Source organism: Flavobacterium sp. ov086 (assembly GCF_900187965.1).
Taxonomy (GTDB): Bacteria; Bacteroidota; Bacteroidia; order Flavobacteriales; family Flavobacteriaceae; genus Flavobacterium.
The window spans coordinates 66,405-230,209 of the sequence record NZ_FZNL01000007.1 but is presented as its reverse complement, the minus strand read 5'-3'; the positions used below and the strand labels follow the sequence as shown (position 1 = coordinate 230,209).

Annotated in this window: 112 protein-coding genes and 1 riboswitch; of the genes, 51 read left to right on the top strand and 61 right to left on the bottom strand. The window is 35.0% G+C overall.

The genetic code is table 11. The annotated features are described in order from the left end of the window. Nucleotides 1–177: 177 nt before the first annotated feature. Nucleotides 178–921 (bottom strand): hypothetical protein, encoded by a 744-nt coding sequence (locus CHB81_RS10375; RefSeq protein ID WP_089351821.1) that lies wholly within the window; start codon nucleotides 919–921, stop codon nucleotides 178–180. Nucleotides 922–1,130: 209 nt separating this feature from the next. Between CHB81_RS10375 and CHB81_RS10370 the strand changes: the two genes are divergently transcribed. Next, nucleotides 1,131–1,490, top strand: coding sequence for a hypothetical protein (locus CHB81_RS10370; protein ID WP_089351820.1), 360 nt, complete (start codon nucleotides 1,131–1,133; stop codon nucleotides 1,488–1,490). Nucleotides 1,491–1,587: 97 nt separating this feature from the next. Here CHB81_RS10370 and CHB81_RS10365 read toward each other — a convergent pair whose 3' ends face one another. From CHB81_RS10365 to CHB81_RS10315, 11 genes are all read right to left on the bottom strand, one after another. Continuing rightward, the gene (locus CHB81_RS10365; RefSeq protein WP_089351837.1) at nucleotides 1,588–1,836 is read right to left on the bottom strand and encodes a hypothetical protein; all 249 of its coding nucleotides are present in this window, start codon (nucleotides 1,834–1,836) and stop codon (nucleotides 1,588–1,590) included. A 251-nt stretch (nucleotides 1,837–2,087) separates the two neighbouring features. Beyond that, nucleotides 2,088–2,294, bottom strand: coding sequence for a hypothetical protein (locus CHB81_RS10360; RefSeq protein WP_132022467.1), 207 nt, complete (start codon nucleotides 2,292–2,294; stop codon nucleotides 2,088–2,090). 104 nt (nucleotides 2,295–2,398) lie between these two features. After that, nucleotides 2,399–3,751 carry a S41 family peptidase gene (locus CHB81_RS10355; protein WP_089351818.1) on the bottom strand — a complete coding sequence of 451 codons (1,353 nt, stop codon included), beginning with the start codon at nucleotides 3,749–3,751 and terminating at the stop codon, nucleotides 2,399–2,401. Between the two features lie 46 nt (nucleotides 3,752–3,797). Beyond that, nucleotides 3,798–4,571 (bottom strand): hypothetical protein, encoded by a 774-nt coding sequence (locus CHB81_RS10350; protein WP_089351817.1) that lies wholly within the window; start codon nucleotides 4,569–4,571, stop codon nucleotides 3,798–3,800. 86 nt (nucleotides 4,572–4,657) lie between these two features. Next, nucleotides 4,658–5,359, bottom strand: coding sequence for a hypothetical protein (locus CHB81_RS10345; RefSeq protein ID WP_089351816.1), 702 nt, complete (start codon nucleotides 5,357–5,359; stop codon nucleotides 4,658–4,660). Between the two features lie 262 nt (nucleotides 5,360–5,621). After that, nucleotides 5,622–6,938: a hypothetical protein gene (locus tag CHB81_RS10340; RefSeq protein WP_089351815.1), complete on the bottom strand. Its 1,317-nt coding sequence runs from the start codon at nucleotides 6,936–6,938 to the stop codon at nucleotides 5,622–5,624. A gap of 585 nt (nucleotides 6,939–7,523) precedes the next feature. Then, complete coding sequence (locus CHB81_RS10335) at nucleotides 7,524–8,837, bottom strand: hypothetical protein (RefSeq protein ID WP_089351814.1); 1,314 nt, start codon at nucleotides 8,835–8,837, stop codon at nucleotides 7,524–7,526. 120 nt (nucleotides 8,838–8,957) lie between these two features. Then, the gene (locus CHB81_RS10330; protein ID WP_089351813.1) at nucleotides 8,958–12,197 is read right to left on the bottom strand and encodes a TonB-dependent receptor; all 3,240 of its coding nucleotides are present in this window, start codon (nucleotides 12,195–12,197) and stop codon (nucleotides 8,958–8,960) included. A 158-nt stretch (nucleotides 12,198–12,355) separates the two neighbouring features. Continuing rightward, nucleotides 12,356–13,204, bottom strand: a complete 849-nt coding sequence (locus tag CHB81_RS10325; RefSeq protein WP_089351812.1) for a FecR family protein — start codon at nucleotides 13,202–13,204, stop codon at nucleotides 12,356–12,358. A gap of 219 nt (nucleotides 13,205–13,423) precedes the next feature. Beyond that, nucleotides 13,424–14,002 (bottom strand): RNA polymerase sigma factor, encoded by a 579-nt coding sequence (locus CHB81_RS10320; RefSeq protein WP_089351811.1) that lies wholly within the window; start codon nucleotides 14,000–14,002, stop codon nucleotides 13,424–13,426. Between the two features lie 228 nt (nucleotides 14,003–14,230). After that, nucleotides 14,231–15,289 (bottom strand): serine hydrolase, encoded by a 1,059-nt coding sequence (locus tag CHB81_RS10315; protein ID WP_089351810.1) that lies wholly within the window; start codon nucleotides 15,287–15,289, stop codon nucleotides 14,231–14,233. A gap of 621 nt (nucleotides 15,290–15,910) precedes the next feature. Here CHB81_RS10315 and CHB81_RS10310 point away from each other — a divergent pair. Next, on the top strand, nucleotides 15,911–16,510 hold the full coding sequence (locus CHB81_RS10310) for a nucleosidase (protein ID WP_089351809.1): 600 nt from the start codon (nucleotides 15,911–15,913) through the stop codon (nucleotides 16,508–16,510). Nucleotides 16,511–16,556: 46 nt separating this feature from the next. On the opposite strand, the gene CHB81_RS10305 is transcribed toward CHB81_RS10310, so the two are convergent. Continuing rightward, nucleotides 16,557–17,324, bottom strand: a complete 768-nt coding sequence (locus CHB81_RS10305) for a methyltransferase domain-containing protein (RefSeq protein ID WP_089351836.1) — start codon at nucleotides 17,322–17,324, stop codon at nucleotides 16,557–16,559. Nucleotides 17,325–17,461: 137 nt separating this feature from the next. Then, nucleotides 17,462–18,460 carry an NADP-dependent oxidoreductase gene (locus tag CHB81_RS10300; RefSeq protein ID WP_089351808.1) on the bottom strand — a complete coding sequence of 333 codons (999 nt, stop codon included), beginning with the start codon at nucleotides 18,458–18,460 and terminating at the stop codon, nucleotides 17,462–17,464. A gap of 92 nt (nucleotides 18,461–18,552) precedes the next feature. Between CHB81_RS10300 and CHB81_RS10295 the strand changes: the two genes are divergently transcribed. Continuing rightward, complete coding sequence (locus tag CHB81_RS10295; RefSeq protein ID WP_089351807.1) at nucleotides 18,553–18,930, top strand: helix-turn-helix domain-containing protein; 378 nt, start codon at nucleotides 18,553–18,555, stop codon at nucleotides 18,928–18,930. Nucleotides 18,931–19,170: 240 nt separating this feature from the next. On the opposite strand, the gene CHB81_RS10290 is transcribed toward CHB81_RS10295, so the two are convergent. The 8 genes from CHB81_RS10290 to CHB81_RS10255 all read right to left on the bottom strand — a co-directional run bounded on the left by CHB81_RS10290 (nucleotide 19,171) and on the right by CHB81_RS10255 (nucleotide 26,806). After that, a complete protein-coding gene (locus tag CHB81_RS10290) occupies nucleotides 19,171–20,643 on the bottom strand; it encodes an aminotransferase class V-fold PLP-dependent enzyme (protein ID WP_089351806.1) in 1,473 nt (490 codons plus the stop codon). 185 nt (nucleotides 20,644–20,828) lie between these two features. Continuing rightward, complete coding sequence (locus CHB81_RS10285) at nucleotides 20,829–21,818, bottom strand: TlpA disulfide reductase family protein (protein ID WP_089351835.1); 990 nt, start codon at nucleotides 21,816–21,818, stop codon at nucleotides 20,829–20,831. A 298-nt stretch (nucleotides 21,819–22,116) separates the two neighbouring features. Beyond that, a riboswitch (SAM riboswitch) is annotated at nucleotides 22,117–22,216 on the bottom strand. Between the two features lie 444 nt (nucleotides 22,217–22,660). Next, a complete protein-coding gene (locus tag CHB81_RS10280) occupies nucleotides 22,661–23,743 on the bottom strand; it encodes a nitronate monooxygenase family protein (RefSeq protein WP_089351805.1) in 1,083 nt (360 codons plus the stop codon). 19 nt (nucleotides 23,744–23,762) lie between these two features. Further along, nucleotides 23,763–24,143 (bottom strand): nuclear transport factor 2 family protein, encoded by a 381-nt coding sequence (locus CHB81_RS10275; RefSeq protein ID WP_254921053.1) that lies wholly within the window; start codon nucleotides 24,141–24,143, stop codon nucleotides 23,763–23,765. Nucleotides 24,144–24,219: 76 nt separating this feature from the next. After that, on the bottom strand, nucleotides 24,220–24,954 hold the full coding sequence (locus CHB81_RS10270) for an SDR family NAD(P)-dependent oxidoreductase (RefSeq protein ID WP_089351803.1): 735 nt from the start codon (nucleotides 24,952–24,954) through the stop codon (nucleotides 24,220–24,222). A gap of 4 nt (nucleotides 24,955–24,958) precedes the next feature. Then, the gene (locus tag CHB81_RS10265) at nucleotides 24,959–25,177 is read right to left on the bottom strand and encodes a 4-oxalocrotonate tautomerase family protein (RefSeq protein WP_089351802.1); all 219 of its coding nucleotides are present in this window, start codon (nucleotides 25,175–25,177) and stop codon (nucleotides 24,959–24,961) included. 25 nt (nucleotides 25,178–25,202) lie between these two features. Continuing rightward, nucleotides 25,203–25,736 (bottom strand): YceI family protein, encoded by a 534-nt coding sequence (locus tag CHB81_RS10260; RefSeq protein ID WP_089351801.1) that lies wholly within the window; start codon nucleotides 25,734–25,736, stop codon nucleotides 25,203–25,205. Between the two features lie 494 nt (nucleotides 25,737–26,230). Next, nucleotides 26,231–26,806, bottom strand: a complete 576-nt coding sequence (locus tag CHB81_RS10255) for a Crp/Fnr family transcriptional regulator (RefSeq protein ID WP_089351800.1) — start codon at nucleotides 26,804–26,806, stop codon at nucleotides 26,231–26,233. 205 nt (nucleotides 26,807–27,011) lie between these two features. On the opposite strand from CHB81_RS10255, the gene CHB81_RS10250 reads away from it, so the two are divergent. Together CHB81_RS10250 and CHB81_RS10245 are read left to right on the top strand one after the other, a co-directional pair. Beyond that, complete coding sequence (locus tag CHB81_RS10250) at nucleotides 27,012–27,410, top strand: DoxX family protein (protein WP_089351799.1); 399 nt, start codon at nucleotides 27,012–27,014, stop codon at nucleotides 27,408–27,410. A 569-nt stretch (nucleotides 27,411–27,979) separates the two neighbouring features. After that, nucleotides 27,980–28,780 (top strand): thioredoxin family protein, encoded by an 801-nt coding sequence (locus tag CHB81_RS10245; RefSeq protein ID WP_089351798.1) that lies wholly within the window; start codon nucleotides 27,980–27,982, stop codon nucleotides 28,778–28,780. 39 nt (nucleotides 28,781–28,819) lie between these two features. Here the strand turns inward: CHB81_RS10245 and CHB81_RS10240 are convergent, their stop codons facing one another. From CHB81_RS10240 to CHB81_RS10190, 12 genes are all read right to left on the bottom strand, one after another. Next, a complete protein-coding gene (locus tag CHB81_RS10240) occupies nucleotides 28,820–29,587 on the bottom strand; it encodes a LytTR family DNA-binding domain-containing protein (protein ID WP_089351797.1) in 768 nt (255 codons plus the stop codon). Beyond that, the gene (locus CHB81_RS10235; protein ID WP_089351796.1) at nucleotides 29,568–30,584 is read right to left on the bottom strand and encodes a sensor histidine kinase; all 1,017 of its coding nucleotides are present in this window, start codon (nucleotides 30,582–30,584) and stop codon (nucleotides 29,568–29,570) included. The genes CHB81_RS10240 and CHB81_RS10235 overlap by 20 nt, the downstream gene beginning before the upstream one ends. A gap of 216 nt (nucleotides 30,585–30,800) precedes the next feature. Next, entirely contained in the window at nucleotides 30,801–31,568 is a 768-nt protein-coding gene (locus CHB81_RS10230; RefSeq protein ID WP_089351795.1) for a thioredoxin family protein, read from the bottom strand. A gap of 122 nt (nucleotides 31,569–31,690) precedes the next feature. Further along, on the bottom strand, nucleotides 31,691–32,734 hold the full coding sequence (locus tag CHB81_RS10225) for an alpha/beta fold hydrolase (protein WP_089351794.1): 1,044 nt from the start codon (nucleotides 32,732–32,734) through the stop codon (nucleotides 31,691–31,693). Nucleotides 32,735–32,905: 171 nt separating this feature from the next. After that, nucleotides 32,906–33,121, bottom strand: a complete 216-nt coding sequence (locus CHB81_RS10220) for a DUF2798 domain-containing protein (protein WP_089351793.1) — start codon at nucleotides 33,119–33,121, stop codon at nucleotides 32,906–32,908. Nucleotides 33,122–33,239: 118 nt separating this feature from the next. Beyond that, on the bottom strand, nucleotides 33,240–33,659 hold the full coding sequence (locus CHB81_RS10215; RefSeq protein WP_089351792.1) for an organic hydroperoxide resistance protein: 420 nt from the start codon (nucleotides 33,657–33,659) through the stop codon (nucleotides 33,240–33,242). A gap of 78 nt (nucleotides 33,660–33,737) precedes the next feature. Beyond that, nucleotides 33,738–35,021: an epoxide hydrolase family protein gene (locus CHB81_RS10210; protein ID WP_089351834.1), complete on the bottom strand. Its 1,284-nt coding sequence runs from the start codon at nucleotides 35,019–35,021 to the stop codon at nucleotides 33,738–33,740. Nucleotides 35,022–35,063: 42 nt separating this feature from the next. Beyond that, nucleotides 35,064–36,023 (bottom strand): nitrilase-related carbon-nitrogen hydrolase, encoded by a 960-nt coding sequence (locus CHB81_RS10205; RefSeq protein ID WP_089351791.1) that lies wholly within the window; start codon nucleotides 36,021–36,023, stop codon nucleotides 35,064–35,066. Nucleotides 36,024–36,187: 164 nt separating this feature from the next. Further along, nucleotides 36,188–36,595 carry a cupin domain-containing protein gene (locus CHB81_RS10200; protein WP_089351833.1) on the bottom strand — a complete coding sequence of 136 codons (408 nt, stop codon included), beginning with the start codon at nucleotides 36,593–36,595 and terminating at the stop codon, nucleotides 36,188–36,190. 90 nt (nucleotides 36,596–36,685) lie between these two features. Beyond that, nucleotides 36,686–37,750 (bottom strand): epoxide hydrolase family protein, encoded by a 1,065-nt coding sequence (locus CHB81_RS10195; RefSeq protein ID WP_254921051.1) that lies wholly within the window; start codon nucleotides 37,748–37,750, stop codon nucleotides 36,686–36,688. A gap of 9 nt (nucleotides 37,751–37,759) precedes the next feature. Then, entirely contained in the window at nucleotides 37,760–37,987 is a 228-nt protein-coding gene (locus tag CHB81_RS27135; RefSeq protein ID WP_254921050.1) for a hypothetical protein, read from the bottom strand. A gap of 244 nt (nucleotides 37,988–38,231) precedes the next feature. Next, nucleotides 38,232–38,975 carry an SDR family oxidoreductase gene (locus CHB81_RS10190; protein WP_089351790.1) on the bottom strand — a complete coding sequence of 248 codons (744 nt, stop codon included), beginning with the start codon at nucleotides 38,973–38,975 and terminating at the stop codon, nucleotides 38,232–38,234. Between the two features lie 237 nt (nucleotides 38,976–39,212). Between CHB81_RS10190 and CHB81_RS10185 the strand changes: the two genes are divergently transcribed. The 17 genes from CHB81_RS10185 to nagB all read left to right on the top strand — a co-directional run bounded on the left by CHB81_RS10185 (nucleotide 39,213) and on the right by nagB (nucleotide 72,250). Next, a complete protein-coding gene (locus tag CHB81_RS10185; RefSeq protein ID WP_089351789.1) occupies nucleotides 39,213–39,563 on the top strand; it encodes a helix-turn-helix domain-containing protein in 351 nt (116 codons plus the stop codon). A gap of 176 nt (nucleotides 39,564–39,739) precedes the next feature. Beyond that, a complete protein-coding gene (locus tag CHB81_RS10180) occupies nucleotides 39,740–40,942 on the top strand; it encodes a glycoside hydrolase family 88 protein (RefSeq protein ID WP_089351788.1) in 1,203 nt (400 codons plus the stop codon). 314 nt (nucleotides 40,943–41,256) lie between these two features. After that, the gene (locus CHB81_RS10175; protein ID WP_089351787.1) at nucleotides 41,257–45,174 is read left to right on the top strand and encodes a chondroitinase family polysaccharide lyase; all 3,918 of its coding nucleotides are present in this window, start codon (nucleotides 41,257–41,259) and stop codon (nucleotides 45,172–45,174) included. A 119-nt stretch (nucleotides 45,175–45,293) separates the two neighbouring features. Beyond that, nucleotides 45,294–47,276, top strand: a complete 1,983-nt coding sequence (gene hepC / locus CHB81_RS10170; protein ID WP_089351832.1) for a heparin-sulfate lyase HepC — start codon at nucleotides 45,294–45,296, stop codon at nucleotides 47,274–47,276. Between the two features lie 1,332 nt (nucleotides 47,277–48,608). Beyond that, nucleotides 48,609–51,761, top strand: coding sequence for a TonB-dependent receptor (locus CHB81_RS10165; protein WP_176427515.1), 3,153 nt, complete (start codon nucleotides 48,609–48,611; stop codon nucleotides 51,759–51,761). A gap of 16 nt (nucleotides 51,762–51,777) precedes the next feature. Beyond that, entirely contained in the window at nucleotides 51,778–53,664 is a 1,887-nt protein-coding gene (locus CHB81_RS10160) for a RagB/SusD family nutrient uptake outer membrane protein (protein ID WP_089351785.1), read from the top strand. A gap of 210 nt (nucleotides 53,665–53,874) precedes the next feature. Further along, entirely contained in the window at nucleotides 53,875–54,801 is a 927-nt protein-coding gene (locus CHB81_RS10155) for an ROK family protein (RefSeq protein WP_254921048.1), read from the top strand. A 569-nt stretch (nucleotides 54,802–55,370) separates the two neighbouring features. Further along, complete coding sequence (locus CHB81_RS10150; RefSeq protein ID WP_089351783.1) at nucleotides 55,371–56,750, top strand: sulfatase; 1,380 nt, start codon at nucleotides 55,371–55,373, stop codon at nucleotides 56,748–56,750. Between the two features lie 22 nt (nucleotides 56,751–56,772). Continuing rightward, a complete protein-coding gene (locus tag CHB81_RS10145; RefSeq protein ID WP_089351782.1) occupies nucleotides 56,773–59,457 on the top strand; it encodes a DUF4962 domain-containing protein in 2,685 nt (894 codons plus the stop codon). A 211-nt stretch (nucleotides 59,458–59,668) separates the two neighbouring features. Continuing rightward, on the top strand, nucleotides 59,669–63,709 hold the full coding sequence (locus CHB81_RS10140) for a hybrid sensor histidine kinase/response regulator transcription factor (RefSeq protein WP_089351781.1): 4,041 nt from the start codon (nucleotides 59,669–59,671) through the stop codon (nucleotides 63,707–63,709). A 47-nt stretch (nucleotides 63,710–63,756) separates the two neighbouring features. Next, a complete protein-coding gene (kduI, locus tag CHB81_RS10135) occupies nucleotides 63,757–64,599 on the top strand; it encodes a 5-dehydro-4-deoxy-D-glucuronate isomerase (RefSeq protein ID WP_089351780.1) in 843 nt (280 codons plus the stop codon). A gap of 6 nt (nucleotides 64,600–64,605) precedes the next feature. Further along, nucleotides 64,606–65,736, top strand: coding sequence for a DUF4861 family protein (locus CHB81_RS10130; protein ID WP_176427514.1), 1,131 nt, complete (start codon nucleotides 64,606–64,608; stop codon nucleotides 65,734–65,736). A 315-nt stretch (nucleotides 65,737–66,051) separates the two neighbouring features. Continuing rightward, nucleotides 66,052–66,846: a gluconate 5-dehydrogenase gene (locus CHB81_RS10125; protein ID WP_089351779.1), complete on the top strand. Its 795-nt coding sequence runs from the start codon at nucleotides 66,052–66,054 to the stop codon at nucleotides 66,844–66,846. A 6-nt stretch (nucleotides 66,847–66,852) separates the two neighbouring features. Further along, on the top strand, nucleotides 66,853–67,863 hold the full coding sequence (locus CHB81_RS10120) for a sugar kinase (RefSeq protein ID WP_089351778.1): 1,011 nt from the start codon (nucleotides 66,853–66,855) through the stop codon (nucleotides 67,861–67,863). Next, entirely contained in the window at nucleotides 67,856–68,521 is a 666-nt protein-coding gene (locus tag CHB81_RS10115; protein WP_089351777.1) for a bifunctional 4-hydroxy-2-oxoglutarate aldolase/2-dehydro-3-deoxy-phosphogluconate aldolase, read from the top strand. Before CHB81_RS10120 ends, CHB81_RS10115 begins: the two co-directional genes overlap by 8 nt. Nucleotide 68,522: 1 nt before the next feature. Further along, a complete protein-coding gene (locus CHB81_RS10110; protein ID WP_089351776.1) occupies nucleotides 68,523–69,803 on the top strand; it encodes an MFS transporter in 1,281 nt (426 codons plus the stop codon). Nucleotides 69,804–70,321: 518 nt separating this feature from the next. Next, nucleotides 70,322–72,250 carry a glucosamine-6-phosphate deaminase gene (nagB, locus tag CHB81_RS10105; RefSeq protein ID WP_089351775.1) on the top strand — a complete coding sequence of 643 codons (1,929 nt, stop codon included), beginning with the start codon at nucleotides 70,322–70,324 and terminating at the stop codon, nucleotides 72,248–72,250. A 424-nt stretch (nucleotides 72,251–72,674) separates the two neighbouring features. Here the strand turns inward: nagB and CHB81_RS10100 are convergent, their stop codons facing one another. After that, nucleotides 72,675–73,694: a hypothetical protein gene (locus CHB81_RS10100; protein WP_089351774.1), complete on the bottom strand. Its 1,020-nt coding sequence runs from the start codon at nucleotides 73,692–73,694 to the stop codon at nucleotides 72,675–72,677. 199 nt (nucleotides 73,695–73,893) lie between these two features. Here CHB81_RS10100 and CHB81_RS10095 point away from each other — a divergent pair, with 199 nt between their 5' ends. The 8 genes from CHB81_RS10095 to CHB81_RS10060 all read left to right on the top strand — a co-directional run bounded on the left by CHB81_RS10095 (nucleotide 73,894) and on the right by CHB81_RS10060 (nucleotide 81,385). After that, entirely contained in the window at nucleotides 73,894–74,409 is a 516-nt protein-coding gene (locus tag CHB81_RS10095; protein WP_089351773.1) for an RNA polymerase sigma factor, read from the top strand. A 49-nt stretch (nucleotides 74,410–74,458) separates the two neighbouring features. Next, on the top strand, nucleotides 74,459–75,358 hold the full coding sequence (locus CHB81_RS10090) for a FecR family protein (RefSeq protein WP_089351830.1): 900 nt from the start codon (nucleotides 74,459–74,461) through the stop codon (nucleotides 75,356–75,358). An 84-nt stretch (nucleotides 75,359–75,442) separates the two neighbouring features. Continuing rightward, the gene (locus CHB81_RS10085; protein ID WP_254921045.1) at nucleotides 75,443–77,893 is read left to right on the top strand and encodes a carboxypeptidase-like regulatory domain-containing protein; all 2,451 of its coding nucleotides are present in this window, start codon (nucleotides 75,443–75,445) and stop codon (nucleotides 77,891–77,893) included. 320 nt (nucleotides 77,894–78,213) lie between these two features. After that, entirely contained in the window at nucleotides 78,214–79,119 is a 906-nt protein-coding gene (locus CHB81_RS10080; protein ID WP_089351771.1) for a hypothetical protein, read from the top strand. Between the two features lie 102 nt (nucleotides 79,120–79,221). Further along, entirely contained in the window at nucleotides 79,222–79,617 is a 396-nt protein-coding gene (locus CHB81_RS10075; RefSeq protein WP_089351770.1) for a hypothetical protein, read from the top strand. Between the two features lie 2 nt (nucleotides 79,618–79,619). After that, complete coding sequence (locus tag CHB81_RS10070) at nucleotides 79,620–80,465, top strand: DUF5777 family beta-barrel protein (protein ID WP_089351829.1); 846 nt, start codon at nucleotides 79,620–79,622, stop codon at nucleotides 80,463–80,465. An 11-nt stretch (nucleotides 80,466–80,476) separates the two neighbouring features. After that, nucleotides 80,477–80,827, top strand: coding sequence for a hypothetical protein (locus CHB81_RS10065; protein WP_089351769.1), 351 nt, complete (start codon nucleotides 80,477–80,479; stop codon nucleotides 80,825–80,827). 12 nt (nucleotides 80,828–80,839) lie between these two features. Further along, nucleotides 80,840–81,385 (top strand): YceI family protein, encoded by a 546-nt coding sequence (locus CHB81_RS10060; protein WP_089351768.1) that lies wholly within the window; start codon nucleotides 80,840–80,842, stop codon nucleotides 81,383–81,385. A 238-nt stretch (nucleotides 81,386–81,623) separates the two neighbouring features. Here the strand turns inward: CHB81_RS10060 and CHB81_RS10055 are convergent, their stop codons facing one another. The 5 genes from CHB81_RS10055 to CHB81_RS10035 form a co-directional block, all read right to left on the bottom strand. Then, entirely contained in the window at nucleotides 81,624–83,447 is a 1,824-nt protein-coding gene (locus CHB81_RS10055) for an alkaline phosphatase (RefSeq protein ID WP_089351767.1), read from the bottom strand. Nucleotides 83,448–84,061: 614 nt separating this feature from the next. Beyond that, complete coding sequence (locus CHB81_RS10050) at nucleotides 84,062–85,597, bottom strand: RagB/SusD family nutrient uptake outer membrane protein (protein ID WP_089351766.1); 1,536 nt, start codon at nucleotides 85,595–85,597, stop codon at nucleotides 84,062–84,064. Between the two features lie 20 nt (nucleotides 85,598–85,617). Continuing rightward, nucleotides 85,618–89,007: a SusC/RagA family TonB-linked outer membrane protein gene (locus CHB81_RS10045; RefSeq protein WP_089351765.1), complete on the bottom strand. Its 3,390-nt coding sequence runs from the start codon at nucleotides 89,005–89,007 to the stop codon at nucleotides 85,618–85,620. Between the two features lie 186 nt (nucleotides 89,008–89,193). Beyond that, on the bottom strand, nucleotides 89,194–90,114 hold the full coding sequence (locus CHB81_RS10040) for a FecR family protein (RefSeq protein WP_089351764.1): 921 nt from the start codon (nucleotides 90,112–90,114) through the stop codon (nucleotides 89,194–89,196). A gap of 116 nt (nucleotides 90,115–90,230) precedes the next feature. Further along, nucleotides 90,231–90,788, bottom strand: a complete 558-nt coding sequence (locus CHB81_RS10035; protein ID WP_089351763.1) for an RNA polymerase sigma-70 factor — start codon at nucleotides 90,786–90,788, stop codon at nucleotides 90,231–90,233. Between the two features lie 365 nt (nucleotides 90,789–91,153). On the opposite strand from CHB81_RS10035, the gene CHB81_RS10030 reads away from it, so the two are divergent. Then, nucleotides 91,154–91,789, top strand: a complete 636-nt coding sequence (locus tag CHB81_RS10030; protein ID WP_089351762.1) for a GNAT family N-acetyltransferase — start codon at nucleotides 91,154–91,156, stop codon at nucleotides 91,787–91,789. A 432-nt stretch (nucleotides 91,790–92,221) separates the two neighbouring features. On the opposite strand, the gene CHB81_RS10025 is transcribed toward CHB81_RS10030, so the two are convergent. Then, the gene (locus CHB81_RS10025) at nucleotides 92,222–92,932 is read right to left on the bottom strand and encodes a hypothetical protein (RefSeq protein ID WP_141130387.1); all 711 of its coding nucleotides are present in this window, start codon (nucleotides 92,930–92,932) and stop codon (nucleotides 92,222–92,224) included. 264 nt (nucleotides 92,933–93,196) lie between these two features. Between CHB81_RS10025 and CHB81_RS10020 the strand changes: the two genes are divergently transcribed. Beyond that, nucleotides 93,197–94,165, top strand: a complete 969-nt coding sequence (locus tag CHB81_RS10020) for a hypothetical protein (protein ID WP_089351760.1) — start codon at nucleotides 93,197–93,199, stop codon at nucleotides 94,163–94,165. 150 nt (nucleotides 94,166–94,315) lie between these two features. On the opposite strand, the gene CHB81_RS10015 is transcribed toward CHB81_RS10020, so the two are convergent. Together CHB81_RS10015 and CHB81_RS10010 are read right to left on the bottom strand one after the other, a co-directional pair. Then, nucleotides 94,316–96,244, bottom strand: coding sequence for a glycoside hydrolase family 97 protein (locus CHB81_RS10015; RefSeq protein ID WP_089351759.1), 1,929 nt, complete (start codon nucleotides 96,242–96,244; stop codon nucleotides 94,316–94,318). Nucleotides 96,245–96,502: 258 nt separating this feature from the next. Then, nucleotides 96,503–97,543 carry an aldose epimerase family protein gene (locus CHB81_RS10010; protein ID WP_089351758.1) on the bottom strand — a complete coding sequence of 347 codons (1,041 nt, stop codon included), beginning with the start codon at nucleotides 97,541–97,543 and terminating at the stop codon, nucleotides 96,503–96,505. Nucleotides 97,544–97,679: 136 nt separating this feature from the next. Here CHB81_RS10010 and CHB81_RS10005 point away from each other — a divergent pair, with 136 nt between their 5' ends. The 5 genes from CHB81_RS10005 to gldM all read left to right on the top strand — a co-directional run bounded on the left by CHB81_RS10005 (nucleotide 97,680) and on the right by gldM (nucleotide 106,128). Then, a complete protein-coding gene (locus CHB81_RS10005; protein ID WP_089351757.1) occupies nucleotides 97,680–98,588 on the top strand; it encodes an AraC family transcriptional regulator in 909 nt (302 codons plus the stop codon). A gap of 128 nt (nucleotides 98,589–98,716) precedes the next feature. Beyond that, nucleotides 98,717–100,126, top strand: a complete 1,410-nt coding sequence (locus CHB81_RS10000; protein ID WP_089351756.1) for a sugar porter family MFS transporter — start codon at nucleotides 98,717–98,719, stop codon at nucleotides 100,124–100,126. A gap of 18 nt (nucleotides 100,127–100,144) precedes the next feature. Further along, nucleotides 100,145–103,456, top strand: a complete 3,312-nt coding sequence (locus CHB81_RS09995; protein ID WP_089351755.1) for a DUF5107 domain-containing protein — start codon at nucleotides 100,145–100,147, stop codon at nucleotides 103,454–103,456. Between the two features lie 435 nt (nucleotides 103,457–103,891). Then, nucleotides 103,892–104,539, top strand: coding sequence for a gliding motility protein GldL (gene gldL / locus CHB81_RS09990; RefSeq protein ID WP_089351754.1), 648 nt, complete (start codon nucleotides 103,892–103,894; stop codon nucleotides 104,537–104,539). A 47-nt stretch (nucleotides 104,540–104,586) separates the two neighbouring features. After that, nucleotides 104,587–106,128 carry a gliding motility protein GldM gene (gene gldM, locus CHB81_RS09985; RefSeq protein ID WP_089351753.1) on the top strand — a complete coding sequence of 514 codons (1,542 nt, stop codon included), beginning with the start codon at nucleotides 104,587–104,589 and terminating at the stop codon, nucleotides 106,126–106,128. A gap of 451 nt (nucleotides 106,129–106,579) precedes the next feature. Here gldM and CHB81_RS09980 read toward each other — a convergent pair whose 3' ends face one another. The 9 genes from CHB81_RS09980 to CHB81_RS09940 all read right to left on the bottom strand — a co-directional run bounded on the left by CHB81_RS09980 (nucleotide 106,580) and on the right by CHB81_RS09940 (nucleotide 124,831). Next, complete coding sequence (locus CHB81_RS09980; protein WP_089351752.1) at nucleotides 106,580–108,919, bottom strand: glycoside hydrolase N-terminal domain-containing protein; 2,340 nt, start codon at nucleotides 108,917–108,919, stop codon at nucleotides 106,580–106,582. A gap of 347 nt (nucleotides 108,920–109,266) precedes the next feature. Beyond that, a complete protein-coding gene (locus tag CHB81_RS09975; RefSeq protein ID WP_089351828.1) occupies nucleotides 109,267–110,799 on the bottom strand; it encodes a RagB/SusD family nutrient uptake outer membrane protein in 1,533 nt (510 codons plus the stop codon). A gap of 25 nt (nucleotides 110,800–110,824) precedes the next feature. Next, entirely contained in the window at nucleotides 110,825–113,851 is a 3,027-nt protein-coding gene (locus CHB81_RS09970; RefSeq protein WP_089351751.1) for a TonB-dependent receptor, read from the bottom strand. Nucleotides 113,852–114,817: 966 nt separating this feature from the next. Then, on the bottom strand, nucleotides 114,818–116,410 hold the full coding sequence (locus tag CHB81_RS09965; RefSeq protein WP_089351750.1) for a solute:sodium symporter family transporter: 1,593 nt from the start codon (nucleotides 116,408–116,410) through the stop codon (nucleotides 114,818–114,820). Nucleotides 116,411–116,413: 3 nt separating this feature from the next. After that, on the bottom strand, nucleotides 116,414–117,430 hold the full coding sequence (locus CHB81_RS09960; RefSeq protein ID WP_089351749.1) for a GntR family transcriptional regulator: 1,017 nt from the start codon (nucleotides 117,428–117,430) through the stop codon (nucleotides 116,414–116,416). Between the two features lie 66 nt (nucleotides 117,431–117,496). Beyond that, complete coding sequence (locus CHB81_RS09955) at nucleotides 117,497–119,701, bottom strand: alpha-galactosidase (protein WP_089351748.1); 2,205 nt, start codon at nucleotides 119,699–119,701, stop codon at nucleotides 117,497–117,499. A 19-nt stretch (nucleotides 119,702–119,720) separates the two neighbouring features. Continuing rightward, the gene (locus tag CHB81_RS09950) at nucleotides 119,721–121,691 is read right to left on the bottom strand and encodes a sialate O-acetylesterase (RefSeq protein ID WP_089351747.1); all 1,971 of its coding nucleotides are present in this window, start codon (nucleotides 121,689–121,691) and stop codon (nucleotides 119,721–119,723) included. A gap of 11 nt (nucleotides 121,692–121,702) precedes the next feature. Further along, nucleotides 121,703–123,655, bottom strand: coding sequence for an alpha-galactosidase (locus CHB81_RS09945; RefSeq protein ID WP_254921043.1), 1,953 nt, complete (start codon nucleotides 123,653–123,655; stop codon nucleotides 121,703–121,705). Nucleotides 123,656–124,249: 594 nt separating this feature from the next. After that, complete coding sequence (locus CHB81_RS09940) at nucleotides 124,250–124,831, bottom strand: Crp/Fnr family transcriptional regulator (RefSeq protein ID WP_089351745.1); 582 nt, start codon at nucleotides 124,829–124,831, stop codon at nucleotides 124,250–124,252. Between the two features lie 511 nt (nucleotides 124,832–125,342). Between CHB81_RS09940 and CHB81_RS09935 the strand changes: the two genes are divergently transcribed. Next, nucleotides 125,343–125,783, top strand: a complete 441-nt coding sequence (locus tag CHB81_RS09935; RefSeq protein ID WP_089351744.1) for a heme-binding protein — start codon at nucleotides 125,343–125,345, stop codon at nucleotides 125,781–125,783. A 115-nt stretch (nucleotides 125,784–125,898) separates the two neighbouring features. Then, nucleotides 125,899–126,582 (top strand): hypothetical protein, encoded by a 684-nt coding sequence (locus CHB81_RS09930; protein ID WP_176427513.1) that lies wholly within the window; start codon nucleotides 125,899–125,901, stop codon nucleotides 126,580–126,582. 98 nt (nucleotides 126,583–126,680) lie between these two features. Here CHB81_RS09930 and CHB81_RS09925 read toward each other — a convergent pair whose 3' ends face one another. Next, complete coding sequence (locus tag CHB81_RS09925; protein WP_089351742.1) at nucleotides 126,681–129,098, bottom strand: TonB-dependent receptor; 2,418 nt, start codon at nucleotides 129,096–129,098, stop codon at nucleotides 126,681–126,683. A 487-nt stretch (nucleotides 129,099–129,585) separates the two neighbouring features. On the opposite strand from CHB81_RS09925, the gene CHB81_RS09920 reads away from it, so the two are divergent. From CHB81_RS09920 to CHB81_RS09910, 3 genes are read left to right on the top strand one after another with little or no spacing between them, the layout of a single operon-like run. Then, a complete protein-coding gene (locus CHB81_RS09920; RefSeq protein ID WP_089351741.1) occupies nucleotides 129,586–129,984 on the top strand; it encodes a hypothetical protein in 399 nt (132 codons plus the stop codon). 30 nt (nucleotides 129,985–130,014) lie between these two features. After that, nucleotides 130,015–132,246 carry a hypothetical protein gene (locus CHB81_RS09915; RefSeq protein WP_089351740.1) on the top strand — a complete coding sequence of 744 codons (2,232 nt, stop codon included), beginning with the start codon at nucleotides 130,015–130,017 and terminating at the stop codon, nucleotides 132,244–132,246. Continuing rightward, entirely contained in the window at nucleotides 132,243–132,896 is a 654-nt protein-coding gene (locus CHB81_RS09910) for a trypsin-like peptidase domain-containing protein (RefSeq protein WP_089351739.1), read from the top strand. The genes CHB81_RS09915 and CHB81_RS09910 overlap by 4 nt, the downstream gene beginning before the upstream one ends. Before the next feature lie 24 nt (nucleotides 132,897–132,920). Here CHB81_RS09910 and CHB81_RS09905 read toward each other — a convergent pair whose 3' ends face one another. From CHB81_RS09905 to CHB81_RS09870, 8 genes are all read right to left on the bottom strand, one after another. Next, nucleotides 132,921–135,872 (bottom strand): FAD-binding and (Fe-S)-binding domain-containing protein, encoded by a 2,952-nt coding sequence (locus CHB81_RS09905; RefSeq protein WP_089351738.1) that lies wholly within the window; start codon nucleotides 135,870–135,872, stop codon nucleotides 132,921–132,923. A 276-nt stretch (nucleotides 135,873–136,148) separates the two neighbouring features. Then, entirely contained in the window at nucleotides 136,149–138,446 is a 2,298-nt protein-coding gene (locus CHB81_RS09900) for an aminotransferase class III-fold pyridoxal phosphate-dependent enzyme (RefSeq protein ID WP_089351737.1), read from the bottom strand. 205 nt (nucleotides 138,447–138,651) lie between these two features. Then, nucleotides 138,652–140,787, bottom strand: coding sequence for a beta-galactosidase (locus CHB81_RS09895; RefSeq protein ID WP_089351736.1), 2,136 nt, complete (start codon nucleotides 140,785–140,787; stop codon nucleotides 138,652–138,654). A 46-nt stretch (nucleotides 140,788–140,833) separates the two neighbouring features. Beyond that, entirely contained in the window at nucleotides 140,834–142,840 is a 2,007-nt protein-coding gene (locus CHB81_RS09890; protein ID WP_089351735.1) for a trehalase family glycosidase, read from the bottom strand. Nucleotides 142,841–143,033: 193 nt separating this feature from the next. Continuing rightward, on the bottom strand, nucleotides 143,034–144,533 hold the full coding sequence (locus tag CHB81_RS09885) for a RagB/SusD family nutrient uptake outer membrane protein (RefSeq protein WP_089351734.1): 1,500 nt from the start codon (nucleotides 144,531–144,533) through the stop codon (nucleotides 143,034–143,036). Between the two features lie 23 nt (nucleotides 144,534–144,556). Continuing rightward, complete coding sequence (locus tag CHB81_RS09880) at nucleotides 144,557–147,679, bottom strand: TonB-dependent receptor (RefSeq protein WP_254921041.1); 3,123 nt, start codon at nucleotides 147,677–147,679, stop codon at nucleotides 144,557–144,559. A 163-nt stretch (nucleotides 147,680–147,842) separates the two neighbouring features. Further along, nucleotides 147,843–149,396, bottom strand: a complete 1,554-nt coding sequence (locus tag CHB81_RS09875) for an aldehyde dehydrogenase family protein (RefSeq protein WP_089351733.1) — start codon at nucleotides 149,394–149,396, stop codon at nucleotides 147,843–147,845. 197 nt (nucleotides 149,397–149,593) lie between these two features. Further along, nucleotides 149,594–150,409 carry a DUF1338 domain-containing protein gene (locus CHB81_RS09870; protein WP_089351732.1) on the bottom strand — a complete coding sequence of 272 codons (816 nt, stop codon included), beginning with the start codon at nucleotides 150,407–150,409 and terminating at the stop codon, nucleotides 149,594–149,596. Between the two features lie 188 nt (nucleotides 150,410–150,597). Between CHB81_RS09870 and CHB81_RS09865 the strand changes: the two genes are divergently transcribed. The 9 genes from CHB81_RS09865 to CHB81_RS26840 all read left to right on the top strand — a co-directional run. Next, nucleotides 150,598–151,068 (top strand): Lrp/AsnC family transcriptional regulator, encoded by a 471-nt coding sequence (locus tag CHB81_RS09865; RefSeq protein WP_089351731.1) that lies wholly within the window; start codon nucleotides 150,598–150,600, stop codon nucleotides 151,066–151,068. 589 nt (nucleotides 151,069–151,657) lie between these two features. Continuing rightward, complete coding sequence (locus CHB81_RS09855; RefSeq protein ID WP_089351729.1) at nucleotides 151,658–152,092, top strand: META domain-containing protein; 435 nt, start codon at nucleotides 151,658–151,660, stop codon at nucleotides 152,090–152,092. Nucleotides 152,093–152,497: 405 nt separating this feature from the next. After that, the gene (locus CHB81_RS09850; protein WP_089351728.1) at nucleotides 152,498–153,358 is read left to right on the top strand and encodes a LuxR C-terminal-related transcriptional regulator; all 861 of its coding nucleotides are present in this window, start codon (nucleotides 152,498–152,500) and stop codon (nucleotides 153,356–153,358) included. Between the two features lie 970 nt (nucleotides 153,359–154,328). Next, entirely contained in the window at nucleotides 154,329–154,868 is a 540-nt protein-coding gene (locus tag CHB81_RS09840; RefSeq protein ID WP_089351726.1) for a phage tail protein, read from the top strand. A gap of 40 nt (nucleotides 154,869–154,908) precedes the next feature. After that, nucleotides 154,909–155,445, top strand: coding sequence for a phage tail protein (locus tag CHB81_RS09835; protein ID WP_089351725.1), 537 nt, complete (start codon nucleotides 154,909–154,911; stop codon nucleotides 155,443–155,445). Between the two features lie 18 nt (nucleotides 155,446–155,463). Continuing rightward, nucleotides 155,464–156,003, top strand: coding sequence for a phage tail protein (locus CHB81_RS09830; protein ID WP_089351724.1), 540 nt, complete (start codon nucleotides 155,464–155,466; stop codon nucleotides 156,001–156,003). Between the two features lie 71 nt (nucleotides 156,004–156,074). Next, nucleotides 156,075–157,205, top strand: coding sequence for a hypothetical protein (locus tag CHB81_RS09825; RefSeq protein WP_141130386.1), 1,131 nt, complete (start codon nucleotides 156,075–156,077; stop codon nucleotides 157,203–157,205). Further along, entirely contained in the window at nucleotides 157,202–158,140 is a 939-nt protein-coding gene (locus CHB81_RS09820; protein WP_089351722.1) for a formyltransferase family protein, read from the top strand. Before CHB81_RS09825 ends, CHB81_RS09820 begins: the two co-directional genes overlap by 4 nt. 14 nt (nucleotides 158,141–158,154) lie before the next feature. Next, nucleotides 158,155–163,805, top strand: a 5,651-nt coding sequence (locus CHB81_RS26840; RefSeq protein ID WP_217899725.1) for a hypothetical protein, incomplete at its 3' end; no start/stop codon positions are given.

Below are 163,805 nucleotides of genomic sequence, written 5' to 3'. Positions count from 1 at the left end.
TCTACACATTCTAACTTAAATGCATAGTCATACTTTACTTTTCTTTCCATAAAAAATGCCCCAAATAGTGTCTAACTTTTTGGGGCATGTTCATTTTTCAATTTACCGAACAATTTAATTCTTTATAATTTTCTTTGTTACAGCTCCTGTATCATTTGAAATGCTAAATAAATATAATTACAGTTCAGCTGCTTCTACAACAAAGTGCTGTCCTCGGGATGAAAATTCCTGTTTCCATAATTTTCTGTCCGTTTTGCCAATATAATAAGTCATGGTATTTGTTGTGGTATTTGTTGTGCTTCCTCCTAGCTCATCATCTACGATAACTGCCCACACATCCAAATTACCTTTTTTAGTCTTATATATATCCGATTTTACGCTTTTAACCCTTGCTGTAAATATTCCAGTTTTTTCAGGGTTATAATCAAAAATAGCAATCTCTTTTGTATAACCTTCTTTAAGCGGTAGCAATCTTAATAAATATGGATAAAAACTGCTGTCAAAACAAAGATTACTTAGCGTTTCATTGATTATATCTTTTTCTTTTCCTTTAGCAATATGGTAACCAGATACTGTTTTAGCATCAAAATTTAAAACAATATCGCGTTGCATGTTATAAGATGAATGATGTAATGGAACAAGAGTTGGCTTTGCAACAATGGTAGAATCCGTCCATTTTGCTTTTGCATTCTTGATTTCAACATCAGTTACGATGGCGAGTTTGTTTTTAGCCGCATCGATCGTAGTGATAATTTTTGCCATTTCGACTTTTGTAGTGTCTTTTACAGAATACCACTTCATGGCATACTTTTCGCTTTTAATCCATTTTGTTTCGATGCTCTTATCTCCCGGCTGGAGTTTTGTTTGCGCAATAAAACTGTATGTAACAAAGACAAGAGTAAGGGTAAATATTTTTTTCATAAACTCATATTTTTACCTTATCTGACGCAATAATATCGCTTTTGTTACAAGAATTCTAATCCAAAATCACTTCAGGATAAGATAATATATTGTCTGAAAAAAATATAAATTTGTTTCGGTAACTGGCTGAATAGGTTCTTAAAATAATACCTTAAATAATCAAACAATTCAACCAGACACAGAGGCTAATTTCTAAACAAGAAAAATAAATGACTATACAAGATCTAATTGGTGATTATTCAATTTCAGGAAGTAATCAAGATGATAGCCACGAAATGACTTACAAGGGCATCTTGACGTTATCACTGGATAAAAATAACCGAATTATTGCTCATTGGATTATTAACAACACACAAGAACAAAAGGGTCATGGGTTCTTTAAAGACAATATTCTGGTAATCAATTTTAGTTACAAAGGAGACGACAATAAAACTTTTAAAGGTGTTGCTGTTTACCGTTGTATAACCAGAGATGTACTAGATGGATTTTGGTCTGAAAAACATGGAAATCCTCTTTATCTGGGAACTGAGCATTGTTTAAGATTAGAAAGTACAGAGCAATTAAATTAGATTTTCAAATTAACTGCTCTTGTCTCTTTAATAGTTCCATAAAGTCGATCATTTATTCATTAGAAACACCGGATTTTGCTTCTAAAAGTAAAAAAAATCATTTGTAGAGTGATATTGTATCGGCTAGATTTTCTCTATTAATAAAGGCTGTAATGTATTCCTGGACTTCATTGGTAGCTTCAACAGGTGTTTCAAAGGAATTGATATGAAATTCATCATCCTGATCCAGAATATGTATGATTTCTGTATAGCCTCTGGAAATTAAACTCCCTTTTAATTTAATTATATTAAACTGCTGCTGACCATCTAATTCCTTACGTACTTTTAGTTTTATAGCTTTATCCATAGTAAAATATTTTAAATTAATAACTCGATAATTACATTCAAATATAAAAATTAAATATTTCAAACCACTGTTAAAAAACAAGGCGCAAAGCATTATTTATCAACAGATTAATAACTGTTAAATAAAGTTTTATTAAACTAAAATTTGCGCGAAAACATTACAAATAAAACAAAAAATCAAAAAAAGATATTAACTGTAAGAGAAATCAAGGAATTAAAATAAGGCATATATTTTTGTCTTGATATCTGTTTTTATACAAAAACAGGTATCAACTTTCTAAGGCTTTTATTGATTATACTTCGTGTCGATTTCTTTTTGAGTTCGTAATCTTTACTGCATTTTTTTAGCTCAACAAATAATCCTTGAAATTTATCGTAGAGTTCATCAAGTTCCTGCATTGCTTTTCTGGTATTAGCATCTTCGCTTTCCTCTATTTTATTCTTGGAAATCACTGACATATGTTCAAATTTGCGAAATGCGTCCAGCAAAATCCGATGCTCTGAAGAATTTATTCCTTGCATAATAAAATATTCTAATATATAAATGTAAAAAAAAATTGAATTTAATGCATAACCAATAGCGGATCTGCATCGATATAAATTTTAGATAATGGTAATGATCTCAATGTTTCGGTTTTCATTTTTCCTGTATTTCCTGACTGCATATTAATTGCGGTACTTAATAAAATCTCAGAACGATTGCCTAAAGCAAAAATTTCCAAATCCTGAAGTTCATCAACATTAAGAGATGGATTTATCCCTCCTGAATAATTTCCCTCGTGTTTTGCATTGAATAATTTATAAATAGAAGGATATAAAATCCAGCCTTTTGTATTTGGAATCCTGTCGTCTTCAATAGGAAAACCAGCTACATCTTTGCCAACCGTTTTTTCGCCTATTGTAATTACATCCATAAAAGGACGAAGATTATTGATAATTATTTCTGAAGCCGATGCCGTACGTTTTCCGCATAAAATATATACTCGTTTAATATCCGGATGTGTATTTTTAAGAACTTCAAAACTCACATTGCGTTCATTGCTTTCCAGAGCTTGCTGAAAAGATTGTTTTACGATTCCTCCATTTTTATTGCCTTCAAATTGTATAAAAAGATCACTCGATTTTATATTTGGCGCCAGAATGATACTTAATGCTGTTGCAGATGATACATCTCCTCCTCCATTATATCTCAAATCCAAAACTAATTCTGTTACATTCTGATTTTTTAATTCTTGAAAAGTCTGCAGAAACAATTGCGCCTGACCAACATCAAAATGCGGAATTTCGACATAACCTGTTTTTGTATTATTATTCGAAATTACCTGAGAAGAAATAGGTTGAGAAAAAGAAAACCCTTGTAATAATGAAACTTTTTCGGGATTAGAAAAACCCGTTTCTTTTGAATAGGCAACTATTTCCAAATCTAAATGTGTTGCTGTTGCTATGCTTTTATAAATCTTATCATAATTATTCAGATTCAATTCTTCGTCATTAATTTTGGTTATTAATTGTCCTCTTAATAATCCGTTGTTTTTGGCTGGAGAATCGTATAAAGCGTATAAAATCACGCCGTAAATTTTGTTCTGATGTTCTGTAAATGAAATATCGAATCCAAAATTCCTTCTTAAACTCTGCGGAACTGTTTCGGGTAAATTCGGATTCACAGCATACGAATACAGATCTGATTTATTTAATAATCTATTGAAATATTCCTTTGGATTTATGGCTAAATCTCCCTTATCAGGCATTGTTTCATTCCATTTATAATACTTTTTCATTTGATTGTAGATCCAATCATTTGTGTATTTATTGGAACCTTCTTCATAGACTTCGGGTTTGTCATCGACTTCACAGGAAATTAAAAATATGCCGAAAAAAAGAAAAAAAAGGATTCTGATAAGAGAAGAATATTTCATTTTAAACTTTTAAAATTATGGGACCTAAACTCTTAAAATAATACTATTAGAATTCAAAAAAGTCCAGTAAATTCAAACTTCCGTCTACGGATGAAAATTGACCACTATCATTTTTCTTTTCGTCCAATACAATCAATCTTGATTTATCTTTAGTCATTAACATTACAACAAAAACCTGTTTTCCTGGTATATAAGATTCTGTTGTGCCGTGTTTTACCAATTCCATTTTTATAATTGGAGGCAATGAAGCTGGAAATTCAACGAAAGTACTGTATTGATTTTGTCCAATATTTTGTGCTACAGCAACAGTTCCTCCGTCTAATTTTCGTATAATTCCGTCCAAATTTCCTTTATATGCAGTGTTTGAATATCTATTGAATGTGGGAAAAATAAATTTGAATCCTGCATTTCCTGCCTTTGTTAATACTCCGGGTTTTGTTGCTAAGACGTTGTCAACCCATAAATCTTTTTTGTGATAAAACGAAATTGTATCAATGCTTTTATTGCTTGTTATGTGGTAGGAATGCAAAATTTCTTTGCTTCTTTTATTTGTAATCACAACATCTTTGGGTGCATTTTCATAGATCACAAAATCATAATCTTTGACAATATTTTTGACGAATGCATTCTTATTTCCAATTTTTATTATTTTGCCATTAACAGCAATCTGAATAGAATCTGCCCGTGCATTATAACCTCTAATAACCAACTTTCCTGCTTTTTGTTCCGGATAATAAGGAACCAATTCGTCATTTGTACAAGACTCTAAAAAGAGAAGTGCTATTAAAAAAAAAAGTGCGTTTACAATCTTGTTTTTCATTTTATATATGTAATTAGTAACTGTTTTTTTTGCTGTTCGATAAAAACAATTACTGATTTATTTTTAGTTTTTGATAAATTTTATTTTTAGTTTGACTTAGGTGCTTTTTTCAAAACATCATTTCCTAAAAGTCCTTCAGCAGTGATCAATATTTTGTCAATTTCATAGCCTACAAAGCTTGTGTTTTCGTTTAAAAATGAAATATAAACATTATGACTGCCTTTAAATTCTGAAATATCTACTGTGTAATCTTTAAACTCTGCATCGAGCATTGTTTCTCGTTTTAAATGTATTGTTGACAAAAGTTTAAAAGTTGCCGGATCTGATGATGTTGAACCATATACTAATAAATCATGCGAGCCATCATAAATAGATGTTTGTGCGTTAATAACTAATTCTATTTTTCCTGAATAATATGACAAATCAATTGGTGCTGTTGTAGCCCAGTTTTCTTCAATATTTCCAAGTGGTGCTCCGGTACTTAGATCAACATTATAAGTCCCTAATATACTTATGGTTCCATTTACAATTGCTCCGGATTCATCAACCTGAATATTTTTTCGGGCACTCCAGTTGCTCTTATTTCCATCTTTATCCAGTAAAACCCAATCAGAAACGTCTCCATCTTCAAAATCCTCTTCCCATATTGTGAATTTACCACTTACAGGTTCTTCAGGAGACTCAGGTTCCGGTTCTACCACCACAGGAGGAGAAGAAGCAATGGGATCATCATTTTGGCAAGAAATTGCAATCAGAGCTATAATTGCCAATAAAAAAAAGTTTTTCATAATAAATTAATTAAGCGTATTTGGTAAATACTTTTTTATAAACTATTCTGCTTTATTGCCAGAGGTTTATGTGTTATCAATCGAGTAAAATACAATCTGAAACGTCTTCATCCTCAAAATCATCTTCCCGTATTTAAATTGGGCAGATGAAGCAGTTGTAATCATTAGTAAAATAAATAGTATCGTTTTTTTATTTTTTGTTTTTAAAAAGCATGGGCAAAAATGCTGCCCATGCTGAATTAAATATTTATTAACCTGACAATTAGAAATTTGTAAACTTAGTCCAAGTGTTAGTCCAGTTAGCTTCTGTTTTGAAAGCTCCTGTAGCACCTGTAAAGTCTAATGTACCATTGTTGAAGAATGGTTGAGTAAGTGCCCAAGCTGTAGCTGGATTTACTGTTGAAGTTGTGTTTCCAAGACCTAAACTTGTTGTGGTAGGCAATACTGGATTAACAAATCCGTGAATAGATAATCCTGACCAAGTAGAGTTACTTGACAATGAAGGAGCTTCCCAGTAGATTCCTTTATTGTATCCTGTAACAGTAACGTTAGTAAGACTGATTTGTCCTAATCTACGAACGTGGATTGCATTTTCGTATAAATTAGCTGTTGTAGCAGAGCTAACTCCAATGATAGACAATTGATTAATTACCGGACGAGTGATTAATGTAGTTGTAGTACCTCCAGCGTTGTTATCTAATTCGATACCATTTGAATCCGGGCTTAATGTAGATCCACTACCTGAAGTACTGTGAGTAGAATTACTATCAGCAATTGCGATAGCTTTTGTAACTGTTCCTGTGTAACCAAGATCAAAATCAAAGTTATCATCATCTGGAGCAAAAGAAACTAAATGGTTTACATTTACTGTTCCTCCAAAAAATTCGAATGAATCATCTCTTCCGTAAGAAACCTGAACGTGATCAACCACTGTAGCAGAACCAGCACCACCAAAAGTTAATCCGTTGATTTCAACTCCTGTTGCAGCATCAAGAATACGTCCTGCAAATTCGATACGTACATAGTTTATAGCTCCACCATTGTGAACTGAATTTGATCCTCCATAGTAGAAATCAGAAACATTAGGCTGATCTCCCAATCCTTCGATAACGTTTGTAGTTAATCCATTGTTTACCGGAGCGTCTCCTAAAACAACAACTCCACCAAAATCTCCAGGAGTTGCTTTTGTAGATGCGTTACCATCTAATAAATTGTAACTTGTAAAGATAACCGGAGATGCAGCAGTTCCTTGTGCGTCGATTTTACCTGTTTTAGTAATTACAAGAACTCCTGTAGCAACACCTGCAGCAAGAGGTTTTGCTTTAATATAAGTACCTGCCTGAATTGTTAATGTAGCACCAGATTTTACTCTTACTACTCCGTTGATTTCCCAAACTTTGTCGCTAGTCCAAGTTGTGTTTACAGTAATATCTCCACTTACAGTTTGTACTGTTGCCGGGTATCCTGAGTAATCAGCACCAGCAGCTTTCATAGAAAAAGAAGAATCAGCAGAAGAATCATCATTTTGGCAAGAAGTAACAGCCAGAGCTATCATTGCACATAGAAAAAATTTTTTCATAATAATTGGAATTATTGCTATATTTGCTGCTATTAAACTAGGCCTTTGGAGAGAGCAGCAAAATATCTTTCCTTAGGTCTTTCTCTTTTTTGGTAAATTCTTTTTCTTCAATAAACGATTCCGCTTTACCGCCGGAGGTTTACGCCTACTTCCATCTTTCATTATAGGATTAATCTAATGAAAGGATCAGTGTCAAATTCTCATTTAAATTTTAGAATAAATAAAAAGCTAGATGTTTATGGATATGATAAACCTAATGCCCTTTTATGGTGATTTGGCTTTGTATGAAGATTCCGAATATCTGCAACCTTTACTATTTTATTTATTTAAAATTTATCAAAGAACTTTTTTATAAAAACTCTCCCTCAAAAAAGAGCCTTTAAATAAAACATATTAAGCATCGTGTTGTAAAATCTCCCCTACACAATCACAGTACTTACTAAGTATTAGATTTCAAAAAAGCAAAATATCATGCCTGATTTTATTGTTAACGGTTTCTTAATATTACATAACAGATAAGCAACCGCATGTTTTAAAAAGTTTATTAAAACATATTTTTTCTTCCTTTTTATTAACTTATAAAAATCAGAAATTATTAAACTTGGTCCATGTATTTGTCCAGTTAGCCTCTGTTTTAAATGCTCCCGTAGTTCCGCTAAGATCTAATGCTCCATCGTTAAAAAAAGGCTGTGTTAGTCCCCATTTTGGAGCAGGATTTACGATTGAAATAACACTGCCAATACCTAAAATCGTTGCTGTTGGCGTTATTGCGTTATCAAATCCGTGAATTGATAATGCAGACCAAGTAGAATTTGATGGCAATGATGGAGATTCCCAATTAATACCTTTATTATATCCTGTTACCGTGACATTAGCAAGACTGATTTGTCCTAATCTGCGTACTTGGATAGCATTTTCGTATAGATCAGCAACGGTAGTTGAGCTAACACCTATAATAGACATTTGAGAAATAACCGGACGAGTGATTAATATAGTTGTAGTACCTCCAGCATTGTTATCTAATTCGATACCATTTGAATCTGGGTTTCCACCAACATAACTGTGACTTGAATTACCGTTAGCAATTGCGATAGCTTTCGTAATTGTTCCAGTATAACCAAGATCAAAATCAAAATTATCATCGTCTGGAGCAAAAGAAACTAAGTGACTTACATTTACTTTACCTCCTAAAAACTCAAATGAATCATCTTTACCATAAGATACCTGGATATGATCGATAAATGTTCCGCTACCCACTCCGGCTAATGTTAAACCGTTTGCCTCAATTGTATATGTAGTTTCATATCCTAAGGTACATCCCGGAAATTCTATACGCACAAAATTCAAAATACCTGCATTGTGAGCATTATTTGTACCACCATAATATAATTCGGCATAATTTGACAGACGATTGAAATCTAATCCTTCTACAAGATTTGTATACTGACTATTGTTTACCTGAGCGTCTCCTAAAAGTACTATACCTCCAAAATCTCCAGGCCTTGCAGCTGTATTTGCATTGCCGTCCAATAAATTATAACTAGTAAAAATAATAGGTGCATTTGCAGTTCCTTGTGCATCAATTTTTCCTGTTTTAGTAATCACAAGAACTCCTGTAGGATAACCTTCAGGAAGAGGCTTTGCTTTAATAAACGTTCCAGCCTGAATAGTTAAGGTGGCACCAGATTTTACACGTACAATTCCATTAATTTCCCAGACCCTGTCATTTGTCCAAGTTGTATTGGTTGTAATATCTCCGCTAACCGTTTGTACTGTAGCTGGATATCCGGAGTAATCAGCGCCAGCTGCTTTCATAGAAAAAGAAGCATCGGCAGTATCATCACTTTGGCAAGAACTCATAAATAGAGTTGCGATCGCAAATAGAAAAAAGTTTTTCATAAAGAATTAATTAATATTAAAATTATCCGTTAGAGCAAAACTTAGAAGTAAGTAAAATGCTTTTCAAAGGTTTTTGTTTTTATAAAATGTTTGATCGTTTAATGATTTAATTTTGCAACTTTAAAACCTATAATTAAGAGATATACTTATTGTCCTGCCACTTTTAGCTTTAAATACAACCTGATCAATATCTTCATCGTACTTCTTTGTTGCCCCAGCACCCAGAATAAATTGTTCTCTTGGATTTGCCCCATAAGTATAATCCGTAATTGTACTATAACTATTAGTGTTATTATAAGTATTTATGCCTGTATCAAACATGTTCTTCATGCTGCATTTTAATTCCAGATTTCTTTCTTTAAAAAATTTGTAACTTACCTGAGCATCCGTTATCGCATATGGCATGCGAATTTCTTCGGCCCTGTATTCAAATCCCACCAATATATATTGATCTCCAATTGCGTTCTGTCTAAGACTAAAACCAAAACGGTCACCTACATAATCTAAACCAAGATTATAAGTATAAGGTGATTGCCCATACAAAGGTCTGTTGGCTTCATAAAGTCCTCCCGTTCCATCTATATTAACATAAGAAGTTACTTTTGTATCATTGAAAGAAGCATTGCCATAAACAAACAAATCTTTCAAAATTTCGCCTCCTCCTAAGAAAGAAAGATTTTTATAAAACTCAAATTCAACTCCCCATAGTTTGGCATTGTTGGAGTTCAAAACGTAGATATCTCTTCCATCTGAAGTATTGCGGAAACCAACTGATTCTATTGGATTATCAATGTCTTTATGATAAATACCAAAAGACAAAATCTCACCGCCGGATGGAAACCATTCTACTTTTAAATCATAATTATTAGCGACACTTGAAACCAATCCATCTGAGTAATTGTAGACTTTAGCCGAACGAATTGGATCATAATAAGGAATACCCAAACGCTCTGCAAATTGTGGACGCAAAACAGATTTATTATACCCCAATCTAACATTCATTTTATTAGTTGGACTAATTATTAAGCTTGCCGATGGCAGAAATTGCCAAACTTTATCATTACCCTGGTCTTTTGCTAAACCATCAGGATATTCAGATTGGCTTTGTATTTCGGTATAAATGTAGCTTTCGGCTCTTACTCCCCAAACCAACCTTACATATCGACCAATTTTATCATCGAGCATTAAAAATGGGGAATGTATTTTTACGTCGCCTTCATACTTATTACCGTATATGCCAAAATCTTGCCATCCAAAACCTCCCCAATAATAATTTGATCCGTCTAAGAATTTAGAAAGTGGTTCATAAATAATAGCCTGCTGAGCTGTCTGACCAACCGTTATTAACTTAGCAGATGCTTGTTGATTTGTTGCTCTTTTGTAAGTCCCAAAATAACCTCCTTTAAGATCATTTGTAAAAGAATCTCCAAAATTAAAAGTGTATTTAAAGTTAATGGCCCAGTTATAATCGGCCTCGTCATTAGTAAAATTGCTTCGGCTAAACGGAAAATTGTTCTTACCATTATTATTCACAGTGTAATATGTCAGTATATCATCGCCTAATTTTTCCTTGCTAATAGTTACAAATGTTGCGTCCTTGGTATCTTTTGCTACATTTCCATAGGCACCATACCAATTAACTTCAAGGTTATCGAACTTGTGATTTCCTTCAATTTTATTCTGAATAAAAGTGGTGTAAACAGGATAATTAGACTCTGTAGTATTTGCAAGTTTGCTGCCGTCTAAAATTCCATCTACAGCATCATCATTTTCCCAGCCTGTAATGTGGGTTAATTGATTGTTATAAATATGCATAACAGTATTACGCACTGTGATTTTATGATTACCCAACTGAATACCCGCATTAAACATACCGCCCAAAGTCGAATTGTAAGTATAATTGGCTCCTGAATTTTTAAAGCCATATTTTGTAAAAGTGGAGTACAATGCTTTATCGCTCTCCGGCGTAAAATCAGTGTTGCTTCTAAAATTTCTTTCTGTATGCTCAATTTCTAGTGTTTCCTGTGTATTCTTAAAAATTGCTGAACCAACAAATCCCCATTTGTTATTGTCTTTTAACTGATAAGTTCTTCCTATACCAAATTGCAATGTTGTTCCGGGAGCGCCATAAGTTTTATAAGTAGAAAAATTATCCTCAGTAAATAGTCTGCTATAATCCAAAAACGGACCTGATTGTGCCTCAGTCGTTGGAGGATCTATTGTGGGACGGTTAGATGGATAATCACGTCGTCCGTCATCAAATCCCCAATAATCATAATCGCCTTCCTGTTTTGTCAATCGCTCTTTGAAGGCACTTTTGCTGTTATAAGAATTACTAATAGAAAAATTGGTAAAGTTTTCTTTAGGGATATCCATCGTCTTAACCTCTACATATCCTCCGGCAAAATTGGCGTACATATCCGGCGTTGCAGATTTGCTCACAACAATACTCTCAACAATAGCAGTTGGAATAATATCGAAAGAGAAATTTTGCTGATACGCATCTGTACTTGGCAATGCGATTCCGTCCATAACCGCCTGATTCCACCTTTCGCCCATAGAACGTACCACAACATATTTATCGCCAATTGTCGTTACACCCGTAATACGCTTCAATGAACTTGCGACATCTCTGTCCGGAGTTCTCGCAATTTGCTCTGCCGAAATACCATCAGAAAACTGAGCCGCTTTTTTCTGTTGCAATAACATACCTCCTACTGAAGCCGTTGCTTTTTTATAATCCTGAATGATAACAACTTCATTAAGTGATTCGGCATCTTCTTTTAAAGAAACTACAAGCGGAGTTTCGCCATTTTCAAGAACTTTAACGCCCGTGATTTTTTGCGTTTGAAACGAAATTGCGCTAATTTCAATCGTATATTCTCCTGGTTCTAATTCCAAAACATAATTACCATCAATATCAGATTGTGCGCCAATACTCAGTTCAGCAACTTTTATATTTACACCAGGCAACGAAAGTCCTTTAACATCTACTATTTTACCTGTAATTTTTCCCTTCTTTTTTTTTTTGTCGCCGTCTTTACTATTTACGGCTATATTATTTTCATTTCTTCTGAAATTTAAGTTAGTCATGTTTTGCAAATCACTCAAAATTTCATCTATCGAAACATTATCTTTTTTTAGTGTAACCAATGGCAAATCCAGATCTAAATCTTTTTGATAAACAAATTGATAAGGTGTGCGGGATTTTAGATTATCAATAATTTTTTGTGGTGAAGAATTTTTAAAATCAACCGATACAGTTCCGGTTTGTGCATAAATTGAATTTGTTCCGAAGAAAACCCCGAAAAATAAAATCCATAAGGCAACGACAAATCGCCTCGAAAATTCATTGTTCATAATTGATGATTGTTAGTTTATTAGAATTCTTTTTTAATATGATATTGTGGGCAAATATTTTCAGTTTAAAGCGAGTGATTCCTAACAACTTCTCTTAAATCATTTTTTTTTAGATTTAATTCAGTCGCAAATTATTGTTTCAAAATGTTTACAAACTATTATCTGCTAATGAGAAAAGTACTGTTTCCAGTGGTTTGAATCTTGATTTCCAAAGCAAAAGCAATAGTCTGAAGCATTTCATATAAACCTTGTCTCGTATCAAGAGTTCCTTGTATTTTAAGGTTCTTTAAATCTTCGTCTAAATACGTTACCGAAAAATGATTGTTTACTTTTAGCTTTTCCAGAACTTGGGCTAATGTTAATCCATCAACATAGATTAAGACCTTTTTCCATTCCGGTTCAAGAACAAGAGATTTTTGTTTATTAAGCATCAAAGTTTCCGCTTCATAAATTGCCTTATCACCTCTTACTAATAATACCGTGTTTTGTGTACTTTCGACTTTTACTTTTCCGGTTCTAACGTTTACCTCAGGTTGTTTATCGGCGTAAGCTTTAATATTAAAGGAAGTTCCAAGAACAGTCGTTTTTATAGCTCCCGAACTAATCACAAACGGATGTGACGGATCGCGTTTTACTTCAAAAAAAGCTTCCCCTTTTAAAGTAACCGTTCTTTCTTTTCCAGTAAAACTTTTAGGATATTCGATTTCAGAATTTTCGTTTAACCAAACTCTCGTTCCATCAGGTAAATTTAAAAGTCGCACATCTTTACTAAATGTTATCGTTGAAGTAATTTCATGTTTAACAAAACCAGACTGATTAAAAGCCTGATAAGCGCTAAAAGAAAGGATAATTACAGCACTTGCAGCAGCGGTCCAGTTATAAAAACCTCTATACTTATCAACTGTAGTCTTACGTATCGTATTCCACATACGAGTTGTGCTTTCATTTGGCAAAATACCTCTGTTGGGTATTGCGTCCCACTCTTCTCTTAATTTTCTGGATTTCATTAAAATCAACTTTAGTGTTTGGAAAATCATACATTAATCTCCACGATTCAACTACATTAGATTTCCAATGATTTAAATATCACGGGTAGTCATCTCTATTAATGTTTTCTTAATATAGAAGAACATTCACTTAACTTTGACTTCAAGACAAAAAATGAATTATCAGCACTAAAACAGGAGAAATTAGCCTAATTAAAAGACTAAAAAAACAAGTTAGTTTTAAGAGATAAATTCGGCCTGACTCACAAAAAAAAGCGCAAACCAATAGAGTTCGTGATTTTTTATCGAATTTTTTTTAAGGTATTGCAGCGTTTTCGAGATTTGATTTGCCACCGCACTTGGAGACATATCCATTTCGGCAGCAATCTCTTTGTAACTGCGGTCTTCAAACTTATGAAGATTGAATATCTTTCTTCTTTTCTCAGGCACTTTATCAAGAAGAGATTGGATTTTTTCGAGCTTCAGGTTTATTGAATCATCTGATTCTGAAGGAGAATCAAGTTCCTTAATCATTTGCTCATTTTCTACCGAAAAAATTCGGTTTTGCTTTTTATACCATTTTGAAATTTCCTGCTTTGAGCTTTTAAATAAAATGGCTTCCAACTCAACATTGGGATCTAATTTTGCCCTGTATTTCCAAAGATGAATAAATACATTTTGCGTTACATCTTCTGAATCTGCAAGCTGTGCAGTATATTTTTTTACAAAACAAAATACTTTAAAATGATATAAATCGTAGATTTCTTTAAAACAGGAATCATCTCCCTCTCGTAACCTTAATACCAAATTAGAACTCATAATGCAATTTTAAATTGTTAAAGAAGAGCCTTACAAAAGTAAGACAAACCGCAATCGATATTTTTGTGATTCATTCATTTAATAATTTATTAATATTGCTCCTTTTGTTTGACCTTGTTTTTACTTTGTAAGCTTTTCTTCACCCATAAATCATGATTTAAAAACATAAAAAAAGCGCCAATTTTTAAATTAGCGCCTTTTCCTTTCTATAAAAAACTTTCAACCTTATTATTTCAAAACTGTTTCAGTAATAATATTGAATAAATTTTGTCTCATTTTTGAATCCCTTTTATCAAGGAGAATTATAACACCCCAATTTTTAGCTCTATTGTAACATATAATAGAAGATTGTCCCATTGAATCTCCGGATTTCATATACAGTGTATCTTTATTGTCATTGTCGATATTTATACCCAATCCTAATTCTCTGTTATCTACTTTATAGAACGTTTTCTCAGTAATAAGAGCAGCTTTACCAACGGTAGTTTCTTTGTTTAAAACCGCTTTCAAATACTTCATCATATCAGCAGCATTAGATTTTACCAATCCTGCAGGTGCTGTAATATTCCATTTGAAAAATTCCTGAATCCCGCCATCAGGATTGTGACCAACTGTTCTGTTTTTTACATCAAAATCTTTAGTTAGTGTATTCGTCATATGCACAGGATTTATTATTTTTTCTCTGATAATTTCATCATAACTTTTGCCATAAACTTTTTCTAATATTTGTCCTAATAATGTAAATCCAATAGTAGAATAACGGTATTTGCCATAATCTTTAAGTTCTGTACAAGTATTGACTAATGTTGCCAATGTTTCTTTAGTAATGCTGCTTACCGGCTGTTGCGGATTTAGTTCTATTAACTTTCCAAAATCGATATCAAGTAAACCAGATTGATGTGATGCTAAATCCGAAATTCTTATTTTATTTTTAAGATTTTCATTCAAAACATATTCTTTAGGAAGATAATTATCTATATAATCATCCACTTTTAATTTGTTCTCAAGAACCGCTTGCGCAATTAAATTTGTGGTTAAAATCTTGGTGATAGAAGCAATTTCGAAAATAGATTTTTTATCAATTTCCGTTTTACTTTCTGCATTCAACTTTCCGTAAGCAGTATAATATTCTTTATTGTTTTGGATGAATCCGACGCTGATACCAACATCAGGATTTTTTTGATAATTATCCTTGATTATAGAATCAATCTTTTTGGTAATGTCCTGTCCAAAAGAAAGTGTACTTATTAATAATAATGCTGTTACTAATTTTACTGAAGTTTTCATGGTATCGTTATTTTAGGTTAGGGTTTTATTTCGGTACAAAGATGTGGGAGAAATAAAAGATACACGACCGAATAAAAACACTCGAACTAATTTGTTCCAAAAAATGAGTACGAATAATTAAAACAAAAAGTACGAGTAATTACAAAACATTATATTACAGTATTTTGAAATAACAATTTTCCAATTAATTGAGAATATAAAACGAAGTGAACAAAATTAAATTTGCCAATAGAAAATACTTGTATTAATTAAATTTCTCGGTTTTAGTGATTCGCTCGGTTTTGAAATTATTTTTTATGACTATCCATGACGAATACCTAACCAAAATAATATAAAAAAGTTTGCCACGAATTTCTCGAATTACCCAGAATTATTTTGATTGTAGAAATTAAAATCTGCGTAAATCTGTGCAATTTTGCTACTATTTTTTTTTAGCATTTTCAAAATAAAAATTCGAGAAAATTCGAGAAATTCGTGGCAAAAAAAATTGACACTCTTTGCTGATTGTCATATTGTTTTTTCTGTTAAAAACTAAAATAGAAAACATCAAAAATTAAAAGTTCAGCACATCTGTTTTATTTATTTTAATTCAGCATATTTGCATATTGAAAATAAATTTTAATGATAAAAATCAACCAAGAGTTATCGTTTCCATTAGAGAATGTACTATTCTCATTTGCCTTAGCGATAGAAGCTGCCGAAGTTTTTAATGGACACAATGCGCTTATTACCGGAATTGGAAAAGTAAACGCTGCGTACGAACTTGCTAAGAATATTCAGGCTCAAAGACCTTCTCTTATTGTAAATCTTGGATCAGCAGGAAGTAACCACTTTCAAAAAGGAGATGTAATTTGCTGTACTAAATTTGTTCAAAGAGATATGGACGTTCGCGGATTAGGATATGCACTATATGAAACGCCGCTTTCAGATTTGCCGGTAGTTTTGGAATATGGTCTAACGATACCGGAACTAAAAATGGGCATTTGCGGAACTGGTGATAATTTTGAAATGGGACACAGCGAAAAAATATATAACGTCGTAGACATGGAAGCCTACGCGCTTGCTATGATTGCTATGAAAGAAAACATCCCCTTTCTGTGTCTCAAATATATCTCAGACGGCGCAGATGATAATGCCGCAGATGACTGGTTGGTTCAGGTTCACAAAGCAGCAGAAGCTTTTGGAAAAATTTTGAATTTAAATAATAACGCTTCTATTTAGTAACAACTACTAAATTTAACCTATACGAAGGTATTTATCAGTATTTCTAACCTTTCTTTCCGTAAAGCAAAATCCTTTTAAAAGCATAAATTGCCGGAAGTTTAGGGAAATGTAATGCTATCCTCTTTTTAAAAGTATTGATGAACATTTCTTTTTCACCTTCGTGAAGAAGTTCAATGTACGGAATCAAAGCTGAACCCGAAATAAAATCATAAAGCGCCTCATGATTATTGGCAATAATTGGATAAACTTTCTCCATGATTTGAATATCTTCCAGTCCGCCATCAAACATAATTTGTGCATACTGATCCATGCTTAATACGGGAGAATCTCTTCGCCAGCCTTTAAAACAAGTTTTAAAAGGCTCTTCATCAGCTAATTGGTATAAGATTTTATTTAGTGAATTTTCTTTCTGAACAGGCATCTGCACAGCAAATTGTCCTTTTGAATGAATAGAATTAATCAGTTTAGGAAATAATACTTCATGATGATCTGACCACTGCAAAGCCGCATTACTAAAGACTAAATCCCATTTTTTATCTGATCCCGCAATATCTTCAACGTTTGCAAGCTCAAAATGAAGATTTTCAGTTTCTAATGACTTTGACTTTGCCAGCATTTCTACCGAAGAATCAATACCAATGAAATTAGTTTTGCTAAACTTTTTGGACAATATGGCCGTTTGTTCACCTGTACCGCAGCCTAAGTCAATTGCACTTGAAGATTCCGCCTCCTTTATAAAATCCATCAGATTATAAAAAGGCTTATTTCGCAAATCTTTAAACTTATTATATATTTCGGGATCCCAAGGCATATGCATCTAATTTATAGTTATAATTACTTCTTAAAATATGTAAATACTGTTGCCATAAAACCAATCGCAACCTAGCTAATTTACGATATAATTTTAAATTATAAAACCAATCTTTAGATGCTTCAATATTCATTAAATTAATTTGTATCGATTTGCATAACTAATTTCTTTCCTTGCGTTTTATTCTCACGTAGTATTTTATGAGCGGCAATAACCGTAGCTGCTTCAAGATTTCCAACTATTGCAACTGTTGGCGGTGTAATCAACTTATCTTGCAAAAGAATCCTTAATTGATCTAATCCTTGTTTGTAGTAATCGTATTTTTTTTCAATACCATAAGCATAATTTGAAATATTAAGTATTGTTGCACCTTTATTAAAAAGCAATTCACGGGAGAGACTGGTAGAAAATGCTGTAACATCTACATAAATTCCGTTTGTTACCAAAAGTGGTGCGGTTATTTCTGCTATTTCATTTCCAACCAAATCTACTATAATATCAAATTTATTGCCCTTGTTTAATGCAATTGCAGCCTCGTCAATTTTTTTATTTTTATAATTAATGATTTGATTTTCTTTTACACCAAGATCCAATAATGAAGCAATACTTTGATCATTTCCGGCAGTAACTATAAAATTCTCATAACCGTTTGCAATAAGCAACTTAACCAGGATATTCCCTACTCCTCCTGCTGCGCCGGTAATTAAAATAGAATCTGTAAAAGAAGCTTTCATGCGATTCAAACACTGCAATGCCGTTAAACCAACTGACGGTATCGCCGCGGCTTCTTCAAAAGAAATAGTATCCGGTTTATGCATCACGATTGCTTCCGGAACGCAAATATAATCGGCATAAGTACCATTCGACCCCATACTTCCTGAGCCACAAAAAACGGCATCATTAACTTTAAAATCCTTCACCTCTTTTCCTAATGCGGTTACAATTCCGGATAATTCACGCCCCAGAATATTGGAATGCATACGTTTCTTTTCTGATCTATTCTCTGTCATTTGATAATCAATCGGATTAAAGCCTGAGGCTAGAATTTTTATCTGAATTTGATTGTCTCCTGGCTGAGGAATATTTATTTCTTCCAATAGAAACTCGTTATTTTGTTGTAGTACGATTGCTTTCATATTTATTGTTTTATTATACAAAAGTATAGCTGCAAAACTTTATTTTTGTTATGGGTTAACACTTGGTAACCGGTTACCTCAGAGAAACTAGTATGGCAAAAATTAATGACAACGGAATACTTCGCGAAGCCAATTGCTCAGAAGAACTTATGGCAATGCGCGATAGCCTGGACGTATTGGGAGGAAAATGGAAACTCATGATTCTGCGTTTCTTGACCAATCGAACGCACCAAACGATTCATTTTAAGAAAATGCAACGTGAAATTGGAGGAATTTCGGCTAAAATGCTTAGCAAAGAATTAAAAGAATTAGAAACAAATTTATTGGTAAGCCGAAAAGAACAAGATACTAAACCTGCAACTGTTGCGTACGCCATTACAGAATATGGAAAATCTGTACTTCCCGTAACCGAAACATTAGTAAACTGGGGAATTGCACATAGAGAGAAAATTATTGAATCACTTAAATAATTCATTCCATTAGGAATGTTTGGTCGGTAGAACCAAATTTGAATTGCGATTGATACGTTGCGTAGGAACGTTTGATGAATGGGGCATACCCTATTCTTGATCCAGATGTCCTTACAGGACATACCTCCAAACTATACCATTTTTTTTCTACCGACGATATATTCCTACGGAATATTATCTATTAGAAACCCGACAGGTTTTTGAAACCTGTCGGGTTTGATACTTAACAGTTTTAAATTTTCAATCTAACTTAAACCATTCATTTACTTCTTCGGTTATAGTTTCTTTAATTTCAGGGTTTTCAAATTCATTTGTAACCAAATTATATTCATAATCTTTCTGCCATTTTTTAGCATGCAAAGCAACCTGTTCAATTGCATCACAGATAAATGAAACTTCATCATTTGTCATAATTGGATGCAGTGATAAACGAACCCAACCCGGTTTATTGGTTTGGTTTCGCTCTAAAAGTTCGTTTGTAATTATTGCCGATTTCTTCTCATTTATATTAAAAAGATAATGCGCATAAGTACTCGCACAAGACCACCCGCCACGAACCTGAATTCCGAAACGGTCATTTAAAAGTCTTACGATCAGATTATAATGAATATCGTCGATTACGAAAGAAACACAACCTATTCGTTCTGTTGTAAGATCTCCTAAAACAGACAATCCTTTTATTCTCTGAAGTCTTGAAAAACAAAGATCAAGCAGTTCTTTTTCTCTATTTTTGATGTTTGAAACTCCCATTTTCTCTTTTAATTCCAAAGCTAATGCAGTTCTTATTACTTGTAGAAAGCCTGGCGTCCCACCATCTTCTCTAACTTCTATGACTTCGCTATAACAATATTTACCCAACGGATTGGTCCATTTTACATTTCCTCCGCCTGGATTATCCGGAAAATCAGATTTGTATAATTTTTCATTAAAAACTAAAACACCACAAGTTCCCGGCCCTCCTAAGAATTTATGAGGCGAAAAGAAAATAGCGTCCAACTGCTGTTCCGGATCTTTTGGATGCATATCTATTTTGACATACGGCGCCGAAGCAGCAAAATCAACAAAACAAAGTCCTCCGTTTTCATGCATAATTTTGGCTAATTCATGATAAGACGTAATAATACCCGTAACATTCGAACAAGCCGTAAATGAACCTATTTTTATGCTTCTGTCTTTATATTTTTTTAATTCTTCCGAAAGAGTATTGGGATCGACTAGATTGTTTTCATCAGGAGGCAAAATCACAACTTCGGCATTGGTTTCATACCACGAAACCTGATTAGAATGGTGCTCCATGTGTGTAATAAAAACTACAGGTTTATCTTGATCGTCATGCGTTCGCAGTCCCATTATTCTTTGTAGTTTTGATAAAGCCGCCGTCATTCCGGTTCCGGTTGTAACCAGAATATCAGATTCGCTGGCGTTGACAGATTTTTTTATGATATCTCTGGCGTATTGATAGGCATAAGTTGAGGTTTTGCCTGTTTGACTTGAAAGTGAATGCGTATTGGCAATCATCGGACCAATTTTATTAAGCATAGTATCCTCGATCGGAGCGTATAATCTTCCGCTGGCAACCCAATCTGCATATAGCAGATTTTGTTTTCCATAAACCGATTTAAAAGTATGATCTATACCTACTGTATTTTCTCTGAATTTAGAGAAATAACACTCTAATTCAATTGGTTTCGTTTCTGTCTCAATAGCATTCATTTCCTTATCATTTTAATTAACTATTCTTTTTATTAATTGAATTTTTAAACACATAGAAACATAGATCTTCTTTATCAAAAGAGGTATTTCACTTATTTTAACAAACATAGCTATGTGTGAAAATCTAGATTTTTTTAAACATCTTTTATTTAGAATATAATCTATGTTTCTATGCGTTTAAAAAATTAATTTGCTTGTCCTAAAAGTGTTTTAAGCGTAGTTTGCAATTCTTCTCCGTGTAGATTTTTTGCTACGATAATTCCTTTTGAATCGACTAAATAATTCCCTGGAATAGCTCTTACACCATATAATTTAGCAACAGCGCTGTTCCAGAAAAGCAAATCAGAAACGTGAAGCCAAGTCAAATTATCATCCTGAATTCCTTTTATCCAGTTTTCTTTCTTTTTATCTAAAGAAACACCAATAACATTGAAACCTTTGTCGTGATATTCTTTGTAAGCTGCCACAATGTTTGGATTTTCTCTACGGCAAGGTCCACACCATGAGGCCCAAAAATCAACTAAAGTGTATCCTTTTAAATTTTCTGAAAGACGAACTGGTTTCCCTTGTGGATCATTTGCTGTAAAATCAGGGGCTTTTTTACCAACCGATAATCCGTCTAAAACAGTAACCAGTTCTTTTAATTCTTTCACGTAAGTGGTCGTTTGCAAACTTTTATCAAGTAAAGCAATGTTTTGAGTGATTTGCTCCGGCGTTAATCTGTACGACCAGTTTCTGTACAATACATAAGCCGAAACAATAGATTTTGGATTTTCTGTAATGAACTTACTAATTTCTACATCATTCGATTTTTTGTAGGCTTCGAATAAATTCTGAGATTCAGAACCTTCAACTACAGAGTTTGTATAATATTTCTTTGGGCTTAGTTTTACTGTAATTGGCGTTTTTTCAAGGAAAATATACAAGGGAGAATCTTCTGTGTTTACGCTTAATCCGTATAATTCCGGTGTTTTCACTTTCGTTTTAAAGCTAAAATTTCCATCTTTCACTTTTACCGAATCAATTGTGGTAAACATTTTATTGTGGAATTTCTGCAGATAAACGTATTGCGCAACCGTATCTGTAACAGTTCCTTTTAATTGTAAAGCCGTTTCTTGCGCCTGAGTTTGTGCAACTCCAAAAAACAGCGTAAAGCCTAATAGTACATTTTTCATTTTATTTTGATTTTTAAGTGGCGCTTTCTCAAAGCATCTTAGTAAGTTTTTTTTCATTGTAGTTTTAGTTTTAGATGAGACAAAAGAATTTCAGGTCAGAATAAGTAAGACCTTTAGAAATTGTTGTAAAAAAGGAAAAGAGAGAATTTAGTATTTTCACATTCGTAAAAAGCCAAAGCAGTTTTCTTCGAAAATTGAATTTAAAATTTCATAATCAGCTTGTAAAAAATGTAGTTTGCTTTTCATTTTAAAATAAATAATATTTAACAAAATGATCTTATTCAGATTAAGCAAATCTTTCTTATCTGTCCGCCTGTGCGGAAGGATTTAGCACCTTATTCGGTAACAGGTTGCTAAGACATCATTGGGCCTATTCCCTCCGTCTTTCTGGATAAGTATCATACAGAAGTTTTCTGCGATACAAATATATATACTAATTCTATAAAACTAATATAGTTTAAGATTGTTTTTTTGAATATTATTTTAAAAGCTCGTCTTTTGCAATATAAAACACTGTAAAATAGATATTTGAAGATCGAAAAAACTTTTATGATTTTCCTGTTTTATAACAGAAATTCAGACACTTCATTGCTGAAAAATATCAAATCTTAGTTTTATGCTGTAGAAAAAGCACAAAAAAACTCATTCCATTTTTTGAAATGAGTTTGGGATTATAGCGAATAAATCTCGCAAAGACGCAAAATCGCAAAGATTTTGTCATTTCTGACAAGATTGCGTTTGGATTGTGAATGATGGATTAATCCCGAAGCCTCGGGACATCTCTAGAATATATTTTGTTCCTTCGGAACTACCAAAAAAAATTAATGTTATTATAAATAACATTATGTCTTCAAACCATCAAAATAAGCTGTAGTTTCTTCAATTAAGGAATGCATTAATTCAGTTGCTTTTGTGTGTTTTAGAATTGGCGCTATTTGTCCGCCCCAAAATAAGATCATGTCCCATTTTTCCTGATCTAACGCTGCTTTTCGTAACGGAGACATGAAAGTAGTCTGTAACGGAAATGGCAATATAGATGCTTCTTTTCCTAAAATTTCCTTTGCAATTCTACTGGTTAATCCACGTCCGAGTCTGCCAGTGTGAGCTCGTGATAAAGTTGTGTATTTTGATGCATCCGAAAATAACATTTGCTTGTGAATTGGCAATGCGTTCGATTCATCACAGGCTAAAAATGCGGTTCCAATTTGAGCTGCGCTTGCGCCTAAAGCTAGAGCCGCCGCAACACCATTTCCGTTTGCGATTCCTCCGGCTGCAATAACTGGAACCTTTACTTTCTCCCGAATTAACTGTAACAACACAAAAGTTCCCGTTAAAGATGATTCTGCCGAATCTAAAAAAGAGGGCCGATGTCCGCCTGCTTCAAAACCCGAAGCGATAATCATATCTACACCGGTATTTTCCAAAAAGATAGCTTCGTCTAATGTTGTAGCTGCACCAACGGTGACAATTCCGGATTTTCGGCATTCTTCTAAAACATCAGCAGAAGGAACGCCAAACATAAAACTGAATACTTTTGGGCGAATCTTTAAAATGACTTCAAGCTGATTCTCGAATCTGGATTGAAATTTGGCTGGTTTATCAGGTAACGGAATTCCAACTTCGTCAAAATACGGTTTAAATATTTCTTTTGCTTTATGAAATTTTACAGCAGGAATATCATCCGGATAATCAGAGTCCGAAACCCAAAGATTTAGATTGTACGGTTTATTGGTCGCCGCTTTTATTTGTTTGTCTGCTTCAAAAATTTCCTGCGGGCTCATTGTATAAGCTCCGTATCCACCAAGTCCGCCAGCATTTGAGACTGCAGCTGTCAATTCTACAGATGATAAATTTCCTCCAAATGGTCCCTGAAGAATGGGATATTGAATTCCTAACAACTTCGAAGCTTCTGTATTGTACCACATGACTTTATCGTTTTAGAGTTTATTCGCTTAAATCTGTCAGCATTTTATTGACGATAATCCATTGACCATCAATCTTATGGAAAGATAAAAAATCCCGATAATTAAAGTCGTACATTTTAACATTAATCTCTGCAACCGCAATTGAATTTACGACTTTTATACTCAGAATTTGGCCTTTAAAAGGTTTTCCTGAATCTTTTGGGCTTTGTCTGTTTTTGACACCATCCAAATAAAGATCTACCGTTTTGAAGTAGGGCTGTCCTTTTACATCTCCAAAAACTAATGTTCCCGGATGAAAAATACTCCCCAATAACATTTCGTCGCCTTCGTAAATTCCTTTAAAATAATAGTTTTCTACTGCATCTGTAATCGCTGCTATATCTTCTTTCTGATTTTCCATTTTAATTCTGTTTTGTGCTTTAAGTCCTGCTGTTATACAGGACATCAAAGCTATTAATACTATAAAAGTTTTCACCTTAGTTTAAATTATGTCCGGCAGCTTTACCCCCATCAACATTGATAATTGATCCGGTAATAAAATTGCTTTTTGCTACAGTATAAACCATTTCGGCAACATCATCGATTTCTCCAACTCTGTTTAGTAAATGTAAACCTGCATTCTGATCTGCTTTGTCACCGTGCATTGGCGTACGAATAACTCCGGGAGCAACAGTATTTACACGAATATTTTGTTTTCCAAATTCGGCTGCTAGTTGAATAGTCAAGGCATGAATAGCACCTTTACTTGATACCGGAGCCGAAGCTGGCCATCCGCCCAAACCGTGATTTACAAGTGGAGTTCCGATGTTGATTACTACTCCGCCTTTTTGTTCCAACATTTGAGGAATCACTGCTTGTGTAGTAAAAAATGTTCCTTTTAGATTCGTTTTCAAAAATTTATCCAAATACGCTTCGTCAACTTCCAAAAACGGTTTGCTGTCAAAGATTCCGGCATTGTTTACAAGTACATCTGCCGATCCAAATTTTTCGATTGCCAGAGCAACCAATTGTTTTCCTGTTGCTACATCGCTGACATCTCCAGCAAACATTGCAAGATTATCGCCTGCTCCAAATTCATTAAAAGTGTTTTCTAATGCACTTGGCGTTAATGAATTGATGACAACATTGTCACCTCTGTCCAAAAAATATTTTGCAATTCCTTTTCCTATACCAGATGCTGCACCTGTTACGATTATTGTTTGTTTTTTCATGATTTTATTTTTTATCGGCTGTTATGCCTTTTTCTCTTAATACTGATACTTGTTCTCCTGCGTAACCCCAATCGTCTAATTCAATTTCCTGAATTACAACGTGAGTTAAGTACGGATCTTTGTTTAAAACGTCTGTAATCAAATTGGTTATTCCGTTTATTAATTCCTGTTTTTGCTCGCGAGTTACTCCTTCACGAGTCAATTCTATTTTTACGTATGGCATGATTTTAATTTTTAGCTTGTTCTAATTATATTGCTTGAGCAGAAATATTGAAATCCAATTCAAAATCATTGTAAATCAATGTGTCTCCCAAGTCTTTGAAGAAATTACCTGAACGGAATCTGATGTCGTATTTGGTACGATCAATTACCAGTTTACCCGAAAGTGTAATTGCATTTTCAATATTCTCTACGTTTGCTTCAAAACCAACAACATGCGAAATGTCTTTTATAGTAAGATTACCTTCAAGATAATAAGTGTCGCTTGATACTTCTTTTACAGAAAGAATATCAAAAGTTGCGGTTGGGAATTTTTCGATAGAGAAAAAATCATCTGAGGCAAGGTGTCCTGCAAATTGTTCGTTTGTTGCAGGATCTGTAATGTCCAGAATTTTTATTGTAGAAGTATTAATAACGATATTACCTCCTTTTACCTTTCCACCATTCAAGATGAAATTACCTTCTTTGATACCAATTGTACCATTATGTGCACCAGTAACTTTTTTACCAGTCCATTCTACGTTGCTATTTGAGCTTACGATTTTAAAATTTGTTGTTTCCATTTTTATTGTATTTAAAAGTACAATGCAAAGGAACGGCGGATATAGAAATTGGTTACGTGACCTAGATCACATTCTTTTTTTTGAGGTTCAAAGGGACAAAGTTGCAAAGTTACAAAGGTTTATTTCTCGTGGGGTTGTAATTTTTTAACGCAGATTTAAAGAAGATTTAAGCAGATGTGCGCAGATATTTATTTTCAACGAATCATAAATATAAAATCTACCGAAATCTGCAAAATCTGCGTGAAATAAAAATCATTTTGATCTTTAATTCATCATTCGCAATGCAAACACAATCTTGTCATTTCGACGGAGGAGAAATCCTCGCAAGAAACTAACGCAACGAGAATCCAATCTTTGTCGAGCTACTTGCGAGGATTTACTTCGTCTGTTCGCTATGGCTCGGGTCTCGTGCCTCGAAATGACAAACTAAACGCAAACACGAAGAAAAATCTGCTTAATCTGCTTAAATCTGTAGAATCTGCGTGAAACAAAAATCATTTATGAGCCTGTAATCGGCTTAGGGTTTCTCTTGAAACACCTAAATAAGCAGCAATCAAATGCTTTGGAACAAGATTGTACAATTGTGGATATAAAGCCAAAAGCTCTTCGTAGCGTTTTTTGACATTGTTGTTCATAAAAGATAAAAGCCTTTTTTGAGATGCTATATATCCTTTATTGGTACGCCAGCGAAAAAAATGCTCCGCTTGATGGAACTCTTTGCATAACTTCTCCCGATCATTGTTCGAAAGACAAAGCACTTCGGCATCGGTAATACAATCGATATTTATTGTTGCGATTGTTTGATTGTATAAAGCATTATAATCAGAAGTCCACCACGTTGGCATCGCAAACTGAAGTATATACATCTTTATATCGTCATTTATATAAAAGGCTTTTAAACAGCCCGAAACCACAAAATATTCACAATCGACATGATCTCCGGCACTCACAATAGTTTGTCCTTTCTTGAAAGAAATGGGCGAAAAATGGGAAAAAAAGTAATCGAATTCCTTTTCTGTTAATACAGCAGTTTTAGCGATATGTTCTTGTAATAGTTCTTTGGCGCTCATTCTTATAATATGAATTTAACTTGTTCAGAAAGTATTCTTCAAAGTTACAAAATCGTATCAGATCAAAAACCTGCTTTTATAGAAAAGCTCAAACTTTAGAATGTCTGATTCAAATCTAAAATTGTCCATTTCGGCAAAAAAGCAATATGATTTTGATCGCGTCTAATGCAATTTTGTCCTGTTTAACAACTTAAAATTTAAAATCATGAACACAAAAACAACAAAAATTATTTATTGGACAGGAATTATTCTAACCTCTTTATGGTTTGGTGCCAGCGGTTTTTTTGAACTTACAACAAATCCTGTGGTTTGGAAAATTACACAGCAATTGGGTTATCCCGAGCATTTTATTTATTTGCTTGGCGTAATGAAAGTGTCAGGAGTTATTACATTATTAATTCCAAACAAATTACTGAGATTGAAAGAATGGGTATTTGCAGGTATTTTCTTTGATATCATTTTTGCCTTCTTCTCAAAACTGGCTGTATTAGGTTTTCCTGCTACAATCGATGCTATAATTGCTTTTGCAATGGTAAGTGTCACTTATGCCATGTTTAGAAAATTGTACGCTGCAAATTATACCAAAAATATAGTGGTTGACTAATTTTGCTTTAATTAATTCAAGTTGCTAGTTTAACCATTCAATAACTAAGTTGACTCTAAAAAAGTCTAATCCCTACAGGCAATGTCATTAAGTTAAGCTTTTAAAAAATAAAATTATTGCAAATTAAATCCGTTTTTATCCGCGTTTTTACGAAGTAAATCTGTTTTATCCGCGTCAAAATTAGACGCTGATTTTACTTATTCGCTAAAGCGAAAACGCTGATAAAAATGGATTCTTCTAATTACTTTCTTGATTAAACTGTTAAGTAATTTTATAGATTCCCCCTTAACTTAATCACATTGCCTGTAGGAAAAACACCTTATTAACCAGCAAGTTGAATTACTTAGAAATTACAAAAAATGCCTGAGAACTTAATCTCGGGCATTTTTGATTTGTAAACGAAATTATAGAGAGCAACATTCTATCCAAGCCAATTTTATTTATACCGAAAATTGGACTATTCAACTGCTATTCTGGTCAGTTGGCACTTTTTTACTTACTAACGCCCAATTGCAATTCTACCTTTGAATAAAATAACAGCTAATCAATAATTTTTAAAATAAAACATTATGAAAAATACTTTTTTAATACTCGCAGCGATCGCACTTTCCGGTCTCTTTTTCCTCAACTGTTTCATGTTTCCGGATAGTCAGGAGGAATTAATGGGAAAATCCAAATCTGAAAAAACGAATCTGGAAATCTCTAACAATAATGGTTTCGCCGTTGTAGAACTTTTTACTTCAGAAGGCTGTTCGAGCTGTCCGCCTGCCGATGAATTAATAGCGAAACTCCACCGCGAAACTGGTAACAAAAACATTTATCTCCTGGCATATCATGTAGATTATTGGGATCGTTTAGGGTGGGTCGATCAATTTAGTTCGAAAGAATTTACAAATCGACAACAAAAATATCAGGATTGGCTTCACTTGTTTATAATGTACACGCCTCAATTTATCATTAACGGAACTACAGAATTTGCAGGTTATAACGAATCAGCACTAAACGGAAAAGTTTCAGATGCTTTAGAAATCAAAACAGCGGCAGATTTAGCCTTAACAGCAAAACCTGATAAAGATTCTTTAGAAATTCATTTTAAGACCAATCTACTAGAGAAAAACACCAGTTTGTTTGTGGCTACAATTCAAAAACAAGCCACTTCGAAAGTAATTCGAGGTGAAAACAAAGACAATACATTGCATCATATACAGATTGTAAGACAGCTTAATTCTTTTGAATTAACGAATAAAGAAGGAAAAATTGCTTTACTGAAACCTAAAAATTTCAATCCGAAAGACTTTGAGTTAATTGGTTTTATTCAAAACACCGTTACCGGAAAAATACTTATAACAAAAAAAGCTGATTTATTGTAAATCAGCTTTTTATTTGTCTAAATTATAATAGACAATAATTTATCTATTCTCTAACCAACTCAAAAATGCCGTTGCTTTCTCTTTTCCAACCAGTAATTTTTCTTCTGTTGGAATTATCAATTTGATGATTAATTTGCGCGAAAAATAATGTTCTGCTTCTCTGATAGCCGAGAAATTAACCAAGTATTGTCTGTTGATTCTAAAGAATTGTGTTGGAGACAATAGCTTATGAACCTCATCAAGAGATTGTGTAATTTGATATTCTGTTTTATCAAAAGACATAATCGTTGGCGTTTCATTTTTGATATAGAAAAAGGCAATATTCTCCGTTAAAACCGTTTGATATTTATTATTTTTAAATACCAAAAAACTGCTTTTTCCCGCATTCTCACCCGTTCTGGTCAATAAGTATTCAAAATCAGGCATCATTTTTTTATTCCTTTGAAAGAAATTCTTCAGTTCGCCTACTTTCTTAATTGCCGATGCAATACTTTCTCTCGAAAAAGGTTTCAATACATAATCGACTCCGTTTGATTTGAAAGCCTCAATAGCATAATCATCAAAAGCGGTACAAAAGATTACCGGCGATAAAACCTCAACGTTTTTGAAAATCTCAAAACACAAACCATCTGCCAGCTGAATATCCATGAAAATAAGATCTGGCTGATCATTTTCTAAAAGGTAACTCACGGCGCCATCTATGCTTTGTATATACGACAAAATTTGAGCATCGGGTCTGATACTCAAAATAAGCTGGCCAAGAGCTTTGGCTGTTTTTACTTCATCTTCAATTATTATGATAGTCATAGATCATTGGTATTTTTACTTTAAAAGTAGTTTCGGTTTTGTCAATTTCAATTTCTTTATGGATTAGATGTGCAAAACGCTGATTGATATTATCAAGACCAACGCCTGTAGATAACACGCCTCTTTTGAGCTGTATCTGATTTTCGATAACCAGAAAATCATTTTCAGAATATAGATTAATCTGCAAAGGTTTATCCAAAGAAACAATATTATGTTTGATGCAATTTTCAATTAATAATTGCAAAGTAAAAGGCGGGATAGCAGAGTCGTATTGTTTTTGATCGACTTCGTTTATGAGAACAAATCCGTCTTCAAAACGGGCTTTCAATAAATAAACATACGAATCTAAAATTTGAAGTTCTTCTCTGAGCGGAATTAAATCCAGTTTACGGCTTTCGAGGGTAAAACGGTAAAAGTCCGATAACTTCAAAATAAAGTCAGAACTCTGTGGATCCTGAATATCCACCATCGATTTTAGTGTATTCAAGCTATTGAATAAGAAATGCGGATTAACCTGCTGTTTTAGAAGCTCATATTGTGCGCCAAGATTTACAGCGTGGGTACGTTCTAACTCCATCCCCATTTGCTGCGTTTGATAGTTTTGAAAAAGCAAATGAAGAAACATATAAACAATCAAATTGATCAGAATCCCTCGCAATTCAAACATAATTGGAGCATCCATTTTAGAGATTTGAAAAAGTTCCTGATGTCCAATTACGAGTATTACCATAATCACGATCCCTAATAATACACTCAATAAAAGCTTCCAGTTAAATAGACTTTTATTTGTACGCTGTGCCGAAAATTTTGGCAGACTGTAAATATTATAATACCAAATAAAAACGGAGAACATTAGCGTAATCGACGAATTAATGACAATATCTCCAGGTGTCGAATCGGTATCGAATAATTTGGGTATCGAAGCAAGAATCGCCAATGCTATAGAACTTCCCCAAATTACCTTGCGGGAAACGTGAAAGCTTTTTACTTTTTCCATGTTTTTTATCTGATTTTTAAGTCTTGCTTTGTCAAAGATAGGATATTTTAAAAGGCAATTTATTTCGTTCTGATTTTTACATCACAAAATAAATCACCTTTTATTACTATAAACTATAGCTTTAAATAAAGTATTAAAAAGGATTGTTTTTCAAATAGTAACCAATAGTCTATTCTTTAAAGTAATCATTCTCATAACTCTGTTTTCTATTAATTTTTATAATGAAGAAGCCTTAAAATCTGCTCTGTTGACTCCTAAAATACTTCCGGTTTTACTGTCTTGAATAAATCCAATTACTTCAAAATCATTTGTATTAAAATCCTTTGGAAGATGCATCGAAACTGTTCCTTTTTTATCTTTTAAATCTATTGTATGAAGATGATGAACAATTTGATAATGCGATAAAACACGGTGTGCATTCTCCCCTCTTTTAACATTGCTTTTGGCCGTTTTTTGAACCACCGCAATTAATAACTCGCTGTTCTTTGAAATTCCTTCTACGGTATAATTCACTCCCATATTGTTATTGTTTTGAGTAGCTTCTAGTGATAAATTGGTAAGAGCAGGTTTAGAAAGCGCATTCTTAATTGCATTTCTCACAACCGTTTCCTGAGAGGCGATATAATCTGCTTTTCCGTTTACGATTACTTGTGGTGTGTAAATAGGTTCTTTACCCAGAAATTTTGCATACTCGTATTGTCTTTTGGTATAATCAGGATTACTGAAAATATCTTTCCAGCCTTGTTTGTCCCAATAATCTACGTGATAAGCCAAAACATAAACATTACTGTCTTTATATTCATTTTGGATTCTTCCCATCAATTCATCTGCGGGAGGACAACTCGAACAGCCTTCGGAAGTGTATAATTCTAATAAGGCAAAACCTTTAGTTTCTTTCTTCTCAGAATTATTTTGACTAAAAGCCATCGCTCCTTCCAGAAGAAATAAAGCAATCCAAACTGGTAATAATTTTATTTTTTTCATAATAATTGTTAGTTGTTAATTGTAAAATGTTATTGTATTCACTCTTTACTCTTTACTCTTTACTCTTTACTCTTTACTCTTTACTCTTTACTCTTTACTCTTTATTCTTGACTCTAAAATCTTCATTCTTTCCCAAATCCATCAACATCAATAATCGCCTGAGCAAATGCTTTTGGATCTTCTTGCGGTACATTATGTCCGATGCCTTTTAGAATTCTATGTTCGTATTTTCCTGTAAATTTATCTGCGTACACTTTTCCATCTGCGTAAGCGCCATCAAAATCGCTTCCTATTGTAATCGTCGGTACTTTAATTGTTGGTCTTGTTGCCAGACGTTTTTCTAAACTATCATATTTAGATTCTCCTGCTTCAAGCGATTGACGCCATCTGTAGTTATGAATTACAATTGCTACGTGATCAGGGTTGTCAAAAGATTGAGCGGTTTGATCATACGTGGCTTTGTCGAATTTCCATAACGGAGAAGCCAATTGCCAAATTTGTTTATTAAATTCATAAGTGTTTTGTGTATATCCTAATCTTCCTCTTTCGGTAGCGAAATAATATTGATACCACCATCCAAGTTCTGCTTTTGGAGGCAATGGTTTTAAATTGGCTTCTAAATTCACAACCAAATAACCACTTACCGAAACTAATCCTTGTAAACGTTCCGGCCAAAGTGCCGCCATTACAACCGCTGTTCTTGCGCCCCAGTCAAAACCGCCAATTATGGCTTTATCAATTTTAAGTGCATTCATCAAAGCAATAATATCACTTGCTAATGCAGCTTGTTGTCCGTTTCTAAAAGTATCTTTTGAAAGAAATGTTGTTGTTCCGGATCCTCTTAAATAAGGTGTGATTACTCTGTACCCTTTTGAAACTAGAATGGGAACGACTTCATTATAACTGTGAATGTCGTAAGGCCAGCCGTGAAGCAAAATTACAGGAGTTCCGTTTGAAGGTCCCGCTTCTGTATATCCTACGTTTAATAATCCGGCGTTGATTTGTTTTAAGGTTCCAAGTGAACTGCTTACTTCAATTTTTTTTGTGTTTTGTTTATCTGATTGAGCCGAGATTTGTGTAGCTGTAAATACTAAAACGGCAATTAAAACTACTTTTGAAGCTAGTGTTTTGATAATGTTTCTTTTAATTTCTGATATTGTTTTCATCGTTTTTAATTTTATAATAAATTGATTACTAGTTAATTTCTTCGTCAAAAGTAGCTCGACATCAATCTTTATACAATTAGATAATAGTTCAAACGGACAAAGTAAATGGTGAAATGGACAGGCTTAAAGTTGAAATTTTATCTTAGAATTTATTTATTATTCTGATGCTGTTTATTTCTCTCTAAACAGATAAGAAACCAATGTATTTACTTTAGGCGCAATCATAAGAATCACCGGAACTACTATGACATAAGCTATTGCCCATGATTTTAACCATTTGAATAGAAAGTTTTCGATAAAGCCAATGTTTATACTTATAAGCGAAAAAGAGATAATACCTGTTGTAATGAAGCCCATGATAAAAGCTCCAATAATTTTTTGTTTCATGATTTTTAATTTGAATAATTTACCCTTGAAAGTGTTACGTTCCGAGACAAACCTCCTATAAAGAAAAAAGGGTCCTGATCCTTAAATTAAAGATCAGAACCCTTTTACTACCTTTTAATTAGATAAGATTATACTCTGTTTTAACGTTGCCTTTTATAGCTTTAGAATAAGGACATGTCTCTGATGCGCCTTGTATAATAGCTCTGGCAACTTCTGGATCAATACCTGGCAAGCTAATATTTAAACGTGCTTGTAATGAATATCCGTCGTCTCCTGAAACTAAGTCGATTTCTGTACTAACATAAAGATCAGCAGGAACTTTTACATTTAAATTTGCTGCAGCTTTTCCAATCGCTCCAATAAAACAAGCTGACCAGCCTGCTGCAAACAATTGTTCCGGATTAGTTCCCGGACCTGTAGATCCCGGGCTTGAAAGTTTAATATCTAATTTACCATCTGAACTACGAGATTCTCCTGTTCTTCCGCCTGTTGTGTGCGTTACAGCTGTGTAAAGCACTTTTGAATTATTTGTTTCCATTTTGTTATTGAATTAAAAAATTTATTATTTGTTTTTACTTGATTTTAAATTTTTATTTGTTTTGAATTTTTAAAGCTATTATCGAAGAGATTTAAATGCCAAACGAAGTTCTCCTGTAAACAATTCCGGTTGTTCCCATGCTGCAAAGTGTCCACCTCTGTCTACTTCATGGAAATAGATTAGGTTTTTGAACGCTTTTCTTGCCCATGTTTCTGGTGAAGTAAAAACGTCATAAGGAAATACAGTAATTGCTACAGGTATTTTGATCTGATCTGTTTTCATTGAAGCTGAACCAACGATTTCGATGTTTCTGTTTTCCCAGTAAATTCGTGCTGCAGAAGTTGCGCTATTGGTAAGCCAGTACAATGAAATATCATCCAATACCTGATCTTTTGTTGGCGATTGCTTAGGATCTGTACCATACGACCAGTTAGCAAAACCCGGGTGTAAAAGTAACCATGCTGCAAGACCTGCCGGAGAATCATTTAAAGCATAACCAACTGCTTGTGGTTTTGAGGTCATTGTCATTTTATAGATAAAATCACCTTCCTTAATTGATTTGCTAAGATGTGTAAAAGCGGCACGTTCTTTTTCTGAAAATCCTTCTGGTGCTATACCGCTTGCAAGAGCTTTACCTCCTTCTGTTGGTAATGTTGCCGGTAAATTACTATGAATACCAAGTAATCCTACCGGTGCCTGCAAAGCCATAGAATTGACAATACCTGCACCCCAGTCACCACCTTGAGCAACATAATGTTTGTATCCCAAACGATCCATTAACACTACCCATGCTTTTGCTATGCGATCAATATTCCATCCCGCTTCTGTTGGTTTACCTGAAAAACCAAAGCCTGGCAAAGAAGGTATTATTACATCAAAAGCATCTTCGGCTTTTCCGCCATAAGCGACAGGATTAGTAAGTGGTCCTATCACATTCATAAATTCAAATACTGATCCTGGCCATCCATGACTTAGGATAAGAGGCATTGCATCTGCTTCTTTAGAACGAACGTGAATGAAATGAATATCAACACCATCAATTTTAGTCACAAACTGCGGATAAGCATTTAGTTTAGCTTCGGCTTTTCTCCAGTCATAACTAGTTCCCCAATAATTTACTAAGTCTTTCATTTTAGAAAGATTTGCTCCCTGAGACTGATCGGCAACGGTTTCTTTACCTGGCCATTTTGTATCCTGAATGCGTTCTTTAAGATCTTTTAAATCTGCATTCGAAATATTGATACGATAAGAACGAATTGTTTCGTCTGTTTTTATTTTTTCTTGTGCTGTAACTTCACTAAACACAACTGCGAATAATATTGCCCACAACGTATAAGCAATGATTTTTACTTTATTTTTCATTTTGTATTTTCTTTTTTTTGATTCTTGTTTGTTCTGCAAAAATTAGTCTTGCAAAACAGTTTGTTCGTGAACATGAGGTTTTGGAGTTCTGTCAATAAGTAAGCTTAGTAATTCAGGACGGCTGTAATGACCGCTTGCATCCATAAGCCTTTTACGGGCATCTATTTGTCCAAAGTCAATATCGGCTATTACTTCGCCTTCTCCAGATTTAAGGGCTTCACCAATAATTTGTCCGTCAGGACCAATAATAGCTGTAAAACAACCTCCGCTAATAGGGCCAATTGGTCCGTTGGTATCTTTGGCAATCTGAGCTTGTTGATCTGCATCTAACCATCCGGTCGCTACAACAACAAAACAAGCAGATTCAAGAGCGTGTTGGCGAACGTTAACTTCTGTTTGCTCGCTAAACAATGGTCCAAAGATTGAACCCGGATACATTGCGGAATGTATTTGTTCTCCATCTGCAATTAATGCATATCTAAAAAGCGGATTGTAATGTTCCCAACAAGCAAGCTGACCTATACGACCAACTGCACTATCGACTGCACGCAATCCTGAACCATCGCCTTGTCCCCAAACCATTTTTTCGTGATAAGTTGGTGTTAATTTGCGACGGCGTTGAATTAGTGTTCCATCTGCATCAAAAAGAAGTTGTGTGTTGTAAATTGTTCCTCCATCTCGTTCGTTTACGCCAATCGAAACAACCATATTTGCTTCTTTTGCTGCATTTCCTATTGCATCGGTTGCTGCAGACGGAATCGTAACAGATTCTTCAAGTAAACGTTGGTGTTCTTTTGCCATCATAAACGGAGCTTGCAGAAAAGAGAAATAAGGATAATAAGGCACAATTGTTTCTGGAAATGTGGCAAATTGAACGCCTTTTTTTCCTAATTCTAATATCTTGTTGACTACTTTTTCAACAGTACCTTCGCGGCTGTATAAAACGGGGCTGATTTGTACGGCAGCCACTTTTAAAACTCGGTTTGATTCTATATTTTTCATCGTATTTAATTTTAAACTAATTCTTTATCAGTTAATTTCTTCATCAAAGGTATCTCAGTTACAATCCCTGTACAATCAGAAAATAGCTCAAATGGACAACTTGAATCCTGAAATGGACAGGCTTTCGGGCGAAGTTTTCGCTTAATATTCATTTGTAAAGGGTTTTATTTTTTCAGTACTAAAATTGGTTTCCCTTTTTCAACTACATAGGTAGCCAACTCAGAAGCTTTTGCATTGGTAGTATTCTTTGCTGAGTGAACTGTTCCTGCAGGAATAAACAAAACTTCTCCCGCTTTTAGCGTTACAGTTCCTTGTCCTTCTACTTCATATTCTAATGTGCCATCCAATACATAAATGATTTCTTCACCATGATGGTAATGTTTTCCAAAAGCGGTATGCGGTCCAAAATCAATTTTTACCTGAACGGCTTCTCTTCTGGGAATGCTTAAATCATGTTTTTGTAAATCAGTACGCTTTATGTCAGATTGTTGTGCCGAAGCGCTGTTTGGAGCAAAAGCCATAAGAAGTAAAACAGCAATTGCTGATAACCCTAAATTTTTATTTGTTTTCATAATGTTTCTTTTTATTGGATGCATTCTGTTCTCTTGTTTGTTTTTTTGTAATAGAAAACAGAATGAATCCTTGTTCTTTTTATATTTTTATTATTTTCTTAATGATTTAAAAGCTGCACGAAGTTCTTCTGTAAAAAGCTGTGGTTCTTCCCAAGAGGCAAAGTGACCGCCTTTGTTTACTTCGTTGAAATAAATCAGGTTTTTATAGGCTTTTTCAGTCCATGTTTTTGGTGCCTGATAAATCTCTCCGGGAAATACTGTTACCGCAACCGGAATTTTGATTTCATTTGTTTTTTGCTCCACAACATTAAAGTTGTTATTGTTGTTCTCCCAATATAAGTTTGCCGAAGAATTGGCTGTATTAGTAAACCAGTACAACGATATATCGTCAAGGATTTCGTCTCTGGTAAGTGATTTTTCAGCATTTCCGCCACTGTAAGTCCAATCATTGAATTTGTCAAGGAAAAATGAGGCCAAACCAACTGGTGAATCTGTAAGTCCGTATCCGATAGTTTGAGGACGGGTTACCATCATTCCGGCATATCCTCCACCTCGAGTGTATAATTTATTAAGCGAATTAAAAGCTGCTTTTTCTTTAACTGATAATCCTGCAGGTGCCGGATCTCCGTCTTGTAATGCTTTGGCAATATCTGCGGGTACAGTTGCAGGCATATTCACATGAATTCCTAACAATCCCTCAGGAGCCTGACGCGCCATTGCATCTGCAATTACAGAACCCCAGTCACCGCCTTGCGAAACATAATGTTTGTATCCCAACCGTTTCATCAATACATCCCAGGCGTTTCCAATTTTTTCTACTCCCCAACCCGTTCCTGTAGGTTTTTCTGAGAAACCATACCCGGGCATTGAAGGAATTACAACATCAAAAGCATCTTCGGCTTTTCCGCCATAAGCAGTTGGGTCTGTTAGCGGGCCAATAACTTTTAAAAGTTCAAAGAAAGATCCCGGCCAACCGTGCGTAATAATTATAGGTAATGCATTTTTATGTTTGGATTTTACATGTATGAACTGAATATCTAATCCGTCAATGTTCGTAATAAATTGAGGCAAAGCATTTAACTTAGCTTCTGTTTTATGCCAGTCATAATCTGTTCCCCAATATTTTACAAGACCTTGAATTTGTGCTAATTTCACTCCTTGTGATTAATCTTTCACCGTTTCTTTTTGTGGCCATCTTGTAGTATTTACACGCTCACGAAGTTCTGTGATTGCTTTTTCTGAAATACTAATGTGATAAGGACGAATCGCTTCTGAATTTATTTTGCTTTTCTCCAAATTCTTTTGTGCAAAACCCGTTGTGGTAAGCAACATAAAAGCACCTACAGCAAAAATATTTGCAATGCTTCTTTTGTTTGTTTGAATTGTTTCCATTGTTTTTGATTTTAAATTATTTGTTTATCAGTTAATTTCTTCATCAAAAGTATTCCGATAACAAGCCTTTTAAAATCAAGAAATATCTCAAACAGGCGAAGTTGATGCCCAAACGGACATTCTCAAACTTGAAAAATTTAGCGCACCAGATTAATGATAACTTTTCCAAAATCAAAGTGAGATGTCAATTGTGAATATTCACATTTAACATCTCACTTAAAAACATCTCACTTAAATCTTCGGCTTAAGCCAAAACCATTCCGCCATCCATAATAATATCTGCGCCTGTAATAAATACAGAAGCTTCACTGCTTATGTACGAAATCATTTTTGCAACATCGGCTGCAGTTCCCATTTGTTTTAGTGGAATTCTGTCAACAACAACATCCATTATCGATTTTACAGTTTCTTCGTCTAAACCTACTTTTTTCATTACTTCGGTTTCTGTTGGACCCGGACTTACTGAATTTACTCTGATTTTTCTTGGAGCCAATTCAAGCGCCGCAATTTTCATTATAGCATTAAGAGCCGTCTTGCTCGAAGAATAAATTGATGAACCTTGTCCGCTCATACTTGCAGTATTAGAAGAAAGAAATACTACTGAAGCACCGTCTTTCAAAATTGGAATAAATTTGCTTAAAGTAAAATAGGCTCCTTTAAGATTTATATTCATAATATCATCATATAAAGCTTCTGTTGCTTGCTCAATAGTTCCTAATCCTGCAATTCCTGCATTGATAAAAAGAATATCAATTGGTCCAAAATCTTCTTTTACTTTTAAAGCTAAACGATCAATATCCAAAACACTTGATTGATTTGCAACAATAGCCGTAACACCCATATCTGAGGCTGCTTTTTCAATTGCTTCTTTTCTTCTTCCGGTAATAATAACTGTAGCTCCTTGTTCTTTTAATTGTTTTGCAGTGGCATAACCAATACCGCTATTTCCGCCTGTTATTACCGCAACTTTATTTTTTAAATTGTCCATTTTCTATGTTTTAAATTAACGGTACAAAGTTAAAACGCAGAACATATTACTTTTTCAGCGGTATCATTGAGTATACTGGCTTAAAAAAGTTAAACCATGTAAGTTGTTGAAGTTCATTTGAGTTGAGATGCTTAGTAAACGAATAACTTATATTTTCTTATATGACTTATACGGTGCACAACTTACATTGGAAAAAATTATAAAATGTTTTTATACCTTAGTATAAAATATTTACCAATGGCAAGAAATCAACAAGAAGAAGTTCGCGCACTTCAGGATACTATATATGTTTTAGGCGGTAAATGGAAATTGCCTATTATCAATTCCATCTGTAATGGAAATACCCGATTTAAAGAAATTCAGCAAAGTATTCCGGGAATTACTTCACGAATGCTTTCGAAAGAATTAAAAGATATGGAACTCAACAATCTTGTCAAAAGAACAGAAGACAGAGATGCAATAATACCGATACTTTATGAATCTACAGATTACTGTAAATCATTTGGTCCTATTATCACCGAAATGATTAACTGGGGAATATCTCATCGGGAACATATTAAGAACAAAGAAAACAATGCTACAGTATAACTGTCAATTTTCAGCATTATAAGAATTCAAATGACCATATTAACCCCTTAAAATATAGTCATTACACAAATTCAAAACATTTATAATAAAAACTGAAAGCCCATTTTCTAACTCCCGTTTAAATTCGCTTTATAAAATATTCAACCAAACCGAATATTCATATAAACGATTAAACGATGAAAAAAACCTTCAACTTATTTCTAGTCCTTTCCACCATTACTTTTAGTGCTTTTGCTAAACCTGTTCAGGATGATCCATCTTTGCTTTGGTTTAAAAAAACAACTGAAGTAGTTCAATTTCAATTAAACAAAGCTGCTCAAACTTATAAACCCGGAAAAAATCCGCGTTCGGTAAATCCTGATGGAACTGTAAGACTTGCCGGTTTGACAGACTGGACTACGGGTTTCTTTCCCGGAAGTCTTTGGTATGGCTATGAACTTACGGGAGATAAAACATTGGCCGAAGAAGCCAAAAAATTCACCCTTGCACTAGATTCTATTCGAAATATAAAAAATACACATGATGTTGGTTTCATGTTGTATTGTTCTTATGGAAATGCGTACAGAATTACAGGAGACAAAATTTATCTTCCGGTATTGGCAGATGGTGCTGCAAATCTTTATGCACGTTTTAGCCCAACTGTTGGAACAATACGTTCCTGGAATTTCCCTTGGTTGCATTATCCGGTTATTATCGATAACATGATGAATCTGGAGTATTTATACTGGAGTGCACTTCAATTTAATAAACCTGAATATACTAATGCTGCCAGTACGCATGCTTTGACTACAATGAAAAATCATTATAGAAAAGATTATAGTTCGTATCACTTGGTAGATTATGATCCTAAAACGGGCAAAGTATTGCGCAAAGGAACACATCAGGGCGTTACCGACGATTCGGCTTGGGCACGCGGACAAGCTTGGGGATTATACGGTTATACGATGTGTTATGCCAATACCAAAAATCCAAAGTTTTTGCAACAAGCAGAACATATCGCTTCTTTTATCATGAATCATCCCCGAATGCCAAAAGACAAAGTACCGGTTTGGGATTTTGATGTTCATAATGCTTTAGATACCGCAGAACTGGCTCCAAGAGATGCTTCGGCAGCAGCCGTTATAGCTTCGGCTTTATTGGATTTAAGTACTCAGGTAAAAGACGGAAAAAAATATGCTGATTATGCCGAAGATATTTTAAAATCTCTTTCGTCAGATACTTATTTAGCAAAACCGGGTGAGAATAATTATTTCATTTTGAAACACAGCGTTGGTGCTTTTTTATACAATTCAGAGATTGATACGCCACTTGATTATGCCGATTATTATTATCTGGAAGCTTTGAAAAGATACGCTACAATCAAAAAAATTGAAATCTAACCAATTCCTTTTTTTGATTTTCAGCCAGCGGAAGAAACACAATAAATGAAGCTTATCAGGTTAGGGATTACAAAAAGTATTGTACTTGTTCGAATGATAAATAGTTTGCCAAAAAACATTTGAAGTACTGTGTACACTAAAGAATTCCTGGCCTTATAGCTTGATTTAAAAAACCAATAGTATTCTAATTTAAAATATTATAAATGACTTTATCGCAATAAATACTTTAAGAATACTATTTGAAATAATTGCTAAGAATACAGAATAACCACACCAAAATAATTCTACTAACTAGTCTATTAACAATTAATCTTATGTGTAAAAAATTACTTTTATCCGCATGGCTAATCGCCTTAGTATTCAATTTTTCGTATGCGCAATTGAGCGACATCAATAACATTAAAACAAAGTATCGAAATTGGCTCACGGGAGAAAATCTTGATTATTCGAATTCACAAGTTAATGAGCGATACAGTCGGTATCTCACCAACGGAATAGCAGCAAAAAACCTGTCGGCTTATGATTTCAACAATCCCGGCGCTCTTTGGAATTTTACGGTAACTGCTGACCAAACTGCCTATCAGGTAATTGTTGAACAAAAGCTTATCAGATTGGTTTTCCTGTATCAATTAAAAGGTTCCGCCACCAATCCCAATCCGGATTATCACAGTCCGACTTTAAGAGATACCATACTTTCGCTTTTTAATTATATGAAAGCAAAAGGCATTAGCAGTACTACAGATTTTGCCTATCTCGCAATTCCCGCCACAGAAGAAGTTATCACAAGCGGTCACGGAATTTGTTTGCGATCGTCTGCTTATGCTACTTCAGTACTTTTAATGAAAGACGAATTGATTGCTGCCGGAGAATTTGATCATCACATGGGAGCATTAAAGACATTAACCACTTTTATATCACCGGATTATCCTGATTTTCATTTTACCAATCCCGGTTTTAATACTGATATTATCCGTTCTTCAATTCAGCAAAGACTTTGTTACATATTGGCTCAGGAAGATTCTGATACTACAAAAATTGCCAATATGGATTTCCTAAAAAGATATATTGACAATGCCTTAAAAATCAGCAATGGATGGAATGATTGCATTAAACCTGATTTTATAACCTATCATCATAGAGGAGCATATTCAAATTCTTACGGTGTAGATGCTTTACATCAATCTTCGATCATGAATATGATGCTAAAAAATACGGCTTATGAATTAAATACAGAAGCCCAAAACAATTTAAAGAAAGCCATTTTAAACTACAGTAAATTCAGCAAAGGCTTTGAAATGCCGCTTAGTCTTGCCGGAAGATTTCCAACCAATACAGATTCTTATAATGATCTACGACCAGCTTTGGCTTTTTTATATGTGACGGATCCTGTTGCTAATGCAGATGCGGGAAGAGAGTTTCTGAGACTTTGGAATATTTCTGCTACAGCAAACCTCAATTTACTGAGACAAAATGTAATTTCGATTACCATGGTCTATACTCCCGGTGGCGTAATGGACATTTTGCAGACTTTAAATTCAGGACTTACTGCACAACCCGAAATAGCCGAAGGACAATTTAATTTTCCATACGCAGGTTTAAGTGTTCATAAATACAACGGATTTCAGGCAAGTGCAAAAGGAACAAGCAAAAATATCTGGCATTTCGAAAATTCGGCTACAGAGAATGTTTTCGGACGATATACTTCTGCAGGAGCCATAGAATTACTTACATCAGGAAATTCAAACGGTTTTACAGAAAATGGCTGGGACTGGTCACATGTTCCAGGAACTACGGTTGCTTATCTTCCGCTAAATATTCTTAGTACAGGCAAAATGCGTGAAATGAACGGGAAACCTTTTCTAACGCATGCTTCATTGGATAATAATGGTGTTTTTGGGATTGATTATAAAGATTATAATTCTGCTACCGGAATGACAGCTTTAAAATCTAATTTCTTTTTTAAAGACATGATTCTTTGTCTTGGTTCTAATATCAGGGACACAAACGGAACTTATCCTATTCAGACTACTTTATTTCAAACCAATCTTACAGATATCAATACTCCAACTTATGTAAATGGTAATACTGCAACGGGAACCAGCTATAATTTTTCACAGACTGGCGGAGGTTTTTGGGCAACAGACGCCACAGGAAATGGTTATGTAGTTCCTGCAAATTCTTCCAATACAGATGCAATTACCATTAATAGAGTTGTTCAAAATTCCAGAAATAACAGCAACACAGTCAATACTACAGGAAATTTTACAACAGCATATATCAATCACGGAATTGCACCGGCTCAGGCAAAATTTCAATACGCAATTGTAATGCAAGGCGGACAAACGACTACGCAACAATTGGCAAATAACTTTTCGTCTTATTTCAAGATTTACCATCAAAACAGTCAGGCGCATATTGTCGAATATGTTCCCGAATCTATATTTGGATATGTAATCTTCAATCCTGCAACGGTTTTTACTTATGATGTTGTGGTAAGCGTAGACAAACAGGCTACAATAATGACTCAAAAAGTAGATGGCGGAAACAAACTAAAAGTAAGTCTTACCAATCCAAACTTAGGATTATTGACTGCAAATGAAACTTATACCTGGAATCAGATTAGCGGTCAAAACTCGATTTTGAACAGAGCTCCACAAACTGAAACCGTAACACTTACAATTGTTGGGAAATGGGTTCTAGCATCTCCTGCAAATAATGTATCGACCACTTTTGATGGAAATAATACCAAAATAGCTTTTAAAACCATTAACGGATTAACCATACAAACCGAACTGGTAAAACCGTCTTCGACTATTAAACCAAAAGATAATGCTTCTGTAAATACCACTTCAGGTGTTTGCAGTTATACTGTTGTTGGCAATGAATTTGATGCTGCATTAACCAGCAATTGCGGAGACTCGACTTTAAATTACGCTTTAAGCGGAGCAACAATCGCAACAGGAAGTACAACATTACAAAATGTAGTTTTCAATAAAGGAGTTACAACTGTAACGTGGAATGCAAGTGATGCCTGCAATACTTTGACATTGACTTTTACAGTTACGGTTAAAGACGAGGAAAAACCAGTTTTCACTACGCCAATTGATATAACATTAAGCAATGATTCAGGTCAATGTGGAAAAACGTTAACGCTAACAAATCCAATTGTAACTGACAACTGTGGTATTGCAAGTATCACAAATGATGCTCCTGCAATATTTCCCGTAGGTTCTACGATCGTAAACTGGAAGGCAGAAGATGAAAATAGTAATATCAGCAATGCTACACAAACCGTTACCGTTACAGATTCTGAAACTCCAACGGTAAGTTCTACTGCTTCGGTTTCTCTTTGTTATGATGCAAACGCAAATTATACTATTCCTTTGGCAACAGCCAATGATAATTGTACGATAAAATCTATTATCTACGAAATAACCGGCGCAACTACAAGAACTGGAAACGGATTGGATGCAAGTGGAAATTTCAATACGGGAACATCAACAATAACTTGGACTATTACTGATATTGCAGAAAACAACAAAAAAGCAATAACAACAGTAACCATAAACAATCCTGTTTCGGGAAGCATTGCTGATGTCTATGCTGTAAATCCAGGAGGAAAAGCTAATACTATTTATTTGGGTTATGGCGCTTCTTCACTAACATTGACCGCAACACCTGCAAATGGTATAGTGCCTTACACTTATTTATGGAGCAACGGAGCTACAACGCAAAGCACTACTGTAAATCCGTCAGCAACGGGAACACACATTTATACCGTGACAATTACAGATGCTCTAGGTTGTAATAGCACAATAGCAAAACAAATAACAGTAACTGATGTTCGTTGCGCTTCGAACAAAATAACAATATGTCATAACAATAATAGTCTCTGCATTTCTACAAATGCTATTTCAAGTCATTTGGCTCACGGTTGTTACTTGGGTTCTTGCGAGAATACAGAAAGCAGGAATATTTTAGATTTAAATATTTTCACAGTTGTTGTTTCTCCAAACCCAACAAAAACAGTATTTCAATTAAACATAACCGGAGGCGATACTACACAAGCTATTCAAATTACTGTATTTGATATTTTAGGAAGACGAATTTGTGCTACAAAATCAGATTACGGACAAACAATTTCGTTCGGAAACAACTTACGTCCCGGGATTTATCTGGCTGAAATATCTCAAGGCTACATTAAGAGAATCGTAAAACTTATAAAACAATAATTAAACTTTGATGCCTTTAATACCACAATAAAAACTTAAGAAGCTATTTTTGATCCTAAAAGTCAATTTTAATAGCTTCTTATTTTATTTTAAAACTTTATCTATTAATGAAAAACCAAATGAAAAATTTAAAAAAAACGACAGCGCTGTTTTTTATGCTACTGACAGTCTGTTTTTCTGAAGCTCAGGAAGCTTCGGTAAAAAAAGAAAGCTTCGACATTATTAATCTTGAATATCCGGGCTTAGAAAAAGTCAACTCTCTTTTTAAAACCGCACAATATGAGGCTGCAGCCAAAGAATTACTGAATTATTATCGCAACCGAAAAAGCATCAAAAATCCTGAATTTAATGTAGGTGACGAAGCGAGATTTAAAGGAAAAGATATTGGGAAATCCAATCTTGAAAAAGCAGATAATGCTTTACTTCATAAATTTCAACCTCAAAAGGGATATGGCTTTTTTGATTACGGACAAGACATCAATTGGGATTATTGGCCGGTAAAAGACAATGAAGTCCGCTGGCAATTGCACCGCGTAACCTGGTGGCAACCAATGGGAATGGCGTATCGCAGCACGGGTGATGAAAAATATGCCAAAGAATGGATTTCTCAATTTCGCGATTGGAATAAGAAAAATTACTTAGGACGTTCTAAAGAAAATGATGGAATAGCCTGGAGACCTCTCGAAGTATCCGATCGTATTCAAAGCCTTGTTGGAACATTCAATTTATTTGTAGTTTCTCCCAACTTCACTCCAGCTTTTTTAATGGAATTTTTGGAAAGTTATAATAAACAAGCCGATTATATCCCTAAAAACTATACTAAAGACGGTAATCATTTACTGTTTGAAGCGCAGCGCGTTTTAGGTGCAGGTGCTTCTTTTCCTGAACTTAAACAAGCAGAACAATGGCGTAAAAGTGGTATCGAAGTTTTGAATCGCGAAATAAAACTGCAGGTTCTTGCAGATGGCGTTCAATGGGAACTCTCTCCTATTTACCACGTTGCCAGTATTGATATCTTTATGAAAGCTTATAACTCAGCAAAAATGGCGGGTATGGAAAAAGAATTTCCTGATAGTTATAGCAAAACGATTGAAAAAATGATTTCGGCTATAGCCAATATATCTTTCCCGGACTATAGCACTCCAATGTTTGGCGATGCATGGATATTTGATAAAAGCGGCAGAATGAAACAATATTTAAGCTGGTCGAAAACCTTTCCTGACAACAACTCAATTAAATATTTTGCTACTGAAGGTAAAGAAGGTTCATTGCCAAATTATACCTCACACGAGTTGCCAAATGGCGGTTTCTATACTTTTAGAAATGGTTGGAACGAGAAATCAACAGTAATGATTATGAAAGCCGGACCTCCTGCCGAATTTCACGCGCAACCGGACAACGGAACTTTTGAGCTTTGGATAAAAGGACGCAATTTTACACCAGATACCGGTTGTTATATTTATAGTGGTGATGCCGAAGTTACTAAGATGAGAAATTGGTTTCGTCAAACCAGAATTCATAGCACTTTGACATTAGACAATCAGAATATGGTTATTACCAAAGCTGAACAAAACAAGTGGAAAACCAGCAAAAACCTTGATTTATTAACCTATACAAATCCAAGTTATACAGATTTAAACCATCAACGCAGTGTGTTTTTTATAGATCAAAAGTACTTTCTAATCATTGATAAAGCCATTGGAAAAGCTACCGGAAACCTTGGTATTCATTTTCAATTGAAAGAAGACAGCAAACCTGTTTATGATAAAAGCAATGATAAAGTTTACACGACTTACGAAGATGGTAATAACCTTTTGATACAATCTTTAAATACTGATAAAGTAACCCTAAAGGAAGAAGAAGGAAAAGTATCGTATGTTTATGCCAAAGAAATTTCCCGCCCTGCCTTTGTTTTCGAAAAGTCTAAAAGTGACGATACAACCCAGCAATTCATAACAATATTATATCCGTTTAACGGAAATAAAACCCCAAAAATAAACATTAAGCCAAATAAAGACAATGATTATGAGAAAGGAAATATTAGCTTAAACATTACCATTGATGGCAAAAAAAGCGAAATAAAAACAAATTTAAAAGATTAAAGAAGTTTTTAGATTTTAGACATTTAAGCTAAGATATTTTTAGATTCTGTTCCATTGGAACACCTCATTGGCAGAAAAAAAATGCATCGTGAGAAACATCGTCCCATTGGGACGTTTGAGAAATTGTATATGTAATCTTTATCTGTTTTTACCAATATTATTTAAAAATTCAAACGTTCCTATGGAACGTAGAAAAAACGCCTAATTTATTGGGTTACCAATGAAATGTTCCGATGGAACAAAAACAAAGTGATGAAATATTTTCCGTAACAAATTGGTCCTTTAGATTTTTCCTTAACTTAATTATATAGCAAACCCGACAGGTTTTAGAAACCTGTCGGGTTTCTTTTTGTTAAAGACATTCACAATCCTAACCCAATCCTGTCTTTGCGAGGAACGAAGCAATCTCATTTACTTAATCAATTAATAACTATGCTTCGTGTGATTGCTTCGTTCCTCGCAAAGACCAAGCTCTGTCGAGTTACTTACGGAGATTTACTTCGTCTGTTCACTATCGCTCGGGTCTCTTGTCTTGAAATGACAAAGCCGTGTATATTTTTCTCTTGAAAATTGCTCCATTCCCATAACTTCTTCCACTTAAACTTCCGTTAAACTTCAAATCTTCTACAAATCTCTTTTCACAACGAATCTTAAAACTAATTCCTTAAAATACTTTTATCAGTTTTATCTGAAAAATCAAAAAAAACAACTCTTCATTTAGTATAAATTTGCTAAAATTTACATCGTTTTCGTTAACAATGAACTCACTTTAATTTAACAATTATGCTGCGCAAACTATTTCAAAAATGTTCAGTAAAAACGGTGCTTTCTGCATAGAATCGAAACTATAAAAAGAACTCAAAACCTTGTTTGCACCAGTAATTTCAAGGGTTTTAAAAGTACAATTAATCAAAATCAATACTAATTTGGACATTTTCAAAACTGTCATATATAGTCGATTTCTATATTTGTTTTTATTAAATCAAAAAAAACATGACCAATCCAAAGAAAATGAACCAACCGCAACAGAATCTTCTTTTATTTTTTAAACGGAAAATTCCCCAGCCCCTTTTGTAAGTTAATTTATTGTTATAATTTTCTCCGCAAACAACAATTGAGCGATTGATATAATGAAACTGATAAGTAACATTAAAATCATTTTTACTACCAATGTAGTTTTGAAATTTTACTCATAATCTTGCGCAAATGATATAATATTCATCATTTGATATTGCACCAAGAAAGCGGACAATTTATATAACAAGACGAAAACTAAACTTAAATAATATCAATAGGAATTAAGCTCACACTTATTCCAATTTAAAAAAAATTATGAAAAGGACTCTATTTTTATTTTTATTGCTCACCGCTTGTACAGTTATGTACGGCCAGGACGCTATCACCGTAAAAGGTATAGTAACAGATGCGCAAAGCATGCCAATGCCGGGAGCGACAGTTTCTGAAAAAGGAACAAAAAACAGCACCGTTACTTCTATTGATGGTGAATATCAAATTAAGGTAAAACCGAATGCAACTTTGGTTTTTACTTATATTGGTACCAAACCAAAAGAAGAACAAGTTAAAAACAGAACGCTTATCAATACCAAATTGGTCGATGACACCAATAATCTTGATGAGGTAGTTGTGGTAGGTTACGGAACAAAAGCCAGAAAAAATATTACCGGAGCAGTTTCCTCTGTTAAAGGAGAAGAAATTGCAAAAGTTCCGGTGCAAAACGTAGCTCAGGCATTACAAGGACGTATTGCAGGTATGCAGGTTACAATGCCTGACGGAACTCCGGGTGCGCAGCCATCGTTAAGAATTCGTGGAGGAACTTCTATCACGCAAAGTAACGAGCCTTTGTACGTTGTTGACGGTGTTGCCCAAACTGGCGGATTGAACTTTCTGGATCCTACAGATATTGAAACTATTGATGTTTTAAAAGATGCATCATCAACTTCTATTTATGGTGCGCAAGGTGCAAACGGTGTCGTTTTAGTAACTACCAAAAGAGCAAAAGGTGGAAAACTACAATTGAGTTACGATACTTACGGAGGAATAAAAACAATTGCAAAAGAACTTCCGATGATGAATCCGTATCAATATACGCAATTAATGTATGAAGGAGCAATTACAGATGCTGTAAGACAACAGAAATTTGAAGATAATTACGGCACTTACGATCAGCTGGAAGGTCTTTACAAAAACAGAAAAGGTATCAATTGGCAAGACGAAGTTTTTGGAAATGCCGTAGTAAGTCAATACCACAAAATAGGCATTAACGGAGGCGAGAATGACACCAGATTCAACGCGTTTTATTCTGTAAATAACGATCAGGGAATTATGTTAGGAAGCGAATCTGTCAAAAATATTGCAAAACTTTCTGTAACTCATAATTTGACTAATAAACTTTCGGTTAATGCAATTGTCAATTTTTCGAATCAAAAAGTAACCGGATTATCTCCGGCAGATGGTGGAAATGCGAGATTAAGCATGTTGCAAAACGTATTGCAATACCGACCAACGATTGGAAGTACAGGATCTGATGAAGATTTGAAGTATTTAACGGTTGATCCATTAGACAATCAGGCTTCACCAGCGCTTCAGAGTCCGCTTGTTACGATCGAAAATCAAAAAAGAGAAGCGGTTACAAGATCGATAAACATGAGTATGCAGCTTAAATACAACATTACTCCAGATTTAGTGTACTCGGGATTAATTAGTTATACTGATAACAGCGAGAAAAACAAATATTTTAATGGTGCCGATGGTATACAGGCAATTAGATCCGGAGGTGCAAATGGTGGCGTTACACAAAATATTTCGACTCGTTTAAACTACAACAACGTCTTAACGTACAGCAAAACTTTAAACAATCACAAGTTTGATGTAACTGCAGGACAAGAATATATTTATAATTATGCCGAAGGAATTACTGCTTCTGCATCTGCTTTTCCTGATGTTAATTTAGGATGGGACAAACTGCAATTAGGAACCATTGCCGGAATCCCTACAACATTTGCCGAAGATGATAAACTATTATCTTTCTTTGGAAAAGCAAACTACTCATTCAAAAACAGATATTTAGTTTCGGCAAGTATCAGAGCCGATGGTTCTTCTAAATTTGGTACCGAAAACCGATGGGGATATTTTCCGTCAGTATCTTTGGCGTGGAGAGTTATCGAGGAAGATTTCATGAGGCAATTACCAGTATTCTCTGATTTGAAGTTCCGTTTTAGTTATGGAGAAGCAGGAAATAACAGAATCGCAAATTATGCTGCATTAGGTATTTTCAATTCAGGATCTTATCCGCTAAACAATCAGGTAAACATTACGGCATTTCAAAACAATCTGCCTAATCCATACCTGAAATGGGAAGCTACAAAATCAACCAACCTTGGTTTAGATTTAGGATTCTTCAAACAAAGAATTTCACTTACAACAGAACTTTATGAAAACCGTTCTCAGGATTTACTTTATAACACCCGTATTCCTTCAAGTTCCGGATTCAAGAAACAATTTCAGAATATTGGAGCTACTTCAAACCGCGGAATAGAGTTTACATTAAATACTACAAACATTAAAACCGATAATTTCAATTGGAATACAAGTTTTAATATAGCATTTAATAAAACAAAAGTACTTTCCTTAAGCGAAGGCGAAAATTCACTAATAACAAATAGTTACACCGATAAGAGTGATTATATTTTACAAGTAGGCAAACCAGTTGGTGTAATGTACGGATATGTTCGTGATGGATTGTATCAGGTAAGTGATTTTGATTATAACCCAGCGACAAGCGCTTATACTTTAAAAACAGGTGTTGTTAAGGATAATGTTGCTGTACAGCCGGGATTCATTAAGTTTAAAGATATTAGTGGTCCAAACGGAACTCCTGATGGTGTAATCAATGATCTTGACAGAACTGCAATTGGTAATGCTAGTCCTAAATTTACAGGAGGTTTAAACAATACTTTTAGCTATAAAGGAATTGATCTGAGTATATTTCTTGATTTTACAGTGGGCAATGATATTTACAACGCAAACGTATTAAACAATTCAAGGTTAAACTTTGAAAACTTAAACACATTTGCAATCTATGCAGATCGATGGACAACTATAAATGCAGCGGGACAACGCATTACAGACCCTACTGAATTAGCTGCCGCAAATGTTGGTAAAACAAATCCGTCTTATGCAGGTAATGCTACCGGACGTTTGTACAGTGATATTATCGAAGATGGTTCGTTTTTAAGAATCAACAATATAAGCCTTGGTTATACATTACCAAAAGAATGGCTAAAGAAATCGAAAATCTCAAACCTGAGAATCTATTTTACCGCCTATAATTTATATGTATTTACCAAATATTCAGGATATGATCCAGAAGTAAGTGTACTTAATAATGCCATAACCAGAGGAGTAGATTTTAGTGCTTATCCCAGAAGTAAATCCTTTTTGACAGGATTAAATATTTCGCTATAATTTAAAGTTTAGAAAAATGAAAAATAATATATTTTCTCGCAGAGCCATTGTTGCAGCAGGTATTGCCTGTCTCCTATTGCCTCTTAATTCCTGTGATAAAGAAATCGAAGTAACACCTTATTCTTATTTCACGACAGCTAATTTTTTCAAAAATGTAGACGAAGCTACCATGGCTACATTGGGCGTTTACGAATCAATGTCGTCGATGGATAGTTATGGATGGAATATTTCATTAATGTTTGATGCAGATACTGATATTGTACAAATGAGCGGAGAAGGCGCTGACGATTGGAGAGCAATCGCGCATTATCAGGGAATCTCTCAAACGATCGCTTTTTACAATTCATGGAGCAAACTTTATGAAGGAATTGACAGAGCAAACGTAGTCATTGAGAAAATACCTCAAATGACACTTTATGGCAATGGAACTGATAATCAAAAAGAGCAATTAAACCGATTAATTGGTGAAGCTAAATTCTTGCGCGGGTTTTATTATTCTGAACTTGTTCGTTTATGGGGCGATGTTCCTTTTAAAACCAAAAGTTCACAATCAGGTGATAATCTAAAAGGAGCACTTGTGGATCGTAAAGAAATATACACTCAAATTATAAAAGACATGCAGGAAGCTGCTCTTGTTTTACCTGAGTCAACACCTACAGATGAACGTATCAACAAATGGGCAGCCAAATCAATGCTGGCAAGAGTTGCTTTATTTGCCGGAGGATATTCTTTAAATACAGATGGAACCATGAAACGTCCTGAAAACTATAAAGACTATTACAGATTAGCACAACAGCAAATTAATGACGTTATGGCTCAAAATCCGTATAAATTAAATCCGTCTTATGCTAAAGTATTTAAAAACCAATGTCAGCATGTTTTAGAACCAACTGAAAACATTTTTCAGGTTGCGTTTTACAATCCGTCAGGAAACATAGGAAATGCATCGTGGGTTGGAAATTTCAACGGACCAACTACAGCAAATGGTTTTTATCCGTCGAATATTGCAAGATGTTTAGTTCCAAAACCATTTTATAATAGTTTTGATCCGCAAGATCAAAGAAGAGATTTTTCGATTGCAACCTATTCCATAAATGCGTTAGGAAATAAAGTTGCACTTTTAACGGCAAGACAAGATGAAAGTTGGACGGTTGCTAAATGGAGCCGTGAATATCAGACTAATGCAACTGCAGAACGAGTTTACACACATATTAATTGGGTTGTTATGCGTTATTCTGATTTGCTTTTAATGCGAGCTGAAGTAGAAAATGAATTAAATGAAGGTCCAAATCCAATTGCTTATGATGCTATAAATCAAGTAAGAAGAAGAGGTTTTGGAGCAGATATTCAAGGAAGCGGAATTGCTATTGATATTGTAGATAAAGGTACCGGATATACTGCAGCAGCAAATGTTTTAATAACAATTACAGGCGGTGGTGGTTCTGATGCTTCGGCAGCGGTAGTAACACTTGCAAGTGGCAGTATTGGTACAACTGCAATGTTGCGTTCTGGTGACGGATACACTTCTGTACCAACAGTAACTATTACCAGCACAAACGGAAAAGGGTCTGGAGCAACAGCAACAGCAAGACTTTTAACAAAACCAACGCAAACCCAAATTAATCTTAAATCAGGATTAAGCAAAGCCGAATTTCTTAAAGCTTTACAAAAAGAAAGAGCCATGGAACTTTCCGGAGAAGGATTACGCAGAGCAGATTTAATTAGATGGGGAATTTTGTCTGATAAAATAATCGAAACAAATGCGGCGGTTAAATTAATCCGTTCCAACTACTTCTATCCATCAATTAACAATTTTGTTATCGGTAAACATGAATTATATCCTTATCCACAAAATGAAACAGATGTAAATAGAAATATTACACGCCAAAATCCAAACTATTAAAACTTATAAAAGTCATAAGCACTGAAAAAAGACAATCTTACTTTTTTAACAATAAAGATCAAAAAGACCTAAAAAAATGATTGGAATTTATTTAGAAATGAATAAGTTTATGGACGTTAATGCAGAACATAGTTCTGCATTAATCGTTTGTAAGAGAAAAGAAACAATAAAATAAAAAGGAGTATTATGGTTGCCAAAAATGATACACAAATGTCAAAATCACATGCAATTGGGATAGATATTGGTGGTACTTCACTTAAATGTGGTGTTGTTAATGAATTGGGAGAAATTTTATTTTCGTTTATAGTATCCTTAAAAGAAGCTAAAACCGAAGCTGAAATCATCAACTTGATGATTGACGCCATTAAACAATGTACAGATCAATTAAAAGAACCAATTGTAGGTATCGGAATTGGCTTTCCCGGTCTCATCGAAGATGATGTTATTATTGGCGGAGGTGTTAATTTACCCGGTTTTGAGCAATTACCATTAGGTAAAATTCTAAAAGATCGTACAGGACATAATATTGTAATTGATAATGATGCGAACTTAATGGGTCTTGCCGAATTAATTTACGGCGCAGCAAAGGACAGTACCGATGCTGTTTTTCTAACCATTGGCACAGGAATTGGCGGAGCAATTATGATTAATAAAGGACTTTACAGCGGTTTCAAAAATCGTGGCGGTGAATTAGGACATACTGTAATTCAGCAAAACGGAATATTATGCAATTGCGGCGGACGAGGATGTTTAGAAACCTACGCATCTGTTACGGCATTAATCAACTATTACAAAACTCAAAACACAGCAGCTGAAGAAAATATCGATGGCAAAACCATTATCGAAAAATACCTTTCGGGAGAAGATCATGCGGTGAAAACCATGCAGCATCATTTCGATTATTTAGCTGCCGGAATCGTCAATTTTGTAAACATATTTAGTCCGCAGAAAGTAATTATTGGCGGAGGAATAAGTGAAGCAGGTCAGTTTTACATTGATGAATTAACCCAAAGAGTTAAAACAGGTGCGCTTCCTATTTCTTTTGCCCACAGCAAAATTGTAGCAGCAGAATTAGGGAACAAAGCCGGATTATTGGGTGCTTGCGCGAATGCATTTCAAAAGTTTAAAAACGCTTAATAAATAATAGAATAATCTCGCAATCCCGATAGCTATCGGGAGCAAAGACGCAAAGTTTTTTATATTCTTTGCGTCTTTTTTTGTGGTTATTTCTGCCACGACCCGAGCCTGAAAGAGCGAACAGACGAAGTAATTGTACGAATCTGCACGAATTTTTTTCAACTGTGTTCTGGTAATTAAGGCGAATCTGTATGTTTCTGTCATTTCGAACGAGAAATCTCCGCAAGTAACTCCGTAATGTGAATCCAATCTTTGTCGAGCTTCTCGTGGAGATTTCTCGTTCGAAATGACAAAACAACACGATAATCATATTGAATTAAAAAAATTCGTGCAATTCGTGGCCAAAAAAAAATCTACACAATCTGCGTAAAAAAACTTTGCGACTTCGCTCCCGATAGCTATCGGGATTGCGAGATTATTCCTCAACTATACCTATTTCAAAGGCTTTTAGCTAAAATTAATATCATTTTACACAAATTCAAAACCTTAATAAAAGGTTGTTGAGTAAATTCGTTCTTGCATTTAAGACTTTACAAAACCAAAAACCAATCTATTAAAATTAGGTAGATATGATGTTTCAAAAAAACATAATAATTCTATGTCTATTAGGAGTACTAAATATTCCGGTATTAAGTAACGCACAAACCACTGCGCGTCCTAATATTCTAATCATCATGACCGATCAGCAAACCGCTGATGCAATGAGCATTGCCGGAAACACTGATTTGCACACGCCCGCAATGGACAAACTGGCACAAAACGGAGTACGTTTTACAAAAGCTTATTGTGCTCAGCCATTATGTTCTCCGTCACGTTCTGCCATAATGAGCGGAAAAATGCCTTTCCAAACAGGATTTATAGGTAACGCTCCCGAAAAAGACGGACAATGGCCGGAAGATTTATTAATGATGGGAAAAATTTTCCAAAACGGAGGATACAAAACCGGTTATGTAGGCAAATGGCATCTTCCCGTTCCTACCACAAAGAAAAACCAGCATGGTTTTGAATACATCGAAAACACCAATTTTCAGGATTATAATGATGCGGCAACACCTTCTTTCTGTGCCAGATTTATTAAAGAAAATAAAAACACACCATTTTTACTCGTAGCTTCCTTTTTGAATCCACATGATATTTGCGAATGGGCACGTGACGAAGATCTAAAAATGGATGTTTTAGAAAAAGCACCTCCCGCAGATCAATGTCCTCAATTACCAGCCAACTGGAAAATTCCAGACAATGAACCAAAAATTGTTCGCGATCAGCAAAAAGTAAGTTTTAGAACGTATCCAACGGTAAACTGGAATCGGGATCAATGGCGACAATACCGCTGGGCGTACAACCGATTGGTAGAAAAAGTAGACAGTTATATCGAAATGGTTCTTGCTTCTTTACAAAAGTACAACATCGAGAAAAACACCATTATCATTTTTACAGCAGATCACGGAGACGGTTATGCAGGACACAGCTGGAATCAGAAGCAAATATTATACGAAGAATCAGCTAAAATTCCTTTTATTATTTCGAAAATTGGCGAATGGAAACCAAGAACAGATGATTTATTAGTTTGCAACGGCACCGATATTATCCCAACGATTTGTGGTTTTACGGGAGTTCCAAAACCTTCTTATTTAAGAGGAATTGACATCAGCAAAAAAATAGAAAATCCAACCGAAAAACTGCGAGATACATTAGTGATCGAAACTGATTTTGCCGATAACGAAGAACTCCTAAACATTAGCGGACGTGCCGTAATCACAAAAGATTATAAATACATTGTTTACAACAAAGGCGAATTAAAAGAACAGCTTTTCAATTTAACTACAGATCCTGGCGAAATAATCAATCTGGCGATAAACAAAACATACAAAAAAGAATTACTAGCCATGCGTCGTTATTTAAAACAATGGTGTAAAAACAACGGAGACAGATTCAATTCAGGATTATAATTCGCATAAAAGAAAAAATATCATGATCAATAAAAAAATATTCACGTTAGTATTCACCATTATAAGCTTGTCTGTTTTCAGCCAACAACAATCGGCAACTATAAAGCTGACGGCAGAAAAACTACATTCAAGAGTTCGTGAATGGCCTTATCCGGTAAACGGAATAACGGTTCCAACCAATGCTCCTGCCCTGCTTTGGCCAGCAACAAATGGTAAGGAAATGGTTAAACCAATGGAAAGCGGCAGCGAAGTTCCCGAAGATCCAAATATTGGCAATGTCCGATATAAAATAATGTTGGCAAGCGACAAAAGTTTTACTAAAGATTTGCTTACCAGCCCAGAACAGCGTTGGGCGGTTTATCCGTTACATCAGGCATTAAAAGTCGGAAAATGGTATTGGAAATATGCTTACGCTTTAAAAGGAAGCAGCCAATGGACATGGTCATCTGTTTACGATTTTGTGGTTGATGCAAAATATGCCGGTCAAAAAGTTTCACCGCCAATAAGTGCCGTTTTAAAAAGAAACGAAGGCTCACATCCGCTTTTGTGGGATATGAACCGTATTGGTGAAGATTTTTATCGCAATAATCTGGATAATCCCGAAGCTAAAAAATTTATTGCTTTCGCAGAAAAGCTAATGGAAGCCCCACTTCCAACAGAAAAACCACAACGAGTAATTGATACAACAGGCAAAAACAAACTAGAGAAAAAGATCATTATCGAGAGAATGTATCACGGTTTTGGTGATGCTGTCGGAAATCCGGTTCGCAATCTTTGTATCGCCTATCAACTTACAAAAGACAAACGTTTTATCCTCGATGCAAAACGCAGAGCTTTAAATATCGCTAACATGAATCCTGACGGATTAGCCACAGGCGACGATTTTACAAGCGGCGCCGTACTCGAAGCATTAGGTTGGTTTTATGATGCGGGATATGAGTTTTTAACTCCTGAGGAAAAAGAACAATTCAAAAACATCATTACTATTCGAGCCAAAAGAGTTTACAATCACTTACCAAATCGTTTTGAACTCCACGTAAGTGATAATCACGTTTGGCAAATCACATTGCGAAACCTTGCAATCGCAACAGTAGCCGTAATTAATGATGTTCCTGAGGCAAAAGAATGGCTTACGTATATGTACGAAGTTTGGTCAGCACGATTCCCGGTTTTAGGTACCACAGACGGTGGCTGGCACGAAGGAAATGGCTATTTCAGAGTTAACTTTAAGTCGATTGTTTACTTATCTCAAATGTTTGGTGATTTTAGCGGAGTCGATTATTTCAAATTACCCTGGATGGAAAACCTTCCGTATTATATGATGTACACACATCCAAGTGGCGCTGCAAGTACCGCAATTGGGGACATGTGGGAGAATATTCCGTATATCGTAAAAGGCGAAGCCTGGTTTGCAGATGCACTTACTTACAGAATAAATAATCCGTACTTAAACTGGTATGTTGGCGAAATAAAAAGAGATTACCCAAGCTATTATCACGGTACAGATGATTTCTTATTCTTTAGATTATTAAACTATAAACCAAACAGAAATTTACCCACAACTTCGCCTGAAAACCTGCCTAAAACACGCAAATTTGGCGATGTTGGTGTAGTCGCCATGCATGAAGATTTGGCTAAAGCCGATAAAACCCTAAGCAGTTATCTGTTCAGCAGTCCGTTTGGATCTTCCGGACACGGACACGCTTCTCAAAATGCTTTTACCATTAATTACAAAGGAAAAGTGATCTTTGGCGGAACAGGATATTACAGCAACTTTAGCGACAAACACAATCTTTTATACTATAGAACTTCAAAAGCTTACAACACGATTTTAGCTGATAGTTTAAATCAGAAACTTGGCGAAGAAGGTTACGGATGGATTCCGAGAGCCATTTCGGGACAACGTATTCAGTATGCTTTAGGAGATGCTAGTAATGCTTATGGAGAAATTAAAAGTGAATTCTGGTTAGACAGATTCAAACAAATCAATGTTGTACCAAGCAAAGCAAATGGTTATGGAGAATCTGGCGTAACTTTATACCGCAGACACATGTTGCAATTAGAAGGCGGGTATATTATTCTATACGACGAATTAGAAGCTAAAACTCCAGTAAAATGGACGACTCAATTTCATTGTCCGTATTATACAATTGAAGGAGAAAATTCGGCAAATGCCAAACAACAAAACTTCATTGTAAAAACAGATTTAGGAAATGTAAATGCAAGTGTTTTTGCCAATAGTCCGCTGAAAATGGCTGTACACAATAAATTTTATGAAGCTGCTGTAAACTGGAACAAAGTTACTAATGACGAAGGTCAGATCAAAGATTTTAAAGATCAATGGCACGCCGGAATCACTTCTGAAGCAAAACAAAAATTCAGATATTTGACCATAATTCAAATTAAAGACAGTAAAACAGAAGTCATTAAAACGATCTTAGATAACAATGGTTTATCACATTTTCAGGTTGGAGATTGGAATATTCAAGCACAATTAGACGGTGAAAAACCTGCGGGATTACAAATCAATGGTAAAACTGCCAAATCGTTGTTTAGCTATGGAAATCTGCCAATTAAATTTGAAGGAAAAACATATTCACCTAAAATTGTCGGAAGCTCTGTACTATTAGAAATGAACGGTTCAAAAGTGAACAAACAAGAAGCAATCGACGAATTGCCGGATGTTGCGAAATACGATAAAAATTAAACCAAAAAAGATGTTTAGTTTTTATTTAAATTAGAGCTGATTTTGCTTTTAAATAGGATTTCTCTCCTGCAAGGTTTTCAAAACCTTGTAGGTATAGATTTCAAGACAAAGAAAAGCAAGTCTAATTTCAGAAAATTGAAAAACGAAAAAAGTACGATTGTAATACCTGCAAGGTTTAGAAAACCTTGCAGGATGAAAAACAAGAATAAACATGAGAAAAAAGATTGCAATAATAGCACTTTTGTTAACCGTCTTTTTTACAATAAAAAGCCAGGGACAAGTACAAGACCGTTATTTTCGTACTATTTCGGTCGATAAAGGCTTGTCCCAAAGTTCCGTTTTTGCCATTCAGCAAGACACACTTGGTTTTATCTGGATTGGAACCCAGGACGGACTAAATCGCTACGACAGCAAGGGTTTCAAAGTTTATCGACCAATCAAAAATGTCAAAAACAGTTTGCAATCCTATTACATTCGAAGCTTGTTTACCGATCATAAAGGACAATTATGGGTTGGCGGCAATCAGGGAATCAGCGTTTACAATTACAATACAGACAGTTTTACAAATTATCAGCTTCCGCGTAGTATTGGCGAATGGTATATTTCATCGATAACCGAAGACAGCACGCATAAAATCTGGGCAACCTCGATTACGGGCGAAGTATTTGTTCTTTCTCCCGAAAGTCAAAATTTTACAGCAATCAGGTTTAGCGCTTCTTCACACGAGATTAAAAAAATCGCTTATATAGGACTTTGGCAAAAGCAAATAATCCTGGGTACAGATGTCGGTCTTTTTAAATTGCAAGCCAAAAATCATCAACTGATAAAAATTAATTTAGGTGCAAAAAGACCTTATATCAATGATGTTTATGTAGACGGGAAAAAATTATGGGTTGCCACCGAAGGCGAAGGAGTAATTCAATACAATCCTGAAAACGGACAGACGACTTCCCTACTTCACAGCGCCGGAAACAATAGTATTGCCGACAATAATATCAGATGTGTTGGAAAAGACACAGAAGGAAATATCTGGATGGGAACTTTTAGAGGGCTTTCTATTTTTAATCCGAGCCAAAATTCATTCACAAATTATTACCATCAAATATCTCAACCTTATACGATTAGTCAAAATTCGGTTCGTTGTTTTTTTAAAGACAAACAAAACGGAATCTGGTTGGGAACGTATTATGGAGGTTTAAATTACTACCATAAAAACGATATTAAGTTCAATCTTTTAAGTCAAAACTCGGGAAAACCATCCTTGAATGACGAAGTAATTGGCGTTATTAAACAAGATGCAAAAGGCAATTTCTGGATTGGAAGTAATGACAAAGGCGTGAATTATTGGAACAAAAATGCCAATACAATTAGTTATTATTCGAATAGCGAAAACAACCCAAACAGTTTAAGTTCGAACAATATAAAAGCCATTGAATTTGACGATAACGGAAATGTTTTAATAGGAACTCATAACGGCGGATTGAATTTACTGAATCCAAATACAGGCTCTGCACAACGCTTTCGCCACGACGAAAACAATCCAAATACAATTGCAGGAGATTTAGTTTACAGCTTATTAAAAGATTCAAAAGGCCGCATTTGGGTAGGAACAAGATCTGGTTTAGATCAGTTTCATCCGGAAACAAAATCTTTTACACATATTCATTTAGACAAAGCCGGAAAACGTCCTACATCTGATGATATTACGTTTCTTTTTGAAGACAGCAGACATCGTATCTGGATTGGAACCACAAACGGAGTAACGCTTTTTTATCCCGATACAATGTTATTTGGAAACATTGGACATGGAAAACAAAGTGATGATATTGTAAATTGTGTTACCGAAGATCAAAAGCAAAGAATCTGGATTGGTACCAGAGAAGGTTTGCGATTGTATGACGAAACACAGGAATCCTTTATTAGTTTTAGTGCCAGAAAAGATTTCGTTAAAGAAACCATCTACGGAATACTTCCTGATGACGATGGAAACCTATGGATCTCGACCAACAGTGGCTTAATCAAATTTAATCCTGACAAAGGTTCTGTTCAGACTTTTGACGAAAGTGACGGTTTACAAAACAAGCAATTCAACGATTATTCTTTCTATAAAGCAAAAGACGGAATGCTACTTTTTGGCGGAATCAAAGGGGTTTCTTATTTCTATCCTTCGATGGTAAAACAACGTCCGCTTCCGCTAAAATTGAGTTTTACAGCTTTAGAAGTTTTAAATAAAAACGTCGCCGTTGCTGATGAAACAGACATTCTCGAAGAACATATCGATCAAACCAGTGAATTGGAAATTGGTCCGGAATACAAACAATTCAGCATCTTTTTTAATACATTCAATTACATTTCTTCCAATAGAACACATTACTATTATCAATTAGAAGGAATCGACAAAGACTGGCAGCGAACGGACGAATTGAAAGTTAGTTACAGTAATTTACCAGCCGGAAAATACAATTTCCAGATCAAAGCCATTGGTCCAAATGGTGAAATGAGCGCTGTTCGAAGCCTGAAAATTATCATTCTTGCACCTTGGTACAAAACAATATGGTTTTCTCTATTATTGCTTACAATCATTGGTACAGCGGCATATATTGGTTTTAAAATTATAAAAGAAAGAATAAATGCCGTTCAGCAATTAAAACTGGAGCGAATTGACAAAGAACGTGTGAGTTATATCAATCAGGTAAAAATGGACTTTTTTACTAATGTATCACATGAACTAAGAACACCTTTGACCTTGATTTTAGCACCATTAGAAGAATTATTAAAAATGCCCTTTGCGGATAAGATATCCAAAAAGAAACACGAATTAATGTTCATTAATGCCAAAAGACTTTACAACTTAGTTGACCAATTATTTGAGTTTAGAAAAACCGAAATGGGAACCCGACAACTTAAAGTGGGCAAAGGCGATATTGTAAGTTTTACACAGGAAATTTTTGAATCGTTTAAGCCGCTTTCAGAGAAAAACAGCATTCATTATACGTATCATTCAGAAGAACCACAATTGTTATTTTATTTTGATAAAGATGCAATGGAAAAAATTCTATTCAATCTTTTATCAAATGCTTTTAAATATACCAAAGCAGGTCAGACAATTCACGTTGAGCTGATTAAGAAAAATGATATGGTACAAATTAAGGTCGCTGACACGGGTGTCGGAATTAGCGAAGAAGATTTGTCTAAGGTTTTCGACCGTTTCTATCAGGTAAATAATCGCGAGATGAATTTGGGTTCCGGTGTTGGATTGGCCTTTACAAAACGTTTGGTCGAATTGCATCATGGCGAAATTACTGCCGAAAGTACCATGCAGGAAGGAAGTATTTTTACCGTAACGATTCCAATGTCAGATCAGGTTTATAAAAACGATCAGCACGTTGAAGAATCTGCTTATGACTTATCGATTATCTCTGATAATGAACTTGAAACAGACGATTCTTTATTACCGGAAGAAAATGAAATAATCGAAAGAGATCAGCCAGTTAAGCTTTTAATTGTAGACGATAACAAAGAAATTCTGGATTATTTACAGGATTATTTCAGCAAAATATATGATGTTACCGTGGCTTTTGATGGTCAGATGGCGCTGGATCTTTTAGAAGTTCAGCCGTTTGATCTTATTATCAGCGACGTTATGATGCCGGAATTAGACGGTTTACACTTCTGTAAAAAAGTAAAACAAAACATCAATACATCGCATATTCCGTTGATGCTTTTAACCGCTCGAAATGAAACCAGTCAGCAATTAAAAGGGCTCGAAATGGGTGCCGATGATTATATCACAAAACCATTTTCGACACCATTATTAGCCGCAAAAATTACAAACTTGTTACGTTCTCGTAAACGCTTAAAAGAGTATTATTCTGTTGGAAAAGAAATGGTTCCGGAGAATATTGCTTTTAATACGCTAGACGAAGAATTCCTGAAACACGCAATTCAAATTGTCGAAGATCATTTGGCAGATTCAGAGTTTTCAGTCGATCAGTTTAGTAAAGAAATCGGAATGAGCAGGTCTAATTTATATCTGAAACTAAAAGCCATTACGGGAGAATCTGCAATGGATTTCATAAAGAGAATCCGATTTAAAAAAGCTGTAGAACTCATGCAAAGCAAACGTTATACAATTGCACAAATCACGTATATGTGTGGTTTTAACTCGCCGTCCTATTTCTCTACGGCATTCAAGCAACATTACGGCTGTATGCCAAGCGAATATCTGGCAAAATTAAATGATGAAAATTAATATATAAATACAGTCTAAAAACTGAAATTACAATAAACCAAATAATTATGAATACCAATTTTGAAAGTCGTTTTGCAGTCAGTCCAAAAGAAGCAAAACAAATGAATACCGAAGAATTACGAGAGAATTTTTTAATCGAAACTATTTTTATCGCAGATCAGGTAAAACTAACTTTATCACATTACGACCGATATATTATTGGCGGTGCAATGCCAATCAATCAAAAAATAAGCTTACCAAATCCTGATGATTTAAAAGCACAATATTTTCTTGAAAGAAGAGAATTAGGAATAATCAACGTAGGCGGAAAAGGGATTATCACCGCTGATGGAGAAAAATTTGAACTGGATTTTAAAGAAGCTTTATATCTAGGAAAAGGCACAAAAGAAGTTGCATTTGAATCTATAGATGCAAACTCTCCAGCAAAATTCTATCTAAACTCTGCTCCTGCACACCACACTTATCCTTCCAAGAAAATAACAAAAGCTGACGCCGAAATTGTAGAATTAGGAACAATGGAAACGGCAAACCACCGCATTATCAACAAACTAATCGTAAACAGTGTGGTACAAACTTGTCAGGTTCAAATGGGAATGACAGAATTAAAATCAGGAAGTGTTTGGAATACGATGCCAGCACACACGCACGACAGACGCATGGAAGCCTATTTTTATTTTGAAGTGCCACAAAACCAAAGTGTTTGCCATTTTATGGGACAACCGCAGGAAACCAGACATATCTGGATGCAAAACGAGCAAGCCGTAATCTCGCCAAACTGGTCGATTCATTCCGGAGCAGGAACTTCAAATTATACTTTTATCTGGGGAATGGCGGGTGAAAATTTAGATTATGGAGATATGGACCACTGCGCTATTAACGATTTAAAATAATTGAATATGAAAATTATAAAACTCTTCATTTGCCTTGCTTTTCTATTACCATTGAGCATTTTGGCACAAACAAAAGCTACTGTTACAATTCAGAATAACTCAGCATTGGAACGCAAAGAAGCAGTAGTAGCTATAAAATGGGAAACTATTTTAGCGCGTTATCCGCAAATCGATACTGCCAATTTTGTGGTGATTAATCAGGCTACAAAAAAGCAAATTCCTTTTCAGTTAGAGCATCGCGGGAATGCTACAATTCAAAATTTATTGGTTCAGGTTGATGCTAAAGCAAAAGCAACGCTTACACTAACAATTCAAAAAGGAAAACCGGAAACTTTTGCAACCAAAACCTATGCGCGTTATGTTCCGGAACGCAAAGATGACTTTGCCTGGGAAAATGACCAAATAGCTTTTCGCGCTTATGGAAAAGCCATAGAGAAAACTAGTGAAGACGCTTCAGGTTTTGATGTTTGGGTAAAAAGAACCAATAAAATGGTGATTAACGACCGCTACAAACGAGGAAATTATCATGTAGATGCTGGTGACGGAATGGATTATTATCATGTTGGCCCAACTTTAGGCGCAGGAAATATGGCACCATTTGTAAAAGACAGCATTCGTTATTCGGCGAATTATCACCAATGGAAAGTGTTTGACAATGGTCCTTTAAGAAGTACATTTCAACTGTCTTATGATGCTTGGGATGCAGGCGGAATCAAAGTAAAAGCTATAAAAGTTATTTCTATTGATGCAGGTTCTCAGCTTAATCGAGTTGAAAACACTTATACTTTTGAAGGCGTAAAATCTCTTGATGTTGTAGTTGGTTTAAGCAAAAGAGCCGAAGCCGGAGTTATTTCGCTAAACGAACAACAAGGGATTATGGGGTATTGGGAACCAACATTTGGCGAAGATGGAACTACAGGAGTTGGATCTATATTAACGACGCCTGTAAAAAATATGTTTGCAACCAATACACAAATATTAGCCAAAGCTACTGTGACCAATAATGAACCTATTGTGTACTACACAGGAGCTGCATGGAACAAAGCCGGAAAAATTACTGATGCTAAACAATGGTTCAATTATTTGGATAATTTCTATCAAAAAGTGAAGAATCCGCTTGTTGTAAAAGTAGAATAAAGCTTCGCTCATAGATAAATAAAAACTTTAGATAAAAATACTTAATCAGCACATTAAATTGTAGTTGATAGCCATAGTCATGTCTTTTTTGAAAAGAATGTACTGCTTGTCAGGCTGAGCGTCCCGAGGCTTCGGGAGAAGCCTCGTAAGTAACTCGACAAAGAAAATTTTACCGCATCCCGAAGCCTCGGGACTTGAAGTTTTATGAATTACGCTTTGCTTTAAGATTACAAAGGGATTGTGTCACACTGAGCTACAATAGGAGACAATTCAATAAAAATATCAGATTACTATTAACCAAAAAAAAAGAAAAAAATGTCAATTAACTTATTTGATTTAACTGGAAAAACAGCACTTATTACGGGCGGAGTTCATGGCTTGGGAATGGCAATGGCAAAAGGACTTGGACATGCCGGAGCAAAAATTGTTGTAAACGATCACTCTTCACAAGAAGCAGTAAATAATGCTGTTGCAGAATACAATTCTGTGGGAATCGAAGCCTACGGATATATTTTTGATGTTACCGATGAAGCCGCTGTAATCGCTGCAATAAACAAAATCGAAGCCGAAGTTGGCCCAATCGATATCTTAATCAACAACGCTGGAATCATCAAGAGAACTCCAATAATAGAAATGGAAGTTGCCGATTTTGAAGCGGTAATAAAAGTAGACTTAACAGGACCTTTTATAGTTTCTAAAAATGTTGCCAAAGGAATGATCAGCCGAGGAGGTGGAAAAATCATCAATATGTGTTCTATGATGAGTGAACTTGGCAGAGACTCTGTAAGTGCTTACGCTTCTGCAAAAGGAGGACTAAAAATGCTAACTAAAAACATGGCAACGGAATGGGCAAAATTCAACATCCAGACAAACGGAATTGGTCCGGGATATTTTGCGACAAGTCAAACGGCACCAATTAGAGTAAACGGACACCCATTTAATGAATTTATTATTGGAAGAACTCCAGCAGGTCGTTGGGGAGATCCTGAGGATTTGCAAGGTGCGGCGATATTTTTGAGTTCAAAAGCAAGTGATTTCGTAAACGGACATATTGTTTATGTCGATGGAGGAATTCTGGCTACAATAGGAAAACCATCAAACGAAGACTAATTTATCATGGGTAAAGTTCTTTGTTTTGGCGAAATCCTTTTGAGATACAGTATGGGGGAAAATTTCCCTCAGCAGCAAGATATGTCGGCTTATATAGGCGGTGCCGAGAGTAATGTTGCGTTAGCATTGGCAAAATGGAATGTTCCGGTTGGGTATTGTACTGCCCTGCCCGATTATTTTTTGTCAGATACGATTCTTGAATATTATAATAAAATGGGCGTTGATACAACTTCCGTAATTAAATCCGGAGAAAGAATTGGGACTTATTATCTTAATCAAGGCGCTGATGTTAAGAATGCCAGCGTAATTTATGATCGCAAATATTCTTCTTTTTCAGAATTAGAACCGTCAAGTATCAACTGGGACAAAGTTTTTGAAGGCGTTTCCTGGTTTCATTTTACCGCAATTGCTCCTGCTTTAAATACAGATGTTGCAGCACTTTGCGAAGAAGCTTTAATTGCAGCTGCAGAAAAAGGGATAACAATTTCATTGGACTTAAACTACAGAGAAAAACTCTGGAAATATGGTTTAAATCCTAAAGAAGTAATGCCAAAACTGGCGAGTTATGCCCACGTAATTATGGGAAATATCTGGTCTGCCGAAAAAATGTTGGGAATTGCTATTGATCCAAAATTAACCGAATCTGAAAATGATCTTGATTTAGTGAAGCAAGCCCAAATTACTTCCGAAGAAATTTTGTCAAAATATTCGAATTGTAAAACGGTTGCAAACACCTTTCGCTTTAGCGAAGGAGAAAGCGTAAAGTATTTTGCAGCTTTATATCAAAACGGAGCTATCTACAAAAGCGAAACTCTTTTTGCGACAAATACCATTGACAAAGTAGGAACCGGAGACTGTTTTATGGCAGGACTTATTTACGGAATCCTACATCAAAAAGAATCACAACAAATAGTAGATTTTGCAGCAAGAGCGGCCTATCAAAAATTATTCATAAAAGGAGATGCAACAACATCCAAAGTCGAAGAAATCGAACAGTTAATAAAGCAAAATGAATAAGACAGAAAATGTTATTCAACAAATCACTCAATCGGGTTTGTTGCCTTTATATTATAATGAAAGTAAAGATTTAAGTATAAATATATTAAAAGCTTTATATCAATCTGGTATTAGAGTTTTAGAATATACAAATCGAGGTGAAAATGCCTTGGAAAATTTCAAGGCATTAAAGACAACTGCACAACAAGAAATGCCTGATTTACTATTAGGAATTGGTACTATAAAAACAGCCGAACAAGCCAAAGATTTTATAGCTCTTGGAGCCGATTTTATCGTAAGTCCAATTGTTTCTCCCGAAGTTGCAAAAGTAGTTTCGGATCACAATTTAGCATGGATTCCCGGTTGTTTAACGCCTACAGAAATTCATCAGGCGCAGGAATTGGGAGCAAAATTGGTTAAGATATTTCCGGGTAATTTAGTGGGTTCTTCTTATATACAAACCATAAAAGACATTTTTCCGGATCTTTTGTTTATGCCAACCGGCGGAGTTGAACCGGAAAGACAAAATCTAAAATCATGGTTTGGTGCAGGCGTTTCGGCTGTAGGTATGGGAAGTAAACTCATAAAATCCAACCTGATTGAGGAAAACAATTCTGAAGCATCTTCAGATTATATCTCAAAAGTGATGCTTTTAATCCAATCTTGTAAAAACTCTTAAAATGAATATAGCTTCACAAAAAAGAGTTCGATACGGCATTCTTGCCTTATTGTTTTTTGGTACAACCATAAACTATATCGACAGACAGGTAATTGGATTATTAAAACCCACATTAGAAAAAGAATTCAACTGGACAGAAACAGATTACAGCAATATCGTTATGGCTTTTTCGGCAGCCTACGCCATTGGTCTTATGGGTTTTGGGAGATGGATTGACAAAATAGGAACAAAACTGGGATACTCCGTATCTGTGTTCTTTTGGAGTATTGCTGCCGTAGCACATGCATTTGCAAAAAGTACTTTTGGATTTGGTTTAGCCCGAGTTGGCTTAGGAGTTGCAGAAGCAGGAAATTTTCCCGCTGCAATAAAATCCGTAGCCGAATGGTTTCCTAAAAAAGAACGTGCTCTTGCTACAGGAATATTCAATTCAGGAGCCAATGTTGGCGCTGTGGTTGCCCCTATTATGGTTCCGGCAATTCTGGGCGCTTACGGTTGGCAGGAAGCTTTTGTTATTACGGGAGCGGTTGGTTTTATCTGGTTGATTTTTTGGTGGAAGTTCTATGAAACTCCCGCCCGACACAAAAAAATATCCAAAGAAGAATTCGATTATATCCACAGTGATAATGAAGTTGTTTTGGCAACAGAAGTTCCGGTAAAATGGACTGCATTATTCAAAATAAAGCAAACCTGGGCTTTCATCTTCGGGAAATTATTGACAGATCCGGTTTGGTGGTTTTTCCTATTCTGGTTGCCTTCTTATTTCTCCGAAACCTTTAATCTCGATTTAAAAAAGCCAAGTTTGCCTTTGGTAATTGTTTATACCGCAACTACGATTGGCAGTATTGGCGGCGGATTTTTATCTTCTTATCTCATAAAAAAAGGATGGAATGTACAAAGAGCCCGCAAAACAACCATGTTTATTATTGCGCTTTGTGTGTTGCCAATTATGCTGGCACAGTTTACCAAAAATATATGGGTTGCAGTTGGATTAATTAGTTTGGCAGCAGCGGCACATCAGGCTTGGAGTGCTAATATATTTACGACTGTATCTGATTATTTTCCTAAAAAAGACATTAGTTCCGTTGTAGGTATTGGCGGAATGGCGGGTTCTGTTGGTGGAATCCTTTTTCCGTTAGCCATTGGGATGATTCTCGATCATTATAAACTTTTAGGAAACATCACCGCAGGTTACAATATCATCTTCATTATGTGTGGTTCTGCCTATTTATTAGCATGGATTGTTATGCATTTTTTAACCATTAATAAAAAGCAATCCCTTTGAAGGTAATTTGTAAAATGACATTAAGTTAAGATATTTTAGATTGTGTTCCATCGGAACACCCCATCGGTAGAAAAAAAATGCATCGTGAGAAACATCGTCCCATTGGGACGTTTGAGAAATTATATATGTAATCTGTATCTGTTTTTACCAATTATTATTATTTATAAAATCAAACGTTCCTACGGAACGTAAAAAAACGCCCTATTTATTGGGCTACCGATGAAATGTTCCGATGGAACAAAAACAAAGTGATGAGATATTATCCTTAACAAATTGTTCCATTGGGTTTATCCTTAATTTAATGACATAAGTCCTATCGGGACGTAATATTTATAGAAATCACAAGAAAAACAAAGATATCGCTCCGCTGGAGCTAATGGAGCGAACGTGTTCTGTTAGCTATAAATATTGCAACCCTCCGGAGCTTTTAATTATAAAAAATATAGTTCTATTTAGAAATCAACACAGAATCTATGTGTTTAGAATTAATCATACTCAACAGATAAAATAAACTCAAAATGATAAAAAGTACAATAGATAAAGCAACCGGATTCGAAAAACGATTTGAAAATATCAATACCGTTGTTTTCGAAAACTCCGCTGAAGCTTCTAAAGCTGTTGCACAACAAATCGCAACGCTTATCAAATCAAAACAGGAAAACAACGAATCCTGCATTTTAGGACTTGCAACTGGTTCTTCCCCGAAAGGGTTATATGCCGAATTGGTGCGTTTGCATAAAGAAGAAGGTTTAAGTTTCAAGAATGTAATTAGTTTTAATTTGGATGAATATTATCCAATGGAACCCAATTCGATCAACAGTTATGTTCGTTTTATGAAAGAATTATTGTTCGATCATATCGATATTCTGCCTGAAAATTATCATGTTCCGGACGGACTTTTAACAAAAGAACAAATCGCCGATTATTGCCACGATTATGAAGCTAAAATTGAAGCTTTGGGCGGAATCGATCTTCAAATTCTGGGAATTGGCGGTAACGGACATATTGGTTTTAATGAATCGGGATCGTTGCAAAATTCAAAGACAAGATTAGTGGCGCTAGATCATATTACAAGAGTTGCTGCAAGTGGTGATTTCTCTGGTTTGAGCAATACGCCAAGAACAGCAATCACGCTTGGAGTAAAGAAAATTATGGAAGCCAAACAAGTTATTTTAATGGCTTGGGGCGAAGGAAAATCAGATATTATTAAAAAATCTGTAGAAGGTGAAGTGACTAATCAAATTCCGGCTTCGTTTTTACAGGAACATAATAATGCGGTTTTTGTTTTGGATAAAGAAGCTTCTTCAAAACTAACGAGAATCAACAGACCTTGGTTGGTGGAGAAAATTACATGGACGGATAAACTAATTAGAAAAGCAGTTTTAGGATTGGCCCTTCAACTAAAAAAACCAATTTTAATGTTGACAGATGCTGATTATATCGAAAACGGAATGAGCGATTTATTAGCCGATTCTGGTCCGGCTTACGACATCAATATCAAAATATTCAATAAACTTCAAAATACAATCACAGGTTGGCCAGGCGGAAAACCAAATGCTGACGACACCAATCGTCCTGAAAGAGCTGAACCGGCGAGAAAACGTGTCTTGATTTTCAGTCCTCATCCTGATGATGATATTATCAGCATGGGAGGAACTTTTATGCGTTTGCAAGAACAAGGGCACGAAGTACATGTTGCGTATCAAACCTCAGGAAATATCGCTGTAGCGGATGATGAAGCGTTGCGCTTTGCTAGTTTTGTTTGTGATTACAATGAAAAATTCGGAATTAAAAGTCCTGAAGCTGAAGTTATTTATAAAAAGGCAATTGTATTTCTAAAAAATAAAAAAGCAAGCGAAATTGATATTCCCGAAGTTAGATATCTAAAAGGTTTAATTAGAAAAGGAGAAGCACGTTCCACCAGTTATTTTGTGGGTTTACCGGATGAACAAATTCATTTTATGGAATTGCCTTTCTATGAAACCGGTGCGATCGAAAAGAAACCTTTAGGTCCTGAAGATGTGCAATTGACAATGGACTTAATCGAAAAAATTAAACCGCATCAAATTTACGCCGCGGGAGATTTAGCAGATCCACACGGAACGCATAAAGTTTGTCTTGACGCTGTTTTTGAAGCCGTAAAAGCTTTAAAACCTAAATCATTTATGGACGATTGCTGGTTATGGTTGTACCGTGGAGCTTGGCAGGAATGGGGAATTGACGAGGTCGAAATGGCGGTACCAATGAGTCCGGATCAGGTTTTGGCAAAACGTCATGGAATCTTTAAACACCAATCTCAAAAGGACGGAGTTGTTTTTCAGGGAACTGATGCTCGAGAATTTTGGCAAAGAGCCGAAGACAGAAATAGCGAAACTGCTCAATTATACAATCAACTAGGATTGTCACATTATGCTGCAATGGAAGCTTTTGTGAGATGGCATTACTAACATTCTAAGATTAAAATTATAAACAAAAGAAGAATAGTCTGTAAAAAGGCTATTCTTCTTTTTAATTAAATAATATTGGGGAAAATAAATACATCATATTACGCATACAATTTCTCAAACGTCCCAATGGGACGATATTTCTCACGATACATTTTTTTCTACCGATAAAATGTTCCGATGGAACAAATTGTTGTGGACAATATCTCATCATCTTGTTTGTTAATTATGATTATTAGAAAATAAATATCACTGTCATCATTAACAAATATATTTATATTTATTGGTTTTGTTCCATCGGAACATTTCATCGTTAGCCCAATAATTACAGCACTTTTTTACGTTCTGTAGAAACGTTTGATTTTATAAATAATATTGGTAAAAACGGCAACAGAAAAGAAAATGAAATAATCATTTTTAACAGAACCTAGTTTTTTTCAAAATAAAGATAATTAGTACTGTTGCTTACTGTACGCAATCTAATTTGCGAATTATTAAATTCAAAAAGTTTCCAATTCGTATTTAGCTTACTTAGTAATTCTGAACTGAAATTTAGCTGCAATTCTCTAACATTATTCTGCACTATAGTTTCCCATGTCCCTGTTTCTGTGGTTGACCCTTTGGTAGCAACTACTGACTTATCGCTTTTAAAAACAAATGAATATCCACTATAAGACGAAGTTTTATCTGAATCTGTAAAATAATAAGGTATTCCCCAAGAGCCATTTGTTATTGCAGTTACAAAATCGAGCGCTACAATATTATTTTCCGGACAATAATCAATGGCATATTTTATTGCATTTTCGAAATCCAGATTATTCGAAATCACTTTTGTCTGATTGTTATAATCCAGTACAGAAATTGGATATTTTAGTGAAATATACTGACTGGCGTTCAAGTTTTTTATAAAATTAAAAAATGCCTGATCATCTGTAATCGATGCTGAACTCGCAACTTGATTTGCGCTGTTATAGATATTAATCGTGATAGGATAATCGATATTTAGTCCGTTTATTTTTGATAAAAGATCAGGATAAAGATTCCAGTAATCGATTAAGGAATTGAAATCGGCTTCATTCGGAATATCTTTTTCAATGTAATTATAGTACACCATTGTCACCGGAAAATCTATTTTGACAATATCATCATCATAATTATTTGCATTAATATTATCGATTACTTTTTGATAGTCAGCGGTAGTATTTACTGCAATTTTTGCATTATTAACAGTAACTGTATATGGGAGTTTTATGGTACAATAACTAGACCTGTCGATTATATTATCCTGCACGGTTTGTACCATCGCAACCCTTTGCAGATAAGTAGTAAGCGGGGAAACATTACTAATTGTTCCCTGTGCAGTATTAGTTTGCTCATCCATTTCGCTCTGGCAAGACAACAGGAACAAAAATACTGCTATTGATAAATATTTTTTTAAGGAGAGCATATTTATATTTTTACAAAGGTAATAAATTAAAAGAAATTGTTATTTAATAAATTCGGCATCAGAAGGTTTCACACCCTTCTTCTATACTAAATCATCAAAAGGTAATAAGATTTTATACTTCTATAAAACAATCAGCTTTGCTTTTACCCTACTTAAAATAAAAACAAATACTTTTGCTACGTACAAATTGAAAATCCAAATGCCAAATAAAAACCAATCGAATACTTGCGACGAAATAATTTTTTCTTCTTTTTTCAAAAGTCATGTAAAAGCACTTCGGAATTTTCTTTTCTACAAATTTGGCAATCTCGATCAGGCAGAAGATGTCGCACAGGAAGCATTTGTCAAACTTTGGCAAAATTGTGCTTCGGTACCGCTTGAAAAAGCAAAATCATATATTTATACCATTGCAAACAATAGCAGTCTCAACGCAATTGCGCATCAGAAAGTTGTTCTCAGATATGAAAAAAACTTCACGGGTTTAGACAAAACAAACGAAAGTCCCGAATATATTCTGGAGGAAAAACAATTTCAGTCAAAACTACTAAAGGCAATTGAAAACTTAAACGAAAAACAACGCATTGCTTTTTTAATGCACCGAATTGACGGAAAAAAATACAGCGAAATTGCCCTCGAGTTAAACATTAGTGTAAAGGCAGTAGAAAAGCGCATTCATTTGGCTTTGATAAGTCTGCGCAAAGAAATTGATTTATAAAAGTAGGGTAAATTTAGTTCCAATTGTTTTAATATATAATACTAGTACAATGAAAAAAAATCGCTTATTAGCAAAATGGCTTAACAATGATTTATCGCAAGATGAATTGGCTGAATTTGAAGCAAGTCCCGATTTTGAAAAATACCAAAAGATAAAGAATTATACAGAACATCTAGAGATAGATGATTTGGATGAAAATGCTATATTATCCAACATTCTTAAACAAAAGAAAGAAGCTCCGAAAGTAATTCCTTTATACAAAAAATGGGTGTTTAAGGCGGCGGCAATTCTTGTATTGGCTCTTGGAATTACATTTGCAATGAAGTTTTATGTTACCCAAACCGAAAGAGCAAATTATGGCGAAAAAACAGCTTTTTCATTACCTGATAAATCTGAAGTGGTACTAAATTCTGGTTCTGAAATAAATTATAAAAAATGGAACTGGGACAATAACAGACGTTTGGAATTAAAAGGTGAAGCCTATTTCAGGGTATCCAAAGGCCGACGATTTGAAGTGCGTACTAATCTTGGGAAAGTATCTGTTTTGGGAACTCAATTTAACGTAAAAGTTAGAAAAAACAGGTTTGATGTTGTTTGTTATGAAGGACGTGTAAAAGTAAATTACGCGAACAATGAGATTTTATTAACCCACGGTCAAGGTGTTAGTTACGAAAACGGAAAACAAACAAAAATGATCATAAATTCATTAAAACCAGAATGGACGGAAGATCAAATATGTTTTTATAAAGAAAATATCAGAACACTATTAGATGAAGTTGAAAGACAATATAATGTTACCATCGAATTAAACTCGAAAGATACTATCTCAGCATTTACAGGAAAATTACCTGCCAAAAACCTGGATGTGGCCCTGCAAATTATTAGTACAACGTATCATTTAGAGGCTAAAAAAGTCTCCAAAAATAAAATAATCTTTGACGAAAAATAAATGTTGCTCCCCAAACAATTTCATTTTTTGTTTTTTCTTTTTTTCCTTGCCCTGAATCTTTTTGCTCAGGACAAAGGGAAACTCATGCCTTTTAAAAAAATTATAAATAATATAGAGCAACAACATCAGGTTACTTTTAATTATACGGAGGATAACATTAAGGATCTGCGATTAAGTCCTCCAAAGAGATCAATTTCTTTAGATCAAAAACTGCAATATCTGGCAAAAAACACCAATTTGTCTTTTGAAAACATAGGCAATAAATTCATTAATATTTATAAGAAGGAAAATCAATCCCCAATAATTTGCGGATACGTCTTTTCGAACATGGATAAAAAACCCATTGAAAACGCCAATATTAGTTTATCTGACAAAACTCAGGTTACAACGGATTCAAACGGTTATTTTGAATTTCAAAAAGAAAATGAAAATGTATTTTTGATTAGCCACGTTGGATTCCTGACTAAAAGGATTGTGGCAAATAATTCTGACTCTAAAAATTGCCTTCAAATACAATTAGACCCTGAAATTACTGAGCTCGCAGAAATTAAAACCAGTGCTATTTTAGCTTCGGGAATTTCCAAGAACAAAGATGGCTCATTTGAAATAAAACCTAAAAAGTTTAGTATTCTTCCCGGACTTATCGAACCGGATGCTTTGCAAACCATGCAGCAAATACCAGGTGTAAACAGCATCGACGAAAGTGTATCGAGTATCAATGTTCGCGGTGGTACACACGATCAGAATTTATTTTCATGGAACGGAATAAGAATGTTTCAAACAGGACATTTTTTTGGTTTAATATCTGTTTTCAATCCTAATTTGGCGCACACCATTTCAATTTATAAAAACGGAAGCTCTGCTTTTTATGGAGAAAGTGTCTCTAGCGTAGTTGCAATTTCTTCTACTCCTGAAACTGCTGAAAAAAATTCGTTTAGTGCGGGAATAAATATGATTAATGCTGATATTTATGCGAAATATAATCTTTCGAAAAAGAGTTCGATCGAAATTTCGGCACGTAAATCCATTACTGATTTTGTAGAAACCCCTACATATAAAGAATATTTCAATAAAGTATTTCAAAACACGACCATAACTGATTTTTCAGACAAACAAAATGTCAACTACCAAAGTGACAAGAAATTTGGTTTTTATGATGCTACCCTAAAATATGCTCAAAAAATTGGAAATAAAGATCAATTGATACTGGATTTAATTACTATTAAAGACAATCTTGAAGTTTTTCAAAGTGCCACATTTTATGATATGAACAGATCGGAAAATAATGTTTTGCGTCAACAAAATTATGGTGGAAACTTGTCGTGGAGAAGAAACTGGAATGCCTTTAATACAACTAAAGTCAATATTTATAATTCTTCTTATGAGCTTTTAGCCAATCAAAAAACAACCTTTGAGAACCAAATCGTCATTCAGGAAAACACGGTAAATAATAATGGATTCAATTTAGAAAACAACCATACTATTACCTCCCTATTTAGTTTTAACGATGGCTATCAGTTCAACGAAATTGGCATTACTAATTTAGAACAGGTACAAAATCCTGATTTCTATCGTAAAGTCAAAGACGTGCTTCGAACTCATGCTTTAATTTTAGAAGGAAAATACAACGATACCATTTCGAGGATATATTTTAAGGTGGGAACGCGAATTAATTATATCGAAAAGTTTAAAAAATATATCGTAGAACCGCGTATTCAGTTTAACTATGGCATTAATAAAAATCTTAATTTAGAGCTTCTGGGGGAACTTAAAAGTCAAAATTCACAACAAACTATTGATTTGCAAAAAGATTATTTTGGCATTGAAAAAAGACGCTGGATTATCTCTAATAACACAACAATTCCTATTCAAAGAAGTAAGCAAATATCTTTAAACTTATTCTACAAAAAGAATGACTGGTTATTGGATGTCGAAAATTTTTATAAAAAAGTATCCGGAATTACAACCTCAAGCCAGGGTTTTCAGAACCAGTTAGAATTTGTACGTATAACCGGCGATTATGAAGTTTGGGGAACCGAAATGCTCGTTCAGAAAAAAATGAATCACTTTTTGACTTGGCTAAGTTATACTTATAACCATAACAATTATCATTTTGCCAGTTATGAATACCCAAGTTTCCCCAACAACTTTGAGGTAATGCATACGGTTTCATGGGCAGGGATTTATGAAAAAAACAATTTCAAAATTGCTTTGGGGACAAAATGGTCTTCGGGAAGGCCAAAAACCTCTCCGGATAACTCCCAAATAGATAATTCGAATCCTGTATTGGTTTACAACAAACCTAATAATACCAATTTACATATTTTTTCGCAGGTTAACTTTTCCTCGACTTACAAGTGGGAAACTACAAAGGGAATTCAGTACAAATTAGGGATATCTATCTTAAATATCCTGAACCGAAAAAATGAAATCAGCGAATATTATAGAATAAGTTCTTTAACTAATTCTATAGAGGAAGTTGAAACATTTGCATTGCAAAGAACTCCAAATGTGAGTTTTAGAGTTTCACTTTAAAGCTATTTTAGCAAGATTAGAAAAAAACATTGCCTCTTTTCTTATTTTTTTTCATAAAATAACAATTCTTTGGTAGGGTAATCTACGTCAAGGCTGTTTTACTATTGAATCCTATCAAAACAGTAAAGAGATGACTCCCTTAAAAAACCTGATACTCTATTTTTATGACAGTTCGTAGCAATAACCTTTCTGATTATTGAATGAACTACTCATCAAAACTTGAATCACTTCTTGATGTGCAATCAATACAACAATATGCTTTACTGCTTATGTAAAGTATCTTTTTTCCCTTTTCTATAATTAATCTAATCAAAGAAACAATGAAATTAAAACAAATTAAATTCGCCTTAGTTGCTTTTGTAACAACCTTTTTCGTAAGCTGTAGTAGTGATAATAGCAGTGACCCCACTACTACTCCTGCTCCTCCCGAATTAAAAACAGAAGTTAATCTTTCTACAAGTGCGACATTGGGAACTTATCTTTCTGATAAATCCGGACGTTCGTTATATGTTTTCGCAACTGATGCAAACGGACAGGCATCTTGCACAGGAGGATGTGAAGCCTTATGGCCTGCTTTTGTTGTAGATAATTTAACTGCAGATAAATTAGGTGCAGGACTAACATTCTCAGATTTTGGAACCATAACTACTACATCTGGTAAAAAACAAGTAACCTATAAAGGTTGGCCATTGTACTACTATGCACCAGTTTCTGGAAGCGATGCATATGGCAACGGAGGTAAAAACACACTGGAAGCTGCCGGAAAAACAACTGGTGACGGAGTTGGCGGTATTTGGTTTATTGCAAAACCAGACTATTCGATTATGATTGTTAGAAGTCAGCTTGTGGGACATGACGGTAAAAACTACAAATCAGACTATACTGTTGGCGATGGCTTAACTACCTATTTTACAGACGCTAAAGGATTAACATTGTATACTTTTAAGAATGATAACTTCAAAAAGAACAATTTTACGAAATCAGATTTTTCAAATAACGCTGTTTGGCCAATCTATGAAACAGATAAAATTGTTGTTCCGTCAATTCTTGATAAATCAAAATTTAGTGTTATTACAGTATTTGGTAAATCGCAACTGGTTTACAACGGTTGGCCTTTGTATTATTTTGGTCAGGATGCCAATGTAAGAGGTTCAAATAAAGGAATTAGTTTCCCAAGTCCGGCTGTTTGGCCAGTACCTGTAAAAGACATGCCACTGGCAATATAAGAATTCTAAAATTTCAGATTAGCTCCCGTAAAATTGAGCTAATCTGAAATAATAAAAAAAGATTCTGCTACACTATAGTAAAATTTAAAATCAAAAATCAAGATGAATAAAACACGAATCAAGATTGTAATGGTTTTATTATTAATAAGTTTTGGCCCCTATTATATCTATCAGAATGTTTTATATAAAGATGCCAGAGACATCAATAATGAAAAATCAGCACTTACAATTACCGCCGAACGTATAGAGAACGAATACAATCTCAATCCATTAAAGGCAGACACTAAATACTTAAACAAAACAATCGAAATTGAAGGAAAAGTTTCTGAAGTTACAGATTCTTCTATGGTAATAGATCGTAAAGTATTTTGCAAAATGAATGAAAAAGCATCCAAAACTTTCCTAAACAAGCAGATCAATATAAAAGGACGATGTATTGGTTTTGATGATTTGTTCTCAGTCGTAAAATTTGATCAATGCAGTATTCAACAAAACTAAATATGAAAAAAAAAATAATCTTAATAGCCAGTTTACTAATCTGTCTATATAGTAATGCACAAGAGGATTTGCTGTCTGGTCTGGATTCGACACAAGTGGCTGACAAAAACGTAACTGCTACATTTAAAGCTTTACAGATTATAACTCTGCAATCTACAAAGTTAGCGGCCAAAAAAGAGTTTTACATGGTAATATCTCATCGATTTGGATCAGTAAAAGGTGGAATCTCTGAGTTTTTTGGCTTTGATGATGCAACTACAAAAATTGGAGGTATTTATGGTGTAACTGATTGGCTTTCGGTAAGCGCATCACATCATACTTTACTAAAAATAAACGAAGCATCGGTAAAATTTAGACTTCTAAGACAAAGCAATGAGTTTCCTCTTGATGTTGTAGGGTATAGTACAATAGATTTTAACAGTGGATTAAAAAAGGACGATTATCCTAAAATCGAGTTTTCTGACCGATTGAGTTATATTAATCAAATTTTGATTTCAAGAAAAATTTCGGAGAGAATATCTTTAGAATTAGCGCCTTCTTTTATCCACAAAAACCTATACAATCCTGCTATAGAAAACGACAACCAATTTACTTTGGGCGCCGGAGGACGATTGAAATTAACCAAAAGACTTTCTCTTAATTTAGAATATGCTCAGAATTTTGACAAGCCAAGTTTCTATAACAATCCACTATCTGTTGGGCTGGACATAGACACCGGAGGACATATTTTTCAGTTGCTTTTTACAAACTCACAATCAATGACCGAAAGTGGCTATCTAACAAGTGCTGCCGGCAATTGGGGTAAAGGCGATTTTTTCTTTGGGTTTAATTTATATAGAGTTTTTTAAAAGTATTAAATATGAAAAAATACATTTACCTATCCGGCATTATACTATCATTATATAGCTGTGAATCTGCTACTTACGAGAGCCTGCAAGAATCTAAAGTAATTGTTGGCAAAGTCACTTACAAAGCAAATGTTAAATCAATTGTTGATGCAAATTGCACTGCCTGCCATGGTGGCGGTTCAACCCTTATACCTTTAGAAACCTATGATCAGGTAAAAGACGCTGTACTAAATACTGATTTCTTAGATAGAATACAGCGACAAAACGGATCTCCGGGACAAATGCCAAAAGCTGGAAGAATGCCTCAGGATAAAATAGATGCAATTCTAAAATGGAATTCGGACGGATTATTAGAAAATTAAATCGACACTAAAATGAAAAATATAATCGTACTCCTATTTTTGTTTGCTGGTATAGTACCTGTTTCAGCTCAAAAATATGCGACAAAAACAGGTAGTTTAAAATTTGAAGCTTCTGTTGAAGCGGTTGAAGAAGTTGCCGCAGAAAATAAAAACACATCTGCAATTTTAGAATCATCAACTGGAGAAATTGCCGTTTTAACGCTCATGAAAGGGTTTCGCTTTAAAGTAGCCTTAATGGAAGAACACTTTAATGAAAATTATGTAGAATCAGACAAATTTCCTAAAGCAACATTTAAAGGAAAAGTTGAAGATTTTGACGTATCAAAGCTTTCGGCTACGGCTAAAGCAGCAAAGATTTCGGGAGATTTAACCCTTCACGGAAAAACAGTAAAAATAATTGCAAATGCCAAAATTTCAAAATCAGGTGACAAGATTACGGTAACAGGAAATTTTGATATAAAACCGGAAGATTTTGATATCGAAATTCCAAAACTGGTTAGCAAAAAAGTAGCGGATAAAATCAAAGTAAGTTTTAATTTATCGCTTGCAAAAATGTAAAAACTAAAATTGTTATTCTCAATACCTTAATATTGAAAAAGTACTAAAAGTACAACTACAAAAAAACAGCAGTAAAATACTTTACTGCTGTTTTTTTTTACTTAATAATTAGAGAAGCTTAAAATAGTATATTAAGAAACAACCATTGAGTGTAATTGTTCCAGCACATAGAAACATAGTCTCTGCACGCTCAAAAAGGTATTTCACTTTTTATTACACTTCACGAGTTAAGAATTAATTATTTTGTAGAAAGAGCTTCCATTATCTTCGTGTAAATCTCTGTATTTTGGTAAACTCCCATAAAATTCTGCGCACCTGGTCCATAAGCAAAAACAGGAACCGGAACAGCTGTATGATCGTTTGTACTAAAACTTCCGTGTACAAATCCTTTTTCTGTACTTCCGTCGATTAAAGAAAGTCCGCCAGTTTCATGATCTGCTGTCACGATTAGTAAAGTTTCTGGATTTTTGTCTACAAATTCCATTGCCTGTCCCACTGCTTTATCAAAATCCAGCATTTCACGCACTACATATTCCACATTGTTTTGATGTCCGCCGTAATCAATTTGCGCACCTTCCGCCATGATGAAAAACGGATTCTTTGTTTTGGCAAATGTTGATGTTGCTTTCGCCAAAGATTTAGTTAAAAATTCACCTCTACCCGCTTTCATAGAAACTACCGAAGCATCTTCTAAAACTACAAATTTGCTGTTCTTAATCGTATCTAAACTGCTGAATTTATCCGAAAAAGTATATCCTTTTTCGATCAATATTTTAGATAAATCTTTACCGTCTTTTCTGGAATAAAACTCTTTTTGCCCTCCTCCAATCAAAATATCTGATAGATTTGACAGAAAATCTGCTGCAATAGGTTCGCTATAACTTCTATCAGATTGATGTGCATAAAAAGCCGCCGGAGTAGCATCAGTAATATTTCCTGCTGAGATTATTGCTGTTTTATAATTTTTTTTAATTAATTGTTGCGTGATTAATTCCAGAGGTTTTCCGTTTTCGTCAACACTAATAAATCTATTATTAGTTTTATGTCCCGTTGCCATTGCCGTTGCTCCTGCTGCCGAATCTGTAATATAACTATCTGAAGATTTAGTGATAGACAATCCCTGAGTTGGAATATTGAATAAACTCAACTGACCTTTATTCGCTGTATAACCTGCGTAAATCTGCGTTAATCCCATTCCGTCGCCAATTAACAGAATTACATTTTTAGGTTTCTTTTTAGAAAATGACAATCCGCTTTTAGGAACATAAGCCTGATGAAACTCGGTATTTTGATAAAAAGTCGTTTTGATATTATTGATGAATTGTGTCAATGTCGGAACATTATCTGTTGCGATATAATCGACTTTTAAATTCATCAAAGTCATCCACGTATTCACATTATCCTGAGTTCCCCAGAATCTGATTTTTTTATTCTGATCGTGAACTTTCTTAATAATCGCTTGTACTTTCTCAGCATCCGCTTGTGTCATTACACCTTTACCATTCCAAATTGTGATTTCTTTCAAATCCTCGCTAATCATTTCTACACGGGATAATTGTTCCGGAGTATAATTTTCATTCAGTCTTCCATCAAAATAAATAAACTCAGGATAATCTTTCCAGTTTGCCGGAGAAGGTCGACTTCCGGAAATAACCACTTTTAGATTTTTATTCGAAATCAAATCCGGATACATTTTTAATTGCTGAACGATTAATTTCAAAGTCGGCTCTGCTTCTGTTTTTATGTCGATCATTAAAATTAAAGGCTTATTACTTGGATATGCTTTTCCGCCCAAAGTCTTTAATTTATTAGATAAAGGATCCAAATACATACTTCTAAGCGTGTTATAAGTCGTAATTTCTTTTGAAGTATGCGCAACAGGCAAATCATTATTTACCAAAAAAACATCGGCTTCAATAACGCCGGCTTCATTAGAATAAGCCTCATAAAAAGGCAATTTACTCGCATAATCATTATGCGAATGAATGTTTGAAGAACTGTATTCCTGCGCTTGTACAAACAGGAAAAATTGGAGACAAAAAAGGGTGATTAATTTTTTCATTGTAAATTGGGGTTATTTTTTAAAACTGCTAGGTAATTTTATTTTTATATCGTTGAGCTTAATTTAACACATAGAAACAATAGTTTATTGGGGCTAAAAAAAGGCGTTTCACTTTTTTATACAACCATAGCTCGTGTAGTTTGTTGTGGTTACTTCGTATGTAATTCAATTATTAAAGTTCCGGAGGAATGCAACATTTATATCAATTATTTTTTGTTTTATCGGAACATCTCATCGGTAGTCAAATAAATATGGCATTTTTTACGTTCGTAGGAACGTTTGATTTTATAAATAATAACGGTAAAAACACATACAGATTAGACACACAATTTGTCAAACGTCCTTACAGGATGATATTTCTCACGATCTATTTTTTTTTCTACCAATGAGATGTTCCGATGGAACAAATTGTTATTGACAATATCTTATCAGGCTATCTTGGCTAACTATCTTTGATTTCAAAAGTCCTTTAATCTGTGTCTAAAAAACATAAACCAGTCTTGTAAAAAGACTGGTTTATTATATCTAATAATTTATCTGATTTTTTCTTTACAACTGCAAGCTCCACAACAAAGCTTGCAGCGTAAAAAAAACAAACAAACTGAAACTACAAACTACCAGCCTTTATTCTGTGTAAGCGCACCTTTGCTCACTGCGATTTCATCTGGTGGTATTGGCCAAACATGATGAACTGCAGGGTTAAAATTACGGGCAGGATAAATCACGGTTCCATTATAATGGTGTAAAGGTTTTGCATAAGTCGCCTGGGCATCGCCCCAACGTACTAAATCAAAATGACGATCTGTCCATTCTCCTGCCAATTCGCAACGTCTTTCTCTTTTTAAATCTGTTAATGTTGCTCCTGAAATACTTGGTAAACCAGCACGATTACGAATCATGTTTATTTCGGTATCAGCGCTTAGACCTTTCATTAATTTGGCTTCTGCCAACATCAAAATCACATCGGCATAACGTAAAAGAGGTACGTTTAAAGCTGTCGAAGGTTTGTCACCATTTGCATTTACATAACGGATATCGATTCCGCCCGAAGTTGTTTTTGGGTAACCAAATGGCTCCATATATTTATTGAACTGATATCCTGTTCTGTTACTTGAACTTACAACATATTTTCCTTCGTTAAAAGTTACTAATTCACCAAAATACATGAACTTATCTCCTTTTTGCAAAATTGTAGCGCTTCGTCTTTTATCAGCAGGATCATACGCATCAAACAATTCTTTGGTAGGATAAAAATTTCCCCAACCGTTGTAAACTCCCCAGCCTTTATCTTCCAGACAAACTCCCGGAAAAATAGAACCTAATCCTGTGTTTTCTGAACTTGAAGTTACAGACCAAATATACTCTGATGACCAATTGTTTTTAATTTTAAACACATCAGCAAAATCATCAAGTAATTTGTGTTTTCCGCTATTCACGATCATGTTTGCGTATTTAATAGCATTGTCCCAATCCTTTGCATACAAATACGTACGCACTAAATATCCCCAGGCAGCAGTTTTATGAGCACGCCCGTAATTGTCTGGTGTAAGCTCATTAAAATAAGGCAATAAATCGGCAGCTTTAACTAAATCTGCAGCGATATAAGCGTAGTTTTCTGCTACGTTTTTGGCACGAGGTACATATACATTTGTTGGATCTGCTCTGTCCTGAATTGGAATTCCCGCGCGATCGTCTCCATAATGATAGGCTAATTCTAAATGCATTACAGCGTGATTAAAATAAGCTTCACCAAGCATCATGTTTTTCGTTTTTTCGTCAAGCGAAATCTTCGGAATATTACGGATCACATCATTACAACGTTTCATTACTTCGTAGTGCAATCTCCAAATATCTTTAGTATCAGACTCTGCTCCATCAACAATAAAATTCTTGATACGTTCTGCATTTTGTCTTGGTTTGGTTCCTATATCGTCACTCGCATTATTCAGCCAGAAAAAACCACGACCGTACATGTTATCATCAGAATATAAGGCATAAATCGCATTTACTCCTGCTTTTGCATCAGCAGGCGTTTTCCAGAAATTTCCGCTTGACGGCGCTCCTTGCGGAATCACATCAAGTTCACTTTCGCAAGCCGAAGTGCCTAGTAAAAGCACAAAACTCAATAATAAAAGACTTAAATTTTTCATTTTATTTGTTTTATATTTTTTTAAAAAGTAGCATTTACACCCGTCATATAAATACGAGAAAGTGGATATTTACCTAAGTCAAGACCAAAGTTGCTAAGACCAACTTCAGGATCCATTCCTGAGTACTTTGTGATTGTAAATAAATTTTGTCCCGAAATAAAGAATCTAAGTTTTGCTTTTCCGTTTAACCAATTATCTTTAACTGTATAACCAATCGAAACATTTTTTAATCTTATGAATGAAGCATCTTCGATATAAAAATCAGAAATTCTTCCGAAGTTATTGTTATTGTCTGTTGAAGAAAGCACTGGAATATTGGTATCAGTATTGGTTGGCGACCAAGCATTTTTAGAATCAGCCAACAAATTATATCCAGGGAAAGAAGCGTTTAGACCTGTATATTTTACGGCATTAAACATTTTATTTCCTGCTACTGCGTTAAAAAAGACATTCATATCAAAACCTTTATATCTAAAGTTGGCATTTAAGCTGTAAGTGGTTTTTGGAAACGGATTTCCAAGTACTACTCTGTCGTTGTTATTGATAACACCATCTCCGTTTACATCTTTAAATTTAATATCTCCTGCAACTGCATTTGGCTGATACACTGTACCAGAACTGTTTTTATATGCTTTTGCTTCGGCAGTACTCTGAAACAATCCGTCTGTAGCATATCCGTAATAAGCACCAACCGGGCTTCCAACCTGATAAATATTCGCTAAAGGCAAACTACGAACTCGGCTAATGTTTAAAGGTTCAAGAGAAGTTAAACCATCTTTGATAGAGATAATTTTGTTGCTTAAAAATGCTGCATTTGCAGTTACATCAAACTTGAATTCTCCACGCGTTTTTTGATACGTCAAACTAGCTTCAATACCTTTATTTTCAACATCTCCAGAGTTTACAATTCGACCTTGTGGAGTTCCTGAAACACCCGGAAGCTGATCACGAACCAACATGTCTTTGTTCTTTTTAATATAGGCATCTACAGATCCAATCAGGGTGTTGTTCAACATTGTGAAATCCAAACCAACATTTGTCTGTTCTGAACTTTCCCATTTTAAGTTAGGATTTGATAATTCACCTTCGGCATAACCATAATTAATTGTTGGAGTTGAACCAATCAAAGCCTGAGTCTGATTCAAAGGAACACTAAATTGGTATGGTCCAAGATTACCTAAATTTCCTATTTGTCCCCAGCTTGCACGTAATTTTAAATTACTTACGATTGGGCTGATGTTTTTCATAAATTCTTCTTCAGAAATTAACCATCCTGCAGAAATAGAAGGATAAACTTTCCAACGATTCTCTGATAAAAGTTTTGAAGTTCCGTCACGACGAATAATTCCTGAGAATAAATATTTTTGATTGAAATCGTAATTTAACCTTCCCACGTAAGATGAAATAATTTCATCAGATAATCCTGCTGCCGTTTGCTGAATTAATTTCGCATTTAGCAAATAACGTTGCGATGGATCTTCGTTATCAAAACCTGTTCCTTCGATCGTATAAAATTCTCTCTTTGTCTCCTGATATGTATATCCGGCTAAAGCTTTGAAATTGTGTTTTCCTAAAGATGTTTCATAAGAAATGGTTTGTTCCCCTAATAAATCAGTAGTTGTAAGTGACTTTTGTGTTAAACGGTTAAAGTCAAATATTTTTCCCGGCTCTGTAATTTTTACTGCAAAATCTTTTGCATTATCCTGGATTCTCGTGTAACCCCAGTTTGTTTTTACTTTCAAACCTTTTACTATTTCCCATTCTGCATAAGGATTGATCAAAATAGTCGACACAGGATTTCTATTATCCAGTCTTTTCAAATAAGCAACAGGATTGATAACATCTCCATAAGAACCAATATATTTTTCCGGAACTCCACCAAATTGTCCTGAACCATCTTCTCTATATATCGTTGCATTTGGAGGATAAAAAATGGCTGCCAAAATTGCTCCGGTATAACCACTTGTTGTATTCGCACTCTGACCGTTAGTTAACGAATAAGATAAATTTTCTCCAATGGTGAAATTTGGCGCTAATTTAAAAGAGGAGTTTGCTCTTGCTGTATAACGCTCACCAAAAGTATTTAATAAAATCCCTTCGTTTTTTCTATAACTTCCTGAAACAAAGAAATTAGATTTTTCTGTTTTACCGTTTATAGAAAGGGACAAATCCTGAATTTCTCCTGTATGGAAAATCTCATCCATCCAGTTAGTTTTTGTAGTTCTTGCCGTTGGTTCAAATGCCGGATCAAAAGCCGGAATTCTTGGCATACCTGCATTATCTCTGGCTAAGTTCATAGCATCGGCATATTCGGCAGCGTTAAGAACATCCAGTTTTTTGGCTACATTCTGGAAACCTCCCTGATAATTTACATTTATATTAATCTTCTCAGAAACTCCTTTTTTGGACGTAATTAAAATTACACCTCCAGAAGCTCTCGCTCCGTAAATTGCTGCCGAAGCCGCATCTTTCAAAACACTTATCGAAGCAATATCATTTGGATTTAAAGTATTCAAAGAACCGCTGTAAATAATTCCGTCCAAAACGATTAAAGGCGTTTCGGCATTCAAAGAACCAATTCCACGAATATTAATTGTAGGTTCCGCCGTTGGATCTCCACCATTATTAATCACAGTAACCCCCGCAACTGTACCTTGCAATAATTCGGCAGCGCTATTGTATGTTCTGCTTGAAGTTTCTTTCATAGAAACAGATCCTACAGATCCTAAAACTTCATTCTTTTTTACACTTCCATAACCCATAACTACAACTTCCTGCAGTTGTTTCATATCAGCTACTAATTTGATCGTGATGTTTTTATCAGCTGAAGTTACTTTAACTTCCTGATCAACATAACCAACATACGAAAAAACAAGAATGGCCTCAGATGAGTTGATTTCAATTTTAAAAGTTCCGTCAAAATCTGTTGTTGCCGCAGCATCAGAACCTTTATCTTTTATACCTACACCTGGTAAAGGCATTCCGTCATTTCCACCATAAACCGTTCCCGAAATGTTGATTTTATTCTGATCAGCATCTGAAACTTTTTGACTTTTTTTGATAACAATATTATTGCTCACAATTTCATATTTAAGGAAAAAATTGCTGCATATTTTATCTAATGCCTGTTCAAGGGTAACATTACTTAGTTTTAAACTAATTTTCTGATTGGTATTAACCTGATTCGTTTCGTACATAAAATGTACATCTACTTGTTTTTCTATCTTCTGAAAAACATTTTTAATACTTTCATTTTCAACTTTTAGAGTAACTCTTTTGCCGATATCTACGCTGGCCGCTTTTGCTGTTAATCCGATAAAGAATAAGGCAGCAAAAAGAAGTGCTTTCTTCAATACAGATTTTTTAATGCTCTGACAGTTTTGGATAAACCGCATTTGCTTTTTAGTCATGTTTTTGAGTTTTAATTGTTCTTGATTATGATTGGTTTTCTACGTAGCTTTTTTTTTAATTTAATTTTGTAATCTGCTATTTTTATTAGCTCTAACGTATAGAAACATAGCTTTTAGGGCGTGTAAAATGGTCTTTGGCTTTAATTCTAAAGCTATGTTTCTATGTGTTAATTTCTTTTTGTCAACTTATCGTATGATATAATTTCCTGATTCTTGTTTATAATTGGCATTTATGATATTGCATACCAAAGCAACCACCTGATCAACAGGAAGTTCTTTGAAATAAGCGCTAATCTTCAGATTATTTAAATTCTTATTTTCAAGTTGGATGTTCACATTATAATTGCGATTAATTGTTGCAATTACTTCCGGTAAAGGAGCATCTTCAAAAACAATGATATTTTTTCGCCATAGCGAAATAGAATTCATCGGAATATCTGTAAAGGCTTGCATCTTGTTGCATTTCGATTTAAAAACCACTTTTTGTCCCGGAGTTACATATACATTTTCTTCTGTAACGGTCGATTTTACATTTACTCTTCCGGTTAAAACCGAAACTTCTTGCGTGGCATGATCCGGATAGGCCTGAACGTTAAAACTGGTTCCCAGAACTTTGGTATCCATTTTATGGGTATGAATGATAAAAGGATGTTTTTTGTCTTTGGCAACATCAAAAAAAGCTTCTCCACTTAAATAAACTTCTCTTGTATCTCCTTTAAATTCGGCAGGATATTTTAATTGGCTTCCAGCGTTAAGCCATATTTCTGTTCCATCACTCAAAACAACTTTTGCGTGTTCTCCTGATTTTGTAGCGTACTGTTTGCTAATAACTTCTTCTGATGATAAGTAAAAGAAACAAGACAAACCCATTAAAACCAATAGAGAAGCTGCGATTGACCAATTTCTATTCTGAAGAAAAATAACTTTGTTTGATTTCTTTATATGACGGATTTCTTTTTTTAATTTAGAACGATCAGATTTAATAGTATCGATACTATTCAATATTTCTTCCGGATGATTGTACCAGTTATTCCATAATTCTTCTCCTTTTGAAGTTGGTTTTCCTTCTAAAAAAAGTTTTATATCTCGATGTAATTTTTCAGGCATTATAATTTGTTTATCTCTTTAATAGTATGTCTTAGAAATGTTAATTTCAGGTAGGTCGATAAGGTTACGCTTTTGTTAAGAAAACAAAACCTTAATCACAATTTAGAAATTTATCGTCAGTTGAATTCGCCCAAATAGCTTCGCATAAATTTTAATGCATAAGCAATATGATACTTTACGGTTTCGTGCGAAACATTCAATTCTTCGGCTATTTCTTTGTTGGTGTAATGCTTAATCCTGCTTAGAATAAAAACTTCTTTGGATTTTTTGGGAAGTAATAAAGTCGCTTTATCAACCGCCTCCTGCAATTCTTCATAATAAATAGAATCTTCGGTTGCATTAGTGCTGCTGAATTCGACAGTATTTCTATCAATAACTTCTTTAATATATTGATCAGTTACAGTATGTGATTTTATATAATCTAAAGTTACATAGCGAACGGAAGTATAGATATAAGCCGAAAATTTCTTTTGGATAACCAGAGTCTTCCGACGCTCCCAGATTGTGGTGAAAACTTCCTGAACAATTTCTTCAGAAACCGGAATTGATTTCATTCTTATATATACGAAGCGAACCAATAAATCCCGATATCTAAAATACAATTCATCAAACGCTTTATCCTTGCCTTGTTTCAACAATTCAACAAGTTCTTCATCGGTAAACCTTTTATACATAACGCATTATTTTTGCATTATTTAGAGAATGAATGGCGGTTGTCAAATCACCAATTCCAATTGTTTCCTTGCGATGTATTCCTAAATTAAAAAATGACATATTCTACAGTGTGTTGTTTATAATATGTCTACAAAATTAGAAATGAGGGTAGGTCAACAAGGTTACGTTTACATTAATAAAAAGGTCTTATTATAAAACATTGTATTAACATTTCATTTAGTATTTGTTATGAAGTAGATTTTTAAGATTAGTTCTAAATATTTTGTAGTAATAAAAATTCAAAAACCTCATAATATTGATAATTTTCATTGTCTTATATTTGACAATCTCTTAAAATAGAACTTCTAAAACCAATGGTAATACGATGAAAAAAAATGTTTCTTTCGATATTGTAGAGAAATGGCTTAAAGGGTGGTCATTATCAAGAGAATTACCTTTGCCTGTTAAATACAAATCAGGGCTTATGGTTAATGTGGGTTATGAAAACCAGAAAAGCCGTTATGTTTTTTCTGAACTTAACGATGATTTCATACAATTATCAAAATCTATCGATGAACCAGGAGTTTTTCTAAAGATTTGCTCTTCTCCTGATGAACTAAAAGGGATACTATCTACAAAATGGATTATTCAACCTCAAGGTTATATGATGTTTTGTTTTCATCAAATGGATATTCCGAACAGTTATTTGCACGATCTCTACAAATTAGAATTTGAAAAATATAATTCAACTTTTGTCGTTCGAATTGTTACTAAAGATGGAGAATTAGCTTCAATAGGACGTTTGGTTCTTGTTGATGACCTGGCTGTTTACGATAGGATTTCAACCGAAACTAATCATAGAAGAAAAGGTCTTGCAACTATACTGATGAAAGAACTTGAAAAGATTGCTTTAGCGAATGGTGTTCGCAATAATTTTTTGGTTGCGACAGAAGAAGGAAAACTATTTTACCAGACTTTAGGGTGGGAACTTTATAGTATTTATACGTCGGTGGTTAAGTAACGTAAATAAGCTAAACATACATTGCCTAAAAATGGAATGAAGATAACGCAGATTAATTAGTAGAAATTGCTCGTTTAAGCCAGATTAAGCATTAGAGAATTACTAAAATACAACTGATTGATTTTCAAATAATTATTTCTTTTTATTCCATCGGAACATTTCATCGGTAGACCAGTAATAATGCGTTTTTTTTACGTTCCGTAGGAACGTTTGCTTCATAACCAATATATATGGACATACAATTCATCAAACATCCCTAAGGGATGATATCAAATCGTAAACATTTTTTTCTGCCAATGAAATGTTCCGATGGAACAAAAAAATAGCAAAATCTCTAATGCCTAATCTGGCTTAAACTAGCAACTTGAATTAATTTTGTGGCAAAAAATCCAACCTTGTAAATAACTTATATGGTTAAATAATTATCTCGAATTATTTTAAATCATCAAATTCCAAATACAATTGTTTCAAAACAGCAATAGCGTAATTAGTACCATTAACATCAACCTGAATATCGTTTCCAGCTACACCAATTGAATTGTTTTCGGATTTATTTACATTGATTAATTTGTACTTTTCGTTTTTTACAAGTGCATCCGAAGCTGTTTTTACTTGTAAAATCTGGTCAAAATCAGGTTTGTTTGTAATCTGATGCGCCATAAACTGCTCTTTTGTGTTACCAAAAAATATAAAATTGGTAGTACTGGACTTAGCTTCAGCTGCATTGAATTTTTTATAAAAAATCACTTGCTTAATAGATACCACTATATCTGAAGCGATTTTTTTTCCACCTCTTTCAAAATGACCTCTGTAAAGATTTACTTTAAATGGTTTTGGATTCTGAATCATATTTGGTAAAATGAACTTTTCAGGTTCAATCATGTATGTATTATATTCAGAATTATTTTCCTGATCGGCTATAAATAGTTTCTTGGCATTATTATCCAATTCCAACTCCAAAATAATTTGATAATCATGTGGAGAATGAAACATAGGTAAGTGTGAAGCATAAATTTTTTCTTTTCCAAAAATCAACATTCCATGTGTCGAAGGTACATCAGTATTAACACTGTTGTGTTGATGTTGAGCACTTGCTAATGTCATGAAAAAGAAAAAAACGAATGAAATTGAATAAAACTTCATAATTACTTAATTTGAGATATTTTTTGCGAAGATATAAAACTTAATAAAAGAACGTTCTTCCTTTTAAAGCTTCAGTTGGGATTTTAATAATATAAAATGATTCTGAAGCCGTTAAATAATAATTATCTTCTTTAAAAATAAAAATAAGTAATACATTATAAAATTAATAAACACTGTGAGAAAATTTATAATATTTTAATACTCCAATTAAAATTATTACATACATTTGGGAAATAACTTATTAATTTTTTAAAACCCAAATTTATGAAAAAAATTTTCCTGGTAGCCCTTGCGCTAAATTTTGTTGCCTGTTCAACAGACAACAATGAGACTAGTTCTGATCAATTGTCTTTAGTAAAAGAGAGCACCTTTAATCCCAATCCTACTCCAGAGGATTACAGAATTGCAAAATACCCAAGTTTTATTGAAAATCAAAAATCATTATCTGAAAAAGGTTCCGTTATTGGAAAAACTGCGGCAGTATGGGTTAACACTTTAGTTCCTAATTTAGCTTTTAGAAACAGGTTGATTAGTCTGGGTGCTGGTCAGGAAGATGCCAATCTAACTGACAATTATATCAACATCGATAAAACACGCGGAGGACTGGATCTTAATAATGCTGGTATATCAGACTTAACAGGAATTCAGGCATTTACATCTCTTTCTCAATTAGTTGTCAGCAATAATACACTAACTACTTTAAATATTTCTGCCTTGACTAATTTAACTTGGCTTGAATGTCAAAACAATCAAATATCTGTTTTGAATGTTAGCGCAAACACAAACTTATACCAAGTTTGGTGTCAAAATAATGGATTAACCAGTTTAACACTTCCCGCAAATACCACTACACTTTGGGGTGTTTGGTGTTATGGAAATAATTTGACAACCTTAAATCTGAACGGTAATAATAAAATAACAGATTTGTTCTGTCAGACCAACCAATTAACGACATTAGGTACAACTCCATTAACGGAACTAAAACAAACGAACCTTTCGTATAACAAATGGACTACGTTAAACTTTACGACAAATTCAAAACTTACTTTCATATATATCACTAATTGTACATTGTTGACTGATATAAATTTGAAAAACGGTAATAATCCAGCTATTACAGGTCAAAGTTTTCAGTCTAATTCAAAATCTCCTGCAATCCATGTTGATGCTACTTTCTTATCATCGGCTAATACTTCATGGCCAAATAAGGGAACTTCAACTTATGTATTGTAAGTAAAAGTAAATACCATATTTAATTAAATCTCCAGTTTTCTGGAGATTTTTTTTATAAAATATTAAAATAAAAAAGGTGAAATCAATTAAGAAATCACCTTTTTTTGTTTGCACTATTTCAGTTTTATTTAAACCAAAATCAAGCTTGAACTATTTTATAAACTGAATAATAAATCCTCCTTTTGGAGCCAAATTATATTTCCAGTTTGAAGTTAAAGGATACGTTTCAACTTTAAATTCCATTAACGGATCTGCGCCTTCAGAGATAATTCTGAATTTTGAAAAACCTTTACCATATTTTTTAAGATCAATCAAAACTGGCGATGCGGTATTTGTACCATTTATCCCGACGATATAAGAAAGATTATCTTTCTGACGGGATAAAACTATTGCTTTACCTGGTTCCGCAACTATATAATCTGTTTTATCCCAAGTTGCAGGCATTTCTTTTAATAAAGTCTTAAGTACGTCCGGAAGTGAATTAAAAACCTCTTCAGAATCAGCAAAATGAATAACACCCGAGGTATAAATCATAGCCATTGCCAATTCATGAACTGCTGTGTTTAAACGTGTATATTTTCTAAAAGTCAGTGCAAACGGAGTATAATCTGCAGGTCCGGCTACGTTTCTTGTAAAAGGTAATACGGCATTTTGCTCTGCTGCTTTTTCTGGGAATCTTGGCTCATAAAAATAACTTTCAGTTCCTAAAATAGCTTCTGCCGTTACAAAATTGGGCCAAGTTCTGTGCCAGCCTCTTGGTACTGTTGTACCGTGAAGGTTTACCAATAAATGTTCTTTGGCAGCATCCTCAAAAACGCCTTGTAGCGCAGCCATAACCTCTTGACGATCTGAACACCAAAAGTCTATTTTAACACCTTTTACACCCATTTGAGCCAATTCTTTGAATCTTTTCTTCCTTTTTTCCGAATCAAAATATTCTGCCGAATATCCCCAAACTAAGGGTTGAACTCCTTTTGACAAAGCATAATCAATAATTTTTCCTTCTTTATTCGCCTTTTCCCATCCTGCATCAAAAAGTGTATATCGAAAACCAAATGAAGCCGAAACATCAGTAAACTTATTATACATTTCTGGCGTAAAATCTTCAGGATGTGACCACCAAGACCAAGCCGCTTTTCCTGGTACAATCCACGAAGTATCTTCAATTTTAGAAGCCGGAGCCAAATCCGTAATCATAGTCGACAATAATATATCTCCCGCCTTATCACCAATCATAATCACTCTCCATGGCATTGTCCACGGCAAATTTGATTCAGGATAAGCGTCTTTATCCGGCAAAGGCAAAGTAAATTTTTCGTCTTTTTTAGCAAATGCAATACTGTAAATTCCATCTTTAGAATCTGGTTGTAAATGACATCCGGAGAATGAACCATCCGTTCCTGATTCTGCAATTAAAACCCAATTTTTAGTATTATTTACATTAAAAAGCGCTGGCATACACCAACCCACAGATTCATTTCGTGCGCCACTTATTGGATCACCAGACTTTACATTAACATAAAAATCTTCATAACCCGGCGTATAATCTCCCGCTTTATTATAAGGTTGAAGCCATCCTTTTGCATTTTGTTCGATATGAAATCCTGTAATTTCATTTTTAAGAACTCTCTTTTGATTTTCCTTTTCAGTGAATTTATATCTAAAAGCAACGCCTTCAGTGCCGGCAATTAAATCTATTGTCAATAAAGCGCCTTGTTGATTCTTAAAAGTGATGCTTTTAGTTTCAAAAACATGATCTGCGACTTTATTATTAGCTACTTTAAGCTCATACTTTTCATGTTTTTCTTCAACAGGCGAAACTTTTACAACCGATAAACCTGATGTAAAATCATTGTTTTCGAAAGTCAGACCAAGCGGAGAATCTAAAATTATCGTCTTATCCTTTCGGGTAACCTTATAGGACAACTTTCCTCCTTCGGTTAAAGACAATTCAATTTTATTTAGATTGTCTTTTGACTTCAGAGAAAGTCCTTCGTTTTGTGCTTTAACGCTGACCTGCGCAAGAAACATTGCAAGTATTAGCAAACTTAAAGATCGATGAATAAACATTTTTTTCATTAATATAGTTTTTAGAGATTAGTTTTTAAAGTTTATTGGTTCGTAAAGTTTTTTAGCCACGAATTGCACAAATTTTCACAAATTAATTCGTATTGATTCGTGAAATTCGTGGCGAAAAAAAACATTTTAATCTTTATAATCTGTTGCAAAAAAATAACGTGAACATTGTTTTACGCTAAGTTTTTTTAGCCACGAATTGCACAAATTTTCACAAATTAATTCGTGCTGATTCGTGAAATTCGTGGCGAAAAAAATCTTTTAATCTGTGGCATATTTTGAAATCATAATATCAAAAGCATATGTAATCGTTTGATTGTAAACTTGTCCTGCTTCGAATACTGTATTTGGAAAATGAGCATGATTAGGACTATCCGGATAATATTGGCATTCTAAACAAAGTCCATCAAAAGCTTTATAATGCTTCGAATGTTCACCAATTGTTGCGCTGTTTAAATAATCTCCAGTATACAATTGCACGCCCGGATACGAGGTATAAACACGCATTAATCGCCCTGATTTTTCTTCGAACAATTCGCAGACCGCATTTTCATTTACCGAGTTTCGATCAAAAACATAATAGATATTTAGTCCGTTATTTTGCATGACATCGGTTAGTTTGTAATTAAAAAACAAATAGTTATCTGCCGGAATAGTTTTTCCTGTCGGAATATAATCCGGAGTACTTTCGAGAATTTTAGTCGCCTGAATATTCAGCTTATGATTGTATATTTTTTCGGCGCAAGCAGATAAATTAAAATACGAATGATTAGTAAAATTTAGTGGAGTTGATTCATCGGCTACAGCCAAAAATTCAATTTTAAGTTCGTTTTTATCCGTCCATTTATAAATGACTTTTGTACTTAAATTTCCAGGGAAACCACCTTCTTTATTTTTACTTTCTAAAACAAAAACGACCGAATCTTCGTTTACAACAAAATCAAATACTTTAGTATTAAATCCCGCCGAACCACTGTGATTGTTGCTTTTGCCATCATTTTTATCTAGATAATACGTTTTATTTTCGATAGAAAATTCGGCATTATTTATTCTGTTGGCAAAACGTCCAACCGTTGCTCCTATATATGACGTGTCTTTTAAATATCCTTCTAAAGTTGGAAATCCAAGAACCACATTTTCTCTATTTCCGTTTTTGTCCGGCACAACTATGGATTTTACTATGGCTCCATAATTAAGTAGTTCAACGTAATTTCCTTGAACATTTTTTAATCGGAATTTAAAAATTTCTTTTCCTTTATACGAACCAAAAGGCTCATATGTAATAATATCTGAGGGATTCATATTGTTTTATAAAAATGATAAAAACACTATCTGTATAATAGTATTTCAAATGTAACTTTGATTATTTGCATCAAAATGGACTTTTTTTCTATAAACATGGATTAAATTACGATATTTGAAAAATAGATTCTAAAAAATGAAGAATTCATCACAAAAGGAAAAAACAAAAGTTAAGGAAGGCTTTTTAGGACAACGTATGATTGTGATTCCTAAAAATATACTTTCGGAAATAAAGAATAATGGACTTATATCAACTTTGTATTTTACTGATATTGGCGTTTTCCCAAATGCAAGTCATCACTCGATGAAACGCAAACACGGAAGTAAACAATATATCTTGATTTATTGTTATAAAGGTGAAGGTATTATTAGTAAAGAAAATAAAACCATAACGCTCAAGGCGAATACCTTTTATATAATCCCTCCGGAAGTTGCGCATGATTATTATGCTTTAAAGCAAAATCCGTGGAGTATTTACTGGCTGCATTTTACGGGACCACAAGCGCCACATTTCTACGATAAATTCATAACCGAACATCCGGAAACTGCTCCACAATTATCTTTGGAAGAAAGGCGTATCGAGCTTTTTGAAAACATACTCGATGTTATGGAAGACGGTTATAGTGCCAGTAATCTCGAATATGCAAATCTCTCTTTGTGGCAATTGTTGAATGCTTTTTTATATGAGCGATTTTTTATCAAAAAAAACAGGAAATTTTCAGAGGATAATACTATTGAGTCTGCAATTGACTATATGAAAAAGCATTTGGATTTATCCTTAAAAATCAATGATGTAGCGGCTTATTTTAACTATTCATCATCGCACTTTTTTACCTTGTTTAAGAAGCAAACAGGTTATTCACCAATACATTATTTCAACTATTTAAAAATGCAGAAAGCCTGTCAGTATCTAAGCTTCACCACTATGAGTATTAAGGAAATCAGCTTTACTTTGGGGTTTAATGATCCGTTGTATTTCTCTCGTTTGTTCAAAAAAATAATGAGTACTTCACCTATTCAATATCGCACAGAATACAAGCAATAGCGCAATTGATTTCGTATTTTAACACAGGGCATCATAAAATCAGATTATAATCCATCTATTCAAAAAAAATATCCATAATTCGAAGGTTCCTATTCTGCTAATTTTACAAAAGCTATTAAAACCTTTTTATGAAAAATTACAATTATACCTTTTTACTATCAATTAGCCTCGTCGCAGCATTGGGTGGTTTACTCTTTGGTTACGACTGGGTTGTAATAGGTGGTGCAAAACCATTTTACGAAATTTATTTTGGCATTTCAGATTCTCCGGCTTTACAAGGCTGGGCAATGAGTAGTGCACTTTTGGGCTGTGTTGCGGGAGCAGCCGTTGCCGGAAAACTGGCAGATACCTATGGAAGACGTCCTATGTTAATCGTTGCCGCAGTATTATTCTCTATATGTGCACTTGGTACCGGAGCTTCTGAAACCTTTACCATCTTTATTATCTGGAGAATTATTGGCGGAATCGGAATTGGGATTGCATCTACAATTTCTCCTTTATATATAGCCGAAATCGCGCCACAAGAAACCCGCGGACTTTTTGTTTCAATCAACCAACTTACCGTAGTTATTGGTATTCTTGCCGCTCAAATCACGAATATGTTGATTACCGAGGTTATTCCGGCTGGTTATTCTCATGCTGAAATTCTGGCTTCATGGAACGGCCAAACCGGTTGGAGATGGATGTTTTGGGCAGGATTTTTCCCTGCGGTTCTCTTCTTTGTATTAATGTTCTTAATTCCGGAAAGCCCAAGATATTTGGCTAAAAAAGGAAATCATGATACAGCAGAAAAAACACTTACCAAAATTGGCGGATTGGCTTATGGAAAAGAAGCAATCGTAAAAATAAAAGAGACATTCACGCACGAAACTGAAAAAACCGATTTCAAAATGCTGTTGGATAAAAAAGCACTTCCAATATTAATTATCGGAATTGTCTTGGCAGCTTTCCAACAATGGTGCGGTATTAATATCATTTTTAATTATGCTCAGGAAATCTTTGTTTCTGCGGGTTATAGTATCAATGATTTATTTATGAATATTGTAATTACCGGAAGTATTAATCTTGTATTTACACTAGTTGCGATGGGAACTGTAGACAAAATTGGGCGTAAAAAACTAATGCTTTTTGGCTCAGCCGCACTTGCTGTAATCTATGCTTTATTGGGTTATTTTTATTATACCAATGTTACCGGTTTCCCATTATTATTACTGGTATTATTAGCCATTGCAATCTACGCAATGTCCCTCGCTCCTATTACATGGGTTATTTTATCTGAAATTTTCCCTAACCGAATTCGTGGTGTTGCGATGTCTGTAGCCACATTTGCACTCTGGATTGCCTCTGCACTTTTAGTACAAACATTTCCAATTTTTAATGAATATCTGGGCACATCCGGCACTTTCTGGTTGTACGGTATTATCTGCGCCTTAGGATTTGTGTTTGTATTAAAAAAGCTTCCTGAAACCAAAAACAAAAGTCTTGAAGAGATCGAAGAACTAATGGTTTCTGATAAAAAATCAAAGAATATTCAATAATCTAAATTTCATTACATCATGCAAAAAGTAAATGTTTGGAAGGAAAAAATAATCCTGCCAACCTATGAGGTGGGCAAACCTGAAAAAAATCCTGTATTTATTGAGAAAAGAGTGTATCAGGGAAGTAACGGATCTGTATATCCATATCCGGTTATTGAAAAAATCGCAGACGAAAAAGTAGACAAAGAATATCAGGCGGTTTATCTTGAAAATGAGTTTGTTAAAATAATGATCTTGCCAGAACTTGGCGGACGTGTTCATATGGCGTATGACAAAACCAAAGAACGTCATTTTGTGTATTACAATCAGGTTGTTAAACCGGCTTTGGTAGGACTTACAGGTCCGTGGATTTCTGGTGGAATCGAATTTAACTGGCCACAGCACCACAGACCAACCACTTTTGATCCGGTAGATTTTACGATCGAAGAACACGAAGACGGAAGCGCAACAGTTTGGTGCAGTGAAGTCGAACGTATGTTTAGAACCAAAGGTATGGCTGGTTTCAGATTGTATCCTGACAAAGCGTATCTGGAAATCAAAGCGCAATTATATAACAGAACCTCATTTCCTCAAACCTTTTTATGGTGGGCAAATCCTGCGGTTAAGGTAAATGATGATTATCAATCGGTTTTTCCTCCGGATGTAAATGCGGTTTTTGACCATGGTAAACGTGATGTTTCGTCTTTTCCAATTGCAAAAGGAACCTATTATAAAGTAGATTATTCACCGGGAACAGATATTTCCCGTTATAAAAATATTCCCGTTCCAACGTCATATATGGCGATCGCATCCAAATATAATTTCGTGGGCGGATACGAAAATGATTCAAAAGGAGGATTGCTTCACGTAGCCAATCATCATGTTTCTCCGGGGAAAAAACAATGGACTTGGGGTCACGGCGATTTTGGTCGTGCCTGGGATCGTAACCTTACCGATGAAGATGGTCCGTATATCGAATTGATGTGTGGAGTTTATACCGATAATCAGCCTGATTTTACATGGATTATGCCAGGTGAACAAAAAGATTTTACTCAGTATTTTATGCCATATCGTGATTTGGGAATCGTGAAAAATGCTACCAAAAATGCAATGGTAAATCTCGAAAGTATTGACAATAAACTAGTGATTAAAGCCTATACAACGGGCGTTTATCCGAATACTACGGTTACTTTAAAGAATAATGATACTGTTTTATTCCAAAAACAATATGATGCTTCGCCATACAATTCATTTGAAGAAACGATTGATTTTGACAATACATCTTTAGAAGGATTATCTATTTCTGTAACCGATGCTGATGATAAAGTTTTGGTAGATTGGATTTATGAAGGTCCAAATGAAGCTGAAATTCCAGAAGCTGCAAAACCAGCTCTTGCTCCCGAAGAGATCGAAAACAACGAACAATTGTTCCTGACAGCGCAGCATTTAGAACAATACAGACACGCTACTTACAGTCCGATTCCGTATTACGAAGAAGCGATAAAACGTGATTCCGGAGATATTCGTTCGAACAATGCGATGGGATTATGGTTGATGCGAAGAGCAAAATTTGAAGAAGCTGAACCTTATTTTAGAGCGGCTATAAAAACATTGACACAACGAAATCCAAATCCTTATGAAGGTGAAGCTTATTTTAATTTAGGATTATGTCTGAAATATCAGAATAAAAATCAGGAAGCTTACGATGCTTTCTACAAGTCAACGTGGAATGCGGCATGGCAAAATCAAGGTTATTTTTATGTAGCGCAACTTGATGCTTTAAATGGTGATTTTGAATTGGCATTAACACACATCAAAAAAGCGATTTCTAAAAATACCGAAGATCATAAAGCATTGCATTTGCAAGTGGCTTTTCTTAGAAAATTAGGTCAAAACAAAAAAGCATCACTTCATACTAATATATATCTGGAAAATGATTGTTTCAATTTTGGATTGCTTTACGAGAAATACCTTTTAAGCAATGACAAAAAAGACCTTGCATATTTCAATTCATTGATCAGAAATAATATCCATACGTATATAGAATATGCTTTAGATTATGCTTCGGCAGGTTTGTATAATGAAGCTGTAAGTTTATTATCTGAAGGTTTAAAAGACGAAGAAACATATCCAATTGCGTGGTATTATGCGGGTTCTTTCTATGAAAAATTAAATGATTTCGGTCAAGCCGAAGAATGCTTCAAAATGGCTTCTCAGGCAAAACCAGACTATTGTTTCCCTAATCAGATTGAAGCGGCTTTAGTACTTCAAAACGTAATTCAGAAGCAAAATAATGATGCAAAAGCGTTGTATTATTTAGGAAACTTTTGGTACGCTTCAAAGTTCTATGACGATGCTATTTGTTGCTGGGAACAATCTGTTGCGATCGATGATCGTTTCCCAACTGTACATCGTAATTTGGCTTTGGCGTATTATAATAAATTAGAAAACGAACAAAAAGCGCTTTCTAGTTTAGAAAAAGCATTTTCGTTAGATTTGACAGATTCCAGAATTTTAATGGAATTAGACCAATTGTACAAAGGTTTGAACAGAGATTTAGTTTTCAGACTGGCTTTCTTAGAAAAACATTTAGAATTGGTGATTCAACGTGATGATGTTTATTTAGAAAGAGTTGCATTATATAATCTTTTAGGAAAACACGACAAAGCCTTTACCTTATTACAAAACCGAATTTTCCATCCATGGGAAGGCGGCGAAGGGAAAGTGAGCGGACAATATCTGGTTTCTTTAACCGAAATTGCCAAACAGCAAATCTCAGAAGGGAATTATGATGAAGCGATCGAAAACTTAGAACAAGCTCAATTTTATCCTGATAATTTAGGTGAAGGGAAATTACCGGGGGCACAAGAAAATGATATTCATTACTGGTTAGGTGTTGCTTTTGAGAAAAAGAACAACATTGAAGAAGCTAAAAACTGGTGGAATAAAGCAACTCAAGGGTTAGACGAACCAACGGCGGCGATTTTCTATAACGATCAGCAACCGGATAAAATTTTCTATCAAGGTTTGGCTTTCTTAAAATTAAACCAACAATCTGAAGCTGATAAACGCTTTGAAAAATTAGTCGCTTACGCCAAAAAACATCTTAATGATCATGTTACAATCGACTATTTTGCAGTATCGCTTCCGGATTTAATGATTTGGGAAGATGATTTAGACAAACGTAACAAAATTCACTGTTTGTACATGCATGGATTAGGGCTTTTAGGTTTGGAGAAAAAAGCAGAAGCCGAAGAAGTTTTTGAAAGTGTTTTATCTGAAGAAAAAAGTCATTCAGGAGTTACGATTCATCTCTCTTTATTAAAAAATGAAGAATCGGTTTCGATTTAAAAATAATGGTTAGTGGTTAGTAATTAGACCCGACAGGTTTTCAAAATCTGTCGGGTCTTTGTTTTTTTTCTAATAGTCCCAATCCTGAAAAGTCAGGATGGGATAAAACTTGTCGAGCTTTTGAGAACAAAAAAACACTTCTTACTTCTAAAACTTGCTAAACCTCCCAGCCTCAACATTTTTCCTTAAAAAGGAACATCAATTTACACATTTTTAAAAATCAATTATGACAATTAATTGGGTCGAAAAAAAGCCTTAATCTGATACTTTTCCTTTTAAAATGTCTTATTGTGCGAATTATCTTTGCATGTTTTTAATACACACCATATTACATCAAATTATAACACGATGAAATAACAAAAACATTAAAAACCACTATTTGAACTTTATTATTAAATCAAAAACAAAATTTAAAATTTTAAAACAAACAAAATTATGGCATTATTAAGTAAAAAAGCAATGAATTTCGCTTATGGTATGGGAGCGGCAGTAGTAATTATTGGAGCATTATTCAAAATTACTCACTTTGAAATTGGACCATTAACAGGTACATTAATGCTTTCAATTGGATTAGTAACTGAGGCGTTAATCTTTGCACTTTCTGCTTTTGAACCAGTAGATCATGAGTTAGATTGGACTCTTGTTTACCCTGAATTGGCTAACGGCCAAGCTAGAAAAAAAGCGGCTAAAGTTGAAACTCCATCTGATGTCCAAGGATTATTGTCTCAAAAATTAGATACTATGTTGAAAGAAGCTAAAATTGACGGAGAATTAATGTCAAGTTTAGGAAACTCAATCAAAAATTTCGAAGGTGCTGCAAAAGCAATTTCTCCAACAGTAGATTCTATTGCAGGACAAAAGAAATATGCTGAAGAAATGTCTATGGCTGCTGCACAAATGGAATCCTTAAACAGCTTATACAAAGTACAATTAGAAAGTGCTTCAAGAAATGCACAAGCAAACAGCGAAATCGCTGAAAATGCTTCTAAATTAAAAGAACAAATGCAATCAATGACTGCAAACATTGCTTCTTTGAACAGTGTTTACGGTGGGATGCTTTCTGCAATGAGTAACAAAGGATAATTAGTTTTTGACTATTATAACTTATTAATAAAAACTAATTAGAAAAAATGGCAGGAGGAAAATTAACCCCCAGACAAAAGATGATTAACCTGATGTATCTGGTTTTCATCGCAATGTTAGCAATGAATATGTCAAAAGAAGTTTTATCAGCTTTTGGCTTAATGAATGAAAAATTTGAAAGCGCTAATACCTCTTCAGAGCAAACAAATGCTGATTTATTGGTGTCTTTAGATCAAAAAGCTGCTGAAGCAAAAGGAGAATTCGCAACTGCTGCAGTTACTGCTCATCAGGTTGAAACAGCTTCAAAAGAATTTTATGCATACATCGGATCTTTAAAAGGTGATGTTTTAAAAGGATTTGAATCTGACAAAGAAACTGGAAAATTGCCTTATGAGTCTATGGACAAAGGAGATAATATCGACGACTGGTTTACAGGAGAAGGATATACTGCTAAAGGTAATGCTGTTATTTCTCATATCGAGAAATATAAAGCTGCAATGAAATCTGCTTTATCAGACAAAAAATATGCTGCTATTTTATCTGAAGTTGAAAAGAAATTTGATGTTTCAGATGTAGAGAATAAAGAAGGTTTAAAAGACAAATATTTAGCTTACCACTTTAAAGGTTTCCCGGCTGTTGCTTCATTAGCTAAACTTTCGGCTTGGCAAAATGACGTTCAAAAAGCAGAATCTGATGTTTACAGTGCTGCTTTAGGAAAAGCTGCTCTTGCTACTTCTTCTTATAATAATTATCAGGCAATTGTTGTTTTAGATAAAAATGCTTATTTCCAAGGAGAAAAAGTTACAGGTAAGGTCGTTTTAGGTCGCTATGACGAAAATACAAAACCAGAAAGTGTAACAGGAGCTTCTTTAGATCCTGCTACAGGACAGGCTAAAATTAATTTAACTGCTGGTAATGTTGGAGAACAAGCTATTAATGGTCAGTTTAATTTTGTTGAAGATGGTAAAAAAATTAATTTGCCATTTAAAGGGAATTACGTTGTAGTACCAAGACCAAACTCTGCCACAATTTCTGCAGATAAAATGAATGTTGTATATAGAGGTGTTGTTAACCCAATCTCTGTATCATTTGCAGGTGTTGCTGATAACAAAGTTGTTGCCAGTGCTCCGGGATTATCCTCAGCTGGTAAAGCAGGAAAATACAACATGAGCCCGGGTTCAGGTACTGAAACTACAATTTCTGTGACTGGTACATTACCAAACGGAGATAAAGTCACTGATAATAAAACATTCAGAATTAAAGGTATTCCTGGTCCAACGGGTACAATTAGAGGTGAAATGGGAGTTGTTAAAGGACCTAGATCTAACTTAGAAATTGCTACTATTGGTGCTAAATTACTTGATTTTGATTTTGAAGTTGGTTTAGATGTTGTTGGATTTAACTTGAAAATTGCCGGACAGCCTACAGTTGTTGTATCTGGTAATAAGTTAAATGCTCAATGCAAACAAGTTCTTTCAAGAGCAGGTAAAGGAGATCAGGTTACTATTTCTGAAATTAAAACCAACCTTGCCGGAGCTGGTAATTATTTATTACCAAGAACAGCACCGGTAATTTATGAAATACAATAATAAACATAGGTAATTGTTTTTTCGGAAATAAAAAAGGTTTGATGATTTTAATTTCATCAGACCTTTTTTTGTTTCTACAATCTTGTCATCCTAAGGAGCGAAAGATCGCACTAGCAGATCGACAAAGATTGGTTCTTTACTTTGCGGAGTTTCGAGTGTGATCCTTCGTTCAGGATGACAAAAGCATGCGTGCACAATCTTATTTATTTTCATTGTATGGAATTTAATGAAATATCGTTTCATGATTTTTTTGAATAGACTCCAGCTTTAGCTGGAGATCAAAAGAGTCGAATATAAAAATAGGCTTTAGCCGAAATACGCTAAGATTTCGGCTAAAGCCATATTGCATATCATTTTATTACCCCCAGCTAAAGCTGGGGGCTATTCATACTTTTTGTTGGCAATTAATTCTATACCTGCAAGGTTTTGAAAACCTTGCAGGAATTGTAAACTATAATTTAGAAGAAGTAATTTCTTTTAATTCTCCATTAACCTTAACTTTCACTTTGGTTGGTACAGGAGATAAAACTTCATACATCGTTACTTTACCTTTTTCCCATTTGATGTTTACGGTAAAATTTCCCTCGGCTTTCAGTCCTTTTACTTCACCTTCGTTTAACCAAACGTCTGGCATTGCAGGCAATAATTCTATAAATCCGGCATGACTCTGAAGCAACATTTCGCCAATTCCGGCAGCGGCTCCAAAATTTCCATCGATTTGAAAGGGCGGTCCTGCAGAAAGTAAATTTGGATAAACTCCTCCTCCTGCTCCATAATTGATGTTCGTTGCAAGTGTTGGTCTTAATATTGTTTTTAATAACCTGTAGGCTTTGTTTCCTTCTTTCAAACGTGACCAAAACAACATTTTATAGGCGATTGACCAGCTTGGTCCGTCATCTCCTCTTACTTCAAGTGTTTTCTTGATTGCCTCTACAAGTTCAGGTTTGTTTTCAGGAGTTATTAAAGATCCCGGATATAAGGCGTACAAATGTGAGATATGACGGTGTTGTGGATCTTCTTCTTTATATGGTTTTAACCATTCCATGATTCTTCCGTCAGGACCAACAACTCCCGGTGGCGGCAATAATTTTAATTGTTTTTCCAGTTCAACACTTAAATCATTATCTAAACCTAGTTTTTTAGATGCTATTATCACGTTGTTAAACAATTCACGAATAATCTGATTATCGATTGTAGGTCCCATACAAACGTGAGAAGCTTCTCCGTTTGGTAATAAAAATGAATTCTCCGGCGATACAGATGGTGAAGTTACCAACCAACCTGTTTCTGGATCTTTCACCAACATACTTTTATAAAACTGAGCTGCTCCTTTTAATACCGGATAGATCTCAGCCAAATATGCCTGATCATTTGTGTATAAATAATGGCTCCATAAATTGTTACACAACCACCCCGATCCCGATTTTGTGATTCCCCATGAAGCACTTTCGCCAGGTTCTGTAAAGTCCCAAACGTTTGTAATTACGTGTGCTACCCAACCATCTGCATTGTAATACGCTTTGGCCGTTTTTTCTCCGTTTGGTGCCATTGCTTTAGTCAGATCTTTTAACGGAAGATTTAATTCTGATAAATTGGCTGTTTCTAATGCCCAGTGATTCATTTGCACATTTACGTCTAAATGATAATCTGCGTTCCAAGGTGTTTGCACGTTATTTGCCCATAATCCTTGCAAGTTTGGTGGCAACAATCCTACTCTGGTGCTGCTGATACTTAAATAACGACCATATTGATAAAACAAAACCGGAAGTCCGGTATCTGCATCTGGTTCTTTTATAAAGGTATCTAAACGCTCATTTGTAGGTAATGTTTTTTTCGCAGTTTTTCCGAAATTTAATGTCACACGATTGAACAATTTTTGATAGTTTTCAATATGCAATTTCTTCTGATCCTGATATTTCTTTTTCATTGCTGCATCCAGAATTTTATCTACTGAAGTTTCGAAATTTTTATCTTTATAATCTGTTCCTGCAGATATAAAAATCACGACTTCGGTTGCATTTTTTATTTCGATTGTATTATTTGTATACAAAGCATTACCATCTGTTATTTGAGCTTTTACTTTTGCTTTGTATTTCATTCCTTTTCCGTCGGTTCCATTGTTTAACTGACCTGTCATTACAAGCGAATTATCGGTACCATTTACGGTTTTAAAACGTTCCGGTCTGTCTAACTGAATGGTGAAATTTAATTTCCCTTTTTTACTTGAAGTCAATCTGATAAAAACGGCATCATCACCAAAACCTGCAAAATATTCACGCTTATAGTTTACTCCATCAATTGTAAATTGAGTTGCTGCAACTGCAGTTTGAATATCCAGATTTCTGGTGTAATTAACGGGTTGAGATTTTGTTTTATAATCAAATTTTAGCGTTAAATCTCCCAAAATCTGATACGCACCAAATGGTACATCAGCTCCATTCCCGCTTCCGGAACCAGCACCTTTGCAGATAAAATGCTCATCAATTAATTTTTGGGCATCTTTATTTTTATTGGTTAATAACAGTTCTCGTATTTGTGGCAAAAAAGAATAAGCTTTATAATTGTTAGCATCTTGCGGAGATCCACTCCATAACGTAATTTCGTTCAGAACCACTTTTTCAGTTGTAACTCCGCCATCAGGCATAATTCCTAAACGACCATTTCCTAATGGCAGCGTTTCTTCCCATTGAGATGCTGGTTTGGTAAACCATATCTCTAATGGATTTGTTTGTGAATAGCCTAGTAAAGGCAATAATATAAAAAGCAGTACTTTAAATTTTCTAATATTCATAATTATAGGTTTAAATTATTCTATATATTCTGCAATCCCGAAGCTTCGGGACAAAACATTGTAGGTTTAAAATTATCTTGTAACGCGCAGCTATACACTAATAATTGCGGGCAAAATCTGAGTTCCTAAAATAAAAACTACTAAACTTCATATTGCTATTTTATGGACTTACAACTTGTAAATAATTATATAAATGAATGCCATTTTGGAATAAGTATTTTCTAACAGAAAACTCACTTAGTACTGTTATTACCTAAATCCAAAATGGCATTGCAAATCAAAACTGTGATTAACCAAAAATCAAATGACCAAAAAATAAAATTACATTAAAACTATTTTTAAGGATATTAATAACCCGGATTTTGATCAGCATCGCTAATATCATCATTAAGCTTGATCTCTCCGATAGGAATAGGATAACGGTTATGAAATGCAGCAATTGTACCGTTTTGTTTTGCCCATTTGTTACGGGCACCTACTAATTCCACCAATTTTCCTACACGAATAAGATCCATTCTTCTCCAGCCTTCAAAAGCTAATTCACGCATACGTTCGTCAAGGATTCTATCTCTGAATTCTGTTTGAGAAAGTCCGCTCCAGTTCATTCCTGTTGGCAATGTTCCTCCAAAAGCTCTTGTACGAACTTGATTTACATATCCTTCAGCATCAGAAGTACTTCCTAATTCATTTAAACATTCTGCGTAGCAAAGCAACACATCTGAATAACGAATGTATGGTTTGTTTTTTCCTGAATTCCAAAATGATTGTTTTCCTTCTACACGAATATCTTCAAATTTTTTAATGTGTGGATCCAACTCATCGCCACCAAAACCAGCCGGAAGTGTTGGTTTAACCCCTTTATAAGTAAAATCATAACGAATACTTGCGTCTTTACGCATATCACCTGGTTCCCATATTCCGCCATCCGTTTTATCTTTATAGCAATACTGAGTAGGTAGTATAAGATCATAGCCACCAAAATAAGCATATTGGTTTATGTTTGCTAAAACTCTTGAACCCGTTTGCCATTGTATCTGGTTGTTATCAGGCCAATTATTAGTATACTGCCATTCATATAGTGATTCTGGAGAATTAGCGTGATCCGGACTAAAAACATCTGCGTAATTAGGCAGTAAACTATACTTCCCGGAAGTAATAACTGCTCCAAACCATTGCTTTGCTTTAGTATAATCGCGGTATCCTGAAGCCTCAGGAGCATATAGATATACTTTCCCTAAAAGTGCCTGAGCTACACCTTTTGCAGGAAATGCAGGATTGCTTTGTGATACAGGAAGTTTTTCAATTGCTCTTTCTAAATCGGCTACTATATAAGAATAAACCAAAGCCAGAGGCTGACGTTTTAAACCAAATTCTGCTGTTTTTGCTTTATCATTAATAGGTATTTCTCCCCAATATTGTGTTAGCTCAAACATTAATGTTGCTCTTAAAAAACTAGCTTCACCCATTAAAAGATCACGTTTTGCACTATCATCTTCGGTATTGGTTCCTAATGCTCTAATAGTTTGCGCAGCTACTTCAATTACTGGCCATCTGTCATTCCACAATTGTCCAATTGCCTGATTCTCCTGACTTAGAAAACCATTGTACAAATCAAGTCCTGCCTGGTTTGCATCTCCGGTTACCTGCAAAGCACCTTGTTGCGCTTCGTCTGTACCAAGAGAAGTATAAAGTCCTGCACGGTCTTTTTGCATATTCCTCCAATTCGTTATGGCTCCTAAGAGAACTGGCTCTATTTTACCTAAACTGCCGTATGCCTGTGCAGCAGTAAGTGAACTTTTAGGCTCTTCATCCAAAAAATCTGAAGAACAGGAAGCTGATAATATTGCTAGCGCCATAAAGGCTATAATTTTTGCTTTCATAAAATAATTTATTAAATTAATTTGATTAAAGAGATACATTTAATCCCATAACTATCATTCTGGATATAGGATAAGAATCTCCTCCCTCTGGATCATATCCTTTATATTTAGTTACAATAAATAGATTCGATCCCGTTACATAAAACCTTACATTTTTAAGAAAAACACTTTCTGCAACTTTGTCTTGTAATGTATACGATAATGTAAGTGCATTTAATCTTAAGAATGAAGCATCTTGTATTGCTTTATCTGTCTCACCCAAAGTATATCTTCCTCCTCCATAATAGGCTCTTGGTACATCTGTATTGGTATTAGTAGGAGTCCAACGATCCAAAAGGTCTGTATGTGCTGCACTCATCCCTCCTGAATTCATATAGCTTTCGTAGGTTGAACTTGGTCTCTTACCTCCTATTGAATACGAAAAGACTGCATTTAATGCAAAACCTTTATAATTAAGATCTGTAGAAAAACCGCCATAATAATCAGGATTCAAATCGCCAACCACATACCTGTCTTTATCGTTTATTACACCATCGCCATTGCGGTCTTTAATTTTAATGTCTCCAGCCTGAACAGTTCTACTTCCATAATTTACTCCACTAAGGTTTTCTCCCTGCTGTGCAATACCATCATATTGAAACACATAAACAGTGTTTACCGATTGGCCTAAGAAAAAGTTCCCGGTACGCTGGATCTCATTGTTACTATAACCACCCAAGTTGTATATCTCTGTGGCATCTCCATAAAGTTTTGTAACCTTATTTTTTGCCGATGATATGTTGGCAGAAACATTCCATTTAAAATCTTTGTTTTTAATAATGTCACCACTAAGTTCTAATTCTATACCCTCATTAGTTGTAGAACCAATATTATCCAGCTTATATTTATATCCTGATGAAACCGGCATATTACGCAGCATTAACAGATCGTCATTATTTATATGAAAATAATTAGCACCTGCAGTCAGTCTGTTATGAAAGAAACCAGTATCTAGTCCAATATTAAATTGTTTTTGTTTTTCCCATCTTAAATCAAAATTATCAATATAGTTGTCAGACACGTAAGTCCCTGAATTATTACTAACTTGAGCATTATATAATGCAAAATACCTGTAAGCATCTACATTTTGATTACCCACTATACCATAACCTACACGAAACTTAAGTTGATTTAATTTTTCAAATCCTGAAAGGAAATTTTCTTTAGCAATATCCCAACTTCCTGCTATTGAAGGAAAGTTCCCCCATTTGTTATTAGGACCAAATTTAGAAGAACCATCTCTTCTTATTGTCCCTGTAATATTATATTTACCATCAAAAGTATAGTTAGCTCTTGCGAAATACGATTGGTTTGAATAATCTGTAAAATCCGACTTTAACTGCGTATTATCCTTTTGATAGGCACCTGATAATGCCATATAGGTCAAATCATCACTAACAAATCCACGAGCTCTAACCTCAGTGGTATTAGCTGAATTACTCATTACAGAAAATCCTCCCATAAGATTTATGTCATGTTTTGCAGCAAAAACTTTACTATAACTTACGGTATTATCCCACTGATAATTCAATTGTGAATATCTATAATGATGCGCTTCCCCATCCATAGAATTTCTAAGTGACTGTCCTGTAGTACTTGGCACATAATCAAAATTTGCCTGATCTGTAACATCTACAGAAAGTGTCGTTCTGATATCAAGTCCCTTTACTGGTTTTAGACTTAAAAAATTACTACTTGTAAGTCTATTACGTGTACTTGAATTTATGATATCAAGACTTTTTATCGGATTATAAAGATTCTGGTCAAATACTTCACCATATCGAAGATAAGTAGCCTTAGAATCTATAGGCAATAGTGGATTTGCTCCCAGTGCCACACCAAAGGCACTACCCTCCTGATAATTGGTCTTGCTTCTTGAAAAAGTAGTATTGGTACCAAACTGCAGCCATGATTTTAAATCCTGCGTAAGGTTAATTTTTCCATTATATCTTTTAAAATCAGAGTTTTTAAGAAGTCCTTCCTGGTCAACATAATTGAAACTTACAAAATAAGTTCCCTTTTCTCCTCCTCCGCTAAAACTTAAATTATGATTCGTTTGAAAACCTGAACGCGTTACCTGATCCAGCCAATTGTAACTTTTGCCCGTTCTGTAAGATTCCAATTCATAAGGTGCAAATACGGTCGAACCATCTGACTTAATTTGATTAACATAAGCAGCACGATCAGCCCCGGGATTCTCATCCATATAACGATTCGCATAAGCATCAACTCTTAGATCAAATAATTGTTGACCATTCATCAACGGTATAGTCCTTGCAAATTCAGATACACCTGTCCATGTATCATACTGTATTTTTGCTTCTCCTGATCTTGAACCTTTTTTTGTAGTAATTACTATTACTCCATTAGCAGCTCTTGAACCATATAGTGCAGTAGCAGAAGCATCTTTAAGAACTTCCATACTTGCAATATCGTTAGGGTTAATGTTTTCAAAATTGCTATCAGTAACCAACCCATCTATTACGAATATTGGATTACCGCCAAAGTTTAGAGAATTATTTCCCCTAATTCTTATTGAACCTGTTTGACCGGGTACAGCACTTTGTTGTACATATACACCTGAGGCACGCCCTTGTAATGCCTGTACTACATTTGGCGTAGGAACCTCTCTAAGCTTATCACCGGAAACACTACTTACAGCCCCCGTTAAATCACCTTTTTTCATTGTAGCTCCAACTATTACAACTTCATTTAATTCCTGAGAGCTTGGTTTTAAAGAAGCATTTACAACCGACTTATTTGCCGCAATACTTAGCGTATTAAATCCGATGAAACTAAATTCTAAAGTTGATCCAGTTTTAACATTTGATAGTTTGTAACTACCATCAATATCTGTTACAGTAGAGGTTTGAGTACCTTTTACAATAACTGTAGCTCCTGGCAATGGCAAATTTTCATTATCTGTAACTTTACCGGTGATGGTTTGGGAATAAAGTGTACCGGCGGACATCATAACTACTAAGAAGCATAAGTATCTTATTGCAATTCTCATAATGATTTGGTTTTTAGTTAATAAAATTATTGAGTTAGTTTTTTTTTATATTGAGCACTTAAATACGAGAAAACGAATTGACTTATACTATACTATACTACAACACTACAAACATACAAATATTTTCATAACATCCAAATTATGTTTTAAGAATTTGTTATTTTTTTGCGGGATTTATTTCGGCATTTATATAAATAATAATATTTAAAAAGAATAAGAGAAAAAAAGTGAAGAAAAAATCAAGAAATCTCAGACAAAAATAAAGCACATGTGCCCTAAAAAAGGGAAAATAAGTACGATATAGGGATTTTTATTGTACAGAATTTATTTTTAAGCAGTTCGAAATAAAAAAGAAAAAAATAGAAATAAACGAAAAAATTATTAGTCAAATCATTCTTAATAAATCTTTTGAGGACTTTTTAATCATTTCGACAGAGGAGAAATCACACGCATAACTCGACAAAGATTGGAGATTTTAGTGACAGAGTTTCTAGTGTGATTTCTCCTATGTCGAAATGGCAAGATTGTGGTTACTTTGCGTTTCAAGGGATTGAAATCCCTTGCTACAAAATAAATCATTCCTTCGGGATTTTATAAAGAGTTCCGAAGGAACAACGAATATTGCAGGGATGTCCCGAGGCTTCGGGATCAATCCGTCCATCGCAATCAAAATCGATAATTATTTGAAAGAAAAAAAGACACACTGCTATGCGTCTCTACATTAAAAATCTAATTCTTCATACACGTTTTATCGTACGTTAGACCTGACTTGTTTTAAAAACCTGTCAGGTCTATTATATGGAAAACAAAAAAACAAAATAAAAAAAGACGTGCAAAAGTGCGCCTCTACGTTAAAACCTTTGTTCCTCTGAACCTCAGAATCTTTGAACCTTCCTCAAAAAAAATTAAAACCTTTGTCCCTTTGTCCCTTTGAACCTCAGAACCTCAGTGCCTCAGAACCTTAGACTAAGCTATCCCCCATTTCGAGAATAAAACAAAGATACCAACCATACCTATCAACAGTGCAGCAAAATACCAATAACGGTTTTTCCAAGGCGATAATTCAACAGATTCAAGTTTGATTTCGGTATAGTTATAATTGGGATAAAACCTGGAAGCCACCAACATGCATATTGTTGTAAAAACAAATAATAACGCCAACATGTGCAGGTAATGCAACTCAATTTGCAGAATATAATTAAAGATTATATAACTTAAAATAAAGAATACCATTCCGATTTTAGCGGCCTGTGGCGGAACTTTTTTGGAAACAAAACCAACCAGAATAATCGTAAAAATCGGCAAGCAAAACATTCCACCAAGCTGTTGCAAATACGTATAAAAACCTGCTTTGCTAAACATGATAAACGGAGCAGAAAACATAGCTAAAGCCGAAATAATAATTTCGAATTTACGTCCTGTATAAACCAATTGTTTCTCTGTAACTTCCTTATTTCTTTTTTCTAACCAAGGCTTGTAAAGGTTAAGCACAAACAATGTGCTGCTGCTATTTAAGCCTGCATTAAAAGTACTGATTGCCGCGCCCAGAACTACGGCAGCAGTAAGCCCAATCATAATTCCCGGCAAGGTATCTTTTACAACAAGAGGGAAAACTTCGGCAGTATTTTCAAGGTTTTTATACAAATGAACTCCAATCAATCCGGGAATATTGATAATAAAAGGACATAGCAATTTTCCTAAACAAGCCAATCCCATTCCTTTTTGACTGTGCGAAAGACTTTTTGCCGAAAGTGCCTGCTGTACAATAAACTGCTCCATTCCCCAATAGTACAGGTTCATGATAAACATTCCCGTAAAAATAGTACTCAGCGGTATTTCATCTTTTGGTCCTCCAATAGCGTTTAAATGTTCTTTATTCTGCGAAAGCATAATATGCAAACCTTGTGACCAATCGCCATGACCTAGAAATTTGAATCCGAAATAAGGGAAAGCAATACCAATAGTCAATAATCCGATACTTAAAATAGTGTCACTTATTGAGATCGCTCGCAAACCTCCAAGTACAGAATAAGCGCAACCTGTTAAGCCTATCACCCAAACCATAATCCAGATGTTTTGCCAATAGGTTAATTGTAAAGGCAATAAAAAGTTGAACATTCCCGTAAGGGCAACCGCGCCACCGTATAAAACTGCGGGAAGTAAATTAACAATATAACTGCATAGAAATACAATTGAAACCAATCTTTTGGTCGATTGATCGTAGCGTTTTCCTAAATAATCCGGAATTGTCATCGCTCCGGTACGAAAATAAATAGGCAAAAAATACTCTGCAACCAATAACATTGCCAGCACGGAACTCACGCCCCACGCTATAACGCTCATGTTATTGGTATAAATAGATTCGTTTTCGCCTATAAATTGATTCGCACTTATATTGCTTAACAACAATGCTCCTCCTACTATGAAAAAGTTATTGTTGTGATCTGCAAAAAAAAGTCCATCTGTGGTTTGTACCTTTTTTTTACGTGTTTTTATTGCTGAAATAAAAGCAATAAGACCTGTAATTAGTAAAAAACTAACAATGGACAATACACTCATAAATTATAGCGAATTTCGATCCACAAGAACTGTTGGAATAATCTCCTGAATCTTCTTACGATTCAAGACAAAATTCGCTGCTTTTTTTCCCATTTCAGAGAAATCTGTAGAGAATGTGGTAACTCCGTCAAAAATGATTTCCTTTACGATATCATCATTATGCGAAATAAACCCAATATCTGTACCAATTTTTAGACCTTTTACTTTAGAATCTTTCAGCATTTCCCAAAGTTCAAGGTTGTGAATCGTGAAATATACTTTTCCTTTTTCAAGAGATCCTGAAACGTATTCTTCTTTAATTACACCTTTGATATTATAATCTTTCATGAATCTTTTAAACGAATTTAAAATTTCATCGGGTTCAGCAGACGATGGTTTAAAGAAGAAAATGATCTCGTCGTACTTCTTAATCTTATCTTTTAGCTGTACAAAAGCATTGTATGACGAATCGCCAAACTCTTGTGCAACATAATTGTAATCTTCATCAGTTTCTATGTAACGATCTACAAGCAAAACTCTGTTGGTTGGCAATTGTTTCAAAACTGCCGGAGTTTTTGCATTTGGAATCGGAGCGATAACAAACATTCCGTATTTTCCCTTCATATTTTGAACAATACTTTCGAATGTATCAAAATTATTATGATGAAAAAAGATATCCAACTGAACATTTTTTCCAAGACCTTTTCTGAAATTTTCATAAAATGTTTCCTGAAAAATATCAAATGCAAATATTAGTAAAGCTACTTTTAGCTCTTGTTTAACATCATTTGTTGCCACAAAATAGCCCAATCGATTTTTAGATTCGATGATTCCTCTGTGTACAAGTTCTTTATATGCCTTGGCAATTGTTTCTCTGGCAAAACCTAATTCGCTTATAAAAGTATTTACCGATGGAAGTAAATCACCTTTTGTGACTACCTTTTCATCAATGGCATTAATTATTCCCTGAACCAATTGCTCATGTTTAGAGAAGGAATTTATAGATTCAAGATTTTTTATCTGTTGAATAATTTGCTTCATAAAACGTTATAATAGGTATTTAATTAGAAATATATTACAAATATATACTAATGTTCGAGATTTAGTTTAGGCCTTAGTAATTTTTAAAACAACACTGGTATTCGAAGAATTTACATTTGGGTTAATTCCAACCTGCATTAAAAAATCGCCAGAGTATGTTACGGTTTCTACCGCAGCTTTTTTATCCGGATAAATGTTGATTTCTTCTACTTTATAGTTTTGTCCCGCTTGCAATCCTTTTAATTTTATAGGAAGATGTGTTCCTGCTTCATATCTAGAATTTACCAAATAGCTAAAAACTACCGCTTCGTTACCATTTTTATTCACAAACATCACAGAAGCTGCATCGTTACCCCAAGGATTTTGCAGACGATATTGATCTCCTTGCCAGATTGTAGTACTCAAAGCGCCATAGTTTTTTATCGCTTGTTGTGCATAAGCCAAGTCTTTCTCGTTTAGATCTTTAACCACTATATCAAAACCTAATCTACCCATCATGGCAACATCAGTACGGTATTTAATAGGCTGTTTTCCCCAATCTGTAACGTGCGCTGCAATTGTCAAAGCAGGATAAAAATACGAGTATTCCCATTGCATATATACACGTTCTAACGGATCTGTATTATCACTTGGCCAGAATTCTGTAAAATATTTCAATGCGGCATAATCTACTCTACCGCCACCGCCAGAGCAAAGCATCATTGGTACTTTTGGATATTTTACACGAATACGTTCCAGAACTTTGTAAAGTCCGTTTACATAATCTGTATAAAAATTATTCTGTTTGTCTTTTAAATTAGAAGAATAAGCGTTGTAAATCACTGCATTACAATCCCATTTGATATAAGCCAATTCCGGATTTTCAGTAAAAAGATTGTCTACAACTCCGTAAACAAAATCCTGAACTTTTGGGTTTGATAAATCCAAAACCAATTGATTACGGAAATAATGTTCCGCTCTTCCCGGTTGTTTTACAATCCATTCCGGATGTTTTTTATACAAATCACTCGCAGGATTTACCATTTCAGGCTCAATCCAGATTCCGAATTTTACCTGATTGTCTTTTGCCGTTTTCACTAAAGTTCCAATTCCGTTTGGTAACTTCTTTTTATTGACATCCCAATCTCCAAGAGCCGCATCGTCGTTGTTACGAGGATAATTATTTCCGAACCATCCATCATCCAATAAAAACATATCTACACCCAGTTTTTTACTATCGGCGATAAGCACTTTTAGTTTGTTTTCGTCAAAATTAAAATAAGTCGCTTCCCAGTTGTTTAGCAAGGTCATACGACTTCCTTTTCCGTCTAATATTTTGTAATTTCTGGACCAATCGTGCAAATTACGGCTTGCATTTCCTTTTCCTTTTGAGGATAATGTGTACCAAAATTTAGGCGTTGTAAATACTTCATTTTTAGGCAAAGAATAATTTGCCGCAGCATTGTTAATACCCGAAATAACACGAAGATTATTCAACGGATCTAATTCTAAATCTGTTCTGAAATTTCCTGACCACTCCAAACCTGCAAACAAAACTTTTCCTTCGTCTTCAGTTGCCGGTTTGTCCAGAGAAACCATAAATACTGAAGGTTGAAATAAATTGGCACGAGAGCCTAATTTAGTATCTAAAACTTTAATTCCGTGCGTTAATTTTGTTTCCTCAGGCTGCATTTCTTTTGCCCAATCACCATGATATTGGTTTAGATAAAAATTGCTGTATCCTTTCAAATATAAATTTGCCGAAGCGTATTTGTTCAACGTAATATTTGATTTTTCGCTATGCTGAATTGTTGTCCATTGTTCGATAACATCAGTGTCATAATACGCTTGGATAAACATGTGAACTTCAACCGGATATACAGGATCTTTAAGCGTGATTTCAGTTTGAGAAATTCCTGTACTTATCGTGGATGTTTTATGCGTTACATACAATAAATCTAGTGAAGTATTTCCGTCAGCATGCGTTACGGCAATTGCAGGTTCCAGTAAATTTTTAGATCCTGATGGCGTATAAGCTGCGTTGTAAATCCCTGAATAATCTGTTCCCTGACGAAACTGACCTTGAACTTTTACATACTCAAAATCGTTTGCCAATTTCTCTCCTAAATAAATGGTGTTCAATTCTTTCCCCGGAGTTACCTGCAAAACAAGTGCATTACTTTTTGTTTTTACCGAGATAATTTGTTGCGCCGTTATTGTGCTGCAATAACTCGTCAGAATAAAAAATGCGATCGTAAAAGACTGCCTTAATGATGTAAATTGTTTTTTCATTTTATTATATGTTATTTTCTTATTTCTTTCCTTGTGTAATTCCCGCCCAATTATCTGTTCTAAAAGATGATGCTGGTAAACCTGATGCGTTTGTTAAATTTCCGTCAGGATTATCAGCCCAATTGTAGCGAACTGCAACCGGATTTGGAACATCTTGTGCGTAAACTTCAACTTTGCCATTTACTATTTTTGCCATTGCCCAATAAAACTTTTTATCAGCTCCAGCAATCGAAAATCCTTTTAACTCGCTGTTTTTGGCTTTGATATTTTCATTGAAATCAAAACTTATTATAACCACATTTTCTTTTATAGAATTGGATTTATAAAGCGGTCCCGAATAGTCAATTTTAGTATTATAAACTTTTGCCAAAGCTATATTTGCCAATCGCCCCCCAACATCTTGTTTGTTTTTTGGGTGAATATCTTCCCCGTTTCCAATATCTGTTGTCACCGCCATTCCGGTATTTGGTAATTTCAAAGCCATGAATTGTGCTTCACGCAACTCTGCCCAATCAGATTCTGCAGGTTGTTGTTTTTGTTCTTTATAATTTGCCAATTGAACAAAGAAAAACGGTAATTTTTTATCTTTAAACTTAGTTCTCCAATCGTTTATCAGCAACGGAAATAAAGTTTGATATTGATCCGCTCTTTCGGCATTGCTTTCGCCCTGATACCAGATAACCCCTTTTATTTTATAATCTAACAATGGTGCAATCATCGCATTATAAATTGCACTTGGTCTGTTTTGTCCTTGTGCCAAATACGGTTTCACAGGCAAATCTTTACTGTCAACACCAATACTATATTTCCAATTTCCGGCTAATGAAATAGTTTCTTTTCCTGATTTCAAAGAGAAGTTTTCATCACCATAAACACCACCGTTTCCTGCACCGTCAAAAACTCTGATTGTAACTGTATTTTCTCCTTTTTTCAGATATTTTACAGGAATTGTATAATGACGTTCTACATTATAACCTTTGGTTTCACCGATATAATTACCATTAATCCAGATCATATCGTCATCATCTGCAAAATAACTTAGACTAAAGTCTACACTATTATCCGTAATTGTAAACTTTTTTCTAAACCAAACTACTCCATCAAAACTGCCTAATCCGTTACTATCAAAAAACGATGGTAATTTCATGGTTTTCCACGAAGAATCATCAAAATTGGGTGTTGCCCAAATTGCTTTTTCATCCTGCATTCCTTTATCTGTATTAGCAAGATTCTTTTCCCAAACTGTCAAATCAGCATTATATTTTTGCAATAATGCATCTCTATCAGTTTCTGATTTCATTGCCTGAATTTGAGCGTCAAAATCATGAATTGTAGTTAACGCTCCAGAACTTGTCCAGGCTTCAACTAATGTTCCTCCCCATGAAGAATGAATTAATCCTATTGGAATCTTCTTTTCATTATAAATTTTTCTGGCAAAAAAATATGCCGTTGCACTAAAATCAGCAACTGATTTTGGACTGCAAACATTCCATCTGTCGTGTTGAACTTTTAAGGTATTTAATGGTAAAGTACTTTCTATATGTTCTGCCTGCAATAATCGTATTTGAGGATAATTAGCGTTTTCTATTTCTTCCTTATAATTATTGATTTTTCCCCAACCTTCAAGAGGCATTTCCATATTACTTTGTCCGGAACACAACCAAACTTCACCAATTAAAATATTATTAAGCGTTTTAGTCGCTCCATCGTTTATCGTAATCGTAAAAGGTCCTCCATAAACGGGAGTTTTTAAAACCACATTCCATTTGCCATTTATGACAGTGGTTTTGTATGTTTTTTTATCCCACGATGTTGTTATTTCTATCGATTTTCCGTCGCTTTCTCCCCAAAACGGAACTGCACTTTTTTGCTGCAAAACCATATTATCGGTAAAGAAAGAAGGCAATAATACCGTAGCATTAACGCTATTTGACGATAGAATAAACAGCGTCAATAACATAAATACTTTCTTAAAAAAATGTTTTTTCATACGCATTTCTATTAACGATTTATTATTTTAAACAAACGAGCATCTTTGGAACCAAGACTTATATTTAAACTATTTTTTACCTTAATATTTTCAGTAGTAAAAAGATCCTGTGCTTTATAATTTCCATTTTTTATGCCTAATCTTTCTAGCGGAAGTGCATAATTTTTAGGTCTGTTTCCGTAGTTCAAAACAGCTATATACCACTCGTTTCCTATTTTTTGTTCGAAAACTTCGGTCGTAAATTTCCCTGTATTTCCTTCTACTGGACGAAAAGCAACTCCATGAGCAACAATTTGAAGCAATTCTTTGTTCTGAAGCCATTCTTTTGCACGTTTGCTCCAGATTCCGTCTTTGCCGTAATCGTCACCCGTAATCAATGTTCCGGTAATTACTGCCGAAATTAATCTTGCGCGATTTTCCCCTTCTGTAACATCGGCAAAAACCACATGATCTGCATCTATATAATTGTAAGCATACGTTTGCCACCAACCATAATTGACACTATTTAAAGTATATTGAGTTTGTTCTATTGTTTTCCAGGCATCACACGCAATACGACGAACATGCGCGTAACGTGATGTTGCCATATTTGGAGAAATCGCCGCATAAATCAACATTTGTCCGTCAAGTGCATTCACTAAATGTTCCATTCCAACTTTGTAAGCCTGCATTCCCGTCGTAACATTTTTGTCATAAAACGAAGAAGATTCCGCGGCAGCGTGACCTAAAAAGTCGATTTTAATCATTTTAAAACCACACGCTTTTAGTTTATTAATCACATAATCAACACGTTTAAGTGTTCCGGGATGTGTAGGATCGATGGCACGAGCACCGTCAAAATCAAAATAAGTATTTCCGGTTTTTGTCCACATTTCACCAAAAGTGTAATCACTACCTTCAGCTTTACGATTTGGACCATCTTTCCATCCCCAATCTGTAAATGGCGCCCAATAAGCGCCCGGCTCAAGACCTTTACTTTTGCAATAATCGGCGAATTCTTTTAATTTGCTAAAATCTCCCGTAAAACCACCTTTGACCATATTATCCCAAAAAGAATCGAGATCTATAAAAGCGGTATTTCCAACACGAAATTGCGGAACTGAATTGGCAAAGAAATCAGCCACTTTCGTAGTATTATCATAATTGATTTTCTCCATCAAAACTCCCCAACTGTTCCAGCCAACGGGAGTTGGTTTGTCCCAATTAAAAACAAAAGGCTTTTCTACAACACGATTTGTTTTGGCATATTCTTCCATTCCATTTCTCCAATCTGAGTAATATCCAACAAAGAATTTCGGAGACAAAACCTTATCTCCTTTTACAAGACCATGCGCAATACTATCGCGTGTTACTTCTTTTTCTGAATATCCAGCCCAAGCCGAAAATAACGGTTGTTTGTTACTATTGCTAGTTTTTACAGCACTTTTCCAAACAGTATGTTCAAGAGAACCTATTATAAAACCATTTCGGGAAGTATTATTAAAAAGGATTCCAACTTCTGCACTTGTGTTTTGAGAAATGGTATCTAATTTTTTTGAATTGTAACTTATAAAAGCGTCATTATCATAAGGAACAAAAACAGTTTGCAGATTTTCTATTTTATCAAAACCAACTTTTCCTAAATCTAAAGGCGAAATATAATTGGTTGCGATTTGTTTTCCGTTTCCTAAAATTTCAATTTGAGTTATAAAATAGTCCTTATTATTATAAGTTAGAAAACTTTGGATTAACGTTGGATTATTTTTATCTTTATATGTAAGCATGTATTTTAAACCTTTTCCTAAATTATCATTAATCGCTTCTTTTGATAAAACAGCCGCCGAATAATCCGTAACCGAAATTGTTTTACCATTTACAACAACCGAAGCTTTTGCTCCCGAAAAAATATTTTTTCCGGATTGGCTTACTGCAATTGTTTTTTCTTTAACATCATAAGTAATAATTCCGCTTTTACCAAAAGTCATCTTAATGCTATTCTGGGCTTTCGCCGAATTGCAAAAAATGACCATAAATAAAACGGACAAACACAAGTTTTTTATTAGGAAAAGATGCTGTTTCATTAAATAAAGTTTTGGTTATTATACTATTCTATACTACAATAATACAAATTAAAATTAATTCCACAAGAACTTCCAAAAAAAATGTTCGATAGTTCGCATAAAAACAATCCTAAACATCAGAAAATCAGACGATATTAAAAACAAATAAAATTACACTATTTTGTGAAATAGTCAATTTGACAATAAATAGTACTAAAGTAATCTCTAAAATTTACTAAACAAATAAATGAGTGATTTGTTTTTTTTCAGCCACTCCCGATAACCATAGGGAAAAAGAATTAAAATGATTACAAAATAAAATCTGCTCAATCTGCTCCCGATAGCTATCGGGACTGCGAGAAAAATTCACCAAATTCCCAAACATAAAAAAGGAGCTTTAAAACTCCCCCAATATTCTATATTCTATATTCTTTCTTCTTTAATCTATCTTCTTTAATCTTTCTTCTTTAATCTATATTCTTTAATCTATATTCTTTAATCTTTCTCCCCTATTCTAACCTATCCGTTCTTTAAATGTTTTGCTCTTAATCTACTTAAAAACTCTGGTGTGATTCCCAAATAAGAAGCTATATATTGTTGTGAAACCCGCTGAGATAATGCCGGATAACGATCCAGAAATTCTACATATTGTTCCATCGCAGTCGAAGAAACGGTTTTAAACAAACGTTTCTGCAATTTCGATAAATGTCTTTGAATCATTAATCGAAACATTCTTTCTAATTGTGGAACTTCATTGATCAGATTTTCTTTCGCTTGACGAGTTAAAACCAACAATTCACAATCTTCCAGTGTTTCAATATACATATCACTCGGCACCTGATCTTCAAAACTGGTGATATCACTTACCCACCAATCTTCGGTTGCAAATTGCAAGGTGAGTTCGATTCCGTCACGATCAACAAAATATTCCCGAATGCAGCCTTTATTTATATAAGCTTCAAAATTGCAGATTTCGCCGGCGTGCAACAGAATTGTTTTCTTAGGGATTTTTCTCAATTCGAGACTGTTTTCAAAAATTTTAATCTCTTGCGCTGATAGTCGGGCAAATCTGGAAAGATAATCATGTATTTTTTCAAACATCTTTAAAACTGGTTTAGTAGGATTGTTTTTGGTAACAAGTCGTAAATATAAGATGTATTTGTTTAAGGTGTTTGTTGTGTTTATTTTTAATACAATTAATATGTAGACAACAAATTTTCGCAAAAACGCAATATTAATTTATAGACAACAAATATCCGTAGAGACGCACAGCAGTAGGCCTCCGCACAGATTACATACAAAAAATCACAATCCAAAACCAGTGCCGTTAGGTACTAAAGGCCGGTAGAAAAAAAATGTGTTCGTAATTCGTTGGCGTGCCGTAGGTACGCATGATTAACGTTTTGTTGCGTACCTACGGCACGCTAAATATATTTCAATTGATATTTCTTCCACCGATCATTTATGCCTAATGGCACATTTTTTTTAAATCTTTGATTTGCTACTGATTCGCATGATTTATATTATTTTATTATTTCTTGATCTAGTTTAAGAAATTAGGTAATTTAATATTTGATCTTTGAAAATTAAACACCCTATAAATATACAATCCATGAAAGATCAAGTTCTCCATTTAAGAATAGCCTTAGCATTATCAGCAATTGAAGATCTGATTCCCAATTACATGAAAATAGAAGAAGATAAAGCAATCTCAAACGGCAACGTTGCAATTTGCATTATCGACGAAGAAGGTACCGTTTATGGTCAAATGTATGGAAATGATAAAGCGCGGAAAAGACAATCGTATAAAATTGCCTGGACAAAAGCGAGTCAGGTTTGGCTTACAGGAGTTAAAACCGGAGATTATGAGAGATTAGTTTTCAATAAAATTGTAGATGAAAACGCTAACGGAATTGAAGCTCCGGATCTTATTGGCTGGCACGGCGGACAACCTATTATACTTAATGACGGGACGCAGCTTTCTGTTGGTTTTAGTGGTTTTAGAGGTACAACAGATTTAGAAATTGTAACCAAAGCATTCAAGAAAATATAGCACTTATATGGTAAAAACACAATTCAAGTATTTCTACCTAAAACCAGTTCATACTATCTTTATAAATTAGCGTCACAAAATGATCGCCATTTTTAATTCTCTTATTAAAGACGTTATGAGCAATTTCCATCTTACTGCACTTTTACCAATACAAAAAGAATTTCCACACTATTTACCAAATAGAAATTTTCTTCCATTTAATGGAAAACCAATGTATCAATATATGATCGAAAAATTACTGAAATTCGATCAGTTTGAAAGTATTGTCATCAATACAGATTCTGAGGAAGTGAAGGAATATTGCAAATGGAACGGCAAATTAAGAGTTATTGACCGACCAAAACATTTGATTGGTGAAGATGTAAAATCGGATCAAATCACGGCTTATACGCTTGAGAAAATTTCGGACGAACATTTTATCGAAATCCAAAGTTTTAATCCATTAGTTACCCATTTTACGATTGAAAGTTTTATCAAAATGTATATCGATTTTATTGTTCCGGGAGAATATTATGATTCCGTTTTCAGTATTCAGCGTTATGAATTGAGAAATTTTGATATCGATAAAATGGAAATGAGAGATGACTTCCCATTTTCAATAATCGAAAACGGAATTCTTTATGGATTTAACCGAACTACTTTTCGCAAACATCAAAAAAAGCTCGGAAAAACGGTTATGCTATCTGATGTAAAAGAAATTGAAAATACACTTTTGGATTCTGAAACTAATTATGAGTTAACCAAATTAGTTTTTGCAAATCAGGATAAGTTTCCGGCTATTTTTCATAGTGGAGTTTAAAAAAAACAGAAGCAAGAAGAAAGAAAAAAGAAGGGCATTTCATTACAAATGAAATGCCCTTCTTTATGAATTTTAAAGCTATTTACTCAAAAATAAACTTAGAATTTAAACGTAACATTTGCTGTAATACGAGTTGGATTTTGAGCTGCAAGTCTGTAAGACCAATATTTTTCGTTGGTTATATTGTCTACTTTTAAACCAAGTCTATACTTTGGCTGATCGTAAAAAAGTGAAGCATCTAATACGGTATAAGACGGAATCGAAAATTTGAAAGTTGCCGTATTTGTCTGATGATATTCACTTCCGTAAATTCCTCCAAAACCAACTCCTAATCCTTGTGCACTACCTGTTGTAACTCTATAACTTGCCCATAAGTTTGCCGTTGTTGGTGATCCTGCCGTTGATGGTCTTAAACCTTGAACACTTGCATTACTCTTTTCGTATTTACTGTCATTATAAGTATAACCTGCGACAATATTTAATCCGGAAATTGGGTTGGCAATTAACTCTGCTTCAAAACCTTTACTCACCTGAGTTCCATCCTGAATTGAGAAGTTAGCATGATCCGGATCATCACGAGTTATGTTTGTCACTTGAATATCATAATAACTCAATGTTGCTGATATTTTGTTAAGATCAAATTTAAAACCTCCCTCCCATTGATTTGCTTGGTTTGGTTTGAAAGTATTACCGTTAAAATCGGAACCTGAAACGTTGCTGAAACCGTTCATATAATTACCAAATACAGCAATTTTTTCTTTCATAATCTGATACACTAGTCCAAATTTTGGAGAGAAAGCTGTTTGGTTATAATTCCCTACGAGAGAATCTTTACTTGGATAATAAACTCCTTTATTTTCGTATTTATCAACACGAATACCACCCATTGCTAATAATCTGTCGGTTACATTTAAAACGTCCGAAACATAAGCGCTATAGGTAACTTCATCGTTTGATACATAATTGTTGAATTTAGCAGTAGCAAACATTGGCGCCACCTTGTCTACATTAAAATTGTTATAAGCATCGCCTGGTTTTTTATAATCCATTGAAGGCATATTAACAATTGCATCATTACGTGTTGCACGCAAACTATAATAATCTACACCCGCTACCACTCTGTTTTTAAGTTTTCCGATATTAAAAACTCCAATGAAATTCTGCTGAATATCTGTTCCGTAAAAAGGCGATTCCTGATATGTAACTTGCTGTCTTAATGCAGTTGGAGAAGTCATTTGCAACGCCACTACATAACCATCAGATGAAGATCTTGTTCTGGACAAAATAGTTTGAGAAGTCCATTCGTCAGACATTTTATATTTTAACTGAGCAAAAACATTGTATTGCTGGCTCGTGTAATTAATGGTATTGTTTGCAAATGATAATTTATATGGAATATCAAGGTCCTCAATACTAGTTGCTGCTCCTTTGCCAGCAAATGGGGCAAGTCTTGTTGGCGAAGTTGCTTTGTATAAACTAAATTCGGCATCAATTAAAAGCGTTAATCTATCGTTGATTTCATAAGAGAAACTTGGAGCAATAGAAAAGTTCTTATTGAATCCTGCATCCTGAAAACTTCTTTCGCTATGAAAAGCCGTATTTACTCTTAACAAAGCTGTTTTATCTGCATTAAGCGGCGCATTAATATCTGCTGTGAATCGATTTAAATCCCAACTTGCTGCCGAATAGGAGATTTCGCCTTTAAAACTGTCAAAAGGTTTTTTGGTAACACGGTTAAATAAACCTCCAAAAGAGGATAATGTACTTCCAAAAAGTGTTGCAGATGGACCTTTGATAACCTCAATACGCTCCAAATTTGAAGGATCAATTGTTGTGTAAGTAAAACTACCAACACCGTTTCTAACAACTTGTGGAGTTGGAAAACCACGAGACATTGAAGTTGTACGACCTTGATTTCTTACTTCGGCAATACCGGCTCCGGGAACGTTTTTAAAAGCACTATTGTAATCTGTAATTACTTGTTCCTTCATTAATTCCTTGCTTACTACGATATAAACCTGAGAGTTTTCAATGTTTTTCAAAGGCATTTTTGCAACATCAAAACTTTCTTTTTTTGCAAAACGATTTCCTCCGGTACGAATCACAACATCTTCAAGATTCTCAACAGATGAATTTACTCGTATGTCTACAACCGTCAATGGAGCTTGTTCTGTGACCTCGGCAGTTTCAGTAGATGAGGCATATCCTGTCATGGTAACTTCAAGAGTATATTTACCAAAAGGTACTTTTTTGAACTCATAATTGCCGGATGCATTTGTTACGGCGCTCTTATTTATTTCGATCAATTTCACTACAACTCCCTGACTGGCATTACCATCATTAGTAATAACGCTTCCCGAAATTTGTCCGCTTGTTGCTGTTTGAGCCTGAATAAATCCAACATTCAAAAGAGAGAATATCAGGATAAGTATTGTGAAATTATAATTTGCTTTTTGTCTTTTTCTTTGGTTTTTCCCAGCGATAAAGGAGGAAATTTGGGGTAATGGTATTTTCATCGTATTATTCTTATTTAAACTGATTCTAAATTAAAGCGCAAATGAACAATATTTATTTTAATCTATCAAAAGAAAAATGTTCTTTTTTTAGAAATAAATCACTTAAAATAAAAGAGAGAAGTACGTCTAAACAAAAGCTGCAAGTTTATTCTCACCAGAATAAATTACTGCCTATTTCCTGAGTTGAGTTTAAATGTGATTTGTCGTGTTTAAAAAGTTTTACGTGCATCAAATCTGACAAATTTAAGGTCGATCTATTTATCAGTGAAGCAACTAAGAATTACAAAATAACAAAAACAGGTATTTTTACCTACAAAATATTTATCTTTATTGAATACTTTCGATGCATAAATAAGGATCTTCATTTATTAAAATTAAGCACGAAGATTATCTACACGCCTCATTATAATAAAATTACAATTGACAAATTTCTTACTCAGAAAATTCAATCCTTTCAAATAATACAAACTAACATTAGCATATAATTATGGAATCATCTGAAATTATTCTTAATCTACTAATTGGAGGACTCTTAGGTCTTGTAGGCCAAATGCTAAGATTTCTGGTTGGTTATAAAAAGCTATATGACGTAGCTTCTAAAGAAAATATAGCGCCTTCTGAAATGTTTGACACAAGCAGATTTGTTATTAGTCTCATTATTGGTTTTGTCGCAGGTGTGGTTGGAGTGGCTTCCTTATGGGATTTTAAGGCTACTCTTTTTGGTAACAATCCAAAAGAAACCGTAATGACCCTTATCGGGATAGGTTATGCCGGAACCGATTTTATCGAAGGTTTTATCAAAAAATCTATTCCCTCAAATACTACAGAATCCGTTACCAATGATGGAAAAGCACCTACTCCCGGAGCTTCTGAACAACCAGGATAATTTTATACCAACCCCAAAAACTTAACCAACATGAACAAATTTACAATCCTCCTATTTACGCTATTCTTATCTATAAATTGTAGCCTCTATGCGCAAGACAACTATATAACTGAAGCAAATCTCATTAAAATTGTTGCTGCAAAAATAGCACTTAAGCATAATAAAATAAAATTCAAAGTTAACAACGAAGGTATTCCTGAGCCATTAACTAGTAACGATAAAACCGCTTTTAGCGCACTTCTTGGTAATAAAAGTACTCTTGAAAAAATAGTTAAATCCAGTTCAAAAACGAAAAAAACTAAAAAAACTAATTCTCAGCCAGAGCCTGGTGGCGACGATCAACCAGCGGAAAGCGATAAAAAAGACACCGAAGAAAGCACAAACGAAGAGAATGAATTCGAGAAAAGCGCAATGGAAAATGAACTTAAGTATATTCTCTTTATTGCAAATACAGATGATCCCAATGAATTACTAAAGATAGCTTCTACATGCCCAAAGCAATTTGAGTATTTAGAAGACGTTTCAAATTTGGCTGATATGAATGCCTCAGGAGCAAAAACCAATTTCGCTTTTTCGGAATCAGAAATAATATATGGTATTGTCGATTTTACCATCAGCCGTGCAAAAGAACAAATGGTCGAAGTATATCTTTCAAAATGGTATAATACATTAAAAGATGATGAAATAACCAGAGAACTTCTTCCGCAAACGCTGGGAGTTTTAAATGCTTTTAATACAACCGAAAGTCTGAATCTTGCTCAATACGGAGATAAATGGAAAGCTGCGTTTCAGGAAGATCTTCGCAATTTCCCTGTAAAACTACAAAATGAAGAATTCATAGATGCTCTTCTAACTAGAGTAAACGTAAGCGAACCTTCAAAATCTGAAGTAAAAGCTACAATTACTGGTGGAAGCAAATTGGTTTATGATCTTTATCTCAAAAAACATCTTGTAAATATTCTTAGCGATATGAGTGCCGGCTATGTCGCTGAAACTACTCCTAAATATGAAGTGTTTAAGAGATTGACAGTATTATCAGATATTCTTCTAAAAGCTGGTGGTACTATGAATAATAATGATACTTATGTATCGACTAATCTGGAGGATATAAACCGAATGGATCTTGCTTCGTGGAAAATTTTTGTAAAACTGCTTTGCATTAGAAATTTAGACGGAATAAATTATGTTTCTAGTGGCAGAAGTGATGAATTACTTGCTCAGCTTTTATTAGATCCAAATACCAACAAGTTTTCTACCTTATATCGACAAACCCTTAATACCGTAATTACTTACCAAAAAGCAGTGAATAATGTAGCAAATGTGCAGGCAAACGAATTAAATTTTGAAGAGAGCAGAAAGCTTTTCGAACTAAGTTTTCAACTTACGGATCAAGTCATAAGTTATATTCCACTCGTTATAAAAGATGCCACTGTTGCGCAAACAATAAAAGACACTCACGCTAAAATAAAACAGTACTACTCTGCTCTATCCGAAATTGGAGAAGGTATTGCAAACAGACGTTATGGCGCTGTAGTAGACGGTACTGCAGGAATAATCAGGATGATTGATATTAATAAACAGCAGGAAACCTTATTAAGCAACCTACAAATATATGGCAGTTTTATGGTCAATATCATCAATGCTAAAGACTCAGAACAGGTAAAAGCTGCATTGGACGAATTAATACCCAGAAATTTATACAAGTTAAAAAACACACATAATTTTAATATATCACTAAGCGCTTTCCCAGGCGTATTAGCTGGTGCCGAAAGAATTTACAAATTTAAAGAAAATCCAGATGGTACGCCTCAAACAGACCAACCAAAAGTAAGCAGTTGGGCTTTTACACCTGCTGTTTATTTGCCAATAGGAATTGATTTAAGCTTTGGGAAAAAGCGCGCTAAAAAATTGGATGAGAACAAAAAAAATCTCAATGAAAAAAAGTTTATCAGTACAAACATTTTTTTCCAAATTGTTGATCTTGGTGCGGCTTTAAATTACAGAATAACAGCCAATGACTCTGATGAAGAATCTGCTCCAAATGTTACTTTCAAGCAGATGCTTTCGCCGGGAATTGCCATTATGAGACATTTTACGAACTCATCATTAGTCATTGGAGCAAGCGCAAATTATACACCATCGCTAAGAACTATCAATCAGTCAGGCAATGAATTTCAATCTAACGCTTTCAGGGTAGGTTTATTTATTGCTGTTGATGTCACTTTTCTTAATCTATATACTTCAAACAAAGTACCAGAATGATAACGATGATTTACAATAGTATGCAAATTTGCAGACAAGGAGCTGTTGAAGCAGGCACATTGGGAGGTTTTTTCACCTTTGGTGGAAAAGATGTTTTTGCAATATCGAATAATCATGTAATTGCCGACCTCAATAATTGTTCTGTTGGAGATCCAATTTTTAAGGCAGGTTCTGAAGTTCAAATAGGAACGCTTCAATATTGGATCAAACTCAATTATAAAAAGAATTACCTTGATATTGCCTTGTTTAAAGTTTTGCCCGAAGTAAAACCCTGGTGGAAATTACCCGGAACTAAAGTATATCCTCCTTCTATTGAACAAGGAGTTGAAGGTGAAACCGTTTATATGGTAAAAAATGACGGATCGATAAAAAAGGGAGAAATATCAACATTGTTCATAGACGAAGAGATTATTTTTAGCCACTCCGGTAAAAAATTTCCTTTTACAGGATTAACAGAAATAAAACCTCTGGGAGGAAAACCATTTTCCATCCCAGGGGAATCAGGCAGCCTCATTTTTAATGAGGATGATAATGTCTTAGGCGTTCTTATTGGCACAAAAAAAGATCAATCAAAAAGTTATTATGTTCCTTTTATTCATGATAATTTGGGAATCGACGAAAAATATCAACTTGAAATCTGGAAACCTTAACTGATCTTTATTTTGCTATAAAAACTATTTCAAAGCCTCATAAAGTATTTCTACAGGATGTTGTGCTTTTCGTCCGGTGCCATCCGCAATTTGATGCCTGCAGCTTGTTCCCGAAGCCGAAATTAAGGTTGCCATTTCTTCAGAGCGAATAGTTGGAAATAAAACCAACTCCCCTATTTTCATAGAAATATCATAATGTTCTTTTTCGTAGCCAAAAGAACCCGCCATACCACAGCATCCACTCGGAATATTGAGTACAGTATAATTCTTTGGTAACGTTAATATCTTTTTTAATGGAACTAATGACGATAAAGCTTTCTGAAAACAATGTCCGTGCATTCTAACTCGCTCTGTTTTATCAGTAAAACTTGTCGATGAAATTCTTCCTGCGTCTAATTCTTTGGCTAAAAACTCTTCGATTAAAAAAGTTTTAGGGGCAAATGTTTTCGCTTTTGCTTTTAAATCTCCACGGCATAAATCAGGATATTCGTCGCGAAAACTCAATATTGCCGAAGGTTCAATTCCGATTAAAATGCCGTTTTCCGGAATTGTTGTTTCGAAATCCCTTGTATTTTGTTCCGCAATTTCTCGTGCTTCTTTTAGCATTCCTTTTGAAAGATACGTTCTTCCGCTAATACCAATCTTTGGAATTTCAACTTCATATCCCAAACGATTCAGAAACTTAACAGCTGTCTGACCAATTTCGACATCATAATAATTCAGAAATTCATCATTGTATAAATATACTTTACCGTTTACAAAATCTCCTTTTTGAATGTGATTTTTCATCCATTTGGCAAAAGTAGTTTTGTGCATCAAAGGCAGTTTTCGCTCTGTTGCAAAACCGGTTGCTTTTTTAATCACATTTCCCAAAACTCCCTTTGTAGACAAATTATACATCCAGGGAATCGCAGCAAACAAATGATTTATTTTTGGTGTATTTCCTATCAATCTCGAACGAAATTTGACACCATTTTTATCGTGATATTGCTGTAATGTTTCGGCTTTTAATTTTGCCATATCTACATTTGACGGACATTCAGATTTACATCCTTTACAGCTTAAGCACAAATCGAGTACATCAAGCAGGTTTTCATCATCAAACCTATTTGCTTTTGTAGAGTTTGTAATCGTTTCTCTTAACATGTTTGCACGTGCACGCGTTGTGTGTTTTTCATCGCGCGTTGCCATATAACTTGGGCACATTGTACCGCCGCTTTTTTCTGTTTTTCTGCAATCTCCAGATCCGTTGCACATTTCGGCAGCACGCAGGATTCCGTTATGTTCAGAGAAATCAAAATACGTTTCCGGCATTGGTGTATCTTGACCCGCTGTGTATCGCAAACTAGAATCCATTGGCGGCGTATTCACGATTTTACCCGGATTAAAAACACCCCATGGATCCCAAACGTGTTTGATCTGAATAAACAATTGATAGATTTCTTCGCCTAACATTAACGGGATAAATTCTCCGCGAAGTCTTCCGTCACCGTGTTCTCCGCTCAAAGAACCTTTGTATTTCTTTACTAAATGCGCAATATCTGTGGCTATGGTTCTAAAGATTGCTGTGCCTTCTTTAGTTTTTAAATCTATAATGGGGCGCAAATGCAATTCTCCTGTTGCGGCATGCGCATAATGCACGCAGTTTAAATTTCGCTCCTTTAAAATGGCATTAAAGTCTTCTATAAATTCCGGTAAATCATTGACATCTACAGCTGTATCTTCGATTACTGCAACCGCTTTTGCGTCACCGGGAATATTTGACAATAATCCCAAACCTGCTTTTCTTAATGTCCAAACTTTGTTCGTATCGTCGCCATAAACAATCGGGAAATGATAACCCAAGTTTTTAGAACGCATCAAAGCTTCCATTTCTATTGCAATCGCGTCAATTTCTTCTTGGGAATCTCTTAAAAATTCAACCGCTAAAATTGCTTGTGGATCTCCTTTTACAAAAAAACGATTCTTGCTTTGTTCAATATTTTCTTTGGTACATTCCAAGATATAATGGTCGATTAATTCTACACTATCCGGATTAAATTTCAGAGCTTCAATATTGGCTTTAAGCGATTCATTGATACTTTCAAAATGAACACAAACCAAAGCTGCATAAGGTTTTAAAGCGTCAACCAAATTTAATTTTATAGCGGTAGAAAAGAATAAAGTTCCCTCAGATCCTGCAATTAATTTACAGAAATTAAACTTTTCATCAGAAGTTCCAAAAGGCATAGAATCTGCCAATAAATCTAAAGCATATCCTGTATTTCTCCTCGGAATTGTTTTCTTAGGGAAATTATCATCGAATAAAGTTCTGTTTTCAGCAGAAGATAATATTTCTTTTGCCTGAATATAAATGGCTTGTTCTAACGGACTCACAACATTTATTCCGTTGCATTTATCTTCAAATTCGGCGTTTGTTAAGGAACCAAAAGTAATTTCATTTCCATCGGCTAGAAAGCCTTGAATTTCCAGTAAATGTTCGCGTGTAGATCCATAAATAACTGATCTTGCGCCACACGCATTATTCCCGACCATTCCGCCAATCATACAACGATTACTGGTCGAAGTTTCGGGACCAAAAAATAATTTGTATGGTTTTAAATGAAGGTTAAGTTCATCGCGAATTACGCCCGGTTCTACCCAAACCGATTTATTTGCCTGATCTACCGAGATAATTTTGGTGAATTCCTGCGAAATATCAACTATAATCCCGTTTCCAACAACCTGACCCGCAAGCGAAGTTCCTGCTGCACGCGGAATCACACTGCTATTATTTTCTCTCGCAAAAGCAATAATTTTCTGAATATCTTCTTTCGTTTTCGGAATCGCTACCGCCAAAGGCATTTCTTTATAAGCGCTGGCGTCTGTTGCGTAAAGCAAACGCATGGTGTGATCGTAAAATAATTTACCTTCTAATTGTTTTTCTAAACCTTCAAGATTAATAGAACTCTTGGAAAGGATATTATTATCATTCATTTTAATACTTTATTATATAATATTTGCCAAAAGGCACAAAGGCGCAAAGTTTAAACACAATATTGTCTTTGCGAGGAACGAAGCAACCACACTAACAAAGATCACAAATTGATTCTGCAAATGAGATTGCTTCGTTCCTCGCAAAGACCAATCTTTGTCGAATCCCGAGTGTGATTTCTCCCTTCGGTCGAAATGACAAAAACTTGGCGACTTTGCGTCTTTGCGCGATTAATTTTATTTTCTAAAAACCTTGGCGACTTAGCGACTAGATTCCTTTTACAATTCGCTTAAAGCGATATCTAATAATTTCACCATTTCATCTGCATTTTGTTTGCTGAAAGTCATTGGTGGTTTTATTTTTAAAACATTGTGCAAAGGTCCGTCGGTGCTTAATAAATAGCCGTTTGCTTTCATTTTTTCGACTACGATATCTATTTCAGGAACGGCGGGTTCCATTGTTGTTCTGTCTTTTACCATTTCGGCGCCAATGAAAAATCCATGTCCGCGAACGTCACTAATAATTGGATGTTTAGCCATTAAACCTTTAAGTCCGTTCATTAAATGATTTCCAACTTCCAGGGCATGTTTTTGCATCTCTTCATCCTGAATAACATCCAGAACTGCTAATCCTGTTGTCATAGAAACGGGATTTCCGCCAAAGGTGTTAAAATATTCCAGTCCGTTATTAAAAGAATCTGCAATTTCCTCGGTTACAATTACTGCTGCAAGCGGATGTCCGTTACCAATTGGTTTTCCTAAAACTATAATATCCGGAACTACATTTTGCAATTCAAATCCCCAGAAATGATCTCCAATTCTCCCGAAACCAACCTGAACCTCATCGGCAATACAAACCCCTCCGGCTGCTCTGACATAATCGTAAGCAGTTTTTAAATAATTTTCCGGTAACGGAATTTGTCCTCCAACTCCCAATAAGGTTTCGCAGATAAATACCGCTGGTGCTTTGTCTTCCTTTTTTAAGTCTTCAATGATTCTTTGTACATCTGCCGCGTATTTTTCGCCTGCTTTTGCATCGCCATATTTATACGGACCACGATACAAATCTGGATTAATCGCTTTGTGAATCCAAGGCATTTGACCTGATCCGCCTTTGCTGTCAAATTTATACGGACTCATTTCCATTGCCACCGTCGATGTTCCGTGATAGGCATGATCGAGTACAATAATATCTTTTTGTTTGGTAAAATGGCGGCTCATTCTAATCGCTAAATCATTGGCTTCACTTCCTGAATTTACGAAGTAACAAACGCTTAGTTTCTCTGGTAATGTTGCGGTTAATTTTTCAGCATATTCCGTTATAGCGTCGTTTAAATATCTGGTATTGGTATTTAAAGTTGCTATTTGCTTTTGCATTTTTCGAACAACAACAGGGTGACAATGCCCAACATGCGAAGGGTTATTGACACAATCTACAAAGGTTCTTCCTTTATCGTCGTATAAATATTGCAAAGCTCCTTTAACAATTTTTAGTTTGTCTTTGTAACCAATACTTAGATTTCGACCTATTTTCTTTTTACGAACTTCAAGTAAATCGCTATAATCATCTTCATTAATTAATCCGGCAGAACCGCACCCTTTTCTAAACGCATCCTGCGCCTTGATCGGGTTAATCTCAATTAGTTTATACAACAAATCCCAAGCTGGTTTTTCGGTAATAAAATGATGTTCGTTATTACTGTCTAATGACGCATTATAAGCAGATTGTGTTACGCTGATACAAAGTCTTCCGGCAATTAAATAATATAATAAATCCAATTCCTGCTCTGTCAATGCATACGCTTTATGATATCCTGCAACAATCCCAGCCGCAACTCCCAACGGATCTTCTTCGTCGAGCATCGCATAAGTACACGCTATTGCCAAATTATTAATCAATGCGGTATAAACCATATCGCCAAAATCGATCAATCCACTAATTTTATTTTCTTGAACCAGTACATTATAATCGTTGGCATCGTTATGAATATAAGCGTGTCTCAAACGATGAATCTGAGGCAGAACTTCGGTATCAAACTGTAACAGAAAATATCCTGCAATACGTCTTTTTTCGTGGTTTAAAATATATTTCAGATTATCGCCTGCTTCACTGGCACGGCTAATATCCCAAGTATAACTGCGGTGCATTGCAGGATGCGAAAAATCCTGTAATGCATTGTCCGTATTGCCTAAAAAAGATCCTAAATTATGATGTAATTCGTCTGTTTTTTCTTTTACATCTACCCAAAAAGTGCCTTCCAGAAAGTTCAGAATTCTAATGTAATAGGTTTTGGAATCTTTAACTATTTTGGTTAATTCTTCTCCTTGTTTATTGATACTAAAGTGCTGAAAACAGTCTGAAATATTACTTTTTTTAAGGTGCTGAATAATATTTATCTGCGCTTCTAGAAAAGGAAATGGATGACTCTCATTCGACACTTTTAGAATGTATTTTTCGTTTTTCTCGTTTGATAAAAGAAAATTTAATTCATCGTACCCATTTAATGCTTTTACGGTCACATTTAATCCGTAATGTTCTTTTACTAAATCCTGAATAGTTGCTTCTGAAAAAGTCATTGTTAATTTTTTTTGTCTGTTTACGTAATCCTGCAAGGTCTTTTTCTGACCTTGTAGGTTTCTTAACTATACTTACAAGGTTTCGAAAACCTTGCAGGAACTGTTTTTTTTGCCACGAATTCCACAAATGAGCACGAATTTTTTAAAATTGTATCCGCATAGTAATTAGTGAAAATTCGTGGAATTCGTGGCAAACTTTTTACTTTTATTTCCAAATAATTGCCTGCGCCGGCTGCAAAGGATTTTGTCCAACAAGTATTTTGCTTCCTGCAGGAACTGGTAAGTTTACAGGCTCATTTGTATAATTTACGCCTACATAAAAACCATCTCTCCATTCTACATAAACTCCTTTTGGCAAGTCTTCGATTGCAACTTTTGCACGTTCATAAATTGTTCGAACCACTTCTCTTTCTAAGTTTCCGTCTTTACTTTCTACGCCAATATAGGTAATTGTTCCTTTGCCTAGTTTTCTGGTAATCGCTGCTGCTTTACCTTTATAAAACTGATCTGCAAAGGTTGCCAAAACTTCTGTTCCCGATTTCGGGTTTAAAACATCTGCCCAGGTATTCCATTTATAGGTGTTTGTTCCGGCATTGATTGTTCCGTTTACATCATCTACAAGCATATCAAAAAATTCTACATCGGCACCAATTAAAGGCACGATTGGCGCACTCCAATTGGCCTCAAAGAAGTGTCCGTTTTTATCTTTTTGACCCGTACGGCAAGAAAGAATTAAATTTCCTCCGTTTTCTACATATTTAGTCCATTTGTCTATCAATTTCTGATCTACAAGCTGGTAAGCCGGAGCAACGATAAATGGATAAGCAGAAAAATCATCTTCTTCTGTAATAAAATCCATTGGCGCACCGGTTGATTTTACGGCTGACGTGTACGTATTTCTATGTCTCCAGGTGTTCCAAAATTTAGTTTGCTTTTGGTTTTCCAGATCCCAAAGATTTTCATGACTCCATAAAAATCCTGTTTTTCTTTTAGAAAGATTCTCCGGAATTACTGCTTTCGGATTGTATTCTTTACGAAGCAATTTCATGTCTTCGATAGATTGTACAAACTCTTTTCCGCCTTGAGAAAGTGTTACACCATCGGTTCCTACGATTCCGTCGTGATACATTTCACTGCTTCCAAGCGGATGTCTGTATCTGTAGGTGCAAGTAAAAGAACAACCTCCGCCAAACGCTTGCGAAATCCACATGTGAACCGTTCCCGGAAGTAATTGCGGATTTATGCCTGCCCAGTTTACTTGTCCCGGCTGCAATTCCATAACACCAGTTACACCGCTTATTGATCTGTAGTAATCATTTGCTTCCGAAATTTTACTTGGAGATCCCATTCTAAAACTATCTCTGCCTAAAGGATTTTGCCCGCTTACAGGGTACATCGTATAGGTTACAAAATCCATTTTGTTAGCATTTCTTGGATCAGCGTCGTAAATTACATTGGTAAAGTTTGTTGTAATCCATTGTTTTGGATCAATGTATTTACGAAGAATTTCAGCTTGTCTGTTTAGATATTCGCCTTGTGCTTCAGAAGTAAATCTTTTAAAATCTAAAACTGCATGCGGACTTAATTTGTCTTCAAAATACATTTCGGCATTTGGCAAAACTATCTGCTCGAAATTATTGTAGCGTGTACTCCAGAAATTCCCAACCCATTCTGTATTCAGCTTTTCGATTGTTACGTATTTGGCTTTAAGCCAAATTTGAAATGCTTTGCGGGCAGAAGGGCTAAAATCAGCAGTTCCTAAAGGTTCATTGTCAATTTGCCAGCCCATGATATTTTTATTCTTACCATATCTTTTCCCCAGTTCTGCTACAATCTGATCTGTAAATTCTCTGTACTTTTCATTTGTTATCGACACATTTGCTCTGTTGCCATGTTCTCTGCGTCGTCCGCTGGCATCAACTAGATAAATCTCAGGATACTTATCTCCCATCCAGGCCGGAGGCGTTGGTGTTGGTGTGCAAAGAATTACTTTTAAGCCTTGTTTTTCGGCTATAGCCAAAGCATCGTCCAGCCATTTAAAATCATATTTCCCCTCTTCAGGTTCCATATAAGTCCAGGCAAACTCGGCAAAATGCGTAAATTCGAATCCTAATTTTTTAATATTTTTTAAATCACGTTCCCATTGTTCTCTCGGCCATTGCTCCGGATAATAATACACCCCGATTTGCATTAAATCAGGCTTTGAGAAAAAACGCTGTGGATCTTTCTTTTCTGTCGCAGTTGTTTTTTTGCTTTGAGCAAAAACAGGCGTGATATTGCAATTGGCAATAAGCAATCCTGTTACTACTATTTTTATAAGCGATATCTTTTGGTAGAACATACTTTGTAATATTATTGTGTTAATCAAATTTAGATAATTAGTTTAACTATTTATCTTCTAAAAGCAGCATTAGATAATGAGAGGCTGACCAGCTAAAGTTAAAGGCTTCTAATCCTTTTCCGGTAACGGGCTGATAGTTTTCTCTAATAGAGGTGCCTTTGTCTAAAACTCCTTCGGCATTATAAATTAGTTTGTGTGCTAACTCGTTTGCTTCGGTGTTGTAACCGTATTTCTCTAATCCGTTTATTCCAAAATAACTTTGATCTAACCAAACCGGACCTCTCCAATAGCCACCTTCCGGTTTAAATTTAGGGTGATTTGCTGCCAATGTAGGTAAAGGAACAAAAGTGTTTAAAGAATTTGTGTCCATCATATTTGCTTTTGCTGCTTTGACTTGTTCGGGTGTCGCTGCTTCTGCCCAAATTGGCAAATATCCTTCACAGCCCATTGCTTTTATCAATGTTTTTCCGTCGATTGTGGTGTCGTAAAACCAGCTTGTTTCAGCATCCCAAAACTGAGTTTGAATTTTAGCTTTTAAGTTTACACTTTCGTCTTTCCATTTTTTAGCTTCTTCGGTTAGTTTTAAAACTGCTGCCATTTTGTTCAGATAGTTTTTCTCAGCAAATAAAAACGAATTTAAATCAACACTTTCCTGATCTAATGAATAGGCTTTCTCTCCGTTTTTCAGGATTTTACTATCATCAAAACGAACGGCATTATCCATTCCGCTTTCCCATTTTGCTGCAATCAACGTTGCGTCTGTTGATCCAAATTCGCATAAACCATCTTGATCGTGATCACGTTCTTTGTACCACCAATTGTGATATAATTTCAGTTTTGGATAAAACTCTTTTATGAAATTAACGTCTTTTGTTTTTTCATAAATTTTCCAGATTGCCCAGGCTGCAAGCGGCGCTTTTGTGTTTCGATAATTGTTTTCTTCCAGAAGATTATTTCTGTAAATACAATCCGGAATAAATCCGTTTGGTTCCTGGTAATCGAATAAAGCACGCATTTGATCTTTTGCTAATTCCGAATCATAATTGGCGACAGCAACAGCATGTTTCCAGCTATCCCAAGCCCAAAAACCATGAAACCATTCGTAGTTGTAACTCGGAAAAAGTCCGCCGTGTTTTAATCCTTCTGCTGCAATTCTGGTATTGTTTTGTAATGTCAATAGTAGTTTTGCAATCAAATCAGAATAAACGGCGTCTTTGTAAATACTTTTCTTTCTGGCAATTAATTGTGCCAATTGCTTTTCTTTTTCTTTTTGTGTGTTGTTTAATAACGTGTTGAAGGTAGTTTTTGCAAGTACTGCATTTTCATTCTTCCATGAATATTGAGCAAAAATAAAGGTATGAGCAACTACAATTTCTTTAGTTTCATTTGGTTTTAATACCAATTTTTCTGTCTGCGCTTTATAACCTTGTTTTGTAATTTCGATTTCTGGATTGCTGTTCAAAAACTGAATATAACCTGTCGCAGTAGTTTTTGAAGAAATGATTTTTAAACCTTTTCCTTCTTTAGACAATTGTAAATCATCTAAAAAAATATTCGAATCATACGAAGGAAAAATTGTGATTGCTTTTCCTGATTTGTTGGTAATACTTGTTTTTTGTAATGCCGAATGTGCTGATAAAAAAACTAACTGTTGTTTTATCTCTACTTTTTCATTTTTAAATTCTTGTTCTAAATGGCTGTTGTAGCTGTTTTGAGCAACTAATGACGTTTTCCAATTAATGACTTCTTGCTTATTTTCGTCTTTTAGCTGTAACGAAACAAACGATGGACTTAGCCAAACGCCGTTTTGTTCTGTCATTAAAAATGGTCCTGAAAATCCCGCCTGAACTTCTGATCCGTCTAAGAATCCGAAAGCAAACCATGCTCCTTTATCTGAAAATACTAATGGAGTTCTGTCTGTTGCATTTTTTGGGTTTCCTTTGTAATTGATACTGTTTTTGCCCGATTCTAAGTTTGGAAAACTCTTTTGGGACCAGCCGCATTGTATTATAATAAAGGATGCAAGAACGAAAAATATTTTCTTTTTGCCCATGTTATTTTGTTTTTATGATGTGTTTTTAATTGGATATAATATACTACTATTTTTCACGCAGATTTAGAAAAAAGTTCGCCACGAATTCCACAAATTATCACGAATTATTATAAAAATAATCAACTTAATAAATTAGTGGAGATTCGTGGAATTCGTGGCGAAAAAAACTTTAATTGAATTCTTTTTTTACTGATTAATGCGCTTGTATTTCTGTCAATGGAATTGGGTAAAAGTTGTTTTTTGATGCATCAAAACCTGTACGTCCAACGGCATCAAGAGCAGCTTTTGTTTTTCCCCAACGACGTAAATCGTAAAAACGGTAGTTTTCAAGAGGAAATTCCAGGATTCTTTCGTGCTCGATTTGTGCTTTTACTTCTGCTGCAGTTGTTCCTGTCATTCCCGGCATATCTGCTCTTGCACGAACTTTATCAATATATGGAATCGCTTCTGTTGTACGTCCTAATTCGTTCAATACTTCGGCTTGCATCAATAATACATTTGCATATCTCATTAACGGAATATTGATTGCGGTAAACTCCTGATTCATTTTTTCCTGAGTACTTGGTATGTATCTGCGGTAAACAGGTTTATTTGTATCTCCAAATTTTTCATCATAAGTTGTTCCTAATACCAATGGGTTATTTGGATCATTGAAATAAGGGTCTTTGAAGAAAATTGTGCTGTAAAGACGTGTATCATAATTTCCTGTAGTGGCAATTTTTCCTTCTTTTTTGAATTCGTTTACTAACATTGCACTCGGAAGAATTTCATCCCAGCCTCCAAGTTCAGATGATGCCATCCAGTAGTGAAGTGCATTACGATAGGAGGCTCCGTTTGCTGTAGTTTCAGAGAATTGCAATTCGAAGATTGATTCTTTGGTGTTTTTTGTAGTTCCGTCAAACATAGAAACATAATCTTTCACTAACTCATATCCTTGTACTTTGTTAAGTGCTGTAAGCGCTTCGTTTAAAAATGCCTGTTTTTGAGCTGTTTCTTCATAAGCTCTTGTCAAATAAGCAAATCCAAGGTAACTATTTGCTGCTCCACTTGTTGCACGACCAGTTTTGTCTGCTGCTTGTTTTGCAGGAAGCACATCAGCAACAGCTTTTAATTCACTTGTAATAAAGTCCCAGGCTGCTGCACGCGTTGATAATGGAATATTTATGTCGCTTTCTTTAGTAATATATTTGCTTCTAATATAGATTTGATCCCAGTTTAGAAGCAATTTCATGTGATAATAAGCACGTAAAAAACGAGCTTCGGCTTCAATTTGTTTGCGGTCAGCATCGTTTAATGATGCTGCCGGAACTTGTGGCAATTTATCAATTACCTGATTGGCATTACTGATTCCTCTGTAATTAATTTTCCAATAACTGGTAAACTGGCTGTTTCCGTTTGTGTAGGTAAATGTCGAAAGCTCTACCCAGTTTTGGTAGTTTAAGGCATCACTTCCTAATTCGTTCAGGTCTTCACGATAGGCTTCCACAGGCCATTTTACTTCGGCGAAAGCCCATTCGTCAACGGCGCATTCTAATTGTGAATAGGTTGCTGCCAAAGCAGATTCGGCATCAGCCTTATTTCTCCAGAAATTTTCTGATGTAAGTTGATCCGGAGATTGTTGGTCCAGATAATCACTACAACTTGTGATAGTGAAAAGACCTATAGTGGATAATATTAAAAATATCTTTTTCATGATAATGTCTTATTTAAATAGAATTAAAATATATACTGAACACCAGATACAAATGATCTTGTAAATGGATAAACAAAACGGTCTACACCTGTGTCAATTATTTTTTCACGTGAGAATTCAGGGTCAATTCCTGAATAATTGGTGATGGTAAACAAGTTCTCAACACTTACATAAAATCTAAGTTTGTCAATTTTCGCTTTCCCTAACATTTTGCTCGGAATAGTATATCCCAATTGTATTTGGCGCATTCTAATAAAATCTCCACTTTCAAGAAAACGATCAGATTCACGGCTGTTTCCGTTTGGATCCTGCAATACTGCACGCGGCATGTTGCTATGATTCTCAGGTGTCCATGAATTAAGTGTTGAAGCCAGCATATTGGTTCCTGAATTCATAGATTCGTAGAAATATCTGTTTCCGTTATATAATTTATTACCCCAACCACTTCCGATTAAAGCAGAGAAATCAAAACCTTTATAACTTGCGCCTAAACTTAAGTTTACTTCTAATTTTGGTAATCCTGTTCCTGCGTACGCTTTGTCATTTTCGTCAATAACTCCGTCGCCGTTCAAATCTTTGAAACGAATATCTCCAGGCTGAGCGTTTGGTTGTAATAAAACACCGTTTTTGCTGTGTGCATTTACTTCATCTACAGATTGGAAAATACCGTCTGTTTTGTATAAATAGAATCCGCTAATTGGACTTCCTACACGAGCTTGAGTTGGAAAGTGTTCGTCTCCGTATTTCAATCCTTCTCCGTAAATAGTTTGTCCTTCGTTAGCCAATTCTACTACTTTATTTTTAAGTGTTGTAAAGTTTAAACCTGCATTGTATTTGAATTCATTAATCTTATCACGGTAATTTACTTCAAATTCAAATCCGCTGTTGCTAATTTTACCTACGTTAAGAATTGGATCGTCGATTCCGGCAGATGGAGCTATTTTCTTAGTAATTAACAAATTATCAGTCACATTATGGTAGTAGTTCATCGAACCGCTAATTTTACCTTTTAAAAGGGTATAATCGATACCAATATTCTTAGAATCTGTGGTTTCCCATTGTAAGTTTCTATTCTCTAATGCTACTGCAATACTTCCCGGCCAAGGATTACTTCCAATTCCTTGTACGTAACCTAAAGGCAAAGAGTTGCCTGTATTAATTAACGTATTTGCAGAGTAATATCCCAGAGCAGCTTCGTTACCTAATTGTCCCCAGCTTGCACGTAATTTTAAAGTAGAAAGGATCATATCTTTTGGAAAGAAATCTTCTTGCTCGATTTTCCATCCCAATGCAACAGATGGGAATGTTCCCCAACGGCTGTCTTCTCCAAATTTAGATGAACCATCTTTTCTAACGGTTACTTGCAATAAATAACGATCATTATATGAGTAATTTAACCTGCTAAAAAATGATACACGATTGTATTGAAATTTTGAACCATCGGCAGTATATGTTCCTCCTCTTCCAGCTCCAATTGTTTCAAATCCAGGATCCAGGAATCCAGATGGACGGTCAACTGAAACTAATTGTCCGTCTTCTACGGTATAATCTGTTGTTTTTCCTTCTACACTTACCTCATTCCAGTTTGATGATTGGCTGTTAAAAGTGTTACCAAGCATTAAACCAAAGACATGTTTGCCAAAGGTTTTATCAATTGTAATAATATTGTCTAATATCTGCTCGTTCCAGGTTGTTCTCAATTCTGATTGCATTGGATAAAGATGCACTTCTTTTGGGTTGGCAATATAAGGTGGAAAATGAGCCGTTTGCTGGCTGTTTTTTACACGGTAAGAATAGGCTAATTTGTATTTTATCCAAGGTGCAATGTTTGTTGTTATAGCAATATTTGCAGTTAAATCCTGTCCTACATCATTACTTTTTTTAAAGTGCTCTTCGGCAACGGGATTTGTTGCAGCCGGTAAACCGTTTTTGTCTGCCAATCCGTAACCGTATGGTTGTGTTGCGTCATAAACCGGAACCAAAGGCGCCATTGTATAAACTTCTTTTAACTGAAAGTTAGGCAATGCATTTTGCGATCCTACATAAGCCATCTTTCCGTCTACATCAAAAATAGATTTTTTGAAACTAACTCGCGCGCTAGCGGTTTGCTGACCAAATTGATTATCAATTATAATACCTTTTTGCTTTACTAAATTACCATATAAAGCAAATTTAAAATCACCTTGTCTTCCCTGAACTCCTAAACCGTAATTTTGGGTAAATCCAGAACGGAAAACTTCATCCTGCCAATCTGTATTTACATTAGATGGAGCCGTGATATAAGCCGGAAGCGGTTTTGGTGACGTTGCATATTTGTTATATTCATCATACATTCTTTTATTAACGGTACGATACCCATCGGCGTCTAATAAATCTAATGTTTTTGATGGATTTGTAATGCTTAAAAACGAACTGAAATCTACTTTTACGCCTTCTTTCTGACCATTTTTAGTTGTAACGATAATTACACCATTAGCAGCGACAGATCCGTAAATTGCAGCAGCAGCACCATCTTTAAGAACCTCCATAGATTCTATATTGGTTGGATTTACAGTGTTAATAGATCCTTGAAATCCGTCAATAATATAAAGTGGTTCAGTCGCTCCAAAGGTATTTACCCCACGGATTTTTACGCTTACAGAAGCTCCTGCAACACCACCGCTTTTTTGCACGTTTACCCCTGCAACTAAACCTTGAAGTGCCTCGGCCGGACTTGTTGTAGCTCTGGTTTCAAGACTTTCTTTTTTAACGGTTGAAATAGCTCCGGTAACGTTACTCTTTTTCTGAGAACCATAACCTATAATAACTACTTCATTCAATTTATTGGTTTCTTCCTGCATAACCACATTAAATTCTGTGCGGTTATTTACGGCTTCGCTTTTTCCTATGAATCCCATATAAGAAAAAACAATAACCGGATCTGTAAGACTTGAGGAATATACCAGCGTATAATTTCCGTCAATGTCAGTTGCGGCATTGTACTTAGAATCTTTGATAGAAATACTTACACCTGGCAGCGTATTATTTTTATCATCAGTAACTTTTCCTGAAATTGTTTTTTGTGCTTGTGCAAAATTGATATTTGGCAACCACAAACATAACAGTAAAGGAATAAAATTCAGCTTCCTAACTAATAGTTTTTTCATTTTGGTAATGTTTTTTGTTAATTAAAATTCTCGCTTTTTTTAGTTTTTTTATTTGCATTCTGATAATTTATCAGGCCAGTGGTGGTAAAACACTGACCTGATAAATTAAGGTATTCTCATTCTTGGGATTTTGATTTTGTATAAGCTTTAGTTCTAATTCGGCTTATAAATCAAATTTTATTCCTTGTGCTAATGGCAAACTTGTAGTGTAGTTAATGGTATTCGTTTGTCTTCGCATGTAAACTTTCCAGGCATCAGATCCGGATTCTCTTCCTCCGCCTGTTTCTTTTTCTCCACCAAAAGCGCCTCCAATTTCAGCACCTGATGTTCCGATATTTACGTTTGCAATACCGCAGTCAGAACCTGTAACAGATAAAAACAATTCGGCCTCTCTTAAATTATTTGTCATAATCGCCGAAGACAATCCTTGTCCTACACCGTTTTGGATTGCAATAGCATCCTCTACAGTTCCTGAATATTTTAATAAGTACAATACTGGAGCAAAAGTTTCGTGTTGTACAATTTCAAATGAGTTATCAGCTTCTGCAATTGCAGGTTTTACATAACAGCCGCTTTCGTAACCTTCTCCCGAAAGCACGCCGCCTTCAACAAGGATTTTCCCTCCTTCGGCAACCACTTTTTCAAGAGCTTGATTGTACATTTCAACAGCATGTTTGTCGATTAGCGGACCAACGTGATTCTTTTCGTCCAATGGATTTCCAATACGTAATTGCTTGTAGGCCGAAACTATCGCATCTTTAACTTTGTCATAAATACTTTCGTGAATAATCAAACGACGTGTCGATGTACAACGTTGTCCTGCAGTTCCTACCGCGCCAAAAACAGCTCCAATAACAGTCATTTTAATATCAGCATCCGGCGTTACAATAATCGCGTTGTTTCCACCTAGTTCTAATAATGAATTTCCTAAACGTCCTGCAACTACCTGCGCTACGATTTTACCCATACGAGTAGAACCTGTAGCCGAAATTAACGGCACGCGTTTATCGCTTGTCAACATCTCTCCTATTTTGTAATCGCCATTGATCAAACAAGAAATTCCTTCCGGAAGATTGTTTTCTTTGATAACTTCAGCAATAATGTTTTGGCAGGCAATTCCGCAAAGAGGTGTTTTTTCGGAAGGTTTCCAAACGCAAACATCTCCGCAAATCCAAGCCAAAGCCGTATTCCAAGCCCAAACTGCTACCGGAAAGTTAAATGCCGAAATGATTCCAACAACTCCTAACGGATGGTATTGCTCGTACATTCTGTGTCCAGGGCGCTCCGAGTGCATCGTTAATCCGTGTAGCTGACGCGAAAGTCCTACTGCAAAATCACAGATATCGATCATTTCCTGAACTTCTCCGTAACCTTCCTGCAAGGATTTCCCCATTTCATAGGAAACCAGTTTTCCTAAAGCTTCTTTATTTTTGCGCAATTTTTCTCCAAACTGACGAACGATTTCTCCACGTTGTGGCGCTGGCATTACTCTGAATTGTTTGAAAGCAGCCGTAGCCGATTCCATTACTTTCTCATAATCAGCGGCAGTCGAAGTTTTAATTTTTCCAATTAATTCTCCATCAACCGGAGAATAACTTTCTAAGATATCTCCGTTAGAAAAATTGTTTACTCCCGTTGAAGTTCCTTCGTTAATTTCCTTTATTCCTAATTGGTCTAAAGCCTCTTTAATTCCGAATCCTAATTCTGTTTCTGTCATCCTGACTTTTTATTAATTTGTTATGCTGCTTTTATCAAAAAACAAGATTATTTTTAACTTCCTTGGTTCATTATCCTGCAAGGTTTTTTTAACCTTACAGGTTTTAAATATTAATTTTTGAATATAGTTATACCTACAAGGTTTAAAAAACCTTGCAGGAATAGTAACTTCTGTAAAAAACTTGTTTTGGTATTTTATTATTTGGTTTCCTGCAGCTTTACATCTGTACTTTCAAATATTTTATCAGCAGATGAAGCCACAAATCCTTGGTATAATTCTCCGTTTGCCATTGGGTAACGAAGTGCAAATTCATAATAACAAGACGGAATTTCAATCGCTCCTTCTTCAAAATCTACCACATACAAATCAGCCAATGTGCTTGATTGTTCCAGTAATTGTTCTGGAGTTCCTTTGATTTTTCCTCCAGATGCGTTTAGTTTCCATCCGCTTTCTTCTAGGAAGTTGTTTAATTCTTCTAATGTTTTAAACTCTTTTAAAGCATTAGTATTTATAGTAAAGTGATTGGCTCTAAAACCGTAAACGTACATCCATGCAGCATATTCAGATTCCTCTAATAAAGTTTTGTAGATCTTTTGAGAGTTTCCTTTCCAAACAGAACCGCTTAAAACCAATTCAGGATCATTGAATACATTTTGATCACAGCTGTTCAATATATTCTGTACTGTTTCCTGCAATTCAGTTGAACATTTTTCTAATTCTAATTCAGAAATAAAAATTCTTGGAGCGCTTTTATCCGTTGCATGCTCATAATGTTTTGCATATAATTTTTTGGTTTCAAAATTATATTCGCCTTTTGCCTCATAACCAACATTTAAAAAAGGTTTTTCTAATACCTCAATATTAACACGTTTATCATTGAAAGTACGAATTGCGATATGGTCATTCTGGATTTCTTCACCTCTGTCTTCTAATAATTCATGTATTTTTCTTGCAGATGGAGTAATATCAGCATATTGCTCCCATAGTTTCGTAAGTAATTGATCTTTATCCATTTCAGTTATGTTAAAATAATGTTATTATGACACAAATCTATATATTTTACTGTTAATATAACACTCAATTGATACGATTATTTACAACACGACATATTTTATGATAAATTTTGTATTTTTGACACTTTGAAAAGGAGTTTTAACAAAAGAATTGTCAAAATTGTAGAATCAATAAACAAATACGGGCTATGGCGAGCATTAAGAAGAATGAAAATACTGACTATTTAGATCGAGAAATCATACAAAAGCTGAGTGAGAACGGAAGAATACCATTTTCTGACCTCGCAAAGGAATTAAACATCTCCAATTCATTGGTGCATTTACGAGTAAAAAAATTGCAAGAAGCGGGAGTTATTACAGGTTTTTCTGTAAAGCTAAATCCTAAAGAACTTGGTTTTGAAACCATTACCTATACCGGAATCGTTACCAAAGAAGCTCGTTATTCGTATTCGATTGCCGAAAAATTAAAAGAAATTCCAGAAGTAATAGAATGTCATTGGGTTTCGGGAAAATATGCTTTATTTATAAAAATTGTATCGGTAAACAACGAAGAACTACGTAAGATTCTATACGAACAAATTCACCAAATTGAAGGTGTTGGAAGCACAGATTCGTTTTTTTCGTTTGGCGCTGCGTTTGATAAGAGTTTGCCGGTTTAAGAATTAGACTCGTAGAAGAAAGATTATAGAAGAAAGACGTAAGAAGCAAGACTTGAAAAGCAAATGTCATTAAGTTAAGCTTTTAAAAAATAAAATTTAATCTCGTAAAATCGAAGCTTAAACACAATATTGTCATTTCGACGAAGGAGAAATCACACGCGGGATTCGGCAAAGATTGGTGATTTTGATTGCAGAGTTTCTAGTGTGATTTCTCCTCCGTCGAAATGACAAAACTTTGCGACTTAGCGCCTTTGCGCGAGATTTCTTCGCCAAATAAAATTATTACAAATCAAATCCGTTTTTATCAGCGTTTTCGCTTTAGCGAATCAGTAAAATCAGCGTCTAATTTTGACGCGGATAAAACAGATTTACTTTGTAAAAACGCTGATAAAAACGGATTTTTCTAATTACTTTCTTAATTAAACTTTTAAGTAATTTTATAGATTTCCCCTTAACTTAATGACATTGCCCTACGGACTATATATTCTGAAATTAAAACGAAAATGAATATCAAAAATTAAAATTAGGCATCGTTTTTGGAGTGAATTCTATTAATAATTACTAAATTTATGTTCTAAAATCATTTTTTATGAAAAACTACATCTTACTATTTGTTGCTGTTTTAGCACTATCATTTAATTCTTGTTGTACAAAGAAGACTGCTACAGCTGCTTCTGCTCTTTACAATACAACCTGGGAATTAGAATATATTTCTGGCCCGCGTATTGCTTTTAATGGTTTATTCCCTGATAAAAAGCCATTTATCAAATTTGATGAAAGTAAAAATGAAGTTTCGGGAAATGCAGGCTGTAACGGATATAGTGCACCTTATACTTTAAAAGGAAATTCTCTTACTTTTGGAGAACAAGGTCCAACAACAATGATGTATTGCGAAGGCGGTGGTGAGCAAACATTTACACAAATGATCAGAACAATCGATTCGTACTCTATTGATAAAGACGGAAAACTAAATTTGTTGGTGAAAGACGTGCCAATGATGAGATTTAAAAAAGTAGTTAAATAAGTCAAAATCATTTCAACTTATATAAAAGGATTCTTCGATATTGAAGAATCCTTTTTTTATGTAAAAAAATCATTAAATAAGAATATACACAAAAAAAGAAGTCCTAATTACTTATCATCGTGTCGTATTTATTTTATAATTTTACATTTCCAAATAAAAAAATCAACTTCTTTTTACAAGCCCCGTAGAAACCTTTTATTCCATTTTTTTGATGAAAATCTTTCTCTTTGAAAGAAAAGCTTAAACTCTTTTTCAGAAAAAATAATCGCACATAATAAATTTATTTCATGACAGAAAAAAACCTTTTTATGGCATATTTTTCTTTCTGCAATAAAAAGATATTTAATTTTAAAAACGAATTAAAAAACAAGATAACGCAGGCAAAATATTACTCCCCAAAACAAAATGCTTGACAAGAAAACAATATTGATTGGATGTGATGATACTATGGTTCTAGCCAAAGTATTAAATATTGTGTCTGCAATATCCGATTTTACAATTTCAACCGTTTCCGTTTCAAGAGCCGCCGATTTAAACCCTACCGCAGAATCATTAAATCCCGATTTAATTTTTTTGTGTTTCAGAAACAACCAATCCATTATAAACGATCCTAATTTTAATTCCTGCAAAGACGGTATTCCAATTTTATGCTTAACAAAAAGTGATGAATGTGAATCGCTCTTCTGGTCAAAAAACTGTATTGTTTTTACGTATTCTTACAATCATTTGCATAACACCGAATACTTAATTTATAGAATCAAATCTATATTTCGTCTCAAAAAAGGGAAATCGAGAACTAACATACCAATCTCTTTTGTAGAAGCAGCATTTCAGAAAAATAACACCAATCAGCTAAGCCATTATGTAATGGAACTTGATCAAAAGATTGAAGTACTTTTAAAGGTTAAAGAACGCATTTCGTATCTCTATCCTAACGTAGACGACAGTACAAGAATAGAATTAATGTCTATCGTAAATTCTATAAAAACGGTCGCCAACGATAATAAACTCTGGGATGATTTTAAGATTTATTTTGAACAGTCGAATCCCAATTTTCTTTTAGCTCTAGCCAAAAAACATCCTTCTCTAAGCTCCAAAGATTTAAAATATTGTTGCTACATCAAAATGAATATGAGCAACAATGACATCACAAATCTCCTTGGAATCAATCAGGAAAGCGTACGAACTCACAAATATCGCCTGAAAAAGAAATTGACTCTTAAAAAAGAACAGGATATTATCTCGTACCTGAGAACTGTTTCTTAAAAAATTCCTCCCATAATGGATTAAAACCCATCTCTACAATATATTTTGTTCCTTCGGAGCTGCTCAAAAAATCTAGGGCTTGCTTTGTCATTGCGAAATCTTTGTCAAAGTTTAAAACTTTGACAAAGATCAAACACAAGAAATTCAATAAAGCAATCATAATCTTGTCTACGTAATAAATAGACAAAATGTATTTTGTCGATAAAACATCTATTTTGTCTATAATTTGTATACAAAAGCATCCAATTTCTTTTGTTTATGTACACGAAAGGTCCATTACCATTTTTCCGTACAAATCTAATTCTCAACTACTTTTACAATAGACATAGCTATTTTGTTTCGCTATTATATGCAATCAATTTAAAAGAAATAAGCTTCCTCTAGAGATTTCATACAATTATAATATTTTTATTATAGATGCAATCAGTTTCCACTTGCCATACTCCTAACGTCATTTTATAACTAAAATAAGAATAAACTTAAAAAACTACTGTATTACAACTAGTTATGTCATATTTTTTTATAAATTTATTATCTCAAATCAAAAGAAAACACTTCAATACAAGCCTACAAAGATATCCCTATATCAAATCTTTCAATAAAATCTCTGCATTTTGATTGAAAAACAATCAAGCTTATTCAACAATAATCAATTAAAATTAACGTGGCATTAAAAATCGATTTTATGACACGAAAAAACGGCTCTGTGTCATATTATCCAAATTTTATGCATTGGATATTTAATTTTAAAAATTGAAAGGAATAAATGATAGTGCCAGGATGTTGTAAAAATGATTGCCTTTTATTATGCTATTGAATGGTATAAAGCGCTTCAAAAAACAGGTATAAACACCTGCTTATGAGATCCTTATATAGAGTAATTTAGCATTGTATTAAAAAACTGTTATGACCTAAAAGCAGGTTTAATATAAAAGTAACTATAAATATTAACTACTAAAACCAACAAATTATGGAAGGAACAATAGGAGAAATCCGCCTCTTTGCAGGGTCATTTGCACCACGCAATTGGTCTTACTGCAATGGAAACCTAATTGCAATTCAAAGTAACACCGCCCTGTTCTCGATTTTAGGGACTTACTATGGCGGAAATGGTACCACAAGCTTTGGTCTGCCTGATCTTAGAGGGCGTGTAGCTTTAGGTAATGGACAAGGTCCTGGTTTATCTGACTACAGCCTGGGAGATATGGCTGGTGCGAGTAGCATTTCATTAACAGTTGCAGAGATTCCTCCGCATACTCACATTTCTACTGCAAATATTGCAGTTCCTGCATATTCAGATGAGGGAGATGCAAATACTCCAACCGGAAATGTTTTGGCTGCTAAAGCAAGTATGTTTAGTACAGGAGGTGTTGACACCAATCTAAAACCAATTCCTTACCCAGTAACTGTTAGTTTAGCTGGTAACGGTCAACCATTAGGACTAAATCAACCTTCAATAGGTATGAACTACATCATTTGTATGTATGGCAATTTTCCCTCTCGTTCATAACTTTTTCTGTTTACATTTTTAACTCTTAAAAAACATTATTATGGAAGGAACTATGGCAGAAGTTCGCTTATTTGCGGGTAATTTCGCACCACGTGGCTGGCATTTTTGTGACGGCTCTCAAATTAGTATAGCAGAATATGATGCGCTTTACGCTCTAATTGGTACAACATACGGCGGAGATGGAGTACAAACATTTAATCTTCCTGATCTTCGAGGCAGAATTCCAGTAGGAACAGCACAAGGAGGAGGTTTTTCAATGCTTCTGGGCCAGATTGGCGGTTCAGAATCAGTAACAATGTCAACAGCACAAATGCCGGGTCATAACCATCTGGGAACAGCTGCTATTGCCCCTCCGGTATTTTCAGGAGCAGGAACTACAGGAACACCAACTGGTACCATACTGGCAGGTTTAACAGGAGCATACTCGACCGCAGCAGGAGATACTTCCTTAAAAGCTGAAACCTCAACTGTAACCCTTGCACTAACTGGTCAGGGAGCCCCTTTTAGCATTATGCAACCCTACCTTTCAACAAATTATATTATTTGTATGGAAGGTGTTTTTCCAAGTAGAAATTAATTTAAAAAATATATAACCATGGAAGGAGTAGTATCAGAAATTCGCTTATTTGCTGCCGATTTTGCCCCTAAAAATTGGGCTTATTGTGCAGGGCAAATATTAGCAATAAGTACTAATAATGCATTGTTTAGCCTTTTGGGGACAACCTATGGCGGTAATGGTGTTCAAACATTTGCGTTACCGGATTTTCGCGGACGCGCACCTATGGGTACAGGACAATCTCCTAGTGTACCTTCATATGCATTAGGACAAGTACAAGGATCAAATACAGTAACTGCACTTATTACAAACTTACCAAGTCACAATCACTTGGGCACTGGTTCGTACGCAATGGGAGCTCTATCAGACGGAGGAGATGTAGGCACTCCAACAGGCAATAATCTGGCGTCCTTAACAGGACTTTATTCTAGTTCGCCATCTGATACTGCTCTACGTACTGTTACACCAACAATAGCAATAGGCGTGACAGGAAATAACTCACCTATACCGGTTCAACAGCCTTACTTAGGTATGAACTACATTATATGTTTGTACGGGATATTTCCTTCGAGAAATTAAACTTATTTGCCAATATAAAGGGGCTTGGCACGGATCTTCGCGCTGAGCACCCTTAACCTAACAAAAAAAATATGAATATAGCTTTACTTTTGCCCCGCTCTGTTCTTTATCCTTCAATATCATTTGATATTATGGATGGATTAAAAACCTGCTTTAAAAAATTGGGCCTTGACGGAGCACATCAAATAGTATCTGCAAATATAGGCCTTGCCGCAAAAAGCGAAGAGATTTATACTACTTGTGAAGCACTATTACTAAATGATACTGATGTAATAGTAGGATATATGAATCCTATTTCGGCTGAGTTTATTCACCCTCTTTTTGAAAGCTCTGGCAAGATATTGATCGTGCTGGATAGTGGCTATCATTTTCATTCTTTTGAAGGGAAACTATCAAATGCATACTTTCTTTCTCTACAAGGAAGTTTATGCTCACGTGCTATTGTACGTAAAGCATTTGAGGATGGTCAAAATAATTTTGCTTTTACCTGTTCGTTTTACGATGCCGGTTATCGCTCTCCTTATGCCTATGCTATTGCCGCCGAAGAAAAAGGAGGTGCAATTAGCTATAACCACATTACACCATTAAAAAAAGCTGACTTTAGCTTAGAACCATTAGCCGAATATCTCGAAAACAATAAAGATGTTGCTGTACTTGCTTCATTTTGTGGAGACATGACGGAAGATTTTTTTAGAGAAGCTAAAAAATTCGATAGCATTTTGGCTTCAAAAACATACGGAAGCGGTTTTACTGCCGAAGAATTATGGCTCAGTAAAATACCTTATCCGGGATATGACTGGAGTTGTTCAGTTCCGTGGTCATCAAAAATAGAATCAAAAGAAAATATTGAATTTGTAAATGCTATGGAAAGCATTAAAGTAAATAAAGCAAATGTTTTTTCATTATTAGGATGGGAAGCTGCTTTGTTTATTTCGATAATGAACAAAAATTCAATAGATGGGCTTATAATCAATTCGCCACGAGGATCTGTATTTATAAATCCAAATACCGGTTTCTCAGAAGCACCTGTTTATTATGCCACTGTTACCAAAAATGAAGAAACTGGCAATTGCCATCTTGATACTATAACAGAAGTAGTAAATCTTGACCAGGAAAGAGAAAGTTTACAGCAAAACATAAATGCTATAAAAGATACTTTAACCAACTCCTGGCTTAATGCTTATGCCTGTTTAGATTCATGAGTGCAAAATGCGACATAGTTGTTTTATGCAATCACCGTATGGCTTTTGCGGCTATACAAACGGTTTTTGCTATTGGCAGATTGCATAGCATTGCAATACCAATACATAATGAAGATATTAAAGAATTTTGCTTTGCATTTACCTCTCAAACAGGAGTTAATTTAGTACTTCTTGAAAAAGAAAAACTAAATATCCAGTTAGAAGAATTAACCAAAGACACTACTATAAAATATGCTTTTACGATGACATTTCCATGGAAAATACCTGCCGAAAGTATAAAACAGCATCCAAGCCTGTTTTACAATTTTCATTATGGGCTTTTACCAGAAATGAGAGGATCTGATCCTGTATTCGAAACTATTAGACAGCAAAAAAATGAAACCGGAATAAGTGTTCATGTTATTGAAGAAGAAATTGATCGCGGTGCAATTCTATTAAAAAAGAAATTACCAATAGACGTTACAATGACACATGGACTATTATGTACCAATTTATCTTATTTAGGTTCTCACATTATTCCTGAAGTATTGACTTTGCTTGAAACAAATATAGAAGGAGTTCTACAAGAAGAAACACTATCACATTATTATAAAAGACCCAATGCCTCAGATGTATGTATCAATTGGCAAAACCAAGATGCAAAATCTATAGAAGCATTAATAAGAGCCTGCAATCCCTGGAATAAAGGCGCTTATACACAATGGAACGGATGGAATATACGTATTCTGGAAGCTTCTCTAACAAGCTTTAAATCTGAAAAACCTCAAAACCCTGGAACTATTTTGAATATAAACGAAGAAAAAGGACTTATTATTCAGTGTTGTAATGAGACACAACTTCGTATAAATATTGTTTATACGGATGAAGCATTTATGAGTGGGCACAAATTGCTCATTTTTGGTATAAAAAATGGCGAGCAATTTGCCTCTTTATAATTAATCAATCTATTATGAAACATTTTTACTCTCAAATTAAAAACTTTCTAAATATCGCCTTATTCTTAGGGATATTTTTGCAAAGTTACCTGGCCAGCTCTCAAACTACTTTGGCAGTTGGAGATATTATCTTTACGGGATATGATGCGTCAACTACTCCCTCGGCTTCGCTTAGTGACAGTTATTCATTTGTACTGCTTACTAATATTTCTGCCGGTACAATAATTAGTTTTACTGACCGAGGATATACAGGCAGTGGCTGGGTAAACGCCGGTACTACAGAATCAACCGTTACATGGACTTCTGCTACCGCTATACCTATGGGTACAGAAATCTTAATTAGCGGGCTCAATGCCTCTACTTATAATCCAAGTACTACTGCCTTAACAGCGAATGGTATAGTGGCAGTTACGGAAGGAACTCCTTTAAACGGATTATCCTTATCTACCGTTGGGGATCAGATCATTGCTTTTCAAGGTGGTGGCGGTTCAATTACTGGTGGTGGCGCAAGCATAAAAGGTGGTCTCAGTTATTCAAAATGCGATGCATCTACCTCAGCTGCAACCTGGGATGTTCCTAGTGCAAGCTGTACAATTGGGCCAAGTACTTCTGTTTTACCAGTGGGTCTTACCAATGGTACAAGTGCATTTTACACGGGTACAATAAGTGGCAATGTACCACAATCTGCAAAATTTAATGGTACGGGAGTACCTTTTGCAAACGCTGCCGCAATTAGAACTGCTGTAATGAATCAGGCAAACTGGACGCTTTCTCTAACAACTCAAACTATGCCATCCGGTACTCCTTTTTTAGGAATACCTCCGGCAATTACTGTTAATCCGCCTAACAGAACGCTTTGTGAAGGTGGTACCACTACTTTCCCAATTACGGCAACTAATGCTACTGGTTACCAATGGCAAGTAAATACTGGCAGTGGATTTACAAATTTATCAAATGGCGCGCCTTATTCTGGCGTAACTACAGCAACCTTAACTATAACAAATGTAACTGCCTCAATGAGTGGCTATTTGTATCGTTGTACCGCTAGTGGTGTAGGAACTGCAAATTCTAATTCTGCTACATTAACAGTTCCTAATATAGTTGTCAGTACAACTGCTTTAACCAATGTAACTTGTAATGGTGGTAATAACGGATCTGCAACAGTTTCAGTTTCAGGAGGTTTTATTCCATATGATTATTCATGGTCCCCTTCGGGAATTACCTCGGCAACTGCCAGCGGGCTTACTGCAGGAAATTATACAGTGACTGTTACGGATAATATTGGATGTACTAAAACTTATCCTGTTAGTATAAGTGAACCTACTCTTGCAGCCTCATCGCCATCTATAACCACTCAGCCTGCAACATATATAGCCTGTGTGGGATCAACTGCAACATTTAATGTTGTTGCAACAAATACCTCAACTTACCAATGGCAGGTCGACGCCGGTTTAGGTTTTGTTAATATCACTAATGGAGGAACAAGTCCTAGTTATTCTGGAGTAACTACAGCAAATCTTAGCATTGGATCTGTTACATCAGGAATGCAAGGTTACCTATATAGAGCTGTCCTTACAAGTTCATGTTCAAATACTATAGCCTCGAATGGTCTAGCTCAATTGAATGTTAATTCATTACCGGTTGCTACAGCAACTCCGTCATCACAAACAATCTGTAGTGGAAACGCTACTAATATTGCACTAACTTCGGCCCCTACAGGAGCAACTTTTGCATGGACGATAGCCACTACAAGTGGTACTGTTAATGGAGCATCTGCCGGTTCAGGAACTGCTATTGCACAAACTTTAACGGGTAACGGTACAATTAACTATACGGTAACTCCAACTTTAAACAATTGTCCTGGTACACCAATTATAGTAACTGTTACTGTTAATCCGCTGCCAACGGCAACAGCAACTCCAGCAGCTCCAATTATTTGCAGTGGATCTTCAACAAACATTGCGTTGACCTCTACTCCTACTGGTGCCACTTTTGCCTGGACTGTTACCATGAGTGGTAGCGTTAGTGGAGCGTCCGCGGGTTCCGGGACTACGATTGCTCAAAGTCTAACAGGTGTTGGTACAGCCAATTATACGGTAACGCCAACTATAAATGGTTGTCCGGGTCTTCCTATTATAGTAACTGTAACAGTAAATCCATTACCAGTTGCAATAGCAACTCCGGCTTCAAATACAATTTGTAGTGGTACGTCTGCTAATGTAGCTTTAAGCTCAACACCAACTGGAGCTACTTTTTCATGGACAGCTGCTCTTACCAGTGGTACTGTTACCGGTTTTTCTAATAGCACAGGATCAAGTTTAAATCAGGTTCTTTCAGGTAATGGTATCGTTACCTATACTGTAACTCCAACTTTGAATACTTGTCCTGGAATTCCTATTACAATACCAATAACTGTTTTAGGTCTAACTTCAATAACTTCACATCCATCTGCAAGTGCTATATGTGAAGGAACAAATACGACTTTCTCTGTTATTGCATCAAATGCTACATCATATCAGTGGCAAGAAAATTCCGGTGCTGGTTATTCAAACATAAGTAATAGCTCTTTATACTCCGGTGCTAGTACTACAACACTTACTATAACGGGAGCTACTGCATCAATGAGTGGTTATTCGTATAGAGCTGTTGCTACAGGAACTTGTGCTCCGGCAGCAAATTCAAATGGTGCAACTCTTACAATACACAAGATCATTGCTAATCCAACACAAGTAGATGTAAGTTGTAATGGCGATACTACTGGTTCTGCAACAGTTACTCCTTCCGGAGGAACAGGATCATACACTTATCTTTGGTCTAATGGTGCAACTGGTGCAACTATATCTAATTTGGCGCAAGGAAATTATAATGTGACTATAAATGACGCTAATCTTTGTCCAACAATACAAAACTTTACTATTACGGAGCCATCTGTATTAGTAGCTACTAAAGGAGCATTTAGCGATCCAAGCTGTAATAGCGGAGGGAATGGATTTGCAACTGTATTAGCTTCAGGAGGATCTGGTGGCTATACCTATTCATGGTCTCCAGCCGGAGGTAACTCAGCAACAGCTTCAGGCTTGTCTGCAGGTACCTATACAGTTACCGTTACAGATAGCAATAACTGTACAGCAACGCAAACTTTTATTCTTTCAAATCCACTCGCTATTAATATAGCTGGTACACAAACCGATATATTATGTCATGGAGACGCATCAGGTGAAGCCAGCGTAACAGTAACTGGTGGAACACCAGGCTATACCTACTTATGGTCACCAGGCGGTGCTACAACAGATAACATTACAGGATTAATTGCAGGAGTTTATACTGTAACAGTTACAGATGCTAACAGCTGTTCAGATACAAAAACATTCATAATTACAGAACCATTAAATTCATTAGTTGCATCTCCAATTGCACAAACAAATGTAAATTGTTTTGGAGATACTACAGGATCTGCAACAGTAAGTGTAACTGGAGGAACTGGTAGCTATTCTTACTCATGGTCTCCATCTGGAGGTACAGGAGCAACAGCTTCGGGTTTACCTGCAGGAAGTTATACCGTAACTATTTTCGATGCTAATAGCTGTATGACGTCTCAGGGATTTAATATCTCCGGACCGGGAGCAGCACTTTCTGCCTCTACAAGTTCAACACCTGTTAGCTGTTTTAGTGGATCAAATGGTACTGCAACTGTAACAGTATCGGGAGGAACTCCAAATTATACGTATTCATGGGCACCTTCGGGAGGAACGGGAGTTACGGCCTCAGGACTTTCAACTGGAGATTATACTTGTACAATTACAGATTCAAATGGATGTACATTAACAAAAACTATAAATGTAGGTACTCCTACTGAAATATCTGCTACTGAGGTGCATACTGATGTTTCATGTAATGGAGGTACTAACGGATCTGCAACTGTAACTGCTTCTGGCGGAGTTGGAGGATATACTTATTCATGGTCTCCCACTGGCGGAACTGCTGCAACAGCATCAGGACTTAGTGCAGGGACTTATACTGTGACTATTCAAGATGCAAATACATGCTCACATACAATACCTGTTACTATAGGCGAACCAGCTGTTTTAACGGCTACAGCTTCCGGAACTGATGTATTATGTAATGCCGGAGCAACTGGAAGTGCAACAGCATCTGCATCTGGTGGATCTGGTACCTATACTTACGCATGGTCACCTTCTGGCGGAACTGCTGCAACTGCAACAGGACTTACTGTAGGATCTTATACTTGTTTAATTACTGATGGTAACGGATGTACTACTACAACTGCTCCTGTCACTATCAATCAACCATCAGCTTTAAGCGCCATAACAAGCCAAATAAGTGCTACCTGTACAACTGGAGGACAAGCAACTGTAACCGCAAGCGGTGGTGCAGGCTCTTATACTTATTTTTGGTCACCATCTGGTCAAACGACAGCAACAGCAACAGGATTAGCAGCAGGAAATCACTCTTGTTTAATCACAGACGCAAATGGATGTGCTCTTACCGAAAACTTCACTATCACAACCACAAATACCTTAGTTGCTGCTACAAGTCAAACTGATGTTTTATGTAATGGTACAAACACAGGTTCAGCCAGTGTAGTTGCATCAGGAGCTCCGGGACCTTTTACTTATGTATGGGCACCGTCTGGTGGAAATAGTGATACAGCGAGTAATCTTACTGCTGGTAATTATAGTGTAACAATAACTTCTCCTAGTGGCTGTTCTATTGTAAAAAACTTTACAATTATAGAACCGACACCTTTAGCAACTACTCCATCACAAATTGATTTATTATGCAATGGTGCAACTACAGGAGAAGCTTCTGTAGTTGTAACAGGCGGAACTGGGGCATACTCTTATGCATGGTCACCTGGCGGACAAACAGGTGCAACAGCAACAGGACTTACAGCAGGAACTTATACGGTAACTGTAACAGATGCTAACTTATGTCAGGCTACACAAGCATTTACAATTACAGAACCTAATGCTCTTACTGCAACAATTACACCAACACAAGTAAGTTGTAACGGAGGAACAAACGGATCTGCTACTGTAACTGCAACCGGAGGAACTGGTGCATATACTTATTCATGGTCTCCAACTGGAGGAACTGCTGCAACTGCATCAGGACTTACTGCAGGAACTTATACAGTAACTGTAACAGATGCCAATAGCTGTACTATAACACAAAGTACTACTATTACCGAGCCATCTGTATTACTAGCTTCTATAACAGCTCACAGTGATATTTCGTGCAACGGGTCTAACGATGGATCTGCAACTGTAACACCAACTGGCGGAGCAGGTTCTTATACCTATGCCTGGTTACCTACTGGTGGTTCGGCTGCAACTGCAACAGGACTTAGTCCCGGAAATTATACTGTTACTGTTACTGATGCCAATAGTTGTACTACAACCGACAATGTGACTATAATTGAGCCAGCTCTTTTAACTTCTTCTATAACTTCTCAAACAGATATTCTTTGTAATGGAGGAACTACAGGATCTGCAACTGTAACTGCAACCGGAGGAAATGGTGCATACTCTTATGTATGGTCTCCGTCTGGAGGAACTGCTGCAACTGCAACAGGGCTTAGCGGAGGAACTTATACCGTAACTGTAACAGATGCTAATAGCTGTACTTCAACTCAAACCGTTAC

Bases quoted from the DNA above. Each gene is read 5' to 3' on its own strand.
- CHB81_RS10375 (WP_089351821.1), bottom strand. From the start codon at position 921: ATGAAAAAAATATTTACCCTTACTCTTGTCTTTGTTACATACAGTTTT.
- CHB81_RS10370 (WP_089351820.1), top strand. From the start codon at position 1,131: ATGACTATACAAGATCTAATTGGTGATTATTCAATTTCAGGAAGTAAT.
- CHB81_RS10365 (WP_089351837.1), bottom strand. From the start codon at position 1,836: ATGGATAAAGCTATAAAACTAAAAGTACGTAAGGAATTAGATGGTCAG.
- CHB81_RS10360 (WP_132022467.1), bottom strand. From the start codon at position 2,294: ATGTCAGTGATTTCCAAGAATAAAATAGAGGAAAGCGAAGATGCTAAT.
- CHB81_RS10355 (WP_089351818.1), bottom strand. From the start codon at position 3,751: ATGAAATATTCTTCTCTTATCAGAATCCTTTTTTTTCTTTTTTTCGGC.
- CHB81_RS10350 (WP_089351817.1), bottom strand. From the start codon at position 4,571: ATGAAAAACAAGATTGTAAACGCACTTTTTTTTTTAATAGCACTTCTC.
- CHB81_RS10345 (WP_089351816.1), bottom strand. From the start codon at position 5,359: ATGAAAAACTTTTTTTTATTGGCAATTATAGCTCTGATTGCAATTTCT.
- CHB81_RS10340 (WP_089351815.1), bottom strand. From the start codon at position 6,938: ATGAAAAAATTTTTTCTATGTGCAATGATAGCTCTGGCTGTTACTTCT.
- CHB81_RS10335 (WP_089351814.1), bottom strand. From the start codon at position 8,837: ATGAAAAACTTTTTTCTATTTGCGATCGCAACTCTATTTATGAGTTCT.
- CHB81_RS10330 (WP_089351813.1), bottom strand. From the start codon at position 12,197: ATGAACAATGAATTTTCGAGGCGATTTGTCGTTGCCTTATGGATTTTA.
- CHB81_RS10325 (WP_089351812.1), bottom strand. From the start codon at position 13,204: ATGAAATCCAGAAAATTAAGAGAAGAGTGGGACGCAATACCCAACAGA.
- CHB81_RS10320 (WP_089351811.1), bottom strand. From the start codon at position 14,002: ATGAGTTCTAATTTGGTATTAAGGTTACGAGAGGGAGATGATTCCTGT.
- CHB81_RS10315 (WP_089351810.1), bottom strand. From the start codon at position 15,289: ATGAAAACTTCAGTAAAATTAGTAACAGCATTATTATTAATAAGTACA.
- CHB81_RS10310 (WP_089351809.1), top strand. From the start codon at position 15,911: ATGATAAAAATCAACCAAGAGTTATCGTTTCCATTAGAGAATGTACTA.
- CHB81_RS10305 (WP_089351836.1), bottom strand. From the start codon at position 17,324: ATGCCTTGGGATCCCGAAATATATAATAAGTTTAAAGATTTGCGAAAT.
- CHB81_RS10300 (WP_089351808.1), bottom strand. From the start codon at position 18,460: ATGAAAGCAATCGTACTACAACAAAATAACGAGTTTCTATTGGAAGAA.
- CHB81_RS10295 (WP_089351807.1), top strand. From the start codon at position 18,553: ATGGCAAAAATTAATGACAACGGAATACTTCGCGAAGCCAATTGCTCA.
- CHB81_RS10290 (WP_089351806.1), bottom strand. From the start codon at position 20,643: ATGAATGCTATTGAGACAGAAACGAAACCAATTGAATTAGAGTGTTAT.
- CHB81_RS10285 (WP_089351835.1), bottom strand. From the start codon at position 21,818: ATGAAAAATGTACTATTAGGCTTTACGCTGTTTTTTGGAGTTGCACAA.
- CHB81_RS10280 (WP_089351805.1), bottom strand. From the start codon at position 23,743: ATGTGGTACAATACAGAAGCTTCGAAGTTGTTAGGAATTCAATATCCC.
- CHB81_RS10275 (WP_254921053.1), bottom strand. From the start codon at position 24,143: ATGGAAAATCAGAAAGAAGATATAGCAGCGATTACAGATGCAGTAGAA.
- CHB81_RS10270 (WP_089351803.1), bottom strand. From the start codon at position 24,954: ATGAAAAAACAAACAATAATCGTAACAGGTGCAGCATCTGGTATAGGA.
- CHB81_RS10265 (WP_089351802.1), bottom strand. From the start codon at position 25,177: ATGCCATACGTAAAAATAGAATTGACTCGTGAAGGAGTAACTCGCGAG.
- CHB81_RS10260 (WP_089351801.1), bottom strand. From the start codon at position 25,736: ATGGAAACAACAAATTTTAAAATCGTAAGCTCAAATAGCAACGTAGAA.
- CHB81_RS10255 (WP_089351800.1), bottom strand. From the start codon at position 26,806: ATGAGCGCCAAAGAACTATTACAAGAACATATCGCTAAAACTGCTGTA.
- CHB81_RS10250 (WP_089351799.1), top strand. From the start codon at position 27,012: ATGAACACAAAAACAACAAAAATTATTTATTGGACAGGAATTATTCTA.
- CHB81_RS10245 (WP_089351798.1), top strand. From the start codon at position 27,980: ATGAAAAATACTTTTTTAATACTCGCAGCGATCGCACTTTCCGGTCTC.
- CHB81_RS10240 (WP_089351797.1), bottom strand. From the start codon at position 29,587: ATGACTATCATAATAATTGAAGATGAAGTAAAAACAGCCAAAGCTCTT.
- CHB81_RS10235 (WP_089351796.1), bottom strand. From the start codon at position 30,584: ATGGAAAAAGTAAAAAGCTTTCACGTTTCCCGCAAGGTAATTTGGGGA.
- CHB81_RS10230 (WP_089351795.1), bottom strand. From the start codon at position 31,568: ATGAAAAAAATAAAATTATTACCAGTTTGGATTGCTTTATTTCTTCTG.
- CHB81_RS10225 (WP_089351794.1), bottom strand. From the start codon at position 32,734: ATGAAAACAATATCAGAAATTAAAAGAAACATTATCAAAACACTAGCT.
- CHB81_RS10220 (WP_089351793.1), bottom strand. From the start codon at position 33,121: ATGAAACAAAAAATTATTGGAGCTTTTATCATGGGCTTCATTACAACA.
- CHB81_RS10215 (WP_089351792.1), bottom strand. From the start codon at position 33,659: ATGGAAACAAATAATTCAAAAGTGCTTTACACAGCTGTAACGCACACA.
- CHB81_RS10210 (WP_089351834.1), bottom strand. From the start codon at position 35,021: ATGAAAAATAAAGTAAAAATCATTGCTTATACGTTGTGGGCAATATTA.
- CHB81_RS10205 (WP_089351791.1), bottom strand. From the start codon at position 36,023: ATGAAAAATATAGAATCAAACCGAGTTTTAAAAGTGGCTGCCGTACAA.
- CHB81_RS10200 (WP_089351833.1), bottom strand. From the start codon at position 36,595: ATGAAAACAAATAAAAATTTAGGGTTATCAGCAATTGCTGTTTTACTT.
- CHB81_RS27135 (WP_254921050.1), bottom strand. From the start codon at position 37,987: ATGGAAACAATTCAAACAAACAAAAGAAGCATTGCAAATATTTTTGCT.
- CHB81_RS10190 (WP_089351790.1), bottom strand. From the start codon at position 38,975: ATGGACAATTTAAAAAATAAAGTTGCGGTAATAACAGGCGGAAATAGC.
- CHB81_RS10185 (WP_089351789.1), top strand. From the start codon at position 39,213: ATGGCAAGAAATCAACAAGAAGAAGTTCGCGCACTTCAGGATACTATA.
- CHB81_RS10180 (WP_089351788.1), top strand. From the start codon at position 39,740: ATGAAAAAAACCTTCAACTTATTTCTAGTCCTTTCCACCATTACTTTT.
- CHB81_RS10175 (WP_089351787.1), top strand. From the start codon at position 41,257: ATGTGTAAAAAATTACTTTTATCCGCATGGCTAATCGCCTTAGTATTC.
- hepC (WP_089351832.1), top strand. From the start codon at position 45,294: ATGAAAAATTTAAAAAAAACGACAGCGCTGTTTTTTATGCTACTGACA.
- CHB81_RS10165 (WP_176427515.1), top strand. From the start codon at position 48,609: ATGAAAAGGACTCTATTTTTATTTTTATTGCTCACCGCTTGTACAGTT.
- CHB81_RS10160 (WP_089351785.1), top strand. From the start codon at position 51,778: ATGAAAAATAATATATTTTCTCGCAGAGCCATTGTTGCAGCAGGTATT.
- CHB81_RS10155 (WP_254921048.1), top strand. From the start codon at position 53,875: ATGTCAAAATCACATGCAATTGGGATAGATATTGGTGGTACTTCACTT.
- CHB81_RS10150 (WP_089351783.1), top strand. From the start codon at position 55,371: ATGATGTTTCAAAAAAACATAATAATTCTATGTCTATTAGGAGTACTA.
- CHB81_RS10145 (WP_089351782.1), top strand. From the start codon at position 56,773: ATGATCAATAAAAAAATATTCACGTTAGTATTCACCATTATAAGCTTG.
- CHB81_RS10140 (WP_089351781.1), top strand. From the start codon at position 59,669: ATGAGAAAAAAGATTGCAATAATAGCACTTTTGTTAACCGTCTTTTTT.
- kduI (WP_089351780.1), top strand. From the start codon at position 63,757: ATGAATACCAATTTTGAAAGTCGTTTTGCAGTCAGTCCAAAAGAAGCA.
- CHB81_RS10130 (WP_176427514.1), top strand. From the start codon at position 64,606: ATGAAAATTATAAAACTCTTCATTTGCCTTGCTTTTCTATTACCATTG.
- CHB81_RS10125 (WP_089351779.1), top strand. From the start codon at position 66,052: ATGTCAATTAACTTATTTGATTTAACTGGAAAAACAGCACTTATTACG.
- CHB81_RS10120 (WP_089351778.1), top strand. From the start codon at position 66,853: ATGGGTAAAGTTCTTTGTTTTGGCGAAATCCTTTTGAGATACAGTATG.
- CHB81_RS10115 (WP_089351777.1), top strand. From the start codon at position 67,856: ATGAATAAGACAGAAAATGTTATTCAACAAATCACTCAATCGGGTTTG.
- CHB81_RS10110 (WP_089351776.1), top strand. From the start codon at position 68,523: ATGAATATAGCTTCACAAAAAAGAGTTCGATACGGCATTCTTGCCTTA.
- nagB (WP_089351775.1), top strand. From the start codon at position 70,322: ATGATAAAAAGTACAATAGATAAAGCAACCGGATTCGAAAAACGATTT.
- CHB81_RS10100 (WP_089351774.1), bottom strand. From the start codon at position 73,694: ATGCTCTCCTTAAAAAAATATTTATCAATAGCAGTATTTTTGTTCCTG.
- CHB81_RS10095 (WP_089351773.1), top strand. From the start codon at position 73,894: ATGCCAAATAAAAACCAATCGAATACTTGCGACGAAATAATTTTTTCT.
- CHB81_RS10090 (WP_089351830.1), top strand. From the start codon at position 74,459: ATGAAAAAAAATCGCTTATTAGCAAAATGGCTTAACAATGATTTATCG.
- CHB81_RS10085 (WP_254921045.1), top strand. From the start codon at position 75,443: ATGCCTTTTAAAAAAATTATAAATAATATAGAGCAACAACATCAGGTT.
- CHB81_RS10080 (WP_089351771.1), top strand. From the start codon at position 78,214: ATGAAATTAAAACAAATTAAATTCGCCTTAGTTGCTTTTGTAACAACC.
- CHB81_RS10075 (WP_089351770.1), top strand. From the start codon at position 79,222: ATGAATAAAACACGAATCAAGATTGTAATGGTTTTATTATTAATAAGT.
- CHB81_RS10070 (WP_089351829.1), top strand. From the start codon at position 79,620: ATGAAAAAAAAAATAATCTTAATAGCCAGTTTACTAATCTGTCTATAT.
- CHB81_RS10065 (WP_089351769.1), top strand. From the start codon at position 80,477: ATGAAAAAATACATTTACCTATCCGGCATTATACTATCATTATATAGC.
- CHB81_RS10060 (WP_089351768.1), top strand. From the start codon at position 80,840: ATGAAAAATATAATCGTACTCCTATTTTTGTTTGCTGGTATAGTACCT.
- CHB81_RS10055 (WP_089351767.1), bottom strand. From the start codon at position 83,447: ATGAAAAAATTAATCACCCTTTTTTGTCTCCAATTTTTCCTGTTTGTA.
- CHB81_RS10050 (WP_089351766.1), bottom strand. From the start codon at position 85,597: ATGAAAAATTTAAGTCTTTTATTATTGAGTTTTGTGCTTTTACTAGGC.
- CHB81_RS10045 (WP_089351765.1), bottom strand. From the start codon at position 89,007: ATGACTAAAAAGCAAATGCGGTTTATCCAAAACTGTCAGAGCATTAAA.
- CHB81_RS10040 (WP_089351764.1), bottom strand. From the start codon at position 90,114: ATGCCTGAAAAATTACATCGAGATATAAAACTTTTTTTAGAAGGAAAA.
- CHB81_RS10035 (WP_089351763.1), bottom strand. From the start codon at position 90,788: ATGTATAAAAGGTTTACCGATGAAGAACTTGTTGAATTGTTGAAACAA.
- CHB81_RS10030 (WP_089351762.1), top strand. From the start codon at position 91,154: ATGAAAAAAAATGTTTCTTTCGATATTGTAGAGAAATGGCTTAAAGGG.
- CHB81_RS10025 (WP_141130387.1), bottom strand. From the start codon at position 92,932: ATGAAGTTTTATTCAATTTCATTCGTTTTTTTCTTTTTCATGACATTA.
- CHB81_RS10020 (WP_089351760.1), top strand. From the start codon at position 93,197: ATGAAAAAAATTTTCCTGGTAGCCCTTGCGCTAAATTTTGTTGCCTGT.
- CHB81_RS10015 (WP_089351759.1), bottom strand. From the start codon at position 96,244: ATGAAAAAAATGTTTATTCATCGATCTTTAAGTTTGCTAATACTTGCA.
- CHB81_RS10010 (WP_089351758.1), bottom strand. From the start codon at position 97,543: ATGAATCCCTCAGATATTATTACATATGAGCCTTTTGGTTCGTATAAA.
- CHB81_RS10005 (WP_089351757.1), top strand. From the start codon at position 97,680: ATGAAGAATTCATCACAAAAGGAAAAAACAAAAGTTAAGGAAGGCTTT.
- CHB81_RS10000 (WP_089351756.1), top strand. From the start codon at position 98,717: ATGAAAAATTACAATTATACCTTTTTACTATCAATTAGCCTCGTCGCA.
- CHB81_RS09995 (WP_089351755.1), top strand. From the start codon at position 100,145: ATGCAAAAAGTAAATGTTTGGAAGGAAAAAATAATCCTGCCAACCTAT.
- gldL (WP_089351754.1), top strand. From the start codon at position 103,892: ATGGCATTATTAAGTAAAAAAGCAATGAATTTCGCTTATGGTATGGGA.
- gldM (WP_089351753.1), top strand. From the start codon at position 104,587: ATGGCAGGAGGAAAATTAACCCCCAGACAAAAGATGATTAACCTGATG.
- CHB81_RS09980 (WP_089351752.1), bottom strand. From the start codon at position 108,919: ATGAATATTAGAAAATTTAAAGTACTGCTTTTTATATTATTGCCTTTA.
- CHB81_RS09975 (WP_089351828.1), bottom strand. From the start codon at position 110,799: ATGAAAGCAAAAATTATAGCCTTTATGGCGCTAGCAATATTATCAGCT.
- CHB81_RS09970 (WP_089351751.1), bottom strand. From the start codon at position 113,851: ATGAGAATTGCAATAAGATACTTATGCTTCTTAGTAGTTATGATGTCC.
- CHB81_RS09965 (WP_089351750.1), bottom strand. From the start codon at position 116,410: ATGAGTGTATTGTCCATTGTTAGTTTTTTACTAATTACAGGTCTTATT.
- CHB81_RS09960 (WP_089351749.1), bottom strand. From the start codon at position 117,430: ATGAAGCAAATTATTCAACAGATAAAAAATCTTGAATCTATAAATTCC.
- CHB81_RS09955 (WP_089351748.1), bottom strand. From the start codon at position 119,701: ATGAAAAAACAATTTACATCATTAAGGCAGTCTTTTACGATCGCATTT.
- CHB81_RS09950 (WP_089351747.1), bottom strand. From the start codon at position 121,691: ATGAAAAAACATTTTTTTAAGAAAGTATTTATGTTATTGACGCTGTTT.
- CHB81_RS09945 (WP_254921043.1), bottom strand. From the start codon at position 123,655: ATGACTTTTGGTAAAAGCGGAATTATTACTTATGATGTTAAAGAAAAA.
- CHB81_RS09940 (WP_089351745.1), bottom strand. From the start codon at position 124,831: ATGTTTGAAAAAATACATGATTATCTTTCCAGATTTGCCCGACTATCA.
- CHB81_RS09935 (WP_089351744.1), top strand. From the start codon at position 125,343: ATGAAAGATCAAGTTCTCCATTTAAGAATAGCCTTAGCATTATCAGCA.
- CHB81_RS09930 (WP_176427513.1), top strand. From the start codon at position 125,899: ATGAGCAATTTCCATCTTACTGCACTTTTACCAATACAAAAAGAATTT.
- CHB81_RS09925 (WP_089351742.1), bottom strand. From the start codon at position 129,098: ATGAAAATACCATTACCCCAAATTTCCTCCTTTATCGCTGGGAAAAAC.
- CHB81_RS09920 (WP_089351741.1), top strand. From the start codon at position 129,586: ATGGAATCATCTGAAATTATTCTTAATCTACTAATTGGAGGACTCTTA.
- CHB81_RS09915 (WP_089351740.1), top strand. From the start codon at position 130,015: ATGAACAAATTTACAATCCTCCTATTTACGCTATTCTTATCTATAAAT.
- CHB81_RS09910 (WP_089351739.1), top strand. From the start codon at position 132,243: ATGATAACGATGATTTACAATAGTATGCAAATTTGCAGACAAGGAGCT.
- CHB81_RS09905 (WP_089351738.1), bottom strand. From the start codon at position 135,872: ATGAATGATAATAATATCCTTTCCAAGAGTTCTATTAATCTTGAAGGT.
- CHB81_RS09900 (WP_089351737.1), bottom strand. From the start codon at position 138,446: ATGACTTTTTCAGAAGCAACTATTCAGGATTTAGTAAAAGAACATTAC.
- CHB81_RS09895 (WP_089351736.1), bottom strand. From the start codon at position 140,787: ATGTTCTACCAAAAGATATCGCTTATAAAAATAGTAGTAACAGGATTG.
- CHB81_RS09890 (WP_089351735.1), bottom strand. From the start codon at position 142,840: ATGGGCAAAAAGAAAATATTTTTCGTTCTTGCATCCTTTATTATAATA.
- CHB81_RS09885 (WP_089351734.1), bottom strand. From the start codon at position 144,533: ATGAAAAAGATATTTTTAATATTATCCACTATAGGTCTTTTCACTATC.
- CHB81_RS09880 (WP_254921041.1), bottom strand. From the start codon at position 147,679: ATGAAAAAACTATTAGTTAGGAAGCTGAATTTTATTCCTTTACTGTTA.
- CHB81_RS09875 (WP_089351733.1), bottom strand. From the start codon at position 149,396: ATGACAGAAACAGAATTAGGATTCGGAATTAAAGAGGCTTTAGACCAA.
- CHB81_RS09870 (WP_089351732.1), bottom strand. From the start codon at position 150,409: ATGGATAAAGATCAATTACTTACGAAACTATGGGAGCAATATGCTGAT.
- CHB81_RS09865 (WP_089351731.1), top strand. From the start codon at position 150,598: ATGGCGAGCATTAAGAAGAATGAAAATACTGACTATTTAGATCGAGAA.
- CHB81_RS09855 (WP_089351729.1), top strand. From the start codon at position 151,658: ATGAAAAACTACATCTTACTATTTGTTGCTGTTTTAGCACTATCATTT.
- CHB81_RS09850 (WP_089351728.1), top strand. From the start codon at position 152,498: ATGCTTGACAAGAAAACAATATTGATTGGATGTGATGATACTATGGTT.
- CHB81_RS09840 (WP_089351726.1), top strand. From the start codon at position 154,329: ATGGAAGGAACAATAGGAGAAATCCGCCTCTTTGCAGGGTCATTTGCA.
- CHB81_RS09835 (WP_089351725.1), top strand. From the start codon at position 154,909: ATGGAAGGAACTATGGCAGAAGTTCGCTTATTTGCGGGTAATTTCGCA.
- CHB81_RS09830 (WP_089351724.1), top strand. From the start codon at position 155,464: ATGGAAGGAGTAGTATCAGAAATTCGCTTATTTGCTGCCGATTTTGCC.
- CHB81_RS09825 (WP_141130386.1), top strand. From the start codon at position 156,075: ATGAATATAGCTTTACTTTTGCCCCGCTCTGTTCTTTATCCTTCAATA.
- CHB81_RS09820 (WP_089351722.1), top strand. From the start codon at position 157,202: ATGAGTGCAAAATGCGACATAGTTGTTTTATGCAATCACCGTATGGCT.